Annotated in this window: 204 protein-coding genes, 2 tRNA genes and 1 pseudogene (2 of these 207 only partly in view); 134 read left to right on the forward strand and 73 right to left on the reverse strand. The window is 67.5% G+C overall.

What is annotated here, in order from left to right:
* From murJ to pnp, 24 genes and pseudogenes are all read left to right on the forward strand, one after another.
* Window positions 1-639, forward strand: the final stretch of a protein-coding gene (gene murJ / locus AC6HZP_RS00595) for a murein biosynthesis integral membrane protein MurJ (protein ID WP_201401595.1). It extends 927 nt beyond the left edge of the window; 639 of the gene's 1,566 nt are visible here — the last part of the coding sequence; its start codon lies off the left edge, out of view; it ends in the stop codon at window positions 637-639.
* Window positions 640-701: 62 nt separating this feature from the next.
* A complete protein-coding gene (gene trpS / locus AC6HZP_RS00600) occupies window positions 702-1,745 on the forward strand; it encodes a tryptophan--tRNA ligase (RefSeq protein ID WP_497524988.1) in 1,044 nt (347 codons plus the stop codon).
* Window positions 1,746-1,814: 69 nt separating this feature from the next.
* Window positions 1,815-2,309 (forward strand): universal stress protein, encoded by a 495-nt coding sequence (locus tag AC6HZP_RS00605; protein WP_201401597.1) that lies wholly within the window; start codon window positions 1,815-1,817, stop codon window positions 2,307-2,309.
* Between the two features lie 121 nt (window positions 2,310-2,430).
* Window positions 2,431-2,988 carry a NifU family protein gene (locus AC6HZP_RS00610; protein ID WP_201401598.1) on the forward strand — a complete coding sequence of 186 codons (558 nt, stop codon included), beginning with the start codon at window positions 2,431-2,433 and terminating at the stop codon, window positions 2,986-2,988.
* Window positions 2,989-3,034: 46 nt separating this feature from the next.
* Complete coding sequence (gene tsaB / locus AC6HZP_RS00615; protein WP_497524989.1) at window positions 3,035-3,697, forward strand: tRNA (adenosine(37)-N6)-threonylcarbamoyltransferase complex dimerization subunit type 1 TsaB; 663 nt, start codon at window positions 3,035-3,037, stop codon at window positions 3,695-3,697.
* On the forward strand, window positions 3,694-4,182 hold the full coding sequence (locus tag AC6HZP_RS00620; protein ID WP_201401600.1) for a GNAT family N-acetyltransferase: 489 nt from the start codon (window positions 3,694-3,696) through the stop codon (window positions 4,180-4,182). The genes tsaB and AC6HZP_RS00620 overlap by 4 nt, the downstream gene beginning before the upstream one ends.
* Before the next feature lie 26 nt (window positions 4,183-4,208).
* Window positions 4,209-4,673, forward strand: a complete 465-nt coding sequence (locus AC6HZP_RS00625) for a Fur family transcriptional regulator (RefSeq protein ID WP_201401601.1) — start codon at window positions 4,209-4,211, stop codon at window positions 4,671-4,673.
* The gene (gene olsA, locus AC6HZP_RS00630; protein ID WP_497524990.1) at window positions 4,673-5,515 is read left to right on the forward strand and encodes a lyso-ornithine lipid O-acyltransferase; all 843 of its coding nucleotides are present in this window, start codon (window positions 4,673-4,675) and stop codon (window positions 5,513-5,515) included. Before AC6HZP_RS00625 ends, olsA begins: the two co-directional genes overlap by 1 nt.
* Window positions 5,516-5,590: 75 nt before the next feature.
* A complete protein-coding gene (miaB, locus tag AC6HZP_RS00635; RefSeq protein WP_497524991.1) occupies window positions 5,591-6,997 on the forward strand; it encodes a tRNA (N6-isopentenyl adenosine(37)-C2)-methylthiotransferase MiaB in 1,407 nt (468 codons plus the stop codon).
* 50 nt (window positions 6,998-7,047) lie between these two features.
* Window positions 7,048-8,076: a PhoH family protein gene (locus AC6HZP_RS00640; RefSeq protein WP_497526715.1), complete on the forward strand. Its 1,029-nt coding sequence runs from the start codon at window positions 7,048-7,050 to the stop codon at window positions 8,074-8,076.
* On the forward strand, window positions 8,073-8,570 hold the full coding sequence (gene ybeY, locus AC6HZP_RS00645; protein WP_497524992.1) for an rRNA maturation RNase YbeY: 498 nt from the start codon (window positions 8,073-8,075) through the stop codon (window positions 8,568-8,570). The genes AC6HZP_RS00640 and ybeY overlap by 4 nt, the downstream gene beginning before the upstream one ends.
* Before the next feature lie 156 nt (window positions 8,571-8,726).
* On the forward strand, window positions 8,727-9,584 hold the full coding sequence (locus AC6HZP_RS00650) for a hemolysin family protein (protein ID WP_244669686.1): 858 nt from the start codon (window positions 8,727-8,729) through the stop codon (window positions 9,582-9,584).
* 75 nt (window positions 9,585-9,659) lie between these two features.
* Entirely contained in the window at window positions 9,660-11,297 is a 1,638-nt protein-coding gene (gene lnt / locus AC6HZP_RS00655) for an apolipoprotein N-acyltransferase (RefSeq protein ID WP_497524993.1), read from the forward strand.
* Between the two features lie 149 nt (window positions 11,298-11,446).
* A complete protein-coding gene (locus AC6HZP_RS00660) occupies window positions 11,447-11,860 on the forward strand; it encodes a helix-turn-helix domain-containing protein (RefSeq protein WP_201401606.1) in 414 nt (137 codons plus the stop codon).
* Window positions 11,861-12,030: 170 nt separating this feature from the next.
* Window positions 12,031-13,221 (forward strand): methionine adenosyltransferase, encoded by a 1,191-nt coding sequence (gene metK, locus AC6HZP_RS00665; protein ID WP_201401607.1) that lies wholly within the window; start codon window positions 12,031-12,033, stop codon window positions 13,219-13,221.
* Complete coding sequence (gene trmB, locus AC6HZP_RS00670; RefSeq protein ID WP_497524994.1) at window positions 13,218-13,916, forward strand: tRNA (guanosine(46)-N7)-methyltransferase TrmB; 699 nt, start codon at window positions 13,218-13,220, stop codon at window positions 13,914-13,916. The genes metK and trmB overlap by 4 nt, the downstream gene beginning before the upstream one ends.
* Window positions 13,917-14,143: 227 nt before the next feature.
* Window positions 14,144-14,761 (forward strand): ribosome maturation factor RimP, encoded by a 618-nt coding sequence (gene rimP / locus AC6HZP_RS00675; RefSeq protein ID WP_497524995.1) that lies wholly within the window; start codon window positions 14,144-14,146, stop codon window positions 14,759-14,761.
* A gap of 43 nt (window positions 14,762-14,804) precedes the next feature.
* Window positions 14,805-16,406, forward strand: coding sequence for a transcription termination factor NusA (gene nusA / locus AC6HZP_RS00680; RefSeq protein WP_201401610.1), 1,602 nt, complete (start codon window positions 14,805-14,807; stop codon window positions 16,404-16,406).
* 26 nt (window positions 16,407-16,432) lie between these two features.
* Window positions 16,433-17,140, forward strand: coding sequence for an RNA-binding protein (locus AC6HZP_RS00685; protein ID WP_201401611.1), 708 nt, complete (start codon window positions 16,433-16,435; stop codon window positions 17,138-17,140).
* Window positions 17,137-19,830 (forward strand): translation initiation factor IF-2, encoded by a 2,694-nt coding sequence (gene infB, locus AC6HZP_RS00690; protein ID WP_497524996.1) that lies wholly within the window; start codon window positions 17,137-17,139, stop codon window positions 19,828-19,830. The genes AC6HZP_RS00685 and infB overlap by 4 nt, the downstream gene beginning before the upstream one ends.
* Before the next feature lie 164 nt (window positions 19,831-19,994).
* Entirely contained in the window at window positions 19,995-20,432 is a 438-nt protein-coding gene (gene rbfA, locus AC6HZP_RS00695; RefSeq protein WP_497524997.1) for a 30S ribosome-binding factor RbfA, read from the forward strand.
* Between the two features lie 3 nt (window positions 20,433-20,435).
* Window positions 20,436-21,359: a tRNA pseudouridine(55) synthase TruB gene (truB, locus tag AC6HZP_RS00700; protein ID WP_497524998.1), complete on the forward strand. Its 924-nt coding sequence runs from the start codon at window positions 20,436-20,438 to the stop codon at window positions 21,357-21,359.
* Window positions 21,360-21,667: 308 nt separating this feature from the next.
* Window positions 21,668-21,949, forward strand: a pseudogene (gene rpsO / locus AC6HZP_RS00705) (30S ribosomal protein S15); the annotation flags it as partial.
* Between the two features lie 194 nt (window positions 21,950-22,143).
* Window positions 22,144-24,276 (forward strand): polyribonucleotide nucleotidyltransferase, encoded by a 2,133-nt coding sequence (gene pnp / locus AC6HZP_RS00710; protein WP_201401616.1) that lies wholly within the window; start codon window positions 22,144-22,146, stop codon window positions 24,274-24,276.
* A 170-nt stretch (window positions 24,277-24,446) separates the two neighbouring features.
* Here the strand turns inward: pnp and AC6HZP_RS00715 are convergent, their stop codons facing one another.
* Both AC6HZP_RS00715 and AC6HZP_RS00720 read right to left on the reverse strand, forming a co-directional pair.
* Window positions 24,447-26,054, reverse strand: a complete 1,608-nt coding sequence (locus AC6HZP_RS00715; protein WP_497524999.1) for a phosphoenolpyruvate carboxykinase — start codon at window positions 26,052-26,054, stop codon at window positions 24,447-24,449.
* Between the two features lie 285 nt (window positions 26,055-26,339).
* Window positions 26,340-27,068, reverse strand: coding sequence for a HugZ family pyridoxamine 5'-phosphate oxidase (locus AC6HZP_RS00720; protein WP_497525000.1), 729 nt, complete (start codon window positions 27,066-27,068; stop codon window positions 26,340-26,342).
* A 242-nt stretch (window positions 27,069-27,310) separates the two neighbouring features.
* Here AC6HZP_RS00720 and AC6HZP_RS00725 point away from each other — a divergent pair, with 242 nt between their 5' ends.
* The 12 genes from AC6HZP_RS00725 (at window position 27,311) to trxA (ending at window position 44,814) form a co-directional block, all read left to right on the forward strand.
* Entirely contained in the window at window positions 27,311-28,015 is a 705-nt protein-coding gene (locus tag AC6HZP_RS00725) for a response regulator transcription factor (RefSeq protein ID WP_201401619.1), read from the forward strand.
* 23 nt (window positions 28,016-28,038) lie between these two features.
* Window positions 28,039-29,823, forward strand: a complete 1,785-nt coding sequence (locus AC6HZP_RS00730; protein ID WP_201401620.1) for a sensor histidine kinase — start codon at window positions 28,039-28,041, stop codon at window positions 29,821-29,823.
* On the forward strand, window positions 29,820-30,278 hold the full coding sequence (locus tag AC6HZP_RS00735; protein WP_497525001.1) for an HPr kinase/phosphorylase: 459 nt from the start codon (window positions 29,820-29,822) through the stop codon (window positions 30,276-30,278). Before AC6HZP_RS00730 ends, AC6HZP_RS00735 begins: the two co-directional genes overlap by 4 nt.
* 174 nt (window positions 30,279-30,452) lie before the next feature.
* Entirely contained in the window at window positions 30,453-30,854 is a 402-nt protein-coding gene (locus tag AC6HZP_RS00740) for a PTS sugar transporter subunit IIA (RefSeq protein ID WP_201401622.1), read from the forward strand.
* 10 nt (window positions 30,855-30,864) lie between these two features.
* Window positions 30,865-31,161 carry an HPr family phosphocarrier protein gene (locus AC6HZP_RS00745; protein ID WP_497525002.1) on the forward strand — a complete coding sequence of 99 codons (297 nt, stop codon included), beginning with the start codon at window positions 30,865-30,867 and terminating at the stop codon, window positions 31,159-31,161.
* A 103-nt stretch (window positions 31,162-31,264) separates the two neighbouring features.
* Window positions 31,265-32,668, forward strand: a complete 1,404-nt coding sequence (gene ahcY, locus AC6HZP_RS00750; RefSeq protein WP_201401624.1) for an adenosylhomocysteinase — start codon at window positions 31,265-31,267, stop codon at window positions 32,666-32,668.
* Window positions 32,669-33,043: 375 nt separating this feature from the next.
* A complete protein-coding gene (locus tag AC6HZP_RS00755) occupies window positions 33,044-35,476 on the forward strand; it encodes a sensor histidine kinase (protein ID WP_497525003.1) in 2,433 nt (810 codons plus the stop codon).
* On the forward strand, window positions 35,473-36,975 hold the full coding sequence (gene tsaE / locus AC6HZP_RS00760; RefSeq protein ID WP_497525004.1) for a tRNA (adenosine(37)-N6)-threonylcarbamoyltransferase complex ATPase subunit type 1 TsaE: 1,503 nt from the start codon (window positions 35,473-35,475) through the stop codon (window positions 36,973-36,975). Before AC6HZP_RS00755 ends, tsaE begins: the two co-directional genes overlap by 4 nt.
* Before the next feature lie 58 nt (window positions 36,976-37,033).
* A complete protein-coding gene (locus AC6HZP_RS00765) occupies window positions 37,034-37,789 on the forward strand; it encodes a nucleotidyltransferase family protein (RefSeq protein ID WP_497525005.1) in 756 nt (251 codons plus the stop codon).
* 6 nt (window positions 37,790-37,795) lie between these two features.
* The gene (addB, locus tag AC6HZP_RS00770; RefSeq protein ID WP_497525006.1) at window positions 37,796-40,915 is read left to right on the forward strand and encodes a double-strand break repair protein AddB; all 3,120 of its coding nucleotides are present in this window, start codon (window positions 37,796-37,798) and stop codon (window positions 40,913-40,915) included.
* The gene (gene addA / locus AC6HZP_RS00775; RefSeq protein WP_497525007.1) at window positions 40,912-44,418 is read left to right on the forward strand and encodes a double-strand break repair helicase AddA; all 3,507 of its coding nucleotides are present in this window, start codon (window positions 40,912-40,914) and stop codon (window positions 44,416-44,418) included. The genes addB and addA overlap by 4 nt, the downstream gene beginning before the upstream one ends.
* Before the next feature lie 75 nt (window positions 44,419-44,493).
* On the forward strand, window positions 44,494-44,814 hold the full coding sequence (trxA, locus tag AC6HZP_RS00780; RefSeq protein WP_201401630.1) for a thioredoxin: 321 nt from the start codon (window positions 44,494-44,496) through the stop codon (window positions 44,812-44,814).
* 85 nt (window positions 44,815-44,899) lie between these two features.
* Here the strand turns inward: trxA and AC6HZP_RS00785 are convergent, their stop codons facing one another.
* The 3 genes from AC6HZP_RS00785 to trpA all read right to left on the reverse strand — a co-directional run bounded on the left by AC6HZP_RS00785 (window position 44,900) and on the right by trpA (window position 48,115).
* Complete coding sequence (locus AC6HZP_RS00785) at window positions 44,900-46,219, reverse strand: bifunctional folylpolyglutamate synthase/dihydrofolate synthase (RefSeq protein ID WP_497525008.1); 1,320 nt, start codon at window positions 46,217-46,219, stop codon at window positions 44,900-44,902.
* 106 nt (window positions 46,220-46,325) lie between these two features.
* The gene (accD, locus tag AC6HZP_RS00790; RefSeq protein WP_497525009.1) at window positions 46,326-47,258 is read right to left on the reverse strand and encodes an acetyl-CoA carboxylase, carboxyltransferase subunit beta; all 933 of its coding nucleotides are present in this window, start codon (window positions 47,256-47,258) and stop codon (window positions 46,326-46,328) included.
* Window positions 47,259-47,272: 14 nt separating this feature from the next.
* The gene (trpA, locus tag AC6HZP_RS00795) at window positions 47,273-48,115 is read right to left on the reverse strand and encodes a tryptophan synthase subunit alpha (protein WP_201401633.1); all 843 of its coding nucleotides are present in this window, start codon (window positions 48,113-48,115) and stop codon (window positions 47,273-47,275) included.
* Window positions 48,116-48,336: 221 nt separating this feature from the next.
* Between trpA and AC6HZP_RS00800 the strand changes: the two genes are divergently transcribed.
* Entirely contained in the window at window positions 48,337-48,729 is a 393-nt protein-coding gene (locus AC6HZP_RS00800; RefSeq protein WP_497525010.1) for an endonuclease domain-containing protein, read from the forward strand.
* Window positions 48,730-48,839: 110 nt separating this feature from the next.
* On the opposite strand, the gene trpB is transcribed toward AC6HZP_RS00800, so the two are convergent.
* The 8 genes from trpB to aroA form a co-directional block, all read right to left on the reverse strand.
* Window positions 48,840-50,063 (reverse strand): tryptophan synthase subunit beta, encoded by a 1,224-nt coding sequence (gene trpB / locus AC6HZP_RS00805; protein ID WP_201401634.1) that lies wholly within the window; start codon window positions 50,061-50,063, stop codon window positions 48,840-48,842.
* Entirely contained in the window at window positions 50,060-50,752 is a 693-nt protein-coding gene (locus AC6HZP_RS00810; protein WP_497525011.1) for a phosphoribosylanthranilate isomerase, read from the reverse strand. Before AC6HZP_RS00810 ends, trpB begins: the two co-directional genes overlap by 4 nt.
* Before the next feature lie 206 nt (window positions 50,753-50,958).
* The gene (locus AC6HZP_RS00815) at window positions 50,959-51,303 is read right to left on the reverse strand and encodes a lipopolysaccharide assembly protein LapA domain-containing protein (protein ID WP_497525012.1); all 345 of its coding nucleotides are present in this window, start codon (window positions 51,301-51,303) and stop codon (window positions 50,959-50,961) included.
* A 9-nt stretch (window positions 51,304-51,312) separates the two neighbouring features.
* Window positions 51,313-51,603: an integration host factor subunit beta gene (locus AC6HZP_RS00820; protein ID WP_201401637.1), complete on the reverse strand. Its 291-nt coding sequence runs from the start codon at window positions 51,601-51,603 to the stop codon at window positions 51,313-51,315.
* Window positions 51,600-52,604: a signal peptide peptidase SppA gene (gene sppA, locus AC6HZP_RS00825; RefSeq protein WP_497525013.1), complete on the reverse strand. Its 1,005-nt coding sequence runs from the start codon at window positions 52,602-52,604 to the stop codon at window positions 51,600-51,602. The genes AC6HZP_RS00820 and sppA overlap by 4 nt, the downstream gene beginning before the upstream one ends.
* Before the next feature lie 170 nt (window positions 52,605-52,774).
* Complete coding sequence (gene rpsA / locus AC6HZP_RS00830; RefSeq protein ID WP_201401639.1) at window positions 52,775-54,475, reverse strand: 30S ribosomal protein S1; 1,701 nt, start codon at window positions 54,473-54,475, stop codon at window positions 52,775-52,777.
* 286 nt (window positions 54,476-54,761) lie between these two features.
* On the reverse strand, window positions 54,762-55,385 hold the full coding sequence (gene cmk / locus AC6HZP_RS00835) for a (d)CMP kinase (protein ID WP_497525014.1): 624 nt from the start codon (window positions 55,383-55,385) through the stop codon (window positions 54,762-54,764).
* Complete coding sequence (gene aroA, locus AC6HZP_RS00840; protein ID WP_497525015.1) at window positions 55,382-56,740, reverse strand: 3-phosphoshikimate 1-carboxyvinyltransferase; 1,359 nt, start codon at window positions 56,738-56,740, stop codon at window positions 55,382-55,384. The genes cmk and aroA overlap by 4 nt, the downstream gene beginning before the upstream one ends.
* Before the next feature lie 257 nt (window positions 56,741-56,997).
* Between aroA and AC6HZP_RS00845 the strand changes: the two genes are divergently transcribed.
* Both AC6HZP_RS00845 and AC6HZP_RS00850 read left to right on the forward strand, forming a co-directional pair.
* A complete protein-coding gene (locus AC6HZP_RS00845; protein ID WP_497525016.1) occupies window positions 56,998-57,393 on the forward strand; it encodes a TIGR02300 family protein in 396 nt (131 codons plus the stop codon).
* 118 nt (window positions 57,394-57,511) lie between these two features.
* A tRNA-Ala gene (locus AC6HZP_RS00850) sits at window positions 57,512-57,587 on the forward strand.
* A 564-nt stretch (window positions 57,588-58,151) separates the two neighbouring features.
* On the opposite strand, the gene AC6HZP_RS00855 is transcribed toward AC6HZP_RS00850, so the two are convergent.
* Window positions 58,152-58,472, reverse strand: coding sequence for a c-type cytochrome (locus AC6HZP_RS00855; protein WP_497525017.1), 321 nt, complete (start codon window positions 58,470-58,472; stop codon window positions 58,152-58,154).
* A 184-nt stretch (window positions 58,473-58,656) separates the two neighbouring features.
* Between AC6HZP_RS00855 and AC6HZP_RS00860 the strand changes: the two genes are divergently transcribed.
* The 3 genes from AC6HZP_RS00860 (at window position 58,657) to AC6HZP_RS00870 (ending at window position 60,820) form a co-directional block, all read left to right on the forward strand.
* Window positions 58,657-58,926, forward strand: coding sequence for a hypothetical protein (locus AC6HZP_RS00860; RefSeq protein WP_201401644.1), 270 nt, complete (start codon window positions 58,657-58,659; stop codon window positions 58,924-58,926).
* A gap of 269 nt (window positions 58,927-59,195) precedes the next feature.
* Window positions 59,196-59,489, forward strand: coding sequence for a hypothetical protein (locus tag AC6HZP_RS00865; protein WP_201401645.1), 294 nt, complete (start codon window positions 59,196-59,198; stop codon window positions 59,487-59,489).
* Window positions 59,490-59,794: 305 nt separating this feature from the next.
* On the forward strand, window positions 59,795-60,820 hold the full coding sequence (locus tag AC6HZP_RS00870) for an aldo/keto reductase (RefSeq protein WP_497525018.1): 1,026 nt from the start codon (window positions 59,795-59,797) through the stop codon (window positions 60,818-60,820).
* A 49-nt stretch (window positions 60,821-60,869) separates the two neighbouring features.
* Here the strand turns inward: AC6HZP_RS00870 and AC6HZP_RS00875 are convergent, their stop codons facing one another.
* From AC6HZP_RS00875 to AC6HZP_RS00895, 5 genes are all read right to left on the reverse strand, one after another.
* Window positions 60,870-61,478, reverse strand: coding sequence for an ABC transporter ATP-binding protein (locus tag AC6HZP_RS00875; RefSeq protein ID WP_497525019.1), 609 nt, complete (start codon window positions 61,476-61,478; stop codon window positions 60,870-60,872).
* The gene (locus AC6HZP_RS00880) at window positions 61,471-62,358 is read right to left on the reverse strand and encodes an ATP-binding cassette domain-containing protein (RefSeq protein WP_497525020.1); all 888 of its coding nucleotides are present in this window, start codon (window positions 62,356-62,358) and stop codon (window positions 61,471-61,473) included. The genes AC6HZP_RS00875 and AC6HZP_RS00880 overlap by 8 nt, the downstream gene beginning before the upstream one ends.
* Window positions 62,359-62,360: 2 nt before the next feature.
* Window positions 62,361-63,221: an ABC transporter permease gene (locus tag AC6HZP_RS00885; protein WP_497525021.1), complete on the reverse strand. Its 861-nt coding sequence runs from the start codon at window positions 63,219-63,221 to the stop codon at window positions 62,361-62,363.
* Window positions 63,218-64,225 (reverse strand): ABC transporter permease, encoded by a 1,008-nt coding sequence (locus tag AC6HZP_RS00890; protein WP_497525022.1) that lies wholly within the window; start codon window positions 64,223-64,225, stop codon window positions 63,218-63,220. Before AC6HZP_RS00890 ends, AC6HZP_RS00885 begins: the two co-directional genes overlap by 4 nt.
* Before the next feature lie 88 nt (window positions 64,226-64,313).
* Window positions 64,314-65,909, reverse strand: coding sequence for an ABC transporter substrate-binding protein (locus tag AC6HZP_RS00895; protein WP_497525023.1), 1,596 nt, complete (start codon window positions 65,907-65,909; stop codon window positions 64,314-64,316).
* Window positions 65,910-66,165: 256 nt separating this feature from the next.
* Here AC6HZP_RS00895 and AC6HZP_RS00900 point away from each other — a divergent pair, with 256 nt between their 5' ends.
* On the forward strand, window positions 66,166-67,161 hold the full coding sequence (locus tag AC6HZP_RS00900; RefSeq protein WP_497525024.1) for a GGDEF domain-containing protein: 996 nt from the start codon (window positions 66,166-66,168) through the stop codon (window positions 67,159-67,161).
* A 161-nt stretch (window positions 67,162-67,322) separates the two neighbouring features.
* Here the strand turns inward: AC6HZP_RS00900 and AC6HZP_RS00905 are convergent.
* Window positions 67,323-67,407: transfer RNA gene (locus AC6HZP_RS00905), tRNA-Leu, on the reverse strand.
* Between the two features lie 168 nt (window positions 67,408-67,575).
* Window positions 67,576-68,577, reverse strand: coding sequence for an adenosine kinase (locus AC6HZP_RS00910; protein ID WP_201401653.1), 1,002 nt, complete (start codon window positions 68,575-68,577; stop codon window positions 67,576-67,578).
* Between the two features lie 191 nt (window positions 68,578-68,768).
* On the opposite strand from AC6HZP_RS00910, the gene AC6HZP_RS00915 reads away from it, so the two are divergent.
* Window positions 68,769-69,446 (forward strand): sulfate transporter family protein, encoded by a 678-nt coding sequence (locus AC6HZP_RS00915; protein ID WP_201401654.1) that lies wholly within the window; start codon window positions 68,769-68,771, stop codon window positions 69,444-69,446.
* 45 nt (window positions 69,447-69,491) lie between these two features.
* Window positions 69,492-69,944, forward strand: coding sequence for a DUF2214 family protein (locus tag AC6HZP_RS00920; RefSeq protein ID WP_497525025.1), 453 nt, complete (start codon window positions 69,492-69,494; stop codon window positions 69,942-69,944).
* 509 nt (window positions 69,945-70,453) lie between these two features.
* Here AC6HZP_RS00920 and nth read toward each other — a convergent pair.
* Complete coding sequence (gene nth, locus AC6HZP_RS00925) at window positions 70,454-71,152, reverse strand: endonuclease III (protein WP_497525026.1); 699 nt, start codon at window positions 71,150-71,152, stop codon at window positions 70,454-70,456.
* A 55-nt stretch (window positions 71,153-71,207) separates the two neighbouring features.
* On the opposite strand from nth, the gene AC6HZP_RS00930 reads away from it, so the two are divergent.
* Both AC6HZP_RS00930 and AC6HZP_RS00935 read left to right on the forward strand, forming a co-directional pair.
* Window positions 71,208-71,720: a DUF2244 domain-containing protein gene (locus AC6HZP_RS00930; RefSeq protein WP_497525027.1), complete on the forward strand. Its 513-nt coding sequence runs from the start codon at window positions 71,208-71,210 to the stop codon at window positions 71,718-71,720.
* A 253-nt stretch (window positions 71,721-71,973) separates the two neighbouring features.
* A complete protein-coding gene (locus AC6HZP_RS00935; protein WP_497525028.1) occupies window positions 71,974-72,855 on the forward strand; it encodes an SDR family oxidoreductase in 882 nt (293 codons plus the stop codon).
* Here AC6HZP_RS00935 and AC6HZP_RS00940 read toward each other — a convergent pair whose 3' ends face one another.
* The 4 genes from AC6HZP_RS00940 to AC6HZP_RS00955 all read right to left on the reverse strand — a co-directional run bounded on the left by AC6HZP_RS00940 (window position 72,856) and on the right by AC6HZP_RS00955 (window position 76,096).
* Window positions 72,856-73,884, reverse strand: a complete 1,029-nt coding sequence (locus tag AC6HZP_RS00940; RefSeq protein ID WP_497525029.1) for a glycosyltransferase family protein — start codon at window positions 73,882-73,884, stop codon at window positions 72,856-72,858. It lies immediately after the preceding gene.
* On the reverse strand, window positions 73,874-74,635 hold the full coding sequence (locus AC6HZP_RS00945; protein WP_497525030.1) for a ferredoxin reductase: 762 nt from the start codon (window positions 74,633-74,635) through the stop codon (window positions 73,874-73,876). Before AC6HZP_RS00945 ends, AC6HZP_RS00940 begins: the two co-directional genes overlap by 11 nt.
* 7 nt (window positions 74,636-74,642) lie before the next feature.
* Window positions 74,643-75,248, reverse strand: a complete 606-nt coding sequence (locus AC6HZP_RS00950; RefSeq protein WP_497525031.1) for a sulfite oxidase-like oxidoreductase — start codon at window positions 75,246-75,248, stop codon at window positions 74,643-74,645.
* 68 nt (window positions 75,249-75,316) lie between these two features.
* A complete protein-coding gene (locus AC6HZP_RS00955) occupies window positions 75,317-76,096 on the reverse strand; it encodes an alpha/beta hydrolase (RefSeq protein ID WP_497525032.1) in 780 nt (259 codons plus the stop codon).
* Between the two features lie 249 nt (window positions 76,097-76,345).
* Here AC6HZP_RS00955 and infC point away from each other — a divergent pair, with 249 nt between their 5' ends.
* From infC to pheT, 5 genes are all read left to right on the forward strand, one after another.
* Window positions 76,346-76,885, forward strand: coding sequence for a translation initiation factor IF-3 (gene infC, locus AC6HZP_RS00960; protein ID WP_201404621.1), 540 nt, complete (start codon window positions 76,346-76,348; stop codon window positions 76,883-76,885).
* Between the two features lie 344 nt (window positions 76,886-77,229).
* Window positions 77,230-77,424, forward strand: coding sequence for a 50S ribosomal protein L35 (gene rpmI, locus AC6HZP_RS00965; protein ID WP_201401663.1), 195 nt, complete (start codon window positions 77,230-77,232; stop codon window positions 77,422-77,424).
* 28 nt (window positions 77,425-77,452) lie between these two features.
* Window positions 77,453-77,827 (forward strand): 50S ribosomal protein L20, encoded by a 375-nt coding sequence (gene rplT / locus AC6HZP_RS00970; RefSeq protein ID WP_201401664.1) that lies wholly within the window; start codon window positions 77,453-77,455, stop codon window positions 77,825-77,827.
* A 170-nt stretch (window positions 77,828-77,997) separates the two neighbouring features.
* On the forward strand, window positions 77,998-79,080 hold the full coding sequence (pheS, locus tag AC6HZP_RS00975) for a phenylalanine--tRNA ligase subunit alpha (RefSeq protein WP_201401665.1): 1,083 nt from the start codon (window positions 77,998-78,000) through the stop codon (window positions 79,078-79,080).
* 11 nt (window positions 79,081-79,091) lie between these two features.
* Window positions 79,092-81,509, forward strand: a complete 2,418-nt coding sequence (pheT, locus tag AC6HZP_RS00980) for a phenylalanine--tRNA ligase subunit beta (RefSeq protein WP_497525033.1) — start codon at window positions 79,092-79,094, stop codon at window positions 81,507-81,509.
* Window positions 81,510-81,989: 480 nt separating this feature from the next.
* Here the strand turns inward: pheT and AC6HZP_RS00985 are convergent, their stop codons facing one another.
* From AC6HZP_RS00985 to AC6HZP_RS00995, 3 genes are all read right to left on the reverse strand, one after another.
* Window positions 81,990-82,238 (reverse strand): BQ00720 family protein, encoded by a 249-nt coding sequence (locus tag AC6HZP_RS00985; protein WP_244669694.1) that lies wholly within the window; start codon window positions 82,236-82,238, stop codon window positions 81,990-81,992.
* A 38-nt stretch (window positions 82,239-82,276) separates the two neighbouring features.
* A complete protein-coding gene (locus AC6HZP_RS00990; protein WP_201401667.1) occupies window positions 82,277-82,705 on the reverse strand; it encodes an Hsp20 family protein in 429 nt (142 codons plus the stop codon).
* A 153-nt stretch (window positions 82,706-82,858) separates the two neighbouring features.
* Complete coding sequence (locus AC6HZP_RS00995) at window positions 82,859-83,878, reverse strand: Gfo/Idh/MocA family protein (RefSeq protein WP_497525034.1); 1,020 nt, start codon at window positions 83,876-83,878, stop codon at window positions 82,859-82,861.
* A 128-nt stretch (window positions 83,879-84,006) separates the two neighbouring features.
* On the opposite strand from AC6HZP_RS00995, the gene AC6HZP_RS01000 reads away from it, so the two are divergent.
* From AC6HZP_RS01000 to AC6HZP_RS01035, 8 genes are all read left to right on the forward strand, one after another.
* Complete coding sequence (locus AC6HZP_RS01000) at window positions 84,007-84,621, forward strand: ribonuclease D (RefSeq protein ID WP_201401669.1); 615 nt, start codon at window positions 84,007-84,009, stop codon at window positions 84,619-84,621.
* A 177-nt stretch (window positions 84,622-84,798) separates the two neighbouring features.
* Window positions 84,799-85,458: an LPS export ABC transporter periplasmic protein LptC gene (gene lptC, locus AC6HZP_RS01005; RefSeq protein WP_497525035.1), complete on the forward strand. Its 660-nt coding sequence runs from the start codon at window positions 84,799-84,801 to the stop codon at window positions 85,456-85,458.
* On the forward strand, window positions 85,455-86,165 hold the full coding sequence (locus AC6HZP_RS01010; protein ID WP_497525036.1) for an LptA/OstA family protein: 711 nt from the start codon (window positions 85,455-85,457) through the stop codon (window positions 86,163-86,165). Before lptC ends, AC6HZP_RS01010 begins: the two co-directional genes overlap by 4 nt.
* Before the next feature lie 138 nt (window positions 86,166-86,303).
* Window positions 86,304-87,068 (forward strand): LPS export ABC transporter ATP-binding protein, encoded by a 765-nt coding sequence (lptB, locus tag AC6HZP_RS01015; RefSeq protein WP_371813054.1) that lies wholly within the window; start codon window positions 86,304-86,306, stop codon window positions 87,066-87,068.
* A 105-nt stretch (window positions 87,069-87,173) separates the two neighbouring features.
* Window positions 87,174-88,721 carry an RNA polymerase factor sigma-54 gene (gene rpoN / locus AC6HZP_RS01020; protein WP_497525037.1) on the forward strand — a complete coding sequence of 516 codons (1,548 nt, stop codon included), beginning with the start codon at window positions 87,174-87,176 and terminating at the stop codon, window positions 88,719-88,721.
* Between the two features lie 273 nt (window positions 88,722-88,994).
* Window positions 88,995-89,594, forward strand: coding sequence for a ribosome hibernation-promoting factor, HPF/YfiA family (gene hpf / locus AC6HZP_RS01025; RefSeq protein ID WP_497525038.1), 600 nt, complete (start codon window positions 88,995-88,997; stop codon window positions 89,592-89,594).
* A gap of 99 nt (window positions 89,595-89,693) precedes the next feature.
* Window positions 89,694-90,167, forward strand: coding sequence for a PTS IIA-like nitrogen regulatory protein PtsN (gene ptsN / locus AC6HZP_RS01030; protein WP_201401675.1), 474 nt, complete (start codon window positions 89,694-89,696; stop codon window positions 90,165-90,167).
* A gap of 166 nt (window positions 90,168-90,333) precedes the next feature.
* Entirely contained in the window at window positions 90,334-90,885 is a 552-nt protein-coding gene (locus AC6HZP_RS01035; protein ID WP_201401676.1) for a DUF3833 family protein, read from the forward strand.
* A gap of 499 nt (window positions 90,886-91,384) precedes the next feature.
* On the opposite strand, the gene polA is transcribed toward AC6HZP_RS01035, so the two are convergent.
* Both polA and AC6HZP_RS01045 read right to left on the reverse strand, forming a co-directional pair.
* Window positions 91,385-94,324: a DNA polymerase I gene (gene polA / locus AC6HZP_RS01040; protein WP_497525039.1), complete on the reverse strand. Its 2,940-nt coding sequence runs from the start codon at window positions 94,322-94,324 to the stop codon at window positions 91,385-91,387.
* A gap of 108 nt (window positions 94,325-94,432) precedes the next feature.
* On the reverse strand, window positions 94,433-94,972 hold the full coding sequence (locus AC6HZP_RS01045) for a hypothetical protein (protein ID WP_497525040.1): 540 nt from the start codon (window positions 94,970-94,972) through the stop codon (window positions 94,433-94,435).
* 237 nt (window positions 94,973-95,209) lie between these two features.
* On the opposite strand from AC6HZP_RS01045, the gene AC6HZP_RS01050 reads away from it, so the two are divergent.
* A complete protein-coding gene (locus tag AC6HZP_RS01050; RefSeq protein ID WP_497525041.1) occupies window positions 95,210-98,083 on the forward strand; it encodes a transglycosylase domain-containing protein in 2,874 nt (957 codons plus the stop codon).
* A gap of 481 nt (window positions 98,084-98,564) precedes the next feature.
* Here the strand turns inward: AC6HZP_RS01050 and AC6HZP_RS01055 are convergent, their stop codons facing one another.
* Together AC6HZP_RS01055 and AC6HZP_RS01060 are read right to left on the reverse strand one after the other, a co-directional pair.
* Complete coding sequence (locus AC6HZP_RS01055; protein WP_497525042.1) at window positions 98,565-100,085, reverse strand: glycosyltransferase family 39 protein; 1,521 nt, start codon at window positions 100,083-100,085, stop codon at window positions 98,565-98,567.
* Entirely contained in the window at window positions 100,082-101,197 is a 1,116-nt protein-coding gene (locus tag AC6HZP_RS01060; RefSeq protein WP_201401679.1) for a glycosyltransferase family 2 protein, read from the reverse strand. Before AC6HZP_RS01060 ends, AC6HZP_RS01055 begins: the two co-directional genes overlap by 4 nt.
* Before the next feature lie 327 nt (window positions 101,198-101,524).
* On the opposite strand from AC6HZP_RS01060, the gene AC6HZP_RS01065 reads away from it, so the two are divergent.
* The gene (locus AC6HZP_RS01065) at window positions 101,525-102,205 is read left to right on the forward strand and encodes a DnaJ domain-containing protein (RefSeq protein ID WP_497525043.1); all 681 of its coding nucleotides are present in this window, start codon (window positions 101,525-101,527) and stop codon (window positions 102,203-102,205) included.
* Between the two features lie 302 nt (window positions 102,206-102,507).
* Here AC6HZP_RS01065 and AC6HZP_RS01070 read toward each other — a convergent pair whose 3' ends face one another.
* The 4 genes from AC6HZP_RS01070 to phaZ all read right to left on the reverse strand — a co-directional run bounded on the left by AC6HZP_RS01070 (window position 102,508) and on the right by phaZ (window position 106,492).
* Entirely contained in the window at window positions 102,508-103,377 is an 870-nt protein-coding gene (locus AC6HZP_RS01070) for a sugar phosphate isomerase/epimerase family protein (protein ID WP_497525044.1), read from the reverse strand.
* Between the two features lie 87 nt (window positions 103,378-103,464).
* A complete protein-coding gene (locus AC6HZP_RS01075) occupies window positions 103,465-104,229 on the reverse strand; it encodes a M48 family metallopeptidase (protein ID WP_201401682.1) in 765 nt (254 codons plus the stop codon).
* 91 nt (window positions 104,230-104,320) lie between these two features.
* Window positions 104,321-104,788 (reverse strand): DUF2852 domain-containing protein, encoded by a 468-nt coding sequence (locus tag AC6HZP_RS01080; RefSeq protein WP_497525045.1) that lies wholly within the window; start codon window positions 104,786-104,788, stop codon window positions 104,321-104,323.
* Window positions 104,789-104,863: 75 nt separating this feature from the next.
* Entirely contained in the window at window positions 104,864-106,492 is a 1,629-nt protein-coding gene (gene phaZ, locus AC6HZP_RS01085; RefSeq protein WP_497525046.1) for a polyhydroxyalkanoate depolymerase, read from the reverse strand.
* Between the two features lie 219 nt (window positions 106,493-106,711).
* On the opposite strand from phaZ, the gene AC6HZP_RS01090 reads away from it, so the two are divergent.
* Together AC6HZP_RS01090 and AC6HZP_RS01095 are read left to right on the forward strand one after the other, a co-directional pair.
* Complete coding sequence (locus tag AC6HZP_RS01090; protein WP_497525047.1) at window positions 106,712-108,097, forward strand: ActS/PrrB/RegB family redox-sensitive histidine kinase; 1,386 nt, start codon at window positions 106,712-106,714, stop codon at window positions 108,095-108,097.
* Between the two features lie 135 nt (window positions 108,098-108,232).
* The gene (locus AC6HZP_RS01095) at window positions 108,233-108,790 is read left to right on the forward strand and encodes an ActR/PrrA/RegA family redox response regulator transcription factor (protein ID WP_201401686.1); all 558 of its coding nucleotides are present in this window, start codon (window positions 108,233-108,235) and stop codon (window positions 108,788-108,790) included.
* A gap of 76 nt (window positions 108,791-108,866) precedes the next feature.
* On the opposite strand, the gene AC6HZP_RS01100 is transcribed toward AC6HZP_RS01095, so the two are convergent.
* The 12 genes from AC6HZP_RS01100 to AC6HZP_RS01155 form a co-directional block, all read right to left on the reverse strand.
* Window positions 108,867-109,217 (reverse strand): RidA family protein, encoded by a 351-nt coding sequence (locus tag AC6HZP_RS01100; RefSeq protein ID WP_497525048.1) that lies wholly within the window; start codon window positions 109,215-109,217, stop codon window positions 108,867-108,869.
* 110 nt (window positions 109,218-109,327) lie between these two features.
* Complete coding sequence (locus tag AC6HZP_RS01105; protein ID WP_497525049.1) at window positions 109,328-109,810, reverse strand: MmcB family DNA repair protein; 483 nt, start codon at window positions 109,808-109,810, stop codon at window positions 109,328-109,330.
* A 228-nt stretch (window positions 109,811-110,038) separates the two neighbouring features.
* Window positions 110,039-110,977, reverse strand: coding sequence for a lipid A biosynthesis lauroyl acyltransferase (locus AC6HZP_RS01110; protein ID WP_497525050.1), 939 nt, complete (start codon window positions 110,975-110,977; stop codon window positions 110,039-110,041).
* 4 nt (window positions 110,978-110,981) lie between these two features.
* The gene (locus AC6HZP_RS01115) at window positions 110,982-112,007 is read right to left on the reverse strand and encodes a zinc-binding dehydrogenase (RefSeq protein WP_497525051.1); all 1,026 of its coding nucleotides are present in this window, start codon (window positions 112,005-112,007) and stop codon (window positions 110,982-110,984) included.
* Window positions 112,008-112,093: 86 nt separating this feature from the next.
* The gene (locus AC6HZP_RS01120; RefSeq protein WP_497525052.1) at window positions 112,094-113,398 is read right to left on the reverse strand and encodes a beta-ketoacyl-ACP synthase; all 1,305 of its coding nucleotides are present in this window, start codon (window positions 113,396-113,398) and stop codon (window positions 112,094-112,096) included.
* A 14-nt stretch (window positions 113,399-113,412) separates the two neighbouring features.
* Window positions 113,413-114,645: a beta-ketoacyl-ACP synthase gene (locus tag AC6HZP_RS01125; protein WP_497525053.1), complete on the reverse strand. Its 1,233-nt coding sequence runs from the start codon at window positions 114,643-114,645 to the stop codon at window positions 113,413-113,415.
* Entirely contained in the window at window positions 114,642-115,109 is a 468-nt protein-coding gene (locus tag AC6HZP_RS01130; RefSeq protein WP_201401692.1) for a 3-hydroxyacyl-ACP dehydratase FabZ family protein, read from the reverse strand. Before AC6HZP_RS01130 ends, AC6HZP_RS01125 begins: the two co-directional genes overlap by 4 nt.
* Window positions 115,110-115,131: 22 nt before the next feature.
* Entirely contained in the window at window positions 115,132-115,413 is a 282-nt protein-coding gene (locus AC6HZP_RS01135) for an acyl carrier protein (RefSeq protein ID WP_018182383.1), read from the reverse strand.
* A 222-nt stretch (window positions 115,414-115,635) separates the two neighbouring features.
* The gene (locus AC6HZP_RS01140) at window positions 115,636-116,514 is read right to left on the reverse strand and encodes a transglutaminase family protein (RefSeq protein ID WP_497525054.1); all 879 of its coding nucleotides are present in this window, start codon (window positions 116,512-116,514) and stop codon (window positions 115,636-115,638) included.
* Window positions 116,515-119,025, reverse strand: a complete 2,511-nt coding sequence (locus AC6HZP_RS01145; RefSeq protein WP_497525055.1) for a circularly permuted type 2 ATP-grasp protein — start codon at window positions 119,023-119,025, stop codon at window positions 116,515-116,517. It abuts the gene before it with no gap.
* A gap of 4 nt (window positions 119,026-119,029) precedes the next feature.
* Window positions 119,030-122,386 (reverse strand): transglutaminase family protein, encoded by a 3,357-nt coding sequence (locus AC6HZP_RS01150; RefSeq protein WP_497525056.1) that lies wholly within the window; start codon window positions 122,384-122,386, stop codon window positions 119,030-119,032.
* A 571-nt stretch (window positions 122,387-122,957) separates the two neighbouring features.
* Window positions 122,958-123,932 carry an isopenicillin N synthase family dioxygenase gene (locus AC6HZP_RS01155; protein ID WP_497525057.1) on the reverse strand — a complete coding sequence of 325 codons (975 nt, stop codon included), beginning with the start codon at window positions 123,930-123,932 and terminating at the stop codon, window positions 122,958-122,960.
* Between the two features lie 112 nt (window positions 123,933-124,044).
* On the opposite strand from AC6HZP_RS01155, the gene AC6HZP_RS01160 reads away from it, so the two are divergent.
* Window positions 124,045-125,100, forward strand: a complete 1,056-nt coding sequence (locus tag AC6HZP_RS01160; protein WP_497525058.1) for a heparan-alpha-glucosaminide N-acetyltransferase — start codon at window positions 124,045-124,047, stop codon at window positions 125,098-125,100.
* 15 nt (window positions 125,101-125,115) lie between these two features.
* Window positions 125,116-126,231 carry a mannitol dehydrogenase family protein gene (locus AC6HZP_RS01165; RefSeq protein WP_497525059.1) on the forward strand — a complete coding sequence of 372 codons (1,116 nt, stop codon included), beginning with the start codon at window positions 125,116-125,118 and terminating at the stop codon, window positions 126,229-126,231.
* Between the two features lie 653 nt (window positions 126,232-126,884).
* On the opposite strand, the gene AC6HZP_RS01170 is transcribed toward AC6HZP_RS01165, so the two are convergent.
* Complete coding sequence (locus AC6HZP_RS01170) at window positions 126,885-127,853, reverse strand: NAD-dependent epimerase/dehydratase family protein (protein ID WP_201401699.1); 969 nt, start codon at window positions 127,851-127,853, stop codon at window positions 126,885-126,887.
* Between the two features lie 139 nt (window positions 127,854-127,992).
* Here AC6HZP_RS01170 and AC6HZP_RS01175 point away from each other — a divergent pair, with 139 nt between their 5' ends.
* From AC6HZP_RS01175 to AC6HZP_RS01195, 5 genes are all read left to right on the forward strand, one after another.
* Window positions 127,993-128,466, forward strand: a complete 474-nt coding sequence (locus tag AC6HZP_RS01175) for an RrF2 family transcriptional regulator (RefSeq protein ID WP_201401700.1) — start codon at window positions 127,993-127,995, stop codon at window positions 128,464-128,466.
* Window positions 128,467-128,626: 160 nt separating this feature from the next.
* A complete protein-coding gene (locus AC6HZP_RS01180) occupies window positions 128,627-129,604 on the forward strand; it encodes a sulfate ABC transporter substrate-binding protein (RefSeq protein ID WP_497526716.1) in 978 nt (325 codons plus the stop codon).
* Between the two features lie 9 nt (window positions 129,605-129,613).
* The gene (cysT, locus tag AC6HZP_RS01185; RefSeq protein ID WP_497525060.1) at window positions 129,614-130,462 is read left to right on the forward strand and encodes a sulfate ABC transporter permease subunit CysT; all 849 of its coding nucleotides are present in this window, start codon (window positions 129,614-129,616) and stop codon (window positions 130,460-130,462) included.
* The gene (gene cysW / locus AC6HZP_RS01190; RefSeq protein WP_371812791.1) at window positions 130,455-131,348 is read left to right on the forward strand and encodes a sulfate ABC transporter permease subunit CysW; all 894 of its coding nucleotides are present in this window, start codon (window positions 130,455-130,457) and stop codon (window positions 131,346-131,348) included. The genes cysT and cysW overlap by 8 nt, the downstream gene beginning before the upstream one ends.
* A gap of 64 nt (window positions 131,349-131,412) precedes the next feature.
* Window positions 131,413-132,450: a sulfate/molybdate ABC transporter ATP-binding protein gene (locus AC6HZP_RS01195; protein ID WP_497526717.1), complete on the forward strand. Its 1,038-nt coding sequence runs from the start codon at window positions 131,413-131,415 to the stop codon at window positions 132,448-132,450.
* A gap of 231 nt (window positions 132,451-132,681) precedes the next feature.
* Here the strand turns inward: AC6HZP_RS01195 and AC6HZP_RS01200 are convergent, their stop codons facing one another.
* Window positions 132,682-134,391 (reverse strand): MFS transporter, encoded by a 1,710-nt coding sequence (locus AC6HZP_RS01200; RefSeq protein WP_497525061.1) that lies wholly within the window; start codon window positions 134,389-134,391, stop codon window positions 132,682-132,684.
* A 270-nt stretch (window positions 134,392-134,661) separates the two neighbouring features.
* Here AC6HZP_RS01200 and AC6HZP_RS01205 point away from each other — a divergent pair, with 270 nt between their 5' ends.
* Window positions 134,662-135,357: a D-lyxose/D-mannose family sugar isomerase gene (locus AC6HZP_RS01205; protein ID WP_497525062.1), complete on the forward strand. Its 696-nt coding sequence runs from the start codon at window positions 134,662-134,664 to the stop codon at window positions 135,355-135,357.
* Here the strand turns inward: AC6HZP_RS01205 and AC6HZP_RS01210 are convergent.
* On the reverse strand, window positions 135,354-136,133 hold the full coding sequence (locus AC6HZP_RS01210; RefSeq protein ID WP_497525063.1) for a DUF1428 domain-containing protein: 780 nt from the start codon (window positions 136,131-136,133) through the stop codon (window positions 135,354-135,356). The two genes, AC6HZP_RS01205 and AC6HZP_RS01210, sit on opposite strands and share 4 nt — an antisense overlap.
* A 104-nt stretch (window positions 136,134-136,237) precedes the next feature.
* Here AC6HZP_RS01210 and AC6HZP_RS01215 point away from each other — a divergent pair, with 104 nt between their 5' ends.
* Window positions 136,238-136,684: a MarR family winged helix-turn-helix transcriptional regulator gene (locus AC6HZP_RS01215; RefSeq protein ID WP_201401704.1), complete on the forward strand. Its 447-nt coding sequence runs from the start codon at window positions 136,238-136,240 to the stop codon at window positions 136,682-136,684.
* A gap of 81 nt (window positions 136,685-136,765) precedes the next feature.
* Here AC6HZP_RS01215 and hmuQ read toward each other — a convergent pair whose 3' ends face one another.
* Both hmuQ and AC6HZP_RS01225 read right to left on the reverse strand, forming a co-directional pair.
* Complete coding sequence (hmuQ, locus tag AC6HZP_RS01220; RefSeq protein WP_201401705.1) at window positions 136,766-137,074, reverse strand: heme-degrading protein HmuQ; 309 nt, start codon at window positions 137,072-137,074, stop codon at window positions 136,766-136,768.
* Between the two features lie 172 nt (window positions 137,075-137,246).
* On the reverse strand, window positions 137,247-139,388 hold the full coding sequence (locus tag AC6HZP_RS01225; protein WP_201401706.1) for a TonB-dependent receptor domain-containing protein: 2,142 nt from the start codon (window positions 139,386-139,388) through the stop codon (window positions 137,247-137,249).
* A gap of 302 nt (window positions 139,389-139,690) precedes the next feature.
* Here AC6HZP_RS01225 and hemP point away from each other — a divergent pair, with 302 nt between their 5' ends.
* From hemP to AC6HZP_RS01270, 9 genes are all read left to right on the forward strand, one after another.
* Complete coding sequence (gene hemP / locus AC6HZP_RS01230) at window positions 139,691-139,852, forward strand: hemin uptake protein HemP (RefSeq protein ID WP_497525064.1); 162 nt, start codon at window positions 139,691-139,693, stop codon at window positions 139,850-139,852.
* An 8-nt stretch (window positions 139,853-139,860) separates the two neighbouring features.
* Complete coding sequence (locus tag AC6HZP_RS01235; protein ID WP_497525065.1) at window positions 139,861-140,859, forward strand: heme/hemin ABC transporter substrate-binding protein; 999 nt, start codon at window positions 139,861-139,863, stop codon at window positions 140,857-140,859.
* An 11-nt stretch (window positions 140,860-140,870) separates the two neighbouring features.
* Window positions 140,871-141,938: a FecCD family ABC transporter permease gene (locus AC6HZP_RS01240; protein ID WP_497525066.1), complete on the forward strand. Its 1,068-nt coding sequence runs from the start codon at window positions 140,871-140,873 to the stop codon at window positions 141,936-141,938.
* A gap of 75 nt (window positions 141,939-142,013) precedes the next feature.
* Window positions 142,014-142,799 (forward strand): heme ABC transporter ATP-binding protein, encoded by a 786-nt coding sequence (locus tag AC6HZP_RS01245; protein WP_497525067.1) that lies wholly within the window; start codon window positions 142,014-142,016, stop codon window positions 142,797-142,799.
* A 104-nt stretch (window positions 142,800-142,903) separates the two neighbouring features.
* A complete protein-coding gene (locus tag AC6HZP_RS01250; protein ID WP_497525068.1) occupies window positions 142,904-144,445 on the forward strand; it encodes a xylulokinase in 1,542 nt (513 codons plus the stop codon).
* A 64-nt stretch (window positions 144,446-144,509) separates the two neighbouring features.
* Window positions 144,510-145,424, forward strand: coding sequence for a sugar ABC transporter substrate-binding protein (locus tag AC6HZP_RS01255; RefSeq protein ID WP_244669705.1), 915 nt, complete (start codon window positions 144,510-144,512; stop codon window positions 145,422-145,424).
* Window positions 145,421-147,106, forward strand: coding sequence for a sugar ABC transporter ATP-binding protein (locus AC6HZP_RS01260; protein ID WP_497525069.1), 1,686 nt, complete (start codon window positions 145,421-145,423; stop codon window positions 147,104-147,106). The genes AC6HZP_RS01255 and AC6HZP_RS01260 overlap by 4 nt, the downstream gene beginning before the upstream one ends.
* Complete coding sequence (locus tag AC6HZP_RS01265; RefSeq protein ID WP_497525070.1) at window positions 147,103-148,032, forward strand: ABC transporter permease; 930 nt, start codon at window positions 147,103-147,105, stop codon at window positions 148,030-148,032. The genes AC6HZP_RS01260 and AC6HZP_RS01265 overlap by 4 nt, the downstream gene beginning before the upstream one ends.
* A 70-nt stretch (window positions 148,033-148,102) precedes the next feature.
* The gene (locus AC6HZP_RS01270) at window positions 148,103-148,834 is read left to right on the forward strand and encodes a dienelactone hydrolase family protein (protein WP_497525071.1); all 732 of its coding nucleotides are present in this window, start codon (window positions 148,103-148,105) and stop codon (window positions 148,832-148,834) included.
* Window positions 148,835-149,249: 415 nt separating this feature from the next.
* On the opposite strand, the gene mtnC is transcribed toward AC6HZP_RS01270, so the two are convergent.
* Complete coding sequence (mtnC, locus tag AC6HZP_RS01275; RefSeq protein WP_497525072.1) at window positions 149,250-149,960, reverse strand: acireductone synthase; 711 nt, start codon at window positions 149,958-149,960, stop codon at window positions 149,250-149,252.
* 82 nt (window positions 149,961-150,042) lie between these two features.
* On the opposite strand from mtnC, the gene mtnA reads away from it, so the two are divergent.
* Window positions 150,043-151,137: an S-methyl-5-thioribose-1-phosphate isomerase gene (mtnA, locus tag AC6HZP_RS01280; protein ID WP_497525073.1), complete on the forward strand. Its 1,095-nt coding sequence runs from the start codon at window positions 150,043-150,045 to the stop codon at window positions 151,135-151,137.
* Here the strand turns inward: mtnA and AC6HZP_RS01285 are convergent, their stop codons facing one another.
* Complete coding sequence (locus AC6HZP_RS01285) at window positions 151,138-152,331, reverse strand: MFS transporter (RefSeq protein WP_497525074.1); 1,194 nt, start codon at window positions 152,329-152,331, stop codon at window positions 151,138-151,140.
* Here AC6HZP_RS01285 and AC6HZP_RS01290 point away from each other — a divergent pair.
* Window positions 152,330-152,758 carry an ArsR/SmtB family transcription factor gene (locus tag AC6HZP_RS01290; RefSeq protein WP_497525075.1) on the forward strand — a complete coding sequence of 143 codons (429 nt, stop codon included), beginning with the start codon at window positions 152,330-152,332 and terminating at the stop codon, window positions 152,756-152,758. The genes AC6HZP_RS01285 and AC6HZP_RS01290 overlap by 2 nt on opposite strands.
* A 434-nt stretch (window positions 152,759-153,192) precedes the next feature.
* Here the strand turns inward: AC6HZP_RS01290 and AC6HZP_RS01295 are convergent, their stop codons facing one another.
* Window positions 153,193-153,510: a hypothetical protein gene (locus AC6HZP_RS01295; RefSeq protein WP_497525076.1), complete on the reverse strand. Its 318-nt coding sequence runs from the start codon at window positions 153,508-153,510 to the stop codon at window positions 153,193-153,195.
* 214 nt (window positions 153,511-153,724) lie between these two features.
* Between AC6HZP_RS01295 and fabA the strand changes: the two genes are divergently transcribed.
* The 5 genes from fabA to AC6HZP_RS01320 all read left to right on the forward strand — a co-directional run bounded on the left by fabA (window position 153,725) and on the right by AC6HZP_RS01320 (window position 159,688).
* On the forward strand, window positions 153,725-154,252 hold the full coding sequence (gene fabA / locus AC6HZP_RS01300; protein WP_497525077.1) for a 3-hydroxyacyl-[acyl-carrier-protein] dehydratase FabA: 528 nt from the start codon (window positions 153,725-153,727) through the stop codon (window positions 154,250-154,252).
* Between the two features lie 77 nt (window positions 154,253-154,329).
* Window positions 154,330-155,556, forward strand: a complete 1,227-nt coding sequence (fabB, locus tag AC6HZP_RS01305; protein ID WP_497525078.1) for a beta-ketoacyl-ACP synthase I — start codon at window positions 154,330-154,332, stop codon at window positions 155,554-155,556.
* Window positions 155,557-155,582: 26 nt separating this feature from the next.
* Window positions 155,583-156,431 carry an enoyl-ACP reductase FabI gene (gene fabI / locus AC6HZP_RS01310; protein WP_497525079.1) on the forward strand — a complete coding sequence of 283 codons (849 nt, stop codon included), beginning with the start codon at window positions 155,583-155,585 and terminating at the stop codon, window positions 156,429-156,431.
* A gap of 479 nt (window positions 156,432-156,910) precedes the next feature.
* Window positions 156,911-159,364, forward strand: coding sequence for an ATP-dependent helicase HrpB (hrpB, locus tag AC6HZP_RS01315; RefSeq protein WP_497525080.1), 2,454 nt, complete (start codon window positions 156,911-156,913; stop codon window positions 159,362-159,364).
* Window positions 159,365-159,460: 96 nt separating this feature from the next.
* Complete coding sequence (locus AC6HZP_RS01320) at window positions 159,461-159,688, forward strand: DUF2442 domain-containing protein (protein WP_201401725.1); 228 nt, start codon at window positions 159,461-159,463, stop codon at window positions 159,686-159,688.
* 143 nt (window positions 159,689-159,831) lie between these two features.
* Here AC6HZP_RS01320 and AC6HZP_RS01325 read toward each other — a convergent pair whose 3' ends face one another.
* Window positions 159,832-160,281: a VOC family protein gene (locus AC6HZP_RS01325; protein ID WP_497525081.1), complete on the reverse strand. Its 450-nt coding sequence runs from the start codon at window positions 160,279-160,281 to the stop codon at window positions 159,832-159,834.
* Window positions 160,282-160,356: 75 nt separating this feature from the next.
* On the opposite strand from AC6HZP_RS01325, the gene AC6HZP_RS01330 reads away from it, so the two are divergent.
* On the forward strand, window positions 160,357-160,956 hold the full coding sequence (locus tag AC6HZP_RS01330) for a TetR-like C-terminal domain-containing protein (RefSeq protein ID WP_497525082.1): 600 nt from the start codon (window positions 160,357-160,359) through the stop codon (window positions 160,954-160,956).
* Between the two features lie 17 nt (window positions 160,957-160,973).
* Here the strand turns inward: AC6HZP_RS01330 and glk are convergent, their stop codons facing one another.
* Entirely contained in the window at window positions 160,974-162,008 is a 1,035-nt protein-coding gene (glk, locus tag AC6HZP_RS01335; protein ID WP_201401728.1) for a glucokinase, read from the reverse strand.
* A gap of 47 nt (window positions 162,009-162,055) precedes the next feature.
* A complete protein-coding gene (locus tag AC6HZP_RS01340) occupies window positions 162,056-162,451 on the reverse strand; it encodes a methylglyoxal synthase (protein ID WP_201401729.1) in 396 nt (131 codons plus the stop codon).
* Window positions 162,452-162,810: 359 nt separating this feature from the next.
* On the opposite strand from AC6HZP_RS01340, the gene AC6HZP_RS01345 reads away from it, so the two are divergent.
* The 7 genes from AC6HZP_RS01345 (at window position 162,811) to deoA (ending at window position 170,872) form a co-directional block, all read left to right on the forward strand.
* Window positions 162,811-163,803 carry a BMP family lipoprotein gene (locus AC6HZP_RS01345; protein ID WP_201401730.1) on the forward strand — a complete coding sequence of 331 codons (993 nt, stop codon included), beginning with the start codon at window positions 162,811-162,813 and terminating at the stop codon, window positions 163,801-163,803.
* Window positions 163,804-164,029: 226 nt separating this feature from the next.
* Window positions 164,030-165,553 (forward strand): ABC transporter ATP-binding protein, encoded by a 1,524-nt coding sequence (locus tag AC6HZP_RS01350; protein ID WP_201404631.1) that lies wholly within the window; start codon window positions 164,030-164,032, stop codon window positions 165,551-165,553.
* Between the two features lie 463 nt (window positions 165,554-166,016).
* A complete protein-coding gene (locus tag AC6HZP_RS01355) occupies window positions 166,017-167,147 on the forward strand; it encodes an ABC transporter permease (RefSeq protein ID WP_497525083.1) in 1,131 nt (376 codons plus the stop codon).
* A 9-nt stretch (window positions 167,148-167,156) separates the two neighbouring features.
* The gene (locus tag AC6HZP_RS01360) at window positions 167,157-168,131 is read left to right on the forward strand and encodes an ABC transporter permease (protein WP_497525084.1); all 975 of its coding nucleotides are present in this window, start codon (window positions 167,157-167,159) and stop codon (window positions 168,129-168,131) included.
* A gap of 1 nt (window position 168,132) precedes the next feature.
* Window positions 168,133-168,570, forward strand: coding sequence for a cytidine deaminase (gene cdd, locus AC6HZP_RS01365; protein WP_497525085.1), 438 nt, complete (start codon window positions 168,133-168,135; stop codon window positions 168,568-168,570).
* Complete coding sequence (locus AC6HZP_RS01370; RefSeq protein ID WP_497525086.1) at window positions 168,567-169,382, forward strand: purine-nucleoside phosphorylase; 816 nt, start codon at window positions 168,567-168,569, stop codon at window positions 169,380-169,382. The genes cdd and AC6HZP_RS01370 overlap by 4 nt, the downstream gene beginning before the upstream one ends.
* Before the next feature lie 179 nt (window positions 169,383-169,561).
* Window positions 169,562-170,872, forward strand: a complete 1,311-nt coding sequence (deoA, locus tag AC6HZP_RS01375; RefSeq protein ID WP_497525087.1) for a thymidine phosphorylase — start codon at window positions 169,562-169,564, stop codon at window positions 170,870-170,872.
* Between the two features lie 297 nt (window positions 170,873-171,169).
* Here deoA and AC6HZP_RS01380 read toward each other — a convergent pair whose 3' ends face one another.
* A complete protein-coding gene (locus tag AC6HZP_RS01380; protein ID WP_201401735.1) occupies window positions 171,170-171,931 on the reverse strand; it encodes an SDR family NAD(P)-dependent oxidoreductase in 762 nt (253 codons plus the stop codon).
* A gap of 324 nt (window positions 171,932-172,255) precedes the next feature.
* On the opposite strand from AC6HZP_RS01380, the gene AC6HZP_RS01385 reads away from it, so the two are divergent.
* Window positions 172,256-173,941, forward strand: a complete 1,686-nt coding sequence (locus AC6HZP_RS01385; protein ID WP_497525088.1) for an ATP-dependent nuclease — start codon at window positions 172,256-172,258, stop codon at window positions 173,939-173,941.
* Between the two features lie 72 nt (window positions 173,942-174,013).
* Here AC6HZP_RS01385 and AC6HZP_RS01390 read toward each other — a convergent pair whose 3' ends face one another.
* Window positions 174,014-174,877 (reverse strand): DMT family transporter, encoded by an 864-nt coding sequence (locus tag AC6HZP_RS01390; protein WP_497525089.1) that lies wholly within the window; start codon window positions 174,875-174,877, stop codon window positions 174,014-174,016.
* 363 nt (window positions 174,878-175,240) lie between these two features.
* On the opposite strand from AC6HZP_RS01390, the gene AC6HZP_RS01395 reads away from it, so the two are divergent.
* Entirely contained in the window at window positions 175,241-176,662 is a 1,422-nt protein-coding gene (locus AC6HZP_RS01395; protein ID WP_497525090.1) for an aminotransferase-like domain-containing protein, read from the forward strand.
* On the opposite strand, the gene AC6HZP_RS01400 is transcribed toward AC6HZP_RS01395, so the two are convergent.
* On the reverse strand, window positions 176,659-178,032 hold the full coding sequence (locus AC6HZP_RS01400) for a DUF1214 domain-containing protein (protein ID WP_497525091.1): 1,374 nt from the start codon (window positions 178,030-178,032) through the stop codon (window positions 176,659-176,661). The two genes, AC6HZP_RS01395 and AC6HZP_RS01400, sit on opposite strands and share 4 nt — an antisense overlap.
* A 967-nt stretch (window positions 178,033-178,999) precedes the next feature.
* On the opposite strand from AC6HZP_RS01400, the gene AC6HZP_RS01405 reads away from it, so the two are divergent.
* The 3 genes from AC6HZP_RS01405 (at window position 179,000) to AC6HZP_RS01415 (ending at window position 181,299) form a co-directional block, all read left to right on the forward strand.
* A complete protein-coding gene (locus AC6HZP_RS01405) occupies window positions 179,000-179,926 on the forward strand; it encodes a cation diffusion facilitator family transporter (RefSeq protein ID WP_497525092.1) in 927 nt (308 codons plus the stop codon).
* Window positions 179,927-180,048: 122 nt separating this feature from the next.
* On the forward strand, window positions 180,049-180,786 hold the full coding sequence (locus tag AC6HZP_RS01410; RefSeq protein ID WP_497525093.1) for a DUF899 family protein: 738 nt from the start codon (window positions 180,049-180,051) through the stop codon (window positions 180,784-180,786).
* 84 nt (window positions 180,787-180,870) lie between these two features.
* Entirely contained in the window at window positions 180,871-181,299 is a 429-nt protein-coding gene (locus AC6HZP_RS01415) for a YciI family protein (protein WP_497525094.1), read from the forward strand.
* Here the strand turns inward: AC6HZP_RS01415 and cysK are convergent.
* The 6 genes from cysK to ubiE all read right to left on the reverse strand — a co-directional run bounded on the left by cysK (window position 181,263) and on the right by ubiE (window position 187,535).
* On the reverse strand, window positions 181,263-182,246 hold the full coding sequence (gene cysK / locus AC6HZP_RS01420; RefSeq protein ID WP_497525095.1) for a cysteine synthase A: 984 nt from the start codon (window positions 182,244-182,246) through the stop codon (window positions 181,263-181,265). The genes AC6HZP_RS01415 and cysK overlap by 37 nt on opposite strands.
* A gap of 83 nt (window positions 182,247-182,329) precedes the next feature.
* Window positions 182,330-182,806: a dUTP diphosphatase gene (gene dut, locus AC6HZP_RS01425; RefSeq protein ID WP_497525096.1), complete on the reverse strand. Its 477-nt coding sequence runs from the start codon at window positions 182,804-182,806 to the stop codon at window positions 182,330-182,332.
* A gap of 39 nt (window positions 182,807-182,845) precedes the next feature.
* Window positions 182,846-183,856: an Lnb N-terminal periplasmic domain-containing protein gene (locus tag AC6HZP_RS01430; RefSeq protein WP_497526718.1), complete on the reverse strand. Its 1,011-nt coding sequence runs from the start codon at window positions 183,854-183,856 to the stop codon at window positions 182,846-182,848.
* 17 nt (window positions 183,857-183,873) lie between these two features.
* Complete coding sequence (gene coaBC, locus AC6HZP_RS01435) at window positions 183,874-185,136, reverse strand: bifunctional phosphopantothenoylcysteine decarboxylase/phosphopantothenate--cysteine ligase CoaBC (protein ID WP_497525097.1); 1,263 nt, start codon at window positions 185,134-185,136, stop codon at window positions 183,874-183,876.
* Between the two features lie 40 nt (window positions 185,137-185,176).
* Window positions 185,177-186,751: a 2-polyprenylphenol 6-hydroxylase gene (gene ubiB, locus AC6HZP_RS01440; protein ID WP_497525098.1), complete on the reverse strand. Its 1,575-nt coding sequence runs from the start codon at window positions 186,749-186,751 to the stop codon at window positions 185,177-185,179.
* 4 nt (window positions 186,752-186,755) lie between these two features.
* On the reverse strand, window positions 186,756-187,535 hold the full coding sequence (gene ubiE / locus AC6HZP_RS01445; RefSeq protein WP_497525099.1) for a bifunctional demethylmenaquinone methyltransferase/2-methoxy-6-polyprenyl-1,4-benzoquinol methylase UbiE: 780 nt from the start codon (window positions 187,533-187,535) through the stop codon (window positions 186,756-186,758).
* A 164-nt stretch (window positions 187,536-187,699) separates the two neighbouring features.
* On the opposite strand from ubiE, the gene mutM reads away from it, so the two are divergent.
* The 13 genes from mutM to AC6HZP_RS01510 all read left to right on the forward strand — a co-directional run bounded on the left by mutM (window position 187,700) and on the right by AC6HZP_RS01510 (window position 202,937).
* On the forward strand, window positions 187,700-188,569 hold the full coding sequence (mutM, locus tag AC6HZP_RS01450; protein ID WP_497525100.1) for a bifunctional DNA-formamidopyrimidine glycosylase/DNA-(apurinic or apyrimidinic site) lyase: 870 nt from the start codon (window positions 187,700-187,702) through the stop codon (window positions 188,567-188,569).
* A 135-nt stretch (window positions 188,570-188,704) separates the two neighbouring features.
* Window positions 188,705-189,493, forward strand: coding sequence for an enoyl-CoA hydratase (locus AC6HZP_RS01455; protein ID WP_497525101.1), 789 nt, complete (start codon window positions 188,705-188,707; stop codon window positions 189,491-189,493).
* A gap of 163 nt (window positions 189,494-189,656) precedes the next feature.
* A complete protein-coding gene (gene rpsT / locus AC6HZP_RS01460) occupies window positions 189,657-189,923 on the forward strand; it encodes a 30S ribosomal protein S20 (protein ID WP_201401748.1) in 267 nt (88 codons plus the stop codon).
* A gap of 664 nt (window positions 189,924-190,587) precedes the next feature.
* The gene (locus AC6HZP_RS01465; RefSeq protein ID WP_201401749.1) at window positions 190,588-191,034 is read left to right on the forward strand and encodes a rhodanese-like domain-containing protein; all 447 of its coding nucleotides are present in this window, start codon (window positions 190,588-190,590) and stop codon (window positions 191,032-191,034) included.
* Window positions 191,035-191,143: 109 nt separating this feature from the next.
* Window positions 191,144-192,586: a chromosomal replication initiator protein DnaA gene (gene dnaA / locus AC6HZP_RS01470; protein ID WP_201401750.1), complete on the forward strand. Its 1,443-nt coding sequence runs from the start codon at window positions 191,144-191,146 to the stop codon at window positions 192,584-192,586.
* A gap of 199 nt (window positions 192,587-192,785) precedes the next feature.
* Window positions 192,786-193,907, forward strand: coding sequence for a DNA polymerase III subunit beta (gene dnaN, locus AC6HZP_RS01475; protein WP_201401751.1), 1,122 nt, complete (start codon window positions 192,786-192,788; stop codon window positions 193,905-193,907).
* Complete coding sequence (gene recF / locus AC6HZP_RS01480; RefSeq protein WP_497525102.1) at window positions 193,904-195,061, forward strand: DNA replication/repair protein RecF; 1,158 nt, start codon at window positions 193,904-193,906, stop codon at window positions 195,059-195,061. The genes dnaN and recF overlap by 4 nt, the downstream gene beginning before the upstream one ends.
* Window positions 195,058-195,681: a LysE family translocator gene (locus AC6HZP_RS01485; RefSeq protein WP_201401753.1), complete on the forward strand. Its 624-nt coding sequence runs from the start codon at window positions 195,058-195,060 to the stop codon at window positions 195,679-195,681. Before recF ends, AC6HZP_RS01485 begins: the two co-directional genes overlap by 4 nt.
* 107 nt (window positions 195,682-195,788) lie before the next feature.
* Window positions 195,789-197,591 (forward strand): DNA helicase RecQ, encoded by a 1,803-nt coding sequence (recQ, locus tag AC6HZP_RS01490; protein WP_497525103.1) that lies wholly within the window; start codon window positions 195,789-195,791, stop codon window positions 197,589-197,591.
* A 234-nt stretch (window positions 197,592-197,825) separates the two neighbouring features.
* Window positions 197,826-200,255: a DNA topoisomerase (ATP-hydrolyzing) subunit B gene (gene gyrB / locus AC6HZP_RS01495; RefSeq protein WP_497525104.1), complete on the forward strand. Its 2,430-nt coding sequence runs from the start codon at window positions 197,826-197,828 to the stop codon at window positions 200,253-200,255.
* 149 nt (window positions 200,256-200,404) lie between these two features.
* Window positions 200,405-201,835, forward strand: coding sequence for an NADP-dependent phosphogluconate dehydrogenase (gnd, locus tag AC6HZP_RS01500; protein WP_497525105.1), 1,431 nt, complete (start codon window positions 200,405-200,407; stop codon window positions 201,833-201,835).
* A 182-nt stretch (window positions 201,836-202,017) separates the two neighbouring features.
* A complete protein-coding gene (locus AC6HZP_RS01505; RefSeq protein ID WP_497525106.1) occupies window positions 202,018-202,410 on the forward strand; it encodes a hypothetical protein in 393 nt (130 codons plus the stop codon).
* A gap of 173 nt (window positions 202,411-202,583) precedes the next feature.
* The gene (locus AC6HZP_RS01510) at window positions 202,584-202,937 is read left to right on the forward strand and encodes a nuclear transport factor 2 family protein (RefSeq protein ID WP_201401757.1); all 354 of its coding nucleotides are present in this window, start codon (window positions 202,584-202,586) and stop codon (window positions 202,935-202,937) included.
* Window positions 202,938-203,148: 211 nt separating this feature from the next.
* Here AC6HZP_RS01510 and AC6HZP_RS01515 read toward each other — a convergent pair whose 3' ends face one another.
* From AC6HZP_RS01515 to AC6HZP_RS01525, 3 genes are all read right to left on the reverse strand, one after another.
* Entirely contained in the window at window positions 203,149-204,609 is a 1,461-nt protein-coding gene (locus tag AC6HZP_RS01515; protein ID WP_497525107.1) for a RimK family ATP-grasp domain-containing protein, read from the reverse strand.
* Window positions 204,610-204,612: 3 nt separating this feature from the next.
* Entirely contained in the window at window positions 204,613-205,758 is a 1,146-nt protein-coding gene (locus AC6HZP_RS01520; RefSeq protein WP_497525108.1) for a GNAT family N-acetyltransferase/peptidase C39 family protein, read from the reverse strand.
* 232 nt (window positions 205,759-205,990) lie between these two features.
* Window positions 205,991-206,935: a DMT family transporter gene (locus AC6HZP_RS01525; RefSeq protein ID WP_497525109.1), complete on the reverse strand. Its 945-nt coding sequence runs from the start codon at window positions 206,933-206,935 to the stop codon at window positions 205,991-205,993.
* 355 nt (window positions 206,936-207,290) lie between these two features.
* Here AC6HZP_RS01525 and AC6HZP_RS01530 point away from each other — a divergent pair, with 355 nt between their 5' ends.
* The 19 genes from AC6HZP_RS01530 to AC6HZP_RS01620 all read left to right on the forward strand — a co-directional run bounded on the left by AC6HZP_RS01530 (window position 207,291) and on the right by AC6HZP_RS01620 (window position 226,932).
* Entirely contained in the window at window positions 207,291-208,511 is a 1,221-nt protein-coding gene (locus tag AC6HZP_RS01530; protein ID WP_244669712.1) for a DEAD/DEAH box helicase, read from the forward strand.
* A 53-nt stretch (window positions 208,512-208,564) separates the two neighbouring features.
* Window positions 208,565-208,771 carry a cold-shock protein gene (locus tag AC6HZP_RS01535; protein WP_018182467.1) on the forward strand — a complete coding sequence of 69 codons (207 nt, stop codon included), beginning with the start codon at window positions 208,565-208,567 and terminating at the stop codon, window positions 208,769-208,771.
* A gap of 10 nt (window positions 208,772-208,781) precedes the next feature.
* The gene (gene infA / locus AC6HZP_RS01540) at window positions 208,782-209,063 is read left to right on the forward strand and encodes a translation initiation factor IF-1 (protein ID WP_201401761.1); all 282 of its coding nucleotides are present in this window, start codon (window positions 208,782-208,784) and stop codon (window positions 209,061-209,063) included.
* A 671-nt stretch (window positions 209,064-209,734) separates the two neighbouring features.
* Window positions 209,735-210,220, forward strand: a complete 486-nt coding sequence (locus AC6HZP_RS01545; protein WP_201401762.1) for a tellurite resistance TerB family protein — start codon at window positions 209,735-209,737, stop codon at window positions 210,218-210,220.
* Window positions 210,221-210,301: 81 nt separating this feature from the next.
* On the forward strand, window positions 210,302-211,039 hold the full coding sequence (locus AC6HZP_RS01550) for a glutamine amidotransferase (RefSeq protein ID WP_497525110.1): 738 nt from the start codon (window positions 210,302-210,304) through the stop codon (window positions 211,037-211,039).
* Between the two features lie 427 nt (window positions 211,040-211,466).
* A complete protein-coding gene (locus AC6HZP_RS01555) occupies window positions 211,467-212,492 on the forward strand; it encodes an extracellular solute-binding protein (RefSeq protein WP_201401763.1) in 1,026 nt (341 codons plus the stop codon).
* On the forward strand, window positions 212,489-214,084 hold the full coding sequence (locus tag AC6HZP_RS01560; protein ID WP_497525111.1) for an ABC transporter permease: 1,596 nt from the start codon (window positions 212,489-212,491) through the stop codon (window positions 214,082-214,084). Before AC6HZP_RS01555 ends, AC6HZP_RS01560 begins: the two co-directional genes overlap by 4 nt.
* Window positions 214,085-214,320: 236 nt before the next feature.
* The gene (locus AC6HZP_RS01565) at window positions 214,321-215,829 is read left to right on the forward strand and encodes an SH3 domain-containing protein (RefSeq protein ID WP_497525112.1); all 1,509 of its coding nucleotides are present in this window, start codon (window positions 214,321-214,323) and stop codon (window positions 215,827-215,829) included.
* Between the two features lie 308 nt (window positions 215,830-216,137).
* Window positions 216,138-217,124, forward strand: a complete 987-nt coding sequence (locus AC6HZP_RS01570; RefSeq protein WP_497526719.1) for a sensor domain-containing diguanylate cyclase — start codon at window positions 216,138-216,140, stop codon at window positions 217,122-217,124.
* Between the two features lie 216 nt (window positions 217,125-217,340).
* Entirely contained in the window at window positions 217,341-217,580 is a 240-nt protein-coding gene (locus AC6HZP_RS01575) for a hypothetical protein (RefSeq protein WP_497525113.1), read from the forward strand.
* A gap of 251 nt (window positions 217,581-217,831) precedes the next feature.
* Window positions 217,832-218,914 (forward strand): isopenicillin N synthase family dioxygenase, encoded by a 1,083-nt coding sequence (locus tag AC6HZP_RS01580; RefSeq protein WP_497525114.1) that lies wholly within the window; start codon window positions 217,832-217,834, stop codon window positions 218,912-218,914.
* 25 nt (window positions 218,915-218,939) lie between these two features.
* Window positions 218,940-220,250: an O-acetylhomoserine aminocarboxypropyltransferase/cysteine synthase family protein gene (locus AC6HZP_RS01585; RefSeq protein ID WP_497525115.1), complete on the forward strand. Its 1,311-nt coding sequence runs from the start codon at window positions 218,940-218,942 to the stop codon at window positions 220,248-220,250.
* 26 nt (window positions 220,251-220,276) lie between these two features.
* The gene (locus tag AC6HZP_RS01590) at window positions 220,277-221,311 is read left to right on the forward strand and encodes an ABC transporter substrate-binding protein (protein WP_497525116.1); all 1,035 of its coding nucleotides are present in this window, start codon (window positions 220,277-220,279) and stop codon (window positions 221,309-221,311) included.
* Window positions 221,312-221,318: 7 nt separating this feature from the next.
* Window positions 221,319-222,320: an ABC transporter permease gene (locus AC6HZP_RS01595; protein ID WP_497525117.1), complete on the forward strand. Its 1,002-nt coding sequence runs from the start codon at window positions 221,319-221,321 to the stop codon at window positions 222,318-222,320.
* Entirely contained in the window at window positions 222,314-223,108 is a 795-nt protein-coding gene (locus tag AC6HZP_RS01600) for an ABC transporter ATP-binding protein (protein ID WP_497525118.1), read from the forward strand. The genes AC6HZP_RS01595 and AC6HZP_RS01600 overlap by 7 nt, the downstream gene beginning before the upstream one ends.
* Window positions 223,105-223,452, forward strand: a complete 348-nt coding sequence (locus tag AC6HZP_RS01605; protein WP_497525119.1) for a hypothetical protein — start codon at window positions 223,105-223,107, stop codon at window positions 223,450-223,452. The genes AC6HZP_RS01600 and AC6HZP_RS01605 overlap by 4 nt, the downstream gene beginning before the upstream one ends.
* Window positions 223,453-223,618: 166 nt before the next feature.
* Complete coding sequence (locus tag AC6HZP_RS01610; protein WP_497525120.1) at window positions 223,619-224,662, forward strand: amino acid ABC transporter substrate-binding protein; 1,044 nt, start codon at window positions 223,619-223,621, stop codon at window positions 224,660-224,662.
* 12 nt (window positions 224,663-224,674) lie between these two features.
* Window positions 224,675-225,841: an amino acid ABC transporter permease gene (locus AC6HZP_RS01615; protein WP_497525121.1), complete on the forward strand. Its 1,167-nt coding sequence runs from the start codon at window positions 224,675-224,677 to the stop codon at window positions 225,839-225,841.
* Window positions 225,838-226,932 carry an amino acid ABC transporter permease gene (locus AC6HZP_RS01620; protein ID WP_497525122.1) on the forward strand — a complete coding sequence of 365 codons (1,095 nt, stop codon included), beginning with the start codon at window positions 225,838-225,840 and terminating at the stop codon, window positions 226,930-226,932. Before AC6HZP_RS01615 ends, AC6HZP_RS01620 begins: the two co-directional genes overlap by 4 nt.
* 53 nt (window positions 226,933-226,985) lie before the next feature.
* On the opposite strand, the gene AC6HZP_RS01625 is transcribed toward AC6HZP_RS01620, so the two are convergent.
* Window positions 226,986-228,293 carry the 3' portion of an aldehyde dehydrogenase family protein gene (locus tag AC6HZP_RS01625; protein ID WP_497525123.1) on the reverse strand. The gene runs 123 nt beyond the window's last position, so the window shows 1,308 of its 1,431 coding nt (coding positions 124-1,431); the start codon falls outside the window, past its right edge; it ends in the stop codon at window positions 226,986-226,988.

The following is a 228,293-nucleotide window of genomic DNA, read 5'->3' on the forward strand; positions in this document are numbered from 1 at the left end:
CAGAACCGCAGCCTCGAATTCGCGATGACGCTGACGCTTCCGGCGGCGATCGCGCTGTTCGTGCTGGCCAAGCCGATCGTGCAGGTTCTGTTCCAGCGTGGCGAGTTCGGGCCGGAGGACACGCTGGCCACCGCCCACACGCTGATGGGCTATGCCGTCGGCCTGCCGGCCTTCGTGCTGATCAAGGTGTTGTCGCCCGGCTTCTTCGCCCGCGAGGACACCAAGACGCCGATGTGGTTCGCCGCCATCGGCGTTGCCGTCAACATCGTCGGCTCGCTGGCGCTGTTCCCGTCGCTCACCTATGTCGGCATCGCCATCGCCACCAGCATTTCCGGCTGGGTCAATGCGGCGCTGCTCGGCTGGGCGCTGCACAAGCGCGGGCACTTCCTCTTCGACGACAAGGTACGGCGCAACCTGCCGATGGTGCTGGTCGCGGCGATGGCGATGGGGCTTTCCGTCTTCCTCGTCGCCTGGTGGGCGGAGCCTTATTTCGCCGACCAGCGCATCCTGTTCCGCGCCGCCGCGATGGGCACGATCTGCGCGATCGGGCTGGTGCTGTTCGCCATGTTCTGCCAGCTGACCGGCGTCGTGCATTTCGGCACCATCCTCGGCAAGCTTCGCAACCGTAGGAGTCGCTAACCTTCCGCGCTTGCGCGCATTGCAACGCCGCGCCATAACGCGCCGGAAAAACGGGGTTTCTGATGACCGAATTCAAGACGCGCATCTTTTCCGGCGTCCAGCCGACCGGCAATCTCCATCTCGGCAACTATCTCGGCGCGATCGTCAACTTCGTCGCCCTGCAGCACGAGAACGAGTGCATCTACTGCGTGGTCGACATGCACGCGATCACCGTCTGGCAGGAGCCGACCGAGCTGGCGCGGCAGATCCGTGAGGTGACGGCCGCCTTCGTCGCCGCCGGCATCGACCCGGTCAAGAACGTCGTCTTCAACCAGAGTCAGGTTTCCGCCCATGCGGAACTCGCCTGGATCTTCAATTGCGTCGCGCGCATCGGCTGGATGAACCGCATGACGCAGTTCAAGGACAAGGCCGGCAAGGACAAGGAGAACGCCTCGCTCGGCCTCCTCGCCTATCCGAGCCTGATGGCCGCCGACATCCTCGCCTACCAGGCGACGCATGTGCCGGTCGGCGAGGACCAGAAGCAGCATCTCGAGCTGACGCGCGACATCGCGCAGAAGTTCAACAACGACTATGCCGAGTCGATCGCAGCCCACGGCTTCGGCGACGCTTATTTCCCGATCACCGAGCCGGTCATCACGGGCCCGGCGACCCGCATCATGTCGCTGCGCGACGGCTCGAAGAAGATGTCGAAGTCGGACCCGTCCGACTATTCGCGCATCAACCTGACCGACGACGCCGATGCGATCGCGCAGAAGATCCGCAAGGCGAAGACCGACGCCGAGCCGCTGCCGAGCGAAGTCGAGGGCCTGAAGGGTCGTCCCGAGGCGGACAATCTGGTCGGCATCTACGCCGCGCTCTCCGGCCTTTCCAAGGACGCCGTCCTCGCCCAGTTCGGCGGCCAGCAGTTCTCCGGCTTCAAGCCGGCGCTGGCCGATCTCGCGGTCGAGAAGCTCGGTCCGGTCGGCGGCGAGATGCGTCGCCTGATGGCCGATCCCGGTCATATCGACGCGATCCTCGCCGACGGCGCGGCGCGGGCCGACGCCATAGCCCGGCCGATCCTCAACGGCGTGAAGGACGTCGTCGGCTTCATCCGGCGCAAGTCGTAAGGCAAGTCGTAAGCGCATGGCGCGGTCCGGCGTCTTGCGGCGCCGTTCCGCCGATGGCAGCATTGAAGCATGCTGATGAAGCGAAAGAGCACCGAGGCCGGTCACCGCCGCAAGTTCCTGGCGGTGATCGACGATACGCCCGAATGCTCGCGCGCCGTGATCTATGGCGCGCGGCGGGCGGAGCGGACCAGCGGCGCGCTGGTCCTGCTCTATGTGATCGAGCCGTCCGGCTTCCAGCACTGGATCGGCGTCGAGAACATCATGCGCGCCGAGGCGATGGAGGAGGCGGAGACGACGCTCGGCCGATTCGCCGACCTCGCCAGGCGCCATTCCTCGATCGAGCCGGAAATGGTCATCCGCGAAGGCACGCGGGCCGAGCAGATCACGGCGCTGATCGAGGAGGACGAGGACATCGCGATCCTGGTTCTCGCCGCCGGCACGGACAAGGAAGGGCCGGGTCCGCTCGTTTCCTCGATCGCCGGCAAGCACTCGGCGACCTTCCCGGTGCCGATTACCATCGTGCCGGGCACGCTTTCCGACGACGACATCGCCGCCATCGCTTGAAACCTGACCCCAAGACTACGATTTTGACGGCGAGGTCGTGTTTCCGCTTGGACGGACCCGCGACACTGGCTATCATGCCATTCTAGAAATCTTCTAAACAAGTTCGGACGGAGCCCGCATCATGTTCATCCAAACCGAAGCGACGCCGAATCCGTCGACCTTGAAGTTCCTGCCCGGTCGGCTCGTCCTGCCGGAGAGCACCGCCGATTTCCGCGACGCCGACGAGGCCGAGCGGTCGCCGCTGGCCGAGCGCCTGTTCGCCGTCAACGGCGTCGCCGGCGTGTTCCTCGGCCACGACTTCATCAGCGTGACCAAGAAGGACGGCGAGTGGCAGCACATGAAGCCCGCCATCCTCGGCGCGATCATGGAGCACTTCATGGCCGGCGTGCCGGTCATGGCGACGCTGAAGCCGCATGCTGGCGACGAGGAATTCTTCGACGAGGGCGATGCCGAGCTGGTCGAGACCATCAAGGAGCTGATCGAGACGCGCGTGCGTCCCGCGGTCGCCCAGGATGGCGGCGACATCACCTTCCAAGGTTACCGGGACGGCGTCGTCTATCTCAACATGCGCGGCTCGTGCCAGGGCTGCCCGTCCTCGACGGCGACGCTGAAGCACGGCATCCAGAACCTGCTGCGTCACTTCGTACCTGAAGTGCGCGAGGTCGAGGCCGTTTCCTGATCGGGAACGCTCGACAGCGCGGCTCTCTGGCACTATCCGGGGTCTTATGACCCTGCTCGCCATCGACACCGCCCTCGAGAACTGTTCCGTCGCCCTTGAAGCCGGCGGGACCGTCTTTTTGCGCGAGCGGACGATCGGCAAGGGCCATGCCGAACTGCTGATGCCGGAGATCGCCGCCGTGCTGGCCGAGGCCGGCGTGTCGGCGGGCTCGCTTTCCCGCATCATCGTCTCGGTCGGCCCCGGCTCGTTCACCGGATTGCGCGTCGGCATTTCGGCGGCGCGCGGGCTGGCGCTGGTCAATTGCGTCCCGGTCGTCGGCGTCACGACGCTAGAGAGCCACGCAGCACTTGCCGCGCGGGAGAGACCCGAGGGAGCAGACCGGCCGATCCTGGCGCTATTGCCGGCGCGCGGCGACGAACTCTACGGCCAGCTTTTTTCCGCCTCGCTGCAGCCGCTCGGCGAAGCGACGCTCGGCCCGATCGAGGCGTTCGCGGCACTCGCGGCGGATCGGGATGCCGATCTCGCCGGGGCCGGGGCGCTGCGGCTCGAGCGGCCGGACCGGGTCGTCCATGCGCGCTCGGCGCCCGATATCGCCACGCTGCTTGCGCGGGGCGCGGCGCTCGATCCGGCAACGCATCCGCCCAAGCCGCTCTACATCCGGCCGCCCGACGCGCAGCCGCAGCACCACAAGGGAATCCAGCGCCAATGATGGACATGCTGCTTCGCCCGCGGATCATCATCGATCCGGCCGAACCCGCCGACATCGAGGCTCTCGTCGAGATCCACGCGGCTGGCTTCCGGCGCGGCTGGAGCGCCGACGAGATCGAGGCGCTGATCACCGACAAGACGGTGTTCAGCCTCGTGCTTCGCCGCGAGACGCTGTTCGGCGCCCGCCGTCCGCAGGGCTTCATCCTGGTCCGCACCGTCGCCGACCAGGCCGAGGTGCTGACCATCGCCGTGGCGCCGTCGAGCCGCGGACGGGGTTATGGGCGCCAGCTGATGGAGGAGGCGCTGCGCAGCCTCTATCGCGACCTGGTGCCGGAGATCTTCCTCGAGGTCGACGAGGGCAACCAGAGCGCCGTGCGCCTCTATCAGTCGCTGGGATTCCTCGAAGTCGGCCGGCGAAAGGGTTACTATAGCGATGGCAAGGGGCCGGGTGGCACGGCGCTTGTCTTGCGGCTGCAGCTCCGTTGAGCAATGGGATCAAGGTGGGGCAGGAGATGAGTGTGACGCCAGAGCTTCAGCATCCGACGACCCTCGAAGACGCTTGCGTCGAGAAGGGCATGCGCATGACCGAGCAGCGCCGCATCATTGCGCGCGTGCTCGATGTCGCGACCGATCATCCCGATGTCGAGGAGGTCTACCGCCGCGCCTCGGCGATCGACCCGCGCATCTCGATCTCCACCGTCTACCGCACGGTGAAGCTGTTCGAGGACGCCGGCATGATCGAGCGGCATGATTTCCGCGACGGCCGCAGCCGCTACGAGATGGTCTCGGACGAGCACCACGACCATTTGATCGACCTGCGCAGCGGCGACGTCATCGAGTTCCGCAGCGAGGAGATCGAGGCGCTGCAGGAGCTGATCGCCAAGCGTCTCGGCTACCGGCTCGTCGATCATCGGCTCGAGCTCTATGCCGTGCCGATCGACGACAAGTCTGCCAAGGGCGCCAAGGGCGGCAACTGATGCGCTGGCTCCGGCGCGCTGGCGTTCTGGTCTACCTGCTGCTGGTGACGCTGGTCCTGCTGCCGGTGCAGTTGTTCGCGATGCGGTTTCGGCCGCGCCTCGCCGCCCGCGTGCCGATGTGGTGGCAGCGCGCCGCCGCGCGCAGTCTCGGGCTGAAAGTGCGGGTCGAGGGCAAGCCAACGGCCGACCGGCCGCTGCTGATCGTTTCCAACCACGTCTCCTGGGTCGACATCGTCACGCTCGGCAGCGTGCTGCCGGTTTCCTTCATCGCGAAGAACGAGGTCGCCGGCTGGCCGGTGGTCAGCTGGCTGGCCAAGCTGCAGCGAAGCGTCTTCATCGATCGCACCCGCCGGACGGCGACGGCCGCCTCGAATAGCGCCATCGCGGCGCGGCTCGCCGGCGGCGAGGCGCTCGTGCTGTTCGCGGAGGGCACCACCGGCGACGGCATCGAGGTGCTGCCCTTCCGCAGCGCCCTGGTCGGCGCCGCGCGCGACGCCGGCGGCGGGGCTCCCATCACGGTGCAGCCGGTCGCGATCGTCTATGTCGGCTTTCAGGGCCTGCCGATCGAGCGTTCGCGCATGGCCGACATCGCCTGGCACGGCGACATGGATCTCGCCCCGCATCTGGCGGCGATGATCGATATCGGCGCCATCGACGCCGTCGTGGCGTTCGGCCAGCCGATCGCCTTCGGGCCGGATACGGACCGCAAGCAGGTGACGGCGAAGGCCGAGGCGGAAGTGCGGGCGCTGGTCCGTTCGGTCAAGGCGCGCGGCGTCCGGAACATGACGGTCACGGCAGCGTCACCGGACGCGGCTATTCTCAGCGAGACAGAAAGCAGCTAGGAAGGGCAGGCGACGGCAAAATCCGTCGCGGGCGATCATGCCAGAGCCAAACCGTGGCGGTAGATAACCGGATCAATGACCGGAACCCAGGAAAAGAAGCGCGTCTTCATCAAGACCTACGGCTGCCAGATGAACGTCTACGATTCCGATCGTATGACGGATGCGCTGGCAAGCGATGGCTACGAAGCGACCGATAGCGCCGAGAACGCCGACCTCGTCCTCCTCAATACCTGTCACATCCGCGAGAAGGCGGCCGAGAAGGTGTATTCCGAGCTCGGGCGCCTGCGCGTGATGAAGGAGGAGGCGGCCCTGAAAGGCCGCACCGTGACGATCGGCGTCGCCGGCTGCGTCGCCCAGGCCGAGGGCCGGGAGATCGCCCGGCGCGCGCCGGTGGTCGATCTCGTCGTCGGGCCGCAGTCCTACCAGCACCTGCCGCAGCTCCTGCGCGATGTCGCGAAGGGCAAGCGGGCGGTCGAGACCGAATTCGCCATCGCCGAGAAATTCGACCGCCTTCCGGCCGCATCAAGAGAGCGGACGCGGGCGCGCGGCGTCACGGCGTTCCTGACCATCCAGGAAGGCTGCGACAAGTTCTGCACCTTCTGCGTGGTTCCCTATACGCGCGGCGCCGAGGTTTCGCGCCCGGTCGAGAAGATCGTGCAGGAAGCCGAGCGGCTGGCCGATGCCGGCGTGCGCGAGGTGACGCTGCTCGGCCAGAACGTCAACGCGTGGCATGGCGTCGGCACGGACGGCCGCGAATGGGGCCTGGGCGAGCTTCTGTTCCGCCTGGCCGAGATCCCCGGCCTCGATCGGCTGCGCTACACGACCAGCCATCCGCGCGACATGGAAGACAGCCTGATCGCCGCCCATCGCGATCTGCCGTCGCTGATGCCCTATCTGCATCTGCCCGTTCAGGCCGGCTCCGACCGGATCCTCGCGGCGATGAACCGCAAGCACAAGGCGGACGACTATCTCCGCCTCGTCGACCGCATCCGCGCCGCCCGCACCGACATCGCGCTGTCGTCCGATTTCATCGTCGGCTTCCCGGGCGAGACCGACGCCGATTTCGAGGCGACGATGCGGCTGGTCGAGACGGTCGGCTATGCCGCCGCCTATTCGTTCAAATACAGCCCGCGCCCCGGCACACCCGCCGCCGGCCATGACAACCATGTCCCGGAAGCGGTGATGTCGGAGCGGCTGCAGCGCCTGCAGGCGCTCATCCTCGACCAGCAGACCGCGTTCAACCGCTCCAAGGTCGGCGAGACGCTGGACGTGCTGTTCGAGAAGTCCGGCCGGCTTCCCGGCCAGCTCATGGGCCGTTCGCCCTTCCTGCAGGCCGTGCTGGTCGATGGCGATGCCGAACGCATCGGCACGATCGGCCGGGTCACCATCGACAGCCTCGGGTCGAATTCGCTGTTCGGCACGCTGGCGGAGCCGGTTCCCCTGTCGACAAAGGAAAGCCATCTCGTGGAGGTCATTTCGTGAATGCACGCTCCAATACGCCGTCCGGTCATCCGGCTGCGCGAGGCGCCGACATGGCGCATGCCTCCGATATCGCCCATGTCGTGATCGCCTTCGACGATAACCGTCTGGCGAGCGAGCTCCTGGGCCAGTTCGACCAGAACCTCGCCATTATCGAGCAGAAGCTCGGCGTCGAGGCGGTGGCGCGTGGCAACCAGGTGACGATCCGCGGCCGGCCCGAGGCCTGCGCGCAGGCAAGGCTGGCGCTCGACCTGCTCTATGTCCGCCTGCAGCAGGGGCACGAGGTTGGTCCTGCCGACGTCGAGGGCGCCATCCGCATGGCGGTCGCCGATGACGAGCAGCTCTCCCTGCCGAGCCTGGAGCCGAAGGGCCGGCTCGCCATGGCGCAGATCTCGACGCGCCGCCGCACCGTCATGGCCCGCAACCCGGCCCAGGACGCCTATATCCGCGCCATGGACCGCGCCGAGCTGGTCTTCGGCATGGGGCCTGCCGGCACCGGCAAGACCTATCTCGCCGTCGCCTATGCTGCGGCGCTGATCGAGCGCGGCGACGTCTCGCGGCTGATCCTCTCGCGCCCCGCCGTCGAGGCTGGCGAACGGCTCGGCTTCCTGCCCGGCGACATGAAGGAGAAGGTCGATCCCTATCTCCGCCCGCTCTATGACGCGCTCTACGACATGATGCCGCCGGAGAAGGTCGAGCGTGGCCTGACCTCGGGCATGATCGAGGTCGCCCCGCTCGCCTTTATGCGCGGCAGGACGCTGGCGAATGCCGTCGTCATCCTCGACGAGGCGCAGAACACCACCTCGATGCAGATGAAGATGTTCCTGACCCGCCTCGGCGAAGGCTCGCGCATGATCGTCACCGGCGATCCGACCCAGGTCGACCTCCCGCCCGGCCAGGTCTCCGGCCTGGTCGAGGCGAGCGAGCTGCTGCGCGACGTGCCCGGCATCGTCCAGATCAAGTTCACGGATGTCGACGTCGTTCGCCATCCGCTCGTCGGCCGCATCGTGCGCGCCTATGACAAGGCGCCGCCCCGGCAGGTTCCGCAGGCGCGTCCCGCACGCGCGGGAGGCACCGCATGAGCGGCGAGACGCTGCCGATCGCCATCGACCTTCTGGTCGAGGCCGGCGACTGGCCGGACGAGGACGAACTGGCTCGGCTGGTGGCCGGCGCCGTCGAGGCGAGCTTCGCCATCGGCCGGCTTCCGGCCGTCAAGGGCTCGGAACTGTCGGTCGTCTTCACCGACGACGAGCATGTGCGCCAGCTCAATGCGGACTATCGCGACAAGGACAAGCCGACCAACGTGCTGTCCTTTCCCGGCAGTCCGCCGGATGCCAAATTGTTCGGACCGCTGCTCGGCGACATCGTCGTTGCACGTGAAACAGTGGTCGCCGAGGCCCTTGAGCAGGGGCTGGCATTCGAGGACCATCTGACCCATCTGGTGGTGCACGGGTTGCTTCACCTCTTCGGGCATGATCATCTGGAGGATGACGAAGCGGAACGCATGGAGACTCTGGAGACGGAGATCCTGGCGCGCCTCGGCATCGCCGACCCCTACGCCGAAAGCGCGCTGTGATGGCGGCGGTAGCGAAACCACTGAAAACGACGGACGATGAGTGACACTGAGACGCCCGGTTCGAGCGCTGAATCGAACCCTGAACCTCCAAGTAGTCAGACCTCCGCGCCGGAGCCGCGCGAGGTCGAACGCGCCCCGGAAAGCTGGCTGGACCGCTTGCGCCAGGCCGTTGGCCTGAAGGCCCCGGGCTCGCTCCGCGAAGACATCGAGGATGCGCTGGACGCCGGCGAGGAGGACGATACCTTCTCGGCCGAAGAGCGCCGGATGCTGCGCAACATCCTGAAGCTGCGCGAGGTGCGCGTCGACGACGTGATGATCCCGCGCGCCGACATCTTCGCCCTCGACGTCGACAAGACGATCGGCGAAGCGGTCGCCGCCTTCCGCGATTCCGGCCATTCGCGCATGCCGGTCTATCGGGAATCGCTCGATGACCCGATCGGCATGGTCCATATCAAGGACCTGATGGACTACATGATGACGGCGGCGACCGCCGAGGGCGGGCTCGACCTGAGCCGCGTCGATCTCGGCGTCGGCCTGTCGCAGGCGTCGGTCATCCGCGAGGTCCTGTTCGTGCCGCCCTCGATGCATGCGACGACGCTTCTGTCGACCATGCAGGCGAAGCGCGTCCAGATGGCCGTCGTCATCGACGAATATGGCGGCACCGACGGTCTCGTCTCGCTCGAGGATGTCGTCGAGATCGTCTTCGGCGATATCGAGGACGAGCATGACGACGAGGCGCCGATGATCACGCAGGAGCCCGACGGCGCCTATCTCGCCGACGCCCGCGCCGATCTCGACGATCTCGAGAAGGTGCTCGGCACAAGGCTCGATCTCGGCTCCGAGCATGACGACGTCGACACGCTGGGCGGGCTCGTCTTCACGCTGCTCGGCCGCATTCCCGCCACCGGCGAGCGGATCGACGTGCCGGGCGGGCTGGAGTTCGAGATCCTCGAATCCGACCCGCGCCGGGTGAAGCGTCTGCGGATCCGCCGCCCGGACGCGGCCGCGGCTTGACCGCCGCCCGGGTCTCCCGCATCCATGTCGGCGCCGCGCCATCCGTGGCGCTGCGCCGATAGCAGACGGGAGATCATGGTCCTTCGCTCCAATTCTCCGATCGCGCCCGCCGGCGGCCGCCTTCGCTGGCTGGCGTCCGGCTGGTCGCGGCTCGCGACCGCCTTCGGCGCCGGCGCGCTCTCGGCGCTGGCCCTGCCGCCGCTCGGCTGGTTTCCCGTTCTCTGGCTGACGCTGCCGGTTTTCGTCTGGCTGCTGGACGGGGCGACCAGCCCGTCCGGCGCCTCGTTGCTGGCGCGGGCGCGGCCGGGCTTCGTGACCGGCTGGAGCTTCGGCTTCGGCTATTTCGTCGGCGGCCTCTGGTGGATCGGCGCCGCCTTCCTGGTCGATGCCGCGGAGTTCGCCTGGCTGATGCCGCTCGCCGTGCTGGCGCTGCCGGCCGGGCTCGCCCTGTTCTGGGGCGCAGGCGCTGCCATCGCCCGCTTGTTCTGGCCACAAGGCTGGCGGCGCGTCGTCCTCCTCGCCGTCTGGCTCAGCCTCGCCGAATATCTGCGCGGGCATCTCCTGACCGGCTTCCCGTGGAACGCCTTCGGCTACACGCTGATGCCGGTGCCGCTGATGATGCAGGTGGCGTCGCTGGTCGGCGTCTGGGGCGTGACGCTCCTGGCCTTCCTCGTCTTCGCCGCGCCGGTGCTGCTGTTCGGGCGTGACGGCGGCGAACGGACCGCCGATCGCTGGGCGTTCGCCGTGCTGGCGGCGCTGTTCGTGGCCGATCTCGGCTATGGCGCCTGGCGTCTCGCCTCGGCCGACGCGACCATGGTGCCCGGCGTTCGGCTGCGTCTCGTGCAGCCGGTGATCGCACAGGACGAGAAATGGGCCTCCGGCCGCGACGACGAGATCCTCGGCCGCTATCTGAGCCTCAGCGCCAAGGGCATGCAGGACGGCCAGCCGCCGCCCTTCACCCATCTGATCTGGCCGGAGACGGCCTTTCCCTTCCTGCTCGCCGAAAAGCCGAACGCGCTCGCCACAATCGGCGCACTGCTGCCGGAGGGAACGACGCTGATCACCGGCGCCGCGCGGGCCGAAGCGGTGCTCGGCGAGGAAGTCGAACCCCGGGTTTTCAACAGCCTGCAGGTCATCGATTCCGCCGGCGTCATCCGCGACAGCTATGACAAGGTCCACCTCGTGCCGTTCGGCGAGTACCTGCCGTTCGAGGGGTTGTTCCGCCGGATCGGGCTTCGGCAGATGGTGGCGCTGCCGGGCGGCTTCGACGCGGGCAGCCGCGCCGCCACGATCGCCGTGCCGGGAGCGCCGGCCTTCGGGCCGCTGATCTGCTACGAGATTATCTTCCCCGGCGCCGCGATTGACCCGCAAAATCGGCCCGGATGGCTGGTCAATGTGACCAATGACGCATGGTTTGGCGATACACCGGGACCTTGGCAACACTTGCATCAGGCAACCATACGTGCCGTAGAGGAAGGTTTGCCGGTGGCAAGAGCTGCTAATTCCGGTATATCCGCAGTTATAAATCCATATGGTAACCTTATTGCTGACCTTGGTATCGGGTCGTTCGGCGTGTTGGATGCTCCGCTACCGAGTGCGCTGCCAGCAACCATCTATTCAACTTATCGTGACCACCTCTATTTCGCCTTGATCATACTGGCATGGGTTGTGAGTTCTACTGGCCGTTTCACCCGGACTAAACAGCGCAATTGACACGCTGAAGGTGTGGTTGCATTTTGCGGACGGGCGGGGCTTGTATAATCGGCGATCGATGCCGGATGTGAGTGCAGGCACGTACGGCCGGTGGGAGCGTGGCTCAGTCAGGTCTGGTACGTATCGCATGGGTCTAGGAGAATAAGCCCTTGATGGCTAACAAAAAGCAGCCCAATCCCGTTGATATGCACGTGGGTGGGCGCGTCCGGCTCCGCCGGATGATGCAGGGAATGAGTCAGGAGAAGCTGGGCGAGAGCCTTGGCATCACCTTTCAGCAGATCCAGAAGTACGAGAAGGGCACCAACCGCATCGGCGCGAGCCGGTTGCAGCACATTGCCCAGGTCTTGGAAGTTCCGGTCTCCTTCTTCTTCGAGGATGCGCCGGGTTCGTCCAACGACAGCGGCTTCGCGGAATCGCGGCCCGCGGCCTTCGTGACCGATTTTCTCACGAGCACCGAAGGGTTGCAGCTGAACAAGGCCTTCATCCGGATCAAGGATCCGAAGGTTCGCCGGCGCATCGTCGATCTGGTTCGCGCCGTGGCTGGCGAAGAAGCGGAAGATTGAGCCGGCTATCGCTCTGAACGGGCCAGGCGCAGAAGTTTGTTCCCCAAAAGGGCCATTCCGCGCCAACTCGCCCTTTGCGGCTTGACCCGCTGAACGTACTGGCTAAAAAAGCTCATCGGTTTTCGCCGGGGCACCCTGCTCCGGCCATTTTCTGCGCGGGGTCCGGTTCAGTGTCGAGAACGTCCTACCTGTTCACGAGTGAGTCTGTTTCCGAAGGGCATCCCGACAAGGTCTGTGACCGTATCTCCGACGAGATTGTCGATGCTTTCTTCCGCATCGGCCCGGAACAGGGCTGGGATCCCAGCCATCTCCGTGTCGCTGCCGAGACTTTGGCTACCACCAACCGCGTGGTGATCGCGGGCGAAACCCGCGGCCCGGCGGCGATTACCCGGGATCTGGTGTCCCACATCGCCCGTCTGGCGATCAAGGATATCGGCTACGAGCAGGACGGCTTCCATTGGGAGACGGCCAATGTCGACGTGCATCTGCATGCGCAGTCGGTCGACATCGCCCAGGGCGTCGACTCGGCCGGCAACAAGGACGAGGGTGCCGGCGACCAGGGCATCATGTTCGGCTATGCCTGCTCGGAGACGCCGGAACTGATGCCGGCGCCGATCTTCTACGCGCATCGCATCCTGAAGCGCCTGTCCGAGGCGCGCCGCTCGGGCGAGACGCATGCGCTCGGCCCCGACGCCAAGAGCCAGGTCACCGTCCGCTACGAGAACGGTCAGCCGGTCGAAGTCACGCAGATCGTGCTTTCGACCCAGCATCTCGACGAAAACCTGAGCTCGAACGACGTCCGCTCGATCGTCGAGCCCTATATCCGTGAATCCCTGCCGCAGGGCTGGATCAACGACAAGACGATCTGGCACGTCAACCCGACCGGCAAGTTCGTCATCGGCGGGCCGGACGGCGACGCGGGCCTCACCGGCCGCAAGATCATCGTCGACACCTATGGCGGCGCGGCTCCGCATGGCGGCGGCGCCTTCTCCGGCAAGGATCCGACCAAGGTCGACCGTTCCGCCGCCTATGCCGCGCGCTATCTGGCGAAGAACGTCGTTGCCTCGGGCGCCGCGTCGCGCTGCACGATCCAGCTTTCCTACGCCATCGGCGTCTCGCAGCCGCTGTCGATCTATGTCGATCTGCACGGCACCGGCCGGGTCGACGAGGCCAGCGTCGAGAAGGCGCTCGCCGAAGTGATGGACCTGTCGCCGCGCGGCATCCGCGAGCATCTCCAGCTCAACCGTCCGATCTATGCGCGCACCTCCGCCTACGGGCATTTCGGCCGCGCGCCGGAAGAGGATGGCGGCTTCTCCTGGGAGCGGACCGACCTCGTGGAACAGATCCGTAAATCCCTGTGACCGTCGCGGAGCACGCGTCTCGGCGCGATTCTTTCTATGGCCGGCGCAAGGGACACAATCTCCGCGCCGGTCAGGCCGAAACCCTGGCCGATGTGCTTGCCCGCCTTAGCGTGGATACGTCCGAGCCGGCGCCCAAGGCGCTGGCGGAGCTGTTCGCGGCGCCGGTCGGCGACGTCGTGCTGGAGATCGGCTTCGGCGGCGGCGAGCATCTCGTCCACCGGGCGACGACCGAGCCGGACATTGGCCGCATCGGCGTCGAGCCCTTCGTCAACGGCATGGCCAAGGCGGCTTCCGCCATCGATGCCGGCGGCCTGACGAATGTCCGTCTGTTCGACCGCGATGCGGCGGAGCTGCTCGACTGGCTGCCGCCGGCGAGCCTCGCGGCGATCGATCTGCTCTATCCCGATCCGTGGCCGAAGTTCCGCCACTGGAAGCGGCGCTTTGTCTCCGAGAAGAACCTCGACCGCTTCGCGCGCGTCCTGCGTCCGGGCGGGCAGTTCCGCTTTGCCTCCGACATCGAGTCCTATGTCGAGTGGACGCTCCTGCATGTCCGCGACCATGCGGAATTCCGCTGGACCGCGCGCGACGCCGACGACTGGCGCAAGCCCTGGGCCGGTTGGCCCGGAACCCGCTACGAGCAGAAGGCCTTTCGCGAGGGCCGGCAGGGCAGCTACCTGACCTTCGAGCGCTGCTGAGCGGCTCCAGGATGGCGGATCGCCAAGGCGATCCGGCCGGAAAACGCGCCGCCGCTGCGTCACCGCCGCAGCCTGGAACGGCGGCCGAGCCGCTTTTGCTTGCATTCCAGCGCTTCTGGGCCTATACGGCACTCATTCATCTCAAACGTTCGGTTCGTAAGAGAGAGTGGACCTCCGGGCCCGCTCCGGCCGGATGCACCCTACGAGATCACGCACGGAGCAACCTTTTGGCGGACATCGCCCCGGAAAACGAAGCACGCATCGTCACCGAGACCGGGCTCGACGCCCGCGTCGCGGAGATTGTCGAACCCATCATCGAAGGGCTCGGCTACCGCCTGGTGCGCGTCAAGATTTCCAACCGCAACGGCCAGACCGTGCAGATCATGGCCGAGCGGCCGGACGGCACGATAACGGTCGAGGATTGCGGCGCGATCAGCCGGAACATTTCTCCGGCGCTCGATGTCGAGGATCCGGTTTCGTCCGCGTACCATCTGGAAGTATCATCGCCCGGCATCGACCGGCCGCTGGTCCGCCGTTCGGATTTCGCCCGCTGGGCCGGCCACATCGTCAAGATCGAGCTGAGCGCGCCCATCGAAGGGCGCCGGCGCTATCGCGGCGTGCTGCTCGGCCTCGACGGCGACGCGACGGGCCTGAAGCTCGAGGATGCGCCGGAAGGCGCGCCGGACCGGGTCCTGCTGCCGCTCGACGCCATCACCGACGCCAGGCTGGTCATGACCGATGCCCTGGTCGCCGAGACGCTGCGCGAGGCCAAGCGCCTCCAGCGCGTCGAAGGCGTTGGCGACGTCGACGACAATGATTTGACGGATGAGACCAGCGACGCGTGAAGCGCGGCGCCGGCAACAAGATCAGGTTAACGGAGACAGGACGATGGCAGTCAGCGCCAACCGCCTAGAACTTCTGCAGATCGCCGACGCGGTTGCCCGCGAGAAGGTCATCGATCGGCAGATCGTGATCGCGGCCATGGAAGATGCGATCCAGAAGGCGGCCCGCTCCCGCTACGGTTCGGAGACCGACGTTCGCGCCGAGATCAACCCGAAGACGGGCGAGATCCGGCTGCAGCGCCTGCTCCAGGTCGTCGACGTCGTCGAGAACCCGGCCGTCGAGATCTCGCTGGAGCTGGCGACCGACCAGAATCCCGCCGCTCGCGTCGGCGACTACATCGCCGAAGCCCTGCCGCCGATGGATTTCGGCCGCATCGCCGCCCAGTCGGCCAAGCAGGTCATCGTGCAGAAGGTCCGCGAGGCCGAGCGCGATCGCCAGTTCGACGAGTTCAAGGATCGCATCGGCGAGATCGTCAACGGCCAGGTCAAGCGCGTCGAATACGGCAACGTCATCGTCGATCTCGGCCGTGGCGAAGGCATCGTCCGTCGCGACGAGATGATCCCGCGCGAGGCGTTCCGCTATGGCGACCGCATCCGCGCCTATGTCTACGACGTCCGTCGCGAACAGCGCGGCCCGCAGATCTTCCTGTCGCGTACCCATCCGCAGTTCATGGCGAAGCTGTTCGCGCAGGAAGTGCCGGAGATCTATGACGGCATCATCGAGGTGAAGTCGGTCGCCCGCGATCCGGGTTCCCGCGCCAAGATGGCCGTGATCTCGCGCGACAGCTCGATCGATCCGGTCGGCGCCTGCGTCGGCATGCGCGGCAGCCGCGTCCAGGCCGTCGTCAACGAGCTCCAGGGCGAGAAGATCGACATCATTCCGTGGTCTCAGGACGCCGCCACCTTCATCGTCAACGCGCTGCAGCCGGCGGAAGTCGCCAAGGTCGTGCTCGACGAAGACGCCGCGCGTATTGAAGTTGTCGTCCCGGATGACCAGCTATCCCTTGCGATCGGTCGTCGCGGCCAGAATGTCCGCCTCGCGTCGCAGCTCACGGGTTGGGATATCGACATCCTGACCGAGCAGGAAGAATCCGAGCGCCGCCAGAAGGAATTCCAGGAGCGTTCCGCGCTGTTCAACACGGCGCTCGATGCCGACGAAGTCGTCGGCCAGCTGCTGGCTTCCGAAGGTTTCGCCTCGCTCGAGGAAATCGCGTTCGTCGAACCCGAGGAACTCGCTTCGATCGAAGGCTTCGACGAGGAAACCGCCGCCGAGCTGCAGCAGCGCGCCCGCGATTATCTCGACAAGCTCGAAGCCGAGCATGACGAAGAGCGCAAGTCGCTCGGCGTCGCCGACGAGCTCAAGGAAATTCCGGGCCTCACCAGCTCGATGCTGGTCGCGCTCGGCAAGGACGGCGTCAAGACGATCGAGGATTTCGCCGGCTACGTGCCGGACGACCTGGTCGGCTGGGCCGAGCGGAACGAAGGCGAGACCACCCGCCACGGCGGCGTGCTCGACGGCTTCAGCCTGACCCGCAGCGACGCCGAGAACATGATCATGACGGCTCGCGTCAAGGCGGGCTGGATTACCGAAGAGGAAGCTGCGGCTGAGCAGGAAGCAAACGCCGAAGGCGAAGAGGCTGAGGCCTGAGCCCGTTCTGAGCGCGGAGAAACGACTTGCCGCGTAAGAGCGAACCCACCACACGAAGCTGCATCGTCTCCCGCGAGACGATGCCGCCCGAGAAGCTGATCCGCTTTGTCCTCGACCCGGAAGGTCAGGTCGTCCCGGATCTCCGGCACCGCCTGCCGGGCCGCGGCGTCTGGGTTACGGCCCGCGCCGACATGGTCGCCCTGGCCGAGAAGAAGCGGCTGTTCAGTCGCGGCTTCAAGGAAGAGGTCAAGGTCGAGCCGGGCCTCGCAGGGCGGGTCGAGAAACTGTTGGAGGATTCGGCCCTGCAGGCCGTCTCCTTCGCAAGGAAGGCCGGCGAGATCGTCACCGGCTTTGCCAAGGTCGAAACGGCCATCGCGCGAGACGCGGTAGCCGGCATCGTCCAGGCGCAAGAGGCCGGCGACGATGGTCGGCAGAAGATCGACGCGGCCTTGAAGCGTCGTTTCGGCAGGGCCAATGCCGTTCCTGTGATCCGTATCTTTCGATCGGAGCAATTGGATTTGGCATTGGGCCGGTCAAATGTGATACATGCTGCTCTGCTCGCGGGCCGGGCGAGCGAAAATGTGTTAGAGCGTGTCGCCGCGCTCGCCTGTTTTCTGGGTGAAGACGGGCTCGTTGCTATTGGCGATGACGTTGGCGCGATCGACGCGCCGCAAGTGCGTGATACGAACGTGTCGGCAATGGCCGAAGACCCCGCAGGACAGAAGACCGAATGAACGATACGAACAACAGCGGCGACAAGGACCTTGGCGGCGCGAAGAAGACCCTGAGCCTCAAGGGCCGCGATTCCGAACGCGGTACCGTGCGCCAGAGTTTTTCGCATGGCCGGACCAATACGGTCGTCGTCGAGAAGAAGAAGCGGGTTCTGATGCCTGGCAAGGGTGAGCCGTCCGCGGCTGCGCCAGTTGCGCCGCGTCCGTCGCCCGCTCCCTCGCCAACCTCTTCGGTACGGCCGATCCAGTCCTCCGCGCCGTCGCGGCAGGGACCTGCTGCGCCGGCCCAGTCGCCGCGTCCGCAGGGCGGTCGTTCGGGCATGGTGTTGCGCCAGCTCTCGTCCGACGAGCTCGACGCCCGCGCCAAGGCTCTCGCCGATGCACGCATCCGCGACGCCGAGGAACGCCGCCAGGCCGAACTCGATGCGATCCGCCGCGCCGAGGAAGAGGTCCGTCTCGCCAAGGAGCGGGAAGAGGCAGCCAAGCGCCAGGCCGAGGAAGATGCTCGCCGCGCCGCCGAGGCCGCTCTTCGAGAGAAGACCGAGGACACGGCTCGCCGGCGTCTGAACGAAACGCCGGCTCCGGCTCGCCAGCCTGCCGCGGCTCAGCCGTCGGCTCGCCCCGCCGCGCCGACGCAGCGTGATCCCAACGCAACCGAGAAGCCGGTGCAGCGCACCTCGGCTCCGGGTGCCCGTCCTGCCGGCCGTGGCGCCGACGAGGATGATCGCTCCGGCGGTCTCCGTCCGTCGACGACCAAGCGCCCGAAGGCCGTGGATCCGAAGCCGGTCAAGAAGGAAGAGGGCAATCCGCGCGGTCGCCTGACGCTTTCCAACGCGCTGAACGATTCCGAGCGCGAGCGTTCGCTGGCTTCGGTTCGCCGTCGCCGCGAGCGTGACCGTAACCGTCACATCGCGCAGGGTCCGCGCGAGAAGGTTTCTCGCGAAGTCACCCTGCCCGAGACGATCACCATCGGCGATCTCGCGAACCGCATGTCGGAACGCGCCGTCGACGTGATCAAGCTGCTGATGAAGCAGGGCCAGTTGCTCAAGGCCACCGACGTGATCGACGCCGATATGGCGCAGATCATCGCCGAGGACATGGGCCACACGGTTCGCCGCGTCGCCGATTCCGACGTCGAGGAAGGCCTGTTCGCCGCGCATGACGAGCAGGGTGAACTCATCAGCCGCGCCCCGGTCGTCACGATCATGGGCCACGTCGACCACGGCAAGACGTCGTTGCTCGATGCGATCCGCAAGACCAATGTGCAGACCGGCGAGGCGGGTGGCATCACGCAGCATATCGGCGCGTACCAGGTCGAGCAGAACGGCCAGAAGATCACCTTCATCGACACCCCCGGTCACGCTGCCTTCACGGCGATGCGTTCCCGTGGCGCCAAGTCGACGGATATCGTGATCCTGGTCGTCGCCGCGGACGATGGCGTGATGCCGCAGACGATCGAGGCGATCAACCACGCCCGCGCCGCCAAGGTGCCGGTCATCGTGGCGATCAATAAGATCGACAAGCCGTCGGCCGACCCGACCCGGGTCCGCACCGAGCTGCTGCAGCACGAGATCTTCGTGGAATCGATGGGCGGCGAGACGCTGGACGTCGAGGTTTCTGCCAAGACCGGCGAAAATCTCGACAAGCTGCTCGAGACCATCCTGCTGCAGGCCGAAGTGCTCGACCTCAAGGCCGATCCCAACCGTTCGGCCGAAGGCACCGTCATCGAGGCCAAGCTCGACAAGGGCCGCGGCCCCGTCGCGACGGTCCTGGTCCAGCGTGGTACGCTGCGCCCGGGCGACATCGTCGTCGCCGGTTCGGAGTGGGGCCGCGTCCGCGCGCTCCTCAACGATCGCGGCACGGCGATGCCCGAAGCAGACCCGTCGACCCCGGTCGAGGTGCTCGGCTTCCAGGGCGCGCCGGCAGCGGGTGACCGCTTCGCCGTCGTCGAGACGGAAGCGCGTGCACGTGAAATCGCCGATTACCGCGCCCGTCAGAAGCGCGAGAAGGCTGTTGCCCGTCAGACGACGGCGCGCGGCTCGCTCGCCGAGATGATGAGCCAGCGCAAGAGCTCCGGCCTCAAGGAATTCCCGCTCGTCATCAAGGGTGACGTGCAGGGTTCGGTCGAGGCCATCGCCGGCGCGCTGGAGGCTCTCGGCACCGACGAGGTCCAGGCCCGCATCATCCTGTCGGGTGTCGGCGGCGTCACCGAGTCGGACGTCACCCTCGCGGCGACGTCGAACGCGGCGATCATCGGCTTCAACGTCCGTGCCAACAAGCAGGCCCGCGACGTGTCCGAGCGCGAAGGCATCGAGATCCGCTACTACAACATCATCTACGACCTCGTGGATGACGTGAAGGCGGCGATGTCCGGCCTGCTGACGCCGGAACGGCGCGAGACGATGCTCGGCAATGCCGAGATCCTCGAGGTGTTCCACATCTCGAAGGTCGGCAAGGTCGCGGGTTGCCGCGTCACCGACGGCACTGTCGAGCGCGGCGCCAATGTCCGCCTCATCCGCGAGAACGTGGTCATTCACGAAGGCAAGCTGTCGACGCTCAAGCGCTTCAAGGACGAAGTCAAGGAAGTGCCGGCGGGCCAGGAATGCGGTATGGCCTTCGAGAAGTACGAAGACATGCGCGCTGGCGACATCATCGAGTGCTACCGCGTCGAAGAGATCAAGCGCTCGCTCTAAGGCGCGGGCGTCTCGAAATCGAAGTCGAGGTGACGAACGCGGCCGCTCCGGTCGCGTTCGTCCCGTTTTTGAATGGTTCGGCCGGGCGGATGTCGCGGCTTGAGGCGGCACCGCGAGAGCGGTCCGCACGCGCCGCCTGATCGGCGCGATGGAGTATTCCCGAAATGGCCAGAACGGCTGCCAATGGTAAGAAGATCGGCGTTGCCGGCCAGCGCCAGCTTCGCGTCGGCGAGCTCGTGCGCCACGCGCTGTCGGAGATTCTCGCGCGCGGCAATCTGAACGAGCCCGCCCTCGACGGCGTGATCGTGACGGTTCCGGAAGTGCGGATGTCGAACGATCTCAAGCTCGCGACCTGCTATGTCATGCCGCTCGGCGGCAAGGACGCCGACGCCGTCGTGGCGGCGCTCGATACGCACCGCAAGTTCCTTCGCGGCGAAGTCTCGCGCCGGGTCGACCTGAAGTTCGCGGTCGACCTCAAGTTCAAGGTCGACACCTCGTTTGCCGAAGGCGCGCGGATCGATGCGCTGCTGCGCACCGACCCGATCGTCCGCCAGGACATCGAGACCGCGCCGCGCGACGACGACGCCACCGACGAAGAGTAGATCATGGCCCAACGCCAGAAGAAGGGGCGGCCGGTTTCCGGCTGGCTCAATCTCGACAAGCCGCTCGGCATGACGTCGACCCAGGCGGTCTCGGTCGTGAAGCGCCTGTTCGGCGCCCAGAAGGCCGGCCATGCGGGGACGCTGGACCCGCTCGCCACCGGCTGCCTGCCGATCGCGCTCGGCGAGGCGACCAAGACGGTCCCCTATGTCATGGACGGCCGCAAGGTCTACGGCTTCACCGTCCGCTGGGGCGAGGAAACCCGTACCGACGACGCCGAGGGCCAGCCGGTCGCCACTTCCGACGTGCGGCCGACGCGCGCTGCGATCGAGGCGATTCTTCCCGAATTCATCGGCGAGATCATGCAGGTTCCGCCCGCTTTCTCCGCCATCAAGGTCGAGGGCGAGCGCGCCTATGACCTGGCGCGCGACGGCGAGGACGTGGTGCTCGAGGCGCGGCCGATCCAGATCCACCGGCTCGACCTGGTCGAGATGCCGGACGAGCATACCGCCGTCTTCGCCGCCGAATGCGGCAAGGGCACCTATGTGCGGGCGATCGCGCGCGACATGGCGCGGGCGCTCGGGACGCGCGGCCATGTCGTCGGTCTCCGGCGCCTGCTGGTCGGCCCGTTCGAGGAGGCCGCGATGATCAAGCTCGACAGCCTCCGCGCCCTGCACGAGGAGGGCGGCTCCGAGGCCTGTGACCAGGTGATGGGGCCGGTCGAGCTCGCGCTCGGCGATCTGCTCGAAGTCCGACTGAACGACACGGATGCAGCCCGGCTCCGCAACGGCCAGAGCGTGCTGCTGCGCGGGCGCGATGCGCCGGCGAATGGCGAGACGGTCTTCGCGACATCCGCCGGAACGCTGGTCGCGATCGGCGAGGTCGAGCGCGGCGAATTCCATCCCTCGCGCGTTTTCGTCGGCGCGTGAGACGGGCCGCCGGAAACTTTCTTCTGGCTATTGACGCCCATTTCGGCCATATAGGCCGCGCTCCCGGAAGGTCATTTGGCCTTGCGGGCGTCGTCGCTTGGAGCGGCGACCGTGCTGGACGACATCCCGGCACTGGCCGCCAGACCCGGCGACAACGCGACGGTATCGGCCGTTCGCGTCGTTCGAGATCGTGATGCCGAGCCTTGCGAGACTGCCAGACGATGCCGGTTTGACGGCATTTCGGCGAGATCGCGGCATCCGGTCAGACTTTGACAACGCCGGCATGCGCCGGACGAAGAACCCCAGGAAAGGGATACCCGATGTCGATCACAGCTGCCCGTAAGGCGGAACTGATCAAGGAATACGCCACCGTCGAGAACGACACGGGCTCGCCGGAAGTGCAGGTCGCGGTGCTCTCGGAGCGCATTGCCAACCTGACCGAGCACTTCAAGGGTCACACCAAGGACAACCATTCGCGCCGCGGCCTTCTCAAGATGGTCAGCCAGCGCCGCAGCCTGCTCGACTATCTGAAGAAGACGGACGAGCAGCGCTACAAGACGCTCATCGAGCGCCTCGGCCTGCGTCGCTGAGACAGGCGGGCCGCCGGCCCGCCTCCAAAGACGCTCGTACGGCGCGGCGGCATGGGGCTGCCGCGCACATTGCCCGCGGATCAGCGGTCGAGCCATGGCAGGATCGCCGGATGCTTTTCACCTCGCAGGTCTGAAAGCCTCCCGCCGTCTTGCTCATGGCTCCTTTGGCGCATCCGCGCAGGAAAGGAATTGCCATGTTCGATGTTCAACGCGTCGAAATTGAATGGGGCGGTCGCCCGCTCATTCTCGAGACCGGCAAGGTGGCCCGTCAGGCCGACGGCGCCGTGCTCGCCACTTATGGCGAGACGACCGTCCTGGCGACCGTCGTCGCCGCCAAGGCGCCGAAGGCCGGCGTCGACTTCTTCCCGCTGACGGTGAACTATCAGGAAAAGACGTTCGCCGCCGGCAAGATCCCCGGTGGTTTCTTCAAGCGTGAAGGCCGTCCCTCCGAGAAGGAGACGCTGACCTCGCGCCTGATCGACCGTCCGATCCGTCCGCTGTTCCCGGAAGGTTTCCGTTGCGAGACGCAGGTCGTCACGACGGTCCTCTCGCATGACCTCGAGAACGATCCCGATATCGTCGCCCTCGTCGCCGCCTCGGCGGCGCTGACGATCTCCGGCGTGCCCTTCATGGGCCCGGTCGGTGGCGCCCGCGTCGGCCTGATCGACGGCGAGTTCGTGCTGAACCCGCTGCTCGAGCAGAACGAGAGCTCGAAGCTCGACCTCGTCGTCGCCGGCACCCAGGACGCCGTGCTGATGGTCGAGTCGGAGGCGCAGGAGCTCTCCGAGGAGACGATGCTCGGCGCCGTCATGTTCGGCCATCGCGGCTTCCAGCCGGTGATCGACGCGATCATCCAGCTCGCCGAGAAGTCCGCCAAGGAGCCGCGCGAGTTCGCCCCGGCCGACCTGTCGGCGATCGAGACCGAGATGCTCGGCATCGCCGAGACGGAGCTGCGCGCCGCCTACAAGAACACCGTCAAGCAGGAGCGCTATGCCGCCGTCGACGCCGTCAAGGCGAAGGTCACGGCGCATTTCTTCCCGGAAGGCGAAGAGCCCCGCTTCGACAAGGAGAAGATCGGCGCCGTCTTCAAGGAGCTCCAGGCGAAGATCGTTCGCTGGAACATCCTCGACACCGGCAGCCGCATCGACGGCCGCGATCTGAAGACGGTCCGTCCGATCGTCTCGGAAGTCGGCGTCCTGCCGCGCACGCACGGCTCGGCGATCTTCACCCGCGGCGAGACGCAGGCCCTCGTGGTCGCGACGCTCGGCACCGGCGATGACGAGCAGTTCATCGACGCGCTGGAAGGCACCTACAAGGAAACCTTCCTGCTGCACTACAACTTCCCGCCCTACTCGGTCGGTGAGACCGGCCGCATGGGTTCGCCCGGCCGCCGCGAGATCGGTCACGGCAAGCTCGCCTGGCGCGCTGTCCGTCCGGTCCTGCCGAACCACCACGAGTTCCCCTACACGCTGCGTGTCGTCTCCGAGATCACCGAGTCGAACGGCTCGTCCTCGATGGCAACCGTCTGCGGCACCTCGCTGTCGCTGATGGACGCCGGCGTGCCGCTGAAGCGTCCGGTGGCGGGTATCGCCATGGGCCTGATCCTCGAAGGCGATCGCTATGCGGTCCTCTCCGACATCCTGGGCGACGAGGATCACCTCGGCGACATGGACTTCAAGGTCGCCGGCACCGCCGAGGGCGTCACCTCGCTCCAGATGGACATCAAGATCGCCGGTATCACCGAGGAGATCATGAAGGTCGCTCTGGACCAGGCGAAGGGTGGCCGCGAGCACATCCTCGGCGAAATGGCGAAGGCGCTGACCACCGCGCGTCCGTCGCTCGGCGAGCATGCCCCGCGCATCGAAGTGATCCAGATCCCGACCGACAAGATCCGCGAAGTGATCGGTTCGGGCGGCAAGGTCATCCGCGAGATCGTGGAAAAGACCGGCGCCAAGATCGACATCTCCGATGACGGCACCGTCAAGGTCGCCTCCTCGGACGGCAAGGCGATCACCGCCGCGCTGAACTGGATCAAGGGCATCGCCGCGGAGCCGGAAGTCGGCGCCATCTACCAGGGCACCGTCGTCAAGGCCGTCGATTTCGGCGCCTTCGTCAACTTCTTCGGCGCCAAGGACGGCCTGGTCCACATCTCGCAGCTGTCCAACCAGCGCGTGGCGAAGACCCAGGACGTCGTCAAGGAAGGCGACAAGGTCTGGGTCAAGCTGCTCGGCTTCGACGAGCGCGGCAAGGTCCGCCTCTCGATGCGCGTCGTCGACCAGACGACCGGCGAAGAGATCAAGGAAAAGACGGAAGCCGCCGGCGAGTAATCGCCCGCTTCCCTCTCGCGAACAAGAAAGGCCCGGCGAGCGATCGCCGGGCCTTTTTGTTTGTCGTTTCGTGCCGGCTGTCCGAAGCCATGCCGGATGGCAAGCTGAGGGCAAAAAAAAAGCCCGGCTGCGGCCAGCCGGGCTTCGAGTTCAGGATCGTACGGTCGCGGTCAGGCGACCATGGTGCCCGGGGCGGCGGCCGTCACGGCGGCGTCGACATGGGTCTCGAACTTCTCGAAGTTCTTCAGGAACATGCCGACCAGCTTCGCCGCCTGCGCGTCGTAGCCGGCCTTGTCCTGCCACGTCTTGCGCGGGTGCAGGATGTGCGGCTCGACGCCGGCGACGTCGGTCGGCACCTGGAAGCCGAAGGTCCGGTCGGTGTAGAAGCGCCCGGTCTCCAGTGAGCCGTCGAGGGCGGCCGAGAGCAGCGTCCGCGTCGCCTTGATCGGCATGCGGCGGCCGGTGCCGTAGGCGCCGCCGGTCCAGCCGGTGTTGACCAGCCAGCAGGCGACGCCATGCTCGGCGATCAGGCTGCGGAGCAGATTGCCGTATTCGGCCGGATGGCGCGGCATGAACGGCGCGCCGAAGCAGGTCGAGAACGTCGCCTGCGGTTCGGTGACGCCCTTCTCCGTGCCGGCGACCTTGGCGGTGTAGCCGGACAGGAAGTGGTACATCGCCTGTTCCGGCGTCAGCTTGGCGATCGGCGGCATCACGCCGAAGGCGTCGGCGGTCAGCATGACGATCGTCTTCGGATGGCCGGCCCGGCCGGTCTCGCTGGCATTCGGGATGAAATGCAGCGGGTAGGCGGCGCGGGTGTTCTCCGTCTTCGAGGCGTTGTCGAAGTCGATCTGACGGGTGGCCGGATCGATCGCGACATTCTCGAGCACGGTGCCGAAGCGCTTGGTCGTCGCGAAGATCTCCGGCTCGGCCTCGGCCGAGAGCTTGATCGTCTTGGCGTAGCAGCCGCCCTCGAAATTGAAGATGCCCTCCGGACCCCAGCCATGCTCGTCGTCGCCGATGAGCGTGCGTTTGGGATCGGCCGAGAGCGTCGTCTTGCCCGTGCCGGAGAGGCCGAAGAAGACGGCGGCGTCATCGTCGGGGCCGACATTGGCGGAGCAATGCATCGGCATGACGCCCTTCGGCGGCAGCGTGAAGTTCAGGTAGGTGAAGACAGCCTTCTTCATCTCGCCGGCATAGGACGTGCCGCCGATCAGCACGATGCCGCGGGTGAAGTCGCAGGCGATCACTGTCTCGGTCCGGCAGCCATGCCGGTCCGGATTGGCCTTGAAGCTCGGCAGATCGAGGATCGTCAGCTTCGGGACGAAGGTCTTCAGCGTCGCCGCTTCAGGCCGGATCAGCAGGTTGCGGATGAAGAGCGAATGCCAGGCCTTCTCGGTGAAGACGCGCACCGCGACGCTCTCGGCCGGGTCGGCGCCGCCCTGCAGGTCCTGCGCGAACAGTTCGCGCCCCGAGGCATGGGCCAGCATGTCGGCATGGAGCACCGCGAAATGCGCCGGCGACATCGCCTTGTTGTTGTCCCACCAGACGGCGTTCTCGGTCAGCGCGTCGCGGACGACGAATTTGTCCTGCGGCGAGCGGCCGGTATGGACGCCGGTCTCGACGGTCAGTGCGCCGTCAGCCGAGACCAGGGCCTCGCCGCGCCGCAGTGATTCCTCGTAAAGCGCCGGTGCCCCATAGTTCCAGTAGAGACCGGCCAGCCACTTCAAACCGAACTGGTCGGCGCCATGGGCAGGATTGCGAATGCCGTTCTCGGTCACGGGTCGTCTCCTCTGAGAGGCACTCGCTTCCTTCGCGAGGCCTCGCTCCGGGGAAGGGTGCGCCGCAACAGCGGGCAGCACCGGCTCTGCCGGCGGACAACGCCGCCGACAGGCCAGAACCTAGAGGATCGGATTTCGCGCCCGCAACAAAAACCGCGCAGGTTTAGTTGTCGATCGCCGATTAAATCGATTTAATCAGTCAGCACCAAGCAACGGACTCGGTTCGATCGGTTATTTCGAGCTCCAAACAAACAGAAAATTCCATTTGTTTGCAAATTGGCACTGTTATTCCATCGATCTCGCTTGTTTTGCGAAGGACTTCAGATAGCCGCCGGCCTCGCCAACCGTGGTTGCTCGCGTCGGGAAAGGCAGGCGGGCGCGCAATTCACTCGTAGCAATGTCGATGCCGTCCGGGTCGCAACCGGTCATCCGCCAGGCACCGGCCGGCAAGTTCAACAACTTGATTGCGTAGAAGCCGATGGCGTCGGCGTGATCGTCATTCATGTGCTCGACCACTCCTTTCTCGCCATTCAGCAGATCCTGGCAGTCGGAGTAATCGGGGATGAGATCCTTGCCCGGGACTTGCGCGATGTTGCCGAAGCCGGCGACGAGGTGCGAATTCGTGACGTTCATCACGTAATAGTGGAAGCCGGGCAGGGCGGAGGCGCGCGCGGCCTTGCCCTGGTGCTGCGCGTAGCGCCAGGCGGCGACCGGATCCTCGGTCTTCTCGAACGTGCCGACCAGCGTGATGCGGGCGCCGGCGAGCGGGTTGCCGCCTTCGCCGCCCGGGGCGACCAGCAGCAGCGAGGCGCGCGGATCGCGCTTCAGATTGTGGGTATGGACCGCGAGGTCCGAAAGGCTCAGAATCGGCCGGCCGTCGGGAAGGGTGCCGATGGTGACCAGCGTCGCGAACGGATTGCCAGCCTCGTCCAGCGTCGCGAGGCTTCCGGCGATCGGGCTGCGGATGACGGCGCGGCCGGTTGCAACCGGATCGAAGGGTGGATTGTCGAGCATTGTGCCTTCCTTGGAAACAAACACGTTCTAAAGATGATTATCATCATCAAGTTTCCATGTCTCGCTTTCGATGGCGCTTTCCCGGCCGATTGGCGCCGCGGGTTTAAATCCGCTAGGTTGCACGCCATATTTTCCGCGTATTCCTGCGACGTTTAGGCGGGGCGCCATCAGGAAACGCCAATGCCGGCTGCTTCGGGGCCGGTCAACGCCCCACCGGGCAAGCCTTCGGGAGACGCTCATCCATGCCGACGATCGCACTGGTCGACGACGATCGAAACATCCTCGCCTCCGTGTCGATAGCGCTGGAGTCGGAGGGATATCGTGTCCAGACCTACACGGACGGCGCTTCCGCCCTCGACGGGTTCCAGCAGTCGCTGCCCGACCTCGCCATCCTCGACATCAAGATGCCGCGCATGGACGGGATGGAGCTGCTGCGCCGCCTGCGCCAGCGCACCGACCTGCCGGTGATCTTCCTCACCTCGAAGGACGACGAGATCGACGAATTGTTCGGCCTCAAGATGGGCGCCGACGATTTCATCAAGAAGCCGTTCTCGCAGCGCCTGCTGGTCGAGCGGGTGAAGGCGGTGCTGCGCCGCTTCCAGCCGCGCGAGGCGGCGGTGCCGAACAAGGTCCCCGACGCCGCCCGCAATCTCGATCGCGGCGCGCTGTCGATGGATCAGGAGCGCCACACCTGCACCTGGAACGGCCAGCCGGTGACGCTGACCGTCACCGAATTCCTGATCCTCTACGCGCTCGCGCAGCGCCCGGGCGTGGTCAAGAGCCGCAACGCCCTGATGGACGCCGCCTATGACGATCAGGTCTATGTTGACGATCGCACCATCGACAGCCACATCAAGCGGCTGCGCAAGAAGTTCAAGGTCGTCGACGACGATTTCGATATGATCGAGACGCTGTACGGCGTCGGCTACCGCTTCAAGGAGGCCTGACGGCTGTCAGGCTTGGGAGAGGCATGACGATCAGCATCGAGGAGCCGATTGCACCGCGCAGGCGTCCCTGGCGCTTGCGCGTTCGCATGTTGCGCCGTGGCCTCGGCCGCATGCTGCGCTCGATCGGCCCGCATGCCTTTTCGAGCCTGACGCGCCGGATCATCATCCTCAATCTCGCCGCGCTGATCGTCCTCGTCTCCGGCATTCTCTATCTGAACCAGTTCCGGGCCGGCCTGATCGACGCGCGGCTGGAGAGCCTGCTGACACAGGGCGAGATCATCGCCGGCGCCGTGGCCGCGTCCGCGACGGTCGAGACCAACAATCTCACCATCGATCCCGACAAGCTGCTGGAGCTGCAGGCGGGCGAAAGCCTGATGCCGGGCGAGAGCTCGATCGAGGGGCTCGATTTCCCGATCAATCCGGAGCGCGTCGCGCCGGTTTTGCGCCGCCTGATCTCGCCGACCCGCACCCGCGCCCGCATCTATGACCGCGACGGCAGCCTGGTGCTCGATTCGCGCCATCTCTATTCGCGCGGCCAGATCCTGCGCTTCGACCTGCCGCCGGCGGACGAGGAACCGGCGCTGCTCGACCGGATCTGGCAGTGGGTCAACGTCCATCTGCAGCGCGACGACCTGCCGGTCTATCAGGAGCTCGGCGGCTCCAATGGACGCGGCTATCCGGAGGTCGCGACCGCGCTCGACGGCGGGCCGTCGTCGATCGTCCGCATCACCGATCGCGGCGAGCTGATCGTCTCGGTCGCCGTGCCGATCCAGCGCTATCGCTCGGTGCTCGGCGTGCTGATGCTCTCGACCCAGGGCGGCGACATCGACCAGATCGTGCATGCCGAGCGCATGGCGATCGTCCGCGTCTTCCTCGTCTCGGCCGGCGTCGTCGTGCTGCTCTCCATCCTGCTCGCCAGCACCATCGCCGTGCCGCTGCGCCGGCTGGCGGACGCTGCCGACCGCGTGCGCCGGGGCGTCACGGCGCGGCCGCAGATCCCGGATTTTTCCAATCGCCGCGACGAGATCGGCCACCTGTCGCAGGCGCTCCGCGACATGACGGGGGCGCTGTTCAACCGGATCGAGGCGATCGAGAGCTTTGCCGCCGATGTCAGCCATGAGCTCAAGAATCCGTTGACCTCGCTCCGCAGCGCCGTCGAGACCTTGCCGCTCGCTAAGACGGCGGCGTCGAAGAAGCGTCTCAACGACATCATCCAGCACGACGTCCGCCGCCTCGACCGCCTGATCAGCGATATCTCGGACGCCTCGCGCCTCGACGCCGAACTGGCGCGGCAGGATGCGGAGCCGGTCGACGTCGCGGCCATCGTCGAGGCGGTGGTCTCGATGGCCCGCGACACGACGAGCCCGGATGGTCCGCGCATCACGCTCGAAGTGGCGGAAGCGGAAGAGCCGGATGCCTTCGTCGTGCTCGGCCATGACAGCCGCCTGGCGCAGGTCTTCACCAATCTGATCGACAATGCCCGCTCGTTCTGCCGCACCGACGGCACGGTCCGCGTCCTGGTCCGCCGCAGCGGCACCTCGGTCGACGTCGTCGTCGAGGACGAAGGCCCGGGCATTCGCGCCGAGCAGGTCGAGCGCATCTTCGAGCGTTTCTATACCGACCGGCCCGAGCAGGAGGCGTTCGGCCAGAATTCCGGCCTCGGCCTGTCGATCTCGAAGCAGATCGTCGAGGCGCATCGCGGCCGGATCTGGGCTGAGAACCGTTCCAAGGGCAAGGCGACCAAGGCCGATCGCGCCGAGATCGTCGGTGCGCGCTTCACGGTCCGGCTGCCGTCGGCGTCGTCGTGACCGGGGCGAGCCCCGCCGCCGCCACTATCCATGCCGGCGCGGTGTGGGTCGACGGGGCCGGCGTTCTGGTGCGCGGCCCCTCCGGGAGTGGAAAATCCTCGCTGCTTCTGGCGCTGCTCCTCGCCGACCGAGAGCAGAACCGCCTGATCGCCGACGACCGGGTCCTCCTCGCCGTCCGGGCGGGCCGGCTCGAGGCGCGCGCGCCCGCTGCGCTCGCCGGTCTGCTGGAAATTCGCGGCCAGGGAATTGTTGCAGTGCCGCATATTGACGCGGCGCCAATCGAGCTGGTCGTCGACATCGAACCGGCCGAGCGATGCCCTCGTCTGCCCGAGCCGGCCGACCTTCGGACGGAAATCGAAGGGTTGACGTTGCGTCGGCTTGCCGTTCCCGTCGGCCAGCCGGATGGCTGGATCCGGGTTCGCGCGGCATTGGCGTTCCGCGTCGCGATTGTTTAGTATTGTTGGCGTTTTGCGGGATGCACCCCGCTTTTTTCTTGCGTTGCGGCAAGGTTCGGTCAAGATGCGGCGCCATTCGGCCACGCATGAGCCGGCCGCTGCGCATCAGCGGTTTCGATGTCTTCCATGGCTCCGATCCGGGGCCGAACTGAGAAAAGCAGGTAATCGAAGGGCATGATTGGCGTCGTCCTTGTTACCCACGGCCAGCTCGCTACCGAGTTCCGGGCGGCCCTGGAGCACGTGGTTGGTCGCCAGACGCAGTTCGAGACCATCGCGATTGGTCCCGAGGACGACATGGAGCGTCGGCGTCAGGACATCCTCGAGGCGGTTCTCAGTGTCGACGACGGCAGCGGCGTGATCCTGCTGACCGACATGTTCGGCGGCACGCCCTCCAATCTCGCCATCTCGGTGATGGAAGCGGGGCGCGTCGAGGTCATCGCCGGCGTCAACCTTCCGATGCTGATCAAGCTCGCCAGCGTCCGCCTCGACAAGTCGCTCGCCGACGCCATCACCGGCGCCCAGGAAGCGGGACGCAAATACATCAACGTCGCCAGCCAGGTCCTGGCGGGGCACTGAAGCGCAGAACATGTCCGAAACCGAAGCCGAAGCCCCCGGGTTGTACCGCGATCTGCCGATCGTCAACCGCAAGGGGCTTCATGCCCGCGCCTCGGCCAAGTTCGTGCAGTGCGCCGATCTCTTCGACGCCGAGATCCTCGTCTCGAAGGATCAGAACACGGTCGGCGGCACGTCGATCATGGGGCTGATGATGCTCGCGGCCGGCATCGGTTCCTATATCCGCGTCTCCGCCGAGGGGCCGGACGCCGAGACGGCGCTCGCCGCCATCGCCGAGCTGGTCGCCAATCGCTTCGGCGAAGAGGAATAGCGGTCGCTCCGGCCGTCACATAAAGACATCTTTATATCCTGATTGCTGCCACGCGTCGTCTCGGCTATAAGCGCGACACGTCCAACGCATGGAGATCAGCAAGATGGCTGCTGCCAACGACTACGCGATCAAGGATATCAGCCTCGCCGATTGGGGCCGCAAGGAACTCTCGATCGCCGAGACCGAGATGCCCGGCCTGATGAGCGTGCGCGCCGAGTTCGGCCCGTCGCAGCCGCTGAAGGGCGCTCGCATCGCCGGCTCCCTGCACATGACGATCCAGACCGGCGTGCTGATCGAGACGCTGAAGGCGCTCGGCGCCGACGTCCGCTGGGCCTCGTGCAACATCTATTCGACCCAGGACCACGCCGCCGCGGCGATCGCCCAGTCCGGCGTCCCGGTCTTCGCCATCAAGGGCGAGAGCCTCGAGGACTACTGGGAGTACACGCACCGCATCTTCGAATGGCATGACGGCGGCGTTCCCAACATGATCCTGGACGACGGCGGCGACGCCACCGTTCTCGTGCATCTCGGCCTGCGCGCCGAGGGCGGCGACACCGCCTTCCTCGACAAGCCCGAGAACGAGGAAGAGGAAGTCCTCTTCGCCGCGATCAAGAAGCGCCTCGTCTCGAAGCCCGGCTGGTATGGCGAGATCGCCCGCTCGATCCAGGGCGTCACCGAGGAGACCACGACGGGCGTGCATCGCCTCTACGAGATGCAGAAGAAGGGCACGCTGCTCTTCCCGGCGATCAACGTCAACGACTCGGTCACCAAGTCGAAGTTCGACAACCTCTATGGCTGCCGCGAGTCGCTGGTCGACGGCATCCGCCGCGGCACCGACGTCATGATGTCGGGCAAGGTCGCCATGGTCGCCGGCTTCGGCGATGTCGGCAAGGGTTCGGCCGCCTCGCTGCGCCAGGCCGGCTGCCGCGTGCTCGTCTCCGAAGTCGATCCGATCTGCGCCCTGCAGGCGGCGATGGAAGGCTACGAGGTCACGACGATGGAAGACGCCGCGCCGCGCGCCGACATCTTCGTCACCGCGACCGGCAATGTCGACGTCATCACGATCGACCATATGCGCGCCATGAAGGACCGCGCGATCGTCTGCAACATCGGCCATTTCGACAGCGAGATCCAGATCTCGGCGCTGCGCAATCTGAAGTGGAACAACGTCAAGCCGCAGGTCGACGAAGTTGAGTTCGCCGGCGGCAAGCGCATCATCCTTCTGTCCGAGGGCCGCCTGGTCAATCTCGGCAACGCCACCGGCCATCCGAGCTTCGTGATGTCGGCGTCCTTCACCAACCAGACGCTGGCGCAGATCGAACTCTGGACCAAGCCCGGCCAGTACGAGAAGAAGGTCTACACGCTGCCGAAGCACCTCGACGAGAAGGTCGCGGCGCTGCATCTGGCCAAGATCGGCGTCAAGCTGACCAAGCTCAGCGAGAAGCAGTCGGCCTATATCGGCGTCGCCGAGACCGGCCCGTTCAAGCCGGATCACTATCGTTACTGACCGATAAATTTGGGGCAGACGATCGGCCGCAGCCGATCCCTACCCGTCGTGGTTCGACGGGTAGGCAGACCCAATATTTTGACGGCTCGCCGGATTAACTGCCGGTTAACCACGTTGATCTGACACTCCAAGGCCATGCGGGCATCCCGCATGGCCTTTTTCTCTGCGCCATCGGCTTCACACTCGATTCCCCGAACCGCTACATTGGGGATGATTCGGGTGAGCGGCCGCTGTTTGTCGTCGGCGTCGAAACGGGTCCATTTCATTACTCTGACGGCGGAAGGGCCTGCCCGCATGCTTTGGCATCGCAGGAATTTGGATGGGATTCGCGGTGGACGCCGCTGGAGTTCCGCCCTTCCGACCTTGCGACGGAGCATGCTCGCCGCCACCGCTCTGACCGCCACCGTCCTGCTGACGGCTTCCGTCACCGGCGCCGAGGCGGCGACCAGCCCGATCGATGCCGGCACGACGGCCTTCGTCAGCGCGCTTCTCGGCGTCGTCGCCTTCGCGGTGCTCGGCGTCGCCGCGCTGCAGCGGGCGCGCGCCCGCGTCGAGAACGAGAATGCGGCGCTCCGGCACCAGCTGTCCGATTCCCGCGCCAAGGCCGACCGGGCCGAGGCGCTCGTCGACGCCGACGACCAGCGCCTGGTCGCCTGGGGCGCGCCGGGCGAGCTGCCGCTGGTGATGGGGCGCCTGCCGCGCTCCTGCGGCGCCCCGGACGAGCGGTCCGCCTTTCTCGCCTTCGGCACCTGGCTGATCCCGAGTGCCGCGAGCCGGCTCGACGCGGCGCTCGAGAGCCTGCGCCAGCGCGGCGAGACCTTCGCCCTGTCGCTCGAAACCACCAATGGCAGCTATGTCGAGATCGTCGGGCGAACCGCCGGCGGCCGCGCCGTGGCGCGCTTCCGCGACCTCTCCGGCGACCGGCTCGCTTTGGCCGAGCTTGAGGCGCTGCATGAGCGCGTCAGCGAGGATGTCGAGGCGATGCGGGTGCTGCTGCAGGCGGCGCCGATGCCGGCCTGGATCCGCGGCCCCGACGGGGCGCTGCGCTGGATCAACAATGCCTTCGCCCGTGCCGTCGAGGCGCGCGACCCGCAGGACGCGGCGACCCGGCATCTCGAACTGCTCGATACAGCCGGCCGCGAGGCGATCCGCCTGGCGCACGCCGAAAAGCCCGTCTTCGAGCAGCGTCTGCCGGCGATCGTCACGGGTTCCCGCCGTATCTTTGACGTGATCGACGTCGTCTCGGAGACCGGCAGCGCCGGCATCGCCACCGACGCGACCGAGCTCGAAACCGTCCAGAACCAGATGAAGCGGCTGGTCGAGTTCCACGCCCGTACGCTGGACCAGCTGGCGACCGCCGTCGCCGTCTTCGGTTCCGACCGGCGCCTGCGCTCCTACAATGCGGCGTTCCGCTCGCTCTTCAGCCTCGATGCCGGCTTCCTCGACAGCCAGCCCGACGAGAGCGCCGTGCTCGAGCGCATGCGTGCCAGCCGCCGCCTGCCGGAGCAGGCCGATTTCAAGAGCTGGCGCAACGAACTGCTCACGGCCTATCAGTCGCTCGACGCGCGCGAGCATTGGTGGCACCTGCCCGACGGCCAGACGCTCCGCGTCCTCGCCAATCCGCACCCGCAGGGCGGCATCACCTGGATCTACGAGAACGTCACCGAGCAACTGGAGCTGGAGAGCCGCTACAACGCGCTGTCGCGCGTCCAGGGCGAGACGCTCGACCATCTCGCCGAAGGCGTCGCGGTGTTCGGCTCGGATGGCCGCCTGCGGCTCGACAATCCGTCCTTCGCGCGGATCTGGCATCTCGACCAGAAATTCCTCTCCACCCATCCGCATATCGGCGAGATCGAGCGTGCCTGCCGGCGCCTGCACGACGCGCCGGAGGAATGGGCGCGCTTCACGGCGCGGGTCGCCGGTCTCGACGAGAGCCGCGCGCCGAGCCAGGGCCGCATGGAGCGTTCGGACGGCCGCGTTGTCGACTATGCGACCGTGCCGCTGCCCGGCGGCCAGACCATGGTGACCTTCATCGACGTCAGCGACACCGTGCAGGTCGAGCGCGCGCTGACCGACCGCAACGAGGCGCTGGAAGCGGCCGACGGGCTGAAGAACGCCTTCATCCAGCACGTGTCCTACGAGCTGCGCTCGCCTCTCACCAACATCATCGGCTTCACCCAGCTGCTCTCCGACGTCTCGATCGGGCCGTTGACGGAGAAGCAGCAGGAATATGCCGGCTACATCCTGTCCTCGAGCGGTTCGCTGCTCGCGATCGTCAACGACATTCTCGATCTCGCAACCGTCGACGCCGGCATCATCGCGCTCGATCTGGTCGAGGTCGATGTCGAGCGCACCATCGCGGCGGCGATCGAGGGCGTGCGCGACCGGCTGCAGGAAGCGCAGATCGCGCTCGAGACCCGGATTCCGGATGGCATCGGCAGCTTCGTCGCCGACGAGAAGCGGGTTCGCCAGATCCTCTACAATCTGCTCTCGAACGCCGTCGGCTTCTCGACTCATGGCGGCTCGATCGGCCTGACCGCGCGCCGGACCGCCGACATGGTCGAATTCACCGTCGAGGATCACGGCCCGGGCATCGCGCCGGAATTCCTCGCCTCCGTCTTTGATCGCTTCGAGAGCCGGGCGGCCGGCTCGGCGCGCGGCGGCGCCGGCCTCGGCCTCGCCATCGTCAAGAGCTTCGTCGAGCTGCATGGCGGCACGGTCGGCATCCGCTCCGAGGAGGGCCGCGGCACGGTCGTCAGCGTGCGCCTGCCGATCCGCCCGACCGAGCTCGCCGTCGCCGCCGAATGAGCCCGCCCACCCCGATCCGGGTCGATCTGCCCGACGAGGCGGCGACCATCCGCCTCGCCGAGGACATCGCCGCCAAGCTCACCATCGGCGACGTCATCGCCCTTCGCGGCGATCTCGGCGCCGGCAAGACCAGCTTCGCCCGGGCGCTGATCCGCGCCGTCGCCGCCGATGCCGGCTACGAGGTGCCGAGCCCGACCTTCACCATCGTCCAGACCTACGACACGCGGCTGCCGATCGCTCATTTCGATCTCTATCGCCTCGGCTCGGCCGACGAGCTGGAGGAGATCGGCTTCGACGAGGCGGTGAGCGAGGGCGTCGTGCTGATCGAGTGGCCGGAGCGGGCCGGCGACAGGCTGCCGGGAACCCACCTCGAAATCGCGCTCGAGATCGAGGGCGCCGGCCGGCTGGCGACCTTGACGGGCGGCGGCGACTGGCCGGAGCGGATCGCGCGGACGCTCGCCATCCGGCAGTTCCTCGATCGATCGGACATGGCGCTCGCCACGCGCCGCCATCTGCAGGGCGACGCATCGACGCGCGCCTATGAGCGGGTCGAGACGCCGGAAGGGCACCGCGCCGTGCTGATGGACGCGCCGGAACGTCCGCCGGGTCCGGCGGTGCGCGATGGCCGCACCTATGACGATCTCGCCCATCGGGCGACCAGCGTCCGCCCCTTCGTCGCGATGAGCGACGGCCTCAGCGCCGCCGGCTTCTCGGCGCCCGCGATCCTCGCTTCCGACCTGCCGGCCGGCATTTTGCTGGTCGAGGATCTGGGCCACGAGGGCGTGCTCGCCGATGGCGCGCCGGATCCCGAGCGCTATGGCCTCGCGGTCGACGTCCTCGCCGCCCTGCACGCGACGCCGCGCCCGGCGGAGCTGCCGCTGCCGGATGGCAGCGTTCATCACATTCCGCCCTTCGATTGGGACGCGCTCTCGATCGAGGTCGACCTGCTGCCGCGCTGGTATGCGCGCTGGCAGCGCGGCGCGCCGCTGACGCCCGAGGCCGAAGAGGCCTTCGTCGCGATCTGGCGGGAGCTCTACGAGACGCTCGACGCCGGCGAGAAGAGCTGGCTGCTGCGCGATTTCCACTCGCCCAACCTGCTCTGGTTGCCCGAGCGCGAGGGATTGCGACGGATCGGCATTCTCGATCACCAGGACGCGATGATCGGCGCTAGCGCCTATGACGTCGCCTCGTTGCTGCAGGATGTGCGCGTCACGGTCGAGCCGGCGCTGGAAGCAGCCCTCGCCGATCGCTATGTCGCGGCGCGGTTGGCACGCGGATCCTTCGATGCCGAGGCGTTCCGCGCCGCCTACGCCATTTCCGGCGCGCAGCGGGCGACCAAGGTGCTCGGCGGTTTCGTCCGCCTGGCCGAGGCCGCCGGCAAGCCCCAATATCTCCGTCACATTCCCCGTGTAAGGGGCTATCTGGCGCGCTGCCTCCGCCATCCGGTTCTTTCCGGCCTGGCACTCTGGTATGAAGAATACCTGCCGTTCGACGAGTGATGGCCCCGGTTCGGGGGCGACGACGCCAGCAAGAACAATGGAATTGCCCGAGACCGCCATGCCGACCAGCTTGCCGACGCCCATCTTCAAGACGCCGAATCATCCGAAGCGCGCCATGGTGCTCGCCGCCGGCATCGGCAAGCGCATGCGGCCGGTCACGGCGACCGTCCCGAAGCCGCTGATCGAGATTGCCGGCCGCTCGCTGATCGACCACGCGCTCGATCGCCTGGCCCATGCCGGCGTCGAGCAGACGGTCGTCAACGTGCATTACCTGGCCGACCTAGTCGAAACCCATGTGAAAAAGCGGAAGAGCCCGAAGGTCGTCGTCTCCGACGAGCGCGGCGGCCTGCTCGAGACCGGCGGCGGCCTCAAGAAGGCGCTGCCGCTGCTCGGCGACGCGCCCTTCTACGTCATGAATTCGGATTCGTTCTGGATCGAGGGCCCGCGTCCCAATCTCGACTGGCTGGCGCAGGGCTGGAACGACGACGCGATGGACGCGCTCTTGATGCTGGCGCCGACCGTCACGGCGATCGGCTATCCCGGCCCCGGCGACTTCATCATGGAGAAGGACGGCCGCCTCGCCCGCCGGGTCGAGCGCACCGTCGCGCCCTTCGTCTATTCGGGCACCGCCATCCTGTCGCCGCGCCTCTTCGCCAACGCGCCCGACGGCTCCTTCTCGCTCAACGTCCTGTTCGACCAGGCGATCGAGAGCGGCCGTCTGTTCGGCGTCCGCATGGACGGCACCTGGCTGCATGTCGGCACGCCGGAAGCGATCCGCGAGGCCGAATTGTCGGTCCTGGAAAGCGCGGCCTGAGGAACGATGGCGAGGCAGGCTCCGCGCGTTTTCACGATCCCGCCCGGCGCACCCTTCCTGCCGACCTTCGCCGATGCGCTGCTTTCCGGCCGCTTCGGCGCCATTGCGAATCCGGCTAAGGATCCGCTGGCGCTCGCCGATGTGACCATCCTGGTGCCGACCCGCCGCGCCGCCCGCTCGCTGCATGCCGAGATCCTCGAACGGCTCGGCGGCCAGGCCGCCATCCTGCCGGCGATCCGGCCGATCGGCGATGTCGACGAAGAGGACCAGATCCTCGAGGGCGTCGCCGACGATCCGGCCGACCGGCTCGTCCTGCCGGAGGCGATCTCGCGGCTCGACCGTTTGCTGGTGCTGACGCGGCTGACGCTCGCCTGGGGCAGGGCGGTCCGGCGCGAGCTTCTCGCGCTCGACGAGAGCGACCCGCTGCTGGTGCCGGCCTCCGCCGCCGATGCCTTCCATCTTGCCGGCGATCTCGCCCGGCTGATCGACGATATCGAGACGACGGGCATTCCCTGGGATCGGCTGTCGACCCTGGTCCCGGACGATCTCGCCCGCTACTGGCAGATCTCGCTCGATTTCCTGCGCATCGTCGGCGAGCAATGGCCTTCATTCCTCGCCGAGCGCGGCCTCGCCGATCCCTCGGTGCGTCGCGACCACCTGATCCGTGAATCGGCACGGCGCCTCGCCGCCTCGCCGCCGCGCGGCCTGGTGATCGCCGCCGGTTCGACCGGCTCGATCCCCGCCGTCGCCGAGCTTTTGTCGGTCATCGCGCATCTGCCGAACGGCGCCGTCGTGCTGCCCGGCATCGATACGATGCTGGACGAGACCGGCTGGAGCGCGATCGGCGGCCTCGCCGAGCTCACGCGCTCGTCGCCCGGCCATCCGCAATACGGCCTGAAGCAGCTGATCGAGGGCATCGGCGCGCCGCGCGACGAGATCGGCACGATCGGCGTGATGACGACGGAGATGGCGGAGCGCGTCCGGCTGATCTCCGAGGCGATGCGTCCAGCCGAGACGACCGAGGACTGGGCCGTCGCGCCGCCCGTCGCGGCCGCCGCGATCGGCGATGTCGCGCTGGTCGTGGCGCGCACCGAGCAGGAAGAGGCGGTGGCGATCGCGCTCGCCATGCGCGAGGCGATCCAGCAGCCCGGCCGGACGGCGGCGCTGGTGACGCCGGACCGGCGCCTCGCCGGCCGCGTCGCCATCGAGCTCGGCCGCTTCGGCCTCTCGGTCGACGATTCCGCCGGCCGCCCGCTGATGACCTCGCCGCCGGGAACGCTCGCCCGCCTGCTCGTGGCGGCGGCGAAGTCGAACGGCGCGCCGCTCGATCTGCTCGCCCTCGCCAAGCATCCGCTCGCCTCCTTCGGCCTCGGCCGTCCGGCCTGCCGGGCGGCGGCGGACATCCTGGACCTCGTGCTGTTCCGCGGGACGCTCCTGTCGGATGGCCTAGAGGGGCTGGTCGAGGCGCTCGATACCGCGGAGCGCGACCTGCCGGAGGCGCGCTATGCGCCGCCGGCGGTGAAGCGGCTCGGGGCTGCCGACTGGCAGGCGGGTCGCGAGCTGGCCGCCCGGATCGAGGCCGCGCTCGAACCGCTTAGCCGACTCATGGACAGCATCGATGCCTCCGACGCGGCGACGCTGACCGGCGCCGTCGTCGTCGCGCTGAAGCAGGTGGCGGCGAAGGAGGACGGCACGGACGAGGCGCTCTGGAGCGACGAGGCGGGGCAGGCGCTGGCCGAGTTGCTCGCCGGCCTGATGAGCGATGATGCCGCCGCGCTGGTGATGGGCGGATACGAATATCCAGGCTTCCTCGATGCCACCATGGCGGGTGTCGGCGTTCCGGCCCGGCCGGGATCCGATCCCCGCCTCTTCATCTGGGGCACGCTGGAAGCGCGCCTGCAGACGGTCGACCTGATGGTGCTGGGCGGTCTCGACGAGGGCGTCTGGCCGTCCGAGACGCGCACCGATCCGTGGCTCTCCCGCTCGATGCGGGCCGAGCTCGGGCTGGAGGCGCCGGAGCGCAAGCTCGGCCAGTCGGCGCATGATTTCACCAGCGCCTTGTCAGCCGGCAAAGTGGTGGTCACGCGCGCCGAGCGGCGCGGCGGCACGCCGACGGTGGCGGCGCGCTGGCTGCAGCGGCTGCAGGCGCGCCTCGGCAAGGCGCAGGCGAAGGCCCTTGCGCAGCGGGGCATGCCCTATCTCGACTGGGCCCGGGCGCTCGATCGTACGGCGCAGCCGGTGCCGGTGCGCCGGCCGGAGCCGCGCCCGCCGGTCTCGGCGCGGCCGCGCCGGCTTTCGGTGACCGAGATCGAGACGCTGATCCGCGACCCCTATGCGGTCTATGCGCGGCGCGTGCTGAAGCTCGATCCGCTCGATCCGATCGGCGTGGTGCCGGACGTGGCGCTGCGCGGCACGCTGATCCACGAGGCGCTCGGCGATTTCATCCAGGCCTGGAAGGGACCGTTCGATGCGAGCGCGCTGACGGAACTGACCATTATCGGTCGTCGCGTCTTCGCCCGCATCGAGCCGTTCCCGGCCGTCTATGCGCTCTGGTGGCCGCGCTTCCTCGCGATTGCCGACTGGTTCATCGGCTGGGAGGCGAGCCGGGCGGAGGTCGATCGCCGCCTCGCCGAGATCGGCGGGTCCTGGGCCTTCGCCGCCCCTGCCGGCGAATTCAAGCTGACGGGCCGGGCCGATCGCGTCGATCTCCGCCTGGACGGTCGGCTGGAAATCCTCGATTTCAAGACCGGCTCGCCGCCGAGCGCCCGGCAGCTTTCGACCGGCCTCGCGCCGCAGCTGGCGCTGGAAGTGGCGATGGCGCGCGGCGGCGGCTTTGAAAACGTGCCCGCCGGCGTTTCGGTGTCCGTTCTCGGCTGGGTCGGCCTCGGCAAGGTCGGCAAGGGCGACCCCTTCTCCTCCGCCGTTACCAAGGACAAGACCGCCGACGAGCTCGGCGACGAGGCGGCGGGACGGCTGGCGGAGCTGATCGCGGCCTTCGATGATCCCAGGCGCGCCTATGTCTCGCGGGCGCGGCCGATGTTCGAGACGCGCTACGAGAGCCCCTACGATCATCTCGCCCGCATCCGCGAATGGGCGCTCGGCGACAGCGAGGATGGCGGCGAATGAGCGGCGTGATCTCGGTCGACGACAAGACGAAGGATACGCAGGCGCGGGCGACCGACCCGGAGGCCTCGGCCTGGGTGTCGGCCAATGCCGGCTCCGGCAAGACCTATGTGCTTGCGCGCCGCGTCATCCGCCTGCTGCTCGCCGGCGCCGATCCGGCCTCGATCCTCTGCCTGACCTTCACCAAGGCGGCGGCTGCCGAGATGTCCGGCCGCGTGTTCGAGATCCTCGCCGGCTGGACGACGCTGCCGGATCCGGAACTCGCCGCGATCCTCGCCGATTACCAGGGCGCGCCGGCGACGCCTGGCCATCTCGTCAGCGCCCGCCGCCTGTTCGCGCGCGCGCTGGAAACGCCGGGCGGGCTGAAGATCCAGACCATCCACGCCTTCTGCGAAAGGCTGCTGCATCAGTTCCCGTTCGAGGCCAACGTCGCCGGCAGCTTCGAGGTTCTGGACGACCGCGGCGCGTCGGTCCTGACGGCCGAGGCGCAGCGCTCGGTCATCGCCAAGGCGGCGGCCGAAGCCGGCACCGCGCTCGGCCGCGCCTTCGCCACCGTGCTGGAAGCCGCCAGCGACCAGGGCATCGAGGCGGCGCTCGCAGCGCTGGTCGCCTCGCGCGACGCGGTGCGCGAGTTCATCGTCGGCGCCGGCGACCTGACGAGCGGCCTGCGCGATCTGCGCCATGCGCTTGGCCTAGCCCATGGCGAAACGGCGGAGAGCCTGCGCGCGCGGCTCGCTTCCGAGATCCCGCTCGACGACGACGATCTGCGCCGGCTGGTCGACCGGCTTTCGGCCAGCGGCGCCAACGACAAGAAGAGCGCGGCGCGCCTGGCGCCCATCCTCTCCGCCGAGACGGAGGAGGGCCGGGCGGCCGCCTGGCTCGCCTATTGGTCGAAGAGCGACGGCGAGCTCAGGGCGCTTTCGAGCCTCGCCGCCAAGGCGATCCGCGACGGCTGGCCGGGGCTGGACGAGACGCTGGAAGCCGAACGCGAGCGGATCGAATTCCTGCTCGACCGCATCGCCTCGGCCGAAGCCTATGCCGTGACCAGCGCGCTGCTGACGCTGGGCGACGCCGTGATCGGCGAATATGAGCGCGCCAAGCAGGTACGCGGCGCCCTCGATTTCCAGGATCTCGTCGTCAAGACCGCCAATCTGCTGTCGCGCGCCGATGCCGCCGCCTGGGTGCACTACAAGCTCGATCGCGGCCTCGACCACATCCTCGTCGACGAGGCACAGGACACCAGCCCGCGCCAGTGGCAGGTGATCGAGCGGCTGGCCGGCGAGTTCTTCTCCGGCCAGAGCGCGCGCGACGTCACGCGCACCTTCTTCGCCGTCGGCGACGAGAAGCAGTCGATCTATTCGTTCCAGGGCGCGGTGCCCGCCTGGTTCGCCCGCCAGCGCGAGACGATCTCGGCGCGGGCCGACGCGGCGAAGGCGCTCTGGCACAATCTCGAGCTGACGCTCTCCTTCCGCTCGACGCCGGACGTGCTCGCCGCCGTCGACCGCATCTTCGAGGCGGAAGAGGCGCATGCCGGCCTGACGCAGGCGAAGTCGCCGACCGTGCACGCGGCGGCGCGCCGGCTCGATCCCGGCCGCGTCACCTACTGGCCGCCGATCGAGGCGGAAAAGGCCGCCGTGCCGGAGGACTGGCATACGCCGCTCGATCATCTCGACGCCAAGAGCCCGGAAGTCCGCCTGGCCGAGCGGATCGCCGCGACGGTCGCCGGCTGGAAGCGGGAGGGGGCGACGATCGCCGCCACCGGCAAGCCGATCCGCGAGGGCGGCATCCTGGTCTTGACGCGCAAGCGCGGCCCCCAGACTGACGCCATCAACCGCGCCCTCAAGGCGGCCGGCCTCTCCGTCGCCGGCGCCGACCGGCTGGCGCTGATGAGCCATATCGCCGTGCTCGACCTGATGGCGCTTGCCGACATCCTCCTGCAGCCGCGCGACGACCTGGCGCTGGCGGCGCTCCTGAAGAGCCCACTGATCGGCTTTTCGGAGGAGCAGCTGTTCGAACTGGCGCAGCCGCGCGCCGGCTCGCTCTGGTACGCGCTCGACCGTTCGACGGATGAAGCGGCGGTCCGGGCGTCGGAGCAGCTGAAGACCTGGCGCGTCCGGGCCGAGCATATGAGCCCCTATGCCTTCTTCGCCCGCCTGCTCGGGCCGGATGGTGGCCGCAGGCGGCTGCTGGCGCGGCTGGGGCCGGAGGCCGACGACGTTTTGGACGAGTTCCTGGCGCAGGCGCTGGCGCATGAGCAGGCCTCGGTGCCGTCGCTGCAGGGCTTTGTCGGCTGGATGCGCGAGGCGGCGACGCAGATCAAGCGTGACGCCGACCTCGCCCGCGACGAGATCCGCGTCATGACCGTGCACGGCGCCAAGGGGCTTGAGGCGGACATCGTCTTCCTGGTCGATACCGGCTCGAAGCCCGTGCATGCGAGCCACGATCCGAAGATCGTGGCGCTCGCCGACGATCCCGACGCCGCCGACGGCGCGCCGCTGGTCTGGGTCGCTCCCGGCGCGCGAAAACCGCATGTGGTCGAGCAGGCGATCGATACGCTCCGGGAAAAGGCGCGCGAGGAATATCGCCGGCTGCTCTATGTCGGGCTGACGCGGGCGCGCGATCATCTGATCGTCTGCGGCACGATGAAGGCGAATACCGGCTCGGACCGTCTCTGGCACGAGCTGGTCGGCACCGCGCTGGGCACCGAGGGGCGTACCGTGCCGGTTGCGATCCCCGGCGACGACTTCGACAGCATCGAGTGGCGGCAGGACTGGAGCCGCGTTGCCGCGCCGGCGCAGGAAGCCGCGACCGACGCCGGAGGCCAGGCGCCGGCAGTGCCGGAGCCGTGGCTGCTGCAGCCGCCGCCGGCGGTTCCACCGGTGCCGCGCCGGCTGACGCCGTCGGCCGCCGTCGGTTTCGCCGAGGCCGAGCCAGCGTTTCCACCGGTGACGGCGCTGGACGCCCGGCTCGATCCGGCGGCGCTCACCGCGCTCGACCGGGGACGGATCATCCATCGCCTGTTGCAGGCGCTGCCCGACCAGCCGTCGGCGCAGCGCGCCGAGGTCGCAAGGCGCTATCTCGACGTCGTCGGCAAGGCGTGGACCGAGGCGGAGCGGCAGGACCTGCTCGACCGCATCCTGCCGGTCCTCGACGACGACACCTTCGCGGAGCTGTTCGGGCCTTCGAGCCGGGCCGAGGTGCCGATCGCCGGCGTGATCGAGACGCGGAGCGGCCCCGCCTCGGTTTCCGGCCGGATCGACCGGCTCGTGGTGCTGCCGGACCGGGTGGTGATCGTCGACTACAAGACCAACCGCCCGGCGCCGCGCCGGCTCGACGACGTGCCCGACGCGCATCTGGCGCAGCTCGCGCTCTATCGGGCGGTGCTGTCGCGGCTCTATCCAGACCGGCCGATCGAGACGGCGCTGCTCTGGACCGAGTTGCCGTTGTTGATGGCGATCCCGGCAGAGTTGCTCGATAGTCGCATGGCTGCCATTACCGCGGCGTGAAACCCGTTTGCCTTGACCGGGGTGGGGCGGGTTCCTACCTTAGAACCACTCTTCCCATCCTTTTTGAGGCTTACCATGGCGACTGCCAAAGTAACGGATAGCTCCTTCGACGCCGACGTTCTCGGGGCATCCGGCCCGGTCGTGGTCGATTTTTGGGCTGAATGGTGCGGCCCGTGCCGCATGATCGCGCCGGCGCTGGAGGAGATCCAGTCGGAGTTGGAAGGCAAGGTGACGATCGCCAAGCTGAACATCGACGAGAATCCCGACATCGCGGTGCGCTACGGCGTCCGCTCGATCCCGACGCTGATCCTGTTCAAGGACGGCGAGCCGACCTCGATCCAGGTCGGCGCCGCGCCGAAGAGCCGGCTGTCGGATTGGATCAAGGGCGCGATCTGATCGCTCCCGATCCCACGACTTCAACGGGGCCCTCGCGGCCCCGTTTTCATGTCCGGATGCGGGTTAACGCGCCGTCGCCCCGTTATCAGCGCGGTAGCGTTCCGTTAGCGGCGAGCACGGTGCCGCCGAGATAGAGCGAGCCGCAGATCAGGATGCGCGGCGCGATGCCGGGCGGCAGCGCCTTGCGGATGGCGGCGAGCGCCGCCTCGACGCTTGTGGTCGCGCTCGAGGCGATGCCGGCGGCTTCGGCGGCGGCGGCGAGCTCGACCGGGTCGCGCCCGGCATTCGAGCCCTCGATCGGCACGGTGTAGACATGCTGCGCGAGGCCGGCGAAGGGGCGGAAGAAGCCGACCGGATCCTTGGTCACCAGCATCCCGGCGATCAGGTAGAGCGGCCGCGAAACGCGCTCCTCGAGATCGGCGACCGCCTCGGCGACGACGAGGCCGGCGCCGGGATTGTGGCCGCCGTCGAGCCAGAGCTCGGCCTCGGGCGGCGCCTGGTCGACCAGCTTGCCGCTTGTCAGCCGCTGCATCCGCGCCGGCCATTCGACGTTCTGCAGACCCGCCTCGATCGCCGCAATGGGCACGTCGAGGCTGGAGCGGCGCAGCGCCGCGATGGCGGTGCCGGCGTTGACGAACTGGTGCCGGCCCGGCAGGCGCGGCGGCGGCAGGTCGATCAGCCCGTCCTCGTCCTGGTAGACGAGGCGGCCACGCTCGGCATGCGCCACCCAGTCCTGGTTGCCGACGAAGAGCGGCGCCGCGAGCCTCGACGCGTCGCGCTCGATGACGTCGAGCACTACCTGCGATTGCGGCGCGGAGACGACCGGCCGGCCGCGCTTGATGATGCCGGATTTCTCGTGCGCGATGCCGTCGAGCGCGCTGCCCAGGAACTTCTCGTGGTCGACCGAGATCGGCGTGATCACCGCGACGTCGGGTCGATCGATGATGTTGGTCGCGTCATAGCGGCCGCCGAGGCCGACCTCGAGCAGCGTCACGTCGGCCGGATGGTCGGCGAACAGCTTGAAGGCGGCGGCGGTGGTGATCTCGAAATGGGTGATCGGCGCGCCGTCATTGACCTTCTCGATGTCGAGCAGCGTGTCGACCAGCGCGTCCTCGTCGACGAAGCGGCCGCCGCCGGCCTGGCCGAGGCGGATGCGCTCGTGGAAGCGCACCAGATGCGGCGAGGTGTAGACATGCACGGTGAGCCCGGCCGCTTCCAGCATGGCGCGCAGGAAGGCGGTGGTCGAGCCCTTGCCGTTGGTGCCGGCGATGTGCAGCACGGGGCCGAGCTTCGTCTCCGGCGCGCCGAGCTTCGCCATCAGCGGCTTCAGCCGGTCGAGCGAGAGGTCGATTTCCTTGGGATGGAGCTGGAACAGGCGCTCCAGGATGACGGTGCTGCGGTCCATGTCGGGGTCCATGAAGCGATGCCGTGGCGTGGATCCGTGTCCACGCCGAACCGGCCGCCTTCGCGGCGGCCGGCCGATCCGTTGATAGGGCGTGCCGTGGCGGCGATCAGGTCGCCAGGGCGGCGTCCGGCGCGGCAAGCGCCGGCTGGGCCTTGGCGGGCTTTGCCGCGCTCTTGGCTGCGACCTTGGCCGGCTGCGGGCCGAGCACGCCGCAGAGCCGCGCGATGGTCGAGCGCAGCTGGTGGCGGTGCACGACGAGGTCGACCATGCCGTGCTCGTTCAGGAATTCCGAGCGCTGGAAGCCCGGCGGCAGCTTCTCGCGGATCGTCTGCTCGATCACGCGCGGGCCGGCGAAGCCGATCAGCGCGCCCGGCTCGGCGATCTGGATGTCGCCCAGCATGGCGTAGGAAGCGGTGACGCCGCCCGTGGTCGGGTTGGTCAGCACGACGATATAGGGCAGTTTCGCCTCGCGCAGCGCGATCACGCCGGCGGTGGTGCGGGGAAGCTGCATCAGCGACAGGATGCCTTCCTGCATGCGGGCGCCGCCTGACGCCGCGAACATGACGAAGGGCTGCTTGCGATTCAGCGCCGCTTCCATGCCGGCGATGACAGCCTCGCCGGCGGCCATGCCGAGCGAGCCGCCCATGAAGTCGAAATCCTGCACGGCCGTGACCATCGGCACGCCCTCGACGGTGCCGGCGCCGACCAGGACGGCGTCCTGCAGGCCGGTCTTGGTGCGGGCGTCCTTCAGGCGGTCGGTATAGCGGCGCTCGTCGCGGAACTTCAGCGGATCGACGGCGACCTCGGGGGCGGAAATCGCCTCGTACTTGCCCTCGTCGAAGAAATAGGCGAGCCGCTTCGGCGCGCTCATCCGCATGTGATAGCCCGAGTTCGGGATCACGTAGTGATTGGCCTCGAGGTCGCGATGGAACACCATCTCGCCGGTCTCGGGGCACTTGATCCAGAGGTTCTCGGGAACCTCGCGCTTGTTCAAGAGGCTCTTGATCTTCGGACGAACGACGTCGTTGATCCAGTTCATCGCGTAATCCTTGTTCAGGCTGCGACCGATTTGCGGGCCGCGCGAACGCCGCCCGCCAGATCGGAAACGAGTGCCAGGACGGCCGGCACGGTCGCGGGGGTCGCGCGGCCTTCGCTGTCGAGTGACGCCGCGACGGCCGAGACGATGGCCGAGCCGACGACGACGCCATCGGCATTCGCGCCGATCGCTGCCGCCTGTTCGGCTGTCCTGACGCCGAAACCGACGGAAACCGGTAGATGGGTGTGGCGCTTGATCCGTGCAACGGACTCGGCGACGCGGGAGGCGTCGGGGGCTGCCGAGCCGGTGATGCCGTTGATCGAGACGTAGTAGACGAAGCCCGAGGTGTTTTCGAGCACGGCGGGAAGCCGCTTGTCGTCGGTGGTCGGCGTCGCCAGGCGGATGAAGTTCAATCCTGCCTGAAGCGCCGGGATGCAGAGTTCGTCGTCGGCCTCCGGGGGAAGGTCGACGATGATCAGTCCGTCGACGCCGGCGGCCTTGGCCTCGGCGACGAAGGCTTCCGGGCCGTGGCTGTAGATCGGGTTGTAGTAGCCCATCAGCACGATCGGCGTCGCGTCGTCCGTCTGGCGGAATTCGCGCACGAGGTCGAGCGTCTTGACGAGCGTCTGGCCGCCCTTCAGCGCGCGCAGGCCGGCCGCCTGGATCGCCGGGCCGTCGGCCATCGGATCGGAGAACGGCATGCCGAGCTCGATCACGTCGGCGCCGGCGCCGGGCAGCGCCTTCAGCAGCGCCAGCGTGGTGGCGGGGTCCGGGTCGCCGGCCGTCATGAAGGTGACGAGCGCGGGCCGTCCCTCGGACTTCAGGCTCGCGAAGCGGCGGTCGATGCGGGTTTCAGTCATGACAATGGGCCTAGGCTCGATGCATTGTTGCGTCAAGTCGACGCCGTTGTGGAGAAGGGTGGGACTCTCCGCCCCTTACCTCTCCCTGAGGGAGAGGTCGGAGCGAAGCTCCGGGTGAGGGTTTAGGGAACCATCCGGTGAGGCCGTAAACCCTCACCCGCCGCACTTCGTGCGTCGACCTCTCCCTCAGGGAGAGGTGAAAGGGGCGCGGGGGAACCGGAATGGAGCGCTTCAAGGGAAAAGCACGCGCGCTGCGGTCGTCGCAGACCTCTGCGGAAGCACGGCTTTGGTATCTGCTGCGCGGACGGCGATTGGCCGACTGGAAATTCAGGCGGCAGCAGCCGGTCGATCGGTACGTCGTCGACTTCGTCACGTTTGCCGGGCGGCTGATCGTCGAGGTCGACGGTGCGACGCATTCCGGCGCGGCGGAGCTGGCGCATGACGCGAGGCGTACCGAGATTCTGAGGTCGCTCGGATTCCACATCCTGCGAGTCGCGAACGCCGACATATACGAAGATCTTGCCGGTGTCGCAGCCGCCATTCTGCGCGAACTCGCGCTGGCCGGTTCTTCACCTCTCCCTGAGGGAGAGGTCGACGGCGAAGCCGGCGGGTGAGGGTTTACGGCGTTTCCGGAGAGGGCGTAAACCCTCACCCGGCCCTGTGGGCCGACCTCTCCCTCAGGGAGAGGTGAAGAAAGCGTCGTCTTCCTCACCGCCGGCATCAATCAGATGTCCATGCCGAGGAGCTTGCCCACGGTGTGGACGTCCTTGTCGCCGCGGCCGGAGAGGTTGACGATGATGGTCTTGTCCTTGGCCATGGTCGGCGCGACCTTGATCGCCTGGGCGATGGCATGGGCCGATTCCAGCGCCGGGATGATGCCTTCGACGCGGGTGCAGACCTGGAAGGCGTCGAGCGCTTCCTGGTCGACGATCGGCACGTAGGTGACGCGGCCGGTGTCGCGCAGCCAGCTGTGCTCGGGGCCGACGCCGGGATAGTCGAGGCCGGCCGAGACCGAATGGCCTTCGAGGATCTGGCCATCGGCATCCTGCAGCAGATAGGTGCGGTTGCCGTGCAGCACGCCCGGGCGGCCGCCGGTCATCGAGGCGGCGTGGCCGTTCTCGACGTCGAGGCCATGGCCGCCGGCTTCGACGCCGACGATCTCGACATCCTTGTCGTCCAGGAACGGATGGAACAGGCCGATGGCGTTCGAGCCGCCGCCGACGGCGGCGATGATCATGTCGGGCAGGCGGCCTTCCTGCTCCAGCATCTGGGCGCGCGCCTCGGTGCCGATCACCGACTGGAAGTCGCGCACCAGCTCCGGATAGGGATGCGGGCCGGCGGCGGTGCCGATGAGGTAATAGGTGTCCTCGACATTCGACACCCAGTCGCGCAGCGCCTCGTTCATGGCGTCCTTGAGCGTGCCGTTGCCGGCCGTGACCGGCACGACCTCGGCGCCGAGCAGCTTCATGCGGAAGACGTTCGGCTTCTGCCGCTCGACGTCGGTGGCGCCCATATAGACGACGCAGGGCAGGCCGAAGCGGGCCGAGACGGTGGCGGAGGCGACGCCGTGCTGGCCGGCGCCGGTCTCGGCGATGATCCGCGTCTTGCCCATGCGCTTGGCGAGCAGGATCTGGCCGAGGCAGTTGTTGATCTTGTGGCTGCCGGTGTGGTTCAGGTCCTCGCGCTTGAAGAAGATGCGCGCGCCGCCGAGATGCTTGGTCAGGCCTTCCGCGAAATAGAGCTTTGAGGGCCGGCCGGCATAATAGGTCGAGAGCGCCTGCAGCTCGGCCTTGAAGGCCGGGTCGACCTTGGCGTCCTCATAGGCCTGCTGCAGCTCGAGGATCAGCGGCATCAGCGTCTCGGCGACGAAGCGTCCGCCATAGATGCCGAAATAGCCGCGCTCGTCCGGGCCGGTCTTGAAGGAGTTGGGCTGGACAGCAGCGGTCACGACGTCATCCTCTCGCCGGCGATTGTCCGGCCTTGGTCAGCGTTGGGTCGAAAGCCGCGGATGGCGGCGATGAAGGCGCGGATCCGGTCGGGATCCTTGATGCCGGGCGCGCTCTCCACGCCCGAGGAAGCGTCGATGCCGAAGGGCCGCGTCAGCGCCAGGGCTTCCGCGACATTGTCGGCGTCGAGGCCTCCGGAAAGCATATAGGAAAGGCTGGGGTCAAGCGCATCGAGCAGATGCCAGTCGAAGGCGACGCCATTGCCACCCGGATGTTTTGCCCCCTTGGGCGGCTTGGCGTCGAGCAGCAGGCGGTCGGCGACTTCGGCATAGGCCGGCACGCGAGCGAGATCTTCCGTTCCGCCGATCCCGAGCGCCTTCATCACCGGCAGGCCGAAACGGCTCCGCACCGCGGCGACGCGGTCGACGCTCTCGTTGCCATGCAGCTGCAGCCAGTCGGGCTTCACCGTCTGGGCGATCTCGGCGAGGCCGGCATCGTCCATGTCGACGGTGAGCGCGACGATCCCGGCGCGGCCGCGGGCGCGCTCGGTCAAAGTCGCGGCGCGTTCCGTCGTCACGAAGCGCGGGCTTTTCGGGAAGAAGACGAAGCCGATCATGTCCGCGCCGGCGGCGAGCGCGGCGTCGACAGTCTCCTCGGTCGAAAGACCGCAGATTTTGACGATCACGGACATGGGTCAACCATCATGGGCTTCACGGATCCCGCAAGGGATGGCGCAAGGGTTTGGCACGAAAGCGCGCGCAAGTCCAAGCAAGATCCAGTTTTCGCCTCGGAACCCGCCCTGCGAAGCGGGGGCCGTCCCCGTGCGATCTGGGCTGGGGATCGGATCGCCATCCCGGCGGGCCGGGCGGATCGGACCCGGCGCTGGCAAAAAGTCCGTCAGGCGGCGTCGCGGCGGATGGCGGGAAGCGCGGTGGCGGGGCTGGTCGAGGCTGCCCGGTACTGGGCGTTCTCGCGGCGCATGTCCTTCGCCTCGTGCTTCAGCCGGCGGGCCTGGCGACGCCATCGGGCCTGGCCGAGCCAGGTGGCGACGCCGCCAAGCACGATGCCGACGGCGATGGCCGCGAAGACCAGCGCATAGAGCGGCATGGCGACGACGACGGCGGGATCGGCGGCGTTGAACGGATCGAGCGACAGGGCGACGTCGTGACGGTTGGCGACCGACAGCGCGACCGCGACGATTGCGATCGGAACAAAGACGACGATCGCCAGAACCTTCTTCATCGAATTCGCCTACTCATCGTCACCGTCGTTGAGACGCTCGCGCATCTCCTTGCCCGTCTTGAAGAAGGGCACGTATTTCTCCGTGACCTCGACCTTCGAGCCCGTGCGCGGGTTGCGGCCCTGGCGGGCCGGGCGGTTCTTGACCGAGAACGCGCCGAAGCCGCGCAGTTCCACCCGGTCTCCGCGTGACAGAGCCTCGATGATCTCATCGAGGATCGAGTTCACGATGTGCTCCACATCCCGTTGATAGAGGTGTGGATTCTGCTCCGCGATCTTCTGTACCAGTTCGGACTTGATCACCGCGGCGCCCCCTCAGCGTCGTTCAGACCGGAGGGAGCGTGCCAAACGGATAGGAGACCGTCAAGCTGGAGTCTGGCGGGGATCAGGTCGGCGATGCCGGAGGCGCGCAGGAAGTCGGGCGAGACGCCGATTTCGCGGGCGAGCCAGACGATCGCGGCGTTGCTGAAGGAGAAGGGCAGCGACGATTCCTCAGGCTTCCAGTCGATGACGCGGAGCTTGGCGTCGACGCCCTTTTCCTTGGCGAGCCAGGCGATCGCGACCTCCTCGCCGCCGATCTCGTCGATCAGCCCGGCCTCGAGCGCCTGGTGGCCGGAGAAGACGCGGCCATCGGCGAGCGCCAGCGCCTTCGGGCGGTCGAGCTTGCGCCGCTCGGCGACGATGTCGACGAACCAGTTGTAGGTATCGCGGATCAGGCTGTCGATGACGGCGAGCGCTTCCGGCGTCGGCGGCGCGAAGGGCGAGGGCGCGGCCTTCAAGGGCGACGACTTCACCTCGGTCAGCTTGATGCCGAGCTTTTCCATCGCGGCGCTGACTTCCGGCGACTGGAACAGCACGCCGATCGAGCCGGTGATCGAGCTGCGATAGGCGACGACGTGGTCGGTGGCGATGGCGCTCATATAGGCGGCCGAGGCGCCGATGGTGCGGATCGAGGCGACGGTCGGCTTCTTGGCCGAGAGCTTGCGGATGGCGTCGTAGAGCGCCTCGCCGCCGGTGGTGGCGCCGCCGCCGGAATTGATCGAGACGATGACGCCCTGCACGGCCGGGCTGTTGCCGATCTTCTCGATCAGCTCGAGCTGGTCGCGGTTCTCGGAAATGAAGCCGGAGAGGCTGAGGCGGGCGATGTGCGGGCGCGAGCGGCCCGTGATCCCCTCGGGGCCGGCCGCCAGCAGCGCGCCGCCGACGACCGCGAGCGCGGCCGCCAGGAAGGCAAGGATGCGCCAGGTGGTCAGCTTCCGCCGGAGGCGGCGGCGGTCGATGATCTGGTCCGCGTCGAGGCTCATGACGGTGCGTCTCCGGATATCCGCGAAGGCACAAGGGGTTATCTGTTTTGCGACGCGAAATCAAACCGGCGGGCGGCAAGCGGGGGCCAAGCGGGGGCCAAGCGGGGGCGTAGAAACGAAAACGCCCCGGACGAGCCGGGGCGTTTCCTGATTTTCGCGGGAAGCGACGATTACTCGTCGTTGTCCTGACGGGCCTTGAGGGCGGCGCCGAGGATGTCGCCGAGCGACGCACCCGAATCCGACGAGCCGTACTGCGCAACCGCTTCCTTCTCTTCGGCGATTTCCAGCGCCTTGATCGAGACGGCGACCTTGCGGGCCTTCTTGTCGAAGTTGGTGATGCGGGCATCGACCTTCTCGCCGGCGGCGAACCGCTCCGGACGCTGCTCCGACCGGTCGCGCGACAGGTCGGCGCGGCGGATGAAGGAGGTCAGGTCGGTGTCGGCGATGCGGACTTCGAGGCCGGCTTCGGTGACAGCCAGGATCTCGCAGGTCACGACCGCGCCCTTGCGGAGCTCGCCCGAGGCTTCGACGAACGGATCGCCGCCGACCTGCTTGATGCCGAGCGAGATGCGCTCCTTGTCGATGTCGACGTCGAGCACCTGCGCCTTGACGATGTCGCCGCGGTTGTACTCGTCGATGACCTGCTCGCCCGGACGGTTCCAGTCGAGATCCGACAGGTGGACCATGCCGTCGACGTCGCCGTCGAGGCCGATGAACAGACCGAACTCGGTCTTGTTCTTGACTTCGCCTTCGACGATCGAGCCGATCGGGTACTTCTCGGAGAAGCTCTCCCACGGGTTCGACAGGGTCTGCTTCAGGCCGAGCGAGATACGACGCTTGACCGGATCGACCTCGAGGATCATCACGTCGACTTCCTGCGAGGTCGAGACGATCTTGCCCGGATGGACGTTCTTCTTCGTCCAGGACATCTCGGAGACGTGGATCAGGCCTTCGATGCCCGGCTCGAGCTCGACGAACGCACCGTAGTCGGTGATGTTCGTGACGCGGCCCGAGAACTTGGCGCCGACCGGATACTTCGCCTCGATGCCCGACCACGGGTCGGCCTCGAGCTGCTTCATGCCGAGCGAGATACGGTGCGTCTCGTGGTTGACGCGGATGATCTGCACGCGGACGGTCTGGCCGATCGAGAGCACCTCGGTCGGATGGTTGATGCGGCGCCACGCGATGTCGGTGACGTGCAGCAGGCCATCGATGCCGCCGAGGTCGACGAACGCACCGTAATCGGTGATGTTCTTGACGACGCCCTCGATGATCTGACCCTCTTCCAGGCTCTGGACGAGCTCGGAGCGCTGCTCGGCGCGGGTCTCTTCAAGCACGGTACGGCGCGAGACGACGATGTTGCCGCGACGCTTGTCCATCTTGAGGATCTGGAAGGGCTGCGGCGTGTGCATCAGCGGGCCGACGTCGCGGACCGGACGGATGTCGACCTGCGAGCGCGGCAGGAAGGCGACGGCGCCGTCCAGATCGACGGTGAAGCCACCCTTGACCTGGTTGAAGATGACGCCCGTGACCTTCTCGTTCTTGTTGAACTGCTCCTCGAGACGGATCCAGCTCTCTTCGCGGCGCGCCTTGTCGCGCGAGAGAACGGCTTCGCCGAGAGCGTTTTCAACGCGCTCGAGATAGACCTCGACAACATCGCCGACCTTGAGCGCGTTCTCGCGGCCCGGGCCGTTGAATTCCTTGAGCGCCACGCGGCCTTCGGTCTTCAGACCGACGTCGATGACGGCGAGGTCCTTCTCGATAGCAACGATCGTACCCTTGACGACGCTGCCTTCGAAAAGGTCTTCGTTCTGGAAGGACTCTTCGAGAAGGGCGGCGAAATCTTCGCGGGACGGATTGGTAACAGCCATGAAAACTCCTGGTGCCATCTCTGGCATGCGCCGGCGGTTGGTGTTGCTGAAACCCGAAATCACGATCCTGCCCTCGACGGATATCGGGGCAACCGCATGTGGCGGACCGACGCTTCCAGACCGGGATACGGGTGTTTTTCCATGAAATTCCGACGCCGGCGTCACATCCAGGGGATGCCCGTCGACGTCAGGACTTCGCAGATCTGGGGCTCTATATAGGCTCGATGCCCGTGCGGCAAGGTAAAACTGGCCGATTTCCGCCCTTCCGGAGGCGTAAAACGATCAATCAGTCGTGTCCGGCCTCGACGATCGCCACCGCGGCGGCGAAGGCGGCGTCGGCGTCGAGCGCCGTCGTGTCGAGGCGGACGGCGTCGTCGGCCTGGCGCAGTGGCGCGGCGGAGCGGTGCGAATCGCGCTCGTCGCGCTCCAGGATCTCGGCCAGGATCCGCTCATACGGCACGTCGCGGCCCTTGGCGTTCAGCTCGTCGGTGCGGCGGCGGGCGCGCACTTCCGGCGAGGCGGTGACGAAGATCTTGACGTCGGCGTCCGGGCAGATCGCCGTGCCGATGTCGCGGCCGTCGAGCACGGCGCCGGGGGCCATGCGGGCGAAATCGCGCTGGAAATCGACCAGCGCGGCGCGCACCTCCGGATGGATGGCGACTCGCGAGGCGAGCTCGCCGGCCTCGCGGCCGCGCAGATCGGCATGGCCGAGATCGGCTGGCTTCAGCGCGCGGGCGATCTCGCCGGCGGCGACGGGATCGTCGAGGTCGAGCCCCTTGTCGGCCATCAGGCGGCCGATGGCGCGGTAGAGCAGGCCGGTGTCGAGATGGTTGAGCCCGTAGTGCTGGGCGAGCTTGACGGCGATGGTGCCCTTGCCGGCGGCGGCGGGTCCGTCGATTGCGATGATCATGCTGCGGGAGGCTCCGCCTTTTCGAAATGCGCTCCGAGCCCGCTCATCAGGCTCTGGAATTCGGGGAAACTGGTCTGCACCGGGCCGAAATCGTCGATCGTCACGCCGACATGGCCGGCCATGCCGAGGACCAGGAAGCTCATGGCGACGCGCGGATCGTGGCCGGTCGCCACCCTGCCGCCGCCGATCGACGTGGCGCCGCCGGTGACGGCGAGCGATTCCGGCCCTTCCTCGACGGTGACGCCGTTGGCGGCGAGGCCGGCGGCGACCATGGCGATGCGGTCCGACGCCTTCAAGCGGAGCTCGCCGAGCCCGTCCATCCGCGTCGTGCCCTCGGCGAAGGCGGCGGCGATGGCGAGCAGCGGATATTCGTCGATCATCGACGGCGCCCGCTCGGGCGGCACGACGATGCCGCGAAGTCGGCTCGACCGCACGCGGATGTCGCCGACCTCCTCGCCGCCGAGCGCCCGCCGGTTGGAGACGGCGATGTCGCCGCCCATCTCGATCAGGGTCTCGATCAGGCCGGTGCGCATCGGGTTCAGGAGCACGGATTCGATCGTCAGGTCCGAGCCGTCGCGCAGCAGCGCCGCGACGATCAGGTAGGCGGCGAGGCTCGGATCGCCCGGAACGGTCACGGCCTGCGCCTTCAGGTCGCGCCGGCCCTCGAGGCGGACGACGCGCTCGCCATCGGCGTTGCGGTCGATCTCGATCGCCGCGCCGAAGCTCGCCAGCATGCGCTCGGTATGGTCGCGCGTCGCGACCGGCTCGATGATCGTGGTGACGCCCGGCGTGTTCAAGCCGGCGAGCAGAACCGCCGACTTCACCTGCGCCGAGGCGACCGGCATGCGGTATTCGAGCGGCAGCGTGACATCAGGCCCCTTGATGGTCATCGGCAGGCGATCGCTCGAGCGCGCGATCACCTGGACGCCCATGCGGCGGAGCGGATCGAGGAAGCGGCCGAAGGTGCGGCCGCGCAGCATGGCGTCGCCGGTGAAGGTGGCGGCGATCGCCTGGCTGCCGACCAGGCCCATGGCGAGGCGGACGCCGGTGCCGGCATTGCCGAAGTCGATTATGTCCTCGGGTTCGAGAAAGCCGCCGACGCCGAGGCCGCGCACGCGCCAGGCGCCGGGCGCCGGCCGCGTCACCAGCGCGCCGAAGGCCCGCATCGCCGAAACCGTCGCCAGGATGTCGTCGCTTTCCGTCAGGCCGTCGATCCGGGTTTCGCCGATTGCCAAGGCGCCCAGCATCAGCGCACGATGCGACATCGACTTGTCGCCGGCGACGCGGACGCGTCCGGTGAACGGACCCGCCGCGGTTGCCGTCAGCGGGGCTGGCTGTCGAGGGATGGGCGACATGGGATCGGGCTCCTCGGGCGTTCGGCAGGTGCGAAACGGGTGGTCGCGCATGCGGGCTCAGAGACCAGAACGGACGGTCGTCGGATAGCACGGCGAGCCGGCCGCGTCATCCGGCATAGGGCGGCATTAGGGGGCGGCTTGGGGGCGCCTCGGATTGCGGCTTCGATCCCGGCCTGGATCGCGGTCCAGAAATGCTTTTGACAGGGCCGATGTGAGTGATTATGGGAGCACCGCTCTTTTAACCGATGAGGCACGACGTGGCGAAAGCGGAACTCGGCACCAAGCGGGTCGACCCGGAAACGGGCAAGAAGTTCTACGACCTGAACAAAGACCCTATCGTTTCGCCCTTCACGGGCGTTTCGTATCCCCGCTCCTTCTTCGAGAGCGGGCCTGCCGCCGCCAAGGCGCGGCCGGCGAACGTGACGGACGACGAAGACGAAGAGATCGAGGACGAGGTCGTCAAGGACGCGGAATTCGTCAGCCTGGAAGAGGCGGATGAAGAGGCGTCGGGCGGCGCGAGCGCTGTCGAAAGCGACGATGACGAAGTCGAGATCGCCGATGACGAAGTCGATGACGTGTTCATCGAGGACGAGGAAGAGGAAGGCGACGACGTGGCCGGCATCATCGGCGGCGTCGAGGACGAAGAGTCCTGAGACTATCCACAGGCGCCAATTCAAATTTCTGAATTGGCGCTTGATTTGGAAAAGAGCGCGGCTTAAGAGTTGCGCCGTTCCCGGGGGGTCCCAACCCCTCGGTTCTTCGAGAGAAAGTGGGGCCATAGCTCAGTTGGGAGAGCGCTTGAATGGCATTCAAGAGGTCGTCGGTTCGATTCCGATTGGCTCCACCAATTCTCCTCCGAAAGCCGCCCACCCGGGCGGCTTTTCGCATTTTGGGCCTGCCGCGCCCCTGACGCCATCCCGAACAGACCCCATCCTGAACAGAACCCATGCGACGGCCCGCGGTCACGGCGGCGTTGTCTTTTCCATGGCTCGCGGCGCCCGTCCTTCCAACTATCTGGCCTGTAATACAGTCGACCGACCACGTTAGGCTCCGTCGCCCCGGCGAAGGCCGGGGCCCATGAACACCGGCCAGGAAATCTAGGCCCAGCCTGTCAGCCAAAGGCCTGTGCGTCTGGATCCCGGCCTTCGCCGGGATGACGGCGGAGGGTGGCACGGGGCAGCGCATCTTCGGGCCATCACAGTGTGATGGGGACGGTGTCGTGCAAGGGTCTCCCCAGGGGACAAGGGTCTCTTCAGGGAGTGGTGACGCGAAGGCCTGAACCCTCCCCTTGAGGGAGGGTCAAGACCGCCTTGGCTGTGGTCTTGGGGAGGGGGCCTTCGGTGGTGGCGAAAGACGGGCACGATTCGACGAATTCACGCCGGATCGACGAGGCAGGAGCCTGCCGCGAGCCTCAGCGCTTCTTCTTCAGCGACATCAGATAGGCCAGCACGTCGCGCTTCTCGTCCTCGCGCAGACGGAAGATCGTCATCGGAAAATGGTCCTCGTGCAGGAATTTCCGGAAATAGGCCTCGTCGCGGCCCTTGCGGCGGACGATGTCCTCGTAGCGCGGCGCCATCACCGGGTCCGGCTTGTCGCCGGCGCGCAGGTGGCAATCCCGGCACCACTGGTCGACGACCTTGCTGCCACGGGTCGCCGCCGCGGTGTCGGCCAGCGCCGGTCCGGCCCAAAACAGGCCACCGAGCGTGATGAAAGCCAAAGCTGACAGGCGCATTGCCGAACCCCCATTCCCCAAGCTGTCCCTGCTCTAGCGCACCGTCCCGGGCTTGGCTACGGGGGCGGATGGCCGATCGCGGCGGGATCACCTTTCGGTCATTCGGGTTGTTATGGGCGGGGTGTGACGTTACGTCAGGCTCGGGCTGGCGGGCAGATCGATGACAATCCGCCGGAGAATTGAAATGAAGAAAATCACCATGATCCTGGCCCTGTCGGGCCTCATCCTGACCACCGGATCGGCGCTTGCCGCCGACACTTTTGGTGGTGTCGTAGCCCGGACCAACCCGATGACGGGTGAAGTCACCCTTCTGGGTGGTTCGACCTTCCAGGTCAGCGAGCCGATGCTTCTGCATGGCGTCGCACCGGGCGAGCACGTGATCGTCACGGTCAATCCGAACAATACGGTCGGCATCCAGGAAGATAGTTCCTATGCCGGCGCTGGCGACAACTAGACCGCCGCTTTTCCCTGATCCGGACGTCGCGCTGCGCGGCGCCGGGACCGTTTTCGATCTCGCCCCGGACGGCTTCCCGCCCGGGGCGTTCCTTTTTCCGAACCCGTTTCGGCCCGGAAACCGGCCGGTCCGCCCGGCCGGAAGCTCTGTCCATTATATGGCTGCCGGATGAAATTTTGTTCATGTTGGCCGGACCCGATTGTCGCCGCGCCGGCCGGGGCCATCTCTCAAAAGGGCGGGGGACAGTTTCGGATCAAGGACAAGATGCCATGCGTAAGCTTCTCTTCATTCTCCCGCTCGCTGGCCTGCTGGCTGGCGGTTCCGCCTTCGCCGCCGAAACGTTTGGCGGCGTGGTGACCGGCGTCAACCCCTCCGCTGGCACGATCTCGATCGGCGGCGGCGGCACCTACAGGGTCAGCCAGCCGCTGCTGCTCCGCGGCGTCTATTCCGGTGAGCATGTCATCATCACCAAGAACGACAACAACACCGTGGGCCTGCAGGAAGACAGCGGCTTCTCCGACGGCAGCGGCCGTGACAGCGTATCGAACGGTGTCAACGAGTAGCGGATCCGGGCCAAGGGTCGCACCCAGGTCCGACCCAAGGTCCACCAATGCGCGCAAGGGCCGCCTCCAGGCGGCCCTTTGCTTGTCTGGGCTCCGTCGCCCCGCTTTCCGGGAAGAGGCGTTGAAAGCGCTGGCCGAGCGCTGCCGGGCCTTGACGGGGCAGGAGACGGCGTCGGAACCTGTCGCGCTGACGGCGGGGGCGCGCGGCCTCGGGCACGAAGTCGCGTGGGGCGCGCGCGAATTCTCGCGACGATCCTTCCCGTGATCCTTGCCGTCAGAATCGAACCTGCAGGGAATGAAACGCCATGGCACTTGAAACGCGTCCGCTCGGCCGGACCGGCATCCCGGTCACGACGCTCGGCTTCGGCTCCGCGCCGCTCGGGGATCTCTTCAACCGTCTCGACGAAAAGACGGCGCGCGGCGCCGTCGAGGCGGCGGTCGAGGCGGGCGTCACGCTCTATGACACCTCGCCCTTCTACGGCCACGGCCTGGCCGAGCACCGGATCGGCGCGGCGCTGCGCGGCGTACCGCGAAAATCCTATGTGCTGTCGACCAAGGTCGGCCGCTGGATGGACCCGCTGCACCAGCCTTCCGACGGCAACACCCAGCCGCCGAATTTCGCCGGCGGCCTGCCGCATCCGGCGAGGCTCGACTATTCCTATGACGGCGCCATGCGCTCGCTGGAGCAGTCGTTGCTGCGCCTCGGCACCGACCGCATCGAGATCGTGCTGATCCACGACGTCGACGTCTACACGCATGGCAAGGACAAGGTCGACGGCCACTTCAAGGCGGCGATGGAGGGGGCCTACAAGGCGCTCGAGAAGCTGCGCGCCGAGAAGGTGATCGACGCGATCGGTGTCGGCCTGAACGAGGCCGACATGTGCGAGCGCTTCGCCCGCGCCGGCGATTTCGACGCCATGCTGCTGGCCGGCCGCTATTCGCTGCTGGAGCAGCCGGCGCTCGACAGCTTCTTCCCGCTCGCCGAGGAGAAGGGCATCGGCATGATGCTGGGCGGCGTGTTCAATTCGGGCATTCTCGCCACCGGCCCGATCCCGGGCGCCAAGTACAATTATCGCGACGCGCCGCCGGAGGTTCTCGACCGCGTGGCGAAGATCCAGAAGGTGTGCGAGGCGCATGGCGTGACGCTCGCCGACGCGGCGCTGAAGTTCCCGCTCGGCCACCCGGCCGTCGCCTCGCTGGTCATGGGCTCGGTCTCGGCCGAGGAGACGAAGCGCAACCGCGCCGCCTTCGACCGTCCCGTGCCGGCCGCGCTCTGGACCGATTTGAAGGCCGAGGGCCTGCTCCGCGCCGACGCGCCGATCCCGGCCTGATGAACAGTAGCCGGCGGCGGGGATGCTCGCCGCCGGTTGCGCTCCCAAGTCAGCGCGGCGTCGCGCCGATCGTTGCGCAGCGATGTGAGATGCGGGCGAGGAGGGCCTGGTCGTGGCTGATCGCCAGGATGCCGATGTTGCGAGCGGCGGCGAGCTGTTTCAGGAACGTCCAGATCCGGACCTGCGTCAGCGCGTCGAGCATGGCCGAGATCTCGTCGGCAATGAGATAGCGCAGCCCCGGGGCCAGCGCCCGGGCGATCGCGACCCGCTGCAGCTCGCCGCCCGAGAGCTCGTGCGGATAGCGCGGATGCCAGTCCGGCCGGATGCCGAGCGCGGCGCAGGTCTCCGCGTCCGGCTGCCAGGCCTCGGCGAGGATCTGGCCAACCCGCCAGCGCGGATTGACGGCGAGAACCGGTGACTGCGACAGGAACTGGACGGGATGGAAGCCGCCGCCTGCCACCGGTCCGCCGTCGACAAGCACCCGGCCGGCCTGCGGGCGCACATGCTGCGCCAGGATGCGGCCGAGCGTCGACTTTCCGACGCCGGACGGCCCCGACAGCCCGACGATCTCGCCGGGCGCCACAGCGAGCGAAACCCCGTCCAGGATGGTTTTGCCCTTGCCGCCGAAGCCGAAGCGGATGTCGCGCGCCTCAAGCATGCAGAACCTCGTCGGCCCGAGCCTCGCCCGTCCGAGCCTCGGTTGGCGACGCCTCGCCGGCCCAAGTCGTGGACACTTCGGCCGTAGACGCCTCGGCCTCGCCAAATTCGTTCTGCGGCAGGGCGCGCCAGAGGGCGCGGGCATAGGCGGAGCGGAGTTCGTCGCCGCGGCCGGTGAAGGCGGAGGCCGGCTCGACGTCGATCAGCCTTCCGCCATCCATGACGGCGACGCGATCGGCATAGGGGAGCGCCGAGACCAGGTCGTGCGTGATCAGCATGACGCCCTTGCCGCGCCCGGCGAGCCCGGCCAGGCTGTCGAGCACGCGCTCGGCATTGTCGGGATCGAGCCCGTTGGTCGGCTCGTCGGCGACGACGAGATCCGCCTGGCCGATCGTAGCGATCGCCATGGCGAGCCGCCGCGCCATGCCGCCGGAGAGGCTGTGCGGGAATGTGCGCGCCACATCGCCGTTGAGCCCGAAGCGTTTGAGCGCGGCGTCGGCGAGGTTTCCGATCTCGGCGCGCGGCCGACCGGAGCGGGCGGCGGCCCAGCGCAGCTGGTCGCCATTGCGCGCCAGCGGATCGAGATAGCTGACGGATTGCGGCACCAGCCCGATCCGCCGGCCGCAGAGCTCGGCCTTGGCGGCGGCGTCCAGGATCTTGCCGTCGAAGCGGATCGTGCCGCGCAGCACCGCGTTGCCGGGCAGGATGCCGAAGATCGAATGGGCGAGCAGGCTCTTGCCGGAGCCGGACGCGCCGACGATCGCCAGCACCTCGCCCGCCGCCAGCCGGAGCGAGATCGCGGCCAGCGCCTCGACCTCGACATGGCGGAACAGGCGGTCGTAGCGGCGGAAGTGCAGGGAGAGGCCTTCGATTTCCAGCATGATCAATCCTGGCTGGCGCGCGGGTCGGTAAGCGTCCGCAGCCCGTTGCCGATGGCGTCGAAGCAGAGCACGACGAGGAGCAGCGAGAGGCCGGGGAACAGCCCGAGCCACCAGCGGCCGGCGGTCAGATAGCGCATCGATTCCGACAGCAGGATGCCGATCGCCGGCTGCGACGGCTCGAGCCCGAAGCCGAGGAAGGTCAGCCCCGCCTCGTGCAGGATGGCGTGCGGAAACAGCAGCACCAGCCCGACCAGCATCTGCGGCGCGAGATGCGGCAGGAAATGGTGGCGCGCGATGAACCCCCACGATTTGCCGAAGCGGCGCGAGGCGACGACGAAATCCGCATGCCGCAATTGCAGGATTTCGGCGCGCAGGATGCGGGTCAGGCGCGGCCAGTGCGTGACCGCGACGGCGATGATCACCGCCGTGGTGCCCCCGCCGAGCGCAAACGAGATCAGGATCAGCAGGACGAGATGCGGCAGGCCCATCGTGGCGTCGACGAGGAACGACACGACGGCGTCGGCGGCGCGGCCGAGCGTCGCCGCGGCGAGCGCCAGCGCGGTGGCGATGACGACCGAGATCGTCGCCGCGAGCAGCCCGACCTTGAGGCTGACGGCGAGGCCCTTGAGGGTGCGGGCGAGCATGTCGCGCCCCATCGGATCGGTGCCGAACGGATTGGCGAGCGACGGCGGCAGCAGCCGCGCGGCGAAATCGGCGCGGATGCCACTCTGGCCGAGAAGGGCGGCGGCGATCAGCACGCCGAGCACGACCGCGAGGCCGGATCCGGCGACGACCGCCGCCACGATGCGGCCGTTCAGGCGCGGGCGCGGCAGCGCTTCCTGGCGGGGGGCAACGAGCGTCATGGCGTGTACCCCGTGGCGGCATCCGGATCGGCCCCGGTCATGCGCGGGTCGACCAGGCGATAAAGCCCGTCGGCCGTCATGTTGCCGAGCGAGACGAACAGCGTGGTGAACAGCGTGATCGCGAGCAGCAGCGGAACATCGCCGCGAACGCCGGCCTCGATCGTCGCGCGGCCGAGCCCTGGATAGGCGAACACCTGCTCGGCCAGAACCGAACCGCCGAACAATTCGCCGAGCGAGGCGAACAGCACGGTGATCGCCGGCAGCATGGCGTTGCGGGCGCCGTGGCGAAGCGCGATGTCGAGACGCGATGCGCCCTGCGCCTCGGCATAGAGCACATAGTCGGAGCGCATGATCTCGATGATCTTCGCGCGCGTGTGCAGGGCGATCTGCGAGATGCCGAGGATGGAGAGTGCGGCGAGCGGCAGGATGAGATGGCGGATGCGCTCCAGCGTCGTCACGTCCTCCGGCAGCACGCCGACCGGCCCGGCGCAGCAGACCGGCGTCCAGCCGAGCCCGACGGAGAACACCATCAAAAGCAGGATGGCGATCCAGAAGGTTGGCGTCGAGGCCAGCACATAGGCGTAGACGCGGATGATCCGGTCGGCCCAGCCGCCCTGCCAGGTGCCGGCGACGACGCCGAGCGTGAAGCCGAACACGCCGGAAAGCACCCAGGCGAGCCCCATCAGCACCAGCGAGGTGCGGAAGCGCGAGCTGATCACCTCGGCGACCGGGGCGTTATAGGTGACGCTCCAGCCGAGATCGCCGGAAAGGATGTTGCCGAACCATTTGGCGAACTGGACGCCGACCGGCTGGTCGAGCCCCCAGAGGGCCGCGATCCGTTCCCGCTGCTCCGGCCCGACCTTGGCGATGTCGGGGCCGAGATAGGCGTTGATCGGATCGACCGGCGACATCTTGGCGAGCGCGAAGGCGACCAGCGCCACCGCGGCCAGCACGAGCGCCAGCCGGATCAGCCGGGTTGCCAGGAAGAGGGACCAGGATTTCACGAAGCGGGCCCGGAGCGGTTTCGAGCGAAGGAAATGCCCTGTCGCGTCGGGAGGACGCGGCAGGGCAGGGGTCTAGTCCGGGTCGGGGCTAGTCGCAGGTCCATTTCCAGTTCTGGATCGAGGCGGTGATCGGCCAGCCATGGCCGTGCGGTTCGATCTGCGTCGCGCCGACGTCGAGGCACTGGTTGACGAAATAGACGTGGTCGAGATTGACCAGCCAGGCCCAGCCGGCGTCGCCCTTCGGGCCGAAGCCGGTCGTGCCGTCCCATTCGGCCTTCTGCCAGGCGGGATAGGAGGCCTCGAGGCTCGGCGCCGCCTGCGCTTCCGCCAGATGGCGGTCGACCGTCTCGTTGGCGAAATAGCCGGGGTTGTAATAGTCGATGCCGCCGAAGCCGCTCTGGTAGAGGCTGTAGACCTCGAGCGGGCTGTGGCTGCCCCAGCCGAACATCACCGGCTCGGAATGCATCACGCGCTCGATCGCCTCCCAGGTCGAGCCGAGCGGCTTCGCCTCGATGCCGAGCGGCAGCAGCAGCTCGGCCATCGTCAGCGCCAGCGCCTGGCGGACCGAGTCGGAGGCGGGATAGTGGATCGGGAAGGCGGCGCGGACGCCGTCCTTGACGCGGATGCCGTCGGCGCCCGGAACCCAGCCGGCCGCGTCGAGCAGGGCCTTGGCGGCGTCGAGGTCATAGGCGACGGCGGCTTCCGGGCTGGACCAGGGCAGGCCGTCGGCGGGGCCGTAGGCCGGCGTGCCGTGGCCATGCAGGGCGACGTCGACGAGCACCTTGCGGTCGACGCCGAGATTGATCGCCTGGCGGATGGCGCGGTCGGAGGTCACGGTATTGCCGAGCTTCTCGCCCTCGGCGTTGACCTTGCCCTCGTCGGGCAGGATCGGGAAGGTCAGGCCGCGATTGTCGACGGTGCGGGCGACCACGGCCTTGAAGCCGTTCGGCACGTTGTCGGCGACGGTCGCCGGCGCCGAGACGACGTCGACCTGGCCGGCGCCGGCGGCCGCCAGGCTGGTGTCCTCGCCGGTGAACAGGAAGGTGATCTTGTCGAAGGCGGGCGCCTTGCCGTGATAATGCGGGTTGGCCTTGACGATCAGCTGCTCGCCCTGCGTCCACGACACCAGCTCATAGGGGCCGGAGCCGATCGGCGCGCGGGCGTAGCCAGCGCCGTAGCTCGCCTCCGGCACGATGCCGAGCGAGTAGAAATTCTCGGTGAAGGTGATCCAGGGCTTCTTCAGGCGGATGACGACCGTCGTGTCGTCCGTCGCGGTGGCGCTTTCCATCGCGGAGAGATCGAGCGCGCCGCCCGAGCTCGCGGCCTTGGTGAAGGTGAAGGCGACGTCGCGCGCGGTAAGCGGCGTGCCGTCCGAGAATTTCGCATCCGGGCGGATGGTCAGCGTCCAGGTCAGGCGGTCGTCCGAGAGTGTGGACGCCGTGGCGAGGTCCGGCACCGCGTTCAGCGCCGCGTCGCGGGTGAGCAGCGTCGACTGGAACAGCGGATGGCCGTAGCGGCCCCAGCCGAGCAGCGGGTCATAGCCGGTGTCCGGCTCGCCGCCGATGGCGAGCACCAGCTCCTTCTTCGCCGCCGCCTCGGCCGCCGTCAGGCCGCCGCCCGAAAAGGCGATGCCCGCCGCGAGAGCCAGCCCCATGGCGAGTGTCTTGTTGGCGATGACGCGCATTCGATTGCCCCCGTTCATCGATGCAGCCCGCATCGGTACAGCCTGTCGGGGTGCCGGCGACCTGCCTGCAACCCCGAGATCGCGCCGAATGCAGCAAACGGTATGAGCTATGTCAAGAAAGATCATACGCGCCATGCGGGTGGCGCGCGCGCTTCCGGGCGGCTTAGGGCCGCTTCTTGGCGCTTCCTGCACACTTCTTGGCCGGCATCGGACTTGATGCTAGGTAGCGATCACTCTCCAAGCTGTGGAAATGCCCATGCACGGCCAGACGACGACCTATGATCACCTCGCCCTGACGGAGCGCGAGCTCGGCCGGCTCGATGCGATGGAGCGCTACACGCTGGTCAGTGGCTACAATGACGAGGCGCTCGACCGGATCACGCGGATCGTGACCTTCGCCCTCGGGGTCCGGTCGTCCGCCGTCTCGATCATCGGCAAGGACACGCAATATCTGATGTCGACGCATGGCATCGCCCGCGCGGACGGCCCGCGCTGCGATTCCTTCTGCTCGCATGTCGTCGCCCTCGACCGGCGGGTCGCTGTCCGCGACGCGCGTCAGGATCCGCGCTTTTCGCAAAATCCGCTGGTGCTCGGCGATCCCAATATCCGCTTCTATCTCGGCGTGCCGCTCCGCGCCGCCGAGGGCTTTGTGGTCGGCGCGCTCTGCGCCATCGACGACAAGCCGCGGGAGGTACTCGAGGATCACGTCGAGATCCTGACCGATCTCGCCGCGCTGGCGATGGACCGGATCGACCTGCACTTCGCCGCGACCATCGACGGGCTGACCGGCGTGCTGCGCCACAACGCGTTCCTGAGCGAGGCGGGGCGCGACTTTCGCCGCGCCGGACGGGGGGGATCGCTGCTCAGCTGCCTGATGATCGACGCCGACCACTTCAAGTCCGTCAACGACCGCTTCGGCCATGCCAAGGGCGACGAGGTGCTGGCGCTGATCGGCGGCATCTGCAAGTCGCATTGCCGCGCCGGCGATTATGCGGGCCGGGTCGGCGGCGAGGAATTCTGCGTCCTGCTGCCGGGCGCCACTCCGGAGAGCGCGCTCGCCATCGCCGAGCGGCTGCGCGGCCGGGTCGAGGCCGCGAGCCGCGCGGCGCCGGAACTGCCGGATATCTCGATCAGCGTCGGCGTTTCCTCGCTCGCGCCCGGCGACGTCGCGGTGACCGACGTCATGGCGCGCGCCGACAAGGCGCTCTACGCCGCCAAGCACGCCGGCCGCAACTGCTGCCGCAGCGCCTGAGCGGCGGCCGGCGAGGGCGTCACGCCCTCTCGGCCGGCCCGGCGAACCAGCCGGCACAGGTGAGCCAGAGGCCGACCAAGGCCAGCAGGCCGAAGCCGATCCGCGGCCCCAAAAAGCAAAAGCCCCGCATCCGGTTCGGAATGCGGGGCTTTTGCAGAAATTGGTGCCCAGAAGAGGACTCGAACCTCCACGACTTTCGTCACACGGACCTGAACCGTGCGCGTCTACCAATTCCGCCATCTGGGCGCGGACGGATACCTAAGGGTGCCTCGCCGCCTTGTCAATCACGAGAATGAAGTCGTTTGGATAAGCCTTGGGATAACCCTTTGGATAACCCCCGGGATAAGTCGGGGGACAAGCCTTTGGACAAGTCCGGGACGGCCCGGGGACAAGCCCGCCGGCCTGGTTTCCGGCTCAGATCGCGTAGCCGGCTTGCCGCGCCAGCTCGACCAGCGAGGTGGCCGGGCGCGGGCCCATGTGGTTGATCACCTCGCCCGCCGCCAGCGAGCCGAGCGCCGCCGCCGTCTTGAGATCCAGGCCCTTGGCGACGGCATAGAGGAAGCCGGAGGCGTAGAGATCGCCGGCGCCGGTGGTGTCGACGACATTCTCGACCACGGTCGCCGGAACATGTTCGATGCCGTCCGGCGTCACGACATAGGAGCCCTCGGCGCCGACCGTGACGGTGGCGATGCGGCAATCCTGACGGAGCGCCTTCAGCGCCGTGTTGAAGCTCGACGTCTCGTAGAACGACTTCAGCTCGACCTCGTTGGCGAACAGGATGTCGATCGTGCCGTCGCGAAGCAACCGGGTGAAGTCGCCGCGGAAGCGGTCGACGCAAAACGCGTCCGAGAGCGTCAGCGACACCTGCCGGCCGGCCTTGTGGGCGATGTCGGCCGCCTTGAAGAAGGCGTCGCGGGCGCTGGGCGCGTCCCACAGGAAGCCCTCGAAATAGGTGATCTTGGTGTCGGAAAAGAGCGCCGGGTCGATGTCGTCCGGCGTCAGCTCGTGGCAGGCGCCGAGATAGGTGTTCATCGTCCGCTCGCCGTCCGGCGTGACGAAGATCATGCAGCGCCCCGTCGGCGCGCCGACGACGAGCGGCGCGACGTCGAAGGTGGCGCCGATCGCGCGCATGTCGTGCCGGTAGACGGCGCCGAGGTCGTCGTCCGCCACCTTGCCGACGAAGGCGGTGGCGCCGCCGAGCGAGGCGATGCCGGCGACGGTGTTGCCGGCCGAGCCGCCGGAGGCCGAGATCGCCGGGCCCATGGCGTCGTAGAGCCGCTTCGATTCGACCATGTCGACGAGCCGCATCGAGCCCTTCGCCAGTTGCTGCTCGACCAGGAAGCTCTCCTCCGCCCGCGCCAGAATGTCGACGATCGCGTTACCGATCCCGAGAACGTCGTAGCGGGCTTCCGTCATATTGAGATCCTGATAGGAAAATTGGCCGACCGGCCGATGAAGTGACGGTGCCGGACTATACAGCCGGTCGTTCGCCACGCAACTACCCGACGATTGGCGCCGTCCGGCCAGCCTCCGACGCGGCGGATTGCCTTATGGCGCCGGCGCCGCCATCCTGTCTGCGAGATCTCGCCATTCCACGGGAATTCCGCATGCTTCAGGCCGCCTGGCTCGCTTTGACCGACATCTGGACGCCGCCCTTCCGCTCGGTGCTCTGGAAGTCGCTCGGCCTGACGCTCGTGCTCCTGATCCTGGTCTGGTTCGGTTTGCAGGCGCTGGTGGTGCATTTCGCCGACTGGCCGAGCCAGCCCTGGATCAACACCTCGGTCGCGATCGTCACCGGTTTCGGGCTGATCATCGGCCTCGGCTTCCTGATCGCGCCGGTCTCGGCGCTGATGGCGGGGCTGTTCTCCGACGACATCGCGGCGATCGTCGAGACGACGCATTATCCGCAGGACCCGCCCGGCAAAGGGCTCTCCTTCGTCGACAGCCTCGTCTCGACGCTCGGCTTCACCGCGACGGTGATCCTGGTCAACCTCGTCTGCCTGCTGCTGCTCCTGATCCCGGGCGTCAACCTCGTCGCCTTCTTCGTCGGCAACGGCTACCTGCTCGGGCGCGAATTCTTTGAAACCGCGGCGTCGCGCTTCCGCCCCGTCGCCGAGGCGCGGGCGCTCCGGCGCGCCAACGCGGTGACGGTGCTCCTCGCCGGCTTCGTCATCGCCGCCTTCCTGGCGATCCCGATCCTCAATCTGCTGACGCCGCTCTTCGCCACCGCCTTCATGACGCATGTGCACAAATGGGTGACGGGTTCCCGTCCGGCGGGAATCTAGGCAAGATCACGCAGGGTTAAGGGTTCCACGCCACGGGGACATGAGATGCTTGTCGATCTGCTGCTTGCCATCGCCCATTTCCTGCTCGTCTTCGCCATCGTCGCGGTGCTGACGATGGAGCTCATGCTGCTGAAGCCGGGCCTTTCCGGCGCGGCGGTGGAGAAGCTCGGCCGCGTCGACGCCATTTATGGCGGCGCGGCGACGCTGCTCATCCTCGCCGGCTTCGGCCGGGTGTTCCTGGGCCTGAAGGGCTCCGCCTTCTACATCGGCAATCCGGTGTTCTGGGCGAAGATCATCGCCTTCGCGGCGCTCGGCCTGATCTCGATCCAGCCGACCATGCGCATCCTCGCCTGGCGCAAGGCCGCCAAGGCGGATCCGCGCTTCGCGCCGTCGTCGGCCGAGATCGCCGGCGTCCGCCGCCTGGTCCACGCGGAGACGGCCATGCTGGTGCTGGTCGTGATCTTCGCCTCGATGATGGCGCGCGGGATCGGGATGTGAGGGGCGCTTTGCCTCTCCCACGGGGAGAGGTCGACGGCCGCAGGCCGGCGGGTGAGGGGGCGACCTCTTCGCAGTGTTCCCTGCACCCCACGCTCGCCGTCATCCCCGCGAAGGCGGGGATCCATCCAGCCGTTCATCCGGGAGGTTCGCGCGGCCGGTAACCCGGCTGCATGGATCCCGGGTCAAGCCCGGGATGACGGCGAGGGTGGGGCCGGCATCGCGGATAGCTTCCTCGCTTGTAGGAGCGTCACGGTCCGGCCTCCGGGTCTCCCCGGCCGATCGACCCACGCCGCCATCATCCTGAGGTGCTTCGCGCCAGCGAAGCCTCGAAGGAGGGTCCAGCGGGACTCTTCAATCTGCAGACGCAATCCGCGCCCCGTGGTCTCGCGGGCGTTCGCTGGACCCTCCTTCGAGGCCCGGCTTTGCCTGATACCTCAGGATGATGGTCGAGGTTGGGAATGGGAGAGAGGTCGGCGACCGATCGCCTTCGCCGCGCTGGAGCGACGCCCTCAGGCGATCGTCTTGTCCGGGTAGCGGCAGAGGTCGTTGATCAGGCAGATGGCGCAGTCGGGCTTGCGCGCCTTGCAGACATAGCGGCCGTGCAAGATCAGCCAGTGATGCGCGTGCAGCATGTATTTCGCCGGGATGATCCGGTTCAGCTCCTTCTCGACGGCGTCGACCGTCTTGCCGGGGGCAAGGCCGGTGCGGTTGCCGATCCGGAAGATATGCGTGTCGACGGCGATGGTCGGGTGGCCGAAGGCGATGTTCAGAACGACATTCGCCGTCTTGCGGCCGACGCCGGGCAGCGCCTCGAGCGCTTCGCGGTCGTCCGGGACCTCGCCGCCATGCAGCTCGACCAGCATCCTCGACAGGCCGATGACGTTCTTCGCCTTGGTGCGGAAGAGGCCGATTGTCTTGATGTAGTCGCTGACCTGTTCCTCGCCGAGCGCCAGCATCTTTGCCGGCGTGTCGGCGATGGCGAACAGCGCCCGCGTCGCCTTGTTGACGCCGGCGTCGGTCGCCTGCGCCGACAGCACGACGGCGACCAGCAGCGTGAAGGTGTTGACGCTCTCGAGCTCGCCCTTCGGTTCGGGATCGCGCGCCTGGAAACGGGCGAAGACCTCTTCCACCTCGGCCTTGGTGAAGCGCTTCGACGCGGCCTTTCGGCGCGGCGGCGGGGCAGGGGGAAGAGGCTGTGCATCGGACATGCATCCTCTATACTGGCCCGCCATGAGCGGCCGCAATGTCGACATGACCCGAACCGTGACCCAACCAGCCTCCCGCCCAGACCCAGACGGCGACGATCCCCGCCCGGAACTCCTGTTCCACGCGACACTGAAGCCGTATCGCTCGCTGTCGCCGCGCGGCTATGCGGCGCTGCTGATGGTCTTCGGCGCCACCTGCTTCCTGAGCGGGCTCCTGTTCTGGTCGATCGGCGCCTGGCCGATCGCCGGCTTCTTCGGCCTCGACATCCTGATCCTGCAGTTCGCCTTCCGCATGAACTATCGCTCGGCCCGCGCCTGCGAGATCGTCGAGATGACGCCGGACCATCTGACCGTCCGCCGGATCGCCGCGAACGGCCGCTCCGAGGATTTCGACTTCAATCCCTACTGGGCGAAGCTCGAGGTCGACCGGCATGAAGAGTGGGGCATCGTGCGGATGGCGCTCGCCTCGCATGGCCGCCGCCTTTCGATCGGCAGCTTCCTCAATCCGGATGACCGCGAGAGTTTTGCCAGGGCCTTTTCAAAGGCGCTCGCCTCGGTCCGCCACGCCTGAGGCGGGGCCTGTAAAGGGCCCTCACCCCAACCCTCTCCCGCCAGCGGGAGAGGGAGATCGCCTGCGTTTGTCGTTGCGTCCTGAGGGGATGAAGGGCTCTGGCCCAAACCCTCGCCCGCTTGCGGGAGAGGGTAGGGTGAGGGTCTTGCTTGCGCGATGCGCCAGACACGCAGGCCCGGCCGCCCTTGAACCCAGGGCTGCAACGGCGATATTTCCCGGACAACAGAAATTCGATCGGCGTCCGGGGGTGAGCATGACCGACCAGAACCTCTTCATATTCGGCATGGGCTTTTCCGGCCTGGCGACCGCCCGCCTCGTGCGCGACGACTACGCGACGATCGGCGCGACCGTGCGCACGGCGGAAAAGGCGGAGCGGCTCAGCGCCGAGGGCATCGACGCCCATGTCTTCGACGGCGAGACGGTGTCGGACGAGCTGGTCGCGGCGGTGAAGCGGGCGACGCATGTCGTGCAGTCGATCCCGCCGGGCTCCACCGGCGATCCCGTCCTTGCGCTGCTCCGCGACGCGCTGGTCGGCGCGGAAAACCTCGAATGGATCGGCTATCTCTCGACCGTCGGCGTCTATGGCGACCATGGCGGCGGCTGGGTCGACGAGGCGACCGAGCCGAAGCCGCTTTCGGGCCGCTCGGTCGAGCGCGTCAGGGCCGAGGCCGATTGGCGCCGTCTCGGCGAGCAACTCGGCGTGCCGGTGGCGCTGCTTCGCCTCTCCGGCATCTACGGCCCCGGCCGCAACGCGCTCGCGCAGATCGCCGACGGCACGGCGCGGCGGTTGGTGAAGCCCGGCCAGATCTTCAACCGCATCCATGTCGCCGACATCGCGACGGCGGTCGCCGCCGCCGCCGAGCGCAAGGCTTCCGGCGTGTTCAACGTCACCGACGACGAGCCGGCGCCGCCGCAGGACGTGGTCACCTACGCCGCCGAACTCGCCGGCTATCCGCTGCCGCCGGAGATCGATTTCGCCACCGCCGACCTGCCGCCGATGGTCCGATCCTTCTATGGCGAGAACAAGCGTGTCGCCAACAAGCGCCTCGCCGCCGACCTCGGCGTGACGCTCGCTTTCCCGACCTATCGCGAGGGCATCGCCGCGCTCTGGAACGACGGCAGCTGGCGGGGCTAATCAGCCGAACAGCCAGAGGCCGATGAGGGCGAGCTGCAGCAGCGCGACGATGCCGACCAGCGTCGCCAGCCGGCCGTTGCGGCGGCGGAGCTCGCGGATCTCGGCGTGCAGCTTGAGCAGGGCGGCGTTCGAGGCCGTCTCCGCCTCGGCGACGCTGCGCCGCCAGCTTCCGACCAGCTGCATCAGCCCGGCCGCGTCGAGTTTCTCGGTCCAGACGTCGTCGAGCTCTAGCAGCGCATGGTCGCCGGCTGCTTCCGATTGCGCCGTCCAGGGCTTCTTGGCGGCGTAGTGGAGGACGCGCGCCGCGCCGGCCGCGCCGCGCAGGATGGGCTCGTAGGTTCGCATGTAGTTGTCGCGGATGGGCAGCCAGGCGATGTCGTCGCCGAGGAAGGCGTTGAGGATGCCCTGGTCGCCGCCGTCGAAGGAGGGCGTAGCCGGCAGGCGGGTGAACAGCGAGCGCCGCATCGCCGCGTCGGGGGAAAGCGCGAAGACGCCGGAATTGAAGACGGGGAACGACTGGTTGCAGAGCAGGTCCGGCGCGGCGGCGAAGCCGGTGCCGTCGAACAGATCGTCGATCGGCTCGCGCACCAGGCAATCGGCGTCGAGGAAGACCAGGCGATCGAGCGAGACGAAGCTGAACGCCCAGAGTTTTGTCAGCGTGCGGCGGAAGCGCGCCGCCATGCTTCCCTCGAGGTCGTGCTTGAGGATCTCCGGCACGGAAAGCACGGCGAGATTGTCGCCGGCGATCGCCGGGCGCCAGCCTCCCGCCGCCAGGATCAGGATCGGCGCGCCGGAGGTGGCGCGCAGCGAGCGCAGCAGCACGTCGAGGCCGAGCGCGTATTCCGCCGTGCCGATCAGGACATAGGCGACGCGCCGGCCGTTCCGGAGCGCGCTCGGGCCGAGGCCGTCGAGCCAGGCCGCCGCCGCGCGGTCGAGATAACTGGCGAAGGCGAGCAGCGCGTCGGTATCGCGGGCGTCGATCTCCGCGGGCACCGTGGCGGCGACGATCGAAAGCGGTTCAGCCCCCATAGCGTTCCGCCTTGATGCTGGCGAATGGAATGCCGGCGTCGAGCGCGAAGGTCGAGGCGGCGGCGACGAAGGGGTTGGCGCCGCAGATGAAGGTCGTCTTCGGCGGCGCGGGCAGGCTCGCCAGCGCGGCGTCGACCAGGGCGCCGTCGATGCGGCCCCGGCGAGCGCCCTCGACCACCGCCGGCTCGCGGCTCAGCGTCGCGAACAGCGAGAAATGCGGCTCCTCGGCGGCGCGTCGAAGCAGTTCGTCGCGCCAGATCCAGTCGGCGTGGCGGCGGAAGGAACAGATCAGCGCCGTCGGGATGTCGGGGGCGGAAAGCGCCCGGTAGCGCAGGATCGACATCAGCGGCACCAGGCCGGAACCGCCGGCGATCAACAGCAGCGGTCCGCCCTCTTCGGCGCGCCAGATGAAATGGCCGCCGATCGGCCCGCGCATCTCGATCGTGTCGTCGACCTCGACCACCTCATGGAAGAAGGGCGACACCTCGCCGTCGTCGATCAGGTCGATGGCGAGCTCGATCGTGCCGCTGCCGTCCGGGGCCGAGCCGATCGAATAGCTGCGCTCGGCCTGGTAGCCGTCCGGCGCGGTCAGCCGGATGTCGACATGCTGGCCGGCGGTGAAGCCGCGCCAGTCCGCCGGCTTCAGCCGGAACAGTTTTACTCGCGGCGTCGAAGTCGTGATGGCGACGACGGTCGCCTCCTGCCAGACCAGCCGTTCCGGCTGCGGCGCGATGTCGGGAAGGTTGCTCAAGGCCGTCTCAATCGCCGGTGAAGCGCTGTTCGCGCCACGGATCGCCGCGCATGTGGTAGCCCCGGAGCTCCCAGAAGCCCGCCTCGTCGCGGCTGGTGAACTGCAGGCCGTTCACCCATTTGGCCGATTTCCAGAAATAGAGATGCGGCACCAGGAGCCGCGCCGGCCCGCCATGGTCGGGGCTGATCGGCTGGCCCTCGAAATGGGTCGCGATCATCGCCTTGCCGTTGATCAGGTCATCCGTCGGCACGTTGGTCGAATAGCCGTCATAGGAATGGGCGAGGGTGAATTCGCTCGGCGCGGCGACGCCGGCCTCGGCCAGGATGTCGTCGATGGTCACGCCGGACCAGGCGGTGTTGAACTTCGACCATTTCGTCACGCAGTGGATGTCGCGGGTCAGCTTGGTCTTCGGCAGCTGGTTGAACGCTTCCCAGCTCCAGCTGGCGACCGGCCGCACGCCGTCCTTGACGGTGAGGCGCCAGCCGTCGAGCGCGACGCGGGGCGTCGGCCCGGCCGAGAGGACCGGGAAATCGTCGGTCAGATATTGCCCGGGCGGCAGCCGCTCGCCGACCTCGTCGGTGGGGCGCTTGCCGAAGAAACCGCGCGTGGCCATGCCTCGCTCCTTCCGTGCCGAGGGCTGCCGGGGGGGAATACCCGGCGCACCCGCTGGAAATCGCCCCGTCAGGCGACCTGCTCGACGGCGGCGATCAGCTTCCTGAGATCCTCCGGCCGCGACAATCTGTGGCCGGCATCCTTGATCAATGTCAGAACCACATCGTCCTGCGCGAGCTGCGCGACAAGGTCGATCGCGACCTGGTACGGCACTTCGTCGTCGAGCACGCCCTGGATGATATGGACCGGCGCGCCGAGCGCAACCGGCCGGTGGCCGAGAAGATGCGCCTCGCCGTCGTCGATCAGCTTCTTGGTGATCAGATAGGGCTGGTCGGAATAGGCGCTCGGTTGGCGGAGCGCGCCGGTGGTCTCCATCTCGGCCCGCTCGGCCGGCGTCATCCGGGCGAGGATCAGGTCGCGCGTCATGTCGACGGCGGGCGCCAGCAGCACCAGGCCGGCGACGCGGCCGGGCGCGGTCCGGTTCAGCTCAAGCGCCAGCAGCAGCGCGATCCAGCCGCCCATCGACGAGCCGACGAGGATCTGCGGGCCGCTGGTCTCGGCCTCGAGCACGGCGCGGGCCTCTTCCAGCCAGCGGGTGATGGTGCCGTCGGCGAAATCGCCGCCGGAGACGCCATGGCCGGAATAGTCGAACCGCGTCAGCGCGCGGCCTGTCGCGGCGGCCCATTCGTCCAGCGCTTCGGCTTTCGAGCCGCGCATGTCCGACATGAAGCCGCCGAGGAAGACGATGCCGGGTCGCGCAGCGGCGGCCTCGCCGGGGCGCGTGAGAATCGCGATCTCGCGGGCATCCGGGCCGGCGCCGACGACGATGGTTCTGTGTTCTGAAGGCATCACTTCCTCTCGGGGCGCTCGAATCAGGCGTCGATCCGGCCGTGGCCGGGTCGGAATGGCGGCTTTCGGTTGACTTTCGTGCGGGCTTGGCCGAGTTTCCCCATTCTGCCGGGGAGCGATTGACCCGCGCGTGCCACGCCTTGCTCCGCCCGGATGGATTTCTCCGTCCTGGCCTAGCCAGAGACGTGGTTCGTACCCATTTAGTCAAGCCGCTGGCTAGAATCTGAAACGTTAGAGGAGACTGCCCCCATTCGCCGTCCGTTCAAAGCGCAGGAGCCCACCAAGGATGGGCCGCGTATCAACCGCGAGATCCGTGGTGTCCGTGAAGTCCAGTTGATCGGAGAGGACGGCCAGAACATCGGCGTCATCTCGATCCAGGAGGCGCTTGCCGCCGCGCAGGAAGCCGGCCTCGACCTCGTCGAGATTGCGCCGAATTCCCAGCCGCCGGTCTGCAAGATCCTCGATTTCGGCCGCTTCAAGTACCAGACCCAGAAGAAGGCCAACGAGGCTCGCAAGAACCAGAAGGTCGTCGAGGTCAAAGAGATCAAGATGCGCCCCGCCATCGATGACCACGACTACGAGGTCAAGATGAAGGCGATCAAGCGCTTCTTCGAAGAGGGCGACAAGGTCAAGCTGACGCTCCGCTTCCGCGGCCGCGAGATGGCTCACCAGCATCTCGGCATGAAGCTGCTCGAGCGGGTGCGCGACGAGACCGCCGAAATTTCCAAGGTCGAGGCGGAGCCGAAGCTCGAAGGCCGCCAGATGATCATGGTGCTGGCCCCCCGCTGAGGCGGCCGGCCCACCAGCGTTCGAACGCTGCAGGCAGGCGGACCGGAAACATCGGCCCGCCCATGCCATCTGGATCCTGTGGATCCCGCCATCGGGATGGCGTCCTCTGGAATACGGCATCCGCGATCCCGTCATCTGGGATCTTGCCACCTTCCTCCGCTCCCGCTATAGATCCGCCGTTTCCGAGCCGCCCGGCGCGAGGAACGTCAATCCGTTGACGATTTTCTCAGGGCATGCCGCGTCGGCTCACGAATGCTTCCATGCCGAAGCGACCACCGAACCGCCTGTCTCCGGACCGGCGCGCCATGGATCGCATCCCGGCAGCACGATTAAGGATGAGCAAAATGCCCAAGTTGAAGACCAAGAGCGGCGCCAAGAAGCGCTTCAAGCTCACCGGTACCGGACGCGTCAAGGCAGGCCAGGCAGGCAAGCGCCATGGCATGATCAAGCGCACCGCCAAGTTTGTCCGTAATGCACGCGGCACCACCGTGCTTTCGGATGCGGATGCGAAGATCGTCAAGCAGTTCCTGAACGGCTGAACCGTCCCCCTTACCTGGAGTTTGAATCATGTCGCGAGTTAAGCGGGGCGTAACCTCACACGCCAAGCACAAGAAGGTCCTGAAGCGCGCCAAGGGCTTCTACGGCCGTCGCAAGAACACCATCCGTACGGCAAAGGCAGCGGTCGACAAGGCCGCCCAGTACGCCTTCCGTGACCGCAAGGCCAAGAAGCGCAACTTCCGCGCTCTCTGGATCCAGCGCATCAACGCGGCCGTCCGCGAAGTTGCCGAGAACCTCACCTACAGCCGCTTTATCGATGGCCTCGCAAAGGCCGGGATCGAAGTCGACCGCAAGGTGCTGGCCGAACTGGCAATCAGCCAGCCGGCAGCCTTCAAGGCGCTGGTCGATCAGGCTCAGGGCGCTCTGCAGCAGCAGGCCGCCTGAGTGGGGATGGCCGCCTTCGGGCGGCCTCCCGCCGGACTTTCCGGGGCCGGAACGCAATCGCGCCGCCGCCGCTTTTCGCGGCCGCGGCGTTTGGCGTGATCCGGCGAGCATTCCTCTTCGGATCGAACTGATGATGATCCGGCGCCTCACCGGCGCCCATGAGGAATGACATGTCCGATCTCGAACTTCTCGAACGCGACATCCGCGCGGCCATCGACGGCGCTTCCGACGAAGCCGCGATCGAGACGGTCCGCGTCGCCGCCCTCGGCAAGAAGGGCTCCGTCTCCGAACTGCTGAAGGGCCTCGGCGCGATGACGCCGGACGAGCGCAAGGTCATGGGACCGGCGCTGAACGGCCTTCGCGATCGCGTCTCCGAGGCGCTTCTCGCCCGCCGCGCCAGCCTCAAGGAAGCCGGCCTCGCCGCGCGCCTCGCGTCGGAAGCGGTCGACGTCACGCTGCCGCTGCGCGCAAGCCCGCTCGAACAGGGCCGCATCCATCCGATCTCGCAGGTGATCGATGAGATCTCGGCGATCTTCGGCGATCTCGGCTTCGCCGTCGCCGAAGGGCCTGATATCGAGACCGACCACTATAATTTCACCGCGCTGAACTTCCCCGTCGGCCATCCGGCCCGCGAGATGCACGACACCTTCTTCTTCAATCCGGACGAGAAGGGCGAGCGGCTGCTGCTGAGGACGCACACCTCGCCGGTGCAGATGCGCACCATGCAGGCCCAGAAGCCGCCGATCCGCATCATCGCGCCCGGCCGCACCTATCGCAACGACAGCGACCAGACCCATACGCCGATGTTCCACCAGGTCGAGGGCCTGGTGATCGACACGTCGAGCCATATCGGCCATCTGAAGTGGCTCTTGGAAGAGTTCTGCCGCGCCTTCTTCGAGGTCGACAAGGTCGAGATGCGCATGCGTCCGTCCTTCTTCCCCTTCACCGAACCGTCGATGGAAGTCGACATCCGCTGCAAGCGGGTCGGCAACGAGGTGCGCTTCGGCGAGGGCGACGACTGGCTCGAGATCCTCGGCTGCGGCATGGTCCATCCGAACGTCATCCGCTTCGCCGGCCTCGATCCCGACGTCTACCAGGGCTTCGCCTTCGGCATGGGCATCGATCGCATCGCCATGCTGAAATACGGCATGCCGGACCTGCGCGCCTTCTTCGACGCCGATCAGCGCTGGCTGAACCATTACGGCTTCCGTCCGCTGGATCTCCCGACGCTCGTCGGCGGCCTGAGCTCGTAAAGGAAAGACCCATGAAATTCACGCTTTCCTGGCTCAAGGAGCATCTTGAGACCACCGCCTCGCTCGACGAGATCACCGATGCGCTGACCCGCGTCGGCCTCGAGGTCGAGAGCGTCGAGGACAAGGCCAAGGCGCTCGCGCCCTTCACCATCGCCTATGTCGTCTCGGCGGTTCAGCATCCGAACGCCGATCGCCTGCGCGTCTGCATGGTCGATACCGGCTCGGGCGAGCCTGTGCAGGTCGTCTGCGGCGCGCCGAACGCCCGCACGGGCATGAAGAGCGTCTTCTCGCCGGCCGGCACCTATATCCCCGGCAAGGACATTACGCTCACCGTCGGCACCATCCGCGGCGTCGAGAGCCACGGCATGCTGTGCTCGGCCGCCGAGCTGGAGCTGTCCGAGGACCATGACGGCATCCTCGAGCTGCCGGCCGATGCGCCGGTCGGCGTCGGCTATGCCGAATGGGCCGGCCTCGGCGATCCCGTCATCGACATCGCCATCACGCCGAACCGCCCGGATTGCCTCGGCATCCACGGCGTCGCCCGCGATCTGGCGGCGGCTGGCCTCGGCCAGCTGAAGGACCGTTCGGTCGCTCCGGTCGAAGGCAAATTCCCGTCGCCGGTCGCAGTCCACTTCGAGTTCGGCGACACGCCGCCGCTCACCCCCGCCTTCGCGCTCCGCCTGGTGCGCGGCGTCAAGAACGGCCCGTCGCCGGAATGGATGCAGCGCCAGCTGCGCGCCATCGGGCTGCGTCCGATCAACGCGCTGGTCGACATCACCAACTACCTCACCTTTGATCGCGGCCGGCCGCTGCACGTCTTCGACGCCGCCAAGGTCAAGGGCGACCTGATCGTGCGCCGGGGCCGGGAAGGCGAGAGCCTGCTTGCGCTCGACGGCAAGACCTATGCCGTCGATCCGTCGATCTGCGTCATCGCCGACGACAACGGCCTTGAGTCGCTCGGCGGCATCATGGGCGGCGAGGCCTCCGGCTGCGACGAGGGCACGGTCGACGTGCTGATCGAATCGGCGCTGTGGGAGCCGCTCAACATCGCCCAGACCGGCCGCAAGCTCGGCATCCATTCGGATGCGCGCTACCGCTTCGAGCGCGGCGTCGATCCGGCCTTCATGCTGCCCGGCCTCGAGCTCGCCACCCGCCTGGTGCAGGAGCTCTGCGGCGGCGAGGCGAGCGAAATCGTCGTCACCGGCGCGGCGCCGGAGCCGCATCTCGTGCTCGCCTTCCCGATTTCGGAAGTGAAGCGCCTGGCCGGCATCGATCCGAGCGAGGAAGAGATCCGCCGCGTGCTGACGGCGCTCGGCTTCACGGTTTCCGGCGACGCGCCGGTGCTGACCGTCGGCGTGCCGTCCTGGCGGCCGGATGTCGACGGCAAGGCCGACCTGGTCGAGGAAGTCATGCGCATCCTCGGCGTCGACCGCGTGCCCTCGACGCCGCTGCCGAAGTCGGAAAACGTCTCAAAGCCGGTGCTGACGCTGGCGCAGACCCGCACGCGCCGCGCCAAGCGGGCGCTCGCCGCGCGCGGCCTCGTCGAGGCGGTGACGTGGTCGTTCGTCGCGAAGCCGGTGGCGGAAGCATTCGGCGGCGGCAAGCCGGAGCTGGCGCTCGCCAATCCGATCTCGACCGACATGTCGGATATGCGGCCGAGCCTGCTGCCCGGCCTGCTGCTCGCCTCGCAGCGCAATGCCGACCGCGGCGTCGCCGATCTCGCTCTGTTCGAGGTCGGGCAGATCTTCCGCGGCATCAAGCCGGCCGACCAGCTGACATCCGCGACCGGCATCCGCCGCGCCACGGCGACGGTGAACGGTGCCGGCCGGCACTGGCAGGGCAAGGCGCCGGCGGTCTCCGTCTTTGACGCCAAGGCCGATGCGCTGGCTCTCCTAGATGCGCTCGGCGCGCCAGTGGACAAGTTCCAGATCGTCGCCGGCGCGCCGGCCTGGTTCCATCCGGGCCGCTCGGGCACGATCCAGCTTGGGCCCCAGAACGTCATCGGCTGGTTCGGCGAGCTGCACCCCTCCGTGCTGGAGGCGCTCGACGTCGACGGCCCGCTGGTCGGCTTCGAGATCCTGCTCGACGCCATTCCGGCGCCGCGCGCCCGCCCGACCAAGACGAAATCGCCGCTGGAGCTGGTGCCCTACCAGCCGGTGACGCGCGACTTCGCCTTCGTCGTCGATCGCAAGGTCGAGGCGGCGAAGCTGGTCAAGGCGGCGCAGGGCGCCGACAAGGCGCTGATCTCCGCCGTTTCGGTGTTCGACGTGTTCGAGGGCGCCTCGCTCGGCACCGACAAGAAGTCTGTCGCCATCGAGGTGACGCTGCGGCCGACGCAGAAGACGCTGACCGACGAGGAGATCGAGGCCGTCTCGGCCAAGATCGTCGCCCAGGTCGGCAAGGCGACGGCGGGCGTGCTGCGCTCGTAAGGTCTCTGCCTTTGAAATAAAAAGCCGCCCGGATGCGAGTCCGGGCGGCTTTTCTTTGTCCGCGTCGGTGGCGGCGCCGAATATAGGGGGTCAGCCTTCGATCGGCTCCGCCATCATCCTGAGGTGCTTCGCGTCAGCGAAGCCTCGAAGGAGGATCCAGCGGGGCACCCTGGTCTGCGGATGTAGTCGGGGACTTCGGAGGGATCCGCCACCCCTATAGGCGTTCCCTGGACCCTCCTTCGAGGCCCGGCTTTGCCGGGCACCTCAGGATGATGGTCGGGGTTGGGAATGCGGTTCGGGAGCATGGTTCTGGCGACCCAGCGCACCGTGACACCCCCAAAAAACGGCGAAGGCACCGGATTAAAAACGGCGAAGGCACCGGATTCCGCCCGCGAAAGGGGGAATATCCGATGCCCAAACCAGCGATCAGGGGCAGTTCACTTCAGGGACACCGCGATGGGGGCGCGGCGTGGCAGGAGCCTATTGCAGGCTGACCGTCTCGAGATCGTTTTCGTGCGCGTTCATGACGATCGCCTCGCGACTGTCGGAAATCATGAGCGGCGTGCCGCGCGCGTCAAGCAAAGCCCAGAACTTCTGTCCCGGCGCGATTTCGGGCGCATCGGGGAAGAGTTCGCGGATGTTCTCCGACTGGATCGCCTTCACATAGGCGATCTGGCCATTGCCGAGGCCGGCGAAATTCTCAGGAGACATGGTGATACGGTTAGTCATGATTGATCTCCTCAATTCGAGCGAGAGGACCGGCGACCTCAGTCGCGAACGCCGATCTCGATCTTGCGGACAATCCGTTCCGGCGTGGGCCGGGCCAGGTCGATCGCAAGCAGTCCATCTTTCAACTCCGCCGAGATGATCTCGATCCCGTCGGCCAGCACGAAGGTCTTCTGGAACTGTCGTGCCGCGATGCCGCGGTGAAGGTAGATCCGCTCGCGCTCGTCAGTCTGGCGACCGCGAATGACGAGTTGGTTCTCTTCCACGGTCACCTCGAGCGCGTCGCGGGAGAACCCGGCAACGGCCAGCGTGATCCGCAGGCACTCATCGCGCATGTCGGTCTTGTTGATCCGCTCGATATTGTAGGGCGGATACCCGTCGCCCGATGCCTTCGCGACCCGATCGAGAGCTCGTTCGATCTCGTCGAATCCGAGAAGCAGCGGACTGGAGAACGCGGAAACGCGCGACATCCACAAAGTCCTTTCACTAAGCGACCTTGTCAGCGGACCCTCGAGGAGGCATCCGACGGGAGAATTCCCGCGACCCCAATATGGTTGTCCCTGGAGCCGGCTTCAAGAACGGGGGAAGGGCAGCGACAATCCGTCGGCCCGAAGCGGCAAAGCTCAGGGTTTCTCCCAGTTTCCCGAGCGCTCCGAACGGAACAGCGCGTCGAGCACCGCCATGTTGGCGAGCGCGTCGTCGAGGCCGTAGCGCCAGGGACCCGTCCCCCGCACCGCGCGCGAGAACGCCTCGGCCTGCAGGGCGTACTGGTCGACCGGCGGGAAGGTGATCTTCTCGACCGGCTGGCCGGGGCCGTGCACGTCGAGGAGGATCCGCGACGTCTCGTCGGTCGGCGCCGAGAACGGCGTATCCAGCTCGATGCGGCCCTCGGTGCCGACGATGCCGACGCGCTGGAAGCGGAAGGCCTGGGTCGAGAGCTGGGCGCTGAACTGCCTTCCGCCGCCGAAATCGGCGAGGATGGCGGCGGAGCGGTCGGTGCCCATGACCGGATCGCGGTCGATCAGCGCCTGCACGCGGACGGGCTCGGCGCCGAAGATCAGCCGCGCCGAGGCGATGGCGTAGCAGCCGATGTCGAGCATGGCGCCGCCGCCGGTCTCGGGCCGGTTGCGGATGTTGGCGGGATCGACGTTCAGGAACGAGAAGAAGGTCTGCACCGCCTTGACCGGGCCGATCCGGCCGGAGGCGACGATGTCAGCGACCGCCTGCCATTGCGGGTGGTGGCGGATCATGAAGGCCTCGCCGATCAGCACGCCCTGTGGCGCCGCCTTCAGGCGCAGCGCGTCGGCGAGATCGAGGCCGATCGGCTTCTCGCAGAGCACGTGCTTGCCCTTTTCCGCCGCCGCGAGCGTCGTCTCGACATGCAGATGGTTCGGCAGCGCATTGTAGATGGCGTCGATCTCGGGATCGTCGATCAGTTCCTGGTACGAGCCATAGGCGCGCGGGATGTCGAAGGCGGAGGCGAAATTGCGGGCATTCTCCAGTGAGCGCGATGCGACCGCGACGATCTCCGTCGACGCGCTCTTCAGCATCGCCGGCACGACGCGCTGGCGCGCGATGCGGGCCGTGCTCAGGATGCCCCAGCGGACCTTTTCCGCCGCCGGTTCGCCTGCGAGATAGCTCATTGTCATATTCCTCCGTCCGCCCGGGCCATGACATGCGGCCCGTCGGCTGTGACCTGCGTCATTGCAGAAGTCGATATGCTTCGTTAGGAAAACGCAAACGCTTCCGGCATCTGGGGAAATTTTCTGTCATGACGATCCGCCTGCATCGCGGCGACCTGCCCGATCTCGCCCGCTACGGCGCATCCGTTGCGATCGATACCGAGACGCTCGGGCTCAACCCGCATCGCGACCGTCTCTGCGTCGTGCAGCTTTCCGCCGGCGACGGCTCGGCCGACGTCGTCCAGATCGCGCCGGGCCAGAAGGAGGCGCCGAACCTCGTCAAGCTTCTGACAGACCCGGCCGTCACCAAGATCTTCCATTTCGCCCGCTTCGACGTCGCCGTGCTCGGCAACACCTTCGGCATCGAGGTCGCCCCGGTCTACTGCACCAAGATCGCCTCGCGCCTGACCCGCACCTATACCGACCGGCACGGCCTCAAGGACCTGGTCAAGGAACTGCTCGACGTCGACCTCTCGAAGCAGCAGCAGAGTTCCGACTGGGCGGCGGAGAAGCTCTCCGACGCGCAGCTCGCCTATGCCGCCTCCGACGTGCTCTATCTGCATGCGCTGAAGGCGAAGCTCGACGAGCGGCTGGCGCGCGAGAAGCGGACCGAACTGGCCGAGGCCTGCTTCCGCTTCCTGCCGACCCGCGCGGCGCTCGATCTTGCGGGTTGGCCAGAAGAAGATATCTTCGCGCATTCCTGAGTGACTGCGGCCGATTTGCCGCCCGCCTTGGTTTGCGTCGCCAAATATCCATATTGGTATCGCCTGTGACGGAATTGGTATCGCCTGCGATCGAGCGGCGGCAAAAGGCATCAGAGCGGAGATGGCATGAGAGCGACGACTGACCCCACCTGGTCAGCCCCCGGGCCCGGACAGTTCGTGGACGTCCGCGACGGCGTCGACGCACGGTATCGCGCGGCCCGGCGCCACAGCATCTTCGTCCGCATCCTGAAGATCGCGCTGCCGACCGTGAGCGTCCTGGTCGCCGGCGGCTTCTTCCTGTTCACCTATTTCGTGCCGAGCCTGCCGGAAGGCGTGTCATTCGGCTCGATCGACGTCACCAACAACGCCGTGGTGATGGAGAGCCCGCATGTCTCGGGCTACACCAACAATGGCCGCGCCTACGAGCTGAAGGCCGACCGGGCCGAGCAGTCGCTCGAGAACACCAAGGTCGTCACGCTGCAGAAGATCGGCGCCACCATCGGCATCGGCAATGACGATACCGCCAAGGTCGACGCCACGACCGGCACCTATTATGCCGACACGCAGCGCCTCTTCCTCGACAAGGCGATCAAGCTCAAGACCTCGACCGGCATCGACGGGACGCTGCAATCGGCCGACATCGACATGAAGGCGGGGACGATGCGCTCCGACAAGCCGATCGATTTCAGCGCCCAGGGCAGCCGCATCCTGGCGAACAGCGTCGAGGTACAGGATCGCGGCAAGCGTGTTATGTTCCGAAACGGGGTCAAGGTGACGTATACCGCCCCTGCCGAATCGCCTTCCCCGCAGCCCGCCGCACCTTCGGTGATCGAATGACAAGATTGTCCCACCGCCGCCTTCTCCTCGCGCTCGCATTCCTGCCGATGGCCTTCGGCGCCGTCGAGGCGCGGGCGCAGTCTTCCGGCGACCTGTTCAAGGGCTTCCAGACCGGCCAGAAGGGCCCCGTCAACGTCGAGGCGGATTCGCTCGACGTCGTCGAGAAGGACGGCCAGCGGATTTCGACCTTCACCGGCAACGTCACCGTGACGCGCGGCGACAGCGTGCTGAAGGCAGGCAAGATCTCGATCTTCTCGACCGCCTCGAAGCCGGCCGCCGGCGCCGATGCGGCGGATGCCAAGGCTACGGACGCCAAGGCTGCCGATGCCAAGCCTGCGGACGCCAAGGCTGGCAATGCCAAGGCTGCGGACACCAAGGCCGCGGCGGCGAAGGAAGAGCCGTCGGCGCTGGAAGGCACGCTGCCCGGCGCCGGAAGCTTCACCCGCATCGAGGCGAGCGGCAAGGTCTATGTGAATTCCGGCCAGCAGACCGCGACCGGCGACACCGCCGTCGTCGACATGGTCGGCAAGCTGGTGACGCTCTCCGGCAATGTCGTCCTCAGCCAGGGCCCGAACGTCATCACCGGCAACAAGCTGACCTGGGACATGACGACCGGCCGCGCCCGCGTCGACCAGACGCCGGGTGCCCGCATCCGCGGCATCTTCACGCCGGGCTCGACGCCGGGCGCGCCCGGCAAGGCGCCCTGAGCGGGTTGGAATGGATCCCGTCCGGGATCTGCCTGAGGACAGGGACGGCCGCGCGCCGGACCATCGCACGGAGCGCCGGTGATTTTTTCGCGCCTTTTCAATAACGGGTCGACGGCAGCCGCTGGTGCGCCTCGTGAAATCGAGCCGCAGGTGACCCGCTACGCGCAGGACGCCGGCGGGCCCGGCTGGCTCGTCGCGCATGGCCTCGGCAAGAGCTATCGCCGCCGCCGCGTCGTCCATTCGGCCAGCCTCGCGGTATCGCGCGGCGAGGCGGTCGGCCTTCTCGGCCCGAACGGCGCCGGCAAGACGACGATCTTCTACATGATCACCGGCCTGGTCGCCGCCGATCACGGCCGCATCGAGCTGGACGGCAACGACGTCACCCAGATGCCGATGTACCGGCGCGCCCGGCTCGGCATCGGCTATTTGCCGCAGGAGACCTCGATCTTCCGCGGCATGACCGTCGAGCAGAACATCCGCGCCGTGCTGGAGGTGGTCGAGCCGGATCGCCACAAGCGCGACGAGGAGCTCGATTCGCTGCTGGCGGAGTTCCACATCAGCCATCTGCGCAAATCGCCCGCCATCGCGCTCTCCGGCGGCGAGCGGCGGCGCTGCGAGATTGCCCGGGCGCTGGCGAGCCGCCCGGCCTTCATGCTGCTCGACGAGCCCTTCGCCGGCATCGATCCGATCGCCGTCGGCGACATCCAGACGCTGGTGCGCCACCTGACCCAGCGCGGCATCGGTGTGCTGATCACCGACCACAACGTCCGCGAGACGCTCGGCCTGATCGACCGCGCCTACATCATCCATGCCGGCGAAGTGTTGATGGAAGGGCGGCCGGAGGACATCGTCGCCAGCCCGGACGTGCGACGGCTCTATCTCGGCGAGCAGTTTACGCTTTGATGCCGGAGCGGCTTGCGATACCAAGTGGGTGAACCAAGCAAGTCTTGTACCAAGATCCTCTTGTAGCAAGGCTTGCCGCGCCGCACCGGGATCCGCCGCCGAACAATGGCTCTTTCACAGAAACTCCTGCTGAGGCAGAGCCAGTCGCTGGTGATGACGCCGCAGCTGATGCAAGCCATCAAGCTGCTGCAGCTCTCCAATCTCGACCTCGTCGCCTATGTCGATGCCGAGCTCGAGCGCAATCCCATGCTCGAGCGCGACGACCGGGACAGCGCCGCCAGCATCGCCCTGCCGTCGGCGAGCGACGCCGACGCGGTCGAGGACCGCGCCGTGGCGCGCGACGTCGCCGACGAGCGCCCGGACTGGCTGGAGACGCGGCTGGAGGTCTCGCCGGACGCCATCGCCGCCCGCCTCGATACCGATCTCGCCAATGTCTTTCCCGACGACCACGGCGCCGCTTCCGGCGAAGCGGCGCCGCCGCCGCCCGTCGACCCCTGGTCGATGCCGTCGGAGCGCCACTCGGTCAGCGCCGACGACTACAATCTCGAAGCCTTCGTCGCCGAGCAGAAATCGCTCGCCGGTCTGCTTGGCGACCAGCTCGGCCTCGCCGTTACCGATCCGACGCGGCGGCTGATCGGCCAGGCGCTGATCGACGAGGTCGACGAGGCCGGCTATATGCGCGGCAGCGTCGAGGCGATCGCGCAGCGCCTCGGCGCGCCCGTGGCCGAGGTCTCGGCCGTGCTTGCCATCCTGCAGACCTTCGAGCCCTCCGGCGTCTGTGGCCGCGATCTTGCCGAATGCCTGGCGATCCAGCTGCGCGATTTGAACCGCTTCGATCCGGCGATGGCGACCCTCGTGCGGCATCTCGATCTCGTCGCGCGGCGCGATTTCGCCATGCTGAAGCGGATCTGCGGCGTCGATGACGAGGATCTGGCCGAGATGCTGCGCGAACTGCGCGCCCTCGATCCGAAGCCCGGCAGCGCCTTCGGCTCGGCGCCGATCCAGCCGGTGGTGCCGGACGTCGTGGTCCGCGCCGCGCCGGACGGCAGCTGGCGGATCGAGCTCAACACCGAGACGCTGCCGCGCGTGCTGGTCAATCAGCGCTACTACGCCAACGTCGCGCGCCAGGCCAAGGGCGAGGACCGCGCCTATCTCAGCGAATGCCTGCAGACGGCGAACTGGCTGGTGAAGAGCCTCGACCAGCGGGCGCGGACGATCCTCAAGGTGGCGAGCGAGATCGTGCGCCAGCAGGACGGCTTCCTCGCGCACGGCGTGGCGCATCTCCGCCCCCTCAACCTGAAGACGGTCGCCGAGGCGATCGAGATGCATGAATCGACGGTGTCGCGCGTCACCTCGAACAAATACATGGCGACGCCGCGCGGCGTGTTCGAACTCAAATATTTCTTCACCGCCTCGATCGCTTCCTCCGAGGGCGGCGAGGCGCATTCGGCCGAGGCCGTCCGCCATCGCATCAAGGCGCTGATCGACGCGGAAGCGGCAGACGAGGTTCTTTCCGACGACGCGCTGGTCAAGATCCTGCGCGACGGCGGCATCGACATTGCGCGACGGACTGTCGCGAAGTACCGCGAAGCGTTGCGGATTCCGTCTTCGGTGCAAAGACGGCGGGAAAAGCAAGCGCTTCTCGTGTCTTAAAGTTTAGGCATCTACCCTTGCCTTGGGCTCGACGGATGACCAAGTCCAAGACATGATGGTGTCTGCCGGGCGCCTTTCTTGACTTCCCGGCACGCTGTCACTAGAAGGGCGCGGCGCCAATGGCGGCCGGGGCCTCTGAGCCGGAGAAGCCCGGTTCAAGTCTGGTAGGCCTTTGGGAGAGCCGGAACGCGACGTGCCCGACGGGGCTTGCTCGACGTCTAGGCGGTGGGCGAGCCTCGGATCGCAACGACGACCAAGGGGTACGAGAAGTCCATGTCTCTGCGCATCTCCGGTAAGAATATCGATATCAGTGACGCCTACCGCACGCATGTGGAAGGCCGGGTTGGCGACGCGATCGGGAAGTTCTTTGTTGGTGGGTATTCGGGCCGTGTGGTCCTCGAGCGCGATGGCACCGGCTATCGCGTCGATTGCGCGCTGCATCTCGACAGTGGGGCCGATCTCCACGCCGAGGGACGCGGCCACGAGATTTACCCGACCTTCGAGCAGGCGGCGGATCGGATCGAGAAGCAGTTGCGGCGCTACAAGCGCAAGTTGAAGGACCATCATTACAACGAGCAGCGCAATGGCGCGGCCGAATTCGATGCCAATTACACGGTCCTCGCGGCGACGCCCGACGAGGACGAGGAACTGGCAGAGGACTACAAGCCCATGGTGATCGCCGAGGAAACCAAGGCGCTCCGGATGATGTCCGTCTCCGGCGCGGTGATGGCCATGGATCTCGCAGAATCACAGGTCGTCGTGTTTCGGCACGCCGGCCATGGCGGCGTTAACGTCGTCTATCGCCGTCGCGACGGCAATATTGGGTGGATCGACCCGGCGCAGGCCGGCAAAGGGGATTCCGTCGGTAGTTAATTCCGCGTAAACTCGGAAAGAAGCTTCGGCGCGCTCGGGGAGCGCGCCGAACGACGGGTCTCGGACCAAAGGTTTGAACGAGGCATTTTGAACCAAGTCATGGACCTCAGTGATCTGATCAGCCCGGACGGCATCGTCCCGGCCCTGAAAGCCAATGGCAAGAAGCAGGTTCTTCAGGAACTGGCCGAAAAGGCCGCGAAACTGACCGGTCTCGACGAACGGCAGATCTTTGACACGCTGCTGCAGCGTGAGCGGCTGGGCTCGACCGGTGTCGGCAACGGCATCGCCATCCCGCACGGCAAGCTGGCGGCGCTGACCCGCATCCACGGCGTGTTCGCGCGCCTGCCCAAGCCGATCGACTTCGAATCGCTCGACGACCAGCCCGTCGACCTGATCTTCCTGCTGCTCGCGCCGGAGAATGCCGGCGCCGATCACCTGAAGGCGCTCGCCCGCATCGCCCGCCTGCTGCGCGAGCCGGGCCTCGCCAACAAGCTGCGTGCTTCCGGCGACCAGGCGGCCCTCTATGCCGTGCTGACGGAAAGCTGCGCCGCCGCCAACGTCGCGACGGGCTGACGCACCGGAAATCTCAGGCCAGAGCGTTTTTGAGCGAAGCGGATACCGGTTCGCGTGAAGAAAACGCGACCCGACAAATAGCGAGAGCCTTTCCTCGTTTCCACGAAACGATGAATGGCTCTAGACTGCCCGGCATGACATCTGGCGCATGCCGGGGGCCTCACCCATGAAGATCGCGCTTCGTCTTGCCGGCCTGGTCCTGCTTCTCGCCTGTGGCGCGGGCGGACCGACGATCGCCGCCGGGCAGACGCTGGAAGAGGCGTTTCGCGGCCAAGCGACCGGCGTCGGCCGGTTCAAGAGCCGCCTCGCCGGCGTCGACCGCGGTTTCGTCGTCACCACCAACGGGCGTCGCAGCGGCGAGGATTTCATCCTCGACCAGGTCTTCCGCTTCGACAATGGCTCGCTCGACCGCCGCACCTGGCGCTTCCGCCGCACCGGCCCGGACACCTATGTCGGCACGCGGCAGGACGTCGTCGGCGAGGCCGCCGTCCGCGTCGAGGACGACCGCATCCGCATGTCCTACGACCTGATCACGCGCGGCCGGGATGGCGGCAAGCTGCAGCTGCATTTCGAGGACACGATCCGCCGCACGGGTCGCAACACCATCACCAACAATGGCGTGATCTCGACGCTCGGCATGAAGGTCGGCTCGGTCGACGTCACCTTCAAGCGCCAGAAATTCGGCCGCGGCCGCGCCGAGGAAACCGCGCGGCGGTAGGGGGCTTCGGCTTTCCTACGAGGTCCAGGCTCGGTCCTTACCTCGCCCTGAGGGAGGTCTTTGCGCAACATCGCCTTCATTGTGCTGATCGGATCTTGCCACCCCCGCCGTCATCCCGGCGAAGGCCGGGATCCAGACGCACAGGCCTGTGGCCGATAGGCTGAACCAGGCTTTTCTGCTCGATGTTTATGGGCCCCGGCCTCCGCCGGGGCGACGGTGCACGGCCCTTAGGTCGTGAGCAGCATGGCAACTTCGGTGTTCTGCAAGGCCTCCTCTGGGAGAGGTGAAGCAGTGCCTTCCGGGTTCCTTCTCCCTCCCCCTTGTGGGGAGGGCGGGGTGGGGGTGCGACCTCGGGGCGGGGAATTTGAACTCGAGTGCGGATCTCGGAGGGACGGAGCCGGTACCCCCTCCCTAACCCTCCCCACAAGGGGGAGGGGACTTTTTGAGCTTCCCCTTGCGGCGCCTTCCGGTCGGAAACAGGGAACGACCGTTCCCCCCTTCAGTGCGCCTCGTCCCAGTTGTCGGCGGCGCGGGCGTCGACGTTGAGCGGCACGCTGAGCGAGACGGCCGGCGACGGTGCGTTCTCCATCACGCGGGTGACGAGCGCCAGCGTCGGTTCGACCTCGGCTTCCGGCACCTCGAAGATCAGTTCGTCATGCACCTGCAAGAGCATGCGGGCGTTGAGGCCCGCCGCCTCCAGCGCCGGCTCGACGCGGATCATGGCGCGGCGGATGATGTCGGCCGCCGTGCCCTGCAGGCGGGCATTGATGGCGGCGCGCTCGTTGAAGGCGCGGATCGAAGCGTTCCTCGACGCGATCTCCGGATAGTGGCAGCGGCGGCCGAACAGGGTCGTCACATAGCCCAAATCGCGGCAGATCCGCTTCGTCTCCTCCATGTAGTCGCGGATGCCCGGGAAGCGCTCGAAATAGCGCTTGATGTAGGCGCCGGCTTCCTCGCGGGCGATCGACAGCTGGTTGGCGAGGCCGAAGGCCGAGATGCCGTAGATGATGCCGAAATTGATCGCCTTGGCGCGGCGGCGCACTTCCGAGGGCATGCCCTCGACCGGCACGCCGAACATTTCGGACGCCGTCAGCGCGTGAATGTCGATGCCCTCGGCGAAGGCGTGCTTCAGCTGCGGGATGTCGGCGATTTCGGCGAGCAGCCGCAGCTCGATCTGCGAATAGTCGGCCGAGACCAGCTTGTGGCCGGGATCGGCGATGAAGGCGGCGCGGATCTTGCGCCCCGCCTCGGTGCGGACCGGGATGTTCTGCAAATTCGGCTCGGACGAGGACAGGCGGCCCGTCGTCGTCGCGGCAAGCGCGTAGGAGGTGTGGACGCGCTTGGTCTCGGGATGCAGATAGGTCGGCAGCGCGTCGGTATAGGTCGAGCGCAGCTTGGAGAGCTGGCGCCAGTCCAGAATCTTCTGCGGCAGCGCGTGGCCCTGCTCGGCGAGGTCCTCCAGGATGCTGGCGCCGGTCGCCCAGGCGCCGGTCGCCGTCTTGGTGCCGCCCGGCAACCCCATGACGCCGAACAGGATGTCGCCGAGCTGCTTCGGCGAGCCGACATTGAACGGCTGGCCGGCCAGTTCCTGGATCTCCGCCTCCAGCGCGCCCGCCTTCTGGGCGAACTCGCCGGAGAGGCGCGAGAGGATGGCGCGGTCGATCGAGATGCCGCGCCGCTCCATCGAGGCCAGCACCGGCACCATCGGCCGCTCCAGCGTCTCGTAGACGGTGGTCATGCCCTCGGCGGCGAGGCGCGGCTTCAGCACCTGCCAGAGTCGCAGCGTGACGTCGGCGTCCTCGGCGGCATATTCGCTGGCGCGCTCGATCGGCACGCGGTCGAAGGTGATGCGCGCCTTGCCCTTGCCGGTGACGTCGTCGAACGAGATCGGCTTGTGGCCGAGCCATTTCTCCGACAGCGGGTCCATGCCATGCGTGCCGCGCCCGGCGTCGAGCACGTAGGAAATCAGCATGGTGTCGTCGAACGGCGCCGTGTCGATGCCGTAGCGGGCGAGCATCAGCCAGTCATATTTGAGGTTCTGCGCCACCTTGAGCACGGCGCGGTCCTCGAGCAGCGGCTTCAGGATGGCGAGCGCCGTGCGGATGTCGAGTTGGCCTTCGATGAGACCTTCCGTGAACAGGCCGTCGCCCTCGCCGCGATGCGAGAGCGGGATGTAGCAGGCCTCGTTCGGCGCGATGGCGAGCGAGACGCCGACCAGCTCGGCCTGCATCGGATCGAGCGAGGTGGTCTCGGTGTCGACGGCGACGACGCCGAGCTCGGTGGCGCGCGCCACCCAGGCCCAGAGCCTGTCTTCCGTCGTGATCGTCTCGTAGCCGGAATGCGAGAACGGGATCGCTTTGACGGCGCTAGCGCGGGCGGCGGCGAGGCTCGCCGGCGTCAGCCCGCCGATATCCTCGATCGCCGGCTGCGGCGCGCCATCGGGGCCGATTGCTGCGGGAGCCGTTTCGCGGCCCTTGGCGGTCAGCGCGTCATTCGCCTCGACGGCGCCGGATTCGACGCCGGTCGCGGCGGCGACGCGGCCGGTCAGCGTCGTGAACTCCATCGCCTTCAGGAACGAGATCAGCTGCTCGCCGACGACGGGGCGGACGCCGAGCCGGTCGATCGGCTCGTTGACCGGCACGTCGCAATCGAGCGTGACCAGCCGCATCGAGATGCGCGCCAGCTCCGCATTGGCGATCAGCGCCTCGCGCCGCTTCGGTTGCTTGATTTCCTCGGCGCGGGCGAGCAGCGTTTCGAGATCGCCATAGGTCTCGATCAGCTGCGCCGCCGTCTTGATGCCGATGCCGGGCACGCCGGGAACGTTGTCGACCGAGTCGCCCGCGAGCGCCTGCACGTCGACGACCTTCTCCGGCGGCACGCCGAATTTCTCGATGACCTCGTCGCGACCGATCGTCTTGCCCTTCATCGTGTCGAGCATCAGCACGCCGGGCTGGATCAGCTGCATCAGATCCTTGTCGGAGGCGACGATGGTGACATCGGCCCCGGCGGCGACCGCCTGCTTGGTATAGGTCGCGATCAGATCGTCGGCTTCAAAACCTTCCTGCTCGATCGACGGCACGTTGAAGGCGACGACCGCCTTCCGGATCAGGCCGAATTGCGGGCGCAGGTCTTCCGGCGGCTCCGGCCGCTGCGCCTTGTACTGGTCGTAGAGCGCGTTGCGGAAGGTGGTCGAGGAGTGGTCGAAGATGACGGCGAGATGCGTCGGCTTGACGCCGGTCTCGTTCGCGTCCTTGAGCAGCCGCCACAGCATGTTGCAGAAGCCGGCGACGGCGCCGACCGGCAGGCCGTCCGACTTGCGCGTCAAGGGCGGCAGCGCGTGGTAGGCGCGGAAGATGTAGGACGAGCCGTCCACCAGGAAGACGTGGTCGCCTTTCTGGACGGGGCGCGAGACGATGGCGGGAGCGAGCGTTTCTGACATGCGCGGACTATGCCCGCGAGCTTCCGATTTGGCTACAGCGCGCGTCGTGATCCCAGCCGGTTCTCCTGCCAGACCCCTGCCAATCATCATGCCCCTGCCAATTCGCCGCTAGCGGGCGGCGGCGGGCGCCGTGGCGACGACGCTGGCGATCGCGAGGCAGGCGACGACGCCGGTGAGGCCGAGCACGAGCTGCATCGTCGGCCCAGCCGCCAGGCCGGCGCCGACGGCGATCGCGCCGATCAGGCCGAGGCCCGTCGCGCCGCCGAGGCTCGCGAGCCGCTCGCGGGCGAAGGCGGCGATAACAGCGCCGAGGCTGCCGGCGATCATCAGTCCGAAAATGCCGAAGGCGGCGAAGAGCGCCCAGTGCTCGGGCGCCGGCAGGATCGGCGCGAACGGGGCGAGGGCGGTCAGCGCCGCCGCGCCGAGCACCGGCCGCCGCCGGAGCGCGGCGACGCGGGTGGCGGCGAGCGCCCCCGCCATGAAGGCGGATATCATCAGCGCGATCGGCGCCAGGCTGGCAAGTGCTGCGGCGGCGTCGACCGGCAGCTTGGCGCCGACGAGGGCGACGAGTGTGACGGCGGCGGCAAGCGTGGCGGCGACGCGGATCGTCGCGCTGCTGTCCGAAATCTGTCTCGCTGCCTGTGCCATTGCCGTTGTCTCCGAACGACCGCCTGTCGCAGCGGAATGTCGCAGCTTCGGGCCTCCGGCGCTGTTACGCGGGTCACAGGGAGAACGCGCGGTTGTGGATGAGGTTGCCTGTTCCACTTCGGATCGGTGGCGGGGGGAGGCAATTCCCCTCAAATCGCCGTATTCGTCGGGCATTCGGGGCCCTACATCCTGCGCGATTAGCGCTTTCTTGACCTTTTTGTGGAAGACGAAACAAGCATGGCGAGACCGATTCCGGGGCGAGATCGGATCGAACCGGTGCTCGACACGCAGCAGGATGCGGAGCCGGGCGCGTTCGACATCCGGCTCGGCGAGGACGATCGTCCCGCCGGCGGCCGTTCGGAGACGCGGTTTGGTCGCGGTCGCGCCGAGCGGGCCCGCGAGCGTTCGAGCGAGGCCGATCGGACCGTCGACGAGCGCAGCGAACCCGCCTTTGGCCGCGCCGCGAAGGCGAACGAGCCGGGCTGGGACGACGAGCCCGCCTGGGAAGAGACCGGTCGCGCCGAGCCGCGCTGGGACGACCCGGACGAGACGCCCCGGGCCGCCCGTGGCCGGCGCGCGAGCGCCGCGGACGCGCCGAAGCTCGGCGCACCCGAGATCGACGGCACGGCCGACCGCAAGGGGCGGACGCGGCGCGAGCCGGAACTGGGCGCCGGTGAGCGGCGCAAACGCGGGGTCGAGCCGGAAACTTTCGACGCCGACATTGAGGATGCGGAATTCATCGATCTCGATGAAGATGACCCCATGGCCGATTCCCGTCGCTCGAAATCCAGCCGCCGTGCCCCGTCCCGCAAGAAGGGGCGCGCGCGCGGCCGCAAGCGTTCCGGCGGCGGCTCCGGCCTCGGCCGCTTCATTCGCGGCAGCATCAAATGGGCGCTGATCCTGATGTTCTGGGGCACGGTGGCGCTCGGCGGCACCATCGCCTATTTCGCCACCCAGCTGCCCTCGACGGCCAATTGGGCCGTGCCGAAGCGGCCGCCCAACATCAAGATCCTCGCCAATGACGGCACGCTGATCGCCAATCGCGGCGACACCGGCGGCGAATCCGTCCGCATCGACGAACTGCCGCCCTATCTGAGCCAGGCGGTCATCGCCATCGAGGACCGGCGCTTCTACAGCCATTTCGGCGTCGATCCGTTCGGCCTGCTGCGCGCGGCCTATGTCAATTTCCGCTCCGGCGATGTCGTCCAGGGCGGCTCGACGGTGACGCAGCAGCTGGCCAAGAACCTGTTCCTGAAGCCGGAACGCACCATGGACCGCAAGATCCAGGAAGCGATCATGGCGCTGTGGCTGGAGAGCAAATACTCCAAGGCCCAGATCATGGAGTCCTATCTGAACCGCGTCTATCTCGGCGCCGGCGCCTATGGCGTCGATGCCGCGTCGCGGCGCTATTTCGGCAAGTCGGCGCGCGACATCTCGCTGAAGGAGGCCGCGATCCTCGCCGGCCTGCTCAAGGCGCCGTCGCGTTTCGCTCCGAGCAGCGATCCCGATGCCGCCAATGCGCGCGCCAATGTCGTGCTCGGCGCCATGCGCGAGTCCGGCTTCATCACGGCCGCGCAGCAGAAGGAAGCCGCTTCGATCACCGTCAAGGCGCAGTCCGAGGGCGAGGGCGGCGCGGGCCGCTACGTCGCCGACTGGGTCGCCGACCAGGTCCCGGATGTCGTCGGCGCGCTCGAGCAGGACGTCATCGTCGAGACGACGATCGATCCGCATCTGGAGGCGACGGCCGGCAAGGCGCTCAGCGAGGCGCTCGACAAGAGCGGCAAGTCGTTCGGCGTGTCGCAGGGCGCGCTGGTGGCGATCGACGGCACCGGCGCGGTGCGGGCGCTCGTCGGCGGGCGCGACTACCAGGCGAGCCAGTTCAACCGCGCCATCTCGGCGAAGCGCCAGCCCGGCTCGGCGTTCAAGCCCTTCGTCTACCTGACGGCGCTGGAATACGGCCTGGTGCCCGAGACGATCCGCAATGACGAACCGACGCGGATCGGCAACTGGGAGCCAAAGAACTACGAGAAGATGTACAAGGGCCCGGTGACGCTGCAGACGGCGCTGGCGCTCTCGCTCAACACGATCGCCGTCCAGCTCGCCAACGAGGTCGGCCCCGATCGCGTCATCAAGACGGCCGAGCGGCTCGGCATCACCTCGACCCTGCAGCCCAACCCGTCGCTGGCGCTCGGCACCTCCGAGGTCAGCCTGCTGGAGCTGACCGACGCCTATGTGCCCTTCGCCAATGGCGGCTTTGCCGCCAAGCCGCACGTGATCGCGCGGGTGAAGGACCTCTCCGGCAAGACGCTGTACGAGCGGCCGGGCGCGGCGGCGAGCCAGGTCATCGATCCGCTCTATGTCGGCATGATGAACAGCATGATGACCGACACGCTGCAGCGCGGCACCGGCCGCAAGGCGGCGATCGCCGGCTGGCAGGCCGCCGGCAAGACGGGCACCACCAACGATTCCAAGGACGCCTGGTTCGTCGGCTACACCGCCAATCTGACCACCGGCGTCTGGCTCGGCAATGACGATTCCAAGCCGACCAAGCGGATGACCGGCGGCAGCCTGCCGGCGCAGATCTGGCAGCGCTTCATGACCGAGGCGCACAAGGGCGTCACGGTCGCGGCGCTGCCGGGCAACTACAGCTATCGCGATCCCGCCAGCTTCCAGGAGCCGCCGACCGAGTTCGACGGCCAGTCGGAGATGCAGGGCGGGCTCGTCGACGAAAATGGCCAGGTCGTCGGCGGCGGCGGCCAGCCGCACTATGCGCCGTCCGGCCAGCCGCCCTACCAGCAGCAGCCGGATGGCCGCGCCCAGGGCCGGGATCCGCAGTACCAGCAGCAGCCCGCCGGCCGGGCCGACAATGGCGGCCAGTATGGCGGCTATGCCGACGATCCCGAGAGCCCTGATGATTGGCGCGGCAGCGACTATCAGGCGCCGCCGCCCGGCGCCCGCATCTATCGCGAGGGCGACCCGTCCTATGGCGTCGAGCGCGGCGCGCCCGTCCCGCCGGCGAGCGTCGGCCAGGGCGGCCAGGCGAGTCAGGACGGCGTCTACCAGGCGCGGCCGCATCGCCGGAACTTCATCGACCGGCTGTTCGGCGGGTAGGGGCCTAGGAGCCTCACCTTGAACCCTCCCCTTGAGGGAGGGTCAAGACCGCCACCAGGCGGTCTTGGGGAGGGGTTCTTCGTCCGTGTTGCTGCAAGTTCCGCGAATTACCCCCTCCCGAAAACGCGAAGGGCGTTTTCGACCTCCCCTCAAGGGGGAGGTTCAAGAAAGAAGGCCGGATTCTATCTAGATCCGACCCTTATGGCCCGGACGCTCAGTGTCTGGCCCGTAGTTCAACACGCGAGTCCGATTTCCCGCTCGAGCCGCGTTGCCCCTTACCTCTCCCTGAGGGAGAGGTCGGAGCGAAGCTCCGGGTGAGGGTTTAGGGAACCCTCAGCAGCACCCACTGCCGGAGCCTAACACTCGAGGCCGTAAACCCTCACCCGCCGGCCTGCGGCCGTCGACCTCTCCCTCATGGAGAGGTGTAGCAAGGGTATTTCGGCCTTCGCTAGAAGGGAGGGCTTGCTATGCCCCGGCCCCCTCAGGGCGGGTTCTCGGCACCTGCCGGCGCCTCGATCCGGAACGCGTAGGAGGGCACGATGTCGATGCCGTCGAAGCGGCGCGTGACCTCGCCGAGTGGCTCGGCGGTTCCGAAATGCTCGCGGACAGCGGCCGCATCCGGGTTCACCGACAGGACCAGGCCGACGCCCGAGAGGCTGGCCTCGGACGGGACAGCGAACGAAACATAGCGCTGCCGCTCGTTGAACTGCGCGATCGGGACGGCGGGCATCTCACGCGCCAGCTTGGCGTTCAGCTGGTAATTGTCGGTCAGGATGTAGTTGGCGCCGATCGACTGCCGGAGCGCGTCGGCATCCCGGGCGAAATCCGGCCAGCCGCGGGTCATCCGGATGATGGGATCGCGGGGGCCGAGGGCGCGGATCGGCAGGAGCGCCGCGTGGATTCCGACGAGCGCGATGAGGACCAGCGCGACCGGGATGGCGAAGCCCGTCAGGCGCCGGATAGCAGGCCGCGACGAGGCCATGGCGGCGATCATTCCGGCCGCGGCCGCGATCGAGAAGGCCGGGAAGAGGAACGCCGGCCAATTGCCCTCGACGCGGCTGCGCAGTGCGTGAAACGCGAAATAGGCGCAGGGCGCGAGCAGCATCCAGAGGAGGACCGCCCTGCCGCCGCCCGGCCGGTAGACCGACCGCGCCGGCCTGGTGAGCCCCCAGAGGCCGAAGCCGAAGACGAGCGGCGTCGCCAGCCCGAACTGCGCCGCGACCAGCTCCGCCAGGTAGTGCGGCGCGAAACTCCAGTTCGACGTGACGCGGCCGCCCTGCTTGGTGAAGGTCGCCCAGCCATGCTCCAGGTTCCAGATCAGGTTGGGGGCGAAGACCAGGATGGCGATCAGAAGCGCCAGCCACGGCCAGGGCCGCAGCAGCTGGCGCCGGAGCACGGGAACGGCCAGAACCGCGGCGGCGAAGCCGGCCGCGAACAGCGCGCCGGAATATTTCGCTTCCATCGCCAGCCCGGTCGCGACGCCCATCGCCACCCACCAGCGCGGCCGGTCGTCGACGGTGAGGCGCGCGGCGAAATAGGTCATCGCGGCGGCGAACAGGACCAGCGGCGCATCCGGCGTCGCCAGCGTCATGCCAAGGAAGCCGATCAGCGTCACATTGAAGAGGATGGCGGCGAGGGGAGCGGCGCGCCGGTCGGTGATCAGCAGGTCGGCCGCCCGCCAGATGAAGACGCTCGCGGGAACCGTCGCCAGCACGCAGACGAGCCGCACGCCGAACTCGCCCGGCCCGACCAGCATGGTGCCGAGCCGGATGAAGACCGCGATCATCGGCGGATGATCGAGATAGCCGGCGGAGAGATTGGCGCCCCAGAGCGCGTAATAGGCCTCGTCCGGAACGAGCGGCACGGTCGCCGCGAGAACCAGTCTCCCGACCAGGATCAGGGCGATGAGCAGGATCGCCATCCGGCGAAGGCTGTCGGGCGTCGCGCGCCCGGGATGGAAGACGGGCAGGCCCGCCGTCCCGACGTCGCTGGCGGCGCTCACGGTTTGTCCCTCCAGACCAGCGCCGTGCTGACGGCGTAGTTCCAGACCACGCCGATCAGCGAGCCGGCGATGCCGGCGACCCACCATCGCGACGTCTCCCAGAACACCCAGCTGCCGACGCCGATATTGGCCGCGGCGCCGAGGCCGCAGATCGCATAGAACTTGGCCAGTCCCGGCAGCAGCCGCCAACCGCGCAGCCGGCGGTCGCGATAGGTCAGGACGTTGTTGATCAGGAAGTTCGAGGTCATGGCGGCAAAGGTCGCGACCGACTGGGCCGTGGCGAAATGCGCTCCGTTGACCAGTATGGTGCGGAGCACCGCGAGATGCAGGGCGAGACCGAGCGTTCCCACCGCCGCGAAGGAGACGAAGCGGATCGGCACGACGTCGCGGGTGACCTTCGCGACCAGCAGGCCGAGGAAATCGAGCAGGACGCGGTTGTCGAGCTTGCTTTCGCCGTTCTGGCGGGAGGCGAACGCGTAGGGGATCTCGACGATCTTGAGGCCCGCCGGCGCCGTCGCGAGGATGTCGAGCAGGATCTTGAAGCCCTGGCTCGACAGGCGCGGCGAGAGGTCGTCGATCAGCTCGCGCCGGAGCATGAAGAAGCCGCTCATCGGATCGCTCGACGTGACGCCGAGCAGCTTTTGCGTGGCGACCGTGGCGGTGCGGCTGAGCATGCTGCGCGTCGCCGTGAAGCTCGCGGCCGCGCCGCCTTCCGCGTAGCGCGTCGCCACCACGACGTCGGCGCCCTCGGTCATCGCGTCGTACATGCGCGGCAGCAGGCTATCGTCATGCTGCAGGTCGGCGTCCATGACGGCCACGATCGGGCCCTGCGCGGCGAGCATGCCTTCGATGCAGGCGCCCGCGAGGCCGCGCCGGCCGACGCGGCGGATGCAGCGGATGCGCGGATCCAGCCGGCCGCGATCGCGCAGCGCCCGCGCCGTGCCGTCCGGCGAGTTGTCGTCGACGAAGATCGCCTCCCAGCGCAGGGCGCCCAGAGTCTCGCGCAGCCGCGCGAGCAGGGGATCGATATTGTCCACTTCGTTGAACGTGGGGATGACCACGGTCAGTTGCGGAGCGACGTCGCTGACTGCAGCGACAACCGGGAAGTTCATGCCGTCTCCAATAGACATTCGGGATGCCCGCCTTCGGCGGGCTGGGCGCGCGGCGTCTCGCTTCCGGAACGCTACCTGACGCGCGCCAACCACCTTGGCGATCGAGCAAATCGCCCAATTTGCGGCTTTTGCTGGGCTTGAAAGGAGGGTTCGCACGATTCCGCTGCGGCAATATGACTGTCGGCGCTGGAAGCGTTCATGCGGCCGCCATCGCGGTGGACATTGCCGGCCAGCCGTGGATAGTGGCGGCGCGCTGCTTCGCGGCGTTTTGTTTTCTGCCCCCTTTCATGGAAAGGCCGGGCACCCCGTCCAGGGAGTCATCTGGCGATGGCCGACAAGCGCAGTCTCTACAGCGAGCTGGCCATCGAGCCCGGCGCGACGCCGGCCGAGATCGACAAGGCCTATCGGCAGCGGGCGCGCGCCGCGCATCCCGACGCGGGCGGTTCGTCCGAGGCGTTCCACAAGCTCAGCCACGCCTATGCCGTGCTGTCGGATCCGGAGCGCCGCAAGGCCTATGACGAGACCGGCTATGAGGGCGAGCTCGCCGCCGACGACATCGTCGGCCGGGCGATGGAACGCATCCAGGCGCTGGTCGTCTCAGTGCTGGAAAGCGACCTGCCGTTCGAGGCGGTCGACCTGATCGCGCCGATCCGCGACACGCTGACCAAGCAGAAGGGCGATATCGGCGCCGGCATCCGCAAGCTCGAGAAGCAGGCGAAGCGCGCCGAGGCGATGGCCGCCCGCTTCCGCCGCCAGACGGGCGACAATGTCATCCGCAAGGCGCTGGAGCGCCGCGCCGCCGACACGCGCGAGATGGCGGAGAAGACCCGCCGCGAGGAAGCCGTGTTCGCCAAGGCGATCGAGCTGCTCGCCGACTACACCTTCGATTTCGAGCCGCCCAAGCCCCCGGAGCCTCCCAAGCCGCCGGAGACGAAGGCGCCGGAGACGAAGCCCCCCGAGCCGCCAAAGCCCGGCGCGCCCAAGCGCACGCTCAATCTGGTGCGGTGAGGCTATCCTTCACCTCTCCCTGAGGGACTTTCTGGAAGCACTGTCCTCATCATGCTGAGGAGGCCCGAAGGGCCGTCTCGAAGCACGCAGGATGGTCGTGCGTCGCGTGCACCGGCGTCATCCCGGCGAAGGCCGGGATCCAGACACACTGACGGTGACCAGAAGGCTCAGCCAGGATTTCCCGGCCGGTGTTCATGGGCCCCGGCCTCCGCCGGGGCGACGGTGCCTTGCTCATCGGCGGTGGACTACCTGGCGACCCTCGGTGTTCTGCAAAGGTCTCCGAGGCGAGCGGGGAAGCGGGCCTACCCCCCGTTCGCCCGCGTCGTCGCGAAGTGGTGGCGGATGAAGTCGCGCTCGATCAGGAGATGGGCGAATTCGTCCGGATGCGGGCCGTCATAGATCAGCGTGAAGGGCCCGCGGAAGCCGGCGGCGATGGATGCGTCGAGGCAGCGGCGGTAGTCCTCGGCGTTGAGCACGCCGTCGCTGAAATCGGCCTTGGCGTGGCAGCAGATGGCGAGATCGAAGATCGCCTGCAGATCGGCATATTTGCCGTCGCCCGACCAGTTGCCGAAATCCCCGTTGAGGCTGACCGTCTCGTCGAGGCGATCGAACAGGTAGCGCACCTCGCGCGGGCCGGGCAGCAGCTCGAACCAGTTCTCCGTGACGACGCGCACACCGCGCGCCTCGCCATGCCGGCCGAGGCGGATCAGGCCGTCGACGCTCGAATCGAGCGCCGCGCGGGTCGGCTCGGCGCGGCCGGCGATGACGCGGGCCTGCTCGGCGCCGAGGGCCGCGGCGGTGTCGATCCAGCTCTCGATCCAAGCGAGGTCGCGCTCGCGCGTCTCGGGATTGGTGATGTCGCCATATTCGATCAGCAGGGTCTGCAGCGTGACGCCCGCCTCGGCCAGCGCGGCGCGGAATTCGGCCGCGTATTCGGCGTCACGGCGGGGGACGTGGAAGGAGCAGACCTCGATGCGGTCGATGCCGAGGGCGGCGACGGCGCGCGGCATGTCGAGCAGCGACAGCCGGCCGGGACCGTAGGTCGCCTCGGCGACGGCCTCGACGTCATGGTCGGGCCGGTTCGGATAGGTTAGGCCGAGCGCGCGATGCAGGCTCCAGCTCGAGACGGCGAGCGGCGGCGACTTCGCCGGGTTCTGGCGGACGGATGTCATGGCGGGGCCTCTGCTGGAGCCGGATGGCGCCGGCGATCGGATCTGGCGTCGGCGCGCTGCCATCGCGATTGGCGCGCCGTCCGGCGTCTATCCCTCGGCTCCGACGGCGTGGAGCGAGGCTCCGTGCCGGTTGAGCCAGGACTTGGCTTGCTCCATATGCGGGCAGATCGTGGCGACATGACGCCAGAACCGGTCCGAATGGTTCATTTCGCGCAGGTGCGCCACTTCATGCGCGGCGAGATAATCGAGGATGGCCGGCGGCGCCATGATCATGCGCCAGGAATAGGCGATCGTGCCGCTGGACGAGCACGAGCCCCAGCGGCTGGTCGGGTCGCCGAGGCGGATCGCCTTGACCTTGACGCCGAGCGACGCCGCATGCCGGGCGGTCGCCTCCTCGAGGTCGCGCCGCGCCTCGCGCTTCAGGAAATCGGTGACGCGGCGGGCGATGTGTTCGGCGCCGCCGGTGACGACCAGCAGCGTCTCGCCATCGGCCGGCTCCAGCCGCACCAGGCCGCGGCCCTCGCGGTGGACGATCCGGACCGGTACGCCGCGCAGCGGGATCACGCCGCCATCCTCGATCGGCTTCGCATCCGGCAGCGCCGCCAGGCGGGATCGCAGCCAGCCGCTGTGGCGCTCGATGAAGTCCTGTGCCTCGGCGAGCTTGCCGCGCGCCGGAATCGTGACGACCGGCTCGCGCACCGAGCCGCGCAGGCGCAGCGTGTAGCGGCGCGCGCGATCGTTCCAGACGAGCGTCACCCGGACCGGCTCGCCGTCGATCTCGACATGGCAATGATCGGGCTTCGCCAGCGCGGCGCGCTTCGGGCTTGGCGTGAGGCGGGAGAGGAAACCCATGCTTCAGTCGGCGGTCCGGTGATTCGTCTTGTCGATGATGGCACGAAAAAGGGCCGCCCTGAGGCGGCCCCCAATCCTTGCCGCGCAACGCTCAGAGGTCGATCACCGGACCATTGTCGCGTGTGTCGGGCGTGTTGTTGTTGCGGCGCGCCGCGTCGCGATCGGATTTGAAGCGATCGAACTCCTCCTGGTCGCGGGCGCGACGCAGGTTGCGGACGAAGGTTTCGAATTCGGCGCGCTCTTCGTCGAGCTTGCGCCGTTCCTCGTCGAGCCGCTTCAGTTCGGCGGCGCGGTAGTCGTCGAAGGCGGAGTTGCCGCTGTGGCTCTGATAGGCGCCCCAGCGCTGCTCGCGCCGGCTCTGCCAGCCGCAGCCCGAGAAGGAGCGCTTGAAATCATCGCGCACGCCTTCCGCGTTGCGGCGGAACTCGGGAAGCCGGTCACCCCAGATGATGTAGGCGAGCATGGCGAGGCCGAGCGGCCAGAACACGAAGAAGCCGAGGACCATCAGCGCGATGGTGAGCGGCGTCCAGCCCGGACGCAAGGCCTGAGTATGGGACATGGTTCCTTCCTCTCTCGCACCCCCAACGCATCGGAAGTGGGAAAGGTCGGATCGTCCTTCAAGGGAAAATCGGAGTTAGGCTTCCGTCGCGGCTTCCTGGGGGCTCAGCAGACGCTTCGCCTGGCCGATCCAGTCGTCGCGGCCGATGCGGCCCTTGAGGGCGAGGCGGACGTCAAGCGCCGTCGCCTGCTTCGCCGTCAGTTTCGCGATCTGGGCGAGGCGGAAAATGCCGGCGGCGTTGAGGCTCGCCTCCAGCTTCGGGCCGATGCCGGCGATCCGCTTGAGGTCGTCGGCCGGCAGCTCGGCCGGGGCCGGCTCCGCCTTCGCCGGGGTGGCGGCAGGCTTGGCGGCGGCAGGCGTCGGCTTGGCCCTGGCGACGGGCTTCGCCTTCGGCACTACCGGCGCCACTGCCGGCGGGGCGGTTTCCACCGGGCTGGCGGCGGCGGCCGGCGCGGCGGCGCGTTTGGTCTGGTGGTGGGTCAGCACGAAGTCGCTGATCCGGGGCGCGATCTCGGCACGGAAGCGCGAACCGTTGAAGACGCCATAATGGCCGACCTTCGGCTGCACGTAATGCGCCCGCATGTCGGCCGGGATGTTGGTGCAGAGATGCTGTGCGGCTTCCGTCTGGCCGACGCCGGAGATGTCGTCGTTCTCGCCCTCGACGGTGAAGAGGGCGATGTTGCGGATCGCCGTCAGGTCGACCGGCACGCCGCGATGGGTCATCTGGCCCTTCGGCAGCGCCTGCTGGATGAACACGGTATCGACCGTCTGCAGGTAGAACTCGGCCGTCAGGTCCATGACGGCGAGATATTCGTCGTAGAAGTCGCGATGCTTGTCGGCCGAGTCGCCGTCGCCGGCGACCAGGTGCTTGAACAGGTCCTGGTGCGCGGTGACGTGGCGGTCGAGGTTCATGCTCATGAAACCCGACAGCTGCAAAAAGCCCGGATAGACGTCGCGCATGACGCCGGGATGCGGGAAGGGCACCTTCATCACGACATTGTCGCGGAACCAGTCGAGGCTCTTGCCGGTGGCGAGCTCGTTGACGGCGGTCGGGTTGATGCGGGTGTCGATCGGCCCGCCCATCAGCGTCATCGAGCGCGGCGCGAAGCGGTCGCCCGCCGCCTCCATCAGCGCCGCGGCCGCGATCACCGGCACGGCCGGCTGGCAGACGCCGATCACATGCACGTCCTCGCCGAGGAAATGCAGCATCTCGATGAGATAGTCGATGTAGTCGTCGAGATCGAAGGAGCCGTCCGAGAGCGGCACCATGCGGGCGTCGATCCAGTCGGTGATGTAGACCTCGTGCCGGGGCAGCATCGCCTCGACCGTGCCGCGCAAAAGCGTCGCGTAGTGGCCGGACATCGGCGCGACGATCAGGAGCTTCGGATCCCGGCGCGGTGTCTCCAGCGCGCGCTGGAAATGCAGCAGGTTGCAGAACGGGCGCTGCCAGACGGTCTCCTCTGTGACCGCCACGCGCGTGCCGCCGACCAGCGTCGTCCCGAGGCCGAAGCCCGGCTTGGCATAGCGGCGCGTCGTCCGCTCGAACAGCTCCAGCCCGGCCTGCCAGTTGCGCCCGAGCGGCGTCTGGCTGATCGGATTGAGCGGGCTCTTCAGGAGCAAACTGAACATGTCCGCCGCCGCCCGCATCGGCGACAAGGCGGCGTGGTTCAGTTCGTAAAGTTCATAATAAGACAACGGACCCATCGTGCCGTCCATCTGCCGCTCCACTAGGGATCGGACCGGCCGGGTATTCCGTCGGGCAGTACGGCAGGCGGCCAGCCTTGTGCAATGCAGCATGTAAGGATGATTTTCACCCCGATGCAAGGGTTGGCAGTCCGATTTGGCGTCAATTCGCCAGCGCGGGCGCTTCCCATGCTATAAGCCAGCTATATCAAGGCCATTTCCATACCAGGTGACGCAGCAATGCCCGGGCAAGCGGTTCGATCGCAGGATTTCGAGGGCAGGCGCCTGAAGCTCGATACGCTGGTGCGCCTGCGCTGGCTGGCGATCGCCGGCCAGACGGCCAGCGTCGTCGTCGTCCGCTTCTGGTTCGACTTCCCGATGCAGATCGGCCTGTGCCTGGCGGCGATCGCGCTGTCGGCCTGGCTCAACCTGTTCATCAAGATCCGCTACCCGTCGAGCCTGCGCCTGAAGGGCCGGACGGCGGCGCTGCTGCTCGGCTACGACGTGCTGCAGCTCTCCGTGCTGCTCTTCCTCACCGGCGGCCTGCAGAATCCGTTCGCGATCCTGATCCTCGTCCCGGTCATGGTGTCGGCGACGACGCTGGCGCCGCGCCTGACCGTGATGCTGGGCGGGCTGGTCATCGTCGCGGTGACGGTGCTCGCGCTCTGGCACATGCCGCTGCCCTGGGAGGCGAACGCCTTCATCGCGTTGCCCTTCCTCTACATCCTCGGCGTCTGGGTGGCGCTGACCTGTTCCGTCATCTTCATGGGCGTCTACGCCTTCCGCGTCGCCGAGGAGGCGCGCCAGCTCGCCGACGCGCTGATGGCGACCGAGCTGGTGCTGGCGCGCGAGCAGCATCTCTCGGCGCTGGACGGCCTCGCCGCCGCCGCAGCCCACGAGCTCGGCACGCCGCTTGCCACCATCGTCCTCGTCACCAAGGAGCTCCAGCGCGAGCTGCCGCCCGACAGCCCCTATGCCGAGGACATCGCCCTTTTGCGCAGCCAGTCGCAGCGCTGCCGCGACATTCTCGGCAAGCTGACCTCGCTCTCGACCGAGTCCGACCAGCATATCGACCGGCTGCCGGTCAGCCATCTGTTGTCGGAAGTCGTCGATCCGCATGCCGACAGCGGCATCGACATCGAGGTCAAGCTGGAGAGCCAGAGCGGCGACGAGCCGGTCGGCCGGCGCAATCCGGCAATCCTCTACGGCCTCGGCAACCTCGTCGAGAACGCCGTCGACTTCGCCGAGACGAAGGTCGAGATCACGGCATCCTGGTCGCCGGAAAAGGTGTCGATCACGGTGGCCGATGACGGGCCCGGCTTCGCCTCCGAGGTGATCGACCATATCGGCGAGCCTTATGTGACGACGCGCGCGCCGACGAGCGAGGCGAGCGAGAACCACGAGGCGGGCGGCCTCGGCCTCGGCTTCTTCATCGCCAAGACGCTTCTGGAGCGGACGGGCGCGCGGGTCGACCTCTCCAACCGCGAGGCGCCGGCGCATGGCGCCATCGTGCGCATCGTCTGGCCGCGCGACGCGATGGACCGCCTCAACACGGCGAACAAGCCGCGCGCGCTGTTCCAGAACGGCGACCACGACGAGCGCGAAGCGGCGTCCGCGCATAGTTGACGCGGGCGGAATGGGCAATACCGGGCCGTTTTGACCATCTGCCGCGCAGGACGGTCTTGGCGTCGAGGCTCCGGATGCCTATAACCCGCTCTGGTAGGAAAAGAAAAACTTGGGGAGGGGCGGAGTTAAACGTCTATGACAGACTTAGAATCGGCCGGCCTGTCCGGAACGGACTCCTCGCTCATCATCGTCGATGACGACAAGGCCTTCTTGCAGCGTCTTGCCAGGGCGATGGAAGCACGTGGTTTCATCGTCGATACCGCCGACAGCGTCGCCGAAGGCATGCGCAAGGTCGATCAGAAGCCGCCAGCCTATGCGGTCGTCGACATGCGGCTCGAGGACGGCAACGGCCTCGACGTGATCGAGCTGATCCGCAAGCGTCGTCCGGAATCCCGCATGGTGGTGCTGACCGGCTACGGCAACATCGCCACCGCCGTCACCGCGGTGAAGCTCGGCGCCGTCGACTATCTCGCCAAGCCCGCCGACGCCGACGAGGTGTTCTCCGCGCTGACGCGCGATCCGGCCGAACGCGCCCTGCCGCCGGACAATCCGATGTCGGCCGACCGCGTCCGCTGGGAACATATCCAGCGCGTCTACGAACTGTGCGAGCGCAACGTCTCCGAGACCGCCCGCCGCCTCAACATGCACCGCCGCACGCTGCAGCGGATCCTGGCGAAGCGCGCCCCCCGCTGATCGCCGATCCCTCGCAGACATGAAAACGGGCGCCGCGGCGCCCGTTCGCATTTTTGGAATAAGGTCGGGTCGGCCCTTAGGGCAGGGCGGCGACGATGATGATCTCGACCAGGTGCGCCGGGGTGGCGAGCTTCGATTCGCCCGTGGCGCGCGCCGGCGGGTTGGCCTTGTCGACCCAGGCGTCCCAGACGGTGTTCATCGTGCCGAAATTCGCCATGTCGGCGAGCCAGATCTGCGCCGAAAGGATGCGCGACTTGTCCGTGCCGGCCTCGGCCAGCAGGCTGTCGATGGTGTCGAGCACGGTCTGGGTCTGCGTGGCGACGTCGTCGCCCGGATTGCCGACCTGGCCGGCCAGGTAGACGGTGTTGCCGTGCACGACGCCTGCGCTCATGCGCGGACCGGGCTGGATACGACGGATGCTGCTCATAAAAAGTTCCCTTCTGAGATTGGCGGTCCCCGTCTATCGGGATCGGCCCGCCGCATCAAGCCCAGCCTGACGCGACGTTGCCCGCCCTTGGCCCTCAAGCCGTTGGCGTCTCAGATGATTTCGTGAAAACCCGCATCCGGGTCGTAGAGGCCGTGCAGCCGGTGCGCGGCGGCTTGGGCGAAGCGCAGCGTCATCGCCTTGCGGCGGGCGGCGACGAGCGGCGCATGCGGCGCCTCGCGCAGGATCTCGGCGCCATAGGCGTCGGCGAGGATCAGCCCTGCCTGTTCGGGAAAGATCTCCGCCGGCACGCCGGCATGGCTGGCGAAATAGAGCTTGTCGCAATAGGGGGCGTAATCCGGCCATTTGCCGTCGGCGCGGAAATCGGCGATCGACGACTTGATCTCGACGATGGTGATCTCGCCGGAAGGCCCGAGCGCGATCACGTCGGCGCGGCGCCCGGTCGCCAGCACCAGCTCGGTGACGATCGCATGCCCGCGCGCGCGAAACAGCCGGCCGACGCCGCGCTGGATGGCGAGCGCCATATCCGACTGCCTTCCGTCGCGCGGCACGACGAGTTCAGGAGAATAAACCATGAACGGAGTTTGCCACGGCGCGGCTCGGATTTGAAGGGCGGGGTGCCTCGGCCGTTTGGGGGAGGTGCAAGGGGCTGCCCCACGCTCGTCGTCATCCCGGCCTCCGAGCCGGGATCCATTCAGCCGGGTTGGCCGACGCGTGAAACGCCCGAGATCGCGGCTGCATGGATCCCCGCCTTTGCGGGGATGACGGCGAGGCGCCCGATCGCGCGAAGGCGGAAAAGAAAACTAGCGCCAGCGATTGTGCAGCCAGAGCCACTGTTCGGGGTGCTCGCGCACCCAGCCCTCGACCACCGACATCACCTTGGCGGTGCCGGCGTCGACGTCGATCAGGCCCTCTTCGTCGCGGGGCATCTCGATCGGCGGCGTCAGCTCGACGCGGAAGCGGCCGCCGGGCAGGCGGATGGTGCGGGCGCCGTGCACGGGGCAGTCATAGTGGCGGGCGAGGCGGGCGACGAGCGGATTGGCGTTCGCGGTCCGGCCGAAGAACGGCACCTTCGGGCCGCGCCCGTGGTGCTGGTCGGTCAGGATGCCGATATGCTCGCCGCGATCGAGCGCCGCGCCGACCTCGAAGGTGGCGCCGCGGTTCGAGGCGACCAGCTTGCCCATCATCTGCTCGCGCTGCTGCATCAGGTCTTCGGCGATGACGTTGTTGGTCGGCGCGCGGAACAGCGACACCACCGGCAGGCCGAAACGCGCCGCGACCACCGCCAGGATCTCCCAGTTGGCGAGATGGGCCGAGAAAATGATGCCGGGCTTGCCGTCGTCGCGCATCGCCAGGAACTGGTCGACGCCGACGACCTCGATCCGCCCCTCGCCGAGGCGCTCGGGATCGATGTCGACCAGCTTGTCGAGGAAGACGTATTCGACCATCGTCTGGCCGAGGCCGGTCCACACGCCCTGCAGGATCTTTTCCCGCTCGGCGTCGGATTTCTCCGGGAAGGCGGCGGCGAGGTTTTTCCGCGCCAGCTTGGTCTCGGAGACGAAGCGACCGACGAAGCGCGCGACGGCGCCGCCGACACGGCCGGCACGTTCCTCGCCGAGCGAGCGCACGCCGGCGATCAGCCCGCGCACGCCGAAGGCGATGGTCGCGTGGGCCGCCTTCGAACGCGTGACGCGCCGCATCAGGTTCTTGAACGGCTTCTTCCTTGTGCTCGGCAGCGCCATCGGATCAGAGCGTGACGAGGATCTTGCCGAACACCTGGCGCTGCTCGATGCGGTCCAGCGCCTCGTCCAGATTGTCGAGCGACACGGTGCTGTCGATCACCGGGGAGGCGACGCCGGCGCCGATCTTGGCGAGCGACTGGGCGATGTTCTCGATGCGGCAGCCGAACGAGCCGATCAGGCGCAGCTGCTGCTGGTAGAGCTGGAACAAATTGATCTCGGTCGAGATGCCGGTGGTCGAGCCGCAGGTTACGAGCGTGCCGCCCCGGCGCAGCGAGAACATGCTGCCGGCCCAGGTATCGACGCCGACATGCTCGAACACGACGTCGACGCCGCGCTTCTTGGTCAGCTTGCGGACGACGCCCTCGAAGCGCTCTTCGCGGTAGTTGATGACGTGGTCGGCGCCGAGCGCCTTGGCCTTCTCGCCCTTCTCGTCGCTGCCGACGGTGGTGATGACCGTGGCGCCGACCGCCTTGGCGAGCTGGATCGCCGCCGTGCCGATGCCGCTGCCGCCCGCCTGGACCAGGATGGTCTGGCCGGCCTCGAGTTTGGCGTTGTCGAACAGCATGTGCTGGACGGTGCCGAAGGTGACCGGGGTGCAGGCGGCGTCCTGCACCGAGACGTTGTCCGGCGCCGGCACGACGTGGCGCGCCTTCAGCGTGACGTAGTCGCAGGCGAGGCCGTCGATGTGGAAGCCGCGCACGCCGGCGACGTTCTCGCAGAGATTGTCACGGCCGGCATGACAGGCGGGGCAGGTGCCGCAGGTCTCGGCGCCGTAGATGGCGACGGTCTGGCCGACGCGGACATTGGTGACCTCGGGGCCGATCTTCTCGATCGTGCCAGCGGCCTCGGCGCCGATCGTCAGCGGCAGCTTGCGCTTGGCGAACGCCATGCCGCGCCAGCCCCAGACGTCGATGTGGTTGAGCGCGACGGCGCCCATCTTGACGCGCACCTCGCCCGGGCCGGGCTCGGCGGCCATCGGAACATCAACGATCGAAAGCTTGCGGTCGGCGAGCAGCTGGAGGGCGCGCATGGAATATCCGTCTTGTGGTCAGAACAGGGCCTGCTTTAGCGTCTCGGCGCCCAACATGCCAGTGGCTGGGGCGCCGGACGTCGCGGTCAGGCCGGTTCGGCCGCGATCACGAGGCAGGCGTTCTGGCCGCCGAAGCCGAACGAATTCGACAGGACCATCGAGACCGGCGCCTCGCGGGCGACATTCGGCACCACGTCGAGCGAGACCGACGGGTCGGGAATGTCGTGGTTGATGGTCGGCGGGATCAGGCCGCTGCGGATCGTCTGGATCGAAAACACCGCCTCAATCGCGCCGGCCGCCGTCAGCGTGTGGCCGATCATCGACTTGTTGGAGCTGATCGGGATCTGCTTCACGTGCTCGCCGAAGACGGCCTCGAGCGACAAGGCTTCCATCTTGTCGTTTTCGGGCGTGCTGGTGCCGTGCGCGTTGATGTAGTCGATCTCGTCCAGGCCGATGCCGGCGTCGCCGAGCGCCTGGCGCATGGCGCCGATGACGGGCGAGCCGTCCGGCTTCGAGCGGGTGCGGTGGAAATCGTCGGCCTGCTCAGCCACGCCGCGGATGACGGCGAGGATCTCGGCGCCGCGCGCGACCGCCGCGTCGTAGTCCTCGAGCACCAGCGCGCCCGCGCCCTCGGCCATGACGAAGCCGTCGCGGTTCTTGGAGAAGGGCCGCGAGGCGGTCTCCGGGTCTTCATTGTTGGTCGAAAGCGCCGAAAGCAGCGAGAAGCGGATCAGCGATTCCGCCTGCACCGAGCCGTCGGTGCCGATGCAGAGCGCCGCGTCCGTATCGCCGCGCCGGATCGCCTCGACGCCGAGCTGGATCGCCGTCGCGCCCGAGGCACAGGCCGTCGACAGCGAAATCGGCGCGCCGCGCGTGCCAAACCGGTCGGCCGTCTTGTCGGCGACGCAGGCATAGAGGGCGTATTCGTAGATGTCGGGATTGTTCAGCGCCTCGGCGCTGCCGATCATCCGGTCATAGGGATCCGCGGTCTCGGGATTGCCGCTGTCGTAGAGATCGCGCTTGACCGACCAGTCGAGCTCGACCGGCGGCACTGCCATGAACAGCATGCCCGGAAAATCGCCCGGCGTGCCGATCTTGGCGCGCGCGATCGCTTCCTCGGCGGCGAGCTCGGCCAGCTTCTCCGTCAGCACGGCCGAACGCGGCACGTCGTCGAACAGGAAGTCGACGGTACCGGCGATCGTCGTGCGGAGATGGTCGACGGGGAAGCGCGAGATGCGATGGATGCCGGACTTGCCGGAGGTCAGCGCCGACCAGTTGTCGTCGATGCCCTGGCCGAGCGAGGTGACCACGCCCATGCCGGTGACGGCGACGACCGGACGTCCGAGATGATCCCGCGTCTTGCCCGTGCCCGCTACCTTGCCTGTGCCCATGATCCTGACCTTTCTCAGTCAATCGCTTCGAGGAGCGCCATGCCCTCGCCACGCCAGAAGCCCCAGCTGGTGGCCAGGATCTGGGTGGGGACTTCGCTCGCTTCAAGCTCCAGCCCGGTCGGATCGGCCGGTCGATAGAAACCTTTTCGCGACAGCGCCAGGGCTGCGAGCGCGATCTGGGCCGGGAAGGCGGCCTCGAGGCTGTTGCCGATCCGGCTCTGCGTGGCGCGGATGGGGCCGACGGTTCCCTCGGCGACGAGGGATTCGAGCAGCTGCCGTTCCTCGAGCGTGGCGCTGGCGATGCCGTTCGCGCCGGAGAGCACGCCGATCGGCTTGTCGCCGAGCGCCGGGCGCATCGCGTCGATCTGGCCCTTCGCCACGGCGGCGGCCTGGCCGGGCTCGCGGCGGCTGCGGCCCGAAAGCACCGGACCCAGCTTGGCATAGGCCGTCTTGCCGCGGGCTTCGGCATGGGCGCGCGATTCGAGCACCAGGAAGACGCCGATCGAGCCGGTGACCATGCCGCCGCCGGCATTGGCCCGTTCCCAGACGGCGTTCACGGCGCCCTTCCACAGCGTGTTGCCGAGCGCCAGGCTCAGCAGCATGTCCTTGCGTTCGGCGTTGTAGGCGGCGCCGACGAGGAACTGGTCGCCCTGGCCGGCGCGGATGCGCCGGGCGGCGATCTCGACGGCGCTGATGCCGGCGAGTTCCTCGCCCATGAAGGTGCGCGACGAGCCGGTCACCTTGTGGACGATCGAGATGTTGCCGGCGAGCAGGTTGGAAAGCTGCGCCAGGAACAGGGTCGGGCGGAGATCGTTGGCGAGCCGCTCGTTCAGGAAGGCGTCCGGCTCGGCCGCGCCGTCGAGTCCGGCCAGGATCTGGCCGTCGACGACGACGTCGCGCTCGCCGCCACCGGCCGCGACGATCATGTCCATGTGGGCGAGGCGCTCGAGATCGCCGGCGAGGCCGGCATCGGCGAGCGCCAGGCCGGCGGCATAGGTGCCGAGGCGCTGCCACGGCTCCATCTGGCGCTGGTCGGCCTTGCGCGGGATCTGCTTGTCGAGCTCGATCGGCACCATCGGCAGCACCGGGAACGGCGCGAACCGCTCGGTGTCGCCGGCGGAAATCCGCGGCTCGTCGACGGCGAGGGCCTGCCAGTGCGCGTCGAGCCCTTCGCCGAGCGACGAGATCAGGCCGATGCCGGTGATCCAGACGTCGCGGGCGCTGTCGCTGCCGGTCGGGTCGCTCATACCGTGTCTCCGACCGGCGTCAGGCCGATCTGCCGTACGCGATCGCGCATGTTCTCGATCAGCTCGGGTGCCGGGAAATCCATCACGCGCAGCGTCAGCTCCGCGTCGCAGACCGGGCCACCCTGTTCGATCTTCGCCTCGGTGACGGCGAAGCCGGAGCCGTCATGCGTCATCGTCGCATAGACGTCGAGTTCGGCGCCCGGCTCGATGAACTTGCGGAACTTGGCCTTCTTGCAGCCGGCGAAGAACGGCATGCGGGTGAGGCCGTTCAGGCCGAGGATCAGGAAACCGGATGCCTGCGCCATGGTCTCGATCAGGAGCACGCCCGGCATGATCGGATAGCCGGGAAAGTGACCTTCGAATACCGGGCTCGTCTCGGGGACGAACGCCTTGGCATGAATCCGACCGGTCGCAGCGTCGAAATCGACGATGCGATCAATCATCTGGAAATATTCGAGACGCATGGCCGCTTCGACGCCGATCCTGTCAGGCGTTCTTCTTGGCGACGAGATCGTCGATATGCGCGCAGAGGTTCTTCAGGAGAAAGTACTCCTCGACCGATGCCTTGCCGGCGTTGACTTCCTGGGTCCACTGCTCGAGCGGGATCTTGATCCCGAACTTCTTGTCGAGTGCGAAAACGATGTCGAGGAAATCGAGGCTGTCGATGCCAAGATCGTCAATGGCATGCGATTCGGGCGTGATCTTCTCGCGCGGAATTTCGCTGGTCTGGGCAATCACATCGGCGACGACGTCGAACGTGGAAGACATGACGGTCACGTAATCCTATCTCTAGAATGGCTCTCATAGTGCGGGTCCGGCGCGCGATCCGGCGGGGAAGCCGGAGGGCGCGCGGCAGACATGCCGGCCGGTCCCGCAAGCCAAGGCAGCAGGGAATCCATCCGTCCTGATACCGTGTGCCGCCGAGAAATACCAGCCTGTCGCGGGGGTGCGACGAATTCGTTCCGCATCTGATGCTATCCGGCATCGCCGTCAGCCGACCACCGCGACATCGACCTCGACGTCGAGCTGGTGATCGCCAGACGTGACGATGACGCCGTCGACCGGCGCGGCGTCGGTATAGTCGCGGCCGAGCGCCAGCACGACATGGTCTTCCGCAGCGATCACGCCATTGGTCGGGTCGAGGCCGATCCAGCCGAGCTCGCGGCCGCACCAGACCGCCACCCAGGCGTGCGTCGCGTCGGCGCCTTCGAGGCGCGGCTGGCCGGGCGGCGGCAGGGTGCGCAGGAAACCGCTGACATAGGCGGCCGGCAGGCCGAGCGTGCGCAAGCCCGCGATCATCACATGCGCGAAATCCTGGCAGACGCCGGCGCGCGCCGCGAAGGCCTCGCCGGGAAGGGTGGTGACGTCGGTCGCCTCCGGGTCATAGGCGAAATCGGCCTTGATGCGGCGGGTCAGGTCGAAGGCGGCGGCGAGGATCGGCCGGCCGGCGGGAAAGCTCGCCGCGGCATAGGCGCCGATCGTGTCGTCGATGGCGATGACGCGGCTGGCGAACAGGAAATGCACGGGCGACAGCGGGCCGAGGTCGGTCTCGGCCACGGCGAGGCGGCGGATCTGCTCCCAGCCGGGCGACGCCTCGGCGTCGATCGCCTGCTCGGCGTCGACGGCGACCCGCGCCCGCGTCTCCAGCGTCAGTTCCTCATGCGGGAAGGCGAAGGCGACGGTGGTGATCCGGTTGCCGAAGAAATCGAGCCCATCCTGCCGCTCGGTCGGCTCCGGCGTGATGACCAGGTCGGCGGCGATGACGCGCTGGCCGTTGCGCGCCACCGGCAGCAGGCGCAGCACCTGGCGCGCGAAGGGCACCGGCGAGGCATAGGTGTAACGGGTGGTCTGGCGGATGTCGTACAGCATTTATTCGCCGCCCTCGGCCGGGTCGGCGGCGCGCCGGTGGGTGAAATAGGCGAGCGCGATCTCGTCGGAAATCCGCATCAGCGTCCGTTCGAAGCCGAAGATCCTGTCGGCATCGAGCTCGGCGGCGTCGGCGGTCAGGAGTTCGGCGGCGAGCCGGGTCGCCAGCCGGTCGCCCGGCGCCAGCAGCCCGGCCGGAGCATGCGCCGGCAATTCCGAGAGCAGCTGCCGGATCTGCTCCGTCTGGAAGGCCAGCGCGCGGGGATTGCGGCTGTCGAGCAGCACCAGGTCGACGACGGGGACGCGGGCGGGCAGCATCACGTAGCGGATGCGATAGGTGATCTGGCTGTCGGCAAGCTCCAGCAGCGCGTCGAGCTCGCCCGCCTTGCCGCTCATGCCGCAGAAGCGGGCGGCGCGGGCGATGGCGAGGCCGCGCTCGATGCGGCGTCCGGTCTCAAGGAAGCGCCAGCCATGCTGACGCACCATGTTTTCCTGCACCAGGCCGGAGAAGGCGGCGATCAGGCGGAGCGCCGTGTTGGCGCGTTCCAGCATGTCGCTGTCGGTCTCCGCCTCCAGCGGCCGCTGCAGCAGCGCCTCGAGGTCGGCGACGGTGCGCCATGCGTCCGGCGACAACCGGTCGCGGATGACGGAGGCGGCGCGGCGCGAGGCCTCGGCCAACCGCGGAATGGTGTTGAAGGCGTCGCGGCTGGTCAGGATCGAGAGGGCGCGGCCCGTCGGCGTCGCCTCGTCGTCCTCGTCGGCGGATCCGGCGGCCGCCAGCGCCGCGTCGAGCCGGTCGATCACCGCCGCGCCGTCATGCTCGGCGTCGACATGGCGGACGGCGATGGCGCGCACGAGGCGGAGCGCGGCCTCGGTGCGCTCGACATAGCGGCCGAGCCAGAACAGGTTCTCCGCCGCCCGGCTCGGCAAGGTCGAGGTGACCCGCTGCAGCGCCACCTTGTCGGGCGAAGCGAGCAGGGTCGTCTCCGCCACCGGCCCGTCGGACAGCACCCAGACATCGGCCGAGGCGCCGCCCTGGTGCAGCGTCACGGCGCGGGCGTCGGGCTGATCGGAGATGCGGCAGAAGCCGCCCGGCATCACCGTCCAGCCGTCGGGACCGCGCGCGACATAGAGGCGGAGGATGGAGGGGCGCGGTTCCAGCCGCGCCGTCTCGCCCTCGCCGCGCCAGACCGGCGTGGTCGAGAGCTTGACCGCTTCCTGGCCGACGAAATCGGTGCCGCGCCGGCCAAGCGCGCGGATCAGGTCGGCCTTCCGTTCGGGATCGATGGCGCCGCCGAGCAGGGGGCCGCGATCGAGCAGGCCCGGCACGCTGCCGCCCAGCGCCGGCGCGATCACCATGCGGTCGAACTCGGCGACGACATGGTCGCGCTCCAGCGTCTGGCCGCACCACCAGGTGGCGACGTTCGGCAGGATCAGGTCCTCGCCGAGCACGCGGCGGGCGAGGCCGGGCAGGAAGCCGAGCATGGCGCGCGCCTCGACGAGGCCGGCGCCGAGCGCGTTGGCGATGGCGACGTTCTTCTGGCGCACGGCGCCGGCAAGGCCCGGCACGCCGAGCCGCGAGGCGGGGTTCAGCTCCAGCGGGTCGGCGAAATCGGCGTCGAGCCGGCGCAGCAGCACGTCGGCGCGCTTCAGGCCCGAGATGGTGCGCATGTAGACGGTGTCGTCGCGCACCGTCAGGTCGTCGCCCTCGACGAGCACGAAGCCGAGATAGCGGGCGAGATAGGCGTGCTCGAAATAGGTCTCGTTGAGCGGTCCCGGCGTCAGCAGCGCGACGCGGGTCTCCTCGTGCCGGTTCAGCGTGTTCAGCCCGGCGCGAAATTCCTGGAAGAAGCCGGCGAGGCGCTCGACGTTGAAGGCGCGGAAGAGGTCGGGCAGGGCGCGCGACAGCGCGATGCGGTTTTCCAGCGCGTAGCCGGCGCCGGAAGGCGCCTGGGTGCGGTCGGAGACCACCCACCAGCGGCCGTCCGGCCCGCGCCCGACATCGACGGCGTAGAAGCGCAGGTGATGGCCGCCGACCGGCTCGGCGCCGACGAGGGGGCGCAGGAATTCCGGGCTGCCGGCGATGATCGCGGCCGGCAGCGCGCCATCGGCGGCGAGCCGGCCGTCGCCATAGGCGTCGCCGAGAATGGCGTCGAGCAGCTTGGCGCGCTGGATCAGGCCGGCCTCCAGCCGCGCCCATTCCTTCGGCTCGATCAGGAACGGCATATGCGACAGTGGCCAGGGCCGCTCGTCGCCATTCGCCTCGCCATAGACGCGGAAGACGACGCCGCTGTCGGCGAGATGCCGGTCGGCGAGCGCGAAGCGGTGCCGCACTTCCTTCGGCCCGAGATCGGCCATGCTCTCGACGAAGCGCATCCAGTGCGGCCGGATCCGGCCATCGGCGCCGACGAGCTCGTCGGCGACGCCGGGCAGCGGCCGGTAGTTGGCGATCAGCCGCTCCGCGCGGTCGGCGGCGTCGCGGCTGCGGCGGGTTGCTTCCTTGCGCGTCACCATCGCCTCAGAGGTTGGCCGGACGACGCAGGTCGAGCGTCGTCGGGAATTCGGGCGAGCCGCTCTCCGGCATCGGCATGAAGCGACCGCCGGTATGGCCGATCGCCTCGAAGCGCGCCAGCCGGCGCGCCTCCGCCTCGTAGGAATTGACCGGGAAGGTGTCGTAGTTGCGGCCGCCCGGATGGGCGACGTGATAGACGCAGCCGCCGAGCGAGCGTTCCGACCAGCCGTCGACGATGTCGAAGGTGAGCGGCGCGTGGGCGGGAATGGTCGGGTGCAGGCCGCGCGCCGGCTGCCATGCCTTGTAGCGGACGCCGGCGACGAACTGGCCGGCGGTTCCCGTCGAGGTCATCGGCACGCGGCGGCCGTTGCAGGCGACGATGTGGCGGCGCGGGTCGAAGCCCTCGGCCTTGACCTGGATGCGCTCGACGGATGAATCGACATAGCGCACCGTGCCGCCGATCGCGCCTTCCTCGCCCAGCACATGCCAGGGCTCCAGCGCCTGCCGCAGCTCCAGCTTGACGCCCTGCTGCTCGATCGCGCCGATGAAGGGGAAGCGGAACTCGCGCTGCGCCTCGAACCAGACGGGATCGAAGGCGTAGCCGGCCTGGCTGAGATCGCCGAGCACGTCGAGGAAATCCGCGCCGACGAAATGCGGCAGCATGAAGCGGTCGTGCAGCTGCGTGCCCCAGCGCATCAGCGCGCCCTGCTGCGGGATCCGCCACAGCATGGCGATCAGCGCCCGGACCAGCAGCTGCTGTGCGAGCGACATGCGGTAGTCGGGCGGCATCTCGAAGGAGCGGAACTCGACCAGGCCGAGCCGGCCGGTCGGGCCATCCGGCGAATAGAGCTTGTCGATGCAGATCTCGGTGCGATGCGTATTGCCGGTGACGTCAACCAGGAGATTGCGGAACAGCCGGTCGACCAGCCAGGGCGGCGGCTCGTTGCCGCTGTTTGGTCCCGGCACGGCGGCGAGCGCGATCTCCAGCTCATAGAGCCCGTCGTGCCGCGCCTCGTCGATGCGCGGCGCCTGGCTGGTCGGGCCGATGAACAGGCCGGAAAACAGGTAGGAGAGCGAGGGATGGCGCTGCCAGTAGAGCACCAGGCTCTTCAGAAGGTCGGGCCGGCGCAGGAACGGGCTGTCGGCCGGATGGGCGCCGCCGACCACGACATGATTGCCGCCGCCTGTGCCGGTATGGCGGCCGTCGGTCATGAACTTTTCCGTGCCGAGGCGCGACAGCCGCGCTTCTTCATAGAGCGTGCGCGTGATGCCGACGCATTCCTCCCAGCTCGCGGCCGGCTGCACATTGACCTCGATCACGCCGGGATCGGGCGTCACCTTGACGACGTGGAGGCGCGGGTCGATCGGCGGCGGATAGCCCTCGACATGCACGGCAAGCCCGAGCGCGCGGGCTGATTCCTCGAGCGTCGCCAGCAGCTCCAGATAGTCTTCGAGCCGCTCGGTCGGCGGCATGAACACGCAGAGCCGGCCGTCGCGCGGCTCGACCGACAGCGCCGTGCGTACCGACGAGCCGGGCGTCAGATATTGCTCGACCCGTTCCTCGTGGTCGCCCTCGGCGGTGTCGGAGCCGGCCGCCGAAAGCCGCGCCATCTCCTCGGCGCGCCGCGCCGCGTCGTTGCGGGCGAGCTGCTCGGGATCGGGCAGCGGCGCGGTGATCGAGCCGGGATCGCGCTGCACGATGAACGGATAGGACGAGACCGGCACATAAGGCAGCGAGGCGAGCGGCAGGCGGAAGCCGACCGGACTGTCGCCGGGCACCAAAAACATCTTGCCGCGCCGGAGCGGCCACTTTTCCGACATCCAGCGCTTATCGCTCGCCTGCGCCTGCCAGCGCTGCACCGGCAGGATGTAGCCGGACGGCTCGGCGAGGCCCCGCTCGAACACGCGGGCGATGCGGGCGCGCGCCTCCGGGTCGTCGAGCTTCGATTCGGCCGGGGTGACGTTTTCCGGCAGCTCGGCCTCCTTGAGGATCCAGTGCGCAGGATCCTCATAGGCCGGCACGACATGATCGGCCGAGATGCCGAGCCGGCCGGAGAGGTCGGCGAGCAGCGCGCCCGCCTGTTCCGGCGTGGCGCGGAGATCGTCCGCCTCGTTGGCGATCAGCGAGGGATCGCGCCAGATCGGCTTGCCATCCTTGCGCCAGTAGAGCGCGAAGGTCCAGCGCGGCAGGCTCTCGCCCGGATACCACTTGCCCTGGCCGTAATGCAGGAAGCCGCCCGGCGCGAAGCGCTCGCGCAGGCGGCGGATGAGTTCGTCGGCGCGCGTCCGCTTGGTCGGGCCGACGGCCTCGGTGTTCCATTCCGGCGCCTCGTAATCGTCGATCGAGACGAAGGTCGGCTCGCCGCCCATGGTGAGGCGGACGTCCTCGGCCGTGAGGTCTGCGTCGACCCGGTTGCCGAGCGCGTCGAGCGCCGCCCAGCTGTCGTCGGAGAAGGGGAGGGTGACGCGGGGATTTTCCGCGACCCGGTCGACCCGCATCTCGAACTCGAACGCGGTCTCGGTGCCGGGATCGGCGGCGAAGGAACCGGTGATGGGGGCTGCCGAGCGAAAATGCGGCGTGGCGCAGAGCGGCAGATGGCCCTCGCCGGTGAACAGGCCCGAGGTCGGATCCATGCCGATCCAGCCGGCGCCGGGGATATAGACCTCGGCCCAGGCGTGCAGATCGGTGAAGTCGACGGCCGTGCCGGCCGGGCCGTCGAGCGCGACGACGTCCGGCTTCAGCTGGATCAGGTAGCCGGAGACGAAGCGGGCGGCGAGGCCGAGATGGCGCAGGATCTCGACCAGCAGCCAGCCGGAATCGCGGCAGGAGCCGGCGCGCGTGGCGAGCGTCTCCTCCGGCGTCTGCACCCCGGGCTCCATGCGGATCAGGTAGCGGATGTCGCCCTGCAGGCGCTGATTGATCGCGACCAGGAAGTCGACGATCTGGGTCGGCTGGCGCGGGATTGTCGCCAGGAACTCCGCCAGCAGGGGACCTGCCGGCTCCGGTTCCAGATAGGCGGCGAGCTCCTCGGCGAGCGCCGGCTCATAGGCGAAGGGAAACTGCTCGGCATAGGGCTCGACGAAGAAATCGAACGGGTTGTAGACCTCGAGCTCGGCCAGGAGGTCGACCTCGACGGCGAATTCCGTCGTCTTTTCCGGAAAGACGAAGCGTGCCTGCCAGTTGCCGTGCGGATCCTGCTGCCAGTTCACGAAATGGTTGGCCGGCGTCACCTTCAGCGAATAGCTTGGCACCTTGGTGCGGCAATGCGGAGCCGGGCGCAGCCGGATCACCTGCGGTCCCAGCGCGACGGGCCGGTCATAGCGATAGCGGGTGACGTGGCGAAGCGCGGCTCGGATCGACATGCGGTCAGGCTCTCCATAGGCGTCGCAGGGACGGGCACACCAACCAGAAGCAGCAAGATTCACGCCACCGGCGCGCGTCCGCCCGAAGCTTAGGGCAGGAGAGGCCCGGTTTGAAACAGCGGTTTGAGTTTGAAGCCCGATTGCCCCGCCGGCCTCTTCACCTCCCCCAAAGCGGCCTTGCAGAACATCGAAGGTTGCCATGCGGCCCACTGCTTATGGGCAGGGCACCGTCGCCCCGGCGGAGGCCGGGGCCCATAGCCTCAGGCCAAGAAAGCTTAGGCGATAAGAAAGCTTGGCCCAGCCTATCGGCCACAGTGCTGTGCGTCTGGATCCCGGCCTTCGCCGGGATGACGGCGGAGGGTGGCAAGATCCGATCAGCGCGATAAGGGCGGTGTTGCGCGAAGGCCTCCCCATGGGAGAGGTGAAGCAAGCAAGACCCTCACCCAACCCTCTCCCGCTGGCGGGCGAGGGCTTTCCGCCGGCGTGGCGCGGATCGGGCAACCGACGCGATCGGCCCCCTCTCCCGCTGGCGGGAGAGGGCTGGGGTGAGGGCCTGCCAGGGCGAAAATGCCTACATCTTCACCACGGTCGAGCGGAATTTCGACGCGAGGTACTCGCCGGAGCCGACCGGCGGGTATTTGGCCGTCTCGCCTTCTCTCACGCAGGTCGGGATGCAGGCGATCTCGGCGTCCCAGTTCGGCTGGTGGAAGAAGGCCATCGACTGGCGCCGGGCCGAGCGGCCGAGGTCGCGCGGCGGGATGGTGACGCGGTGCAGCGTCGACTTCCACTGGTCGTTGGTCCAGCGCTGCATCAGATCGCCGATGTTGATGACGAAGCTGTCCGGGATTGCCGGAACACGGTGCCACTCGCCGTCGAGGCCCAGCACTTCCAGGCCGCCCGGCGCGTCTTCCTGCATCAGGATGGTGATCGAGCCATAGTCGGAATGCTCGCCGGCGCGCAGCTGTCCGGGGACCGGATCCTCCGTCAGGTCGGGGTAGTTCAGCAGCCGCAGCGCGCTCGCCTCATGGTCTATGAAGCGGTCGAAATAGGTTTCCTCGAGGTCGAGCGCGAGGGCGAAGAAGCGCATGATGCGGCCGGCCAGCGCCGACATCTCGCGATAATAGGCCTGCGTCGCGACGCGGAATTCATCGCCGCCGAGCGGCCAGGGATTGGCCGAGAAGACGAAGGCCTCGGCGTCGTCGGCGGGCTTGTGGTCGAGGCGCTGGAAGGCGGACGGGCCGAAGGAGAAGGTCTCCTTCAGATCGGCCGGCTTGGTCTGGCCGAGCGAGGCGGCGAGCGTCTCGCCCTTGACCGGACTGTAGCCATAGGGATAGCCCGGATAGGGCATGACGGCGGAGAGCTTCTCGTCGAGCGGGCGATCGAAATAGGCGCGGGCCGCGTCCCAGCCGCGTTGCACGACGGCGCGGTCGGCGCCATGACCGGTTATGAGAAAGAAGCCCGTCTCGCGACAGGTGCGGCCGATCGCGTCGGCGATGGCGCGGGAGCCTCGGGGATCGGAGAGATCGATGACTGGGATGATAGACATGGATTTCCTGGCGGCATGACTAAATTGCAGGTTGAGACTACGAACCTCCCGCAGCCTTGGAAACCGTCAATCGGCGCAGATCGCCGATGCGGGATTGTCCGGGAGATTGCTCATGAATGAGGCAGCGGCCACGGCCGTGGAAGCGCAGCCGGGAGCCCCGGCGACGGCCGCCCGTTCGTCGCGGATCGCCGCGCTCGACGTCGCCCGAGGCGTGGCGCTGGTCTGCATGGCGATCTTCCACAGCGCCTGGGACGTCGCCTTCCTGCATCTCGTCCGCTTCGATCCCGGCGCCTCGATCGGCTGGATCGTCTTCGCCCGCGCCATCGCCGGCTCCTTCCTGATGCTGGTCGGCATCAGCCTCGTGCTCTCGGTCCGCAACGGCTTCCGCCCGAGGCCGTATTGGATCCGGCTGGCGATGATCGTCGCGGCGGCGGCGCTGGTGTCGCTCGCCACCTATTTCGTCATGCCGGAAGGCTGGATCTTCTTCGGCATCCTGCACCAGATCGCGCTCGCCAGCGTGCTGGGCCTCCTCTTCCTGCGGCTGCCGCCGCGCGGGATCTTCCTCGCCGCCGTCGCCGTCTTCGCGCTGCCGTTCTTCTTCCGCTCCGGCATCTTCGCGCAACCGGCGCTCTGGTGGGTCGGCCTCGCGCCGAAGCCGCCGGCTTCGTTCGATTATGTGCCTCTCTTCCCCTGGTTCGGCGTCGTGCTGTTCGGCATGGCGGCGGCGAAGCTCGGCGTCGCGCTCGGCTGGGACAAATGGCTTGCCGCCTGGCAGCCACGCCTCGCGCCCGCGCGCTGGCTCGCCTTTGGCGGCCGCCATTCGCTCGCCGTCTACCTGATCCACCAGCCGATCCTCTATGCGATCTTCTTCGGCCTCGCCGCCGTCTTCGCACCGAACGCGGCCGAGAACGACGCCCGTGCCGATTGCGTCGACCGCTGCGTCGCGATCGGCAAGAGCGAGGCCGATTGCCAGACCTATTGCGGCTGCGTGTTCGGCGATCTCAAGGACAAGAAGCTGACCGCCCCGTTCCTGGCCCGCACGCTGAACGACGACCAGACGACGCGGCTGCAGGAAACGATCGCCGTCTGTTCCGCCACGACCTTTCCCCCCGTCGACGAGACGCCGGACGCGGCGCCGCAGCAGCAGCAGCAGCAGCAGCAGCAGTAGATTTCGAGGATCCCGATGACCGACCCCGTCCGCACGCCGATCGTCCAGTTCGGCACCAGCCGCTTCCTGCAGGCGCATGCCGATCTCTTCCTGTCCGAGGCGCGTGGCCTCGGCCAGGATGTCGGCCCCGTCACCATCGTGCAGACGACGGCCTCCGGCGCCCGTTCCGGCCGGCTCAAGGCGTTCGACGGCACGCCGATCCCGATTGTTATCCGCGGCATCGAGGCGGGCGCCCAGGTCGAGCGCACGGCCGAGGTCACCTGCCTGGTGCGCGGCCTCTCGGCGGTGGAGCAATGGGATGAAGTCGAGCGGATCGTCGTCGAGGAAGCGGAGATCCTGATCTCCAACACGTCGGATGCCGGCTTCGCGCTGGTCGAGGGCGAACGCCTCGGCGCCGGCGTGCCGCGGTCGTTTCCGCTGAAGCTCCTGAAGCTGCTCGCCGCGCGGCACGCCGCCGGCGGGGCGCCGCTGACGCTGCTGCCCTGCGAGCTGATCCCGCATAATGGCGACGTGCTGAAGGCGCTGTTGCAAAAGCTTGCCGTCGAGAACGGTCTTTCGGAAGAATTTCGCGCCTGGCTCGGCGCCTGCGTCTTCGCCAATTCGCTGGTCGACCGCATCGTCTCCGAGCCGATCGAGCCGGCCGGCGCGGTGGCCGAGCCCTATGCGCTCTGGGCGATCGAGAAGCAGCCGGGCCTCGTCGCGCCCTGCATCCACCCGAATGTGCTGATGGTTGACGATCTCGCCCGCTATGAGCGCTTGAAGCTCTTCATCCTCAATCTCGGCCACACGGTGCTCGCCGAATGGTGGCGGCAGGAGGGCCGGAGCGAGGGCGAGCTGGTGCGCGAGATCGTCGCCGACCCGGCGCTGAGGGCACGGCTCGACGCCGTCTATGACGAAGAGGTGCTGCCGATCTTCGCCGCCGGCGGCGTCGCCGAGGCGCCTTCCTATCGCGCCAGCGTGCTGGAGCGCTTCGAGAACCCGTATCTGGCGCACCGTTTGGCCGAGATCTTCGGCAACCACGCCGAGAAGAAGCGCCGCCGCATCGGCGGCCTGCTCGCCTGGAAGCAGGCGATCGGCCTCGACCTCAAGACGCCGAAGCTCGACGGGATTTTGGCGTCCGACATCGGGTGAGGGGGGCGATCGGTCGTCGAGACCTTCTCCCAAACTCCACCATCATCCTGAGGTATCAGGCGAAGCCGGGCCTCGGAGGAGGGGCCAGGGAGCACTCCGCTGGATCCTCCTTCGAGGCTTCGCTCGCGCGAAGCACCTCAGGATGATGGCGGAGCGGCGGGCCGGATCGAGATTCCCCATGCCTCGGCCCCTGTGGATCCCTGCTTTCGCAGGGATGACGGCGAACGTGGGGTGACGGTGGAGCCAGGGATGACGGGAGTCGTCGGGGTGGCGGCGAGCGCCTCGAGGCGATCCCCCAACGGGTGAGGGGGGTGTCCCCTTTCAGCGAGGGGAGCGCGTCTCTCGCTGCGGCCAGAATTGGCTCCGGCGTCACCCCACGCTCGCCGTCATCCCGGGCTTGACCCGGGATCCATTTCCGCCGGGTTGTGTCACGTGAAACGCCCCATGCTCCGGCCCCTGTGGATCCCTGCTTTCGCAGCGATGACGGGGAGGGTGGGATGACGGCGGAGCCAGGTGACGGCAGCGGCGAGCGCCGGTTGATGGCGCATGGAACGACGGGAGCGTGGATCGCCGATCCCGGCAATCCGGACGTCAGCGATCCCCAATAACGGCCAACGAGGTCGACCGCCAGCAGCCGGCCGAACCCGCCTTGCCTACCGCGCGTTATACCCGCGGTACCATTCGACGAAGCGGTCCATGCCCTCGTCGATCGAGGTCTTCGGCTGGAAGCCGAGTGTGTCGGCGGAGAGCTGGATGTCGGCGAAGGTCGCCTCGACGTCGGCCTTGCGCATCGGCTCGAAGCGGATCTCGGCCTTGCGGCCGGTCGCCCGCTCGATCGTCGCGATGAAGTCCATCAGCGGCACCGGCTGGTTGTTGCCGAGGTTGAAGATGCGGGTCTCGCCCGGCTCCGGCGTCCGGTCGACGGCGCCGAGGACGCCGGCGACGATGTCGTCGATATAGGTGAAGTCGCGCTGCATGCGGCCGTGGTTGAAGACCGAGATCGGCCGGCCGTCGAGAATGGCGCTGGTGAACAGCCACGGCGCCATGTCGGGCCGGCCCCAGGGGCCGTAGACCGTGAAGAAGCGCAGGCCCGACGAGGCGACGCCGTGCACATGCGCGTAGGAATGGGCGATCAGCTCGCCGGCGCGCTTGGTGGCGGCGTAGAGCGAGGCCGGGCGATCGGTGCGGTCGCTCTCGCGGAACGGCACGTCCTCGTTGAGGCCATAGACCGAGGAGGACGAGGCGTAGACGATGTGGCGCAGCCGCGGCAGGCGCCGCGCCGCCTCGAACATCACCACCTGGCCGGTGACGTTGGCGTCGGCATAGGCGAGCGGGTTCTCGATCGAATAGGCGACGCCCGCCTGGGCGGCCAGGTGCACGACCGTCTCGATGTCGGCATGGGTGGAGACGAGCCGCTCCATCGCCGCCATGTCGCTGATCGACGCCTCGACGAACTCGAAATGCCGGTGCGCCTGCAGCCGGTCGAGCCGGGCGTGCTTCAGCGCCGGGTCGTAATAGGCGTTCAAATTGTCGATCCCGATCACCGCGTCGCCGCGTTCGAGCGCCGCCCGCGCGACATGCGAGCCAATGAAGCCTGCGACACCGGTGATGAGCATTTTCATGCCTCCGGCTTAGCCGATTTTCGACTTGCCACAAAGACGGTGCACGCGGGAAAATCGACACGCGTTTCATTCCGCGCGGCGATCCGCTATGACTGGCCAGGCGCGGACGGATGGTGCGCGAGGGAATGCTGGACGTCGCATGATTTCCCAGAAGGCCAAATACGCTTTCAAGGCGCTGATTCATCTGGCTCGGCAGCCGAGCGGGCAGACCACCCAGATCGACGAGATCGCCCGCGAGGCCGGTGTGCCGCGCAAGTTTCTCGAACACATCCTGCTCGACCTGAAGCATCGCGGCATCATAGCCAGCCGGCGCGGCCGGTCGGGCGGCTACGCCATGATCAAGCAGCCGGGCGACGTGACGATCGGCGCGGTGCTCCGCGCCATCGACGGTCCGATCGCGCCCTTGCCCTGCATTTCCCGTACGGCCTACCAGCCTTGTGCCGATTGTCCTGACGAGACAGCGTGCGCGGTTCGTCGGATGTTTGCCGGACCCTATGCGACCCAGCTCCAGGCGTTCGAGGCGGCGACGCTGGCGGATGCGCTGAGCGGCGACATCGCGCCGGACGACCCGGGCCGGGATCGTGAGTTCGTTTCTGCAGGCGACGGGTTATAGGAAGAATTTTCTAGTGCGCCGGTCGTAGAAGGCGTCCGGTGGTTTGAAATTGTCGTTCGCCTGTGTCGAGATAGTGACATCATCGATCAGGGAGCACACGATGGTTCGCCCACCTTTTTCGCTCGCACGACATATCCGCCCCGCTGTCGCCGCCGTTGCGATGGGGCTGGCCATGATCGCGGCGCCGGCCATGGCCGACGTCCAGCTGCTCAATGTCAGCTATGATCCCACCCGCGAATTGTACAAGGCCTACAACGCCGCCTTCGCCGAGCACTGGAAGAAGGAGACGGGCGAGACCGTCACCATCCAGCAGTCGCATGGCGGCTCCGGCAAGCAGGCCCGCTCCGTCATTGACGGGCTCGACGCCGACGTCGTGACGCTGGCGCTCGAAGCCGACATCGACGCCATCGTCAAGGAAAGCGGCAAGATCAAGCCGGACTGGCGCGGACGCCTGCCGCACAATTCCTCGCCCTATACCTCGACGATCGTCTTCCTGGTCCGCAAGGGCAATCCGAAGGAGATCAAGGACTGGAATGACCTGATCAAGGACGGCGTCGAGGTGATCACGCCGAACCCGAAGACCTCCGGCGGCGCCCGCTGGAACTATCTCGCCGCCTGGGCCTACGCCAACAAGGCGTTCGGCAATGACGAGGCGAAGACCAAGGAATTCGTCGGCCAGCTGTACCGGCACGTGCCGGTCCTCGACACCGGCGCCCGCGGCTCGACCACCACCTTTGCCCAGCGCGGCATCGGCGACGTCCTGCTCGCCTGGGAGAACGAAGCCTTCCTGGCGCTCGAGGAGCTCGGCCCCGACAAGTTCGACATCATCGTGCCGCCGCTCTCGATCCTGGCGGAACCGCCGGTCGCCCTCGTCGACGGCAATGTCGACACCAAGGGCACCCGCAAGGTGGCCGAGGCCTATCTCGACTATCTCTACTCGGCCGAGGGCCAGAAGATCGCCGCGGCCAACTACTACCGGCCGTCCAAGCCGGAGCTCGTCGAGCCCGCCGCGCTTGAGCGCTTCCCGAAGATCGACCTCGTGACCATCGACGATCCGCAGTTCGGCGGATGGGCGAAGGTCCAGCCGGAACATTTTGGCGACGGTGGCATTTTCGATCAGATCTACAAGCCGAACTGACGGGATAAGATGGCCGCAACGACCATCGCATCGGTCCGGAAGTCGAGCGTCATCCCGGGTTTCGGGTTGGCGCTCGGCTTTACCCTGACCTATCTCAGCCTCATCGTGCTGATCCCGCTGGCCGCCCTGTTCTGGCGCTCGACCAGCGCCGGCCCGGCCGAATTCCTCCGTGTCACCACCGACCCGCGCACGCTGGCGGCGCTGCGCCTCTCCTTCACCACCTCCTTCGTGGCGGCGCTCGTCAACCTCGTCTTCGGCATGATCCTGGCCTGGATCCTGGTGCGCTACAGCTTTCCCGGCCGGCGCCTGATCGACGCGGTGATCGACCTGCCCTTTGCGCTGCCGACGGCGGTCGCCGGCATCGCGCTGACCACGCTCTATGCGCCGAACGGCTGGATCGGCTCGCTGCTGCAGCCTCTCGGCATCCGCGTTGCCTATACCCAGACCGGCATCATCATCGCGCTGATCTTCATCGGCCTGCCCTTCGTCGTGCGCAGCGTCCAGCCCGTGCTGGAGGATCTGAACCGCGAGGTCGAGGAGGTCGCGGCGACGCTCGGCGCGTCGCGGCGGCAGACGGTGCGCCGGGTGGTCATGCCGGCGTTGCTGCCCGCGCTCCTGACCGGCTTCGCGCTCGCCTTCGCCCGCGCCGTCGGCGAATATGGCTCGGTCATCTTCATCGCCGGCAACAGCCCCTACAGGACCGAGATCGCGCCGCTGCTGATCGTCATCAAGCTGGAGGAGTTTTCCTATTCCGGCGCCACGACGATCGCCGTCCTGATGCTGATCGCGTCGTTCCTGATCCTGCTCGTGATTCACCTGATCCAGACCTGGAGCCGGCGGAGATATGGCGATGTCTGACGGCGCCTTCACCACCGCCCGCCTGCCGGGCGCCGCGGCGGTCCGCTTCCGCCCGGTGACAATGGAGCGCCGGCGCGTCCGCGTTGCGCTCATCCTCGTCTCGCTGGCCTTTCTCGGCCTGTTCCTCGTGCTGCCGGTGCTCGCCGTCTTCGTCGAGGCGCTGCGGGGCGGCCTGCCGGCCTATTGGGAGGCGATCTTCGAGCCGGACGCGGCGGCGGCGATCCGCCTGACGCTGCTGGTCGCGGCGATCTCGGTGCCCTGCAACCTCGTCTTCGGCCTGGCGGCGTCCTGGGCGATCGCCAAGTTCGATTTCAGGGGCAAGAGCCTGCTCAACACGTTGATCGACCTGCCTTTCTCGGTCTCGCCCGTGATCGCCGGCCTGATCTACATCCTGATGTTCGGCTCGCACAGCATCCTCGGCCCCTGGCTGAAGAGCGAGGGCATCCAGATCATCTTCGCCGTGCCCGGCATCGTGCTGGCGACGATCTTCGTCACCTTTCCCTTCGTGGCGCGCGAGCTGATCCCGTTGATGGAGCAGCAGGGCCGGGGCGACGAGGAAGCGGCGCTGTCGCTCGGCGCGTCCGGCTTCCAGGTGTTCTTCCGCGTCACGCTGCCCAACGTCAAATGGGCGCTGCTCTATGGCGTGCTGCTCTGCAACGCCCGCGCGATGGGCGAATTCGGCGCGGTGTCCGTGGTTTCAGGCCATATTCGCGGCCTGACCAACACCATGCCGCTGCATGTCGAGATCCTCTACAACGAATACAATTTCGCGGCCGCATTCGCCGTAGCCTCGCTGCTGGCTCTGCTTGCCCTCTTTACACTGGTCGTCAAGTCGGTCTTGGAATGGCGTTATGCCGAAGAGATCGCCGCGACGCGCCGCCACTGAGGTAACTCAAATGAACGCGATCACCCCGATCGACCCGGGTGCGTCCGTAGCCCTTGGCGCGCCCATCGATGTGACGATCGAGAATGTCGAGAAGGCGTTCGGCGATACGCCGGCGCTGCATGGCGTCTCGCTCGACGTCAAGGCGGGCGAGCTCGTCGCCCTGCTCGGGCCGTCCGGCTCCGGCAAGACGACGCTGCTCCGCATCCTGGCCGGCCTCGACGCGCCGACCGCCGGCCGCGTGCTGTTCGGCGGCGAGGACGCGCTGGGGCTTCGCGTGCAGGACCGCAATGTCGGCTTCGTGTTCCAGCATTACGCGCTGTTCCGCCACATGACGGTGTTCGACAACATCGCTTTCGGCCTCACGGTGCGGCCGCGCGGCGAGCGGCCGGCCCGGGCCGAGATCCGCCAGCGCGTGCTGCATCTGCTCGATCTCGTCCAGCTCACCGGCCTCGACAAGCGCTATCCCTCGCAGCTTTCCGGCGGCCAGCGCCAGCGCGTCGCGCTGGCCCGCGCGCTCGCCATCGAGCCGCGCGTGCTGCTGCTCGACGAACCCTTTGGCGCCCTCGATGCCCAGGTTCGGAAGGACCTCCGCCGCTGGCTGCGCGAGATCCACGACCGCACCGGCCACACCACCTTCTTCGTCACGCACGACCAGGAAGAGGCGCTCGAACTCGCCGACCGCGTCGTCGTCATGTCGAAGGGCCGGATCGAGCAGGTCGGCACGCCGGACGAGATCTATGACGCGCCGGCGAGCCCGTTCGTCTTCGGCTTCATCGGCGAATCCTCCTTCCTGCCGGTGACGATCGTCGACGGCTCCGTGCAGCTCGATGGCGCGCCGCTCGATCTCGCCGCCCTCGGCACCCCGTCCGGTCCGGCCACGCTCGGCTTCCGGCCGCATGACGTCTCGATCGTCGAGGATGGCACGCCGGCGCTCACCGGCCAGATCGTCGCCGAGCGCCGGCACGGCGGCGCCAAGCGGCTCGAACTCGAGGTCGGTCCCGATCGCCATCGGGTCGAGATCGACATTTCGGTCGAACAGGCGCGCCAGGAAGGCGGCCGCGTCGCCTTCCGCCCGCATCGCTGGCGGATTTTTCCGCGCTGAGCGTTTTGCCTGTAATGCTGGGACACTTTTTCACCTCTCCCTGAGGGAGAGGTCGGCGGCCGAAGGCCGGCGGGTGAGGGTTTACGGCCTCACCGGATGGTTCCCTAAACCCTCACCCGGAGCTTCGCTCCGACCTCTCCCTCAGGGAGAGGTGAGGGAGAGCTTCCCCGCATCATGTCCGACGCCGAAGAACAGGCGCGGCCGTTGGGCCGCGCCGTGGTTTTTCCGATCCTATTCGGCCGGAACCGGGGCCGCCTCGCTCTCGGCATGCACGAACTTGCCGCCGGCGCCCCAGGACGCCGCCGCCGCGATCAGGTTCAGGATCATCGAGAAGGTGAAGGCGAAGACGAGGCCGTGCATGAACGGCGCCGCCATCAGATGCGGGAAGAAGGTCTTGCCGGTGATCTCGGCGACGCTGGCCGGCGGCAGGGTGGCCAGCACGTCCGGCGACAGCAGTTCGCCCATCGGGTTGTAGCCGAGGAAGGCGGCGAACAGGCTCGCCACCGCCGGCGCCGAGGCGGCGTGGTGGGCGACGGCCTGCGGCACTTGTTCAGCGATCAGCGCCGCTTCCATCGAGGCCGGCAATTGCTCGGTCAGGCCGAGGATCATCAGGCTGAAGAAGATGCCGATCGACAGCACCTGGCCGGCGTTCAGCGTCGTCGCCCGCATGCCGGCTGCCTGGCCGCGCTCGGCCGCCGGGACCGAATTCATGATCGCGGTCGAGTTCGGCGCCACGAACAGGCCGGAGCCGAGGCCGTTCAGGAACAGGAGCGCTGCGAACAGCGGATAGCTGAAATCGGGCGGCAGCATCATCAGCGCGGCGAAGCTCAGCGCGCCGATCAGCATGCCGCCGACCGCGAAGGGCCGCGCGCCGTGGTGGTCGGAGAGATAGCCGGAGACCGGGGTCGCGACGAGGAAGCCGACGGTGAGCGGCAGCATGAAGATACCGGCCCACAGCGGCGTCTCCTCGAAGGAATAGCCGTGCAGCGGCAGCCAGATCCCCTGCAGCCAGATGATCAACATGAACTGCAGGCCGCCACGGCCAATCGAGGCGGTGAGGCTCGCGAAATTGCCGAGCGAGAACGGCCGGATCCGGAACAGCCTCAGGTCGAACATCGGGAAGGCCACCCGGCTTTCGACGACGAGGAAGGCGACGATCAGCGCCAGTCCGACGCCGATGAGCGTGAGCACTTCCGGGCTTCCCCAGGCCATGGCCGAGCTGCCATGCGGCTGGATGCCCTCGGTGATGCCGATCAGCACGAGGATCAGGCCGACGCCGAAGGTGATGTTGCCGGCCCAGTCGACCGGGCGACGGCGCGGCGTCGTGCGGTCCTTCAGCTTCCAGTAGGCCCAGGCCGTGCCGACGACGCCGAACGGCACGTTGATCCAGAACACCAGCTGCCAGTCGATGTCGGCGAGCAGCCCGCCGATCAGGAGGCCGATGAACGAGCCGCCGATCGCCGCCACCGTGTTGATGCCGAGCGCCAGACCGCGCTGGTCCTGCGGGAAGGCGTCGGTGAGGATGGCGGTGGAGTTCGCCATCAGCATGGCGCCGCCGACGCCCTGGATGACGCGGACGCCGATCATGTACCAGGCGGCGAGCGCGCCGCCGCCGCTCGGGATCAGGCTGAGCGCGACCGCGCAGACGGTGAAGATCAGGAAGCCCAGATTGTAGACCCGGGCGCGGCCGAGCGCGTCGCCGAGCCGGCCGAAGGTCACCACCAGCACCGAGGTCGCGACCATGTATCCCATGATCGACCAGAGCAGGATGTTGACGTTGGAGGGCTCGAGCGGGCGGAGGCCGACGCCGCGGAAGATCGCGGGCAGGCTGATCAGCAGGATCGAGCCGTTGATCGACGCGGCGAGCATGCCGAGCGTCGTGTTGCTGAGGGCGACCCATTTGTAATTCGCCGGGCGCGCGGCGGGATGTTCGGCTGGCATCTGTTGGCCCCGAGGGGCCTTTTTGGGGTCCGCCCGCGGCAAGGCGGACGAACGGCAGAAAGCGCACCCTAATTGACAGGATCGAATGATAGTAAGCGATGCTTACCTAACCACCGATAGGCCCGCGGGTTGCCCGATCGCAAGGCTTCTCGAATCAAAATCTCGTGACGACCGCGCCCGCCGGGGCGGCCGTCCGGATCCGGCTTCCGCATTCGCGGTCGAGGCCCTAGTCTGGCCGCTCATGAGGCAACGACGGCGGAGGAAAACGGCATGAAGCGATCGCGCGTCAACGAGATCCTGCTGCAGGGGGACGAGTTCATCCGCTCCTTCGGCTATGCGATGCCGCCCTTCGCCTACTGGACGCCGGCCGAATTTCGCGCCCGCCGCGCCGAGGCGCGGGGCCTGATCGACGCCCGCCTCGGCTGGGACGTCACCGATTTCGGCTCGGAGAAATTCGATGCGGTCGGCCTGTTCCTGTTCACCGTGCGCAACGGCAACGCCGCCGATCTCGCCGCCGGGCGGGGCATGCTCTACGCCGAGAAGATCATGATCGCCCGCAAGGACCAGGTGACGCCGATGCACCGGCACGGGGTCAAGGCCGAGGACATCATCAATCGCGGCGGCGGCACGCTGGTATTGCAGCTCTTCGGGTCGGATGCGGAAGGGGCGCTCGATCGCGAGGCCGGCGCCACCGTGCCGGTCGACGGCATCGTCCGCAGCCTGCCGGCCGGCGGCATCCTGAAGCTGGAGCCGGGCGAGAGCGTCACGCTCATCCCCGGCGTCTGGCATACCTTCTGGGGCGAGGGCGCCGACGTGCTGGTGGGCGAGGTCTCGACCGTCAATGACGACCGGACCGACAACATCTTCGCCGATCCGGTCGGCCGCTTCGCAGAGATCGAGGAGGACGAGGATCCCGTCCACCTGTTGGTGGCGGATTACGACGCCTGGCTCGGCGAACCGAGCTAGTTCCGGAGATCGAGCAGCGGCATAAAGCCGCCATAGATCATGCGCTGGCCGTCGAACGGCATCTTCATCGAGTCCGACTGCATGCGCGGATCGGCCATGATCTTCTCCCAGCCGGCGACGCGGGCCTCCTTGGAGGGCCATTCGATCCAGGAATAGACGACCGCCTCGTCCGGCTTGGCCTGAACGGCGCGGCGGAAATCCGTGACCTTGCCGTCCGGAACGTCGTCGGCCCAGGTCTCGACCACCCGCCTCGCGCCATGCTCGCGGAAGAGCGGCGCGGACTGGGCCGCGAAGGCGCGATAGGCTTCCTTGTTGGCTTGCGGCACGGCCATCAACGTTCCGTCGACATAGCCGGTGCCCGGGCCGCCCTGTCCATCCTCCAGGATGGCCTGGAAGCCGCCATAGATCATCCGCGTGGCGTCGAACGGCATGGTCGAGCCCATCGCCTCCATGCGCGGATCGCTCATGATCTTCCGGTTCGCCGCGTCGCGGGTGGCGCGGTCGGGATATTCGAACCAGGAGAACAGCACCACCTCGTCGTCCTTCGCCTGCACGGCGCGGCGGAAATCGGTGACCTTGCCGTCGGGGACGTCGTCGCCCCAGGTCTCGACCATGCGCGTCATGCCGAATTCCTTGAAGATCGCGTGCGCGTCGGCGGCGTGCTTTCGATAGGCTTCCTTGTTGGCGGCCGGCACGGCCGTCACGAATCCCTCGATATAGGGCATGGCGTTTTCCTCCTTGTCGGTGGCTTCCGGCGGGCGACCCGTCGCCTCCATCGTGGTGTTCCTCCGCGCGACCGGTCACGCGACACCCTGGGACAACGGCTGTCAGAGGCGATTGTTCACTTGACAATTTAGGTTGATATCAACATAAAAAGAGCATGTCAAATCCGGCCACCGTTCCGTTCGCGACGACCCTGCACGTCCGCGACCATTGCCTGTGCCTTGCAACCCAGCGGGCGGCCCGCGCTCTGGCGCGCCGCTTCGACGAGGCGCTGCGCCCGGTCGGGCTGACGAGCGGCCAGTTTTCGCTGCTGATGTCGCTGAACCGGCCGGAGCCGCCGTCGATCGGCGCGGTGGCGACGCTGCTCGCCATGGACCGCACCACGCTGACCGCCAATCTGAAGCCGCTGGAGCGCCAGGGGTTCCTGACGATCACGGTCGATCCTGCCGACCGGCGCGGCCGCCGGCTGGCGCTGACCGACGCCGGCCGGGCGGCGCTCGCGGCCGGCGTGCCGATCTGGACGCGGACCCATGCCGAGGTCGAGGCGCCGTTTGCGCCGGGCGAGGCGGACCGGCTGCGCGCGGGGCTGCTGGCGCTCGCCTGACGGGCGGCCAACAAAAAAGCCTCCGCCCCGGGGTGAGGGCGGAGGCTCGTATGGGGGCAAGAGCCCGGAGATGCCGGCGGGTCAGACGCCGTCGACGGACTTGAAGCCCTCGAAATTCGGGTGGCCGAGGAACATCGGCTTGCGGTCGCCGGCGCCGCGATGGGCGGCGCGGAACTGCTCCGACTTGGTCCAGGCGATGAAGTTCTCTTCCGTCTCCCAGACGGTGTGCGACGAGTAGAGGGTGTGGTCCTCGGCCTCGGCGCCCTTCAGGAGGTTGAAGGAGACGTAGCCTTCGAGCTCGTTCAGGTGACGCGGGCGCGTGCGCCAGACTTCCTCGAAGTCCGCTTCCATGCCCTTGATGACTTTGAAGCGGTTCATGGCGATGTACATGGTCGATCTTCCGTTTGCGTGCCGATGAGGTGCGTGAATAGAGGATGGATGCCCTATGGGGCAAAAAGGTGAGGAGGGACGACCGGAAACCGGCCTCCCCCCTCGCGTCTGTCCGTCGTCACCACACCGCCGGACAGACGTATCTCGTGCTTGGCCTATCGCGGGCCTGGCCTCAGAACTGCATCTTCGCCGTCAGCAGGAAGGTGCGGCCGCGGCCGGTATCCTTGAGCGCCGAACCCGTGTTGCCGGAGAGCGCCGGCTCATAGGTCTTGTCGAACAGGTTGGTCACGTTCGCCGACAGGTCGAGGCCGTTGTCGAACTTGTAGTTGGCGAAGGCGTCGACCAGCGTGTAGGGCGCCCAGTCGGTGTAGCTCGTATTGGGCTGACCGGCGCCGTTGCCGACTTCCGTCTGGCTGACATAGTTGACGCGACCGCCGACCGTGAGGCGCTGCTCCAGGAAGCGGGCGCCGCCGGTGACCGTCAGGACATTGTCCGGCATGAAGCTGACCGCGCCGAGGCCGTTGACCTGCGAGGGCAGGTCCGATTCGGCGTGGGTGTAGGCGATGCTGCCGAAGGCGAAGCCGGCGTCATAGGCGGTCTCGAGCTCGAAGCCCTGCAGCACCGACGATCCCGGATGGTTGATGAAGTAGGACTTGCCGCCGCCGAGGTTCACGCCGGTGATGTAGTTCTCGACGTTCTTGTAATAGTAGTTCGCCTTCAGGCGGAACATGTCCTTCTCGGTGAGAAGGCCGTTGCGCGTGATGTTGGCGCCGAATTCCCAGCCCTTCTGGATTTCAGGATCGAGATAGGGGTTCGGCGAGAAGCTGGTGCCGCCGCCCGGATGCGAGCCGCCCAGCATCGTCTCCTGGATGGTCGGCGGGCGGAACGACTGCGAATAGGTGATGTAGGGCTGCAGCCAGTCGTACGGATTGATCGCGATCGTCAGGCGGGGATCGAAGCGGCCATCCGACTGGTCGAGCTCCTGGCGGCCGACCGGCACGCCGGCGGGATTGCCCGCCACGGCGTCATAGGTGCCGTTGAGCGTGTAGAAGTCGTAGCGCAGGCCCGCGATGACGTCGACGATGTTGTACTTGAAGGTCGTCTCCGAGAACACGCCGCCGACCGAGCTCTTGCCGCTCGGATTCACGCCGCCGGCCTTGTTCGGATAGACGGTGTTGTAGGAATCGACCGTGTCGTGGAAATACTCGACGCCGTTGACGGTCGTGACCGCGACATTGCCGAGCGAGAAGTTCGACGTGTTGGCGATGTCGAAGCCGATGCCCTTGTCTTCGATCACGCGGCCGTTGCTGGTGTAGAAGGCGCCGTTCGGCGTGCCGGCGTAGATCGAGTCGCCATACTCCATCTTGACGTCGTTGTAGTAGACGTGGGCGGCGACGTTGACGAGCTCGCTGTCCGGGTCCCAGTTGACGCCGGCCGTGTAGGTGTTCGACTTCAGCTTCTGATTGTAGCTGTTGGCGGCGAAGTCGTTGTCATAGAGCACCGCGCCGAGATTGACCGTCAGGTCGTCGGTCGGCTTGAACTCGCCCTTGACCAGGCCGGAGAGCAGGTTCTGGAACGTGCCGGGTACTTCCGTGCCGTCGCCGTTCTTGTAGTTGTCGGGGTTCGAGTAGCTGATCGCGCCGGCGATCGCCGCGGCGCCGCCGGTCGAGCGCAGCGCGCCGGCCGCCATCTCGGAGAAGCCGACGTCGTTGCTGCCCCAGGTCAGCGTCGCGAGCGCGCCCCAGTTCTTGCCGTCCTTGATGATGTCGTCGACGCCGATGGTGCGGATGTTGGCGGAGCCCGCCAGCGCGCCGGCGCCGCCGGTCGTCGAGACCGCGCCGCGGGTGACATCCACGCCGGCGACCAGCGCCGGGTCGACATAGGCGAAGCCCTGCGCCTCATGGCCGGTGAAGCGGAAGTTCTGCCGCACGCCGTCGATCATCGTGTTGACGCGGCCCGAGCCCTCGAGGCCGCGGATGTTCACCGACAGGCCTGGGTTCTGGATGCTGTCGCGCGAAAACGTGCCGGGCATGGCGCGCAGCACGTCGCCGAGCTTGCGCTGGCCGAACAGGTCGATCTCGTCGGAGGAGGCGGAGCTGATCGGCGCCGGGGTCGTGAACGGGTTCTTCCAGCCGTCCTGCGAGGTCGTCGAGACGATCGGCGACAGGAAGCTCGACTCGCCCTTGGCGGCCTTCTTCTTCAGCTCCTCGTCCGTCTCGCCGCTGGCGGCGGCAGTGGCCGGCGTGGCGGCGGCCTGCGCCTTGGCGGCCGTGGCGGAGAAAGCGGAGAGAAGAGCGACGGCCGTTCCGGCCATCAGCCACGTCTTACGTCGAGCGACACGCATGCGAGCCCCATTGAATGCTGTGATGGGCCTGGCTGGCTGTCCGGGCTCGCGCTGATGTCGCGGAGCCGGCACTGGCGTGCTTGGCGGATTTCATCTCCCGGCCGCCCGCCGCGAATGCGGCGAAATCGGGGTCGGTGATGTTTCGCTTGCGGAGATACGAAAAGGTGAGTACCTCAGTCAACTAAATTGTTGCGAATTATTCGCAAGTTTAGAACCGATCAAAATTACCGCTCCCTTAGCAAGTAGGCGGGAAAGAGATGCAAGACATGCCCATGGTTGGATCTTCCCAGGACATCGCGCCGGCGGGTTCCGGACCGCGCGTCGTTTCCAGCGCCGATCTGCTCGAAGGAGCGCGTGAAATCATCATTCGCCATGTCGGCGAGGATTACCGGCTGCGCCTCACCCGGGCCGGCAAGCTGATATTGAACAAGTAGACGGGATCATGATGAAGCTCGCGCACACTTCCCCCCACCATGGCGCGGCGCGTTCGTTCGAGCGCTTCGCCAGCCGCCGTTTCCAGATCTTCTTCGGATTGGCCTTCGCCGTCGGCATCACCTTGAGCGCCATCGTCCAGACGGTCGCGGCGGAGCGGGTGATCGAGGACGCCACCGGCCGTTCGGTCAAGATCGGCACGACCGATCGCATCGTCACCATCGGCGGCGACATCACCGAGATCGTCTATGCGCTCGGCGCCGGCGACCGCGTCATCGCCCGCGACACCACCTCTTCCTACCCGGCCGAGGCGAACGCCAAGCCCGATATCGGCTATATGCGCGCGCTGTCGGCCGAGGGCGTGCTGTCGGTCAAGCCGGACCTGATCATCGCCGTCGAGGGTGCCGGGCCGAAGGACGCCATCGACCTGCTCGAATCGGCCTCGGTGCCGATCGTCATCGTGCCGGAGCGTCGCTCCGCCGACAGCATCGTCGCCAAGATCCGCCTGATCGCCGACATCCTCGGCAAGAAGGAGCAGGGCGACAAGATGGCCGATACGCTCGCCGCCCGCTTCGCCGTGCTCGAGACCGCCATCGGCAAGATCCCGGCGAACGAGCGCAAGAAGGCCGTATTCCTGATGAGCCTCAACGGCGGCAAGCCGATGGCCGCCGGCCACGACACCTCCGCCGATGCGATGATCCAGCTCGCCGGCGGCATCAACCCGATGGCGTCGGTCGAGGGCTACAAGCCCGCTTCCGACGAGGCGCTGGTCGCCGCCGCCCCGGAAGTCGTGGTGATGATGATCGGCCAGAGCGGTCCGCCGAAGCCGGAAACCGTGTTCGATTCGCCCGCTTTGCGCGCCACCCCGGCGGCGAAGAACCAGGCGCTGATCTCCATGGACGGCCTCTATCTGCTCGGCTTCGGGCCGCGCACGGCGGATGCGGCGCGCGATCTCGCGCATGCGCTCTATCCGTCGCTGGACCTGCCCGATTGGCCGGCAGCCGACTGATGAGCCTCGTCATGACAGCTCCGGTCGCAGGCGACCGGCGCGGCCGCGCCTTCGTGGTGACCTGCGCCCTCGTCGTGGTCCTGATCGTCGCTTCGGTCGCCTCGCTCTGCGTCGGCCCGTCGGGTCTCTCCACCGGCGAGGTGGCGGGCCTGCTCGCCGACGCGATGGCCGGCCGCTTCTCCGAGATCAACAGCGTCAACCACGTCATCCTGTTCGACATCCGCATCCCGCGCACGCTGCTCGGCGCGATGGTCGGCGCGTCGCTGGCGCTCGCCGGCGCGATGATGCAGGGCCTGTTCCGCAATCCGCTCGCCGATCCCGGCCTCGTCGGCGTGTCGTCGGGCGCGGCGCTCGGCGCGGTGCTCGTCATCGTGCTCGGCGGCGCCTTCCTTTCTCCGGTGATGGATTTCCTCGGCATCGGCGCGCTGCCGATTGCCGCCTTCTTCGGCGGTCTCGGCACGACGCTGCTGCTTTATTCGATCGCCACCCGGCAGGGCCGCACCTCGGTCGCCACCATGCTGCTGGCCGGCATCGCGCTCGGCGCCATCGCCGGCGCGATCACCGCCTATCTCGTCTTCCGCAGCAACGACTTCCAGCTGCGCGAGCTGACCTTCTGGTCGATGGGCGGCCTCGGCGGCGCGACCTGGAACAAGCTGGCCCTGGCGCTGCCCTTCATCATCGGCGTCTTCATCGCCATGCCGTTTACCGCACGTGGCCTGGACGCGCTGGTGCTGGGCGAATCGGAAGCGCGCCATCTCGGCTTCAACACCCAGTGGCTGAAGAGCCTGATCATCATGGTGGTCGCCCTCGCCGTCGGCGTGTCGGTGGCGTTCGCCGGCATCATCGGCTTCGTCGGCATCGTCGTGCCGCATGTGCTGCGCCTGGTGATCGGGCCGGAGCACCGCACGCTGCTGCCGGCGACGGCGCTGCTCGGCGCGACGCTCCTGATCGTCGCCGACATGATCTGCCGCACCATCGTCGCGCCGGCCGAACTGCCGATCGGCATCGTCACCGCCACGATCGGCGCGCCCTTCTTCCTGTCGATCCTGCTCAGGAAGCGCGGCGTGGTCGACCTGTAGGCCGGCCGAGACACATCAAGACCGAGCGGCGGCGCATCCGCCGCTCCCGTCCATTCCGAAACGCGGGGCGCCGCCATGCTCGAAGTCCAAGACCTGACCGTCCGCGCCGGCAAGCGCGCCATCCTCGACCGCGTGTCGCTCAAGGTTCGCCCGGGCGAGCTCACCGTCGTGGTCGGGCCGAACGGCGCCGGCAAGTCGACGATCATGAAGGCCGTGACCGGCGAGCTGCGCCCGGCCGAGGGCGTCATCACGCTGGACGGCCGCAACACCTCCGCCTATCCGGCCTACGAGATGGCGCGCCGCCGCGCCGTGCTGCCGCAGGCGTCGTCGCTGGCCTTTCCCTTCACGGTGCACGAGGTCGTCCGCCTCGGCACCAGCGGCGCGCTCAGCCCGGCCGACCGGGCGGCCCGCGTCGCCGCCGCGCTGATCCGCGTCGATCTGAACGGCTTCGGCGGCCGCTTCTTCCAGGAGCTTTCCGGCGGCGAGCAGCAGCGCGTGCATCTCGCCCGTGTGCTCTGCCAGGTCTGGGAGCCGGTCGTCGACGGCGTGCCGCGCTATCTGTTCCTCGACGAGCCGACGGCGAGCCTCGACCTGCGCCACCAGCTCCTCACCCTCGACACCGCCCGCGCCTTCGCGGCGGCCGGCGGCGGCGTCGTGGCGATCCTGCACGACCTGAACCTCGCGGCGCTCTATGCCGACAAGATCATCGTCGTCAGCGCCGGCCGCATCGCCGCCGACGGCACGCCGCGCGAGGTCCTGACCGATGCGATGATGCGCGAGGTGTTCGGCGTCAGCGTGCATGTCGGCGGCGTTCCGACCGACGCGCCCTTCATCCTGCCGCACACGGCGCGTGCGGCCTGAGCGCATCGTCACCTGTCGTTGCAAAGGCGGGGAGAACGTGATTTCCCGCAGCGGAATCATGCCCTAGATTGCGCCTCCCGCAATATCCGGACAGGGATTCGCACATGGCAGCCAAGAAGTCCGTGCCGACACGCACGGTCCTGATCATCGATGTCGGCACGTCGTCGGTGAAGGCTGCCCTGTTCGACGAAAATGGCCGCACCCTGCGCTCGGCCGACGCGCCGGTCACCACGGCGAGCCCGCAACCCGGCTGGGTCGAGCAGGATCCGGCGCTCTGGTGGAAGGCAACCGTCGAGGCGGTGCAGGCGCTCGCCGTCGACGCCGTGCCGATCGCCATCACGCTGACCGGCTCGATGCAGAACGTCATCCTGCTCGGGCGCGAGGGCGTCAGTTTGCGCCCGGCGCTGCTCTACAGCGACGCCCGCGTCAGCGAGAAGGAGATGGCGGCGCTCAAGAAACACCTGCCGAAGGACTTTGAAAATCGGATCGGCAACCGGGCCGAGCCGGCGCTCTGCCTGTTCCGGCTCGACTGGCTGCTGAACCACGAGGGCGGCACCATGGCCAAGGTCGAGCGCGTGCTGTTCGGCGCCAAGGATGCGATGATCCACCGCATGACCGGCCGCGCCGTGGTCGATCCGACCTGCGCCACCACGACGGGCCTGCTCAATCTCGCCGCCCGCCACTGGGACGCCACCATCCTCGCCGCGATCGGCATGTCGCCGGCGATCCTGCCCGATATTCTCGATGCCGACGCGCTCGCCGGCCCGCTGCTGCCGGAGCCCGCGGCGGCGCTTGGCCTGGTGCCCGGCATTCCCGTCTATGTCGGCGCCGGCGACGGCGGCGCCACCGCCTGGGGCACGGCGAGCGAGCAGCATGACCGGCCGCACGCCTATCTCGGCACCACCGGCTGGATCGCCGCCACCATGCCCTATTCGGTGGCGAAGCCGCCGCGCGACGCCTATACGCTGGCCGCCCCCGTCGGCACCGACGTCATCGTCATCTCGCCCTTCCTCGCCGCCGGCCTCGCGATCGACTGGTTCGCCGGTGTCGCCGGCCGGCCGGTCGCCGAGCTTTACGCGGCGGCGGAGACGCATGACGCCAGCCCGCCCGGCGCGCTGTTCCTGCCCTATCTGATCGGCGAGCGGGCGCCGTTCTCCGACCGCGCCGTGCGCGGCGCCTTCCTCGGCCTCGACCGCGAGCATTCGTCCGACGCGCTCGCCTATGCGGTGCTCGAGGGTCTCGCCCACGCCATCCGCGACAATCTCGAAGCGCTGCCGATCCCGCCCAAGACGATCGCGCTCGCCGGCGGCGTCGCCGGCTGCCTGACGGTGGCGCATCTGATCGCCGACGTCACCGGCGCGCGGGTGACGGTTCCCTCCGCGAGCCGCATCGTCACCGCCTATGGCGCCTTCCGCATCATCGCGCCGATCATCGGCCTGGCGCCGAAGGGGACCGCGAAGAGCGCCACCAAGAGCGCCGCGAGCAAGGCAAAGGCCGGCCGGAAATCCGGCGCCGCCGGCAGCGACGAGACCGTCGTCGCGCCGCGTCCCGAGCGGGCCAAGCGGGCCGCCCGACGCTTTGCCGCCTATCGTCAGGCGGCGGCCCAGGCGCGGGCGCTTGCCGAGGCGCTCGACCCCGCGCTTTGAGCCGCTTGCGCCGGGGGCGGGGGAGGCGATATCACTGGCGCCGAACCCAAGGGGGAGAACAAAAATGCGGGTTGGAATTCTCGGACTGGCCGTTGCGGGGCTGATGGCCTCGACGGTTGCTGCCATGGCCGCCGACGTCGCGGTGCTGACGCCGTATCAGAGCTCGGTCGCCACCAACCAGATGATCAACGTGTTCCAGGACAAGGCCAAGGCGGCCGGCTGGAACGCGACCGTCGTCGACACGCGCGGCGACATGGGCCAGCTCGCCAGCCGCATCGAGGACGTCGTCGCCGCCAAGGTCGCGGCGATCGTGCTCGTCAGCGTCGATCCGACCCAGATCCAGGACCAGGTCAACGCCGCCGCCGCCGCCGGCATTCCTGTCGTCACCATCGACGGCGCCAAGGCGCCGGGCGTCGTGCTCAACGTCACGTCCGACAATTTCGAGCTCGGCACCAAGCTGTCCGACTTCCTGTTCGACAAGCTCGGCGGCAAGGGCAACATCGTCAAGTTCTTCTATTCCGCCCATCCGGGCGTGCATCAGCGCGAGCTGGCGCTGGACGAGGCGCTGAAGAAGCATCCCGACATCAAGGTCATCGCCGACCATTACGTCGTCGTGCCGGGCCCGATCGACGACGCCCGCAAGACCACCGAGAACTGGCTGAAGAGCCAGGGCGACCAGATCGACGCGGTCTGGGCCGCCTGGGACGAGCCGGCGATCGGCGCGCAGCTGGCCATCGAGGCTGAACAGCCGGATTCGAAGATCATCATCGCCGGCATCGACGGCAACCCGCAGGCGATCGAGCTGATCAAGGCGTGCTCGAACATCAAGGGCACCGTCAGCCAGGACTTCGACGCCATGGCGAGCCTCGCCGCCGAGGGACTGACGCAGATCCTCGCCGGCAAGACGCCGGAGAAGGCCGAGCTCTATGCCCCGGCCAAGCTGATCACCCCGGAGACGCTGGGCGTCACCTGCCCGTGAAGTCTCCGCCTTTCCTCGCGCTGGACGGCCTCGTCAAGCATTTCGGCGCGACGAAAGCCCTCGATGGCGCCGATCTCGTTCTCGAAGCGGGGTCGGTGCATGCGCTTGTCGGCGAGAACGGCGCCGGCAAGTCGACCCTGATCAAGACGCTCTCCGGCCTCTACCAGCCCGATGCGGGCGCGATCCGCCTCGACGGCGCGCCGATCACCATCGACGGCCCGCGCGCGGCGGAGGCGCTGGGTCTGCGCTTCATCCATCAGGAGCTGAACCTCGTCCCGCATTTCGACGCCGTCGGCAATGCCTGGATCGGCCGCCGCCATCCGCGCCGCGGCCCGTTCATCGATGGCCGCGCCATGCGGGCGAAGGTCGCCGAGGTGGCGGCGCGGATCGCGCCCGATTTGCCGCTCGACAAGCCCGCCGCGCGGCTCACGCCCGGCCAGCGCCAGATGGCGGAGATCGTCCGCGCGCTGATGGATCCTGCCCGCCTCGTCGTCATGGACGAGCCGACCTCGAGCCTCTCCGAGGGCGAGGCCGAGCGGCTGCATGAAATCGTGCGCCAGCTCGCCGCCGAGGGCTGCGCCGTCCTCTTCATCTCGCACCGCCTCGACGAGGTCCTCGACCTCTGCGACCGCTACACCGTCCTGCGCAACGGCCGCACCGTGGGCGCGGGGGCGATCGCCGACATCGACCGCGCCGGCCTGGTGGCGCGGATGTCGGGGCAGGGGACGGACTCGGGCGCTTCGCCTTCCTTCCCGCAGGCCAACCTTCCTCAACATCCTGAGGAGGCTTTCGCAGAAAGCCGTCTCGAAGGACGCACGGCCGAGGTGCAGCAAGACCTTTCCGGCACGACCGCCCTGCGTCCTTCGAGACGGCCCTCCGGGCCTCCTCAGGATGTTGAGGGCGGAGCGCCGCATGCAACAAAACCCGTCCTCGCCGCCGATCTCGCCTTCGGTCCCGCCGGCAGTCGCTTCGCCTTCTCGGCGCGGGCGGGCGAGATCGTCGGGCTCTACGGCCTCGTCGGATCCGGGCGGTCGTCGCTCCTGAAGACGCTTTGGGGCGCGACGCCGGGGCGCGGGCTGATCGCCATCAACGGCCAGGTGCCGAGGCATGGGCCGGCCGGCCGCATCGCCGCGGGCGTTGCCTACGTGCCGGAAGACCGCCGCCGCGAGGGCCTCGCCAATTCGCTCTCGATCGAGCAAAACCTTTCGCTGGCTCATCTTTCCGATTTCCGCGCCCTGTCCAGCCTTCCGGCGCCCTCGCGGGGCAAGATCCGCGCCTTCGCCAGGGCCACCGGCGCCCGTCTCCGCCTCGTCGCCGCCGGCCCCGACCGCTCGCCGGCGACGCTCTCCGGCGGCAACCAGCAAAAGCTCCTGTTCGGCCGCTGGCTCGGCCGCCCGATCCGCGCCCTGCTGGTCGACGAGCCGACGCGCGGCGTCGATGTCGGCGCCAAGGGCGAGATCCATGCCGAGATGCGCCGCATCGCTTCGGACGGCGCCGCCGTCCTGATGGCGACCAGCGACATCGAGGAACTGCTCGCGCTTTCCACCCGGGTTCTCGTGCTCCATGCCGGCCGGCTGGTCGCCGAGCTCGACGGCCCCTCGCTCACCCGCGCGGCCGTCGTCGCCGCCGCCTTCGGCCATGCTCCGGACGAGCAGATGCCGCCCTCGGAACGCTCCGCATGACCCTTCTTCGCCGTTACGGCACGCTTTTGGCGCTGGCGCTGATCATCCTCGTCTTCGCCATCGCCTCGCCGCAGGCCTTCGGCACGATGTCGAACCTCGTCAACATCACCCAGCAGATGGCGCTGCTCGCCATCGTCGCCATCGGCGCGACGCTGGTGATGGTGCTGGGCGAGTTCGATCTCTCCGTCTCGGCCGTCGTCTCCTGGGCCGGCATCGCCGCCGCCGCCTTGTTCGCCGCCGGCGTCGCCGTGCCGGTGGTGATGATCACGGTCCTCGTCTCGGCCGTCGCCATGGGCGCCACCTCCGGCTTCCTCGTCGCCCGCTATCGCGTGCCGAGCTTCATCGCCACGCTCGCCTTCGGCACGGTGATCGGCGGCCTGACCTTCTGGGTCTCGAACGGCGCGACGCTCTTTTCCGGCATTCCGGCCGGATTTCGCGATCTCGGCCGCGGCACGCTCGCAGGCTTCCCGGTGCCGACGCTCTGGCTGATCGGCGTCGCCATCGTCTTCTGGCTGCTGCTCGACCAGACCGAGTTCGGCCGCCGGCTCTATGCGATCGGCGGAAACCGCGAGGCGGCGCGCCTCGTCGGCCTACCGGTCCGGCGCGACATGGTGGTCGCCTTCGCACTCTGCGCAGCCCTTGCCGGCCTCGCCGGCCTGCTTTTGACCGCGCGCCTCGGCAGCGCCCACCCGACCGGCGGCGGCGGCTATCTGCTGCAAGCCTATGCCGCCGTCTTCCTCGGCATGACGGCGTTCCGCGAGGGCGAGCCGAGCGTGCCCGGCACGCTGGTCGGTGCTGCGATCATCGCCGTCGTCTCCAACGGCCTCACCATCCTCGGCGTGCCGAGCTTCCTGCAGGATCTTCTGACCGGCGCGATCATCCTCGCCGCCGTCCTCGTCCGCAATTTCGGCCGCGACGGCGATTGAGATTAGCTTCGGCGGCCTTATCTTCGGGGCGTTGCCCTCCGGCAGCTTTCCCCCTCACGGACGATTTGCGATGAAACAGAACGTCGAGATCCAGACCGCCGACGGCGTTGCCGGTGCCGCCCTGTTCGCCCCGGCCGGGCCGAACGCCACGACTTCCGGCGTCATCCTCTACATGGATGCCTTCGGCCCCCGTCCGGCGCTCTACGGCATGGCGGAGCGCCTGGCCGATGCCGGCTATTTCGTCCTCGTCCCGGATCTGTTCTATCGCGCCGCGCCCTATGGCCCGTTCGACGCCACCGCCTTCAGCAACGAGACGACGCGGGCGCAGCTGATGGCGGTGCTTCAGGGGACGTCGCAGGCGATGACGGCGTCCGATAGCGGTGCCTTTATCGAGACGCTCGTTGCGGCCGGCGCCACCGGCCGGATCGGCGCTGTCGGCTATTGCTTCGGCGGCGGCCGCGCGTTGACGGCGGCGGCGACCTATCCGGAAAAAATCGCGGCGGCGGCGAGCTTCCACGGCGGCAATCTCGCCAGCGACGCGCCCGACAGCCCGCACACCAAGGCCGGCTCGGTCCGGGGTCGCGTCTATGTCGGCGTCGCCGGCGTCGACCGCAGCTTCCCGCCGGAGCAATCGGCGCGGCTCGCCGTGGCGCTGCGCGAGGCGGGCGTCGACCACACGATCGAGAACTATGTCGGCATGGAACACGGCTGGGCCGTCAGCGACCACGGCGTCTACGACGCCAAGGGCGCCGAGCGCCACTGGAAGCGCCTGCTGGAGTTTTTTGACGAGACGCTAAGGTAGGGGGACGTAAGCCCCTCACCCCAACCCTCTCCCGCGCGCGGGAGAGGGGGCGCAACGCGCTCGCGCCTTCCCGTCAGAACGCCCGCAAGCGTCCGTCCCAAACCTCCGTCATCCCCGCGAAGGCGGGATCCATCCAGCCGAAGCCTTGGCCGGAAAACCTCCCGACGCTTCGGCTGCATGGATCCCGGGTCAAGCCCGGGATGACGGCGAGGGTGGGGGGCGGTGGAGGCAGGATTGGCAACGCGGGGCCGTAAGCCCCTCACCCCAGCCCTCTCCCGCTCGCGGGAGAGGGGGCGCAACGCGCCTTGTCTTGCGAGAGCAAGAACAAGCTCATGGCCAACGCCCGCGCCGGCCGAAAAGCCCTCGCCCGCTTGCGGGAGAGGGTTGGGTGAGGGCCTTGCTCTACCACCCGAAATCAGCGGACCGTGCCGGCCTTCGCGTCGATGGCGTCGAACGTCCTTGCGATCGCGTGCGTCGTGTCGGGCGGGATGACGACCTCGCCGCGGTCGAGGCCGATCGTCTTCATGCCGGCTTCGCGCGCCGCGTCGAGCTCGCGCGTATTGTCGGAGAGGAACAGGATCTCGTCCGGCGCGAGGCCGATCTCGGTGGCGATCGCCGTGTAGGACGAAGCCTCCAGCTTCGAGCCGATCGCGGTGTCGAAATAGCCGGAGAACAGCGGCGTCAGATCGCCCGAATGGGTGAAGCCGAAGATCAGCTTCTGCGCCAGCACCGAGCCGGAGGAATAGACGTAGAGCGAAAGGCCCGAATCCTTCCAGCGGGTCAGTCCGGCGACGGCGTCCGGATAGATATCGCCCTTCAGCACGCCCTGGCGGTAGCCGTCCTCCCAGATCATGCCCTGCAGGAATTTGAGCGGCTTCGCCTTGCGGTCCTCGTCGATCCAGCCGGTGAGCAGCGCGATCGTGCCCGCGAGATCGAGCTCGGGCTGGCCGGCAAGCGTGCGCGCCTCGGCGAGCGCGCCGGCGACGGCCGGATCGGCCGCGTGCTCCGTGACGAAGCCGGCGAGACGGGCGCGGGCATAGGGAAACAGCACGTCCTTGACGAAGGAGATCGACGAGGTCGTCCCCTCGATATCGGTCAGTACGGCGCGGATTGGCGGGGTCGACATCGATCAGGCCCTGATGGTTGTGGCACTTCCGCCTCTACTCGATTACGTGAAGGCGGTCATCCTCATTAGTGTGGAGCATCTGATGAAAGTCGACGGCGTCGCCTATCGCTCGATCTGGCGCGATCCCTCCGAGACGACGGTCACCGTCATCGACCAGACGCTGTTGCCGCATCGTTTCCAGACGCTGCGGCTTTCGACCGTCGCCGATGCGATCGACTCGATCAAGCGGATGGTGGTGCGCGGCGCGCCGCTGATCGGCGTCACGGGCGCCTATGGCTATGCGATGGCGCTGCGCGACAATCCGTCGGATGCCAATCTCGATGCCGCCTTTGACGCGCTGCTCGCGGCGCGTCCGACCGCCGTCAATCTGCGCTGGGCGCTGGAAATCCTGCGTAACGAGGTGCGGCCGCTGGCGCCGGACGATCGCGCCGTCGCCGCCTATGTCACGGCCGACCGGCTGCATGCCGAGGACATCGCGACCAACGGCACGATCGCCGCGCATGGCGCGGGGCTCATTCGCGAGATTTTTGAGGCGAACGGCCGCTCGCGCCCGGTCAATGTGCTCACCCATTGCAATACCGGCTGGATCGCCTGCGTCGATTGGGGCACGGCGCTCGGCGCGATCTACAGCGCGCATGACGACGGCATTCCCGTCCATGTCTGGGTCGACGAGACCCGGCCGCGCAACCAGGGCGCCAGCCTGACGACGTGGGAGCTCGGCTCGCATGGCGTGCCGCACACGCTGGTTGTCGACAATGCCGGCGGTCACCTGATGCAGCACGGCCAGGTCGACATCTGCCTCGTCGGCGCCGACCGCGTCACCGCCTCGGGCGACGCCTGCAACAAGATCGGCACCTATCTGAAGGCGCTCGCCGCCAAGGACAATCACGTGCCCTTCTATGTCGTGCTGCCCGGCTCGACGATCGACTGGCGCATCGAGGACGGCCTTTCCGGCATCGAGATCGAGGAGCGCGCCGGCGACGAGGTGACCCACATCTCGGGCATCGCCGGCGACGGCTCGATCGTCAAGGTAAGGCTGGCGCCGAAGGGCACCAAGGCGGGCAACCCCGCCTTCGACGTGACGCCGGCGCGGCTGATCACCGGCCTGGTCACCGAGCGCGGCGTCGCCGAGGCGAGCCGCGCCGGTCTGGTCGGGCTCTATCCCGAGCGGGCCTGATCAGGCCCGCTCGACGGCCACGCGGGCGACGGGCTTCGCCACCGTCGACTTCATGGTCGCGAGCAGCAGGACGAGCGCCGCCAGCTCGAACAGGGCGGCGGTCCAGCCGATCGCCGTGATCGAGATATAGTCGATCGCGATCGCGCCGATCGCGGCGCCCGCCGCCGTGCCGAAATAGAGCGCCGACGAGTTCAGCGACAGCGACACCGCGGCGAGCGACGGCGCGAGGCGGACGAGGCGCACCTGCTGCACGGCCGGGAACGACCAGCCGGCCAGGCCCCAGACGGCGGCGATGACATAGGCGACGACGAGGCCGTGCCGGTCGGGCGCGTAGACCGCGACCAGCGACAGCGCCGCGTAGTTGATCGTCAGCGTCGCCAGCACGGCGGTGAGAAAACGCCTGGCGTTCCAGCGATCGGCCGCGTAGCCGCCGATCAGATTGCCGGCGGCGCCGCCGATGCCGGCCAGGAACAGCGCGCCGGCGACCATTTCCGGCGTCGCGCCGAACACCTCGGTCATCAGCGCGCCGAAATAGGTGTTGATGGCGAAGATGCCGCCAAGCGTCAGGAAGGTCAGCGCCAGCACGATCAGCGTGTCGGGGCGGCGGACCATCTCGAGCCGGGTGGCGAGCGACACGCTGGCCGGCGCGCCGACGCGCGGCAGGGCCACGAGGATGCCGAGAAGCGCAACCGCCGCCAGGCCCGCGACGCCGAGGAAGGTGGCGCGCCAGCCGAAATGCTCGGCGACGAGGGTGCCGATCGGCACGCCGACGATGATCGACACCGTCATGCCCGTATAGATGATCGAAATGGCGCGGCCGCGCTTTTCCGGCGCGACCATGGTCGCCGCCGTGCCCGAGGCCGACGGCACGAAGGCGGCGGCCGAAAGCGCCAGCAGCACGCGCGACACCATCAGCCAGAGATAGTCCGGCGCGAGGCCGGCGACGATGTTGGCGAGGCCGAAGGCGGTGATGGCGGCGGCGAGCAGCGTCTTGCGCGGCCAGTTCGCCGTCGCCACCGCCAGCAGGGGGGCGGCGACCGCGTAGACCAGCGCGAAGCAGGTGACGAGATGGCCGGCCGCGGCGACCGACACCTGCAGGTCGTCGGCGATCATCGGCAGGATGCCGGCGATCATGAAGCCCTCGGTACCGATGGCGAAGGTACCGAGCGCCAGCCAGATCAGGGAGCGAAGCATGGTGATTTTGTCCAAGAGTTCAAAAACTGTTGGACAATATGGCGGCCGAAACGGGCGCGTCAAGCAATGTTCAATAATACTTGAACTGTTTGCGCGCCACCTCTATGTGTCGGCCATGGCCAAGGATCTCTTTCACCCGCTGACCGAGCAGATCGACCTCTCCGCCGTGCTGGAGGCGCTGAGCGACCCGATCCGGCGCGACGTGGTTCAGCATCTCATGAAGGTCGGCGAGGACAGCTGCGGCGCGACGTCGGCGCTTTCCGGCCTGTCCAAGACCAACATGACCTACCATTACGCCCGGCTGCGCGAGGCCGGCGTCACCCGCGCCCGCATCGACGGCGCCAAGCGGATCATCTCCGTCCGCTACGACGATCTCGAAGCCCGCTTCCCCGGCCTGCTGCCGGCGATTCTCGGCGCGAACTCTTAGCTATTTGCCTCGTCCCGTTTTCTTGCGCGAGCCGGCATCCGCTTCGATCGAGAACGCCTTGGTGTCTGGCCGCAATGCATGATGCGGTCTGAAATACCCTTCCTTCACCTCTCCCTGAGGGAGAGGTCGACGCAACACCATCGCGCTGATCGGGCCGTGCCACCCTCCGCCGTCATCCCGGCGAAGGCCGGGATCCAGACACACAGACCCGTGGCCGATAGGCTGAGCCAAGCTTTCCTGGCCGGTGTTCATGGGCCCCGGCCTCCGCCGGGGCGACGGTGCCCTAACCATCGGCCGTGGGCTACACGGCGACCATTCGGTGCTTCGCTCCGACCTCTCCCTCAGGGAGAGGTAAGGGGCAACTCGGATTGCTCAGGAAATCGGGCTCGCCTGTTGAGCGACCGCCTCAGGCGTTCACCCGTTCGTCAAAAAACTCACGGACCAAAGGTCCCCTGCGGGCGGGTTTCCGTCGTGCCGTGGCTCCGGCCGCCCCGCGCCGTGTTGCAAAAGCATGTCGTGCCGATGCGCTCGAGCCGGCCGGTCGGGCAGTTGCCGGCGAGCGAGCGGCACTGGTTGGCGGTGAGGCCGGGCACCTCGGGCGCCCCCGGCGTCTGGATCTTCGGGATCGGCACCTGGAACAGCTTCGGCTGATCGAACAGGCTCGGCTGCTGGAACAGGTCGCGCGCCCCGGCCGGAATCGCCGCGAGCCCGACAAGGATAGCCAGCGCAGTAAGGGCGGGGATGCGATTCATGCCTGTCTCCATGCGGCGCGCGATGCGCCTCCGGCCATCCTAGCAGGACCAGATGCTAGGAACTCGCCTGAAATCCACCGGGCTTTCGATCACGAGGCGGCTATGTTAGGAAGGCCACGAAAAGCGCGGGAGGCTGAATGCCGCCTGCGTCGAGAGGATAGTGCGCGCGCCCGGATTTTCGAGGTCGCGGGCCGAACAGAGGTAGAGTGACGGCATGGCAGATCGCCCGTCGAGCTTCGACTATGAGGCTCTGCTCGCCTGCGGGCGGGGAGAATTGTTCGGCGAAGGCAATGCGCAATTGCCGCTGCCCCCCATGTTGATGTTCGATCGCATCACCTCGATCAGCGAGGAAGGCGGCGAATACGGCAAGGGCCACATCCGCGCCGAGCTCGACGTCAATCCCGACCTCTGGTTCTTCCAGTGCCACTTCAAGGGCGATCCGGTGATGCCGGGCTGCCTCGGCCTCGACGCCATGTGGCAGATGCTGGGCTTTTTCCTCGGCTGGAGCGGTTCGCCCGGCCGCGGCCGCGCCCTCTCGACCGGTGAGATCAAGTTCTCCGGCATGGTCGTCCCGACCGTGAAGAAGGTCGAATATGGCGTCGATCTGAAGCGCGTTCTCCGCTCGAAGCTGGTGCTCGGCATCGCTGACGGCTGGTTGAAGGCGGATGGCGTCACCATCTACCGCGCCAAGGACCTCCGCGTCGGCCTGTTCCAGGGCGATGCTACGCCTGCCGTCGGCTGATCGGCAGGCCTGATCCATTCGGGATCGGAACGGTCGCCAACCGAGCGGTTTGCTCTTCTAGGTAAGGACGAGAATCGATGAAGCGGGTCGTCGTGACGGGGATGGGGATCGTCTCTTCCATCGGCAACAACACCCAGGAAGTGCTGGCGAGTCTACACGAGGCGAAGAGCGGCATTTCCTTTGCAAAGGACTATGCCGATCACGGCTTCCGCAGCCATGTCGCCGGCGCTCCGACGCTCGATCCGGCCGAGGTCGTCGACCGTCGGGCCATGCGTTTCCACGGCGGCGGCACGGCGTGGAACCATGTCGCCATGGATCAGGCGATCCGTGACGCTGGTCTCGAGGCGGCCGAGATCTCCAACGAGCGCACCGGCATCATCATGGGCTCGGGCGGACCGTCGACGCGTACCATCGTCGAATCGGCGCAGAAGGCGCTCGAGTCGGGCTCGTCCAAGAAAGTCGGCCCGCTGGCCGTGCCCAAGGCGATGTCTTCCTCGCCGTCCGCGACGCTGTCGACCTGGTTCAAGCTCAAGGGCGTGAACTATTCGATCTCGTCCGCCTGCGCGACATCAAACCATTGCATCGGCAATGCCTATGAGATGATCCAGTACGGCAAGCAGGACCGGATGTTCGCCGGCGGCTGCGAGGAGCTGGACTGGACGCTTTCCGTGCTGTTCGACGCGATGGGCGCGCTGTCGTCGAAGTACAATGACCGTCCCGCCATCGCCTCGCGCGCCTATGACGCCAACCGGGACGGCTTCGTCATTTCCGGCGGCGCCGGCGTGCTGGTGCTCGAAGAGCTCGAGATCGCCAAGGCGCGCGGCGCGCGCATCTATGGCGAGATCGTCGGCTACGGCCTCTCCTCCGACGGCGCCGACATGGTCGCCCCGTCCGGCGAGGGCGCGGCCCGCTGCATGCGCCAGGCGATTGCGACCACCGGCGAGAAGATCGACTACATCAACCCGCACGCCACCTCGACGCCGATCGGCGATCTGAAGGAAATGGAAGCGATCCGCGAAGTGTTCGGCTCGGGCGACAGCTGCCCGCCGATCTCGGCGACCAAGTCGCTGACCGGCCATTCGCAGGGCGCGACCGGCGTGCACGAATCGATCTATTCGCTGCTCATGCTCAACAACCGCTTCATCGCGGAATCGGCTCACATCGAAGAGCTCGACCCGGCCTTCGCCGACATGCCGATCGTGCGCAAGCGCATCGACGACGCGAAGATCGACACCGTACTCTCCAACTCATTTGGCTTCGGCGGCACCAACGCCTCGCTGGTCTTCCAGCGCTACGTCGCCTGAGCCACAACAAGAACAAGGACGATCGAATGACGGCAGCAACCAGCAACCTGATGAGCGGCAAACGCGGTCTCATCATGGGTGTCGCCAACGATCATTCGATCGCCTGGGGCATTGCCCGGACGCTGGCCGCCCACGGCGCCGAACTCGCCTTCACCTATCAGGGCGATGCCTTCGGCCGCCGCGTCAAGCCGCTGGCCGACGCCGTCGGCGCCAAGCTGCTGCTCCCCTGCGACGTCGAGGATCTCGCCTCGGTCGACAGCGTCTTCGCGGCGCTGAAGGCCGAATGGGGCAAGATCGACTTCATCGTCCACGCCATCGGCTTTTCCGACAAGAACGAGCTGAAGGGTCGCTACGCCGACACGACGCGCGACAATTTCGTGAAGACGATGGTGATCTCCTGCTTCTCCTTCACGGAGATCGCCAAGCGCGCCGCGGCGCTGATGCCGGATGGCGGCTCGATCCTGACGCTGACCTATGGCGGCTCGACCCGCGTCATGCCGAACTACAACGTCATGGGCGTCGCCAAGGCGGCGCTCGAATCCTCGGTGCGCTATCTCGCCATGGATTTCGGCGGCGACAACATCCGCGTCAACGCGATCTCGGCCGGCCCGGTGCGCACGCTCGCCGGCTCCGGCGTTGCCGATGCCCGCATCATGTACAACTACCAGAAGAAGAACTCGCCGCTCCGCCGCACCGTCTCGCTCGAAGAGATCGGCGGCTCGGCCCTCTATCTCCTGTCCGAGCTCGGCGCCGGCGTCACCGGCGACGTCCACTTCGTCGATTCCGGCTACAACATCGTCTCGATGCCGCGCCTCGAAGAGCTCAAGGTGCACGAGGCCAACGCCGAGGCCAACAACCCGGCGGGGGTCGAGTAGGGTTTTTCGGTTCTGCAGATGAGTTTCGAAGGGCGCCCCTTGCGGCGCCCTTTTTTGTTTTTGGGGGGCAGGGGCTGCAGACCCTCACCCCAGCCCTCTCCCGCACGCGGGAGAGGGGGCTCGCCGGCGCCCGTCGCCGCGTTCTCCGTCGATGACGATCGCCGGCCGAAAAGCCCTCGCCCGCTTGCGGGAGAGGGTTGGGGGAGGGGCTTGTTTGCAGGGCTCCGTTGGTTGGGGAGATCCGACCACCTCCGCCATCATCCTGAGGTGCTTCGCGTGAGCGAAGCCTCGAAGGAGGATCCAGTGGAGCACTCTAGTTTGCCGATGAAATGAGAGGCGTTCCCTGGAGCCTCCTTCGAGGCCCGGCTTCGCCGGGCACCTCAGGATGATGGCGGAGGCAGGGGAGGCGAGGCGGACGACCCGGACCACCCGGGCATCCCCCACTGGCACGAAACCCCGCCGCCCTCTATGACGGCGGCATGCTGCCCGTCGATGATGTCCTTCCCGAACTCAAAGCCGCGCTTGAACGCGGAAACAGCGCCGTGCTGGTGGCGCCGCCGGGCGCCGGCAAGACGACGCGTGTTCCCCTGGCGCTGCTCGATGCGCCGTGGCGGGGCGATCGCCGCATCCTGATGCTGGAGCCGCGCCGGCTGGCCGCCCGCGCCGCCGCACGCCGCATGGCCGAGACGCTCGGCGAGGAGGTCGGTGAGACCGTCGGTTATCGCGTCCGGCTGGAAAAGAAGGTCTCGGCCCGCACCCGCGTCGAGATCGTCACCGAGGGCGTCTTCACCCGCATGATCCTCGACGATCCCTCGCTCGACGGCATCGCGGCGGTGATCTTCGACGAGTTCCACGAGCGCAGCCTCGACGGTGATCTCGGCCTGGCCTTGGCGCTCGACGCGCAGGCGGGCCTGCGCGAAGACCTGCGCATCCTGGTCATGTCGGCGACCATCGACGGCGCCCGCGTGGCGCGGCTGCTGGGCGATGCGCCGGTGGTCGAAAGCCTCGGCCGCATGTTCCCGGTCGAGACGCGGCATGGCGGCCGCGATGCCGCCCGCCGCATCGAGGACGACGTCGCCGATGCGGTGCGCCGAGCGCTGGCGGCGGAGACCGGCAGTCTGCTCGTCTTCCTGCCGGGACAGGCGGAAATTCGCCGCGTCGCCGAGCGGCTGGAAGGACGGGTCGGCGACGGCGTCGAGATCGCGCCGCTCTATGGCGCGCTCGATTTTGCCGCGCAGGACCGCGCGATCCGTCCGGCGGCACCCGGAAAGCGCAAGGTGGTGCTGGCGAGCGCGATCGCCGAGACGTCGCTCACCATCGAGGGCGTGCGCGTCGTGATCGATTCCGGCCTCGCCCGCGCGCCGGTCTACGAACCGGCGACCGGGCTGACCCGGCTCGAGACGCGCCGCGTGTCGCGCGCTTCGGCCGACCAGCGGCGCGGCCGCGCCGGCCGTACCGAGCCCGGCGTCTGCTACCGGCTCTGGGAAGAGGGGCAGACGGCGGCGCTCGCGCCGTTCGACCGGCCGGAGATGCTGGAGGCCGACCTCGCGCCGCTGGTGCTGGATCTTGCCAGCTGGGGCGTTGCCGATCCCGCGCAACTCGCCTTCCTCGATCCGCCACCCAAACCCGCCTGGGAAGAGGCCGTGGCGCTGCTCACCCGGCTCGACGCGCTCGACGCCGATCGCCGCCTGACGAAGGAGGGGGAGGGCCTCGCCCGCCTCGCCGTCAGCCCGCGCCTTGGTCACATGCTGCGCAAGGGCGCCAGCCTCGGCCATGGCAGCCTCGCCGGCGCGATCGCCGCGCTCCTCTCCGAAACCGGGCTCGGCGGCAACGATGCGGACCTGCGCGAGCGGCTGCGCCGGCTCTTCGCCGCCCGCGATCCGCGAAGCCGGGATTCGTTGTCGCTCGCCGCGCGCTGGGCCCGCGAGGCCGGGGCGCGGGGCGAGAATGGCCGCGCCGACATCGAGGAGGCGGGGCTCCTCACCGCCTTCGCCTTCCCGGACCGGATCGCCATGGCGCGCGGCGCGCCCGGCGCCTTCGTCATGGCGAACGGGCGCGGCGGCATGCTCGATCCGGCCGACGCGCTGTCGCGAGAGCCGTTCCTCGCGGTCGCCAGCCTGCAGGGCGCGGCCGAGAACGCGCGCATCCTCGCCGCCGCGCCGATTTCTCGCGAAGAGATCGAGGCCAATTTCGCCGGTGGGATCGTCGAGGAGGAGGGCGTCGCCTTCGATCCGCAGACCGGCTCTGTACGTGGCCGCAGCGTGCGCCGGCTCGGCCGGCTGGTGCTCGCCGACCGCGCCAGCGGCAAAGTCTCCGACGCGGCGGTGCAGGCGGCGCTGTTGGCGGAAATCCGGCGGCGCGGCGTGGCGGCGCTTCCCTGGGAGAAGACGGCCGAGCAATTCCGCGCCCGCATCGCCTTCCTGCATGCCCGTCTCGGGGCCGACTGGCCGGATGTCTCCGACGCGGCGCTAGCGCAGGACCTCGACGACTGGCTCGGGCCGTATCTCTCGGGAAAACGCCGGCTCGACGCGGTGACGCCGGGCGTGCTGCATGAGGGCCTGGCGAGCCTGGTGCCGTGGGACAGGCGGGCAGCGATGGACCGCCTCGCCCCGACCCATTTCGATGCGCCGTCGGGATCGCGCGTGCCGATCGATTATTCCGATCCGAACGGGCCGGTTCTGGAGATCCGCGTGCAGGAATTGTTCGGGCTCGACCGGCATCCGTCCGTCGGCGATGGCGGCGTGCCGCTGACGGTGACGCTGCTCTCGCCGGCGCACCGGCCGATCCAGATCACCAAGGATCTGCCCGGCTTCTGGCGCGGCTCGTGGAAGGATGTCCGCTCCGACATGCGCGGCCGCTATCCAAAACATGTCTGGCCGGACGATCCGCTCGTCGCCCAGGCGACCGCGCGGGCGAAGCCACGCGGCACCTGAGCCAGTCGCCGGAGCTGGCGTCGACTCGGAATTGCCATTCTGTGGCGGCAAGGTCGGGAACGGCCGAATCACCTCGCGTCGCGGAAAGGAACGTCCATGAAGATCGATCCCGTCGCCATCGATGCCGCCGTGACCAAGGATGCGCTCCTCGTGAGCCTTGCCGACGGACGCGAGCTCGCCACCCCGATCGACTGGTTCCCCCGCCTCGTCGGCGCGACGCGGGCCGAGCGCGAGAACTGGCAGATTACCGGCCGCGGCGAGGCGCTGCACTGGCCGGATCTCGGCGAGGACATCGCGGTCGCCAGCCTGCTGCGGATCAGCTGAGGTCAGGTCCAGCTCAGGCGTCATCCCCGCGAAGGCGGGGATCCATTCCGCCGGGCTCTCTGAGAAATATCAGAGCTTTAGCAGGCCAAGGCTTCGGCTGCATGGATCCCCGCCTTCGCGGGGATGACGGAGGTTTGCCGGCCTCACGCCGAGGTCTCGGCCTCCCAGCGGCGCTGCATTTCGGCTGGCGCGACTTCCTCGATCTTCTGCGACAGCGTCCAGCGATGGCCGTAGGGGTCGAGCACCTGGGCGATGCGCTCGCCAAAGCTCTGGTCGGCGGCGGCGCGCAGCAGCGTCGCGCCGGCCGCCAGCGCCCGCTCGACCATGGCGTCGGTCGCGTTGGTGTCGAGGTGGAACGTCACCGGCGAGCCGCCGACCGTGTCGGGGCTGACGGCGCCGAAATCGGGATATTCGTCGGCGATCATCATCAGCGTCTCGCCGAAGCGGAGCTCGGCGTGGCCGACCCTGCCGTCCGAGGGATCCGTCATGCGGAAGATCTCCTCGGCGCCGAAGGCCTTCTTGTAGAAATCGATCGCCTCGGCGGCGTTCCTGGTGATGAAATGGGCACTGACCCGAAGTGTCGTCGGTTCCACGGTCTCTCTCCCTCTTGGCTTCTGTCGTAGTCTCCCTTGCACCCCATCCGGGATTAGATTACGTTCCGTTGCGTAATGAGTCAAGCAAGCCCTCCCAAGCGAAAACCCGGCCGGCCGCCCAGCGCCGAAGCGCGCGAGCGCGCGCTCCGCGCCGCACATGAGATCCTGATGGCGGAAGGCTTCGGCCGGCTGTCGATCGAGGCGGTCGCGGCGCGCTCGGGCGTCGGCAAGCCGACGCTCTACCGCAACTGGGCCAATGCGCAGGAACTGGCGCTCGCCGCCCTCGTCGCCAACCCGCTGCCGGAGGCGCTGGCCGAGGGAGCCACGGCGCGCGCGCGGCTTTTGGCGCAGATGCGCGGCCTCGTCACCGCCTTCGCCACGACGCGCGGCCGCCAGGTCGCCCTGGCGCTGGCCTCGGCCGATCCGCAGAGCGAGTTCACCAAGGCGTTCCGCAACAAGGTGATCCTGGCCAGCCGCGAGACGGGGCGGACGATCCTGGAAAGTGCGATCGCTTCCGGCGAGATGGCGCCACCGCCGGATCTGGAGGCGCTGCTCGACATGATCTACGCGCCGGTGTTCTACCGGCTGCTGGTCGGGCACCAGCCCCTCGACAGGACCCTCGCCGACGCCGTCGTCGCGACGGTCTTCTCCCTCCCCACAAGGGGGAGGGAATGACGGCGGCGCTGCCGGCCCTATTTCAGCCAGCGCCTTCCCTCGGTGACGATGCCGAAGAGGTCGGGGTGGCGGGCATAGGCGGTGATGCCGGCGAGCGCCGGTTCGGGATGGACGACGACCGAGGTCGGCATGCGGTCCATCAGCGCCTGATGCGGCACCTTGTCGATGAAGGCCTCGCGGAATCCGCTCTGCTGCAGGAAGGGCGCGATCTTGGCGGCGATGCCGCCGGCAAGGAAGATGCCCCCCCGCGCCATGAAGATCAGGGCGAGATTGCCGGCGAGCCGGCCGAGATGCACGCAGAAGAGCTCCAGCGCCTCTTCGGCGCTCGCGTCGGAACGCTCCATCGCTGCGGCGGTGATCTCCGACGGATTGTCGAAGCGGGCCGCGACGCCGTTGGCGGAAGCGACGGCGCGATAAAGGCGGACGAGGCCGCTGCCGCAGAGCAGCGTCTCGCCCTCGATGCGGGCGAACGGGCCGCCCTTGTAGGGCTTTTCCAGATGCGGCCAGATCTCGAAGTCGCGCTCGCTCACGGGCGAAAGGTCGATATGGCCGCCTTCGCCGGGAACCGGCAGCCAGGTGCCGTTGGCGTGGATCAGGGCGGCGGCGCCGAGGCCGGTGCCGGGACCGACCACGACCTGCGCGGCATTGGTCAGCGGCGCGCCGGATCCGATCGGCAGGAGATCGTCGCCGGCGAGCGCCGGCAGCGACAGCGACAGCGCCTCGAAATCGTTGAGCAGGATCACTTCGTCGAGCCCGAAGCGGGCGATCATCCGCTTCGGCTCCACCACCCAGTGGCAGTTGGTCAGCGGCACGCGGTCGCCCTGGATCGGGCCGGCCAGCGCCAGCACGGCCGAGTGCGGCGTCAGGTCGGGCGGCAGCACCGCGGCGATGGCGTCGTCGATGGTGGCGAAATCGGCGGTCAGCACCGTCGGAAAGCGCAGTGGCGGCGAATTCTCGTCCGGCACCAGCGCGAAGCGGGCATTGGTGCCGCCGATATCGGCGATCAGCGCCGGGAAGGGAACGAAGGCGCGAGGGGTCGTGATCGTGGTCATGGTGCCTTGCGTTGGCTGATCGGGCGACGGGTTGTTCGGTAGATGTGTCAGGTGGTCTGCAGGAAGGCGTCGGGATGGGCGATCAGGAGATCGGCCGTCGCCGCGTTCAGCGCCATCGGAATATCGTAAAGCGCGCCGAGCCGCATCAGCGCCTTGACGTCGACGTCATGCGGCATCGGCGTCAGCGGGTCGACGAAGAAGATCAGGCCCTTGATGCGGCCTTCGGCGATCAGCGCGCCGATCTGCTGGTCGCCGCCGAGCGGGCCGCTCTTCAGCCGCGTCACCGGCAGTTCCGGCACCGCCTCGATGATGCGGCCGCCGGTCGTGCCGGTGGCGTAGAGGTCGAACTCGGCGAGGCGTGCCCGGTGCGTGACGGCGAAGGCGACGAGATCGTCCTTCTTCTTGTCGTGGGCAACCAGCGCGAGGGCCGGACGGATCGCCATGGACTGTTCTCCCTACGGTCCGAGCGACCGACATCCCAGTGATAGCGTGCCAGTGATAGAAAGATCGGGGTCCGAGGAAAAGCCGAAAGTGAGCGTGGCCGCATTTTCCGCGTCGGTCGGCCACCGCTATTTCTTGATCAGTTGAATAAAAAAATCCCGCCGCCTAAGCTGCGAGACACGATCCGCGACGCTGGGAAAAGCAGCGGATGGTTGCGCGCCTGACCAAAGAAACCGCATGAAATTTGTCAGGGGCCATGCGAAATTGGGAACAGCTGCCGCTCGTCGGTAACGCAAGGGGGCGCTTCGGACTGGCGATCAACGCCACAAGAACAAGCCTTTCAGAGGAGAGATCTACCATCATGATCCGCAAGTTCATTGGAGCGGCCGTCGTGGCGCTCATGGCGACGGGCTCGGCCTGGGCTGCCGACGTCAAGCCGGCGCTGGTTTACGGCACGGGTGGCAAGTTCGACAAATCCTTCAACGAAGCCGGCTACAACGGCTCGGAGAAGTTCAAGGCCGAGACGGGCATCGACTACAAGGATTTCGAGCCGCAGAACGACACCCAGGGCGAGCAGGCGATCCGCAATTTCGCCAAGCGCGGCTTCAACCCGGTCGTCGCGCTCTCCTTCGCCTGGACCGACGCGGTCGCCAAGGTCGCCAAGGAATTCCCGGACACCCAGTTCGTGCTGGTCGACTCCGTCGTCGAGGCGCCGAACGTCCGCTCCGTCGTCTTCGCCGAGGATGAAGGCTCCTACCTCGTCGGCGTGCTCGCCGGCCTGAAGTCGGAATCGAAGAAGGTCGGCTTCGTCGGCGGCATGGACATTCCGCTGATCCGCAAGTTCGGCTGCGGCTACGTGCAGGGCGCCAAGGCTGCCGGCGCGACCGACGTGTTCCAGAACATGACCGGCACCACGGGCGCCGCCTGGAACGATCCGGTGCGCGGCGGCGAGCTCGCCAAGTCGCAGATCGACCAGGGCGCGGACGTGATCTACGCGGCTGCCGGCGCCACCGGCCTCGGCGTGCTGCAGACGACCGTCGACGCCGGCAAGCTCGGCATCGGCGTCGATTCGAACCAGAACCACCTGCATCCCGGCAAGATCCTCACCTCGATGGTGAAGCGCGTCGACGTCGCGGTGCACAACGCCTTCTCCGACGTCAAGGACGGCAAGTTCACCGCCGGCACCCAGGCCCTCGGCCTGAAGGAAAACGGCGTCGACTGGGCTTTTGACGACAACAACAAGCCGCTCGTCTCCGACGAGATGAAGGCCGCCGTCGAGAAGGCCAAGGCCGACATCATCTCGGGCGCCGTCAAGGTCCATAACTACATGGACGACGAGAAGTGCCCGGGCTAAGCCCGGCGCGTCGCTGAACGAGGACCGCGATGCCAGCTTCCGGCATCGCGGACCGGTTGCCGTCGCCGGATATCGCCTCCGCCTGCCCTCGGGCGGGCGGAGAGCGGTCCGAGGCCAGGCGCCCGACCCGGACGGGTCCGGCCTCGACCCGGCATGGCGAACACATACCCGGTCCCCTCGCAGGAGGGCGTGACCGTATCGGGGCCCTTCCATGACCGTTTCGACCCTGGATTCCACGCCTGCCATCGAGCTCGTCGGCATCGACAAGCGCTTCGGGCCGGTCCACGCCAACAAGAACATCAATCTCTCGGTCGCCAAGGGCTCGATCCACGGCATCATCGGCGAGAACGGCGCCGGCAAGTCGACGCTGATGTCGATCCTGTACGGCTTCTACCATGCGGATTCCGGCCAGATCCTCGTCGACGGCAAGGAACTTCGCATCACCGACAGCCAGACGGCGATCAAGGCTGGCATCGGCATGGTCCACCAGCACTTCATGCTGGTCGAGAATTTCTCCGTGCTCGAAAACGTCATGCTCGGCGTCGAGGGCGGCGCGCTGCTGAAGCGCGGCGAGGCCGCCGTCCGCGGCGAGCTCGGCCGGATCGAGCGCGAATACGGGCTCGACGTCGATCCCGATGCGATCATCGAGGAGCTCCCCGTCGGCAAGCAGCAGCGGGTCGAGATCCTCAAGGCGCTCTATCGCGGCGCCGAGGTGCTGATCCTCGACGAGCCGACCGGCGTGCTGACGCCGGCGGAGGCGGATCACCTGTTCCGCATGCTGGCGCAGCTCAAGGAGCAGGGAAAGACCGTCATCCTGATCACGCACAAGCTGCGCGAGATCATGGCGATCACCGACACCGTCTCCGTCATGCGGCGCGGCGAGATGGTCGCCACCCGCAAGACGTCCGAGACGACGATGGCGGAGCTGGCCGAGCTGATGGTCGGCCGCCGCGTGCTGCTCAGGGTCGAGAAGGGCGAGGCGAAGCCGGGCCCGGTCGTGCTTTCGGTCGAGAACCTGACCGTCAAGGATTCGCGCGGCGTCACCATGGTCGACAACGTGTCGTTCGAGGTCCGCGCCGGCGAGATCGTCGGCATCGCCGGCGTCGCCGGCAACGGCCAGTCGGAATTGCTGGAGGCGATCGCCGGCATCCGCAAGCCGGCCTCGGGCCGCATCCTTCTGAACGGCGAGCCGGTCGAGCGGCTCGATCCGGCGCGCCTGCGCAAGAAGGGCCTCGCCCATGTGCCGGAAGACCGGCACCACATGGGGCTGGTGCTCGCCTTCGAGGAGAAGGAAAACGCCATCCTCGGCTACCAGGACGACCCGAAATACCTGAAGGGGCCGTTCCTCGACATCGACGCCATCCGCCGCGACGCGGTCGAAAAGATCGAGAAATACGACATCCGCCCGGCCGACCCGCGCCTGAAGACGGCGAATTTCTCCGGCGGCAACCAGCAGAAGATCGTGCTCGCCCGCGAGATCGAGCGGGATCCGGCCTGCCTGCTCGTCGGCCAGCCGACGCGCGGCGTCGACATCGGCGCCATCGAGTTCATCCACAAGCGCCTCGTTGCGCTCCGCGACGAGAGCAAGGCGATCCTGCTGGTCTCGGTCGAGCTCGACGAGATCCGTTCGCTGTCCGACCGCATCCTCGTCATGTTCGCCGGCACCGTCGTCGGCGAGCCGGAGGCGCATGCCGGCGAGCAGGAGATCGGCCTGATGATGGCCGGCATCGCCCGGGAGGCGGCGGAATGATTTTTTTCGCGCGCGCTCCCTCTCCCTCGCGGGGAGAACCTGGCAACTACCGCTTCGACTGCGGAAATGGCTCGTCGCGCCTCTCGGATGGACGGAGCCGGTACCCCCTCCCTAACCCTCCCCACAAGGGGGAGGGGATTCTGGATCATGCGGCTGACTTCAGAGTGCGCGCGCCGTCGTCGCACCTGTCTTCCGCTGGCAGGCAGGAGCCCAAGCGCTTCGGTCGCTCCCCTTCTTCACCCTCCCCCTTGTGGGGAGGGCCGGGGAGGGGGTACCGGCTCCCCGTTTCCGGATCAGCTCTTTCACCTCTCCCTGAGGGAGAGGTCGGCCCGCAGGGCCGGGTGAGGGTTTACGCCCTCACGGACAAGTTTCCTAAACCCTCACCCGCCGGCCTTCGGCCGTCGACCTCTCCCTCAGGGAGAGGTGAGGATCTCGGCACGCACCACATCAACGGATTGCACCCATGAGCGCTCCCCTCGGAACCCTGCCGCGCTGGGTCAATTTCGGCCTGCTGCCGCTTCTGAACGTCCTCGTCGCCTTCGCCATTTCCGGCCTGGTCGTGCTGTTCATCGGCGAGAGCCCGGTCGAGGCGGTGCAGTACATGCTGTCGGGCGCGCTCGGCTCCGGCGAGGGCATCGCCTTCACGCTCTATTACGCCACCAATTTCATCTTCACGGGCCTTGCCGTCGCCGTCGCCTTCCATGGCGGCCTCTTCAACATCGGCGGCGAGGGGCAGGTCTATCTGGGCGGCCTCGGCGTCGCCATGGCCGCGCTGGCGCTTGACCGCTACATGCCCTGGTACGTCACCGCCGTGGTGGCGACGGCGGCGGCCTTCGCCTTCGGCGCGCTCTGGGCGCTGATCCCGGCCTGGCTGCAGGCGAAGCGCGGCAGCCACATCGTCATCACGACGATCATGTTCAACTTCATCGCCGCGGCGCTGATGGTCTATCTGCTCGTCAACGTCATCAAGCAGCCCGGCAACATGTCGCCGCAGACCCGCCTGTTCGAGCCGGGCGGCCAGCTGCCGAAGCTCGGCTGGCTGATGCAGTGGTTCGGGCTCGACATCGGCGCCGCGCCGTTCAACGTCGCCTTCCTGATCGCGCTGGTCGCCGCCTTCGTCGTCTGGGTGCTGATCTGGCGCACCCGCTTCGGCTACGAGATCCGCACCATGGGCACCAACCCGACGGCGGCGGTCTATGCCGGCATTCCCTATGTGAAGACGGTGGTCCTCACCATGATCATCTCCGGCGGCCTCGCCGGCATGATGGCGCTGAACCCGGTGATGGGCGACATGGGCAAGCTGCAGGTCGAATTCCCGGCCGGCGCCGGCTTCGTCGGCATCGCGGTGGCGCTGATGGGCCGCTCGCATCCGGTCGGCATCATCATCGCCGCCATCCTGTTCGGCGTGCTCTACCAGGGCGGCGCCGAGCTCTCCTTCTGGGTGCCCAACATCACCCGCGAGATGATCATCCTGATCCAGGGCCTGGTGATCCTGTTCGCCGGCGCGCTCGAGCACATGTTCCGGCCGCCGCTGATCGCGCTCTTCGCGGCGAAACCGAAATCCCGGCCGGCATCCGCCGCCGGCGCGGCCTGAGGAGCGATCATGGAAAGCCTGTTCGCCGATCTGATCCAGATCCTCGCCGCCACCGTCCGCCTGTCGGTGCCGCTCGTCTTCACCGCGCTCGCCGGCCTCTATGCCGAGCGGTCCGGCATCGTCGACATCGGCCTCGAGGGCAAGATGCTGTTCTCGGCCTTCTCGGCCGCCTCGGTCGCGACCGTCACCGGCTCGCCCTGGCTCGGCCTGTTCGCCGCGATCCTGACCGGCGTGCTCTTGAGCCTGCTGCACGGCTTCGCCTCGATCACCCAGCGCGGCAACCAGATCATCTCCGGCGTCGCCATCAATTTCATCGCCTCCGGCCTGACGATCCAGCTCGGCAATGCCTGGTTCGGCCAGGGCGGCCGCACGCCGCAATTGCCGAACTCCGCGCGCTTCACCGAGATCACGCTTCCCTATGCGAGCGAGATTGCCTCGGTGCCGTTCCTCGGCCCGCTTTATGCGCGGCTGATCTCGGGGCAGAACATCCTCGTCTATCTCGCCTTCCTCGCCGTGCCGCTGACCTGGTGGGTGCTCTACCGCACGCGCTTCGGCCTGCGGCTGCGCGCCGTCGGCGAGAATCCAGGCGCCGTCGACACCGCCGGCATCTCGGTTTCCTGGCTGCGTTATCGCGCGCTGATCTGCTGCGGCATCCTCGCCGGCTTTGCCGGCACCTATCTGTCGGTGGCGCAATCGGCCGGCTTCATCCGCGAGATGTCGGCCGGCAAGGGCTATATCGCGCTCGCCGCCCTCGTCTTCGCCAAGTGGAAGCCGCTCAACGTGCTTCTGACCTGCCTGCTGTTCGGCTTCCTCGACGCCGCGTCGATCCGCCTGCAGGGCATCATCCTGCCCGGCATCGGCGAAGTGCCGGTGCAGCTGATCCAGGCGCTGCCGTACATCCTGACCGTGATCCTTCTGGCCGGCTTCATCGGCAAGGCGATCCCGCCGCGCGCGAGCGGCGTGCCCTATGTGAAGGAGCGCTGACGTGACGGCTACCCTCGACGCCGAAACGCGCGCCGACCTGCTGAAGCGGGCGCAGGCGGTTCGCCTCAACGCCCACGCGCCCTATTCGAACTTCTTCGTCGGCGCCGCCATCCTCGCCGACGACGGCAGCATCCATGTCGGCGCCAATGTCGAGAACGCCTCCTATCCGGAGGGCTGGTGCGCCGAGACCTCGGCGCTCGGCCAGATGATCGCCGCCGGCATTGCGGGCGAGGGCCGCCGCGTCGCCGCCGTCTTCGTCGTCGCTGACCGGGTCGATGGCGGCATCGTCTGCACGCCCTGCGGCGGCTGCCGCCAGCGGCTGAAGGAATTTGCGCATCCGCAGACGCTGATCCACTGCTCGGATCCCGCCGGCAAGGGCCAGGATTTCACCATGGCCGAGCTGCTGCCGGCCGGCTTCTCGCTGGACGAGCGGCCTTGACGGCGCGCGACGACGGCCACGCCGCGGCGGCGATCGTCCGCGCCCGCCGCGACGCGCCCTATCGCTTCGGCATCGTGCTCGGCTCCGGCCTCGGCCCGCTCGCCGACGCGGTCGAGGACGCGATCGCGATCCCCTATGCGGAGCTGCCGGGCCTGCCGGTCTCCAAGGTCTCGGCCCATGCCGGCAGCCTGGTCGCCGGCCGGCTCGAGGGCGTCGAGATCCTGGTCTTCTCCGGCCGCTCGCATTTCTACGAGGCAGGCGACGCGGCGGTAATGCGCAATGCCGTCGGCATGCTCGCCGCGCTCGGCTGCGAGGGCGTGATCCTTACCAACGCCGCCGGCTCGCTGCATACGGAGATGGGCCCGGGCTCGCTGATGATGCTCGACGACCACATCAATTTCTCCGGCGGCAACCCGCTGATCGGCGAGGAAAGCGACGCCCGCTTCGTCGGCATGACCACGGCCTATGACCTCGGCTGGCGCGCCGCCTTCGAGCGCCTCGCCACGGACGCCGGCATCCCGCTGTCGCGCGGCGTCTACATGTGGTTCTCCGGCCCCTCCTTCGAGACGCCGGCCGAAATCCGCATGGCGCGCATCCTCGGCGCCGACGCCGTCGGCATGTCGACCGTGCCGGAGGCGATCCTGGCGCGCTTCTTCAACCTCCGCGTCGCCGCCTTCTCCAACATCACCAATCTCGGCGCCGGCATGACGGGCGACGAGCTCTCGCACCAGGAAACCAAGGACATGGCCCCGGTCGGCGCCAAGAAGCTGGAAAAGCTGATCCGCCGGTTTCTGAAGGATCAGGCGGTCTGACGGTTCTTCACCTCTCCCATAGGGAGAGGTCGGCCCGCAGGGCCGGGTGAGGGGTTGCGGCTTCTCCGGATGGTTCCCTAACCCCTCACCCGCCGGCCTTCGGCCGTCGACCTCTCCCTCTGGGAAAGGTGAGATAAGCAGCCGGTCGAAGGACGGGCCCAAAGGGAGAGACAAAAAACATGCTGCCGCAGGAAATCATCCGCCAGAAGCGCGAGGGCGGCGTGCTCTCGGCCGACGCGATCCGCTTCATGGTCGAGGGGCTGACCGACGGCTCCGTCTCGGAGGGTCAGGTCGCCGCCTTCGCCATGGCGGTCTTCTTCCGCGGCATGACGAGCGACGAGGCGGTGGCGCTGACTTTGGCCATGCGGGATTCCGGCAATGTACTCGACTGGTCGGAGCTTGACGGCCCGGTCGTCGACAAACATTCGACCGGCGGCGTCGGCGACAATGTCTCCCTGATGCTGGCGCCGATGGTGGCGGCCTGCGGCGCCTATGTGCCGATGATCTCCGGTCGCGGCCTCGGCCATACCGGCGGCACGCTCGACAAGTTCGACGCCATCCCCGGCTACAGGAGCCAGCCCGACCTGCCGCTCTTCCGCAAAGTCGTGCGCGAGGTCGGCACGGCGGTGATCGGCCAGACGGCGGACCTCGCCCCGGCCGACAAGCGCCTCTACGCCATCCGCGACGTCACCGCGACGGTCGAATCGATCCCGCTGATCACCGCCTCGATCCTGTCCAAAAAACTCGCCGCCGGGCTGCAGGGCCTCGTCCTCGACGTCAAGACCGGCTCCGGCGCCTTCATGGCGACGCGGGCCGAGGCGCGGACGCTGGCCGAGAGCCTGGTCGAGGTGGCGAACGGCGCCGGCGTCGCCACCACGGCGCTGATCACCGACATGGACGAGCCCTTGGCCTCCGCCGCCGGCAACGCCGTCGAGGTGAGGAACGCCGTCGATTATCTCACCGGCGCCGCGCGCGACGCGCGGCTGCACGAGGTCACGCTGGCGCTCGGCACCGAGATGCTGGTTACCGCCGGCCGCGCCGCCGACGTCGCCGAGGGCCGCGCCCGGCTCGAGGCGGCGCTCGCCTCCGGCGAGGCTGCCGAGCGCTTCGGCCGCATGGTCGCCGGCCTCGGCGGCCCCGCCGATTTCGTCGAGCGCGTCGGCGACTATCTGCCCCGCGCCGCCGTCACCCGCGACGTGCTGGCGGAGGGCGAGGGCCATGTGAACGGGATCGACACCCGCGCCGTCGGCGTCGCGGTGATCGAGCTGGGCGGCGGCCGCCGCGTCGCCTCCGACACGATCGACCTCTCCGTCGGCTTCACGGGCCTCGCCGGCCATGGCGCCCGCGTCGACGCGAAGACGCCGCTCGGCCGCGTGCACGCGCGGAACGAGGCGGACGCCGACCGCGCCGCGTCGCTGCTCCGCGCCGCCTACCGCCTCGGCGAAGCCCCCGCGCCACGCCCTGCCGTGCACGAGCGCATCGAAGGGTAGTCGTTCTGTCGTCGCGGGCGAGAGCCCATTCCCTCCCCCTTGTGGGGAGGGCTAGGGAGGGGGTACCACCTCGCGGTTTCCGGGAAGGGGCGCCTTCGGATCGATCGGCGCCGGTACCCCCACCCCGACCCTCCCCACAAGAGGGAGGGGGAGCCCGATCCCTCCCGCCACGCACCCCATCATCCTGAGGTGCCCGGCGCAGCCGGGCCTCGAAGGACGCACGGCCGCCCCGAAAAACAAAAAAGCCCCCTCCCGGCGGGGAGGGGGCTTTTGAGGGATTCCCTCAGAGCGGGGATCTCAGACCCAGCCGCCGTCGACGATGTAGCTCTGGTTGGTGCAGCCCGATGCCTCGTCGGAGGCGAAGAACAGCACCGGCTTGGCGATGTCGTCGGGGTAGAGCTTGCGCTTCAGGCACTGCTTGTTCATCAGGTCGGCTTCGGCTTCCGGCGTCAGCCAGAGGTCGATCTGGCGCTGCGTCATGATCCAGCCGGGGACGACCGAGCAGACGCGGATATTGAACGGGCCGAGGTCGCGCGCGAGGCCTCGCGTGAGCCCCTGCACGGCCGACTTCGCCGAGGTATAGGCCGGCATGCCGCCCTGGCCGATCATCCACGAGGTCGAGCCCATGTTGATGATGGCGCCATGGCCGGCCGCCTTCATGTCCTCGGCCACGGCCTGCGCCGCGAAGAACTGGTGGCGGATGTTGACCTGGTAGCGCTCGTCCCAATATTCGGGCGTCACGTCTTCCAGCTTGTGGCGCTGGTCGTGCGCGGCGTTGTTGACCAAAATGGTGATCGGCCCGAGCTTTTCGCGGACATTGGCGATCGCCTGGCGGAGCGCTGCGATATCGCGCAGGTCGCACTTCTCGAAATGCACGGTGCCGGAAGCGGAAAGCTCCTTCACCAGCGCTTCCGAGGCCTCGACGTTGATGTCGAGGAAGCCGACCTTCGAGCCCTGCGCGACGAAGTGGCGGACGATCGATTCGCCGATGCCGCTACCGCCGCCGGTAATCAGCACGGTGCGATCCCTGAGGCTCGGGTAAATGGCGCCGCTGGTCATGGTTGTCTCCGTCCCTGGCTTGTCCCGCGACGTGGGGCCGCGATGACTCTTGCGTTAGATGCTTGCGATGAATGCTTGCGCTGTCTGCAAGGCGCCGGTCGCCCGGCCCGCGCCTGTTCTAAGCCAAAGCCGAAGCGAGCGGAACCGAAATTTGAGGGGCGTACGTCAGGGGGAGGGGGGACATTCTTGTTTCGACGCCAGCTCGCCTGTGAAGCCCGCAATACCCTGTGGAAGGTCGACAAAATTAGACGAAGCGCGATGGCAACCTATGAGGGTACTCTGCCAATCTGTGCACGGCACCTTCCTCTCTATTAGGTCAGCATCATGAAAATTTGCTCGATTGAGGCTCATAATTTTCGGACCCTTGAGGACATCAGCTTCAAGTTCACTCACAACTATTGCGCAATATCTGGGAAGAATAACGCCGGAAAGACCGGTGTAGTGAAGTTAATTCGATTTTTCTTGGAAAATAAGGATGAAGAACAGATCTATTTATACAATGATCGGCTCTCTTTTGCGCGTGACTCGACACAGTGGGCGACAGGAGCCAAAGAAGTCGAATTGAGAATCGAGTTGCAGCTAGATCGAGTAGATGACTCGGAAATATTCTATTTCGTCGAGAGATTTGGCGCGCTGATAATGCCAACAAATGTGGTGAAAATATCATTCATCCAAAAGATAGATAAGGACGACAGGAGTTCTATTTCTTGTTTTGTCGAGGGGAAGGAGTTAGAAGAGCGCGATTCGAGTGAGATATTAAAGAAAATCAGATCAGTAAATAGTTTAATTCTGCATAATTCCACCGCTCCAACGAGAAGTTATTTTTACAGAGGGAGTGGTCTCGCGGAGTTTCTCGAGGCATCTTTTTCTCCCGATGATCGCCGAAGAATCGAAGAAGCCGAGAATAACCTGAAGACGAAGGTAAAACGGGCGGCGAAAAGTCACAAAGATGAGCTTGAAAAACTGCTTGGCAAGCTAAGTGACAAGTACCAGGTGGAGCTGGGCACAATAGATAACGGAAGATCCTCAAGATTCCCTCTTGAGCTAAAGCTGACGGACAAGAGTGTGGAGGTTCCGTTGGGGGATTGGGGGGCTGGAACGCAGAACCGAACACGAGTGCTTATGTCGGTGTTGGATGCGGTCAGGACGCGCTCTTCCGTTACAGAGAAGGACCGTTCAACACCGATATTTTTGGTGGAAGAGCCTGAGAGCTTCCTGCATCCGTCAGCTCAGGCGGAATTTGGTCAAGTCCTAAATGGGCTTGCCGAAGAGTTAAAGATCCAAATAATAGCGACCACTCATAGTCCGTATATGTTGAATCAAAAAGATCCTGCTGCAAACATTCTCCTAGAGCGGCGAGTTTATAGAAATCTTCCCCGAGATACTATAATAAAAGATACTTCAGGCGATGATTGGATGCTGCCATTTGCGGAGAATCTTGGAATAGTTCCAGAGGAGTTCGGTCATTGGAAGAAGGTGTTTGGCGTAAATTCCAACCGAGTTATTTTAGTTGAGGGAGATATTGATAAAAGATACTTTGAGATCTTCAGGGAAAAGTATCCGTCAATATATGGTATTCCCGATGATGTTGAAGTTGTGGCGTACGGCGGAAAGGATGCTCTTAAGAATACGACAATACTGCAATTTATGATTAGTAAATTTGGGCGTGTGTTTGTAACATTCGATTTGGATGTGAAGGAGGAGGTGAAGGCGTCTCTCGATAGAATCGGCCTGCTAGAGGCGAGGGACTATTGTGCAATCGGACGCGCCGTATCTGGCAGTGATTGTATTGAGGGTCTTCTGCCGGCGGAGATCAAGAAAAAAGTCTACGGGGATCAGCACGAGCTGGTCACAGCTATATCGTCTCAAGATTCTAGGGCTAGAAACTCCGCTAAATCATCCCTTAAGCAGGCACTCTTGGTTGAGTTCGAAAAATACGATGGGAGCGATAAAGATCTCGCGGATTTCAAGGGGTTGTTCGCTGGCATAGGTCGTGCGTTTCAGCGCTAGGGCTGCGTATCAAGCGGCCTGAACGAACTTGGCTTTGGGGGGGTGGGGTGCCGCATCCTCACCCCTCCCCTCTCACCCCGCGAACCTCTTCGCCCCGAACACACACGCGATGACCGCGACCGTCGCGGCGAGCATGCTCGTCGAGACGGGTTCGCCGAGGAGTAACGCGGCCAGCGCGAGACCCATCAGGGGCTGCAGCAGCTGCAGCTGGCCGACGGCGGCGATGCCGCCGAGCGCCAGGCCGCGATACCAGAAGACGAAGCCGATCAGCATGCTGAAGAGCGAGACATAGGCGAGGCCGAGCCAGGCCGGCGTCGCGATCCCGCCGAGATCTTCGGGGCGGACGACGAGCGCGACCAGAAGCATGGGCGGCAGCGACAGGACGAGCGCCCAGGAGATCACCTGCCAGCCGCCGAGCCGGCGCGACAGCCGCCCGCCCTCGGCATAGCCGAGGCCGCAGACGAGGATCGCCGCCAGCATCAGCAGATCGCCGGCCGGGCTTGCTGTAATGCCCTGTGAAAACGCGAAGCCGGCGACGGCGGCGCTGCCGAGGCCGGAAAACAGCCAGAAGGCCGGGCGTGGCCGCTCGCCGCCGCGCAGCACGCCGAACAGCGCGGTCGCGAGCGGCAGCAGGCCGACGAAGACGATCGAATGCGCCGCCGTGACATGGCGGAGCGCCAGCGCCGTCAAAAGCGGGAAGCCGACGACGACGCCGAGCGAGACGATGACGAGCGGCGCGAGGTCGCTTCGGGCCGGGCGCGGCGCGCGCAGTGCGACGAGCAGCGCCACGGCGAGCAGGCCGGCGATCGTGGCGCGCGCCACCGTCAGGAAGACCGGGTCGAAGCCGGCGACGGCAAGCCGCGTCGCCGGCAGCGAGCCGGAAAAGATCGCGACTCCGATGAAGCCCGAGAGCCAGCCGTCCGTCGTCCTGTCCATGTTCTTCCTGTCTCTCCGTCTTCGCGCTCACGAGGTCCAGCGCTCCGGCTCACCTCTCGCCTCAAGGGAGACCTTTGCCAACGCCATCCTCATCATGCTGAGGAGGCCCGCAGGGCCGTCTCGAAGCACGCAGAGTGGTCGTGCGATCGATCCGGCGCGCCTCGAGACTGTGCGTCCTTCGAGGCCCGAGCTCCGCTCGGGCACCTCAGGATGATGGAGATCGAGCTCCACCTGACAACGGCGCAGAATGCGCAAAGTCTCCCCATGGGAGAGGTGAAAGGGGGCGCGCCCCAAGTTGACGACCTATCCCCCCAAATCCATGGTCACACCAGAGACGGTGCGGTACAGTTCGGGCAAACTGTTATGCCAACGGAGGCCATACGGATGGACGCGATATCCGGAGACGGCACGCGGACCGGGCGGGTGATGGCGGCGATCCGAGCCCGCGTCGCCAGCCGCCAGCTGCCGGCCGGCGCGAAGCTGCCCTCGATCCGCGCGCTGGCCAAGACCCTGCAGGTCTCGACCTCGACCGTGGTGGAGGCCTATGAGCGGCTGGTGGCGGAAGGGCTGATCCGCTCGCGTCCGGGCTCCGGCTTCTATGTCGCGAGCGCGGCCGCGCCGCTGGCGCTGTCGGAGATCGGGCCGCCGCGCGACCGCGCCATCGATCCGCTCTGGGTGTCGCGCCAGTCGCTCGACGCGGCGACGGGCGACCAGATGCCCGGCTGCGGCTGGCTGCCGCCCGACTGGATGCCGGAGGCGGGCATGCGCCGGGCGCTCCGGGGCCTCGCGCGCGCCGACGAGACGGCGCTGTTCGATTACGGCACGCCGCTCGGCCTGCCGCAGCTCCGCCAATGGATCGCCCGGCGGCTGGCGGAAAAGGGCGTCGAGGCGTCGCCAAACCAGATCCTCCTGACGGATTCCGGCACGCAGAGCATCGATTTGATCTGCCGGCTCCTGGTCGGCCCGGGCGACGTCGTGCTGGTCGACGACCCCTGCTATTTCAATTTCCAGGCGCTTTTGCGCGCGCATCGCGTGACGATCGTCGGCGTGCCCTATACGCCGGCCGGGCCGGATGTCGAGGCGTTCGCAAAGGTCTGCGCCGAGGCGAAGCCGCGCCTCTACATCACCAATTCGGCGATCCACAATCCGACCGGCGCGACGCTCTCACCGGTCTCCGCCCACCGCATCCTGAAGCTCGCCGAGCAGCACGGGCTCACGATCGTCGAGGACGACATCTTCGCCGATTTCGAGCTGACGCCGGCGCCGCGGCTCGCCGCCTTCGACGGGCTGGAGCGGGTGATCGAGATCGGCTCGTTCTCGAAGACGCTCTCGGCCTCGGCCCGCTGCGGCTTCATCGCGGCGCGGCCGGACTGGATCGAACGCCTGGTCGATCTGAGGATCGCCACCAGCTTCGGCGGCGGCCGGCTCAATGCCGAGCTGACGCTGAGCCTGCTGCGCGACGGCGGCACGCGAAAGCATCTGGACGGGCTGCGGCTTCGGCTGGCCCGCGCCATGGCGGAGGTCGGCGCCAGGCTGCGCGGGATCGGGCTCGTACCCTGGATCGAGCCCGAGGCCGGCATGCTCCTCTGGTGCCGGCTTCCCGGCGATCTCGACGCCGCCGACGTCGCCCGCGCAGCGCTCGCCGAGGGCGTCATACTGGCGCCCGGCAACGTCTTCAGCGTCTCGCAGACGGCCGGCAGCTATCTCCGCTTCAACGTCTCGCAATGCGGCGACGCGCGCGTCTTCAGCGTTCTGGAGCGGGCGATCCGGCTGTCACGGCGCTAGCGAAGCTCGGTCAGCGGCGGCGGCGTCCACTTGCCCTCCTTCACCGCTGCCTTCGGCACATAGGCGCGGAAGGTGAGCGAGAACGGATGCCCCTCCGGCGAGGGCAGCCAGTTCGCCTCCGGCACGCCGGCGACCGGCTTCGGCCCGATGCCGATCTTCAGCGAGCCGTCCGCCTCTGCGGTGAGCTTGGAGTGGCTGTTGAAATTGTAGCGCTTGAGCGGGTTCGGAACGACGCGGTAGTCCGGCACACCGACGAGGATGACCGACCAGTAGCCGTCGACCACCTTCGCCGGCAGGCTGTCGGCCGGGAAGTGGAGGACATAGCTCTTCGAGCCGTCGACCCGCTTGCCGGCCCCGTCGCTGACCAGCGAGAAGTAGACGACCTCGTCGGTGGAGTTGGCCCAGATGCCGGCATAGTTCGCCGTGGTCCGCTGGAAATAGTCGCTGCCATAGGCGCCGCCGCGGTCGCCGATGGCCCAGCCATCGCGGACCTCCAGGCTTTTGGCGATGCTGTTCTTGACGAAATCGGGAATGATCGCGTCGCGCAGGGCCTTGTCGATTTCGGCGCGCGCCTCGGGGCTCGACGCCGCATAGGCGGCGACGAAGCGCGCCTTCTGCTGCACCGCCGCCGCGACCGGCGAGACGTCGAGTGCGCTCGAAAACACCGCGTCGACATGGTCGAAGGCCTCAACGCCGATCAGCGTCTTGTTGTCGAAGTTCGGGCGGTCCGGCGCCGGCACCGGCGTGACGGCGCCGAGCGGCGACAGCTTGAACTGCTTCTGCAGCGCGACCGCCCCCTCCGGATCGCCCTTGATCTCGACCCGGGCCAGCAGCTTGGCCTTGGCGGAATGCAGTTCGATGCGGCCGGCATCCGGCGGGATGGCGACGGTCGATCCCAGCTTCACCAGCGCGAACTTGCCGAACGGCTTTGATGGAAAGGTGCGCTCGTTGATGTTGGCGATCACCTCGCCCCATTCGTCGAGGATCTGCGCCGTGTAGTAGCGGCCCCTAATCTCCGGCACCTCGAGCAGCACGCCGGAATCGTCGTCGGTGGCGATCCAGGCTTCGAGATAGGCGACGTCGAAATTGGGATTGACGAAATCGGCAGTGCCGAGCGGGTTGTAATGGATGGTGTTCCAGGCGAAGCCGTCCGCCTTGCTGTCCATCTGCTCCTGCCGGATCACCAGCAGGCGGCCGAGCAGATAGACATAGGCGTCGTGGATCGTCTGTTCGTCGGGGCGGGCGACCGTCTCCGTCTGGGCCAGAGCCGGAAGGGGCATGAGCGTCGCGGGCAGGGCCGCGAGGCCGAGCGCGAGCGACAGGGCGACGCCTGCCTTTCGGGCGACGGAACGGCAGAAGATCCAGTCCATTCATGTCTCCTTGGCTGACGTCGCGGCGAGCCGGGCGCGCGGGATTCGGTTGAGACGCAGGGATAGTCTTCGCTAACTCTAGGGCAGGTAGGCCGCTCCCTCAATTGTCGGCCGGCCGGTTCCAGCAACGGCGCGGGGTTCGATGATCGATCGACTGACGCGGAAGGCTTCGCCTTGTTGCTCTGTAAGGCGGCGTCGGCCGAGTACCCACTCCCCGTCATCCCCGCGAAGGCGGGGATCCATGCAGCCGCGCCTTCGGGAGGTTCGCGCGGGATCGAACCCGGCTGAATGGATCCCGGGTCAAGCCCGGGATGACGGCGAGAGGGGGGGCGGTGGAGCCAGGCGGTAGGAGGCTTGTCCTCGGCAGAACGGCCCGTGCCTCCGGTCCGGGCCGCCACCTCGACACCCGGCTCGCGCCTCGGCGCCCGGCCTTGTCCGCGAACGTCATCTCACTCTCCGTCATCCCCGCGAAGGCGGGGATCCATTCAGCCGCGCCTTCGGGAGGTTTGCGCGGGATCGAACCCGGCTGAATGGATCCCGGGTCAAGCCCGGGATGACGGCGAGCTGGTGGGGGCGCTGGGGCCAGGCCGTCGGAGGTTTGCTCTCGGCAGAACCGCCCGTGCCTCGGCGTCCGGTTTGCCGCCTCGACACCCGGCTCGCCCTCGGCACCTGGCCTTGTTCCCGCGCTCCCCCATCCCCCCGCACTCCGTCATCCCCGCGAAGGCGGGGATCCATACAGCCGCGCCTTCGGGAGGTTCGCGCGGCAATCAACCCGGCTGAATGGATCCCGGGTCAGGCCCGGGATGACGGCGAGAGGGTGGGGTCGGTGGAGCCAGACCGTCGGACGTTTGCGCCGCAATCGAACCGGCTGAACGCCACGGCTGGTGCGCCGTTGGCGTGACTTGGCTAGGATCGGGCTTTGGTTGGGATCGGGCCAATGGTTGGTGCTCGTCTCTTGGGGGACTTCATGCTGAGCGAACAGGGCGTCTTGCGCGCCTCGATCGTCGTGACCTTCGCGCTCGCGGTGTTCGGAATCATCTTCGGCCTGCTGTCCGGCTCGTTCTCGATCGCCTTCGACGGCGTCTTCGCGCTGACCGACGCCGCCATGACGACGGTGGCGCTCGGCGTCTCCCACCTGATCGTCCAGTCGGCGCAGCGCGACGCGCTGTCGGGAAAATTGCGCAACCGCTTCACGGTTGGATTCTGGCATCTCGAGCCGATGGTGTTGGGGCTGAACGGCACCATCCTGATCATGGTCGCCATCTACGCGCTGATCAACGCGCTCCTCTCGATCCAGGCCGGCGGCCGCGAGCTGGAATTCGGCTATGCCATTCTCTACGCCGCGACGACGCTTCTCCTCTGTCTCGGCATGGCGCTGTTCGACTGGCGGGCGAACCGCCGGGTCCAGTCCGACTTCATCAAGCTCGACATCCATTCCTGGCTGATGTCCGGCGCGATCAGCGGCGCGCTGCTCATCGCCTTCCTGATCGGCTATGCCGTCGAGGGCACGCGCTTCGCCTGGGTTTCACCCTATATCGATCCGGCCGTGCTGGCCTTGATCAGCCTCGCCATCATCCCGATCCCGATCGGCACGGTCCGCCAGGCGGTGGCCGACATGCTGCTTCTGGCGCCGGGCGATCTCAAGGCGCATGTCGACGAGGTCGCCGCCGAAACCGTCGCCCGGCATGGTTTCCTCGGCTACCGCGCCTATGTTGCCAAGGTGGGCCGGGCCAAGCAGATCGAGCTTTATTTCATCGTGCCCAAGGACGGGCCGGCAAAGCGGCTGGAGGCATGGGACCGGATCCGCGACGAGATCGGCGAGGCGATCGGCGACGAAAGCTACAATCGCTGGCTGACGATCGCCTTCACCACCGACACCGGCTGGGCCGAATAATTTCTCGCAGGGCCTGTCGATAGGGGCGTCGTTCGATCGTTGAGTGGGGGAGGAGGCGGCGTTCGGCCCGGCCGGATCTCGCGTCCAGGAGCGTGTTCAACGAACCACGAAGGGAAGACGCCATGGCCCAAGATCAGACCCTCGCTCAAGACCAGATCCTCGAACCGGTCGAAAAGCTGGTGCCGGCCGCCGAGCTGGCGGCGCAGAACCCTGTCCGGATGCCGAACGAGAGCGACGATTATCGCAAGGCGCGCAACGAGCTGCTCGCGGCCGAGATCGAGTTGCGCCGCCATCTCGAGCGCGTCGCCGTCCTGCGCCGGGCGCTGCCGCCGGGCGGTCCGGTGACGAAGGATTACCGCTTCGTCGGCGAGAGCGGGCCGGTCTCGTTCGCCGATCTCTTCGGCGACAAGCAGACCCTCGTCGTCTACAGCTACATGTACGGGCCGCAGCGCCAGCGCCCGTGCCCGATGTGCACCTCGCTGATGAGCGCCTGGGACGGCGAGGCCGAGGATATCGGCCAGCGCGTCGCTTTCGTCATGATCGCCCGCTCGCCGATCGAGCGTCTCGTCGCCTACAAGCAGGAGCGCGGCTGGAAGGCGCTTCGCCTCTTCTCCGATCTGAGCGGCGACTATACGCGCGACTATGTCGATCCCCAGGATGGCGATGCGCCGGGTCTCAACGTCTTCACCCGCCGCGACGGCACGATCCGCCATTTCTGGGCCGGCGAGATGGGCGCCGTGCCGCCGGATCCGGGCCAGGACGCGCGCAGCGCGCCGGATTTGATGCCTCTCTGGGTGGTCCTCGACCTGACGCCCGAGGGCCGCGGCACCGACTGGTATCCGAGCCTCGAATATCGCTGATCACACAAGGTCTTAGCTGTCCAGCGTTTCCATAGAGACAGGGAACCGCGCCAACCGGCGCGCCTCCATCCAGGGAGAATTCCGATGCAGTATGCCTGTCTGGTCTATGTCGACGGCGCCGCCATGGCGGCGCTCTCGAAGGAGGAGCAAGCGCGTCTCACCGACGAGACGATCGCGCAGGACTGGGAACTGCGGCGGAGCGGCCAGCTGATCCTGGCGCGGCCGCTGCAGCCGCCGGCGAGCGCGGCGATCGTGCGCGTGCGGGCGGGCCGGGCCACCGTCACCGATGGCCCGTACACCGAGGCGAAGGAGTTCCTCGGCGGTTTCCTGATCGTCGAGGCGGACAGCATGGCGGCGGCGGTAGCCATCGCCGGCGCCTGCCCGATGGCGCGCTTCGGCAGCATCGAGGTGCGGCCGCTTCTCGACCAGACGCACAGCGTCACGGGCGAGGAACGGCCGCTCTTCGAGGTCTGCGGCTATTCCAGCCCTTCGAACAGCGCGGTCGAGAGATAGCGCTCGGCGAAGGACGGGATGATGATGACGATGTTCTTGCCGGCGCTTTCCGGCCGGGCCGCCACTTGCAGCGCGGCGGCGATCGCCGCACCCGACGAGATGCCGACCGGGATGCCCTCGACCCGGGCTACCAGCCGTGCCGTCTCCAGCGCCTCGCTGCTCGGGATCTGCACGATCTCGTCATAGATCGCCGTATCGAGCACGGCCGGCACGAAGCCGGCGCCGATGCCCTGGATCTTGTGCGGGGCGGGCGAGCCGCCGGAGAGCACAGGGCTCTCGGTCGGCTCGACGGCGATCACCTTCAGCGACGGCTTGCGCGGCTTCAGGACCTGGCCGACGCCGGTGATGGTGCCGCCGGTGCCGACGCCGGAGATCAGGATGTCGATGCCGCCATCGGTATCGTTCCAGATCTCCTCCGCTGTCGTCTCGCGGTGGATCGCCGGATTGGCCGGGTTCTGGAACTGCTGCGGGATGACGGCGTCACCGATCTCCGCCTTCAGCTCTTCGGCGCGGGCGATCGCGCCCTTCATGCCCTTCGGCCCCTCGGTCAGCACCAGTTCGGCGCCAAGCAGCTTCAGCATCTTGCGCCGCTCGATCGACATCGTCTCCGGCATGACGAGGATCAGCCGGTAGCCGCGCGCCGCGGCGACGAAGGCGAGAGCGATGCCGGTATTGCCGGAGGTCGGCTCGATCAGGGTGGTCTTGCCGGGGACGATCTTGCCCTCGGCCTCGAGCGCATCGACCATGGCGACGCCGATGCGGTCCTTGACGCTCGCGATCGGGTTGAAGAATTCGAGCTTGGCCAGCAGGTTGGCGTCGACGCCCTTCAGCTTCGCCAGCCGGTCCAGCCGGACGATCGGCGTGTCGCCGATCGTGTCGGTGATCGAGGCGTAGATCTTGCCGCGACCGCGCTTGTGGGCGTCTACCTTGTTCGATCCTTCGGCCATTTTCGGGCATCTCCCTGTTTCATTTGCGCTTTAAGGCCGAATGCTAGTCTAGGCAGCCCGGCCGGTCGAGATCGGGCGGCGGGCTATTTGCCGCCGGTCGAGCCGAAGCCGCCGGCGCCGCGCGCCGTCTCGGTCGAGAACTCGGCCACCACTTCGAAGCGCGGCCGCACTACCGGCACGAACATCATCTGCGCGATGCGGTCGCCGGGCTCGATCGTGATCGGCGGCGTACCGGCGGCGTTGCGGTTCCAGACGCTGACCAGGATCGGGCCGAGATAGTCGGCGTCGATCAGCCCGGTCGAGTTGCCGAGCACCAATCCCGTCTTGTGACCGAGGCCGGAGCGCGGCAGGATCATCGCGGCGACGAAGGGGTCGCGGATGAAGAGCGCGAGGCCGCTCGGGATCAGGACCGCCGGCGAGCCCGCCTCGATCACGACGGGCGCATCGATCGCGGCGCGCAGGTCGATCGCCGCCGCCATGTCGCTCTGATAGGCGGGCAGGCCCCAGGCTTCGAGGCGCGGGTCGAGCACCTTCAGTTCGATCGTCGGCTGGTGCGGCACGGCGCGGTCCCTCATGCTTAACAAGATAGTAACGGCGGGCTAACGGGCAGGAAGGTCGTTAACCCGGATGGCGGCGGAGAAATCGGGGCTGTCGCCGGCGGCGATGCCGAGCGCGCTGATCGCGGCGCGGCGGCGGAACTCGGCCTCGGTGAGCCCGGTCTCAAACCCTTGATTCTGATAGATATAACTGGGCAGGTAGCCCGAAAGCAGGATGCGGTAGTCGAAGGGCAACGCCGGATCGAGTGCCCGCAGCAGGCGGAACACCACCGTCGTGCAGTTGGTGGTGACGGTATTGTAGAAGGTCGGCACGGTCGCGAGCCGGTTGCCGGTCTCGACATAGGACCAGAACAACTCCTGCATGCCGGCCTTGGGCATTTTGATCCGATAACGATAGACGTCCTCGCCGCGGATATTGGTGCGGAGGCGGATGATGTCGCGCTCGTCGGCGGCGATCAGGGCGAGGTCGAACTCCTTGAAGAAGCCGCCGATCGACGAGAAGCTCTCGCCCTTCTCCTTGCGGATTTCCGCTGAGAAAACAACATGAACGCCGCCCTCGAAGCCGAAGGAGACGAGCGTGTGGGCAATCGCCGGGCTGGACCAGTAGGAGAGGAACAGGTCGACCGTCTCGAGCTTCGCGAGGTCATAGGTCCGCGTCTCCCAGCGCGGCGTGAACTCGGTCTCGCTCACCCAGTCGAAATCGCGGACATTCGTCAGCGTGACGATGTCGCCCTCGCGCGTGCCGGTAACGATGTGTTCGACATCAGGCGCCCATTCATGGTCGAAGCTCGGCTTGATCGACACCCACCAGATGCCGATGGCGACGAGCGCCAGCAGATAGGCGCCGCGCACGATCCACGAACGCCTTGATATGTCGAGGAAAAGCACGCCGAGGGCAAAGAGCGCCCAGACGCCGATGGCGATCTTTTTCGCCGTCTCGGGCAGCGGCAGCTGGTACCAGAAGGCGAGTCCGACCAGTGCCGCAGTCAGCAGGATGACGAGCCAGAGCAGCAGCCGGCAGAGCCAGCGGAAGATCGTCGCGAGCGTGCGAATGGCCCCGTCCTTCCCCGTCAGGAGGTCTTCGAAATCTGTCCGGCGATCCAGTCTACCAGGCGGCGCGCCACCTCGTCCTTCGGCAGTTCCGGCCAGCTCTCGACGCCGGCGGTGGTCACCAGATGCACGGTATTCGTCGCGCCGCCCATCACGCCGGTCGCCGGCGAGACGTCGTTGGCGACGATGACGTCGGCGCCCTTGCGGCCGAGCTTTTTCTTCGCGTTCTCAAGCACATCGTCCGTCTCGGCTGCGAAGCCGACGACGAGTCCGGGGCGGCCATCCCTGCGGTGGGCGATGGTGGCGAGGATGTCCGGGTTCTCGGTCACATGCAGCGGCGGCACGTTTCCGCTGCCGTCCTTCTTCAGCTTCGACGCCGCCTCATGCGCCGGCCGCCAGTCGGCGACGGCGGCGGCGAAGACGGCGATATCGGCCGGAAGCGCGATCTCGACGGCGGCGAGCATGTCGCGCGCCGTCTCGACCCGGCGGACCGAGACGCCGGCGGGAACGGCGAGCCCGACCGGCCCGGCGATCAGGGTGACCCGGGCCCCGGCTGCAGCCGCCGCTGCCGCGATGGCAAAGCCCTGCTTGCCGGAGGAGCGGTTGGCGATGTAGCGGACGGGGTCGATCGGCTCGTGCGTCGGCCCGGCTGTGATCAGAATATGCTTTCCACTCAAAGGCTTGGCGCTGGTGCGCTCGTCCCCTGTCGGCGCGGTGCCGGTGGCGAAAAAGGTTTCGACGGCCGCGACGATGGCGAGCGGTTCCGACATCCGGCCGGTGCCGGCCTCGCCGCTCTCGGCCATCTCGCCGCGCTCGGGGCCGGCGAAACGGACGCCGTCGGCGGCGAGCTGCGCCACGTTGCGCTGCGTCGCCGGGTGGGCCCACATGGCCGGGTTCATCGCCGGGGCGACGAGGACGGGCAGCTTGGTCGCGAGCAGCACGGCGCTGGCGAGGTCGTCGGCATGGCCGCCGGCCATTTTCGCCAAGAGATCGGCGGTGGCGGGGGCGACGATGATCAGGTCGGCCTCGCGCGCGAGCCGGATATGGCCGACATCCTGCTCGGCCTCGCGGTCGAACAGTTCGGTATAGACGGTGCCGCTGGCGAGCGCGCCGGCCGCGAGCGGGGTGATGAACTCCGTCGCGCCGCGGGTCATGACGACGCGTACCTGGGCGCCGCGCTCCTTCAGGCGGCGGATCAGGTCGAGGCTCTTATAGGCGGCAATGCCGCCCGCGATGACGAGAAGGATGCGCTTTTCCGCCAACGTCGTGTCGAAATCCGCCATGCTTCCTCTCCCGATCCTCTCGACGCGGCCAGGGCCTGCGTCAGGTGAACGCATTCCAGGCGAGCAGGATCACCGCCAGCCAGACGCCGATCGTCAGCCAGCGGTTGCCCCGTCCCTCGGCCCGGCCGATCGCCTCGACCGTTTCCGGCGACAGCGTCAGGCCGTCGCGGGTCGCGTCGCTCAGTTGCTGCGCGATGCGGGCGCCATGCTGCAGCATGACGGGCAGCCGCGTCACGGCATGGCCGATTTCGCCAAGGCCGGTCGCCGCTTCCTCGATCTTGCCGACCGGACCGAGATTGCGCTCGATCCATTGCCGCACCACCGGCTCCGACGCTTCCCACATGTCGAATTCCGGATCGAGCGAGCGCGCGACGCCCTCGACGACGACCATGGTCTTCTGCAGCATCAGGAGTTCTGGCCGCGTCTGCATGTCGAACAGCTCCGTCACTTCGAAGAGAAGCGTCAGGAGGTTCGCCATCGAGATGTCGCTGGCCGGCTGGCCGTGGATCGGCTCGCCGATGGCGCGCAGCGCCTGGGCGAAATCTTCCGGCGCATGGCGGGCCGGTACATAGCCGGCTTCCATATGCACCTCGGCGATGCGCAGATAGTCGCGGCGGATGAAGCCATAGAGGATTTCGGCGAGGAAGCGCCGCTCGGCCCGGCCGAGCCGGCCCATGATGCCGAAATCGACGGCGACGACGTCGCCGGCCGCGTCGACGAACAGATTGCCCTGGTGCATGTCGGCATGGAAGAAGCCGTCGCGCATGGCGTGGCGCAGGAAGGCCTGCATCAGCCGCCGGGCGACTTCCTTCCGGTCATGCCCGGCCGCCTCGATCCCGGCCGGATCGGAGAGCTTGACGCCGTCGATCCATTCGAGCGTCAGCACGTCGCGCGCCGTCCTTGCCCAGTCGACTTTTGGCACGCGGAAACCGGGGTCGCCCTCGGTCCGCTCCGCCATTTCCGACAAGGCCGCCGCCTCGAGGCGAAGGTCCATCTCCATCGAGACGGAGCGCGCCAGCGTGTCGACGACGGCGATCGGCTTCAGCCGCTGCATCGCCGGGTCGAGCCGCTCGACCAGCCTGGCGCCGGCATAGAAGGTTTCGAGATCACGATGGAAGCGCGAGCGGACGCCGGGTCGCAGCACCTTGACCGCGACGGCGCGCGTCGTGCCGTCCGCCTCGATCACCTCGGCCTTGTGCACCTGCGCGATCGAGGCCGCCGCGATCGGCGGCGAGAATTTGGTGAAGATCGTCTCGACCGGCTTGCCGAAATTCCGCTCGATGACGACGCGCGCCGCCTGCTCGCCGAACGGCTCGATCTCGTCGCGCAGCCGCCCGAGCGCATCGGCGACGTCCTCGCCGACGAAATCGGGCCGCGTCGCCATGAACTGGCCGAGCTTCACATAAGAGGGGCCGAGCTTGTTCAGCGCCGCGGTGATGCGCTCGCCGCGATCGTGGGCGGCGGCGGAGCGGCGCTCCAGAAGGCGGCCGAGGCGCACGCCAAGCCGCGCCGGCGGCGGCACGTCGTCGATGTCGACCAGGCTGAACGCGCCCTCGCGCGCCAGAACGAAGCCGGCGGAGGCCAGGCGGAAGAGAGCGGCGATGCCGAGCGCCATTGCGTCAGATTTTCCAGCCCGAGTGGATGGCGGCGATGCCGCCGGTCAGATTGCGGTAGGAGACCTTCGAAAAGCCCGCCTGCCGGATCATCTCGGCGAAGCGCTCCTGATGCGGGAAGCGGCGGATCGATTCGACGAGATAGCGGTAGCTCTCCGCGTCGCCCGCCACCACCTTGCCCATCGCCGGGATCAGGTTGAACGAATAGAAGTCGTAGATCTTGTCGAGGCCGGGCACGTCGACGTCGGAGAATTCCAGGCAGAGGAAACGGCCGCCCGGCTTCAGCACGCGATGGGCTTCCTTCAGCGCCTGGTCGATGCGCGGCACGTTGCGGATGCCGAAGGCGATCGTATAGGCGTCGAAGCGGTTGTCCTCGAAGGGGAGTTCCTCGGCATTGCCCTCGACGAAGGTGACATGCTCGGCGAGGCCGCGTTTCGCCGCGCGCTCTCGGCCGACCTCGAGCATCGAGGCGTTGATGTCGCAGACGGTGGCGCGGGCCGATTTGTGCGAGCGGTCGACGATGCGGAACGAGATGTCGCCGGTGCCGCCGGCGACGTCGAGCACCTCGAACGGCCGGTTGCGCGGCGGCGTCAGCCACGACACCATCGCGTCCTTCCAGACGCGGTGCAGGCCGGCCGACATGAAGTCGTTCATCAGGTCGTAGCGCGAGGCGACCTTGTGGAAGACGTCATTGACCATGCCCTGCTTGGCATCGACATCGACATCGCGGAATCCGAAGGAGGCGCGGCCCGTTTCGGGCGTCTCGCTGCGAGATTCGGTCGCCATGGCGTCCCACTCCTTATATTACGCATATGAACCAGCGATCGCGTCTGCGGAGAGCTCCGCAGGAAAGGGGCGACCACCGCCCGATCTGGAAAACGAAGTCCTTGATAGCCGAAGCGCTTTCCATGCGCCACGGCCCCGACACCCGCAGAGTTGACGCAGCCTAAATGCCAGAGCTTCCCGAGGTCGAAACCGTCCGCCAGGGCCTTGCCCCCACCATGGAAGGCACCGTGATCGAAAGGCTGGAGCAGCGCCGGCCGGATCTCCGCTTTCCGTTTCCCGAACGCTTCGCCGAGCGGCTGACCGGCCGCCGCATCGAGGGGCTCGGACGGCGGGCCAAATATCTGCTCGCCGATCTCGACGACGGCGCCGTCGTTGTCATGCATCTCGGCATGTCCGGCTCGTTCCGGATTGAAGAAGGCGCGCTCGCCGAGCCGGAGACGCCGGGCGACTTCCACCATCCCCGCGGAAAAGCGCTGGCGCATGACCACGTCGTCTTCAATCTCTCGAACGGCAAGCGCGTCATCTATAATGACCCGCGCCGCTTCGGCTTCATGGACCTGGTGCCGCGCGCGGGGATCGAGACGGCGCGCCATCTCGCCGGCCTCGGGGTCGAGCCGGTCGGCAACGAATTCGACGGCAAGGTGCTGCATCGCCTGTTCGAGGCGAAGAAGGCGCCGCTGAAGGCGGCGCTGCTCGACCAGAGCCTGATCGCCGGCCTCGGCAATATCTATGTCTGCGAGGCGCTGCACATGTCCGGCCTGTCGCCGGAGAAGAGCGCCGGCTCGCTCACCGCCAAGGCGGCCGACCGGCTGGCGACGGCGATCCGCGACGTTCTCGCCGCCGCGATCGCCGCCGGCGGATCGTCGCTGCGCGACCACCGCCAGGCGAATGGCGAGCTCGGCTATTTCCAGCACTCGTTCCGGGTCTATGACCGCGAGGGCGAGCCCTGCCCGAAGCTCGACTGTTCCGGCGTCATCGCGCGCAAGGTGCAGTCCGGCCGCTCCACCTTCTATTGCGCCACCTGCCAGAAGTGAGCCGTCGGCGGACGGGACGATTGGACGCTCCGGTCTTGAAGGCGCGGCGATCGTCCGCTAGGCCTGCGGCTCCACCCGCTTCGCCCGGCCTCCGCCGGTCGGGGAGGGGCGAGGTTCGGGAAGCGGGAGCGCGCCATGGCCCATGAGACCGTTGCTTATGAGACCATCCTTGTCGAGACGCGGGACGCCGTCGGCCTCATCCGTCTGAACCGCCCCAAGGCGCTCAACGCCCTGAGCCGCCAGCTGATCGCCGATCTGAACGCCGCCCTCTACGCCTTCGAGGCGGACGACGCCATCGGCGCCATTGTTCTGACCGGCTCGGAAAAGGCGTTCGCCGCCGGCGCCGACATCAAGGAGATGCAGGCGCTCGGCTATGTCGACGTCTATCTCGACGATTTCGTCGCCCATTGGGAGCGGCTGGCGGCGACGCGCAAGCCCGTGATCGCGGCGGTGGCCGGTTTCGCGCTCGGCGGCGGCTGCGAGCTGGCGCTGATGTGCGATCTTGTCATCGCGGCTGACAACGCGAAGTTCGGACAACCGGAAATCACCCTCGGCCTGATGCCGGGCGCCGGGGGCACGCAGCGCCTCGCCCGCTCGATCGGCAAGGCGAAGACCATGGACATGGTGCTGACCGGCCGGATGATCGAGGCCGAGGAGGCGGAGCGCATCGGCCTCGTCTCGCGCGTCGTGCCGGCGGCCGAGCTGGTCGACCAGGCGGTCGCCGCGGCCAGCAAGATCGCCGGCCTGTCGCGCCCCTCCGTGCTGATGGCCAAGGAGGCGGTCAACCGCGCCTTCGAAAGCCCGCTCGCCGACGGCATCCGCACCGAGCGGCGGCTGTTCCATTCGCTGTTCGCGACCGAGGATGCGCGCGAGGGAATGGCGGCGTTTCTCGACAAGCGCCCCGCCGCGTTCCGCAACCGCTGAATCCGCCGGATCGTGATTGACGGCGCGCGAGCAGCCGACTATAAGCCGCCCATGAACCGGGCGGCGTCGTAGCCGCCCATTCCGTTCAGCCCGAATTCCTTGGGGTTCCCTTGGGATCTGCGGCACGGAAGTCCACCGAACCGCTTTTTCAGGAAGGCCCCTCATGGCCAATACGCCGTCCGCCAAGAAGGCGACCCGCAAGATTGCTCGCCGTGCCGAGGTCAACCGCACGCGCCGCAGCCGCATGCGCACCTACGTCCGCAAGGTCGAGGAGGCGATCGCTTCCGGCAATGCCGCCGCCGCCGCCGAGGCGTTCAAGAACGCCCAGCCGGAACTGATGCGCGCTGCCCAGAAGGGCGTGCTGCACAAGAATACCGCTTCCCGCAAGGTTTCGCGCCTCGCCGCCCGCGTGAAGGCGATCTCTGCCTAAGCTGCAGAGTTTCTGGGGATTGACAAAAGCCCGGCCTCGGCCGGGCTTTTTTGTTATGCGGTTAAGTGCCTGCCCTGCCTCAGAAATGCCGCGAAGGTCGGTCTTGGCGCTCGGTGCCCGATCCCTGCTTCGCACCATTTGATCAATAAAATCAAAGGCTTATGTGGCGGTGGTTAGCTGTCCTGTCGAGTCGGTCGGATTCCGAACGAGTCAAGAGGCATCGGCCGTAATTTTTTCGCCCGCTTTGGATCTTTTCTGAGGCGCCGGCGCCGCCTTCTGAACCCTTTGACTCGTAAGGGATTCGCGGGGGCATGGCGCCGGAATCGAGGCGGAGGGCCGGAGGGCCGGGGGCGGGGGCGGTCGAATCTTGGCCAACCGGCGTTGCGAGCCCCCGACCCCCTGTGTATTTTCCACCTCATGGAGACGGCAGCGTCAGTTGTCGTCCGCCGGTGGGGTGCTCCGGCAAGAGTTCTAACAGGCGTTTCTCGCCTTACAGAGTTTAGGGGCGAGGCAGCATTGAAATCGCGGAAATTCAGTTTGCTCTATATGTAGTGTTTTTGCGTATTTAATTGCTTCCGCGTTCTGGAAGAACCTAAACCACCCTGTATCAGCTTCAGATTTACATAGTACGTGACCCTGACGGTCATGTGCGTGAGGGGGCAGTATGTCTCGTTCGCCTGCCGGCAGCTTTGCCGGCGACGTTTCGGCCGATGAGGCTTGGGAAGGGCTCTCCAGTGAACCGCAGTCGATGCTGATCGATGTGCGGACCCGGGCCGAGTGGGCTTATGTCGGCATTGTCGATCTGAGTGCGATCGGCAAGGAGACGCTGCTGGTCGAATGGCAGAGCTACCCGGCGATGACGGTCAATGCCGACTTCGCCGAGGTGCTGGCCGCCGAGCTGGAACGGCGCGGCATTGGCCGCGAGACGGCTCTGTATTTTCTGTGCCGGTCCGGCGCGCGCAGCCTCGCGGCGGCGAACGCTCTGGCCGAAGCCGGTTTCGACCGGTGTTTCAACATTGCCGGCGGCTTTGAAGGGCCGCTGGACGAGGGCCGACATCGTGGTTCCGTGGATGGCTGGAAAGCCGCGGGACTGCCTTGGGTCCAATCATGACAAGATGCCATTCGTTACGAGAGGGGCTCAGATGCGCGACGACAGGACAGGCGAATTTGGATCCGGAGCTTCGGCTCTCAGGACGATCGCTGTCGATGGGGATCAGCCGATGAGCGGGCGCGCGGATGCGGTGCTGTGGGAACGCGTCAAGACGCGTCTCAGGACGGAACTGGGCGAAGACGTGTTTTCGAGCTGGTTCGCCCGGGTTGAATTCGAGAGCTCCGACGGCGCGTCCGTCGATCTCTCGGTGCCGACCCGATTCCTGAAATCGTGGATCCAGGCGCACTATCTCGACAAGCTGCTCGGCCTCTGGGCCGCCGAGGTCGAGAGCGTTCGCCGGGTCGAGCTGCTGGTGCGCGGCGCCGTCCGCGCCCGGGCGCCTGCCAAGGTCGAGAAGCCCGCCGCCGCCGTCCAGGCGACGCCCGCGCCGACCTTCATTCCGGCCGCCAGCGCCGCGCCGATCGTCGCTGCTGCCGCCGCGCCGGTTCGCAGCGAGCCCGATGGCGACGGCTCGCCCGTCGACCCGCGCTTCACCTTCGACACCTTCTGCGAGGGCGGCGCCAACCGCGTTGCCTATGCCGCGGCGCGTGCCGTGGCGGAGACGCCGGCCGGCCGTCCGACGCCCTACAACCCGCTCTATCTTCATGCCGCCGTCGGCCGCGGCAAGACGCATCTGCTGCACGCCGTCGCCCAGGCGGCGCGCCGCGCCGATCCGAGCCGCAAGGTCGTCTACCTGACCGCCGAGCATTTCATGTTCCGCTTCGTCGCGGCGCTGAAGAACCAGTCGGCGATCGCCTTCAAGGAGCAGCTGCGCGAGATCGACCTGCTTCTGATCGACGACCTGCAGTTCCTGCAGGGCAAGTCCGTGCAGCAGGAATTCTGCCACATGCTGAACGCGCTGATCGACGGCGCCCGGCAGGTGGTGGTGGCGGCTGACCGGCCGGCGGCGGAACTCGAGACGCTCGACGAGCGCGTCCGTTCGCGTCTTCGCGGCGGCGTCGCCTTCGAGATCGCGCCTCCGGATCTCGACCTCCGCCGCGATATCCTGAAGAGCCGCTACCAGATCGCCCAGACGCAGAACCCGGGCGTCGAAGTGCCGGAGACGGTGATCGAATACGTCGCCCAGTCGGTCGTCTCGAACGGCCGCGACCTGGAAGGCGCGCTGAACCGCCTCGTGGCGCAGTGGCAGTTCACCAACCAGCCGGTGACGATGAACTCGGCCGAGATCACGCTGCGCGATCTCGTCGGCGCACATGAGCCGCGCCGGGTCAAGATCGAGGACATCCAGAAGGTCGTCTCGCGCCACTACAACGTGTCGAAGGCCGACCTGCTGTCGAGCCGCCGCACCCGCACCATCGTGCGGCCGCGCCAGATCGCCATGTATCTGTCGAAGACGCTGACGCCGCGCTCGCTGCCCGAGATCGGCCGTCGCTTCGGCGGTCGCGATCACACCACGGTGCTGCACGCCGTCCGCAAGGTCGAGGAGATGATGCAGGGCGACCAGCATCTGGCGGAAGAGATCGAATTGCTGAAGCGCATGATCGACGAATAGTCGATCGGTCCTGAGCCGGCGGAGGATCTCCGCCGGCTTCTTTGTCTTCCGTCCGGTCCCGATCCCCCGGATCGCGGGCGAGGGCCTTGCGTTCCGGGCCGGAACAAGCCAATTTCCACGGTCCGTACCGGACGCTGCGTCCGGCCTCTGTCGGCGCCGCGCCATCCGCGCGGCTTTTCTGTCAAGGTTCCTGCGTTTCATGAGAGCGACCCTCGAGCGATCCAATCTCCTGAAGTCCCTCAATCACGTGCACCGCGTGGTCGAACGACGGAACACGATCCCGATCCTCTCCAACGTGCTGATCCGCGCCGCCGGCTCGGAGCTGACGCTGAAGGCGACCGACCTCGATCTCGAGATCCTCGAGACGATCGCCGCCGATGTCGGCCGTCCCGGCGCGACGACGGTGCCGGCGCACATGCTCTACGACATCGTCCGCAAATTGCCGGACGGCTCGGAAGTGGCGCTGGAGACCTCGGCCGACGGCCAGACGCTGACGGTCCGTTCGGGCCGCTCGAATTTCTCGCTGCAGATGCTGCCGGAGACCGATTTCCCGGACCTGACCACCGGCGAGTTCCCGATCCGCTTCGAGATGCCGGCCTCGGCCTTCAAGACGCTGATCGACCGCACCCAGTTCGCGATCTCGACCGAGGAGACGCGCTACTATCTGAACGGCATTTACCTGCACACGCCGGCGATCGAGGGCAGGACCGTGCTGCGCGCCGTCGCCACCGATGGCCATCGCCTGGCCCGCGCGCAGACCGCTGCGCCGGCGGGATCCGAGGGCATGCCGGGCATCATCGTGCCGCGTAAGGCGGTCGGCGAGATCCAGAAGCTCCTGGAGAATTCCGATGAGACCGCCACGATCGAGCTGTCGGACACCAAGATCCGCGTCTCGTTCGGCGGCGTCATCCTGACCTCGAAGCTGATCGACGGCACCTTCCCGGACTATGCCCGCGTCATCCCGCAGGGTAATGACAAGGTGCTCAAGGTCGATCGCGGCACATTCTCGAACGCCGTCGACCGCGTCTCGACCATCGCCAGCGAGCGCGGCCGCGCCGTCAAGCTGTCGCTGACGTCGGAAGGCCGGCTGGCGCTCACCGTCAACAACCCGGATTCGGGCTCGGCGACGGAAGAGCTCGACGTCGACTACCAGTCCGATCCGATCGATATCGGCTTCAATTCGAAATATCTGCTCGATATTGCCGGCCAGCTGAAGACCGGCACGGCCTTGTTCAAGCTGGCCGATCCCGGCTCGCCGACTTTGATCCAGGATGACGGCGACGAGGACGCGCTCTACGTCCTGATGCCGATGCGCGTGTGACCCTCTCCCCTGACGTCGGCCAGCCGCGCATCACGCGGCTGACGCTGGCGGATTTCCGGTCCTATGAGCGTCTCGACGTGCGGGTCGCCGGGCGGCTCGTCGCGCTTTCGGGCGAGAACGGCGCCGGCAAGACCAATCTGCTCGAAGCGATCTCGCTGCTGTCGCCGGGGCGCGGCCTGCGCCGCGCCGATCTCGGCGACATGGCGCGGATCGGTGGTGGCGGCGGCTTCGTCGTGGCCGTCGACCTCGACACCGCGAACGGTCCCGTCCGGCTCGGCACCGCGCTCGATGGCCAGCCGCCGTCGCGCCGCTGCCGCATCGACGGCGCGCCGGTCTCCTCCGCCACCGCTTTCGCCGAATATCTCCGCATCGTCTGGCTGACGCCGGCGCTGGATGGGCTGTTCACCGGCCCGGCCGGCGATCGCCGCCGTTTCGTCGACCGGCTGGTGCTCGCCGTCGACGCGACGCATGGCAGCCGGGTCAATGCGTTCGAGAAGGCCGTGCGCGGCCGCAACCGCCTGCTCGAGGATCCCGCGCCTGATCGCGCCTGGCTCGATGGGCTGGAGGCCGAGATCGCCGAGATCGGCGTCGCCGTCGCCGCCGCCCGCAAGGAGACGGCCGAGCGGCTCGCCGGCCTGATCGCGGAGGAACGCGACGATAGCTCGCCCTTTCCTTTCGCCGTGCTGGCGCTCGAAGGCGACGTCGAAAGCTGGATCGGCGAGGGGCCGGCGGTCGAGGCGGAGGATCGCTACCGCGCCGCGCTACGCAACGGCCGCGCCCGCGACCGCGCCGCCGGCCGCACCCTGGTCGGTCCGCAAGCGAGCGATCTCGTCGTCCGCCATGGTCCGAAGGACGTGCCGGCCGGCCGCGCCTCGACCGGCGAGCAGAAGGCGCTTCTCGTCGGCATCGTGCTGGCGCATGCCCGCCTCGTCGCGCGGATGAGCGGGCTTGCGCCGATCGTGCTTCTCGACGAAATTGCCGCCCATCTCGACCAGCGTCGGCGCGCCGCCCTGTTCGAGGCGCTCGAGCGGCTCGGCAGCCAGATCTTCATGACCGGGGCGGACCCCGCGCTCTTCGCCGAATTGCCGCAATCGGGGCAGATCTTCACCGTGACGCCGGGCCGCGTCGAGCCGCAGCAGGAGGCGGGACCATGACGGGATTGTCGATTTCGGGTCTGGCGCTCTTTGCCGCCGCGCTGGCCGTCGCCGCCTTCGCGCCCGGTCCCGGCATCGCTGCGATCGTCGCCCGCGTGCTCGGCCGCGGCCGTCCCGGCGCCATCGCGTTCACCGCCGGCATGGCGATCGGCGACATCGTCTGGCTGGCGCTCGCCGTGCTCGGCCTCGCCGTCGTCGCGCAGACCTTCCACGAGGTGTTCGCGCTGATCAAATATGCCGGCGCCGCCTATCTGCTCTTCATCGCCTGGAAGATGTGGAAGGCGCCCGTCGCGGCGCCGGACCTCGCCCCCGTCGCGGCGCGCGAGAGCCAGGTCAAGCTGTTCTTCGCCGGCCTCGCCGTCTGCCTCGGCAATCCGAAGACGATGGTGTTCTATCTGGCGCTGCTGCCGTCGATCCTCGACATCACCCGGATCGACGCGCTCGCCTTCCTGGAGCTGACCACCGTGACGCTGACCGTGGTCGGGCTGGTCTTCGCCTTCTATGTCGGCGTGACTCTGCGGGCCCGCCGGCTGATCACCAACGCCAGGGCGGTGAAGATGGTCAATCGCGGCAGCAGCGTCGTCATGGCGGGCGCCGCGGTGGCGATCGCCGCGCGCTGAGCTGCCTTCCGAGCTGACGGATCGACGCGGGGTGGGCTTTCCGGCGTGAATGTCCCGTCGCGAGCGGCTAGATTCGCTCGATAACGAATCACTTTCCCGGATACTCCATGCCGCTATCGCGCGCCCGCGCCGCGCTCAAATCCGTCTTCGGCTACGATGATTTCCGCCCGGGCCAGGACGAGGTCATCGCGGCGGTCATGAGCGGCGAGCCGGTGCTCGCCGTGATGCCGACCGGCTCCGGCAAGTCGATGTGCTACCAGCTGCCGGCGATCGTCGATGGCGGCCTGACGGTCGTGGTCTCGCCGCTGATCGCGCTGATGCGCGATCAGGTGCAGCAGATGCAGCATGTCGGCGTCGCCGCCGCGACGCTGAACTCGACCAATGGCGACGACGCCAATCGCGAGACGCTGCGGCGGCTGCGCGCCGGCGAGATCTCGCTGCTCTTCGTCTCGCCTGAGCGGCTCGCCGGCGACGGGCTCGTCTCGCTGCTTGCCGCCTGCGATGTCCGTCGCCTCGCGATCGACGAGGCGCATTGCGTCTCGCAATGGGGGCATGATTTCCGCCCCGAATACCGCCAGCTCGCCTCGGTGCGCGAGGCGCTCGGCGGCGTCCAGGTGGTGGCGCTGACGGCAACCGCCGATCAGGCGACCCGCAACGACATCGTCGCCCAGCTCTTCTCGACGCCGCCCCGCGTCGTCGTGCATTCCTTCGACCGGCCGAACATCCATCTGCGCTTCGAGGCCAAGGACCGGCCGCGCACGCAGATCGCCGACTTCCTCGCCCGCCACAAGGGCGGCAGCGGCATCATCTACGCCTCGTCGCGCGACAAGACCGAGAAGCTGTCGGAGTGGCTGGTCAGCAAGGGCATCCGCTCGGTGCCCTACCACGCCGGCTTCGACGCCGAGACGCGCTCCCGCCATCAGGACATCTTCCTGCAGGAGGACGGCGTCGTCGTCGTGGCGACCGTCGCCTTCGGCATGGGCATCAACAAGCCGGACGTCCGCTTCGTCATCCATGCCGACATGCCGGCCGGCGTCGAGGCCTATTACCAGGAGATCGGCCGCGCCGGCCGCGACGGCCTGCCCGCCGATACGCTGACGCTCTACGGCCTCGACGACATGGCCTTCCGCCGCCGCCAGATCGACGAGAAGGCGATCAGCGAGGCGCAGCGCCGGGTCGAGAAGAAGCGCCTCGCGGCGATGACGGATCTGGCGGAGTCGGCGACCTGCCGGCGCCAGGCGCTGCTCGCCTATTTCGGCGAACAGCGCGGTCCCTGCGGCCATTGCGATCTCTGCCAGGGCGGCGCCGAGCTGGTCGACGCGACGATCGACGCACAGAAGGTGCTCTCGGCCGTGGTGCGCACCGGCCAGCGCTATGGCGCGGCGCATCTCGTCGACGTGCTGCGCGGCGAGGCGACCGACGCGGTGCAGCGCCAGGGCCATGACCGCATCAAGACCTTCGGCGTCGGCTCGGATCGCAGCGCCCACGCCTGGCGGACGCTGGTGCGCCAGCTCTTCGCCGCCGGCGCGCTCGCCGAGGCGAGCGAGGAGCATGGCGGCTTCCGCATCACGCCGGAGGGCGAGGCGGTGCTGTTCGGCCACGAGAAGATCGCGCTGCGCTCGATCCGCGAGGCGCCGGCCCGCCGGTCCCGCAAGGGCGAGAGCGATCGCGCCGACGGGCTCGACGCGACGACCGCGTCGATGTTCGAGCAGTTGCGCGCGCTTCGCCGCGAGATCGCCCGCGACGAGGGCGTGCCGGCCTACATGGTCTTCCCCGATCGCACGCTGATCGAGATGGCGGAGACGATGCCCTCGACGCTCGACGAGATGCGGGGCGTGCAGGGCGTCGGCGAGCGCAAGCTCGGCCTCTATGGCGAAGCCTTCCTCGAGGCGCTGCACGCCGCGCGCTGACCCTGACGCCGACCTGGCGCCGACTTGGCGTCGACCTTGCGTTGACCTGGCCCCCGGCGGGCGGCCTATCGACGCGCTCGCGCCGCAAAGCAAGGCGGGCCTTTGCTTTCGCCATGCTCGCGCCCTCATTAAAGGCTAGGGGGAAGGGTGCAATTTGCTTGTCGAAGCAATATATTAGCCTCTCGATTCGACTTTTCGCGCGCGCACGCGCGCGACGCTTTCAAGGAAGCCTGAATGTCCGATATTGCCCGCGATCAAGCCTCCGAAGCCTATGGCGCCGATTCTATCAAGGTGCTCAAGGGTTTGGATGCCGTCCGGAAGCGCCCGGGCATGTATATCGGCGACACCGATGACGGCTCCGGCCTGCATCACATGGTCTACGAGGTCGTCGACAACGCCATCGACGAGGCGCTCGCCGGCCATGCCGATCTGGTCGAGGTGACCCTCAATCCGGACGGTTCCTGCACCGTCCGCGACAATGGCCGCGGCATTCCGACCGATCTGCATGCCGAGGAGGGCGTCTCGGCGGCCGAGGTCATCATGACCCAGCTGCATGCCGGCGGTAAGTTCGACCAGAACTCCTACAAGGTCTCCGGCGGTCTGCACGGCGTCGGCGTCTCGGTCGTGAACGCGCTGTCGAGCTGGCTCAAGCTCAAGATCTGGCGCAACAGCAAGGTGCACGAGATCGAGTTCGCCCACGGCAACGCCGTGTCGCCCCTGAAGGTGATCGGCGACTGGGACGGCCGCAACGGCACCGAGGTGTCGTTCCTGCCCTCGACCGAGACCTTCACCAAGGTGGAGTTCGATTTCGAGACGCTGGAGCACCGGCTGCGCGAGCTGGCCTTCCTGAATTCCGGCGTCCGCATCGTCCTGACCGACAAGCGCGGCGTCGAGCCGCGCCGCGAGGAGCTGCTCTACGAGGGCGGCCTCGAAGCCTTCGTGCGCTACCTCGACCGCACCAAGAAGCCGCTGATGCCGGCGCCGATCACCATGACGAACGAGCGCGACGGCATCACCGTCGAGGTCGCGATGTGGTGGAACGACAGCTATCACGAGAACGTCCTCTGCTTCACCAACAACATCCCGCAGCGCGACGGCGGCACCCATCTCGCCGGCTTCCGCGGCGCGCTGACGCGCCAGGTGACCGGCTATGCCGATAGCCAGGGCATCTCGAAGCGCGAGAAGGTGACGCTCGCCGCCGACGATTGCCGCGAGGGCCTGACGGCGGTTCTGTCGGTGAAGGTGCCGGATCCGAAATTCTCGTCGCAGACCAAGGACAAGCTGGTTTCCTCGGAAGTCCGGCCCGTCGTCGAGAACATCGTCAACGAGATGCTCGGCCAGTGGTTCGAGGAGCATCCGACGGAATCGAAGGCCATCGTGTCGAAGGTCGTCGAGGCGGCCACGGCGCGCGAGGCCGCCCGCAAGGCGCGCGAGCTGACCCGCCGCAAGGGCGCGCTCGACATCGCCTCGCTGCCCGGCAAGCTCGCCGACTGCCAGGAGCGCGATCCCGCCAAGTCCGAAATCTTCATCGTCGAGGGTGACTCGGCAGGTGGCTCCGCCAAGCAGGGCCGTAACCGCGAGAACCAGGCCGTGCTGCCGCTGCGCGGCAAGATCTTGAACGTCGAGCGGGCGCGTTTTGATAAGATGCTGTCGTCCGAGCAGATCGGCATGCTGATCATCGCGCTCGGCACCTCGATCGGCAAGGACGAGTTCGCGCCGGAAAAGCTGCGCTACCACAAGATCATCATCATGACGGACGCCGACGTCGACGGCGCCCACATCCGTACCCTGCTGCTCACCTTCTTCTTCCGGCAGATGCCGGAGCTGATCGAGCGCGGCCACGTCTATATCGCTCAGCCGCCGCTCTACAAGGTCACCAAGGGCCGCTCGGAGCAGTATCTGAAGAACGAGCGCGCGCTGGAGGACTACCTCATCCAGCAGGGCCTCGACGAGGCGGCGCTGCAGCTCGACGACGGCGAAGTCCGCGCCGGCGCCGATCTCGATCACCTGATCCAGGACGCCCGCCAGATCGCGACGATCCTGGGCGGCATCCACACGCGCTATGACCGCGGCATGGTCGAGCAGGCGGCGATGGCCGGCGGCCTCGACCCGGCGCTGCTCGAAGACCAGGATCGCGCGTCCGCTGCCGCCAACGCCATCGCGACGCGGCTCGACCTGATCGCCGAGGAGACGGAGCGCGGCTGGCAGGGTTCGCTCGATCCGCATGGCGGCTATCGCTTCGAGCGCGAGGTTCGCGGCGTGCGCGAGGTGCACACCATCGACGTGGCGCTGATCGATTCGGCCGACGCCCGCAAGCTGCACGCGATCGCCTCGCGCATTTCCGACGTCTTCGCCAAGCCGTCGACGCTGCGCCGCAAGGACATGTCGACGCCGATCTTCGGGCCGCGCTCGCTGCTGGAGGCCGTCTTCCTGCAGGGACGCAAGGGCATCCAGATGCAGCGCTACAAGGGTCTCGGCGAGATGAATGCCAGCCAGCTCTGGGAGACGACGCTCGATCCGAACGTCCGCTCGCTGCTGCAGGTGAAGGTGAAGGAGGCGGATGCCGCCGACGATCTCTTCACCAAGCTGATGGGCGACGAGGTCGAGCCCCGCCGCGAATTCATCCAGGACAACGCGCTCAACGTCGTCAACCTCGACGTTTAGCCGGTTGAAGTATGCCTGCCTGATCTCGCCGGGTGGCAGATCGGGCAGCGCGTGCTAAGGTCGTCCGCCCAAGAGGTCGCACTCTGGCGGCGCGCGCCCTGCGTGCTGCCGGGTATCTGTCAGACACGATACATCAGGGATGAAACACTTTGCAGCAACTCGCTGATATTGGCGTGCTCGGTCTCGCCGTGATGGGCGCGAACCTCGCCCGCAACGCCGCCCGCAAGGGCTTCGGGGTCGCCGTCTTCAACCGCAACGGCGCCCGCACCGACGAACTGATCAACGAGCACGGCTCCGAAGGTCGCTTCACGCCGTCGAAGACGATCCCTGAATTCGTCGCCTCGATCGCCAAGCCGCGCGCCATCATCATCATGGTCAAGGCCGGCCAGCCGGTCGACGACGTGATCGAGGAACTGCTGCCGCATCTCGATACCGGCGACATCATCATCGACGGCGGCAACTCGCTCTATACCGACACGAACCGTCGCTTCCACTACTTGAAGGACCGCGACATCAAGTTCATCGGCATGGGTGTTTCGGGCGGCGAAGAAGGCGCGCTCGAGGGTCCGAGCATGATGCCGGGTGGCACGCGCGAGGCCTATGCCCGCATCGAGCCGATCGTCACCAAGATGGCGGCCCAGGTCGATGGCGAGCCCTGCTGCACCTATATCGGCACCGAGGGCTCCGGCCACTACGTCAAGATGGTGCATAACGGCATCGAATATGCCGACATGCAGCTGATCACCGAGGCCTACGACCTTTTCAAGACGGTCTACGGCCTCGAGGCCGGCGAGATCGCCGACATCTTCGCCGAATGGAACAAGGGCGAGCTCAACTCGTACCTGATCGAGATCACCGACGCCGTGCTGCGCAAGGTCGACCACACCGGCAAGCCGCTGGTCGATTCGATCGTCGACGAGGCGGAGCAGAAGGGCACCGGCCGCTGGACCGCGCAGTCGGCGCTCGATCTCGGCGTGCCGCTGACCTCGATCACCGAGGCGGTGTTCGCCCGCGCCCTTTCCGGCCGTCGCGCCCAGCGCGCCGAGGCGGAGAAGCGTTTCCCCCATCCGGCCACGGCCAAGCGCACCATCACCCAGGCCGACATCGACGCGATCCGAGACGCGCTCTACGCGTCGAAGATCGTCGCCTACGCCCAGGGCTTCGAGCAGCTCCAGGTTGCGGCCGAGCAATTCGGCTGGGATCTCAAGCTCGGCGAGCTCGCCACCATCTGGCGCGGCGGCTGCATCATCCGCGCCCGCTTCCTGAACCGCATCCGCGAGGCCTATGATTCGGGCGCCAAGGTCTCCAACCTGCTGCTCGAGGACTATTTCCACGACGCCGTGGTTCAGGCCGAGGCGAACTGGCGCAAGGTCGTCGGCCTCGCCATCGCCGAGGGCATCCCGGTTCCGGCCTTCTCGTCGTCGATCGCCTATTATGACGGTCTGCGCCGCGCCCGCGGCCCGGCCAACCTGCTGCAGGGCCTGCGCGATTATTTCGGCGCCCACACCTATGGCCGCCTCGACAAGCCCGGCAAGTTCCACACCCGCTGGAGCCAGGACGGCAGCGAAATCCCGGCCTGAGGCCGTTTTCGCATCCTTTCCCGGCTCAGAAACAAAATGATACCGACGCGCAACGCATCGTTGCGCGTCGGCCCAATTCCCGGCGCATTCGCCCTCGATCCTGCTATCGTCGATCTCGCGGCCATTGCGCGATCGGCTCACGGCTCCCACATGGTGTCGGCAAGATTGAACAGGCGGAGACGATGACGACCTACCGGACCTTCGTGATTTCAGGCCCCCGCGGCGCGACCAGCTGGAAGGACAAGCTGAAGCTTGGCGCCGCCATGGTCGTCGGCGCGGCTGTGGTCTTCGCGGCCCTGGTGGTCTCGTTCTCGATCGCGCTGATCCTGATCCCCATCCTCGGCATCGTCTATCTGTTCCGCCGCCGCATCCTGCGCGCCTTCCTGGCGCGGGCCATGCCGCCGGGCGCGCAGCCCGGCCCGCGGCCCGGTCCCACGGGCCGGACCTACGAACAGGCGAGCCCGTTCGAGGAGCCCAATCCCTTCCGCGCGCCGCCCGGCGGCCGTTCGAACGACGGCGTGACGATTGACGCGGAGTACCACGTCGTCGAGCCGAACGAGCGCGACGGCAAGTAATAGGCTTCCGCCGATCGCGGCCCGGTCGCTCGATTGTGATGGCCGGCGCCCGCGAACTTCCGCTTCCCCATTTCCCGATCGGCTAGACTGGATCGGCCGCGCCAGAGCTTGGACGCGGCCGTTCGGCTTGGCGCGCCGGTTCGTCCGGCGGCCGGCAGCCATGGGAGGAAGCGATGCAGGACGCGCTCAATCTCTCCAGTCTCCGCAGAGCGGTGGAAGGCAACGACGCCAAGGCGCTGGCGGCCTTCTATACCGACGATGCCGAAATCCGGGTGATCGACCAGGACCATCCGCCGAGCCGGCCGCTCGTGCTCAAGGGCAAGAAGGCGATCGGCGACATGCTGGACGACGTCTGCGGGCGCGCCCTGAAGCACCACATCGACGACGGCCTTATGGAGGGCAGCCACGCCGCCTTCGCCGAGACCTGCACCTATCCCGACGGCGTCAAGGTCTATATGAGCGCCATGCTGGAACTCGCGGACGGCAAGATCCGCCGCCAGACCAACATCCAGGCCTGGGACCACTGAAGGCGAGGGGCGCTACTACTCCGTCTCCCGTCGCAGCCCAGCCCCGGCCCGCAACCCACGCTCGCCGTCATCCCGGGCTTGACCCGGGATCCATTCAGCCGGGTTGATGGCCGCGCGAAGCTCCCGGCCTCACGGCTGCATGGATCCCGGATCTCCGCTGCGCTGCGTCCGGGATGACGTCGACCGCGCAGCCTGACCCGACGGCGCGCGCCTACCTCTCCAGCCGGTTGATGAACCAGCGGGTCAGCTCGATCCAGACCTGGTCTTTCTCGGCCGCGTCCTCGATGCCGTGCTCGATGTTCGGGTTGTCGTTGACCTCGATGACGAAGAAGCCGTCCTCGGTCTCCTTGATGTCGACGCCATAGAGGCCGTTGCCGATCAGCTGGGCGGCGCGCAACCCGATATCGATCACCTCCGGCGGCGCCTGGCCGATCGTCATCGAGCGCAGTCCGCCCTCGAGCGCCTTGCCGTTCGGCTGGTGCTTGACGATCTGCCAGTGCTTCTTCGCCATGGTGTACTGGCAGACGAAGAGCGGCTTGCCGCCGAGCACGCCGACGCGCCAGTCAAACTCGGTCGGCATGAATTTCTGCGCCAGCAGCAGGTCGGTGTCCTTGAACCAGGCGCTCGCCAGTTCCCCCATCGCGCGCTGGTCATCGACCTTCTTCACACCGCGCGAGAACGACGAATCCGGGATCTTCATGACGAGCGGAAAGCCCAGCTGGTCGCCGGCGCGCTCGAGATCGCCATTGCCGGCCAGGATGACGGTCGGCGGCACGGCGATGCCGTTTCCGGTCATCAATTCCTGCAGATAGACCTTGTTGGTGCAGCGGATCATCGAGATCGGATCGTCGATGACCGGCATTCCTTCCTGCACGGCGCGGCGGGCGAACCGATAGGTGTGGTTGTCGATCGAGGTCGTCTCGCGGATGAACAGGGCGTCGAATTCGGCAAGCCGGGCGAGATCCTTCTTGGTGATCGGCTCGACCTCGACGCCGAGCTTCTCGGCGACGCGCGCCCAATGCTTCAGCGAGACGAGATGCGAGGGCGGCATCGCCTCGTTCGGGTCGTGCAGGACGGCGAGCGAGTAGCGCGGCGAGGCGGGCGTCGTCTTCTTCGAGCGCCATTCCCGCCGCGTATGGTCGTGCAGGGCCTCGTGGAAGAAGGCGAGCTCGTCGGCGCCGAGCTTGTTGAGCGGCACGGCGGCGAGCTTGCGGATCTCGGCGCGGCTCTGCTGCTCGATCGTCACCTCCAGCACGGGGCAGCGGAACCAGTCGAACAGCAACCGGGCGAAGCGGTCGAAGCGATGATCGTCGACGATGCCGAACATCACCAGCAGGCGGCCCGGTATCTTCTTGTCGTCGACGGTGGCGATCGCCTTTTCCAGCTGGTCCTCGAGCTCGGGGATCGCCTGCGCGTAGAGCGCCTTGCTGCCGAGATCGATCATCGTCTCGACCGTCGGCACGACGCGGTGGCCGCGCGCGCCGGCGAGCAGCGAGGCGTAGTAGCCGCGGCTCTGGTAGGCGAAGGAGCGCGACAGGTTGATGATCTTCGGTCGCGAGCCGCGAAACAGGTTGGCGCGGGCCAGGTAGTCCTTTGTCGTGATGACCTTGTGGGGGGTGTCTTCGTTTGGAAAGTCCTTGGCCGTGTCGACCAGGATCACCCAATCAGGCATGTTTCACCTCGGTCTGAGAACAACGGCGGCGCGCAGAGCCTCGCGTCCCCATCGGGCCATATGCTCGAAATCGGCGTAGGGTATCGGCAGGTTCGCTGCGTCGTTGTGGGTCTCATGCTTGCGGTCCTCGACCCAGGGGTCGTGAATGAACAGATGGCGTCCATCGTCGCCGACGACCAGAACCCAGTGCGGCACCTTCTGGCCGAACATGCGGTAGGCCGAGATCAGGACGATGACGAGCGCGCCCTCGGCGAGCGCCGCGCGGATCGCGGCGACGTCGATCGGCCGGTAGGTGATCGGGATGTCGAAGGCGATGGTCTGGCGGCGGAAGTCTTCCTGCGCCAGCGCCATGACGCGGCGCTTTTCCGGATTGCGGACAGATGCGAGGAAGAGCGAGCCTTCGCGGCTGATGTAGATGCTGGCGGAGAGGCCGTTGCGCGCCGCCGAGACGGCGAGCCCGTGCGGGTCGCAGCCGCCGAGGCCGGCCATCATGAAGACCGTCGTCGCCTGGCGCCAGAGCTTGATCTCCTCGACCGGGCTCATGGCGTAATCCGCGCGGAAATGCGCCAGCGCCATCATCACGCAGCAGGGGCCGCAGGTGAAGTCGGTTGTCTGCTCGTAGTAGGGCACCGCCGTCGACTGCCCGGTGCCACGCAGCCGCTTCTCGAAGCGCAGCGCGTCGGCGTGGTCCTCGTAATAGTCGAGATAGCGGCCGATGCGGCGGTAACCGAGCCGGCCGTAGAGCGCGATGGCGCCCTCATTGTCCTCGCGCACTTCGAGGCGGAGCAGGAAGCGGTCGCGGGCATACGCCGTCCGTTCGGCTTCCGCCATCAGCGCGGTGCCGATGCCGCTGCCGCGCATCTCCGACAGCACGGCGATCGAATAGAGCCGCGCCATGCCGGTGCCGGCGCGGAACAGCAGCAGCGTGTAGCCGCCGAGCCGGCCGTCCGGCAGGCTCGCTACGGTGATCGCCGCCGTCGGCGCCTCGACCAGCTTGCGGAAGCTGCGCCGGGTGATGCGATCGGTGTCGAAGCAGGCGGCCTCGATGGCGAGCAGGCCATCGACGTCGGCCGCGCCGGCCGGGCGCACGGTGTAGAGGGGGGACGAGGGCGGTGCGACTGCACTGACAACGCGTGATGGAGTGCCCATCTCAGGCTGATCCGCAAGGGGGACTGGCGGGCGCCTCCGGGATGTTGCGCCTTCCACCCCTCGATCTCTGTCCCAAATTGCGGCGGCGCCAAGGCTGCGCGCCGCACGCAATCGTGAACGTCGAGGCCTTAGAGCCGCTCCTCGTTTCATGAAAACGATGAACGGCCCTATCTCTTTGTTTTATCGAGTTTTCTTCACGCGAACCGGCATCCGCTTCGCTTGAAAACGGCTCCTAGCCGGGGACGTTGTCGCCGACTTCCTCGGCGATGGTGTCGCCCGCCTTCGGCTTGCCGGTCCGCTGCTCGCGCAGGAAGATGTAGAAGCCGGCGGCGATGATGATGGCGGCGCCGACGAGCATCGAGATCTTCGGCTCGTCGCCGAAGACGAAATAGCCGAACACCACGGCCCAGATCAGCATGGTGTACTGGTACGGCACGACCACCGAGGCCGGCGCCAGTCGCAGTGAGCGCGTCACGCAGAGCTGTGCCGCGAGCGCGACGACGCCGATCAGGGCCAGGGCGGCGAAGTCGATCGGCGTCGGCGTCACCCAGGTGAACGGGGCGATGACGGCGCCGGTGACGAGTGTCGCCGTCGTCGAGAAGGTCAAAAGCGTCGTGTCCGGCGTGCCGCGCAGCTGGCGGGTGATGATCATCAGCGCGGCGAAGAACAGGCTGCCGCCGATGGCGATCAGCGCGCCCCAGCTCAGGCTCTCGGAGGAGGGCTGCAGCACGATGACGACGCCGATGAAGCCGGCCAGGATCGCCAGCCAGCGCGGGCCGTCGACCTTCTCCTTCAGGAGCAGCGCCGACAGCGCCGTCACGTAGACCGGGCCGGCGAGGTAATAGGTCATGACATCCGCCAGCGGCAGCAGCGACACCGACCAGTAGAAGAAGCTGATCTCGCCGACGATGACGAAGACGCGCAGCAACTGCAGGCCGGGGCGCGGCGCGGCGCGCAGCGTCGCCAGGCCGCCCTGCTTCTGGATGAAGGGACCGAGGACTACGACCGCCGCGATCGAGCGCAGCAGCATGATCATGCCGACGGAATAGGTGGCGGTCAGCCATTTTCCGAGCGTGTCGTTGGCGGAGTAGAGGAAGATGCCGAGGACCATCAGGGCGATGCCCAGGACCGGACCCGAGAGGGCGCGCGCGGAAGCGGAAGGGGAACTTGCAGACATGAAATCACATGGCGGATGATTGAATGGGCACTCTGCACAGAAGTGCGGCAGAGACAAGAAGATCCGCGTCGTTGCGACGCGTTCTTGCAGCCTCTTCTGCGCGGTTGCGACTTTTCGATTGCTTTTTCGCCGGCGAGTCCGCATATACGCGACGACGATCATCGTGATCGCGCTGTGCCACGCGAAGGTTTCGGTGGCTCTATCCTGCCAGGGGGGCAGGACACGACCCCGTCCTCTGATCCTTTCGCGCGTGGGTCATGACTAGAAGTCGAATGCCGACAGGTGTTCGCACAATTAGGCTTTCTTCTTGAATCAATTGACAAATTTCGCGGATTTGGCTCTTGCCGAACCGCTGGTGCGTGCGCTTGATGTGGCCGGCATTACCAGGCCGACGCCGATCCAGGCGCAGGCAATCCCCGCGCTTCTCGAAGGCCGCGACATGCTTGGCATCGCGCAGACCGGAACCGGCAAGACCGCCGCGTTCGGCCTGCCGCTCCTCCAGCATCTGTCGCGCCGCGCGGACGGCCTCGTGGCCAAGACCGCTCGCTCGCTCATCCTCGCGCCGACGCGCGAACTCGCCATCCAGATCGATTCCGAGCTTCGCAAGTTCGCGAAGTTCCTCGGCATCCGCCATGCGCTCGTCTTCGGCGGCGTCGGCCATCAGCCGCAGATCCGGGCGCTCGAGAAGGGTGTCGACATCCTCGTCGCCACGCCGGGCCGCCTGCTCGATCATCTGCAGGCGGGCGCCGTGCGCCTCGACAGCGTCAGCCATCTGGTGCTCGACGAAGCCGACCGCATGCTCGACATGGGCTTCGTCCGCGACGTCATGAAGATCGTGGCGCTGCTGCCGGCGAACCGTCAGTCGCTGCTGTTCTCGGCGACGATGCCGGCCGAAGTGGCGCAGCTCTCGCGCAAGATCCTCAAGGACCCGGTCCGGGTCGAGGTCACGCCCGAGGCGGTCACGGTCGATCGTATCGACCAGAAGCTCTATCGCGTGCCGACGGCCGAGAAGCGCAATTTCCTCCTGGATCTGCTTGCCAATCCGGAGATGGAGCGCGTCATCGTCTTCACGCGCACCAAGCACGGCGCCGATCGCGTCGCGCAACACCTGCAGAAGGCGCGCGTCGAGACGCTCGCCCTGCATGGCAACAAATCGCAGGGCGCCCGTCAGAAGGCGCTGGAGGGCTTCAAGGATGGAAGCCTCCGGGTTCTCGTCGCCACCGACATCGCCGCTCGCGGCATCGATGTCTCCGGCGTGACCCATGTGGTGAATTTCGACCTGCCCGACGAGCCGGAATCGTATGTCCATCGCATTGGACGTACGGCCCGCGCTGGTCGCAGCGGGCTCGCACTCTCTCTGTTCGACGCTGGCGAAGCTGCGCGTCTGAAGGCAATCGAGCGGCTGATTCGCCGTCCGATTCCGGAAGTCGCGACCAATTTCAAAGCCCCGTCTTCGGCTCAAAGGCCCGCTGCGGACACGCAGCGGGGTGACAAGCCGGCTCGGGACGGGCAGCCTATGCAAGAAAAGAGCAAGAAAAATCGGTGGCGTGGCCAACAACGCCGCCGAGCGGCTTGACGACGGGACGGTCGTTAGCAAAGTTCTCTACCGCCAGACTGAAGGAGATTTCCATGGCGACGGGTACAGTGAAGTGGTTCAATGCGACCAAGGGTTACGGTTTTATCCAGCCGGACCAGGGTGGTCAGGACGTGTTCGTGCACATCAGCGCCGTTGAGCGCGCTGGTCTGTCGACGCTGCGCGACGGCGCCAAGATCTCGTACGAGCTCGAGACCGATCGTCGCGGCAAGACGTCCGCGACGGAACTGAAGGTCTCGTAAGGAACAACACATGGCGAAGGAAGAAGCGCTCGAATTCGAGGGTACGGTCGTCGAGGTCCTGCCCGACGCCAAGTTCCGCGTGGAACTCGAGAACGGGCATGTCGTCGTCGCCTACACCGCAGGCCGGATGAAGAAAAACCGGATCAAGACGCTGGCGGGCGACCGCGTAACCGTCGAGATGACGCCATACGATCTCGATCGTGCGCGACTGGTTTTCCGGCACAAGGGCGAACCGCTTGCTCCGCAAGCACCCAGGCCGCCTTTCCGCGGTGGCGCGGCGCGTCGACGCTGACATCCGACGCCAGGTGATGAAACTGAGGGCCGGCGCGTTCATCGCGCCGGCCCTTTTCGTTTGCGCCGATGGCGGGAACGGCCCGCCGTTCCGGCCTCCCGGCGCCGCCCGGCGGGGAAATCGCGACCGGATGGTACGGCAACTTTATGGTTTCGGCCGATTAACCCCATTTGCGGCCGAAATCCGGCGCGGTTGCAAAAATGTGGCAGCCGATGGCTAAAACCCGCTTGCGTCCCGTCACGGAAGACCATATTCTTTTCTTGTCGCGGGGGCGGACGATTCACACCATCTTAAGTCCCTGTCGGCGAGACAGCTTCGGGAAGCTCCCGGTTAGAACTGTATTCGAAGATTATTTCGACACGCAGTTGTAATTAGAATTGATGAGCTCGAGTTTTTTTTGGTTCGAGCAAAGAGTTATTCTTTTTAGTTATGTTTTCGCCGCCGGCCCAAAAGGTCGGCGGTTTCTTTTTGTGCGTTCTTCATGCGCTCAACTTGGCCCGCCGACTCCGGCTGCTCTTGCCTCGAATCCGGCTTTTTCGCGACAATGCCTGCCCTCGGTGGTAGGTGACGGCTTGTCGCGTGATGATTTCCTATCCTTGCCTTATTCTCATGCAGCTTGAGCCAACATGGGGACGAGCCTGTCATCGGGGCAGAGCGCCCGGAGGAACTGAATGCTGAGCGTATTTCGCAATTTCCTCGCCGAACTGACCGGCGGCGGGACCGACAAGGGCTTCGGCGAGGATGATCACCGCCTGGCGGCGGCGGCGCTGCTGCACCATGTTGTCGCCGTCGACGGCGAGGTGACGGAATCCGAGCGCCAGCGCCTTCACGATCTCTTGCAGAACCGCTACGGCCTCGATGCCGACGCGACCGAGGATCTGATGCGCGCGGCCGAGAAGGCCGATGACGAGGCCGTCGATTTCTATCGCTTCACGAGCGTGCTGAAGACGCGGCTCGACGAGATCGATCGCGAGCAGATCGTCGCCATGATGTGGGATCTCGTCTATGCCGATGGCCGGCTGACCGAATTCGAGGACAATGTCATCTGGCGGGTCGCGGATCTGCTCGGCGTGTCCGGCCGGGCGCGGCTGCGCCTGAAGAAGATCGTGCAGTCCGGCGGCAATGTCGTCGCCGATATCGCGCCGCAGGAGAGTTGATCGCCGCGAGTTGATCGCAGCCGGCGGGCAGGCGTGCCATCGCGCAGCCCGCGGGCGTCGTAGCAGAGGAACGCTGGACCCTTGTCGCCGGAGAAGCCGCCCGTCCTGATCGTGCTGCATCAGGAGCATTCCACGCCCGGCCGCGTCGGCCTGCGGCTGCGCGAACGTGGCTACGAACTGGACATCCGCCGGCCCCGCTTCGGCGACGCGCTGCCCGCGACGCTCGGGAGCCATGCCGGCGCGATCGTCTTCGGCGGGCCGATGAGCTCGAATGACGACGAGGACTACATCCGCCGCGAGATCGACTGGATGGCGGTGGCGCTGGACGAGCAGGCGCCGCTGCTCGGCATCTGCCTCGGCGCGCAGATGCTGGCGCGGCAGCTCGGCGCGCGGGTGGCGCCGCGCGAGGATGGCCTGGTTGAGATCGGCTATTACCCGCTGCGCGCCACAGCGGCGGGGCAGGGGCTCTGCGCCTGGCCGGAGACCGTCTACCAGTGGCATGGCGAGGGCTTCGACCTGCCGGCTGGCGGCGAACTGCTGGCGGAGGGCGATCTCTATCGCAACCAGGCGTTCCGCTACGGGCCTTCCGCCTTCGCCTTCCAGTTCCACATCGAGCTGACGCTCGCCATGATGCATCGCTGGACGACGCATGGCGAAGATCGCTTCCTCCTGCCGGGCGCGCAGCCGCGCGAGCGGCACATGGAGGGCCGTGCCGTCTACGACGCGCAGACCTCGCATTTCCTCGACGGCTTCCTCGATCTCTGGCTGCGTCTGCCGCGCGGCGATCGTGCCACCCTGGAGCCGGTCGCCTCCGCGTGAGCGGGTCCGTCGTTGCAAATTGCGAGTCCCGTTGCAGATTGCAATGCGCGAACGGTGAATCGGCCGTTAACCTTCCCCAGATCTGGCCAATTTGATTCAAATTGTAGCTAGATCTGGTGGCTCACTCGGTTGGCACGTCTGGCAGGAAGCTTGCGACACATCATGCCAAGCTGATCTTCCGGTTGTGCGTAATCAGCTCCGATCGGACGGAGAAGGGTCGAACCGATGACCCCCGGTAGCCCTTCTCCGCTCCGCCCGCCCGTCGATGGGCCGGGCTAGCTCCGCTTCCGGCTCCCTGCATCTCGTCGCCCACGGCCGGTTTCCGGCTTCCTCATGGGCAACCTTGTCGCGCCCGTCGCAGTTGACAGGGCGCGCCGGCGGGTATTGGTACGAGAACAATCGACTGCAATAACATAGAGTTATTCCAATGTACGACGTCTCGAGGCGTCAGCTGATGCGCGCCGGTCTCGGCTTTGCCGGCGTATCGCTGATCGGCGGCGGCGCGAACCCGGCGCGCGCGGAAGACCAGACGCTGGCGCTCTATAACGGCCAGCACCGCCCGCCCGTCGAGGCGCTCGTCGCGGCCTTCACCGCGGCGACCGGCATCGCCGTCGTCACGCGCAACGGCAACAGCGCCCAGCTCGCCAGCCAGCTGATCGAGGAGGGGGCGAATTCGCCCGCCGACGTCTTCTGGTCGGAGGAGAGCCCGTCACTGGCGGCGATCGACGAGAAGGGCCTGCTCGCCCCGCTCGAGGCCGAGACGCTCAAGCAGATCCCGGCGACCTATGCCGCCAGGACCGGCACCTGGATCGGCGCCGGGGCGCGCTGCCGCGTCGTCGTCTACAACAAGGCCATGATCGAGCTGTCGGCCCTGCCGAAGAGCGTGCTCGATTTCGCCGGCGAGGCCTGGGACGGCAAGGTCGCTTTCGCCCCGAACAGCGGCGCCTTCCAGCAACAGGTCGTCGCCGTCTCGCTGATGAAGGGGCGCGACGCGGCGCTCGCCTGGCTCAAGGGCCTGCGCAAGTATGGCGAGGTCTATAACAGCGACTCCGCCGCCGTGGAGGCCGTCGAGGGCGGCGACATCGCGGTCGCGCTCAGCAACAACTACTATTGGTACGCGCTCGCGAAGGAGCTCGGTCCCGACAACATGAATTCCGCCCTCTATCACATGGGCAACCAGGATCCCGGCACGCTGATCACCGTCTCCGGCGCCGGCGTGCTCAAGAGCTCGAAGAAGAGCGAAGCGGCGCAGCGTTTCGTCGCCTTCATGGTCAGCGAAGCGGGGCAGCAGGCAATCGTCGACGCGATCGCCGAATATCCGCTTCGTCCTGGCGTCGTCTCGCCGTTCCCGATGAAGCCCTTCGACGAGCTCGATCCCGCTCCGGTGACGCCGGCCGATCTCGGCGACGCCGCCGATGCGCTGGCCCTTTTGCGCGAGGCGGATCTCGCTTGACGCGCGCTTCCGGCGATCCGGACGGCCCTTCGAGGCGCGGCGCGGGCGGTCATCCCGTCTCGCGGCTCCTGCTGGTGCTCGCCCTGATCCCGACCGCGCTGATCGCGCTGCCGATCGTCTATGTGCTGCTGCGCTCCTGGGGCGCCGGCTGGGAAGGCATCCTGGCGGAGCTCGGCCGCCGCCGCACGCTGATGCTGCTCGGCAATACGGTGACGCTCTGCCTGTCGGTAACATCAGCCTCCTGCCTGATCGGCTTCGCCGCCGCCTGGTGTACCGAGCGTTCGGACCTGCCAGGCCGGCGGATCTGGCGCGTGCTCTGCTGTCTGCCGCTCGCCATGCCGGCCTTCGTCGCCAGCTTCGCCTGGAAATCGCTGGGGCCGACCTTCCAGGGCATGCCCGGCGCCATCCTCATCCTGACCATGGAGAGCTTCCCGCTCATCTTCCTGCCCGTGGCGGCGGCGCTGCGCAGCATGGATCCCGGCATGGAGGAAGTGTCGCGCTCACTCGGCAAGGGGCCGTGGCGGACCTTCCTGCGGGTGACGCTGCCGCGCACGATCCCCGCGCTCGGCGGCGGCGCGCTGCTGGTCGCCGCCCACATGCTGTCGGAATTCGGCGCGCTGGCGCTGCTGCGGGTGCAGACCTTCACCACGGCGATCTTCCAGCAATATGAGCTGCAGTTCGACAATGCCTCGGCCGCCGTGCTGTCGGCGCTCTTGATGCTGCTCTGCCTCCCTGTCGCTTTCGGTGAAATGTGGCTCCGGCGCGGGGTCCGTTTCTCCAAGGTCGGCCGCAACACCGCCCGGCGCATCGCCCCGGCGCGGCTTGGCCGGGCGGCGCCCTTCGTCACCCTCGGCTTTATCGTGGTGGCGATCCTGGCGCTCGGCGTGCCATTCGGCCGGCTGCTCTACTGGCTCCTCAAGGGCGTCTCGGCCGGGCGCGGGCTGGAGGCGATCGGGCCCGCGCTCTACGGCTCACTGTCGCTGGCGCTGCCGGGCACCCTCGTGACGACGGTGATCGCCCTGCCGCTGGTGCTGCTCGTTCTGCGCAGCCGGGGCCTGTTCGCCCGCTTCGCCGACCGGCTTCCCTATATCGTGCACGGCCTGCCGGGCCTCGTCGTCGCGCTGGCGCTGGTCTATCTGTCGATCCGGCTTCTGCCCTCGGTCTACCAGACCCGCGTCGTGCTCTTCGCGGCCTATGCCATCCTGTTCCTGCCGCTCGCCCAGTCGGCCATCCGCGCCTCGGCCGAACTGGTGCCGCGCGAGATCGAGGAAGTGGCGCGCACGCTCGGCCGCAGCCCGTTCCGCGCCTTCGTCTCGGTGACGCTGCCGTCGCTGGCGCCCGGCCTCGGCGCGGCGCTGGCGCTGGTCGCGCTGGAGCTGATGCGCGAGCTGACGGCGACGCTGATCCTGGCGCCGACCGGCGTGGTGACGCTCGCCACCGAAGTGTGGTCGCACACCAATGACAGCGCCTATGCGGCGGCGGCGCCCTTCGCGGCGCTGCTGGTGCTGATCTCCGGCGTCCCGGTCTACATCTTCACGCTCCGGACACTGAAGGTTGCACCGGACCGCGCACTTAGCCAAGCAACGCCATAGATTTCGGGCCCGGCGCCCGCCGATCGGCCGTTGGGTGACGCTCGGCAAAGAGTCGCCGCATTCTTCCGTCATGTTGACTGCCATCGGCCTGTCTCAAGGGCAATTGCCTGTACGCATTGGTTGTTCCGGTCCTATTTTACTATTGAGTGGTGCATCGAAGTATTAACCATCAAGGTTTTGAAGACGTTTTGGCGGCAACGGGGGTTACATGTCGAAACAAAGTAGAGATGAGTTCCATGAACACTACCGCGAAGACCGGCGCCGCCCTGCGCCTGCGCAATTCGGCTGAACCCGTTAGCTCCAGCGCATCTCCCGAGACCGACAGTTTGGCGCGTCGCGCCGAAGCGCTCCGAGAAAACCTCTATCGCTTCCCGAAAATAGGCATTCCGCCCGTGCGGGCCGCCCTCCAGGTCGAGCCGCCGCGCGCCGGCTCCCCGCGTGACGCGGCCCGGCTGCCGGAACCGCCGAACGCCGCCGCGCCGTCGCTTCCCGCACCCTCGCTTGCCGGTCTCGAGGATCTGGCCGCCGAGCTCGAAGCCGCGCTGATGGGCGACCTGCACAAGGCGACCTTGGCCGCGTCGCCGGAGCCGGAGCCCGTCGCGGCGAAGCCGAACCCGCTGTCGCTGTCGTTGTCGCTGGAACAGGCCGAGATCGAGCATGGTTTCACCGGCCAGGCCACCCCGGCGCGCAAGGAAGAGGTGCCGCAGCAGGACAAGCTCGCCGTCGAGCTGCTGCTCTCGCGGGGCCAGCGCCAGCCACAGATCATTTCGCGGCCGAAGCCGGCGGAACTCGAGGACCGTCTCGCCGGCGAACTGGCGCAGCGTCTTTCCGAGGCCGTCGACGGCCTGAATGCCGCCGAAAGCGAGGTTTATTCCGAGGAGCGCGAGCTTGAGCGCAAGCGCCTATCGTTCGATCGCTTTCCGCTCAACAAGTCGCTGGTCGGCATCGCCGTGGCGCTCGCCGTCGTCGGTGGCGGCGCGCTGGTGACCGTGCATTCGCTGACCGCCAATCCGGCAACCCCGGCCCCGGCGAAGCAGGAAGTCGTCGCCGCCGCGGGCGAGAAGGCCGACGTGGCGCCGGCGGCTCCGGTTGCGAAGTCTGATGAGCGCGCGGCCGAGGACAAGTCGCTGCACGAGCCGCCGCAGCTGCGCGGCGCCGACATGTTGTCGACGACCGGGTCCTTGACCCCTGCCGCCTCGATGGAGGGTGCGCCGGTGGCTGACCCCGGCGTGCGCTCCGCCTTCTCCATGGATTCCGCCGCGCCGGACTCGCCGGCCGCCCGCGTCGTGAAGACGAGCCCGGTGCCGGCGACCCAGGAGAGCCAGGCGGCGCTGGGCCAGGATCCGGCAAGCCAGGATCCGGTGAGCCAAGACACGGCAAGCCAAGGCACGGCAAGCAACGAGACCGCGAGCCCGGATAGTTCGGACGCGGTGGCGAGCGCGGACTCGGCAAGCGCCGGGTCGGACACGCCGGCCGATGTCGCCCCGGCTGCCCCCGCTCGCGCCGCTCCGGCACGGGCCCACGCTGCCTCGGTGCCGGCCAAGGCCATCGCCGACCTTCCGAGCGGCAAGGCGCAGATCGCCTCAGGCGTGAAGCTTCGCGGAAATCCCGACAACAGTGCGCCGACCGTCGGCTATCTGAAGGCGGGCACCCAGGTCGACGTCGTCAGCTGCAAGGGCTGGTGCGAGGTCGTGGCCGATGGCAAGCGCGGCTTCGTCTTCAAGCGCTTCCTGACAGCATTGTAAGGCACTCGCTCCGGCGCGACCCGGCGCGGACGGCCATCCGCGATGGTTCCGAAAGCGTAATCCGCGCCTCGGACAAGAAAATTTTGTCGCCGGAGCGGCCTTTGTTGTCCGCTTGCGCTTACTTTGCGGTCATGCCGCCGGTTTGACTGGGCGGATCGCAGTTCCTCTGCTAGGAGAAAGGAATCAAGGCTGGGTGACTGAAAGCGGACATGCACGAGTTTGGATCGGGACGGGCGGGTAGCCCCGCCGAGGCGACGGCTCACAATACAGAGCGTTATTGTCGCGGCATGGAGATCCTTTTGTCCGCGGTGCAGAAGCTCGCTTTTGCCCGCGAGCTCGGGCAGGTGCAGCGCATCGCCCGGTCGACGGCGCGCCAGATGACGGGCAGCGACGGCGCGGTCTTTATCCTGCGCGACGGCGAATTCAGCCACTATGTCGATGATGAAGGGATCGCGCCGCTCGGGAGGGGCCGGCGCATTCCGCTGGGTGAGTGCGTCGCCGGATGGGCGATGGTGCATCGCCAGGCCGTGCTGATTTCGGATATCCGCGCGGACGAGCGCATCGACCAGTGCCTCTATGGCCCGACCCTCATCCGCAGCCTGGCGGTCGTGCCGATCCGGGTCCCGGAGCCGGTCGGGGCGATCGCGGTATACTGGAGCGAGGTCGACGCTCCCGGCGAGGACGATCTTCGCCTCCTGAAGCGTCTCGCCGATGCCGTGTCGCTGGCGATCGAGAACATCCGCATGCATTCCGAGCTCGAGGAGCGCGTCCGCTCGCGCGCCGAGGAGCTCGAGAAGGCCAAGGCGGCGATCGAAGAGCTGTCGATGACCGACGAGCTCACCGGCCTGCTCAACCGGCGCGGTTTCCGCCGCGCCGCCGAGGCGGTCATCGCCAAGGGGCGGGGCTGCCAGCTGGCGATCATCGACGTCGACGGGCTGAAGAAGGTCAACGACACGTTCGGCCATGCCGTCGGCGACAGCCTGATCGCCGATTGCGCCAGCGTGCTGCGCGATAGCGTGCGCCACTCGGACGTCGTCGGACGGATGGGCGGTGACGAGTTCTGCGTGCTCGTGCCGGCGCCGCTTGCTCCGGCGGAGACGCTGCGCAACAGCCTGCGGGCGCGGCTCGACTACTTCAACCGCCTGTCGCCGGCGCAGTGCCAGCTGTCGATCAGCGTCGGCATCGTCCAGGCGAAAGCGGGCAGTTCGCTGTCGCTCGACGACCTGCTCAGCCAGGCCGGCGCGCTGATGTCGATGGAAAAGCACTCCAAGGTCATCTCGGAATCGCGCCACTGACATTGCCGTCGCGACCGCTTCGACGAAATCGCCAGATCGTTCAAATTGCGATGAACGGCTTGTGAGTTTGCGAACGGCTGGGACTGCCATATCGCGTCATCGTCGACGGATAGGGCAGACGCGATGTCGCTGGAAAAGAAACCGAAATTCCCCCGCAGACCCCTTGCTGGCGGGGACTATGCCAGCCTGAGGCGGACGCCCGCCGGCGGCGCCGGGGTGAGCCGGCCGCTGCGCCAGCTGGAGCTGACCGAGGAAGAGCGGGAGCGGCTCGAGGCGACCGAGGCGCTCGTCGTCGACGGCGCCGGGCGGGAATGCTTCCGGGGCCTCACCATCGCGGAATCGCTCGAGTTCCTGACGCTGCGCCGCCTCGGCCTCGACAATTCCGATGCCGATTTCCTGCGTCTGATCGAGCTCGGCGACCTGCACGCCGCCTCGCAGAACCGCACGATCAGCTAACGCCTCCGCGGGGGCCGAGCGCCGTCGAGGCGGTTGTGCCCGGTTCCCCATGCTCGCGAATGGAAGGTATCGACGTAGCGTCAACCTCGGTTTCTGCGCCTAAAGCAAACTCCGGCATGCGCGCAGAAAAGAACGCCGTTCCTTCTCTACAAACTAGGTCGCCTTAAAATCCTCTGAACCAGGAGGGCAGCGGAAATCCGCGCCCCAGGCGTCGGGCTTCGGCTCGCGCCGTCCGGATCAAGAGGACGACCATGCCGACATCCAATCCGCTTCCGAGCACCCATGACGCGGCGACCGCGCCGCGCACGCTGCCGATCCTCGATATTTCGAAGCTCTCCGGCAGTCCGGAGGAGCGCGCCGCGTTCCTCGAGGAACTCGGCACCACGGCGCGGGAAATCGGCTTCTTCTATCTGACCGGCCACGGCATTCCGGACGAGCTGATCCGCGAGATCGTCGCCGTGTCGCGCCGGTTCTTCGAGCTGCCGGAAGCCGACAAGCTCTCGATCGAGATGGTAAACTCGCCGCATTTCCGCGGCTATACCCGCGTCGGTCTGGAGATCACGCGCGGCCAGGCCGACTGGCGCGAGCAGATCGACTTCTCGTCCGAGCGACCCGCCATTCCGGTCGCGCCGGGCACGCCCGACTGGGCGCGGCTCCAGGGGCCGAACCAGTGGCCGGATGCGCTGCCGGCGCTGAAGCCGACCGTGCTCGAATGGCAGCGCCAGCTCGCCGATCTCGGCATCCGCGTGCTGGAGGCGTTCGCCCTGGCGCTGCAGCAGGACAAGGACGTCTTCTCTCCCGTCTACGAGAAGGCGCCGATCCAGCATCTGAAGCTGATCCGCTATCCCGGCCGCGACGCCACCGGCAGCGACCAGGGCGTCGGCGCCCACAAGGACGGCGGCTTCCTGACCCTGCTGCTGCAGGACGTGCAGGGCGGGCTGCAGGTCGAGGCCGACGACGGCAGCTGGATCGACGCGCCGCCGATCCCCGGCACCTTCATCGTCAATATCGGCGAAGTGCTGGAAATGGCCTCGAACGGCTATCTCCGCGCCACCGTCCATCGCGTCGTCACGCCGCCGGCCGGCAAGGACCGCCTGTCGGTCGCCTTCTTCTTCGGCGCCGCCCTCGACGCGACGATCCCGCTGCTCGATCTCGCGCCGGAACTCGCGGCCAAGGCCCTCGGCCCGACCGCCGACCCGCAGAACCCGCTCTTCCGCGAAATCGGCCAGAACTACCTGAAGGGGCGCCTCCGCTCGCACCCCGACGTGGCCGAGCGCCACTACGCCGACCTCCTCGACCCCACCGCCAAGCGCGAACCCGCCTCGGCCTATTGATCCCTCGGCATTTGGAGACACCCACATGACCTTCCAGCCGACAGAATTCGAGACCAAGCGCTTTGAAACACTCGCCGTGCATGGCGGCAGCTACCGGGCCGATCCGGCGACCGGCGCCGTCGCCGTGCCGATCTACCAGTCGACCTCGTTCCAGTTCCAGGACACCGATCACGCCGACCGGCTCTTCGCGCTCGACGAGCTCGGCTACATCTATTCCCGCGTCGGCAACCCGACGCAGGACGCGCTGGAGCAGCGCATCGCGGCGATCGAGGGCGGCGTCGCCGCCCTCGCGCTGGCGTCGGGCCAGGCGGCCTCCGCCTATTCGATCCTCAACCTGACCCGGCCGGGCGACAACATCGTCTCCTCGACCGGCCTCTATGGCGGCACCTATGCGCTGTTCAACGCGACGCTGAAGAATCTCGGCGTCGAGGTGCGCTTCGTCGATCCGTCCGATCCGGAGAATTTCCGCCGCGCCACCGATAGCCGCACCCGCGCCTACTACGCGGAAGCGCTGCCCAATCCGAGCCTGGAAGTGTTCCCGATCGCCGAGGTCGCCGCCATCGGGCGCGGGCTCGGCGTGCCGCTGATCATCGACAACACGGCCGCGCCGCTGACCATCCGTCCCTTCGACCACGGCGCCGCCGTCGTCGTCTATTCGGCGACGAAATATATCGGCGGCCACGGCACCACGATCGGCGGCCTGATCGTCGATGGCGGCAATTTCCCCTGGGAAGACCATCCCGAGCGCTTCCCCAACCTGCATGAGCCGGACCCGAGCCATCACGGCGCCACCTGGCTCGACAAGGCGAAGCCGCTCGGACCGATCGCCTATGTGCTGCGCACCCGCGCGGTGCTCTTGCGCGACATCGGCGCGGCGATCTCGCCCTTCGCCGCCTTCCAGTTCATCCAGGGGCTGGAGACGCTGCCGCTGCGCATCCGACAGCACAACGAGAACGCGATCAAGGTCGCGAATTTCCTCTCGACCCATCCGAAGGTCGAGAAGGTGATCTTCCCCGGCCTGCAGGGCGGCGTCGCCAAGGAGCGCGCCGAACGCTACCTGCGCGGCGGCAAGGGCGCGCTGGTCGGTTTCGAGCTCAAGGGCGGCCGCGACGCCGGTCGCGCCTTCATCAACGCGCTCAAGCTGTTCTACCACGTCGCCAATATCGGCGATGCGCGGTCGCTGGCGATCCATCCCTCGACCACCACCCATTCGCAGCTCTCGGTCGAAGAGCAGCGCGCCACCGGCGTGACGCCCGGCTATGTGCGCCTTTCGATCGGCATCGAACACCCGGACGACATCCTCGCCGATCTCGCCCAGGCCCTGGATCACGCCTGATCCGCTCCCTTTTTCAGGAAAACGCCATGAGCATTCTCGACGGAAAGAAGCCTTCGCTGTTCGGCCGCCGCATCTCGCGGCGCGCTGCCCTGACCGGGGGCGGCGTGCTGGCCGGCGCCGCCTTCCTGGGCGTCGCCCCGACCTTCTCGGCCCGCGCCGGCAATCCGACCAAGATCCGCCTCGCCTGGACCGAATTCGCCGCCTGCCATTCGCCGCTCGCCTTCGGCGTCGCCAAGGGCATCTTTGAAAAGCACGGCCTCGACGTTGAGCTGTTCTACCAGGGCGCCAGCGGCCAGACATTGGTGCAGGCGCTCGCCACCGGCAAGGCCGATGCCGGCGCCGGCCTGCTGCTCGACTGGGTCAAGCCGCTGGAGCAGGGCCTCGACGTCAAGCTGTTCGTCGGCTCGCATGGCGGCTGCACGCGGCTTCTCGCCTCCAAGGCCTCCGGCATCACGACGCTGGAAGGGCTGAAGGGCAAGACGATTGTCAGCTACGATCCGGCCAGCCCGCCGAAGCATTCGTTCCAGATCGCGCTCGCCCGCGCCGGCATTGATCCGGAACAGGACGTCAACTGGAAGGCCGTGCCGTTCGACCTGGTCGGCGCCACCGTCGATCGCGGCGAGGCCGATGCGCTCGCCCATCTCGATCCCTGGGCCTATTCGCTCAAGAAGCAGTATGACCTGGTCGAGATCGCCAATACCCAGACCGGCATCTTCGAAGACAAGGTCTGCTGCGTCCTCGGCGTCAATGGTCCCTTCCTCGAAGCCAACCGCGACGCGATCCGCCGCCTCGCCGAGGCGAACATCGAGATCCACGAATATACCGGCAAGCATCCGGAAGAAGTGGCGCAGTGGTACATCGAGAACCTCAAGCCCGGCATTGAGCTTGCCGACCTCTCCGATGATCTCGGCTCCTTCGTCTACCACATCCACCCGATTGGCCCGGAGCTGGTCCAGCAGGTGAAATGGGCGGCCGAGGACCTGCAGCTGATCAAGGTGATCGACGCCTCGACCGACCCGGCCGAGCTGGCGCAGCGCGTCACCGCCAACCTGCTCGCCTGAGGACACGATGGCGGATACCACGCACGGATCGGTCGGGGGCGCGCTCGCGTCCTCGGCCCTCGTCGGCGAGGTCTGGAGAAACGGGCTGCTGGCGGCGGCGAGCTGGTTGCTCGCGGCCGCCGTCACGCTCGGCTTCGACGACGTCGTGCCCTGGGGCCAGACGGGGTTGTTCGCCATCCTGCTCGTCACCGGGGCGGCGGCCTTCGCCGTCCTCGCCTTCTCCGTCCATCGCCTCGGCGCCGTCGGCCGCCGCATTGTCCATTACGGGCCGTGGTGGATCGCGCTCGGCCTCTGGTTCACGGTCTGGGAAATCTCGACTGCCAAACTCGGCTGGCTGCCAAAACCGTTCTTCTCGCCGCCGCAGGGCTTGCTGCATGTCTATGTCACCGACTGGCAGCGGCTGCTCGTCTGCGTGCTCTATTCGCTCCGCCTCTGGGCGCTCGGCTTCTTCTCCGGTATCGCGGTCGGCTTCGTCGTCGGCGTGGCGCTCGGCTGGTCGAAGCGCTTCAGCTATTGGGGCATGCCGCTCCTGAAGCTGATCGGGCCGGTGCCGGCCAGCGCCTGGATCCCGAGCGCCTTCTTCGTCTTCCCGACCACCTTCGGCGCCTCGATCTTCCTGGTCGCGCTCGCCTCCGGCATTCCGGTCATCATCCTGACCGCCTCCGGCGTCGCCTCGGTCAACCGCTCGCTCTATGACGTCGCCCGGACGCTCGGCGCCGATCGCCGCTTCCTCGTCCTCAAGGTGGCGGTCCCGGCCGCGCTGCCGAACGTGTTCGTCGGCCTGTTCATGGGCCTCTATTCGTCCTTCGCCGTGCTCGTCATCGCCGAGATGCTCGGCGCCAAATACGGGCTCGGCTGGTACCTGCAGTTCCAGACCGCCTATTCCGCCTATGGCAACGTCTATGCCGCGCTGATCATCATGGCGCTGCTCTGCTCGGGCCTCGTCAAGCTGCTCTTCGTCGGGCGCGACCGGCTGCTCGGCTGGCAGAAGGGGATCGTGCAATGGTAGCCGCGCTCGCCGAACGGCCGGAAGCGGCCACCACCGGCCTCGCCATCGAGCTTCGCGGCGTCTCGCATGCCTATGACCTGCCGTCCGGCCGGCTGCCGGTGCTGGAGGATATCGACCTCGACATCGAGCCCGGCTCCTTCGTCGCGCTGCTGGGCCCGTCAGGCTCCGGCAAGTCGACGCTGCTGCGCCTCGTCGCCGGGCTGGAACGCCCGGAGACGGGCAGCGTGCTCGCCGATGGCGCGACGATTGACAAGCCCGATCCGTCGCGCGTCCTCGTCTTCCAGGATCCGACCCTGTTTCCCTGGCGCACCGTCCGCCGCAACGTCGCGCTCGGGCTCGAGGCGCAGGGTCGGCTGAAGACGGAAGGCCATCGCATCGACGAGGCGCTCGCCCGCGTCCAGCTCGCCGATTTCGCCGACGCCTTTCCGCATCAACTGTCCGGCGGCATGGCGCAGCGCGCCGCGCTCGCCCGCGCGTTGGTCAACGATCCGCGCCTGCTGCTGCTCGACGAGCCGCTCGGCAAGCTCGACCAGCTGACGCGCCTCACCATGCAGGGCGAGCTTTTGGCGCTCTGGCGGCAATCCGGCTTCACGGCGCTGCTCGTCACGCATGACGTCGAGGAGGCGCTGCTGCTTGCCGATCGCGTCGTGATCTTCAGCGACCGGCCGGCCCGCATCCTCGGCGAGCGCCGCATCGAGCTACCCCATCCGCGCCACCGCGGCGATCCCGATCTGATCGCGCTGCGGCGGGAGATCCTTGAGCTTCTCGGCGTCAGCGAGGCGATATGAGCCGTCTGCCAATTTCACGCGATTTCGTCGGCACGGGCCTGCTTCTCGTCGGCATCGCGGCGCTCGCCGTGGCGCTCGGCTGGTGGGGGCTCGTCTTCGGCAATGTCGCGGCGAACACCACCCTGTCGCTGCCGGCGGCGGTGCCCTGCCTCGTCAACACCTCCGATCTCTGCTCGCTCGCCATGTCGCTCTGCGGCTCCGGACACTGGTTCGGCATCACGCGCTATTCGGAGGGATTGTTCTGGGCGGGCTTCGCGCTGACGGCGATGGCGGCGACCTTCCAGTTCGCGCTCGGAACCGGCGCCCGGGCCGAAAAGCGATCCCGGATCGGTCGCAAGAATTGAAATGGATTTTTCCGTAATCCGTCCGCTTTCCTTCGGGCCATGCTTCGCAAAGCGACGATGTTGATGGAATCATCATCGTAGTTCCGAGGAACTGACCGAGCATATCGCAGAACAAATTTACCCATATCAACCAGACGGACAGAATCCGTCCGAGGATTGACGACCCATGGCCATTTTCAAACGAAACATCATTTCCAAATCGATCGCGGCGCTCGGCGCGCTGGTGGTTTCCGGTTCGCTGCTGGCGGGAACGGCGAATGCCGGCGAGACGCTGGACAAGATCAAGTCGCGCGGCCAGATCAAGGTCGGCGTCGGCACGCTGCCCGGCTTCTTCGCGCCCGACAGCAATGGCGAGTGGCAGGGCTTCTTCGTCGATTTCGGCCGCGCGCTGGCGATCACCGTCTTCAACGATCCGAACAAGGTCGAGTTTGCGTCGTCGTCGCCGCAGCAGCGTCTGCCGGCGCTGCAGGCGGGCGAGTTCGACATCCTGCTCTCCGGCGTGACGCAGACGATCTCGCGCGCCTTCAAGCTCGGCTTCCATTTCGGCCCGATCGTCTTCTATGACGGCCAGGGCCTGCTGGTCGCCAAGTCGCTCGGCGTCGAGCACGGCAAGGATCTCGACGGCGCCACCATCGGCGTTCAGAGCGGCACGACGGGCGAATTGAACATCGCAGACTTCTTCCGCAAGAATGGCAAGACCTTCACCCCGGTCGTGATCGAGGACGACAAGGAATTCGCCTCGGTGCTGGAGTCGGGCCGCGTCGACGCGCTGACGCAGGACGCCTCGGACCTGGCGATCAAGCGGACGCGGTTGGCCAAGCCGGATGATTTCGTGCTGCTGCCCGAGCGCCTCTCCAAGGAGCCGCTCGCGCCCGCCGTCCGCGCCGGCGACGACCAGTGGCTCGAAATCGTCAACTGGACCGTCTTTGCGACGATCCAGGCGGAAGAGCTCGGCATCACCAAGGAGAATGTCGACAGCTTCCTGACCAGCGAGGATCCGACGATCAAGCGCTTCCTCGGCGTCGACCCGTCGCTCGGCGAGGCGATCGGCCTCGATCCGAAATTCGCCTACAACATCATCAAGAATCTCGGCAATTACGGCGAGATCTACGAGCGCAACCTCGGCAAGTCGACCCCGATCGGTTTCGAGCGCGGCTACAACCAGCCCTGGACGCAGGGCGGCCTGCTCTATTCGCCGCCGTTCCGCTAGGCGGCGCGTACGATGTCGACGGTCACCCCGGACGCTCCGGCGCCCGGCCTGCCGGTCCTGAAGAACCTTCTGGGCGAGCGTCCGCTCGCCCAGATCGTCCTGTTCGTCGGCGTGATGGCCGCGCTCGGCTGGCTCGGCCAGACGATGACGGGCAACATGGCCCGCGTCGGCATTCTGCCGGGCTTCGGCTTCCTCTCCCATCCGACCAATTTCGCCATCGGCGAGACGCTGATCGCCTATTCGCCGGAAAGCAGCTTCGCCCGCGCCATCCTCGTCGGCTTTCTGAACACGCTTGTGGTCTCCTTGCTCGGCTGCGTCATCGCGACCGTGCTCGGCGTTGCCCTCGGCTTCGCCCGCCTGTCGGAAAATCCGCTGCTCTCGGGCACGGTCCGCGCCTATGTCGAGCTGATCCGCAACACGCCGCTCCTGCTGCAGCTCTTCTTCTGGAGCGCCACCTTCAAGGCCTTCCCCGCCGCGCGTCAGGCGCTGGAGCCGGTCGCCGGCGTCTTCCTCAGCAATCGCGGCATCTTCATTCCGGCATTCCGCTTCGAGAGCGGCACGGCGCTCGCCGCCGTCTCGGTCGCCCTGGTCATCGCCGCCACCGGCCTGGCGCTGCGGCGGCGGATCGGCCTCTCCGTGCCAACGGCATTGCTGGCGGCGCTCGTCGCCCTGGCGCTCCTCGCCGCCCTCCTGGTCGCGAGCGGCGGCCTGCGGGTCGACGTGCCCGTGCTGAAGGGCTTCAACATCGTCGGCGGGCTGTCGCTGACGACGGAGTTCGGCGCGCTGCTGGTCGGTCTGTTCGTCAACGCCTCGGCGCTGATCGCCGAGGTGGTGCGCAGCGGCATCCAGTCGGTGCCGCGCGGCCAATGGGAGGCGGCGCGCTCGCTCGGCCTGCATCGCGGCCAGATCTACGCCAAGATCGTGCTGCCGCAGGCGCTCCGGGTCATCACGCCGTTGATGACGTCGAACTATCTGAGCCTGATCAAGAATTCGAGCCTCGCGATCGCGATCGGCTATCCGGATCTTGTCTCGATCCTCAGCACCTCCGCCAACCAGACGGGGCAGGCGCTGGAGACGATCCTGATCATGGCGGGGATCTATCTCTCGATCAGCCTTGCCGTCTCCTACGCCATGAACCGCTACAACAAGCACTATGCCCTGCGGGGGCTGACCCGATGACCCTGACCTTTCCCGAGCCCATCGTCCGTCCGTCCGCGCGCCTCGTCGCGGAACGCTGGCAGGCCTGGCGGCGGGGCCTGTTCGGCTCGCCCGTCAACCTCGCCATCACGCTCGGCTTCGTCGCCTTCGTGCTCTGGGTCGTCGCGCCCTTCCTGCGCTGGGCGCTGGTCGACGCGACCTGGACCGGCACGGCGAAGGATTGCGCCGAACGATCCGGCGCCTGCTGGGCCTTCATCGCCGACAAGGGGCGCTTCATCCTGTTCGGGCTTTATCCGAGCGGGCGCGACGGACAGGCGGCCACCGCGGTGGCGCTTATCGCCGGCCTTGTCGTCGTGACCGGCATGCCGCGCTTCTGGAGCCGCCGCCTTGTCCTGGTCTGGATCGTCACGCTCGCGGCCGCGCTGGCGGTGATGTCGGGCGCGCCGTCCGGGCCGTTGGTGGCGACGGAGAAATGGAGCGGCTTCCCGCTGACCGCGCTGCTGAGCGTCATCGGCTTCGCCGGCGCCTTTCCGCTCGGCATCGGGCTCGCGCTCGCCCGGCGCTCGGAGATGCGGCTGGTTCGCTATCTCGCGATCGCCTTCATCGAGACGATGCGCGGCGTGCCGATGATCGCCGTCCTCTATGTCTCGACGCTGCTGTTTCCGCTGATGCTGCCGGCCGGGGTGACGACCGACAAGCTGGTCCGCGCCCAGGTCGCGATCATCCTTTTCGTCGCCGCCTATATGGCCGAGATCGTCCGCGCCGGCCTGCAGTCGCTGCCGTCCGGTCAGTACGAGGCGGCGCGCTCGCTCGGCCTCTCCTGGAGCGCGACGACGCGTCTCGTCGTGCTGCCGCAGGCGCTGAAGGCGGTCATTCCGGCCTTCGTCAGCCTCGGCATCGGCCTCTTCCTCGACACGTCGCTCGTGCTGGTTATCGGCCTTTTCGATTTCCTGCATACAGCGCGGGTGGCGGCGACCGACATCAACTGGAACGGCTTCTACAACGAAGCCTATGCCTTCGCGGCGCTGGTCTATTTCAGCCTGAGCTACGCCGCCTCGCGCTACAGCCTCTGGCTCGAGCGCTATCTGCGCGTCGGCGAGCACCACCGCTGAACGAAAAGAGGCCGGCACGGCGCCGGCCCACTTCGCTTGAAACGCTCCCGGCGTCAGGCCGCCTCGTAGCCGAGGATGGCCTTGGTCTCGAGGAAATCCTCGAGGCCGTATTCGGCATATTCGCGGCCATTGCCGGACTGCTTGTAGCCGCCGAACGGCACGCCGGAATCCCAGGCTGGATAGTTGATGTGCACGGCGCCGGCGCGAAGCCGCGCCGCCGCCTTGCGCGCCTGATCGAGATCGGCCGACTGGACATAGGCGGCGAGGCCGTAGGGCGTGTCGTTCGCCATCCGGATCGCGTCCTCGACGCTGTCATAGGGCAGGATCGACAGCACCGGCCCGAAGATCTCTTCGCGCGAGATGCGCATCTCGGGCGTGACGTCGGCGAAGATGGTCGGGCGGATGTAGTAGCCGCGGTTCAGGTCGGCCGGACGGCCGGGGCCGCCGGCGACCAGCGTCGCGCCCTCGGCGATGCCGCTCTCGATCAGGGCCTGGATCTTGTCGTACTGGACCTGGCTGACGACCGGGCCGAGCTTGCTCGACGGCGCATCGGCCGGGCCGACGACGAACTTTTCCGCCGCATCGCGGGCATAGCCGATCACCTCGTCCTGGCGGTCGCGCGGCACGAACATCCGCGTCGGCGCGTTGCAGGACTGGCCGCTATTGCCGAAGCAGTTGGCCACGCCCTTCGGCACAGCGACCGAGAAATCGACGTCCGGGAACAGGATGTTGGCCGACTTGCCGCCGAGCTCCTGGGCGACGCGCTTCACCGTGTCGGCGGCGGATTTCGCCACCAGGATGCCGGCGCGGGTCGAGCCGGTGAACGACATCATATCGATGTCCGGATGGCTCGAAAGCGCCTCGCCGACGGTCGGGCCGTCGCCGTTGACCAAATTGAACACGCCGGCCGGCACGCCCGCCTCGTCGAGGATCTCGGCGAAGATGATGGCGTCGAGCGGCGCGATCTCGCTCGGCTTCAGGACCATGGTGCAGCCGGCGGCGAGCGCCGGGCCGACCTTGCAGGTGATCTGGTTCAACGGCCAGTTCCACGGCGTGATCAGGCCGACGACGCCGATCGGCTCCTTGACGACGAGCGACGTGCCCTTGGCGTGGCGGAACGAGAAACCCTCCAGCACCTCGACGATCTTTTCGAGATGCGCCAGGCCGATGCCGACCTGGCTGTCGAGCGCGAAGGGACGCGGCGCGCCCATCTCGCGCGAGACGGCCAGCGCAAGGTCGGGGCTCCGCTTCTTGTAGATCTCGACCACGCGTCGCAGCAGCTCGAGCCGCTCGGCCGGGCTGGTGAAGCCGAAGGTCTCGAAGGCGCGGCGGGCGGCGGCGACCGCCTTGTCGACATCCGC

It is taken from the genome of Kaistia sp. SLG-1 (genome assembly GCF_059699055.1).

Coding starts and splice junctions, on each gene's coding strand:
- trpS (WP_497524988.1), top strand. CDS start 702: ATGACCGAATTCAAGACGCGCATCTTTTCCGGCGTCCAGCCGACCGGC.
- AC6HZP_RS00605 (WP_201401597.1), top strand. CDS start 1,815: ATGCTGATGAAGCGAAAGAGCACCGAGGCCGGTCACCGCCGCAAGTTC.
- AC6HZP_RS00610 (WP_201401598.1), top strand. CDS start 2,431: ATGTTCATCCAAACCGAAGCGACGCCGAATCCGTCGACCTTGAAGTTC.
- tsaB (WP_497524989.1), top strand. CDS start 3,035: ATGACCCTGCTCGCCATCGACACCGCCCTCGAGAACTGTTCCGTCGCC.
- AC6HZP_RS00620 (WP_201401600.1), top strand. CDS start 3,694: ATGATGGACATGCTGCTTCGCCCGCGGATCATCATCGATCCGGCCGAA.
- AC6HZP_RS00625 (WP_201401601.1), top strand. CDS start 4,209: ATGAGTGTGACGCCAGAGCTTCAGCATCCGACGACCCTCGAAGACGCT.
- olsA (WP_497524990.1), top strand. CDS start 4,673: ATGCGCTGGCTCCGGCGCGCTGGCGTTCTGGTCTACCTGCTGCTGGTG.
- miaB (WP_497524991.1), top strand. CDS start 5,591: ATGACCGGAACCCAGGAAAAGAAGCGCGTCTTCATCAAGACCTACGGC.
- AC6HZP_RS00640 (WP_497526715.1), top strand. CDS start 7,048: ATGGCGCATGCCTCCGATATCGCCCATGTCGTGATCGCCTTCGACGAT.
- ybeY (WP_497524992.1), top strand. CDS start 8,073: ATGAGCGGCGAGACGCTGCCGATCGCCATCGACCTTCTGGTCGAGGCC.
- lnt (WP_497524993.1), top strand. CDS start 9,660: ATGGTCCTTCGCTCCAATTCTCCGATCGCGCCCGCCGGCGGCCGCCTT.
- nusA (WP_201401610.1), top strand. CDS start 14,805: ATGGCAGTCAGCGCCAACCGCCTAGAACTTCTGCAGATCGCCGACGCG.
- infB (WP_497524996.1), top strand. CDS start 17,137: ATGAACGATACGAACAACAGCGGCGACAAGGACCTTGGCGGCGCGAAG.
- rbfA (WP_497524997.1), top strand. CDS start 19,995: ATGGCCAGAACGGCTGCCAATGGTAAGAAGATCGGCGTTGCCGGCCAG.
- truB (WP_497524998.1), top strand. CDS start 20,436: ATGGCCCAACGCCAGAAGAAGGGGCGGCCGGTTTCCGGCTGGCTCAAT.
- pnp (WP_201401616.1), top strand. CDS start 22,144: ATGTTCGATGTTCAACGCGTCGAAATTGAATGGGGCGGTCGCCCGCTC.
- AC6HZP_RS00720 (WP_497525000.1), bottom strand. CDS start 27,068: ATGCTCGACAATCCACCCTTCGATCCGGTTGCAACCGGCCGCGCCGTC.
- AC6HZP_RS00725 (WP_201401619.1), top strand. CDS start 27,311: ATGCCGACGATCGCACTGGTCGACGACGATCGAAACATCCTCGCCTCC.
- AC6HZP_RS00730 (WP_201401620.1), top strand. CDS start 28,039: ATGACGATCAGCATCGAGGAGCCGATTGCACCGCGCAGGCGTCCCTGG.
- AC6HZP_RS00740 (WP_201401622.1), top strand. CDS start 30,453: ATGATTGGCGTCGTCCTTGTTACCCACGGCCAGCTCGCTACCGAGTTC.
- AC6HZP_RS00745 (WP_497525002.1), top strand. CDS start 30,865: ATGTCCGAAACCGAAGCCGAAGCCCCCGGGTTGTACCGCGATCTGCCG.
- ahcY (WP_201401624.1), top strand. CDS start 31,265: ATGGCTGCTGCCAACGACTACGCGATCAAGGATATCAGCCTCGCCGAT.
- AC6HZP_RS00755 (WP_497525003.1), top strand. CDS start 33,044: ATGCTCGCCGCCACCGCTCTGACCGCCACCGTCCTGCTGACGGCTTCC.
- tsaE (WP_497525004.1), top strand. CDS start 35,473: ATGAGCCCGCCCACCCCGATCCGGGTCGATCTGCCCGACGAGGCGGCG.
- AC6HZP_RS00765 (WP_497525005.1), top strand. CDS start 37,034: ATGCCGACCAGCTTGCCGACGCCCATCTTCAAGACGCCGAATCATCCG.
- addB (WP_497525006.1), top strand. CDS start 37,796: ATGGCGAGGCAGGCTCCGCGCGTTTTCACGATCCCGCCCGGCGCACCC.
- addA (WP_497525007.1), top strand. CDS start 40,912: ATGAGCGGCGTGATCTCGGTCGACGACAAGACGAAGGATACGCAGGCG.
- trxA (WP_201401630.1), top strand. CDS start 44,494: ATGGCGACTGCCAAAGTAACGGATAGCTCCTTCGACGCCGACGTTCTC.
- AC6HZP_RS00785 (WP_497525008.1), bottom strand. CDS start 46,219: ATGGACCGCAGCACCGTCATCCTGGAGCGCCTGTTCCAGCTCCATCCC.
- accD (WP_497525009.1), bottom strand. CDS start 47,258: ATGAACTGGATCAACGACGTCGTTCGTCCGAAGATCAAGAGCCTCTTG.
- trpA (WP_201401633.1), bottom strand. CDS start 48,115: ATGACTGAAACCCGCATCGACCGCCGCTTCGCGAGCCTGAAGTCCGAG.
- AC6HZP_RS00800 (WP_497525010.1), top strand. CDS start 48,337: ATGGAGCGCTTCAAGGGAAAAGCACGCGCGCTGCGGTCGTCGCAGACC.
- AC6HZP_RS00810 (WP_497525011.1), bottom strand. CDS start 50,752: ATGTCCGTGATCGTCAAAATCTGCGGTCTTTCGACCGAGGAGACTGTC.
- AC6HZP_RS00815 (WP_497525012.1), bottom strand. CDS start 51,303: ATGAAGAAGGTTCTGGCGATCGTCGTCTTTGTTCCGATCGCAATCGTC.
- sppA (WP_497525013.1), bottom strand. CDS start 52,604: ATGAGCCTCGACGCGGACCAGATCATCGACCGCCGCCGCCTCCGGCGG.
- rpsA (WP_201401639.1), bottom strand. CDS start 54,475: ATGGCTGTTACCAATCCGTCCCGCGAAGATTTCGCCGCCCTTCTCGAA.
- cmk (WP_497525014.1), bottom strand. CDS start 55,385: ATGATCATCGCAATCGACGGACCCGCCGCCGCCGGCAAGGGCACCATC.
- aroA (WP_497525015.1), bottom strand. CDS start 56,740: ATGTCGCCCATCCCTCGACAGCCAGCCCCGCTGACGGCAACCGCGGCG.
- AC6HZP_RS00855 (WP_497525017.1), bottom strand. CDS start 58,472: ATGCGCCTGTCAGCTTTGGCTTTCATCACGCTCGGTGGCCTGTTTTGG.
- AC6HZP_RS00860 (WP_201401644.1), top strand. CDS start 58,657: ATGAAGAAAATCACCATGATCCTGGCCCTGTCGGGCCTCATCCTGACC.
- AC6HZP_RS00865 (WP_201401645.1), top strand. CDS start 59,196: ATGCGTAAGCTTCTCTTCATTCTCCCGCTCGCTGGCCTGCTGGCTGGC.
- AC6HZP_RS00870 (WP_497525018.1), top strand. CDS start 59,795: ATGGCACTTGAAACGCGTCCGCTCGGCCGGACCGGCATCCCGGTCACG.
- AC6HZP_RS00875 (WP_497525019.1), bottom strand. CDS start 61,478: ATGCTTGAGGCGCGCGACATCCGCTTCGGCTTCGGCGGCAAGGGCAAA.
- AC6HZP_RS00880 (WP_497525020.1), bottom strand. CDS start 62,358: ATGCTGGAAATCGAAGGCCTCTCCCTGCACTTCCGCCGCTACGACCGC.
- AC6HZP_RS00885 (WP_497525021.1), bottom strand. CDS start 63,221: ATGACGCTCGTTGCCCCCCGCCAGGAAGCGCTGCCGCGCCCGCGCCTG.
- AC6HZP_RS00895 (WP_497525023.1), bottom strand. CDS start 65,909: ATGCGCGTCATCGCCAACAAGACACTCGCCATGGGGCTGGCTCTCGCG.
- AC6HZP_RS00900 (WP_497525024.1), top strand. CDS start 66,166: ATGCACGGCCAGACGACGACCTATGATCACCTCGCCCTGACGGAGCGC.
- AC6HZP_RS00910 (WP_201401653.1), bottom strand. CDS start 68,577: ATGACGGAAGCCCGCTACGACGTTCTCGGGATCGGTAACGCGATCGTC.
- AC6HZP_RS00915 (WP_201401654.1), top strand. CDS start 68,769: ATGCTTCAGGCCGCCTGGCTCGCTTTGACCGACATCTGGACGCCGCCC.
- AC6HZP_RS00920 (WP_497525025.1), top strand. CDS start 69,492: ATGCTTGTCGATCTGCTGCTTGCCATCGCCCATTTCCTGCTCGTCTTC.
- nth (WP_497525026.1), bottom strand. CDS start 71,152: ATGTCCGATGCACAGCCTCTTCCCCCTGCCCCGCCGCCGCGCCGAAAG.
- AC6HZP_RS00935 (WP_497525028.1), top strand. CDS start 71,974: ATGACCGACCAGAACCTCTTCATATTCGGCATGGGCTTTTCCGGCCTG.
- AC6HZP_RS00940 (WP_497525029.1), bottom strand. CDS start 73,884: ATGGGGGCTGAACCGCTTTCGATCGTCGCCGCCACGGTGCCCGCGGAG.
- AC6HZP_RS00950 (WP_497525031.1), bottom strand. CDS start 75,248: ATGGCCACGCGCGGTTTCTTCGGCAAGCGCCCCACCGACGAGGTCGGC.
- AC6HZP_RS00955 (WP_497525032.1), bottom strand. CDS start 76,096: ATGCCTTCAGAACACAGAACCATCGTCGTCGGCGCCGGCCCGGATGCC.
- rpmI (WP_201401663.1), top strand. CDS start 77,230: ATGCCCAAGTTGAAGACCAAGAGCGGCGCCAAGAAGCGCTTCAAGCTC.
- rplT (WP_201401664.1), top strand. CDS start 77,453: ATGTCGCGAGTTAAGCGGGGCGTAACCTCACACGCCAAGCACAAGAAG.
- pheS (WP_201401665.1), top strand. CDS start 77,998: ATGTCCGATCTCGAACTTCTCGAACGCGACATCCGCGCGGCCATCGAC.
- pheT (WP_497525033.1), top strand. CDS start 79,092: ATGAAATTCACGCTTTCCTGGCTCAAGGAGCATCTTGAGACCACCGCC.
- AC6HZP_RS00985 (WP_244669694.1), bottom strand. CDS start 82,238: ATGACTAACCGTATCACCATGTCTCCTGAGAATTTCGCCGGCCTCGGC.
- AC6HZP_RS00990 (WP_201401667.1), bottom strand. CDS start 82,705: ATGTCGCGCGTTTCCGCGTTCTCCAGTCCGCTGCTTCTCGGATTCGAC.
- AC6HZP_RS00995 (WP_497525034.1), bottom strand. CDS start 83,878: ATGAGCTATCTCGCAGGCGAACCGGCGGCGGAAAAGGTCCGCTGGGGC.
- AC6HZP_RS01000 (WP_201401669.1), top strand. CDS start 84,007: ATGACGATCCGCCTGCATCGCGGCGACCTGCCCGATCTCGCCCGCTAC.
- AC6HZP_RS01010 (WP_497525036.1), top strand. CDS start 85,455: ATGACAAGATTGTCCCACCGCCGCCTTCTCCTCGCGCTCGCATTCCTG.
- rpoN (WP_497525037.1), top strand. CDS start 87,174: ATGGCTCTTTCACAGAAACTCCTGCTGAGGCAGAGCCAGTCGCTGGTG.
- hpf (WP_497525038.1), top strand. CDS start 88,995: ATGTCTCTGCGCATCTCCGGTAAGAATATCGATATCAGTGACGCCTAC.
- ptsN (WP_201401675.1), top strand. CDS start 89,694: ATGGACCTCAGTGATCTGATCAGCCCGGACGGCATCGTCCCGGCCCTG.
- AC6HZP_RS01035 (WP_201401676.1), top strand. CDS start 90,334: ATGAAGATCGCGCTTCGTCTTGCCGGCCTGGTCCTGCTTCTCGCCTGT.
- polA (WP_497525039.1), bottom strand. CDS start 94,324: ATGTCAGAAACGCTCGCTCCCGCCATCGTCTCGCGCCCCGTCCAGAAA.
- AC6HZP_RS01045 (WP_497525040.1), bottom strand. CDS start 94,972: ATGGCACAGGCAGCGAGACAGATTTCGGACAGCAGCGCGACGATCCGC.
- AC6HZP_RS01050 (WP_497525041.1), top strand. CDS start 95,210: ATGGCGAGACCGATTCCGGGGCGAGATCGGATCGAACCGGTGCTCGAC.
- AC6HZP_RS01060 (WP_201401679.1), bottom strand. CDS start 101,197: ATGAACTTCCCGGTTGTCGCTGCAGTCAGCGACGTCGCTCCGCAACTG.
- AC6HZP_RS01065 (WP_497525043.1), top strand. CDS start 101,525: ATGGCCGACAAGCGCAGTCTCTACAGCGAGCTGGCCATCGAGCCCGGC.
- AC6HZP_RS01070 (WP_497525044.1), bottom strand. CDS start 103,377: ATGACATCCGTCCGCCAGAACCCGGCGAAGTCGCCGCCGCTCGCCGTC.
- AC6HZP_RS01075 (WP_201401682.1), bottom strand. CDS start 104,229: ATGGGTTTCCTCTCCCGCCTCACGCCAAGCCCGAAGCGCGCCGCGCTG.
- AC6HZP_RS01080 (WP_497525045.1), bottom strand. CDS start 104,788: ATGTCCCATACTCAGGCCTTGCGTCCGGGCTGGACGCCGCTCACCATC.
- phaZ (WP_497525046.1), bottom strand. CDS start 106,492: ATGGGTCCGTTGTCTTATTATGAACTTTACGAACTGAACCACGCCGCC.
- AC6HZP_RS01090 (WP_497525047.1), top strand. CDS start 106,712: ATGCCCGGGCAAGCGGTTCGATCGCAGGATTTCGAGGGCAGGCGCCTG.
- AC6HZP_RS01095 (WP_201401686.1), top strand. CDS start 108,233: ATGACAGACTTAGAATCGGCCGGCCTGTCCGGAACGGACTCCTCGCTC.
- AC6HZP_RS01100 (WP_497525048.1), bottom strand. CDS start 109,217: ATGAGCAGCATCCGTCGTATCCAGCCCGGTCCGCGCATGAGCGCAGGC.
- AC6HZP_RS01105 (WP_497525049.1), bottom strand. CDS start 109,810: ATGGTTTATTCTCCTGAACTCGTCGTGCCGCGCGACGGAAGGCAGTCG.
- AC6HZP_RS01110 (WP_497525050.1), bottom strand. CDS start 110,977: ATGGCGCTGCCGAGCACAAGGAAGAAGCCGTTCAAGAACCTGATGCGG.
- AC6HZP_RS01115 (WP_497525051.1), bottom strand. CDS start 112,007: ATGCGCGCCCTCCAGCTGCTCGCCGACCGCAAGCTTTCGATCGTTGAT.
- AC6HZP_RS01120 (WP_497525052.1), bottom strand. CDS start 113,398: ATGGGCACAGGCAAGGTAGCGGGCACGGGCAAGACGCGGGATCATCTC.
- AC6HZP_RS01125 (WP_497525053.1), bottom strand. CDS start 114,645: ATGAGCGACCCGACCGGCAGCGACAGCGCCCGCGACGTCTGGATCACC.
- AC6HZP_RS01130 (WP_201401692.1), bottom strand. CDS start 115,109: ATGCGTCTCGAATATTTCCAGATGATTGATCGCATCGTCGATTTCGAC.
- AC6HZP_RS01135 (WP_018182383.1), bottom strand. CDS start 115,413: ATGTCTTCCACGTTCGACGTCGTCGCCGATGTGATTGCCCAGACCAGC.
- AC6HZP_RS01140 (WP_497525054.1), bottom strand. CDS start 116,514: ATGCTGTACGACATCCGCCAGACCACCCGTTACACCTATGCCTCGCCG.
- AC6HZP_RS01145 (WP_497525055.1), bottom strand. CDS start 119,025: ATGGTGACGCGCAAGGAAGCAACCCGCCGCAGCCGCGACGCCGCCGAC.
- AC6HZP_RS01150 (WP_497525056.1), bottom strand. CDS start 122,386: ATGTCGATCCGAGCCGCGCTTCGCCACGTCACCCGCTATCGCTATGAC.
- AC6HZP_RS01155 (WP_497525057.1), bottom strand. CDS start 123,932: ATGTCTATCATCCCAGTCATCGATCTCTCCGATCCCCGAGGCTCCCGC.
- AC6HZP_RS01160 (WP_497525058.1), top strand. CDS start 124,045: ATGAATGAGGCAGCGGCCACGGCCGTGGAAGCGCAGCCGGGAGCCCCG.
- AC6HZP_RS01165 (WP_497525059.1), top strand. CDS start 125,116: ATGACCGACCCCGTCCGCACGCCGATCGTCCAGTTCGGCACCAGCCGC.
- AC6HZP_RS01170 (WP_201401699.1), bottom strand. CDS start 127,853: ATGAAAATGCTCATCACCGGTGTCGCAGGCTTCATTGGCTCGCATGTC.
- AC6HZP_RS01175 (WP_201401700.1), top strand. CDS start 127,993: ATGATTTCCCAGAAGGCCAAATACGCTTTCAAGGCGCTGATTCATCTG.
- AC6HZP_RS01180 (WP_497526716.1), top strand. CDS start 128,627: ATGGGGCTGGCCATGATCGCGGCGCCGGCCATGGCCGACGTCCAGCTG.
- cysT (WP_497525060.1), top strand. CDS start 129,614: ATGGCCGCAACGACCATCGCATCGGTCCGGAAGTCGAGCGTCATCCCG.
- cysW (WP_371812791.1), top strand. CDS start 130,455: ATGTCTGACGGCGCCTTCACCACCGCCCGCCTGCCGGGCGCCGCGGCG.
- AC6HZP_RS01200 (WP_497525061.1), bottom strand. CDS start 134,391: ATGCCAGCCGAACATCCCGCCGCGCGCCCGGCGAATTACAAATGGGTC.
- AC6HZP_RS01205 (WP_497525062.1), top strand. CDS start 134,662: ATGAAGCGATCGCGCGTCAACGAGATCCTGCTGCAGGGGGACGAGTTC.
- AC6HZP_RS01210 (WP_497525063.1), bottom strand. CDS start 136,133: ATGGAGGCGACGGGTCGCCCGCCGGAAGCCACCGACAAGGAGGAAAAC.
- AC6HZP_RS01215 (WP_201401704.1), top strand. CDS start 136,238: ATGTCAAATCCGGCCACCGTTCCGTTCGCGACGACCCTGCACGTCCGC.
- hmuQ (WP_201401705.1), bottom strand. CDS start 137,074: ATGTACATCGCCATGAACCGCTTCAAAGTCATCAAGGGCATGGAAGCG.
- AC6HZP_RS01225 (WP_201401706.1), bottom strand. CDS start 139,388: ATGGCCGGAACGGCCGTCGCTCTTCTCTCCGCTTTCTCCGCCACGGCC.
- hemP (WP_497525064.1), top strand. CDS start 139,691: ATGGTTGGATCTTCCCAGGACATCGCGCCGGCGGGTTCCGGACCGCGC.
- AC6HZP_RS01235 (WP_497525065.1), top strand. CDS start 139,861: ATGATGAAGCTCGCGCACACTTCCCCCCACCATGGCGCGGCGCGTTCG.
- AC6HZP_RS01240 (WP_497525066.1), top strand. CDS start 140,871: ATGACAGCTCCGGTCGCAGGCGACCGGCGCGGCCGCGCCTTCGTGGTG.
- AC6HZP_RS01245 (WP_497525067.1), top strand. CDS start 142,014: ATGCTCGAAGTCCAAGACCTGACCGTCCGCGCCGGCAAGCGCGCCATC.
- AC6HZP_RS01250 (WP_497525068.1), top strand. CDS start 142,904: ATGGCAGCCAAGAAGTCCGTGCCGACACGCACGGTCCTGATCATCGAT.
- AC6HZP_RS01255 (WP_244669705.1), top strand. CDS start 144,510: ATGCGGGTTGGAATTCTCGGACTGGCCGTTGCGGGGCTGATGGCCTCG.
- AC6HZP_RS01265 (WP_497525070.1), top strand. CDS start 147,103: ATGACCCTTCTTCGCCGTTACGGCACGCTTTTGGCGCTGGCGCTGATC.
- AC6HZP_RS01270 (WP_497525071.1), top strand. CDS start 148,103: ATGAAACAGAACGTCGAGATCCAGACCGCCGACGGCGTTGCCGGTGCC.
- mtnC (WP_497525072.1), bottom strand. CDS start 149,960: ATGTCGACCCCGCCAATCCGCGCCGTACTGACCGATATCGAGGGGACG.
- mtnA (WP_497525073.1), top strand. CDS start 150,043: ATGAAAGTCGACGGCGTCGCCTATCGCTCGATCTGGCGCGATCCCTCC.
- AC6HZP_RS01290 (WP_497525075.1), top strand. CDS start 152,330: ATGGTGATTTTGTCCAAGAGTTCAAAAACTGTTGGACAATATGGCGGC.
- AC6HZP_RS01285 (WP_497525074.1), bottom strand. CDS start 152,331: ATGCTTCGCTCCCTGATCTGGCTGGCGCTCGGTACCTTCGCCATCGGT.
- AC6HZP_RS01295 (WP_497525076.1), bottom strand. CDS start 153,510: ATGAATCGCATCCCCGCCCTTACTGCGCTGGCTATCCTTGTCGGGCTC.
- fabA (WP_497525077.1), top strand. CDS start 153,725: ATGGCAGATCGCCCGTCGAGCTTCGACTATGAGGCTCTGCTCGCCTGC.
- fabB (WP_497525078.1), top strand. CDS start 154,330: ATGAAGCGGGTCGTCGTGACGGGGATGGGGATCGTCTCTTCCATCGGC.
- fabI (WP_497525079.1), top strand. CDS start 155,583: ATGACGGCAGCAACCAGCAACCTGATGAGCGGCAAACGCGGTCTCATC.
- hrpB (WP_497525080.1), top strand. CDS start 156,911: ATGCTGCCCGTCGATGATGTCCTTCCCGAACTCAAAGCCGCGCTTGAA.
- AC6HZP_RS01320 (WP_201401725.1), top strand. CDS start 159,461: ATGAAGATCGATCCCGTCGCCATCGATGCCGCCGTGACCAAGGATGCG.
- AC6HZP_RS01330 (WP_497525082.1), top strand. CDS start 160,357: ATGAGTCAAGCAAGCCCTCCCAAGCGAAAACCCGGCCGGCCGCCCAGC.
- glk (WP_201401728.1), bottom strand. CDS start 162,008: ATGACCACGATCACGACCCCTCGCGCCTTCGTTCCCTTCCCGGCGCTG.
- AC6HZP_RS01340 (WP_201401729.1), bottom strand. CDS start 162,451: ATGGCGATCCGTCCGGCCCTCGCGCTGGTTGCCCACGACAAGAAGAAG.
- AC6HZP_RS01345 (WP_201401730.1), top strand. CDS start 162,811: ATGATCCGCAAGTTCATTGGAGCGGCCGTCGTGGCGCTCATGGCGACG.
- AC6HZP_RS01355 (WP_497525083.1), top strand. CDS start 166,017: ATGAGCGCTCCCCTCGGAACCCTGCCGCGCTGGGTCAATTTCGGCCTG.
- AC6HZP_RS01360 (WP_497525084.1), top strand. CDS start 167,157: ATGGAAAGCCTGTTCGCCGATCTGATCCAGATCCTCGCCGCCACCGTC.
- deoA (WP_497525087.1), top strand. CDS start 169,562: ATGCTGCCGCAGGAAATCATCCGCCAGAAGCGCGAGGGCGGCGTGCTC.
- AC6HZP_RS01380 (WP_201401735.1), bottom strand. CDS start 171,931: ATGACCAGCGGCGCCATTTACCCGAGCCTCAGGGATCGCACCGTGCTG.
- AC6HZP_RS01385 (WP_497525088.1), top strand. CDS start 172,256: ATGAAAATTTGCTCGATTGAGGCTCATAATTTTCGGACCCTTGAGGAC.
- AC6HZP_RS01390 (WP_497525089.1), bottom strand. CDS start 174,877: ATGGACAGGACGACGGACGGCTGGCTCTCGGGCTTCATCGGAGTCGCG.
- AC6HZP_RS01395 (WP_497525090.1), top strand. CDS start 175,241: ATGCCAACGGAGGCCATACGGATGGACGCGATATCCGGAGACGGCACG.
- AC6HZP_RS01400 (WP_497525091.1), bottom strand. CDS start 178,032: ATGGACTGGATCTTCTGCCGTTCCGTCGCCCGAAAGGCAGGCGTCGCC.
- AC6HZP_RS01405 (WP_497525092.1), top strand. CDS start 179,000: ATGCTGAGCGAACAGGGCGTCTTGCGCGCCTCGATCGTCGTGACCTTC.
- AC6HZP_RS01410 (WP_497525093.1), top strand. CDS start 180,049: ATGGCCCAAGATCAGACCCTCGCTCAAGACCAGATCCTCGAACCGGTC.
- AC6HZP_RS01415 (WP_497525094.1), top strand. CDS start 180,871: ATGCAGTATGCCTGTCTGGTCTATGTCGACGGCGCCGCCATGGCGGCG.
- cysK (WP_497525095.1), bottom strand. CDS start 182,246: ATGGCCGAAGGATCGAACAAGGTAGACGCCCACAAGCGCGGTCGCGGC.
- coaBC (WP_497525097.1), bottom strand. CDS start 185,136: ATGGCGGATTTCGACACGACGTTGGCGGAAAAGCGCATCCTTCTCGTC.
- ubiB (WP_497525098.1), bottom strand. CDS start 186,751: ATGGCGCTCGGCATCGCCGCTCTCTTCCGCCTGGCCTCCGCCGGCTTC.
- ubiE (WP_497525099.1), bottom strand. CDS start 187,535: ATGGCGACCGAATCTCGCAGCGAGACGCCCGAAACGGGCCGCGCCTCC.
- mutM (WP_497525100.1), top strand. CDS start 187,700: ATGCCAGAGCTTCCCGAGGTCGAAACCGTCCGCCAGGGCCTTGCCCCC.
- AC6HZP_RS01455 (WP_497525101.1), top strand. CDS start 188,705: ATGGCCCATGAGACCGTTGCTTATGAGACCATCCTTGTCGAGACGCGG.
- rpsT (WP_201401748.1), top strand. CDS start 189,657: ATGGCCAATACGCCGTCCGCCAAGAAGGCGACCCGCAAGATTGCTCGC.
- AC6HZP_RS01465 (WP_201401749.1), top strand. CDS start 190,588: ATGTCTCGTTCGCCTGCCGGCAGCTTTGCCGGCGACGTTTCGGCCGAT.
- dnaA (WP_201401750.1), top strand. CDS start 191,144: ATGAGCGGGCGCGCGGATGCGGTGCTGTGGGAACGCGTCAAGACGCGT.
- dnaN (WP_201401751.1), top strand. CDS start 192,786: ATGAGAGCGACCCTCGAGCGATCCAATCTCCTGAAGTCCCTCAATCAC.
- AC6HZP_RS01485 (WP_201401753.1), top strand. CDS start 195,058: ATGACGGGATTGTCGATTTCGGGTCTGGCGCTCTTTGCCGCCGCGCTG.
- recQ (WP_497525103.1), top strand. CDS start 195,789: ATGCCGCTATCGCGCGCCCGCGCCGCGCTCAAATCCGTCTTCGGCTAC.
- gyrB (WP_497525104.1), top strand. CDS start 197,826: ATGTCCGATATTGCCCGCGATCAAGCCTCCGAAGCCTATGGCGCCGAT.
- AC6HZP_RS01505 (WP_497525106.1), top strand. CDS start 202,018: ATGACGACCTACCGGACCTTCGTGATTTCAGGCCCCCGCGGCGCGACC.
- AC6HZP_RS01510 (WP_201401757.1), top strand. CDS start 202,584: ATGCAGGACGCGCTCAATCTCTCCAGTCTCCGCAGAGCGGTGGAAGGC.
- AC6HZP_RS01515 (WP_497525107.1), bottom strand. CDS start 204,609: ATGCCTGATTGGGTGATCCTGGTCGACACGGCCAAGGACTTTCCAAAC.
- AC6HZP_RS01520 (WP_497525108.1), bottom strand. CDS start 205,758: ATGGGCACTCCATCACGCGTTGTCAGTGCAGTCGCACCGCCCTCGTCC.
- AC6HZP_RS01525 (WP_497525109.1), bottom strand. CDS start 206,935: ATGTCTGCAAGTTCCCCTTCCGCTTCCGCGCGCGCCCTCTCGGGTCCG.
- AC6HZP_RS01535 (WP_018182467.1), top strand. CDS start 208,565: ATGGCGACGGGTACAGTGAAGTGGTTCAATGCGACCAAGGGTTACGGT.
- infA (WP_201401761.1), top strand. CDS start 208,782: ATGGCGAAGGAAGAAGCGCTCGAATTCGAGGGTACGGTCGTCGAGGTC.
- AC6HZP_RS01545 (WP_201401762.1), top strand. CDS start 209,735: ATGCTGAGCGTATTTCGCAATTTCCTCGCCGAACTGACCGGCGGCGGG.
- AC6HZP_RS01555 (WP_201401763.1), top strand. CDS start 211,467: ATGTACGACGTCTCGAGGCGTCAGCTGATGCGCGCCGGTCTCGGCTTT.
- AC6HZP_RS01565 (WP_497525112.1), top strand. CDS start 214,321: ATGAACACTACCGCGAAGACCGGCGCCGCCCTGCGCCTGCGCAATTCG.
- AC6HZP_RS01580 (WP_497525114.1), top strand. CDS start 217,832: ATGCCGACATCCAATCCGCTTCCGAGCACCCATGACGCGGCGACCGCG.
- AC6HZP_RS01585 (WP_497525115.1), top strand. CDS start 218,940: ATGACCTTCCAGCCGACAGAATTCGAGACCAAGCGCTTTGAAACACTC.
- AC6HZP_RS01590 (WP_497525116.1), top strand. CDS start 220,277: ATGAGCATTCTCGACGGAAAGAAGCCTTCGCTGTTCGGCCGCCGCATC.
- AC6HZP_RS01595 (WP_497525117.1), top strand. CDS start 221,319: ATGGCGGATACCACGCACGGATCGGTCGGGGGCGCGCTCGCGTCCTCG.
- AC6HZP_RS01600 (WP_497525118.1), top strand. CDS start 222,314: ATGGTAGCCGCGCTCGCCGAACGGCCGGAAGCGGCCACCACCGGCCTC.
- AC6HZP_RS01605 (WP_497525119.1), top strand. CDS start 223,105: ATGAGCCGTCTGCCAATTTCACGCGATTTCGTCGGCACGGGCCTGCTT.
- AC6HZP_RS01610 (WP_497525120.1), top strand. CDS start 223,619: ATGGCCATTTTCAAACGAAACATCATTTCCAAATCGATCGCGGCGCTC.
- AC6HZP_RS01615 (WP_497525121.1), top strand. CDS start 224,675: ATGTCGACGGTCACCCCGGACGCTCCGGCGCCCGGCCTGCCGGTCCTG.
- AC6HZP_RS01620 (WP_497525122.1), top strand. CDS start 225,838: ATGACCCTGACCTTTCCCGAGCCCATCGTCCGTCCGTCCGCGCGCCTC.